This is a genomic window from Streptomyces lydicamycinicus (assembly GCF_000829715.2).
Taxonomy (GTDB): domain Bacteria; phylum Actinomycetota; class Actinomycetes; order Streptomycetales; family Streptomycetaceae; genus Streptomyces; species Streptomyces lydicamycinicus.
On the sequence record NZ_BBNO01000004.1, the window covers coordinates 853,816 to 1,029,288 of the forward strand.

At 71.3% G+C, this 175,473-nt stretch carries 145 protein-coding genes, 2 tRNA genes, 2 rRNA genes, 1 other RNA gene and 1 riboswitch (1 of these 151 only partly in view); of the genes, 49 read left to right on the forward strand and 101 right to left on the reverse strand.

Annotation, left to right across the window (positions count from 1 at the left end; translation table 11 throughout):
• Positions 1-435 carry the 3' portion of an RNA-guided endonuclease InsQ/TnpB family protein gene (locus TU31_RS38045; RefSeq protein WP_042155572.1) on the forward strand. Its footprint begins 516 nt before the window's first position, so the window shows 435 of its 951 coding nt (coding positions 517-951); its start codon lies beyond the left edge, outside the window; it ends in the stop codon at positions 433-435.
• A 69-nt stretch (positions 436-504) separates the two neighbouring features.
• Here the strand turns inward: TU31_RS38045 and TU31_RS16895 are convergent, their stop codons facing one another.
• From TU31_RS16895 to TU31_RS16905, 3 genes are all read right to left on the reverse strand, one after another.
• Positions 505-738: a DUF3311 domain-containing protein gene (locus TU31_RS16895; protein WP_042155116.1), complete on the reverse strand. Its 234-nt coding sequence runs from the start codon at positions 736-738 to the stop codon at positions 505-507.
• Between the two features lie 32 nt (positions 739-770).
• Entirely contained in the window at positions 771-1,556 is a 786-nt protein-coding gene (locus TU31_RS16900; RefSeq protein ID WP_275451830.1) for a class E sortase, read from the reverse strand.
• 68 nt (positions 1,557-1,624) lie between these two features.
• Entirely contained in the window at positions 1,625-2,968 is a 1,344-nt protein-coding gene (locus TU31_RS16905) for a DUF445 domain-containing protein (RefSeq protein WP_042155574.1), read from the reverse strand.
• A 282-nt stretch (positions 2,969-3,250) separates the two neighbouring features.
• Between TU31_RS16905 and TU31_RS16910 the strand changes: the two genes are divergently transcribed.
• Together TU31_RS16910 and TU31_RS16915 are read left to right on the forward strand one after the other, a co-directional pair.
• On the forward strand, positions 3,251-4,561 hold the full coding sequence (locus TU31_RS16910; RefSeq protein WP_042155119.1) for an SGNH/GDSL hydrolase family protein: 1,311 nt from the start codon (positions 3,251-3,253) through the stop codon (positions 4,559-4,561).
• Positions 4,562-4,693: 132 nt separating this feature from the next.
• Positions 4,694-5,677, forward strand: a complete 984-nt coding sequence (locus TU31_RS16915) for a BtrH N-terminal domain-containing protein (protein ID WP_042155121.1) — start codon at positions 4,694-4,696, stop codon at positions 5,675-5,677.
• Positions 5,678-5,727: 50 nt separating this feature from the next.
• Here the strand turns inward: TU31_RS16915 and TU31_RS16920 are convergent, their stop codons facing one another.
• The 4 genes from TU31_RS16920 to TU31_RS16935 form a co-directional block, all read right to left on the reverse strand.
• The gene (locus TU31_RS16920) at positions 5,728-6,408 is read right to left on the reverse strand and encodes a DUF1707 SHOCT-like domain-containing protein (protein WP_042155123.1); all 681 of its coding nucleotides are present in this window, start codon (positions 6,406-6,408) and stop codon (positions 5,728-5,730) included.
• Between the two features lie 9 nt (positions 6,409-6,417).
• Positions 6,418-7,443: an ABC transporter ATP-binding protein gene (locus tag TU31_RS16925; protein ID WP_042155125.1), complete on the reverse strand. Its 1,026-nt coding sequence runs from the start codon at positions 7,441-7,443 to the stop codon at positions 6,418-6,420.
• 50 nt (positions 7,444-7,493) lie between these two features.
• Entirely contained in the window at positions 7,494-8,258 is a 765-nt protein-coding gene (locus TU31_RS16930) for an ABC transporter permease (protein WP_107070709.1), read from the reverse strand.
• Between the two features lie 88 nt (positions 8,259-8,346).
• Positions 8,347-9,144: an ABC transporter permease gene (locus tag TU31_RS16935; protein WP_042155130.1), complete on the reverse strand. Its 798-nt coding sequence runs from the start codon at positions 9,142-9,144 to the stop codon at positions 8,347-8,349.
• A gap of 289 nt (positions 9,145-9,433) precedes the next feature.
• Between TU31_RS16935 and TU31_RS16940 the strand changes: the two genes are divergently transcribed.
• A complete protein-coding gene (locus tag TU31_RS16940; RefSeq protein ID WP_042155132.1) occupies positions 9,434-11,632 on the forward strand; it encodes a transglycosylase domain-containing protein in 2,199 nt (732 codons plus the stop codon).
• Between the two features lie 21 nt (positions 11,633-11,653).
• Here the strand turns inward: TU31_RS16940 and TU31_RS16945 are convergent, their stop codons facing one another.
• From TU31_RS16945 to TU31_RS16955, 3 genes are all read right to left on the reverse strand, one after another.
• Positions 11,654-11,974 (reverse strand): DMT family transporter, encoded by a 321-nt coding sequence (locus TU31_RS16945; protein WP_042155134.1) that lies wholly within the window; start codon positions 11,972-11,974, stop codon positions 11,654-11,656.
• 31 nt (positions 11,975-12,005) lie between these two features.
• Positions 12,006-12,062, reverse strand: a riboswitch (guanidine-III (ykkC-III) riboswitch).
• 73 nt (positions 12,063-12,135) lie between these two features.
• Complete coding sequence (locus tag TU31_RS16950) at positions 12,136-12,438, reverse strand: GroES family chaperonin (protein ID WP_042155576.1); 303 nt, start codon at positions 12,436-12,438, stop codon at positions 12,136-12,138.
• A gap of 131 nt (positions 12,439-12,569) precedes the next feature.
• Entirely contained in the window at positions 12,570-12,887 is a 318-nt protein-coding gene (locus TU31_RS16955) for a DUF3618 domain-containing protein (RefSeq protein WP_042155136.1), read from the reverse strand.
• 224 nt (positions 12,888-13,111) lie between these two features.
• Between TU31_RS16955 and bcp the strand changes: the two genes are divergently transcribed.
• Entirely contained in the window at positions 13,112-13,579 is a 468-nt protein-coding gene (gene bcp, locus TU31_RS16960; protein ID WP_042155138.1) for a thioredoxin-dependent thiol peroxidase, read from the forward strand.
• Positions 13,580-13,634: 55 nt separating this feature from the next.
• Here bcp and TU31_RS16965 read toward each other — a convergent pair whose 3' ends face one another.
• Together TU31_RS16965 and TU31_RS16970 are read right to left on the reverse strand one after the other, a co-directional pair.
• Complete coding sequence (locus TU31_RS16965) at positions 13,635-14,951, reverse strand: sensor histidine kinase (RefSeq protein ID WP_042155140.1); 1,317 nt, start codon at positions 14,949-14,951, stop codon at positions 13,635-13,637.
• Positions 14,951-15,457 carry a hypothetical protein gene (locus tag TU31_RS16970; protein ID WP_042155143.1) on the reverse strand — a complete coding sequence of 169 codons (507 nt, stop codon included), beginning with the start codon at positions 15,455-15,457 and terminating at the stop codon, positions 14,951-14,953. The genes TU31_RS16965 and TU31_RS16970 overlap by 1 nt, the downstream gene beginning before the upstream one ends.
• A 340-nt stretch (positions 15,458-15,797) precedes the next feature.
• On the opposite strand from TU31_RS16970, the gene TU31_RS16975 reads away from it, so the two are divergent.
• The 4 genes from TU31_RS16975 (at position 15,798) to TU31_RS16990 (ending at position 19,070) form a co-directional block, all read left to right on the forward strand.
• Positions 15,798-17,336: an MFS transporter gene (locus TU31_RS16975; RefSeq protein ID WP_042155145.1), complete on the forward strand. Its 1,539-nt coding sequence runs from the start codon at positions 15,798-15,800 to the stop codon at positions 17,334-17,336.
• A gap of 146 nt (positions 17,337-17,482) precedes the next feature.
• The gene (locus tag TU31_RS16980; protein ID WP_042155147.1) at positions 17,483-18,106 is read left to right on the forward strand and encodes an HNH endonuclease signature motif containing protein; all 624 of its coding nucleotides are present in this window, start codon (positions 17,483-17,485) and stop codon (positions 18,104-18,106) included.
• A 10-nt stretch (positions 18,107-18,116) separates the two neighbouring features.
• Positions 18,117-18,983, forward strand: a complete 867-nt coding sequence (locus TU31_RS16985) for an HNH endonuclease signature motif containing protein (protein ID WP_042155149.1) — start codon at positions 18,117-18,119, stop codon at positions 18,981-18,983.
• A gap of 11 nt (positions 18,984-18,994) precedes the next feature.
• Positions 18,995-19,070 (forward strand) — tRNA-Leu (locus TU31_RS16990).
• Positions 19,071-19,124: 54 nt separating this feature from the next.
• Here the strand turns inward: TU31_RS16990 and rdgB are convergent.
• From rdgB to TU31_RS17010, 5 genes are all read right to left on the reverse strand, one after another.
• A complete protein-coding gene (gene rdgB / locus TU31_RS16995) occupies positions 19,125-19,760 on the reverse strand; it encodes an RdgB/HAM1 family non-canonical purine NTP pyrophosphatase (protein WP_042155151.1) in 636 nt (211 codons plus the stop codon).
• An 18-nt stretch (positions 19,761-19,778) separates the two neighbouring features.
• Complete coding sequence (locus tag TU31_RS17000) at positions 19,779-20,186, reverse strand: hypothetical protein (RefSeq protein ID WP_042155153.1); 408 nt, start codon at positions 20,184-20,186, stop codon at positions 19,779-19,781.
• A gap of 212 nt (positions 20,187-20,398) precedes the next feature.
• Positions 20,399-20,542: an SCO1431 family membrane protein gene (locus TU31_RS38050; RefSeq protein WP_107070692.1), complete on the reverse strand. Its 144-nt coding sequence runs from the start codon at positions 20,540-20,542 to the stop codon at positions 20,399-20,401.
• Between the two features lie 253 nt (positions 20,543-20,795).
• Positions 20,796-21,527 (reverse strand): ribonuclease PH, encoded by a 732-nt coding sequence (gene rph, locus TU31_RS17005; protein WP_018091308.1) that lies wholly within the window; start codon positions 21,525-21,527, stop codon positions 20,796-20,798.
• Positions 21,528-21,613: 86 nt separating this feature from the next.
• Entirely contained in the window at positions 21,614-21,847 is a 234-nt protein-coding gene (locus TU31_RS17010; protein ID WP_018091307.1) for a PTS sugar transporter subunit IIB, read from the reverse strand.
• A gap of 238 nt (positions 21,848-22,085) precedes the next feature.
• On the opposite strand from TU31_RS17010, the gene TU31_RS17015 reads away from it, so the two are divergent.
• On the forward strand, positions 22,086-23,399 hold the full coding sequence (locus TU31_RS17015) for a PTS transporter subunit EIIC (protein WP_042155156.1): 1,314 nt from the start codon (positions 22,086-22,088) through the stop codon (positions 23,397-23,399).
• A 260-nt stretch (positions 23,400-23,659) separates the two neighbouring features.
• Positions 23,660-24,913 carry a PTS transporter subunit EIIC gene (locus TU31_RS17020; RefSeq protein ID WP_042155157.1) on the forward strand — a complete coding sequence of 418 codons (1,254 nt, stop codon included), beginning with the start codon at positions 23,660-23,662 and terminating at the stop codon, positions 24,911-24,913.
• A gap of 87 nt (positions 24,914-25,000) precedes the next feature.
• On the opposite strand, the gene TU31_RS17025 is transcribed toward TU31_RS17020, so the two are convergent.
• The 8 genes from TU31_RS17025 to clpS form a co-directional block, all read right to left on the reverse strand.
• The gene (locus TU31_RS17025; protein WP_042155158.1) at positions 25,001-25,753 is read right to left on the reverse strand and encodes an MBL fold metallo-hydrolase; all 753 of its coding nucleotides are present in this window, start codon (positions 25,751-25,753) and stop codon (positions 25,001-25,003) included.
• Positions 25,754-26,098: 345 nt separating this feature from the next.
• Positions 26,099-27,049 carry a PLP-dependent cysteine synthase family protein gene (locus TU31_RS17030; RefSeq protein ID WP_042155160.1) on the reverse strand — a complete coding sequence of 317 codons (951 nt, stop codon included), beginning with the start codon at positions 27,047-27,049 and terminating at the stop codon, positions 26,099-26,101.
• Complete coding sequence (locus TU31_RS17035) at positions 27,049-27,327, reverse strand: MoaD/ThiS family protein (RefSeq protein WP_042155162.1); 279 nt, start codon at positions 27,325-27,327, stop codon at positions 27,049-27,051. Before TU31_RS17035 ends, TU31_RS17030 begins: the two co-directional genes overlap by 1 nt.
• A 130-nt stretch (positions 27,328-27,457) precedes the next feature.
• Positions 27,458-27,631 carry a putative leader peptide gene (locus tag TU31_RS36935; RefSeq protein ID WP_018091301.1) on the reverse strand — a complete coding sequence of 58 codons (174 nt, stop codon included), beginning with the start codon at positions 27,629-27,631 and terminating at the stop codon, positions 27,458-27,460.
• A gap of 84 nt (positions 27,632-27,715) precedes the next feature.
• Positions 27,716-28,141, reverse strand: coding sequence for a M67 family metallopeptidase (locus tag TU31_RS17040; protein WP_042155163.1), 426 nt, complete (start codon positions 28,139-28,141; stop codon positions 27,716-27,718).
• A gap of 102 nt (positions 28,142-28,243) precedes the next feature.
• Positions 28,244-29,683, reverse strand: a complete 1,440-nt coding sequence (locus TU31_RS17045; RefSeq protein ID WP_042155165.1) for an amino acid permease — start codon at positions 29,681-29,683, stop codon at positions 28,244-28,246.
• A gap of 321 nt (positions 29,684-30,004) precedes the next feature.
• A complete protein-coding gene (locus TU31_RS17050; protein WP_042155169.1) occupies positions 30,005-30,598 on the reverse strand; it encodes a DUF2017 domain-containing protein in 594 nt (197 codons plus the stop codon).
• Positions 30,595-30,948: an ATP-dependent Clp protease adapter ClpS gene (gene clpS / locus TU31_RS17055; protein WP_018091297.1), complete on the reverse strand. Its 354-nt coding sequence runs from the start codon at positions 30,946-30,948 to the stop codon at positions 30,595-30,597. The genes TU31_RS17050 and clpS overlap by 4 nt, the downstream gene beginning before the upstream one ends.
• Positions 30,949-31,156: 208 nt before the next feature.
• Here clpS and TU31_RS17060 point away from each other — a divergent pair, with 208 nt between their 5' ends.
• A complete protein-coding gene (locus TU31_RS17060) occupies positions 31,157-32,485 on the forward strand; it encodes a nicotinate phosphoribosyltransferase (protein WP_042155174.1) in 1,329 nt (442 codons plus the stop codon).
• A 172-nt stretch (positions 32,486-32,657) separates the two neighbouring features.
• Positions 32,658-33,254 carry an isochorismatase family protein gene (locus tag TU31_RS17065; protein WP_042155176.1) on the forward strand — a complete coding sequence of 199 codons (597 nt, stop codon included), beginning with the start codon at positions 32,658-32,660 and terminating at the stop codon, positions 33,252-33,254.
• An 8-nt stretch (positions 33,255-33,262) separates the two neighbouring features.
• On the opposite strand, the gene TU31_RS17070 is transcribed toward TU31_RS17065, so the two are convergent.
• Together TU31_RS17070 and TU31_RS17075 are read right to left on the reverse strand one after the other, a co-directional pair.
• On the reverse strand, positions 33,263-33,649 hold the full coding sequence (locus TU31_RS17070; protein ID WP_370682742.1) for a hypothetical protein: 387 nt from the start codon (positions 33,647-33,649) through the stop codon (positions 33,263-33,265).
• 122 nt (positions 33,650-33,771) lie between these two features.
• Positions 33,772-36,162, reverse strand: a complete 2,391-nt coding sequence (locus TU31_RS17075) for an immune inhibitor A domain-containing protein (RefSeq protein WP_042155179.1) — start codon at positions 36,160-36,162, stop codon at positions 33,772-33,774.
• 396 nt (positions 36,163-36,558) lie between these two features.
• Here TU31_RS17075 and TU31_RS17080 point away from each other — a divergent pair, with 396 nt between their 5' ends.
• Positions 36,559-36,897: a hypothetical protein gene (locus tag TU31_RS17080; protein WP_042155181.1), complete on the forward strand. Its 339-nt coding sequence runs from the start codon at positions 36,559-36,561 to the stop codon at positions 36,895-36,897.
• Here TU31_RS17080 and TU31_RS39780 read toward each other — a convergent pair.
• Positions 36,889-37,734 (reverse strand): RDD family protein, encoded by an 846-nt coding sequence (locus TU31_RS39780; RefSeq protein WP_042155182.1) that lies wholly within the window; start codon positions 37,732-37,734, stop codon positions 36,889-36,891. The genes TU31_RS17080 and TU31_RS39780 overlap by 9 nt on opposite strands.
• Before the next feature lie 90 nt (positions 37,735-37,824).
• Positions 37,825-39,402 (reverse strand): RDD family protein, encoded by a 1,578-nt coding sequence (locus TU31_RS17090; RefSeq protein WP_042155184.1) that lies wholly within the window; start codon positions 39,400-39,402, stop codon positions 37,825-37,827.
• A 237-nt stretch (positions 39,403-39,639) separates the two neighbouring features.
• Between TU31_RS17090 and TU31_RS17095 the strand changes: the two genes are divergently transcribed.
• On the forward strand, positions 39,640-40,116 hold the full coding sequence (locus TU31_RS17095; protein ID WP_042155187.1) for an SsgA family sporulation/cell division regulator: 477 nt from the start codon (positions 39,640-39,642) through the stop codon (positions 40,114-40,116).
• Positions 40,117-40,233: 117 nt separating this feature from the next.
• Here the strand turns inward: TU31_RS17095 and TU31_RS17100 are convergent, their stop codons facing one another.
• From TU31_RS17100 to hppD, 8 genes are all read right to left on the reverse strand, one after another.
• Positions 40,234-41,679: a dihydrolipoyl dehydrogenase family protein gene (locus TU31_RS17100; RefSeq protein WP_042155188.1), complete on the reverse strand. Its 1,446-nt coding sequence runs from the start codon at positions 41,677-41,679 to the stop codon at positions 40,234-40,236.
• Positions 41,680-41,761: 82 nt separating this feature from the next.
• Positions 41,762-42,055, reverse strand: a complete 294-nt coding sequence (locus TU31_RS17105; RefSeq protein ID WP_042155190.1) for a ribosomal protein L7/L12 — start codon at positions 42,053-42,055, stop codon at positions 41,762-41,764.
• A 9-nt stretch (positions 42,056-42,064) separates the two neighbouring features.
• Positions 42,065-42,388, reverse strand: coding sequence for a hypothetical protein (locus TU31_RS17110; RefSeq protein WP_052718969.1), 324 nt, complete (start codon positions 42,386-42,388; stop codon positions 42,065-42,067).
• Between the two features lie 67 nt (positions 42,389-42,455).
• Positions 42,456-43,427 (reverse strand): antibiotic biosynthesis monooxygenase, encoded by a 972-nt coding sequence (locus TU31_RS17115; RefSeq protein ID WP_042155195.1) that lies wholly within the window; start codon positions 43,425-43,427, stop codon positions 42,456-42,458.
• The gene (locus tag TU31_RS17120) at positions 43,424-46,150 is read right to left on the reverse strand and encodes a molybdopterin-dependent oxidoreductase (RefSeq protein ID WP_042155196.1); all 2,727 of its coding nucleotides are present in this window, start codon (positions 46,148-46,150) and stop codon (positions 43,424-43,426) included. Before TU31_RS17120 ends, TU31_RS17115 begins: the two co-directional genes overlap by 4 nt.
• On the reverse strand, positions 46,147-46,974 hold the full coding sequence (locus TU31_RS17125; protein ID WP_042155198.1) for an FAD binding domain-containing protein: 828 nt from the start codon (positions 46,972-46,974) through the stop codon (positions 46,147-46,149). The genes TU31_RS17120 and TU31_RS17125 overlap by 4 nt, the downstream gene beginning before the upstream one ends.
• 294 nt (positions 46,975-47,268) lie before the next feature.
• A complete protein-coding gene (locus tag TU31_RS17130) occupies positions 47,269-48,633 on the reverse strand; it encodes an FAD-binding oxidoreductase (RefSeq protein WP_042155200.1) in 1,365 nt (454 codons plus the stop codon).
• Between the two features lie 67 nt (positions 48,634-48,700).
• The gene (gene hppD / locus TU31_RS17135; RefSeq protein WP_042155202.1) at positions 48,701-49,855 is read right to left on the reverse strand and encodes a 4-hydroxyphenylpyruvate dioxygenase; all 1,155 of its coding nucleotides are present in this window, start codon (positions 49,853-49,855) and stop codon (positions 48,701-48,703) included.
• Between the two features lie 129 nt (positions 49,856-49,984).
• On the opposite strand from hppD, the gene TU31_RS17140 reads away from it, so the two are divergent.
• The 5 genes from TU31_RS17140 to TU31_RS17160 are packed head-to-tail and all read left to right on the forward strand — an operon-like array spanning position 49,985 to position 54,275.
• On the forward strand, positions 49,985-50,452 hold the full coding sequence (locus tag TU31_RS17140) for an Lrp/AsnC family transcriptional regulator (RefSeq protein ID WP_018091280.1): 468 nt from the start codon (positions 49,985-49,987) through the stop codon (positions 50,450-50,452).
• Positions 50,453-50,466: 14 nt separating this feature from the next.
• Entirely contained in the window at positions 50,467-51,114 is a 648-nt protein-coding gene (locus TU31_RS17145; protein ID WP_042155204.1) for an ABC transporter permease, read from the forward strand.
• Positions 51,107-52,381, forward strand: coding sequence for a betaine/proline/choline family ABC transporter ATP-binding protein (locus tag TU31_RS17150; protein WP_042155206.1), 1,275 nt, complete (start codon positions 51,107-51,109; stop codon positions 52,379-52,381). The genes TU31_RS17145 and TU31_RS17150 overlap by 8 nt, the downstream gene beginning before the upstream one ends.
• Complete coding sequence (locus tag TU31_RS17155; RefSeq protein WP_042155208.1) at positions 52,378-53,268, forward strand: ABC transporter permease; 891 nt, start codon at positions 52,378-52,380, stop codon at positions 53,266-53,268. The genes TU31_RS17150 and TU31_RS17155 overlap by 4 nt, the downstream gene beginning before the upstream one ends.
• Positions 53,265-54,275 carry a glycine betaine ABC transporter substrate-binding protein gene (locus TU31_RS17160; protein ID WP_042155210.1) on the forward strand — a complete coding sequence of 337 codons (1,011 nt, stop codon included), beginning with the start codon at positions 53,265-53,267 and terminating at the stop codon, positions 54,273-54,275. Before TU31_RS17155 ends, TU31_RS17160 begins: the two co-directional genes overlap by 4 nt.
• A 67-nt stretch (positions 54,276-54,342) precedes the next feature.
• Here TU31_RS17160 and TU31_RS17165 read toward each other — a convergent pair whose 3' ends face one another.
• The 4 genes from TU31_RS17165 to TU31_RS17180 all read right to left on the reverse strand — a co-directional run bounded on the left by TU31_RS17165 (position 54,343) and on the right by TU31_RS17180 (position 60,271).
• Positions 54,343-55,122: a S16 family serine protease gene (locus tag TU31_RS17165; RefSeq protein ID WP_042155211.1), complete on the reverse strand. Its 780-nt coding sequence runs from the start codon at positions 55,120-55,122 to the stop codon at positions 54,343-54,345.
• Between the two features lie 105 nt (positions 55,123-55,227).
• Positions 55,228-55,869 carry an IclR family transcriptional regulator gene (locus tag TU31_RS17170; protein ID WP_042155213.1) on the reverse strand — a complete coding sequence of 214 codons (642 nt, stop codon included), beginning with the start codon at positions 55,867-55,869 and terminating at the stop codon, positions 55,228-55,230.
• Positions 55,870-56,258: 389 nt separating this feature from the next.
• Entirely contained in the window at positions 56,259-58,055 is a 1,797-nt protein-coding gene (locus tag TU31_RS17175; protein WP_042155215.1) for a DEAD/DEAH box helicase, read from the reverse strand.
• A 590-nt stretch (positions 58,056-58,645) separates the two neighbouring features.
• A complete protein-coding gene (locus TU31_RS17180; RefSeq protein ID WP_052718970.1) occupies positions 58,646-60,271 on the reverse strand; it encodes an MFS transporter in 1,626 nt (541 codons plus the stop codon).
• Positions 60,272-60,409: 138 nt separating this feature from the next.
• Between TU31_RS17180 and TU31_RS17185 the strand changes: the two genes are divergently transcribed.
• On the forward strand, positions 60,410-61,273 hold the full coding sequence (locus TU31_RS17185; RefSeq protein WP_042155217.1) for an alpha/beta fold hydrolase: 864 nt from the start codon (positions 60,410-60,412) through the stop codon (positions 61,271-61,273).
• Positions 61,274-61,499: 226 nt separating this feature from the next.
• A tRNA-Cys gene (locus TU31_RS17190) sits at positions 61,500-61,571 on the forward strand.
• Between the two features lie 216 nt (positions 61,572-61,787).
• Here the strand turns inward: TU31_RS17190 and TU31_RS38670 are convergent.
• From TU31_RS38670 to TU31_RS17245, 12 genes are all read right to left on the reverse strand, one after another.
• A complete protein-coding gene (locus tag TU31_RS38670; RefSeq protein WP_158894515.1) occupies positions 61,788-62,444 on the reverse strand; it encodes a hypothetical protein in 657 nt (218 codons plus the stop codon).
• A gap of 337 nt (positions 62,445-62,781) precedes the next feature.
• Positions 62,782-64,023: a tyrosine-type recombinase/integrase gene (locus tag TU31_RS17195; RefSeq protein WP_042155219.1), complete on the reverse strand. Its 1,242-nt coding sequence runs from the start codon at positions 64,021-64,023 to the stop codon at positions 62,782-62,784.
• Between the two features lie 84 nt (positions 64,024-64,107).
• Complete coding sequence (locus TU31_RS17200; protein WP_042155222.1) at positions 64,108-64,323, reverse strand: excisionase family DNA-binding protein; 216 nt, start codon at positions 64,321-64,323, stop codon at positions 64,108-64,110.
• A gap of 416 nt (positions 64,324-64,739) precedes the next feature.
• The gene (locus TU31_RS17205; protein ID WP_042155224.1) at positions 64,740-66,215 is read right to left on the reverse strand and encodes an AICE element replication initiation protein; all 1,476 of its coding nucleotides are present in this window, start codon (positions 66,213-66,215) and stop codon (positions 64,740-64,742) included.
• 2 nt (positions 66,216-66,217) lie between these two features.
• Positions 66,218-67,105 (reverse strand): bifunctional DNA primase/polymerase, encoded by an 888-nt coding sequence (locus tag TU31_RS17210; RefSeq protein ID WP_042155226.1) that lies wholly within the window; start codon positions 67,103-67,105, stop codon positions 66,218-66,220.
• Positions 67,106-67,196: 91 nt separating this feature from the next.
• Positions 67,197-67,661: a hypothetical protein gene (locus TU31_RS17215; RefSeq protein WP_042155227.1), complete on the reverse strand. Its 465-nt coding sequence runs from the start codon at positions 67,659-67,661 to the stop codon at positions 67,197-67,199.
• Positions 67,662-67,852: 191 nt separating this feature from the next.
• A complete protein-coding gene (locus TU31_RS17220; protein WP_042155230.1) occupies positions 67,853-69,970 on the reverse strand; it encodes an FtsK/SpoIIIE domain-containing protein in 2,118 nt (705 codons plus the stop codon).
• 105 nt (positions 69,971-70,075) lie between these two features.
• The gene (locus TU31_RS17225) at positions 70,076-70,393 is read right to left on the reverse strand and encodes a hypothetical protein (protein ID WP_042155231.1); all 318 of its coding nucleotides are present in this window, start codon (positions 70,391-70,393) and stop codon (positions 70,076-70,078) included.
• Between the two features lie 68 nt (positions 70,394-70,461).
• Positions 70,462-71,511: a DNA cytosine methyltransferase gene (locus tag TU31_RS17230; RefSeq protein ID WP_245698569.1), complete on the reverse strand. Its 1,050-nt coding sequence runs from the start codon at positions 71,509-71,511 to the stop codon at positions 70,462-70,464.
• Positions 71,490-72,353: a hypothetical protein gene (locus TU31_RS17235; RefSeq protein WP_042155233.1), complete on the reverse strand. Its 864-nt coding sequence runs from the start codon at positions 72,351-72,353 to the stop codon at positions 71,490-71,492. Before TU31_RS17235 ends, TU31_RS17230 begins: the two co-directional genes overlap by 22 nt.
• Positions 72,350-72,640 (reverse strand): hypothetical protein, encoded by a 291-nt coding sequence (locus TU31_RS17240; RefSeq protein ID WP_042155581.1) that lies wholly within the window; start codon positions 72,638-72,640, stop codon positions 72,350-72,352. The genes TU31_RS17235 and TU31_RS17240 overlap by 4 nt, the downstream gene beginning before the upstream one ends.
• Positions 72,641-72,738: 98 nt before the next feature.
• Positions 72,739-73,188 carry a DUF3307 domain-containing protein gene (locus TU31_RS17245; RefSeq protein ID WP_042155235.1) on the reverse strand — a complete coding sequence of 150 codons (450 nt, stop codon included), beginning with the start codon at positions 73,186-73,188 and terminating at the stop codon, positions 72,739-72,741.
• A gap of 482 nt (positions 73,189-73,670) precedes the next feature.
• Between TU31_RS17245 and TU31_RS17250 the strand changes: the two genes are divergently transcribed.
• Together TU31_RS17250 and TU31_RS17255 are read left to right on the forward strand one after the other, a co-directional pair.
• Complete coding sequence (locus tag TU31_RS17250) at positions 73,671-74,537, forward strand: winged helix-turn-helix domain-containing protein (protein ID WP_042155236.1); 867 nt, start codon at positions 73,671-73,673, stop codon at positions 74,535-74,537.
• The gene (locus TU31_RS17255; protein WP_042155238.1) at positions 74,527-75,222 is read left to right on the forward strand and encodes an HAD family hydrolase; all 696 of its coding nucleotides are present in this window, start codon (positions 74,527-74,529) and stop codon (positions 75,220-75,222) included. The genes TU31_RS17250 and TU31_RS17255 overlap by 11 nt, the downstream gene beginning before the upstream one ends.
• A 1,337-nt stretch (positions 75,223-76,559) precedes the next feature.
• Here TU31_RS17255 and TU31_RS17260 read toward each other — a convergent pair.
• The 9 genes from TU31_RS17260 to TU31_RS17300 form a co-directional block, all read right to left on the reverse strand.
• On the reverse strand, positions 76,560-78,089 hold the full coding sequence (locus TU31_RS17260; protein ID WP_052718971.1) for an ABC transporter substrate-binding protein: 1,530 nt from the start codon (positions 78,087-78,089) through the stop codon (positions 76,560-76,562).
• Positions 78,086-80,170, reverse strand: coding sequence for a P-loop NTPase family protein (locus tag TU31_RS17265; protein ID WP_042155240.1), 2,085 nt, complete (start codon positions 80,168-80,170; stop codon positions 78,086-78,088). The genes TU31_RS17260 and TU31_RS17265 overlap by 4 nt, the downstream gene beginning before the upstream one ends.
• Positions 80,171-81,060: 890 nt before the next feature.
• Positions 81,061-83,391, reverse strand: coding sequence for a xanthine dehydrogenase family protein molybdopterin-binding subunit (locus TU31_RS17270; protein ID WP_042155242.1), 2,331 nt, complete (start codon positions 83,389-83,391; stop codon positions 81,061-81,063).
• Positions 83,392-83,485: 94 nt separating this feature from the next.
• A complete protein-coding gene (locus tag TU31_RS40260; protein WP_042155244.1) occupies positions 83,486-85,693 on the reverse strand; it encodes a 2Fe-2S iron-sulfur cluster-binding protein in 2,208 nt (735 codons plus the stop codon).
• Positions 85,694-85,793: 100 nt separating this feature from the next.
• The gene (locus TU31_RS17280; protein ID WP_042155246.1) at positions 85,794-86,690 is read right to left on the reverse strand and encodes an FAD binding domain-containing protein; all 897 of its coding nucleotides are present in this window, start codon (positions 86,688-86,690) and stop codon (positions 85,794-85,796) included.
• A 325-nt stretch (positions 86,691-87,015) separates the two neighbouring features.
• Positions 87,016-88,671, reverse strand: coding sequence for a beta-N-acetylhexosaminidase (locus TU31_RS17285; protein WP_042155247.1), 1,656 nt, complete (start codon positions 88,669-88,671; stop codon positions 87,016-87,018).
• A gap of 655 nt (positions 88,672-89,326) precedes the next feature.
• The gene (locus tag TU31_RS17290; protein WP_078568732.1) at positions 89,327-89,620 is read right to left on the reverse strand and encodes a DUF3039 domain-containing protein; all 294 of its coding nucleotides are present in this window, start codon (positions 89,618-89,620) and stop codon (positions 89,327-89,329) included.
• A gap of 174 nt (positions 89,621-89,794) precedes the next feature.
• Complete coding sequence (locus TU31_RS17295; protein ID WP_042155584.1) at positions 89,795-90,475, reverse strand: hypothetical protein; 681 nt, start codon at positions 90,473-90,475, stop codon at positions 89,795-89,797.
• A 200-nt stretch (positions 90,476-90,675) separates the two neighbouring features.
• Entirely contained in the window at positions 90,676-91,347 is a 672-nt protein-coding gene (locus tag TU31_RS17300) for a YqgE/AlgH family protein (RefSeq protein ID WP_042155249.1), read from the reverse strand.
• Positions 91,348-91,642: 295 nt separating this feature from the next.
• Between TU31_RS17300 and murA the strand changes: the two genes are divergently transcribed.
• A complete protein-coding gene (gene murA, locus TU31_RS17305) occupies positions 91,643-92,989 on the forward strand; it encodes a UDP-N-acetylglucosamine 1-carboxyvinyltransferase (RefSeq protein ID WP_042155251.1) in 1,347 nt (448 codons plus the stop codon).
• A gap of 145 nt (positions 92,990-93,134) precedes the next feature.
• On the opposite strand, the gene TU31_RS17310 is transcribed toward murA, so the two are convergent.
• The 7 genes from TU31_RS17310 to TU31_RS17340 form a co-directional block, all read right to left on the reverse strand.
• Positions 93,135-93,803 (reverse strand): maleylpyruvate isomerase N-terminal domain-containing protein, encoded by a 669-nt coding sequence (locus TU31_RS17310; RefSeq protein WP_042155254.1) that lies wholly within the window; start codon positions 93,801-93,803, stop codon positions 93,135-93,137.
• Between the two features lie 335 nt (positions 93,804-94,138).
• Positions 94,139-94,420 carry an HU family DNA-binding protein gene (locus TU31_RS17315; RefSeq protein WP_006605312.1) on the reverse strand — a complete coding sequence of 94 codons (282 nt, stop codon included), beginning with the start codon at positions 94,418-94,420 and terminating at the stop codon, positions 94,139-94,141.
• A gap of 307 nt (positions 94,421-94,727) precedes the next feature.
• Complete coding sequence (locus tag TU31_RS17320; RefSeq protein ID WP_042155256.1) at positions 94,728-96,161, reverse strand: NAD-dependent malic enzyme; 1,434 nt, start codon at positions 96,159-96,161, stop codon at positions 94,728-94,730.
• Between the two features lie 440 nt (positions 96,162-96,601).
• Entirely contained in the window at positions 96,602-99,187 is a 2,586-nt protein-coding gene (locus TU31_RS17325) for a HelD family protein (RefSeq protein WP_042155258.1), read from the reverse strand.
• A gap of 249 nt (positions 99,188-99,436) precedes the next feature.
• Entirely contained in the window at positions 99,437-100,177 is a 741-nt protein-coding gene (locus tag TU31_RS17330; RefSeq protein WP_042155260.1) for an anti-sigma factor family protein, read from the reverse strand.
• Positions 100,174-100,713: a sigma-70 family RNA polymerase sigma factor gene (locus TU31_RS17335; RefSeq protein ID WP_107070693.1), complete on the reverse strand. Its 540-nt coding sequence runs from the start codon at positions 100,711-100,713 to the stop codon at positions 100,174-100,176. The genes TU31_RS17330 and TU31_RS17335 overlap by 4 nt, the downstream gene beginning before the upstream one ends.
• Before the next feature lie 100 nt (positions 100,714-100,813).
• Complete coding sequence (locus TU31_RS17340; RefSeq protein ID WP_042155264.1) at positions 100,814-101,467, reverse strand: CGNR zinc finger domain-containing protein; 654 nt, start codon at positions 101,465-101,467, stop codon at positions 100,814-100,816.
• A gap of 260 nt (positions 101,468-101,727) precedes the next feature.
• Here TU31_RS17340 and TU31_RS17345 point away from each other — a divergent pair, with 260 nt between their 5' ends.
• Positions 101,728-102,504 (forward strand): class I SAM-dependent methyltransferase, encoded by a 777-nt coding sequence (locus TU31_RS17345; protein WP_042155266.1) that lies wholly within the window; start codon positions 101,728-101,730, stop codon positions 102,502-102,504.
• A 39-nt stretch (positions 102,505-102,543) separates the two neighbouring features.
• Here TU31_RS17345 and TU31_RS17350 read toward each other — a convergent pair whose 3' ends face one another.
• Positions 102,544-103,740 (reverse strand): uroporphyrinogen-III synthase, encoded by a 1,197-nt coding sequence (locus TU31_RS17350; protein ID WP_042155268.1) that lies wholly within the window; start codon positions 103,738-103,740, stop codon positions 102,544-102,546.
• Between the two features lie 253 nt (positions 103,741-103,993).
• Positions 103,994-105,439 (reverse strand): nitrate/nitrite transporter, encoded by a 1,446-nt coding sequence (locus tag TU31_RS17355; protein ID WP_245698570.1) that lies wholly within the window; start codon positions 105,437-105,439, stop codon positions 103,994-103,996.
• A gap of 270 nt (positions 105,440-105,709) precedes the next feature.
• On the opposite strand from TU31_RS17355, the gene TU31_RS17360 reads away from it, so the two are divergent.
• The gene (locus TU31_RS17360) at positions 105,710-106,537 is read left to right on the forward strand and encodes a helix-turn-helix domain-containing protein (protein WP_245698571.1); all 828 of its coding nucleotides are present in this window, start codon (positions 105,710-105,712) and stop codon (positions 106,535-106,537) included.
• Complete coding sequence (locus TU31_RS17365) at positions 106,534-106,854, forward strand: DUF397 domain-containing protein (protein ID WP_042155269.1); 321 nt, start codon at positions 106,534-106,536, stop codon at positions 106,852-106,854. Before TU31_RS17360 ends, TU31_RS17365 begins: the two co-directional genes overlap by 4 nt.
• A 6-nt stretch (positions 106,855-106,860) precedes the next feature.
• On the opposite strand, the gene TU31_RS17370 is transcribed toward TU31_RS17365, so the two are convergent.
• Together TU31_RS17370 and TU31_RS17375 are read right to left on the reverse strand one after the other, a co-directional pair.
• The gene (locus TU31_RS17370) at positions 106,861-107,403 is read right to left on the reverse strand and encodes a DUF4232 domain-containing protein (protein WP_052718972.1); all 543 of its coding nucleotides are present in this window, start codon (positions 107,401-107,403) and stop codon (positions 106,861-106,863) included.
• A 116-nt stretch (positions 107,404-107,519) separates the two neighbouring features.
• Positions 107,520-108,494, reverse strand: coding sequence for a LysR family transcriptional regulator (locus tag TU31_RS17375; RefSeq protein WP_042155271.1), 975 nt, complete (start codon positions 108,492-108,494; stop codon positions 107,520-107,522).
• Positions 108,495-108,616: 122 nt separating this feature from the next.
• Between TU31_RS17375 and TU31_RS17380 the strand changes: the two genes are divergently transcribed.
• On the forward strand, positions 108,617-109,918 hold the full coding sequence (locus TU31_RS17380) for an MFS transporter (protein WP_042155273.1): 1,302 nt from the start codon (positions 108,617-108,619) through the stop codon (positions 109,916-109,918).
• A 93-nt stretch (positions 109,919-110,011) separates the two neighbouring features.
• On the opposite strand, the gene ssrA is transcribed toward TU31_RS17380, so the two are convergent.
• The 5 genes from ssrA to ftsE form a co-directional block, all read right to left on the reverse strand.
• Positions 110,012-110,381, reverse strand: a transfer-messenger RNA (tmRNA) gene (gene ssrA, locus TU31_RS36220).
• 124 nt (positions 110,382-110,505) lie between these two features.
• The gene (smpB, locus tag TU31_RS17385) at positions 110,506-111,003 is read right to left on the reverse strand and encodes an SsrA-binding protein SmpB (protein ID WP_042155275.1); all 498 of its coding nucleotides are present in this window, start codon (positions 111,001-111,003) and stop codon (positions 110,506-110,508) included.
• Positions 111,004-111,021: 18 nt separating this feature from the next.
• Positions 111,022-112,239, reverse strand: coding sequence for a S41 family peptidase (locus TU31_RS17390; protein WP_042155277.1), 1,218 nt, complete (start codon positions 112,237-112,239; stop codon positions 111,022-111,024).
• A gap of 67 nt (positions 112,240-112,306) precedes the next feature.
• A complete protein-coding gene (gene ftsX / locus TU31_RS17395) occupies positions 112,307-113,218 on the reverse strand; it encodes a permease-like cell division protein FtsX (protein WP_042155279.1) in 912 nt (303 codons plus the stop codon).
• Between the two features lie 32 nt (positions 113,219-113,250).
• The gene (ftsE, locus tag TU31_RS17400) at positions 113,251-113,940 is read right to left on the reverse strand and encodes a cell division ATP-binding protein FtsE (protein ID WP_018091242.1); all 690 of its coding nucleotides are present in this window, start codon (positions 113,938-113,940) and stop codon (positions 113,251-113,253) included.
• 250 nt (positions 113,941-114,190) lie between these two features.
• Between ftsE and TU31_RS17405 the strand changes: the two genes are divergently transcribed.
• The gene (locus TU31_RS17405; protein WP_042155281.1) at positions 114,191-114,385 is read left to right on the forward strand and encodes a hypothetical protein; all 195 of its coding nucleotides are present in this window, start codon (positions 114,191-114,193) and stop codon (positions 114,383-114,385) included.
• 100 nt (positions 114,386-114,485) lie between these two features.
• Here the strand turns inward: TU31_RS17405 and TU31_RS17410 are convergent, their stop codons facing one another.
• The 4 genes from TU31_RS17410 to TU31_RS17425 form a co-directional block, all read right to left on the reverse strand.
• Positions 114,486-115,289 (reverse strand): hypothetical protein, encoded by an 804-nt coding sequence (locus tag TU31_RS17410; RefSeq protein WP_042155283.1) that lies wholly within the window; start codon positions 115,287-115,289, stop codon positions 114,486-114,488.
• Positions 115,290-115,611: 322 nt separating this feature from the next.
• On the reverse strand, positions 115,612-116,718 hold the full coding sequence (gene prfB / locus TU31_RS17415; protein WP_042155285.1) for a peptide chain release factor 2: 1,107 nt from the start codon (positions 116,716-116,718) through the stop codon (positions 115,612-115,614).
• 134 nt (positions 116,719-116,852) lie between these two features.
• A complete protein-coding gene (locus TU31_RS17420) occupies positions 116,853-118,121 on the reverse strand; it encodes a serine/threonine-protein kinase (RefSeq protein ID WP_042155287.1) in 1,269 nt (422 codons plus the stop codon).
• 233 nt (positions 118,122-118,354) lie between these two features.
• Positions 118,355-120,010: a serine/threonine-protein kinase gene (locus tag TU31_RS17425; protein ID WP_042155290.1), complete on the reverse strand. Its 1,656-nt coding sequence runs from the start codon at positions 120,008-120,010 to the stop codon at positions 118,355-118,357.
• Positions 120,011-120,526: 516 nt separating this feature from the next.
• Here TU31_RS17425 and TU31_RS17430 point away from each other — a divergent pair.
• From TU31_RS17430 to TU31_RS17450, 5 genes are all read left to right on the forward strand, one after another.
• On the forward strand, positions 120,527-124,171 hold the full coding sequence (locus TU31_RS17430) for an FHA domain-containing protein (protein ID WP_042155292.1): 3,645 nt from the start codon (positions 120,527-120,529) through the stop codon (positions 124,169-124,171).
• A gap of 378 nt (positions 124,172-124,549) precedes the next feature.
• The gene (locus TU31_RS17435) at positions 124,550-125,935 is read left to right on the forward strand and encodes an ABC transporter substrate-binding protein (RefSeq protein WP_181018615.1); all 1,386 of its coding nucleotides are present in this window, start codon (positions 124,550-124,552) and stop codon (positions 125,933-125,935) included.
• Between the two features lie 112 nt (positions 125,936-126,047).
• Positions 126,048-127,403 carry a carbohydrate ABC transporter permease gene (locus tag TU31_RS17440; RefSeq protein ID WP_078885836.1) on the forward strand — a complete coding sequence of 452 codons (1,356 nt, stop codon included), beginning with the start codon at positions 126,048-126,050 and terminating at the stop codon, positions 127,401-127,403.
• Entirely contained in the window at positions 127,400-128,311 is a 912-nt protein-coding gene (locus TU31_RS17445) for a carbohydrate ABC transporter permease (protein ID WP_042155293.1), read from the forward strand. Before TU31_RS17440 ends, TU31_RS17445 begins: the two co-directional genes overlap by 4 nt.
• A gap of 383 nt (positions 128,312-128,694) precedes the next feature.
• A complete protein-coding gene (locus tag TU31_RS17450; RefSeq protein WP_042155295.1) occupies positions 128,695-129,654 on the forward strand; it encodes a class I SAM-dependent methyltransferase in 960 nt (319 codons plus the stop codon).
• Positions 129,655-129,774: 120 nt separating this feature from the next.
• Here TU31_RS17450 and TU31_RS17455 read toward each other — a convergent pair whose 3' ends face one another.
• Positions 129,775-130,461 (reverse strand): class I SAM-dependent methyltransferase, encoded by a 687-nt coding sequence (locus TU31_RS17455; RefSeq protein WP_042155296.1) that lies wholly within the window; start codon positions 130,459-130,461, stop codon positions 129,775-129,777.
• Between the two features lie 249 nt (positions 130,462-130,710).
• On the opposite strand from TU31_RS17455, the gene TU31_RS17460 reads away from it, so the two are divergent.
• The 3 genes from TU31_RS17460 (at position 130,711) to galE (ending at position 137,290) form a co-directional block, all read left to right on the forward strand.
• Positions 130,711-134,343, forward strand: coding sequence for a bifunctional glycosyltransferase/CDP-glycerol:glycerophosphate glycerophosphotransferase (locus TU31_RS17460; RefSeq protein ID WP_042155299.1), 3,633 nt, complete (start codon positions 130,711-130,713; stop codon positions 134,341-134,343).
• A gap of 264 nt (positions 134,344-134,607) precedes the next feature.
• Positions 134,608-136,260, forward strand: coding sequence for a glycosyltransferase family 2 protein (locus TU31_RS17465; protein ID WP_078885818.1), 1,653 nt, complete (start codon positions 134,608-134,610; stop codon positions 136,258-136,260).
• Positions 136,261-136,312: 52 nt separating this feature from the next.
• Positions 136,313-137,290 carry a UDP-glucose 4-epimerase GalE gene (gene galE / locus TU31_RS17470; RefSeq protein WP_042155301.1) on the forward strand — a complete coding sequence of 326 codons (978 nt, stop codon included), beginning with the start codon at positions 136,313-136,315 and terminating at the stop codon, positions 137,288-137,290.
• Between the two features lie 94 nt (positions 137,291-137,384).
• Here galE and TU31_RS17475 read toward each other — a convergent pair whose 3' ends face one another.
• The 4 genes from TU31_RS17475 to TU31_RS17490 form a co-directional block, all read right to left on the reverse strand.
• On the reverse strand, positions 137,385-138,044 hold the full coding sequence (locus TU31_RS17475) for a class I SAM-dependent DNA methyltransferase (RefSeq protein WP_042155303.1): 660 nt from the start codon (positions 138,042-138,044) through the stop codon (positions 137,385-137,387).
• A 55-nt stretch (positions 138,045-138,099) separates the two neighbouring features.
• The gene (locus TU31_RS17480) at positions 138,100-138,372 is read right to left on the reverse strand and encodes a DUF1876 domain-containing protein (protein WP_042155305.1); all 273 of its coding nucleotides are present in this window, start codon (positions 138,370-138,372) and stop codon (positions 138,100-138,102) included.
• Between the two features lie 122 nt (positions 138,373-138,494).
• Positions 138,495-138,875 (reverse strand): hypothetical protein, encoded by a 381-nt coding sequence (locus TU31_RS17485; RefSeq protein WP_042155307.1) that lies wholly within the window; start codon positions 138,873-138,875, stop codon positions 138,495-138,497.
• Positions 138,876-139,062: 187 nt separating this feature from the next.
• Positions 139,063-141,072 carry a glycosyltransferase family 2 protein gene (locus tag TU31_RS17490; protein ID WP_042155309.1) on the reverse strand — a complete coding sequence of 670 codons (2,010 nt, stop codon included), beginning with the start codon at positions 141,070-141,072 and terminating at the stop codon, positions 139,063-139,065.
• A gap of 400 nt (positions 141,073-141,472) precedes the next feature.
• Here TU31_RS17490 and TU31_RS17495 point away from each other — a divergent pair, with 400 nt between their 5' ends.
• A complete protein-coding gene (locus TU31_RS17495; protein ID WP_245698572.1) occupies positions 141,473-144,061 on the forward strand; it encodes a CDP-glycerol glycerophosphotransferase family protein in 2,589 nt (862 codons plus the stop codon).
• A 133-nt stretch (positions 144,062-144,194) separates the two neighbouring features.
• Here the strand turns inward: TU31_RS17495 and TU31_RS17500 are convergent, their stop codons facing one another.
• Positions 144,195-144,818 carry a TetR/AcrR family transcriptional regulator gene (locus TU31_RS17500; protein ID WP_042155310.1) on the reverse strand — a complete coding sequence of 208 codons (624 nt, stop codon included), beginning with the start codon at positions 144,816-144,818 and terminating at the stop codon, positions 144,195-144,197.
• A 137-nt stretch (positions 144,819-144,955) separates the two neighbouring features.
• On the opposite strand from TU31_RS17500, the gene TU31_RS17505 reads away from it, so the two are divergent.
• A complete protein-coding gene (locus tag TU31_RS17505) occupies positions 144,956-145,891 on the forward strand; it encodes an ABC transporter permease (protein ID WP_042155312.1) in 936 nt (311 codons plus the stop codon).
• A complete protein-coding gene (locus tag TU31_RS17510; protein ID WP_042155314.1) occupies positions 145,884-146,681 on the forward strand; it encodes an ABC transporter ATP-binding protein in 798 nt (265 codons plus the stop codon). Before TU31_RS17505 ends, TU31_RS17510 begins: the two co-directional genes overlap by 8 nt.
• A gap of 90 nt (positions 146,682-146,771) precedes the next feature.
• Here TU31_RS17510 and TU31_RS17515 read toward each other — a convergent pair whose 3' ends face one another.
• From TU31_RS17515 to TU31_RS17525, 3 genes are all read right to left on the reverse strand, one after another.
• On the reverse strand, positions 146,772-151,733 hold the full coding sequence (locus tag TU31_RS17515; protein ID WP_042155317.1) for an NAD-glutamate dehydrogenase: 4,962 nt from the start codon (positions 151,731-151,733) through the stop codon (positions 146,772-146,774).
• A 465-nt stretch (positions 151,734-152,198) separates the two neighbouring features.
• Complete coding sequence (locus TU31_RS17520; RefSeq protein ID WP_107070711.1) at positions 152,199-152,861, reverse strand: HAD family hydrolase; 663 nt, start codon at positions 152,859-152,861, stop codon at positions 152,199-152,201.
• A 94-nt stretch (positions 152,862-152,955) separates the two neighbouring features.
• On the reverse strand, positions 152,956-153,462 hold the full coding sequence (locus TU31_RS17525; RefSeq protein ID WP_042155321.1) for a DUF6912 family protein: 507 nt from the start codon (positions 153,460-153,462) through the stop codon (positions 152,956-152,958).
• A 297-nt stretch (positions 153,463-153,759) separates the two neighbouring features.
• On the opposite strand from TU31_RS17525, the gene TU31_RS17530 reads away from it, so the two are divergent.
• Positions 153,760-154,611, forward strand: coding sequence for an Rv3235 family protein (locus tag TU31_RS17530; protein WP_042155323.1), 852 nt, complete (start codon positions 153,760-153,762; stop codon positions 154,609-154,611).
• A gap of 95 nt (positions 154,612-154,706) precedes the next feature.
• On the opposite strand, the gene secA is transcribed toward TU31_RS17530, so the two are convergent.
• Entirely contained in the window at positions 154,707-157,538 is a 2,832-nt protein-coding gene (gene secA / locus TU31_RS17535) for a preprotein translocase subunit SecA (protein ID WP_042155325.1), read from the reverse strand.
• Positions 157,539-157,788: 250 nt separating this feature from the next.
• On the opposite strand from secA, the gene TU31_RS17540 reads away from it, so the two are divergent.
• Positions 157,789-158,412, forward strand: a complete 624-nt coding sequence (locus TU31_RS17540) for a GNAT family N-acetyltransferase (protein ID WP_042155327.1) — start codon at positions 157,789-157,791, stop codon at positions 158,410-158,412.
• Positions 158,413-158,546: 134 nt separating this feature from the next.
• On the forward strand, positions 158,547-159,773 hold the full coding sequence (locus TU31_RS17545; protein ID WP_042155328.1) for a winged helix-turn-helix domain-containing protein: 1,227 nt from the start codon (positions 158,547-158,549) through the stop codon (positions 159,771-159,773).
• 96 nt (positions 159,774-159,869) lie between these two features.
• Here the strand turns inward: TU31_RS17545 and TU31_RS17550 are convergent, their stop codons facing one another.
• The 7 genes from TU31_RS17550 to mtnA all read right to left on the reverse strand — a co-directional run bounded on the left by TU31_RS17550 (position 159,870) and on the right by mtnA (position 168,574).
• Positions 159,870-160,631 carry a response regulator gene (locus TU31_RS17550; protein WP_042155329.1) on the reverse strand — a complete coding sequence of 254 codons (762 nt, stop codon included), beginning with the start codon at positions 160,629-160,631 and terminating at the stop codon, positions 159,870-159,872.
• A 233-nt stretch (positions 160,632-160,864) separates the two neighbouring features.
• Positions 160,865-161,551 (reverse strand): ribosome hibernation-promoting factor, HPF/YfiA family, encoded by a 687-nt coding sequence (gene hpf, locus TU31_RS17555; protein WP_042155330.1) that lies wholly within the window; start codon positions 161,549-161,551, stop codon positions 160,865-160,867.
• 294 nt (positions 161,552-161,845) lie between these two features.
• Positions 161,846-162,574, reverse strand: coding sequence for a ComF family protein (locus TU31_RS17560; RefSeq protein WP_078885821.1), 729 nt, complete (start codon positions 162,572-162,574; stop codon positions 161,846-161,848).
• Between the two features lie 167 nt (positions 162,575-162,741).
• Positions 162,742-164,625 carry an LpqB family beta-propeller domain-containing protein gene (locus TU31_RS17565; RefSeq protein WP_181018616.1) on the reverse strand — a complete coding sequence of 628 codons (1,884 nt, stop codon included), beginning with the start codon at positions 164,623-164,625 and terminating at the stop codon, positions 162,742-162,744.
• Positions 164,615-166,666 carry an MtrAB system histidine kinase MtrB gene (gene mtrB, locus TU31_RS17570; RefSeq protein WP_042155602.1) on the reverse strand — a complete coding sequence of 684 codons (2,052 nt, stop codon included), beginning with the start codon at positions 166,664-166,666 and terminating at the stop codon, positions 164,615-164,617. The genes TU31_RS17565 and mtrB overlap by 11 nt, the downstream gene beginning before the upstream one ends.
• A gap of 64 nt (positions 166,667-166,730) precedes the next feature.
• Entirely contained in the window at positions 166,731-167,408 is a 678-nt protein-coding gene (gene mtrA / locus TU31_RS17575) for a two-component system response regulator MtrA (protein WP_042155333.1), read from the reverse strand.
• A complete protein-coding gene (mtnA, locus tag TU31_RS17580; RefSeq protein ID WP_042155335.1) occupies positions 167,405-168,574 on the reverse strand; it encodes an S-methyl-5-thioribose-1-phosphate isomerase in 1,170 nt (389 codons plus the stop codon). Before mtnA ends, mtrA begins: the two co-directional genes overlap by 4 nt.
• Positions 168,575-168,726: 152 nt before the next feature.
• Here mtnA and TU31_RS17585 point away from each other — a divergent pair, with 152 nt between their 5' ends.
• From TU31_RS17585 to TU31_RS17605, 5 genes are read left to right on the forward strand one after another with little or no spacing between them, the layout of a single operon-like run.
• On the forward strand, positions 168,727-170,331 hold the full coding sequence (locus tag TU31_RS17585; protein ID WP_042155337.1) for a DUF7847 domain-containing protein: 1,605 nt from the start codon (positions 168,727-168,729) through the stop codon (positions 170,329-170,331).
• Positions 170,332-170,335: 4 nt separating this feature from the next.
• The gene (locus tag TU31_RS17590) at positions 170,336-171,028 is read left to right on the forward strand and encodes a DUF4129 domain-containing protein (RefSeq protein ID WP_042155338.1); all 693 of its coding nucleotides are present in this window, start codon (positions 170,336-170,338) and stop codon (positions 171,026-171,028) included.
• Positions 171,025-172,254, forward strand: a complete 1,230-nt coding sequence (locus TU31_RS17595) for a DUF4350 domain-containing protein (protein WP_042155340.1) — start codon at positions 171,025-171,027, stop codon at positions 172,252-172,254. The genes TU31_RS17590 and TU31_RS17595 overlap by 4 nt, the downstream gene beginning before the upstream one ends.
• Positions 172,235-173,200: an AAA family ATPase gene (locus tag TU31_RS17600; RefSeq protein WP_042155342.1), complete on the forward strand. Its 966-nt coding sequence runs from the start codon at positions 172,235-172,237 to the stop codon at positions 173,198-173,200. Before TU31_RS17595 ends, TU31_RS17600 begins: the two co-directional genes overlap by 20 nt.
• 9 nt (positions 173,201-173,209) lie before the next feature.
• A complete protein-coding gene (locus tag TU31_RS17605; RefSeq protein ID WP_042155344.1) occupies positions 173,210-174,520 on the forward strand; it encodes a DUF58 domain-containing protein in 1,311 nt (436 codons plus the stop codon).
• 498 nt (positions 174,521-175,018) lie between these two features.
• On the opposite strand, the gene rrf is transcribed toward TU31_RS17605, so the two are convergent.
• Together rrf and TU31_RS17620 are read right to left on the reverse strand one after the other, a co-directional pair.
• Positions 175,019-175,135, reverse strand: a 5S ribosomal RNA gene (gene rrf, locus TU31_RS17615).
• Positions 175,136-175,208: 73 nt separating this feature from the next.
• Positions 175,209-175,473, reverse strand: a 23S ribosomal RNA gene (locus tag TU31_RS17620); the annotation flags it as partial.

Consider the following 175,473-nt stretch of genomic DNA (forward strand, 5'->3'; position numbering starts at 1 on the left):
GTGCGTGTGTACCGCGACAGTACCGGCGCCTGGTACGCCTCCTTCGTCGTCCCCACCGTGCCCGAGGATCTGCCCGCCACAGGACGTGTGATCGGGATCGACTGGGGCGTTACGGTCCTTGCCAAGTCCTCGATGGCCCGCAAGGCTGCCGACGCCGCGTTCGGCGCCACCAAGGCGGCGTTGGCCGAGATGGCCCGCAAGCACGGGCGGGCCGTGCATCTGGTGCACCCCGCGCACACCACGATGGACTGTGCGCAGTGCGGAGCGAGAACCAAGCACGCACTTCCTCTTTCCGAGAGAACCTATGCCTGCACCGCGTGCGGAGCCGTATCCCCCAGGGATAAGAACTCCGCCCGCGTGATGTCCCCCAGCTACCGCTGGGAGGTGCCCCCAGGTCCGGGCTGGTCTTCACCCCGGCTAGTGCTGATCGTGTAAGACCTGTCGGCCCGCAGGGCCGCAGGCGACGTGAGCCAGGAATCCCCCTTCGTCTACGAGCGGGAGGAGTCAAATCCGCCCCCGCGCACGGTCGCCGCGCCGGGCCAGCCACACCGCGAGCGGGGTGGCCAGCGTCGCCAGCAGCATCCAGAAGAACAGGAACGGCAGCCCGAGCACGGTCGGCGTCACCCGGTTCACCAGCGGCAGCACCACCAGGAACAGCGCATACGGCAGCAGCAGCCACCACAGCGCGGGACGCCTTCTCGAACCCGGGGGCCGGCCGCCGGAGGTCTGGTTTCGCACGACCCGAGAGCCTAGGGGACACCGGCCCGCGGTCACCTGGACTGTGTCGACCGCAACACGGCCCAGACCACCAGCCGGTAGGTGGACGTGTACTGCGGCGTACAGGTCGTCAGTGTCAGATAGGCGCCGGGCGCGGTGAAGCGGTAGGCGGGGTGCACGCTGCTGTACGGGACCGCGGCGAGGACCGTGCCGTCGCCGGGGGTGGTCCGCGGCAGGGTGCGCCGCACGGCATAGGTGTAGCGGGCCTCGGCGGTGTCGACGAGGACGGTGTCGCCCGGCCGAAGCCGGTCGAGGTGGCGGAACGGCTCGCCGTGGGTGTTGCGGTGCCCGGCCAGCGCGGCGTTGCCGGCCCGGCCGGGCTGCGCGCTGTGCGGATAGTGGCCGACATAGCCCCGGTTGAGGACCGCGGCCTTGCCGACGCCCTGGGCGATGGGGGCGGTGAGCCCGATCCGGGGAATGCGCAGCACGGCGTACGCCCGGTCCTCCGGCGGTGCCGGTGTGGGGCTCCCGGCACGGCCGGGCGGACCGGCCGGCGGGGCGCTCCGCACGGCCCGCGCGCCGCCCGTGCGGCCCTCTTCCGGGGCCGGGGCCGGGCCGGGGGCCGGCGGCCGGGCGTCCCACTGCCGCTCCAGCCGGCCCACCTGGTCCCGCGCCGCGTGCTGCGCCTGACGGTTGGTCCACCACAGCTGGTGGACGACGAGCAGCAGCAGGACCGCGCCGAGCGTCACCGCCAGCTCCGCCCCCGTCCACAGCGCCCGCGCGGCACGGGAGCGACGGGTGGGCCGCCCCTGCACGACTACCGGTATCCGCTCCCGCACGCGGGCACCGTAAGCCCTGCGGGCGCAGGTCTCCAGAGGCACGCACGGCCCGGCGGCCGGCGAGGGGGTCAGCCGCCGAAGGCGTGCGAGACGGCGTAGATGCACAGCCCGGCCAGCGCGCCGACGACGGTGCCGTTGATACGGATGAACTGGAGGTCGCGGCCGATGTGTGCCTCGATCTTCCGGGAGGTGTGCTCGGCGTCCCAGCCGGCGACGGTGTCCGTGATCAGGGAGGTGATCTCGCTCTGATAGGTCGTCACCACGTAGACGGCCGCGCCCTCCAGCCAGCCGTCCACTTTCTGCTGGAGCCGCTCCTCGTCGGCCAGCCGCCGGCCCAGGGACAGCAGCGCGGCCCGGACCCGCAGCCGGAGTTCGCTGCGCTCGTCCTCGGCGGCGGCGACGATCATCGCGCGGACCGAGCCCCAGGCCGAGGCGATCAGATCCTGCACCTCGCCGCGCCCCAGCACCTCGGACTTGAGCCGCTCGACCTTGGCCCGGGTCTGCGGGTCGGACTTCAGATCGTCCGCGAAGTCCCGCAGGAAACGGTCGATCGCACCGCGCGCCGGATGCTCGGGCATGTCCCGCATCTCGGTGACGAAGCGCAGCAGCTCCTTGTAGACCCGGTCGCCCACCTTGCGGTCGACGAACCGCGGGGTCCATCCCGGTGCGCCGCCGGAGACCGCGGTCATCACGGAGTCGGCGTGCAGGACCAGCCAGTCGTGGGCGCGGGCGACGACCAGATCCACCACCCGCCGGTGGCCGCCCTCCGCGACGACCTTGTCCAGCAAGGTGCCGACACCGGGCGCGATCTCCTGGGCGTGCGCCCGGCGGGTGATCGCCTCACCGACCACCGCCTGCACATCGGAGTCGCGCAGCACGGTCAGGGCGCCGCGCAGCGCGGTGGACAGCTCCTCGGTGACCCGGTCGGCGTTCCGGGGCTCGGCGAGCCAGCCGCCGAGCCGCCGGCCGATGCCGACGGAGCGCAGCCGGCGGCGGACGACCTCGGCGGAGAGGAAGTTCTCCCCGACGAAATCCCCCAGGCTCTGACCCAGTTGGTCCTTTTTGGTGGGAATGATCGCAGTGTGCGGAATGGGCAACCCCATCGGCCGTTTGAAGAGCGCGGTGACCGCGAACCAGTCGGCCAGCGCACCGACCATCCCGGCCTCCGCCGCTGCCGCGACAAACCCGGTCCAGCCGCCCGCCCCGGCGGATTCGGCCCATTTCGCCAGCGCGTAGACCACGGCGACGGCCAGCAGCAGGCCGGTGGCCAGCGTCTTCATCCGGCGCACCGCGCGCCGGCGCTCCTCGTCGGCGACACCGAGGACGAACCCGCCGGCCTGCCCGGGAGCCGCCGCGCCCGGCACCGGCACCCGTTCCGCCTGAGGCGCCGTGTCCGCTTCCGTCCGTTCCATCCGCTCCACCGTTCCCACCGTGCCCCGCACCGTCCCTACGGCCTATCCTGCTCCGCACGCCGGCCACCGTTCCGGTCGTAGTCCCACTGTGACCTACTCCTGGAACGAACCACGAGTTCCCCGCGTCCATGCCGTGGAGGCATCGAGCGGGGCGCCGGGCGGCGTCCCCGAGGTCCGTGGGATCATGAAGGACCGATCGGACCGCAACGGTGCCGCTGATCATCCGCTGCCCTTGCCCGCCCGGAGCGTGCTGCTCCGCTTTACCCAGGAGACCCCTCCCGCATGAAGAAAAGTGTGGGTTACTCCCTGCTCGCCGGTCTGGCAGCAGTGGTGGTACTGATCTCGACCGCGATATTCGTCGGCTTCGGCGGCGAGGACGGCGGTCCGGGCACCTCCCCGCACAAGCCACGCGACCCCGCGGCTCCCGCGGTCTCCGGACAGTGGGTCGGCACCTGGTCGGCGGCCGCCGCGGCCGCCGAGCCCGGCACCCTGAACGGCTACGCGGGCATGTCGATACGCAATGTCGTGCACACCAGCGTCGGCGGCTCCGGCGTCCGCATCCAGCTCTCCAACCTCTACGGCACCCGGCCGCTGGTGGTCAGCCACGCCTCGCTGGCGCTGGCCGCGGCCCCCAGCAACCCCACCGCCGCGAGCGGCACCATGCGGCGGCTGTCGTTCGGCGGCAAGCCCGCGGTGACCATCCCGGCGGGCGGCGCGGTCACCAGCGACCCGGCCCGGCTGAAGGTGCCCGGCGACGCGGACCTGCTGGTCACCACGTACTCGCCGTCCCCCTCGGGCCCCGCCACCTACCACCCGTACGCCCGGCAGACCTCCTACCTGGCGCGCGGCGACCGTGCCGAGGACGCCACCGGCGCCGCCTACACCGAGCAGAGCCCGTACTGGCGGTATCTGACGGGCGTGGACGTGTGGAGCACCCAGGCCCGCGGCTCGGTCGTCGCCATCGGCGACTCGATCACCGACGGCATCACCTCCACCGCCGGTGCCAACCACCGCTGGACGGACTTCCTCGCCGCCCGGCTGCGCACCGAGCCCGGCGCGCCCCGCTACGGCGTCCTCAACCAGGGCATCAGCGGCAACCGGCTGCTGGTCAACGGCAGCCGGTTCTCGCCCAACAACGGGCCCAGTGTGCTGTCCCGGCTGGAGCGCGACGCACTGTCGCGTACCGGAGTGAAGGCGGTGATCGTCGAGATCGGGCTGAACGACCTGTTCAAGACCCCGCGTCAGCTCGACCCGGAGAAGATCGTCGGCGGGATGCGGCAGATCGTCCGGGAGGCGCACGCCCGCGGTCTGCGCGTCACCGGCAGCACCCTGACGCCGTTCGGGGGACACCGCGGCTACTCCGCACAGCTGAATTCGGTCCGCGAACAGGTCAACCGCATCATCCGCTCCGGCACCGTCTACGACGAGGTCGTGGACTTCGACAAGGCGCTGCGGGACCCGGCGGCGCCGGGGCGGCTGCGCCCCGAGTACGACTCCGGTGACCACCTCCACCCGAGCGACGAGGGCTTCCGGGCGATGGCCTACGCCGTGAACCTCGCCCACCTCAAGCAGTCGGCCGCCGCCGCGCTGTAACACCAACGGAGCAGCCTGCCGCCCCGAATTCAGCCCGTGGGGCGGCGGGCCCGGGGCGAGCCGCCCGGGACGTGGTGGTCCGGCACGCCCCTCCGCGGCGGCGTCGTCCGGTGAGGGAGGAGACTGAGCGGCATGGCCATGGTGAAAGGCATCGATGTCCGCGGTATGCAGCACTGCGAGACGACGGCGCTGGGTGTGCTGCTGCGGCATGAGGGACTCGACCTGTCCGAACCCATGCTGTTCGGGCTCGGCTCCGGGCTGTCCTTCCTCTACTGGGACAGCAAGAGCATGGGCTTTCCCTTCCTGGGAGGCCGGGTCAAGCCGTTCGAGCTCACCAGGAACCTGGCCGCCGCACTCGGGCTCGATCTTCTGGTCAAGGAGACCACCTCCCCGCGCAAGGCGTGGCAGAACGTGGCGGCACCCCTCGACGCCGGTCGACCGGTCGGCCTTCAGCTCGACAGCTACCACCTGGACTACTTCAGCACCAAGGTGCACTTCGGCGGGCACGTCGTGGCCATGTACGGCTACGACGAACAGGACGCCTATCTGGTGGACACCGCCCCTCAGGGCGGAGCCGTCTCGACCGGCCTCGCCGGCCTGGCCAGGGCCAGGGCCGAGCGCGGCCCCATGACCGCCAAGCACCGTTCCTTCACCCTCACGGCGCCCGGCAGCCTGACGCCACCGCAGGACCGGATCATCCCCGCGATCAAGAGCTGCGCCGACGCCTTCCTGAACCCGCCCATCGCGAACCTGGGCCACCGGGGCATCGAGAAGACCGCCAAGCACCTGCCGAAGTGGCGGGAGCGCAGCGACAATCCGCGGGAGGACCTGGCACGGGCCGCCCTCCTCATGGAGAAGGCCGGCACCGGCGGCGCCCTGTTCCGCAATCTCTACCGGGACTTCCTCGCCGAATGCGCCCAGCTGATCGACAGCAGCCACCTGCGCACCGGCCACAGCCTGTATACCGAGGCCGCCACCCTCTGGACCCAGGTGGCCGCACTCATCGCGGCAGCAGGCGAATCCGGCGACGCGGAGAACCTCACGCGGGCCGGCTCCCTCCTCCACGAGCTCTCGCGCGTCGAACGCGAGGCGATGCAGGCACTGAGCATGCTCTAGGGGCCTGTCCGTGCCGGGCGTTGCGAGGCAGGCGAGACTTCGAGACGGACCTAGTCCAGCTCCTTGCGCCCGTCCTCCTTCAGGCGGCGCCGCTCCTCCTTCAGGCGGCGGCGCTCGGCCCTGGGCAGCTTGCGCTCGACGCTGACGCCGCCCATCAGCGCCAGGCCCTTGACGACGACCCGGGGCGCGCCGGGCTCGGCCGGTTCCCCGTCCTCCCGCGCGTCGAAGCCGCCCATGATGCCGAGCCCGCGGACGTCGACATGGACGCCCGGCGGCACCATGATCTGCACCCCGCCCATGAGCGCCCAGCAGGTGATCACGACCTCCGGGCCGGCGAAGTTCGCCTCGCGCAGGTCGATCTCCCCGCCGCCCATGACACCGACGGCCGTGAAACGCCGGCCGATCGTCCACCGGCCCTTGCGCTGGAAGCCGCCCATGATGCCGACGCCCACCGCGGAACCGTCCGTGCCGCTCACGATCCGCTCCGACCACCCCGCCGGCGCACCGCTCTCCTTGCGCAGCGACAGCGGCGCCGGGGCCGCCGCGGCCACCGGCAGATCGGCGGTGAGCGGCGCCAACTCCCCATAGGTGCGGGCCCGGTAGGCCGCGTCCAGCCGCTCGTCGAACTCCTCCATCGCCAGCCGCCCCTCCGCGAGGGCGTCCCGCAGGATCTCGGCGACCCGCTCACGGTCGGTGTCGGAAGCGCGCAATTCCGGGAGGTCTTCAGTCATACGGACACATTAGAGGGCGCCACGCGCATTGCCGCCGTCCTCCGCGCCATCCCGCCGTGTCCCACCGCCCGCGTACAGCTCGGCGATCAGGGTCTCGATGTCCGGCTCCCGCACCGAGAGATCCACCAGCGGATAGCGTGCGGCGACCGCCGCGACCAGCGGCGCCGCGCTCTGCGACGCCGGGAACGCCAGCCACTGCCGGGGCCCGTCCACCCGGACCGTACGGGCGCCCGGTACGCCCTCGATCGGCGGCAGTTCCCGCGCCAGGTCCACCACCAGCGTCCGCTCGCCGTCACCGGCCGCCCGCAGCCCGTCGAGACCGCCGTCGTACACCAGACGGCCGTGGTCGATGACCATCACCCGGCGGCACAACTGCTCGATGTCGGTGAGGTCATGGGTGGTCAGCAGGACCGTGGTGCCCCGCTCGGCGTTCACCTCGCGCAGGAACTCGCGCACCTTCGCCTTGCTGATCACATCGAGGCCGATGGTCGGCTCGTCCAGATACAGCACCTCGGGGTCGTGCAGCAGCGCCGCCGCGATATCGCCGCGCATCCGCTGCCCCAGCGACAACTGCCGTACGGGCACGGTCAGCAGCGGGCCCAGGTCCAGCAGGTCGACACAGCGCTCCAGGTTGGCGCGGTAGGTGCGGTCCGGGACCCGGTACATCCGCCGCACCAGCTCGTAGGAGTCCTTCAGCGGCAGGTCCCACCACAGCGTGGTGCGCTGCCCGAAGACCACCCCGATCCGGCGGGCGAGCCGGGTCCGCTCCCGCGCCGGGTCGATGCCGGCGATCCGCAGCCGGCCGCCGCTGGGGACGAGGATGCCCGTCAGCATCTTGATGGTGGTGGACTTCCCGGCGCCGTTCGGCCCGATGTAGCCGACCATCTCGCCGCGCGGCACCCGGAAGGAGATGCCGTCCACGGCCCGGACCTCCTGCCGCACCCGCCGCAGCCGGCCGGCCTTGCGCCGCACCGAGAAGACCTTCTCGACGCCGTCGACCTCGATCAGCTGCTCCGCAGCGGCAGCACCGCTCATCCCGCCCACTCCTTCGTCGTCCCGTTCACGCCCCGCCCCGTGAGGCGCCCTCAGCTGCCGGTGCTCCGGTACCCCCGCAGCCCCAGCCGCCACGCCAGCCCGGCCCCCGCACACATCAGCGACGCCACCACCGGCCCCAGGAAGTCCACCCAGCCCGGCAGCCCCAGCGGGTCGGGGTGGCCCAGCAGCCGCAGCGCGGGCAGCCAGTTCACAAAGGCCAGCGGGACGAGGTAGGTGACCCCGCGCACCAGTTCCTTGGCGAACACCGTCGGCGGGTACTGGAGCAGCGCGTTGCCGCCGTAGGTGAAGGAGTTCTGCACCTCGGCCGCGTCCTGCGCCCAGAACTGGAAGGCGGCCCCGGCGGTGAAGACCGCCGCGAAGATGGCCGTGCCGCACACCGCCATCATGGGCACCATCAGCACCCGCCCCACCGTCCAGTCCACCTCGATACGGGGCAGCGCCCAGCCGAGGACCAGCAGCGCCTGGGTGATCCGGCCCACCCGGCGCAGCGCGAAGCGGTCCGCCGCGATCTGCGCGAACACCGGTACGGGGCGCAGCAGCAGCGTGTCGAGGGTGCCGTCCCGGATCCGCCGGCCCAGCCCCTCGATGCTGCCCAGCAGCAGGTCCGCCAGGCCCAGCGCGATCCCGGACGTGCCGTACAGGAAGGCCACTTCGGGCAGCGTGAAGCCGCCGAGGGCCTCGATCTGCGAGAACATCAGCATGATCGCGACGAAGTCCAGCCCGTTGGCGGCGAAGCTGCCGACCGTCATCATCACGAACGAGGTCCGGTAGGCGAGGGTGGAGCGCACCCACATCCGGACGATCAGCCCGTACGCGGCCAGGCCCCGCACCGCCTCCGCCGTCCGCCCGCGCCCGTCCCGGCCCGGCACCGCCGTCCGCCCGTTAGCCACCGTGCACCACCACCTTGCGGGTCGCCGCCGACTGCACCAGCCGGCCCAGCGCCAGCAGCGCCCCCGCCCACCCGGCCTGGAACACCAGCCCCCGCACCAGCCCGTCGCCGCTGCGGACCCCCATCAGCACATCGGCCGGCACCTGAAGAATCGCCGCCCACGGCAGCAGCTGGACGACCTCCGCGGACCCGCCGGGGAAGACCCGCAGCGGCAGCACCATCCCCGTGAAGAACATGCAGGCCAGCCCACTGATCATGGCCAGCCCCGAGCCGTCGAGGAGCCAGAACGACGCCAGCGCGACGAGATACCGCAGCGCGAAACTCACCAGCACCCCGAACAGCACCGACAGCAGAAAACAGCCCCAGGTCAGCGCATCGCCGGGCAGCGCCAGCGGGAAGACCAGGGCGCCCACCGCCATCGGCGCCACCCCGCGGCCGAGCAGCTGGAGCCCGGCCCGGCCCAGATCCGCGGCCAGCCACCACAGCTGGAGATCCGCGGGCCGGTAGAGGTCCACCGCGATATCGCCGGTACGGATCCGCTCCTGGAGCTCGTCCAGCCCGCCGCCGCCCATCAGCGCCGCAGTGGCCAGCAGCGCCTGCGCGGTCCAGACGAAGGTCAGCGCCTGCGCCTGGTCGTAGCCGCCCAGATGCGGCCGTTCGTCCCACAGCGCGATGTACGTGTAGGCGACGATGAAGCCGAAGACCGTGTTGGTGAACACCCCCGCCACGGTGGCGATCCGATAGGTGGCGTACCGCCGGAAGCTGCCGGCCGCCACCGCCGCGTACACCACGCCGTGCTCCCCCCAGCCCCGTTCCCGTCGGACGCGCAAAGCACCGGAGCCTAAGTCGCGGGCACGGCGGGCACCATCGAATTATCACCGCTTCGGGTGAGCCGTGGGCGCCATTCGGCCGGTCAGGTGGCGGTCCGCGGTGCGCGCCACCTCCGTTGACCGGGACGCATGATGCGAGAGTTTCCCCGCGGGCGGCAGTTGCTCTCCCGGCGTACCGCGCGCCATCCCCCGACACGACACCGTCCGTCGCAGTACAACCTCCGGCGGCGGCCGAGGAGTCCATACCGACATGAGCGGACCACGCACGGGCTGGCGCCGTGCCATCCCCACCTGGCGCACGGTGCTGGGCACCGGGCTGCTGTTCCTGCTGCTCGTCGTCGGCGGGATGATCGCCGGCTATCTGCTCGTCGGCATCCCGCCGGCCAACAGCGCCGCCAAGGCCCAGAGCAACATCTACCTCTACTCCGACGGCTCCGAGCTGGCCCACGACGGTGAGGTCAACCGGCAGAACGTCACCCTCAGCCAGATCCCCAAGTCCGTCCAGCAGGCCGTACTCGCCGCCGAGGACCGCGACTTCTACTCCGAGTCCGCGGTCGACCCCGCCGCGATGATCCGGGCCGCCTGGAACACCCTGACCGGCAAGGGCAAACAGTCCGGCTCCACCATCACCCAGCAGTACGTGAAGAACTACTACCTCGGCCAGGAACAGACCCTCACCCGCAAGGCCAAGGAGTTCTTCATCGCCATCAAGCTGGACCGCGAGGTGAGCAAGGACAAGATCCTGGAGGGCTACCTCAACTCCAGCTACTACGGCCGCAACGCCTACGGCATCCAGGCCGCCGCCCGGTCCTACTACGGCCGCGACGCGGAGCAGCTGACCACCGCCCAGGGCGCCTATCTCGCGTCCCTCCTCAACGCCCCCAGCGCCTACGACCTCACCGCCCACCCCGAGAACCGGCCGCGGGTGCTGGCGCGTTGGCACTACGTGCTGGACGGCATGGTCAAGAAGAAGTGGCTCACCCGCACCGAGCGGGCCGCGCTGGAGTTCCCCGAGACCCGGCGCGCCAAAGCCTCCCCCGGGCTGTCCGGGCAGCGCGGCTACCTCGTCGAGGCCGTCAAGAACTACCTCTCCGACCACCACATCCTCGACGAGGACACCCTGCGCGGCGGCGGCTACCGCATCACCACGACCATCGGCAAGAAGCGCCAGAACGCCTTCGTCAAAGCGGTCAACACCCGGGTGATGGACCGGCTCGACGACTCCCGGAAGGTCGACCGCTACGTCCGGGCCGGCGGCGCCTCCATCGACCCCGCGAGCGGCCGGGTGGTGGCCCTCTACGGCGGTATCGACTACGCCAAGCAGTACGTCAACGGCGCCACCCGGCGGGACTACCAGGTCGGCTCCACCTTCAAGCCGATCGTCTTCGCCTCCGCCGTAGCGCACGGCTCCACCACCCAGGACGGCACCCGGATCACCCCGAACACCGTCTACGACGGCACCAACAAGCGGATGACGGTCAGTCACGGACGCCCCACCGGCTTCGCGCCCGCCAACGAGGACGACCGCTCCTACGGCCCGATCACCGTCACCGAGGCCACCGACAAATCCGTCAACGCCGTCTACGCCCAGATGGGTATCGACGTCGGCCCGGCCAAGGTCAAGGCCACCGCCGTCGACCTGGGCATCCCCGCCCGTACCCCCAGCCTCGCCTCCTCCCAGGGCGCCGTCTCGCTCGGCACCGCCACCCCCAGCGTCCTGGACATGGCCCAGGTCTACGCCACCTTCGCCCACCACGGCAGCCACCGGCCGTACACCCTGGTCGACAAGGTCACCAAGAGCGAGGAGGAGATCGAACTGCCCGAGCGCGAGGAGACCAGGGCCGTCCCCAGGCCGGCCGCCGACACCACCACCGCGATCCTGCGCGGCGTCGTCGACGGCGGCACCGGCACCGCCGCCCAGGGCGCCGGGCGGCCCGCGGCCGGCAAGACCGGCACCGCCGAGGAGGACAAGGCGGCCTGGTTCGCGGGCTACACCCCCGAACTCGCCACCGTCGTCGCGGTGCTGGGCCAGAACCCGGAGAGCGCCGCACAGGAGCCCCTGTACGGCGCGGGCGGCCTGTCACGGGTCAACGGCGGTGACTACCCCGCCCAGATCTGGGCCGACTACACCGCGGCCGCACTGGAAGGCCGCCCGGTCCGCGACTTCGACCTCCAGCTGGAGGCGGGCGCGGAGCCGTCCTCGCCCGAGCCCTCCAGCAGCGATTCACTGTCGCCCAGCGCCTCGGGCAGCCCGTCCACCGACCCGACGGACTCGCCCACCACCCCCGTGCCGCCCACCGTCGGCCCCACCCGGCCCACGGTCACTCCCCCCACCCCGACCGCCCCCACCGAGCCCGAGCCGACCACACCCCCGACCGATGACTTCCCCACGGTCCAGCCCCAGAGCGATGTCCTGGAGCGGCAGATGGGGTGGGGGTGGGGCGGATAGCGGCGCGGCACCGGCCGGGCGTCAGTGCCCCGACGTCGCCTTGAGCCCGACCACCGCGACCAGCAGCAGACAGATGAAGCAGATCCGGGCCGCGGTGGCCGGCTCGCCGAGCACCATCATGCCGACGACCGCCGCCCCGGCCGCCCCGATGCCGACCCACACGCCGTAGGCGGTGCCGATCGGCAGGGTCCGGGCGGCGTACGAGAGCAGCAGCATGCTGGCGACGATGCCCGCGCCGGTGAACACACTGGGCCACAGCCGGGTGAAGCCGTCGGTGAATTTCATCCCGACCGACCAGCCGACCTCCAGCAGACCGGCGACGAGCAGCAGGATCCAGGCCATGACGGCACCTCCGCGAAAGAGCTTCAACAGGGGTGCGTCGTCTTGTCCTGACCCGGTACGGCGCGTCTCGTCGGGTGGGTTCCGAGGCTAGCAAAGGGCAGCGAAACGGGCGGTGACCCCGGTCACCGCCCGCAAGAACCCCCTGGCCGGAGGCGGACCTGCTACAGATACAGCCCGGTCGAGTCCTCCGCGCCCTCCAGCCGCTCCGCGGCCACCGCATGCAGATCGCGCTCCCGCATCAGCACATACGCCACTCCGCGCACCTCGACCTCGGCCCGGTCCTCCGGGTCGTACAGCACCCGGTCCCCGACCTCCACGGTCCGCACGTTCTGCCCGACCGCGACCACCTCGGCCCAGGCCAGGCGGCGGCCGACCGCCGCGGTCGCGGGAATGACGATGCCCCCGGTCGAGCGGCGCTCGCCCTCGGGGATGTCCGTCCGGACCAGCACACGGTCGTGCAGCATCCGGATCGGCAGCTTGTCGTGGGTGTCCTTGGTGTTATTCGGGCTCACGGCACGACCGTACCTGCCCGGCGCCGCCCGGCACGCACCGCGGGCCGCCCCGGGCCCGCCCGCGGCGGCCTATCGGCCCGGCCCTAGCAACGCCGCCTGGCACGCAGCGTCAGCAGGCCCACCACGGCCACGCCGACCAACGCCACCGGAATGATCCGCTCCAGCCGCGGCGCACCGTCCTCCGACACCAGCTGCGCCCGCACATCCGTCACCGCGCGGTTGGCGGCCACATAGGCCCGCCCGGCCGTACGGTCCACGGCGGCCGCCGCCCTGGCCTTCGCATCATCCATGATCGTCTTCGGGTGCAGCCGCACACCGATCTCGTCGAGCGTGACGGCGAGCTCCTGCCGCCTGCGGACGATGTCCGCCTCGATCTGCGCCGGGGTCCTGGCTTCCGCCACCGCGCTGCCTCCGTCGTCTCGCGCCGATGCGTACGGGGCCGGACTCGTGGTCCCGTACGGAACCGGCCACACCACTGACTGCCGATTCGTCATGGACAGTCTGTCAGCTCGGCCCCCCACACGCCCCACAGCACCCCCGTTTCGCGGCGCCGGGACGCCCCCGGCACCATGCCGTGCCCCGGCTGGCTAATGTCGGGGCGTACGGACCCACGCGAAGGAGAACCATGAGCGCGCGACTTCAGCCCGGCGACACCGCACCGGCCTTCACCCTGCCCGACGCGGACGGCAAGCAGGTCTCGCTCGCCGACCACAAGGGCCGCAAGGTCATCGTCTACTTCTACCCGGCCGCCCTGACCCCCGGCTGCACCAAGCAGGCCTGCGACTTCACCGACAACCTCGACTTCCTCACCGGCCACGGCTACGACGTCATCGGCATCTCCCCCGACAAGCCGGAGAAGCTCGCCAAGTTCCGCGAGAAGGAAGAGCTCAAGGTCACCCTCCTCGGCGACCCCGACAAGACGGTCCTGGAGTCCTACGGCGCCTTCGGCGAGAAGAAGCTCTACGGCAAGACCGTCACCGGCGTCATCCGCTCCACCGTCATCCTCGACGAGGACGGCAAGGTCGAGCGCGCCCTCTACAACGTCAAGGCCACCGGCCACGTCGCGAAGATCATCAAGGACCTGGGGCTGTAACCGCGAGATCGGGCTCCGCCCGGTCCGGAAGTTCCAGCACCGCAGGCGCCCCGCGTCAGGGTGGCCCGGGGCAGAAGCCGTTGTCGGTTTCGGCGAGTGACATACCGATTCCCGGCGCTGTCGCCGTGTGATCCGGAAGTTCCAGCACTGCTTCGGCGCCGCCGTCCGCGGCGGCGCCGAAGTCCAGGCGCGCGCCCAGCACCTCCGCCTGGCCGGCCGCGATCGTCAGCCCCAGACCGTGCCCGGTGCCCCGCTCCGGCGCGGCCGTACGGAACCGCCGCGGCCCCTCGGCACACAACTCCGCCGGATACCCCGGACCGTGATCGCGCACCACGATCCGCGCACCGGCCACCACCACCTCGATCGGCGGCTTGCCGTGCTTGGCCGCGTTCGCCAGCAGATTCACCAGCACCCGCTCCACGCGGCGCCGGTCCGTCTCCACGATCCGCGGCTCCCCCTCCACGGACACCGACACCTCGTCGGCCTCGTCGACCCCTCGCTGCCGCGCCGCCCGCTGCACGATCCCGCGCACCAGCGACGGCAGCTCACAGGCGTCCAGATCGGCCCGCTCCACGCCCGCGTCCAGCCGGGACACCTCCAGCAGATCCTCCACCAGCCGCCGCATCGCCTGCGCCCGGTCCCGCACCAGCTCCACCGCCCGCGGCTGCGGCAACAACTCCGCGGCCGCCACCAGACCGGCCACCGGCGTCCGCAGCTCATGCGCCACATCCGCGGTGAACTCCCGCTCCGCCTCCACCCGCGCCGCCAGCGACGTCGCCATGTGATGCACGCTACGGCCCAACTCGGCCACCTCGTCCCGGCCGTTGCTCGCCAGCGCGTCCGCGTCCGGCGCCGCCCCCGCCGCGATCCGCCGGGCCGCCGCCGCACTCAGCCGCAGCCGCCGCGACAGCCGCTGCGCCACGAACCACGACACCCCCGCCATCAGCGTGACCGTGCCGCACCCCGCGATCAGCAGCGCCCGGTCCAGCGCCATCTGCGCCGGATCGTCATCCGGATACGCCGCCGACACCGACAGCGACCGCGCCGGCCTGCTCCCCTCGCCGCCGCCGACCCCGGTCGCCGCCCACACCCGCGGATCCCCACCGCCGCTGACATACGTCCCCGACTGGTTCCGGAACACCGCCTCCCGCAACGGCCGCGGCAGGTCCTCGTCGTTCAGCTGCGCCCCCAGCGCCAGCGTGCCGTCCCGCTCGAAGATCTGCAGCGCCGAACTCAGCCGGTCGTCCTGATACGCCCGCGCCGACCGCTCCCGCTCCGCGTCCGCTATGTGGTGCACGGCAAACCCGAGCACCACCACGGCCAGCGCGGTCATACAGGAAATGGCCAGCGCGATCCGGCCTCGAATGCCCATCACGCGAGGGTGTACATCTCCGTCGTGTCACCGAGCGGCGTGGACCCCTCGTACGTCACCTCCAGGCCGGTGAAGGCCAACTCCCCGCCGACCCGCTCCGGGTCCCGCAGACGGAAGGTGGCCGGGAACCCGGCATCCGCGCCCGCCCCGGCGTCCGACTTCTCCACCTGCACCACGCCCACCCCCAAGGCCTCCCGCGCACCGTAGTACTTCCACGTGATCGCGGTCGCCACCATCTCCGCATCCTCGCAGGTCAGCGTGATCACATGCGGTTTGGTCACCGGCCTGCCGCGCCCGCAGTCCCGGACCCCCGGCAGCCCCCCGGACGAGGTGCCGGCGTCCTTCACGTCCTGCACCGCCGACGTCTTCGGCGCGGCATCCACCGCCGACGCACGGTCCGACGCCTGCCCGAGCCACACCCCGCCGGCCGCCAGCGCGGTCACCGCGACAAAGGCCGCCAGCGCGGTACGCCCCCGACTCCAGCGGGCCCGTTCGCGGTCCGTCATCACGCTCTCCTCCCGGGGACGACACCCCGTACCCCCCACAGCAAACACGAATGCCGCGTCCTGCGCTGCCACTCTCCCGTCCCCGCCACACAGGCTGATTGCCTCAACGCTGCGGTGGGCACTCGGCTGTGTACCAGTCCTGTAACAAGCCCTGCCGCACCCCTGGCGCGCCCCCGCCGCGGCCCTGCCACAGCCCCGCTCCGGTGCTCCGGACGGCCCAGCCGCGCGTGACGTACCTCAATTCCTCCGGCCAGAGTGGTTTGATTCGCGCTCCACTGCGCAGGCGCACCTGTCGTATCCCACCGCGCACCCCGCGCTGACCGACCGAGAGGACCGCCTCGTGCCGACCGGCAGCACCGAAGCCGCCCCCGCTCCCGACCAGGACCGGGAGGCGCTCAAGCGCCACCGGGTGCTCTTCCGTGCCGTCGCCCGGCGCAAGAACCCCAGACTGCGGCGCACCGACATCACCGTCACCGACGAGCGGGTCGTCAAGCGCGCCGTGAAGGCCGCCGCGCTCGGCAACGCCATGGAGTGGTTCGACTTCGGGATCTACAGCTATCTCGCGGTCACCATCGGCCAGGTCTTCTTCCCCGGCGGCAGCGCCACCACCAGCCTGCTGTCGTCCTTCGCGACCTTCGCCGTGGCCTTCCTCGTACGCCCCCTCGGCGGCGCCTACTTCGGCCCCCTCGGCGACCGCATCGGCCGCAAGAAGGTCCTCGCCCTCACCATGATCATGATGGCGCTGGGCACCCTCTGCATCGGTCTGATTCCGTCCTACGCCACCATCGGCTTCTGGTCGCCCGTCCTGCTCATCCTCTTCCGCCTGGTGCAGGGCTTCTCCACCGGCGGTGAATACGGCGGCGCGTCCACGTTCATCGCCGAGTACGCCCCCGACAAGAAGCGCGGATTCTTCGGCAGCTTCCTGGAGATGGGCACCCTCATCGGCTACACCGGCGCCGCCGGCATCGTGCTGCTGCTCAACACCACCCTCGGCGACGAGGCCATGCTCAACTGGGGCTGGCGCCTGCCGTTCCTGATCGCCGGCCCGCTCGGCCTGGTCGGTCTCTACCTCCGGGTCAAGCTCGACGAGACCCCCGCCTTCCAGAAGTTCGAGGCCGCCCAGACCCACGGCGGCGGCAACTCCGCCGTCGAGACCGAGGCGGAGTTCTCGCACCTCTCCGAGAACGCCCCCAAGAAGAAGATCGGCGAGATCTTCACCCAGCAGTGGCCCACCCTCATCCTCTGCATCGCCCTGGTCGGCGCCTACAACATCACCGACTACATGCTGCTGTCGTACATGCCGACCTACCTGACGGACACCCTCCACTACGAGGAGTCCCACGGCCTGCTGATCCTCCTCGGCACCATGGCCGCCCTGATGTGCATCCTCAGCACCGTCGGCAAGCTCAGCGACCGCTACGGCCGCAAGCCGCTGCTGATGACCGGCATGGCCGGCTTCTTCGTCCTGGCCATCCCGTCCTTCCTCCTCGTCAAGCAGGGCAGCGTCCCCGCGGTCTGCGCCGGTATGGCCCTCCTCGGCCTCTCCCTGGTCTGCCTCCTGGGCACCATGTCCGCCGCCCTCCCCGCCCTCTTCCCCACCAACGTCCGCTACGGCTCCCTCTCCATCGGCTACAACCTGGCGGTCTCCCTCTTCGGCGGCACCACCCCCCTGGTCATCACCGCCCTCATGGACGTCTTCGACAAGAACGTGATGGTCCCCGCCTACTACACGATGGGCGCCGCCCTCGTCGGCGTCATCGCCGTCGCATGCATGAAGGAAACCGCCCAACAGCCCCTCGAAGGCTCCCCACCCTCCGTCGCCACCAAGGAGGAGGCCGTCGAACTCATCGAGGCCCAGACCACGGAACCGCGCTTCTGAGCTGCGGCACAGGACATCGAGGGGCCCGGGGACCATTCCCCGGGGCCCTTTCCGTCTCTCCGCCGCCTGCCGTAACCGGGCTTGCATTCGATCGTTGTTCTGTTCGAGGACGCATGGGGGGATCCGGTGCGCGGGACGGGGGAGTCATGCCGGTCAAGTACACGCCCGAGCGGCTTGCGAAGGCCGCACGCGCTTCTTCGTCGTTCGACGACGCCGTGCGATGGTTCGGCGGGACACCGTCGCCCGGCAGCAGACGCTACCTGCGCGCAAGAATGCGGGAAGCAGGCGTCGACACCGCGCACTTCGCTCCCCCTGGCGTACGGCACACCGAGTCCCGGCTTCGTGAGCTGGTGGCCTGCTCGCACAGCATCGCCGAGGTCGTACGCCGTCTCGGCATCAGCCCGGTCGGCGGAAATCAAGCACACATCGGCAGGCGCATCGCCGAACTGGGCATCGATATCTCGCACTTCACCGCAACGTCCCGCGCACCCGCCAGGAGCACCAAGCGCGACCCTCTGGTTCTCGGCTCGCCGGCCGACGGCCGGACCGGAGGCGAGCGCCTGCGCAAGGATCTGCTGCGCCGGGGAGCTCCGGAGCGGTGTGCGATGTGCGGCACGGGTACGGAATGGAACGGCAAGCCGCTGCGCCTGGAAGTCGACCACCTCAACGGTGACTGGTGGGACAACCGGCCGGCCAATCTGCGCTTGCTGTGCCCCAACTGCCATGCGGTAACCGACACGTACCGCGGCCGCAAGCTCCGGCGGAAGTGACGTTCCGACCATGGCCCGGCGCGCCACCTACACCCGCGATCTGCTGGCCCGTACAGCCGCAGCCTCCACCAGTCTGGTCGACATGATGCGCCGCCTCGACGCGCCGTTGGGCAGCGGTCCGCGCAGATACCTGCGCGAGCGGTTGCAGCACCACGGCATCGACACCGGGCACTTCGTCGACGAGCCGCTGCCACGCCGTCAGCACCGTTCGTACACCAAGGCGCTGCTCACCGAGGCCGCCTCGCAGTCCCACAGCATCCGGGAGATGCTGGAGTACATGGAGGTTCCGCCCTACGACAGCGCGTACACGCACCTCCGCAGGAAGCTGGACCAATTCGGCATCGACACCTCCCACTTCACCCGCCACCGGCATGGCTCTTCCCTGCCCCCACGCGGCGAACTGGAGCGGGCCGTGGCCGCCTCACAGAGCCTCGCCGGAGTCCTTGCGTGCCTCGCCCTGACCGACAACGGCACCTCACGAAGAGCGGTGAAGCGCGGTATCGAGGCATACGGCCTGTCGACCAAGCACTTCACAGGGCAGGGCCACCGGCGGGGGCTTCCTCCCCCCAACCGCAGGTCGGCCGACCACATCCTCCGGCAACGAGAACCAGGTTCCCGACGCGAGAGAACGACGCTCTTACGCCGTGCCCTCGATGAGAAGAAGGTGCCCCGGCGGTGCACGGAGTGCGGCCTCGGGGACACCTGGCAGGGCAAGCGGCTCGTCCTGGAGATCGACCACATCAACGGGGACCGGCTGGACAATCGTCTGGAGAACCTGCGCTATCTGTGCCCCTCGTGCCACAGCCAGACGAGAACTTTCTCCTGCCGGTCAGCGCACCCGGCCATCCCCGCGCAACTCCGCGCCCGGGCACAGTAAGGTAGGCGCGCGGGCCCGTACCCCAGCTGGCCAAGAGGGCGCCGGTTTAGGTCCGGTGTGTCGTGGGTTCGAGTCCCACCGGGCCCACCTGCGCGTACGGCCTCCCAGTCCTCGGACCGGGAGGCCGTTTCGCTGTCCGTCTCAGCCCAGCAACTCCCGCACCACCGGTGCCAAGGCCCGGAAGGCCTGGCCGCGGTGGCTGATGGCGTTTTTTTCGGCGGGGGTCAGTTCGGCGCAGGTACGGGTGTCGCCGAGGGGCTGGAGGATGGGGTCGTAGCCGAAGCCGCCGGTGCCGGTGGGGGCGTGGCGGAGGGTGCCTTCGAGGGTGCCCTCGACGACGCGTTCGGTGCCGTCGGGGAGGGCGAGGGCGGCGGCGCAGGCGAAGTGGGCGCCGCGGTGTTCGTCGGCGATGTCGCCGAGCTGGGCCAGGAGCAGGGCGAGGTTGGCCTGGTCGTCGCCGTGGGTCCCGGCCCAGCGGGCGGAGAAGATGCCGGGCGCGCCGCCGAGGACGTCGACGCAGAGGCCGGAGTCGTCGGCGACGGCGGGGTGGCCGGTGGCCCGGGCGAGGGCGTGGGCCTTGAGGAGGGCGTTCTCGGCGAAGGTGACGCCGGTTTCCTTGACGTCGGGGACGTCGGGGTAGGCATCGGCGCCGACGAGTTCGATGTCGAGGTCGGCCGCCTCCAGGATCGCGCGGAGCTCCCTGACCTTGCCGGCGTTACGGGTGGCGAGGATGAGGCGGCGGGGGCGTGCGGAGGGTCCGCCGGTGTGAGTCTGCATGGGACCCGATTATCCCGGCTATCCCGGAGTGCAGATCTTGGTCATCTGGCCGGTGCCGTCGACGATCGGCTGGATGTCGGGGGCCTTGTTGTTGTCGAGGTCCTTGCGGGCGGCCTTGATGCCGTCGTTCGTCTTGTCGATGGCCTTGGAGAGGTCGGGGTCGCTCGTCTCCTTGCTGAGCTTGCGCAGGTTCTTGTCGATGTCGTCGAGGGCCTGCTGGGTCTTCTGCGGGTCGCTGACGGCGGTGTCCGCGGCCTGCTGGAGCTTGTCGACGGCGTCGACGACGGAGGAGGCGGTGTTGGCGCAGTCCATGGCCTTCTGGACCGCTCCGCAGGCGGAGAGCAGCGGTATCGCGAGGGTGGCGGCCGCCAGCGCGGCGACTGCGGTGGTGGCGCGGCGGCGCTGCGGGAGCGTGCGGGGGGCCATGGCGCGGGTTTCCTTCCCTTGGCAATGTGCGGGCAAAGGAAGAAACGCGGGGCGGGGTTGTTTTGGTTGCGCGCAGGGGCGTCCTTCGTCAGCGGGGGTGCGGCGGGGCCGGCCCGTCGGCAAGCGGCCGCGCGGCCCCTCCGCCAGTGGCCGTGCGGCGCGGCCCCTCCCCCGGCGGCCGGGCGGGGCGCCCCTTCCCCGGCGGCCGTCCGTCAGAGGAGGCCGGTCTGGGTGAGCAGCATGGCGAGGGCGACGACCAGGGTCCAGCCGAGGACGTGCTCCAGGAGCCGGGAGTCGTCCTTGGGCCCGCCGGTGCGGGCGCGGGTGCGGGGCGCGGTGGCAGCGGTGGTGGACATGGCTCCACAGTGCGGGTGCCGTGGTGGCTTTTCCAGAGCGGGCGGCCCCGTGAGAAAAGGGTCACAGGGGGGCCAGGGGCCGGGAGAGGTCGGGGCCCTCCTCCGTGCGGCGTGGCCTCGCGGGGGGGGGAGAAAGCGGCCAGCCCTCGCTCCGGGCGGGGCACGCGGCGGCCCGCGCTCCGGGCGGGGCACACAGCGGCCCGCGCTCCGAGTCCCCGGAGCGCGGGCCGGTGTGCACCGCTGCGGGCGCCGCTCAGAGCGTGCGGGCCAGTGCCGCTCGCTGGGCGCCGTCGAGCTCGGCGCAGCCGGCGACGGCGAGGTCGAGGAGGGCGTTGAGTTCGTCGCGGGCGAAGGGCTCGGCCTCGGCGGTGCCCTGGACCTCGACGAAGCGGCCGTCGCCGGTGCAGACCACGTTCATGTCGGTCTCGGCGCGGACGTCCTCTTCGTAGCAGAGGTCGAGGAGGGGGGTGCCGTCGACGATGCCGACGCTGACGGCGGAGACGGTGCCGGTGAGGGGCTTGCGGCCGTGGCGGATGAGCTTCTTGCCCTGGGCCCAGGTGATGGCGTCGGCGAGGGCGACGTAGGCGCCGGTGATGGCGGCGGTGCGGGTGCCGCCGTCGGCCTGGAGGACGTCGCAGTCCAGGACGATGGTGTTCTCGCCGAGGGCCTTGTAGTCGATGACGGCGCGCAGGGAGCGGCCGATGAGGCGGCTGATCTCGTGGGTGCGGCCGCCGATCTTGCCGCGTACGGATTCCCGGTCGCCGCGGGTGTTGGTGGAGCGGGGCAGCATCGAGTATTCGGCGGTGACCCAGCCCTCGCCGGTGCCCTTGCGCCAGCGTGGGACGCCTTCGGTGACGGAGGCGGTGCAGAAGACTTTGGTGTCGCCGAAGGAGATGAGGACGGAGCCTTCGGCGTGCTTGCTCCAGCCGCGTTCGATGGTGACCGGGCGGAGCTGTTCGGGGGTGCGGCCGTCGATGCGAGACATGGCGTAGACCCTATCGGGAACGGCGAGGGCCCCACTCCGGGCGGTGGTGTCCGGGGCGGGGCCTTCGGGAGTGAGCGGGGGTCAGCTCACATCATGTCTTCGATCTCGGCGGCGATGGGGTCCGCGTCGGTGCCGATGACGACCTGGATCGCGGTGCCCATCTTGACGACGCCGTGGGCGCCGGCGGCCTTGAGGGCGGCCTCGTCGACGAGGGAGGAGTCCACGACCTCGGTGCGGAGGCGGGTGATGCAGCCCTCGACCTCTTCGATGTTGTCGAGTCCGCCGAGCCCGGCGACGATCTTCTCAGCCTTGCTGGCCATGTCCACTCCTGCTTGTCTCGGCCGCCGGCGGTGCCGCCGTGCGGTTTCACACCGTAACGCACGTTCAGCCCAACTATGTGGGCGTTTGTCCGCTGTCTGACGAAGGATGGCGATCACCGGAGTGCGCGCCGGGCAGCCGGAAGTCCGGCGGCGGCGCGCCCCCGAAAGTGGTCTACACCACCAGTATGCGGCAAGCACCGGGCCGGTTGTCGACGGGCCGGCCGCCGGGAGGACAGGGATGAGCGCGAACGCAGCGGCGGCGGCGCCGAGGAGGAACTGGGCGTCGAACTTCTTCCAGGGCCTGCAGAAGATGGGGCGCAGTCTCCAGCTGCCGATTGCCGTCCTGCCCGCCGCGGGGATTCTCAACCGTCTTGGCCAGCCTGATGTGTTCGGCGCGGACGGGCTGGGATGGGACGCGGTCGGCAAGGTCTTCGCGGCCGCCGGCGGTGCGCTGCTGGATTCGGCGCTCGGCCTGCCGCTGCTGTTCTGTATCGGTGTGGCGATCGGGATGGCCAAGAAGTCGGACGGGTCGACGGCACTGGCGGCGGTGGCCGGTTTCCTCGTCTACTTCTCGGTGCTGCACGCCTTCCCGCAGGGCTGCTCCGCGGGCCAGGTGTACACCCAGGCGGGCCTGTGGAGCGGGGTCTGCGTGGACCGGACCAACACGGTGACCCAGGCCGCCTTCCAGAACCCGGGGGTCTTCGGCGGCATCGTCATGGGCTTTCTGTCCGCCTGGCTCTGGCAGCGCTTCCACCGGGTGAAACTGGTCGACTGGCTGGGGTTCTTCAACGGCCGCCGGCTGGTCCCGATCATCATGGCCTTCGTCGGCCTGGTCTTCGCGGTGCTGTGCCTGTTCGTCTGGCAGCCGATCGGCGATGCACTGACGAGCTTCAGTGAGTGGCTGTCGGGCCTGGGGGCGTGGGGTTCCGGGATCTTCGGCGTCGCCAACCGTGCCCTGCTGGTGGTCGGGCTGCACCAGTTCCTGAACACCTTCGTCTGGTTCCAGTTCGGCAGTTTCACCAAGCCGGACGGCACGGTGGTCCACGGTGACATCAACCGGTTCCTGGCGGGCGATCCGGACGCGGGGCAGTTCACCACCGGGTTCTTCCCCATCATGATGTTCGCGCTGCCGGCGGCGGCGCTGGCGATCGCCCACTGCGCCAAGCCGCACCGCCGCAAGGAGATCGCGGGCATGATGCTGTCGGTCGGTCTCACGTCGTTCGTGACCGGCGTGACCGAGCCCATCGAGTACTCCTTCCTCTTCGTCGCGCCGCTGCTGTACGTACTGCACGCACTGCTGACGGGTGTGTCGATGGGCGTGAGCTGGGCACTGGGGGTCCACGACAGCTTCAGCTTCTCGGCGGGACTGATCGACTACGTCATCAACTGGGGCCTGGCGACCAAACCCTGGCTGATCATTCCCATCGGCCTGTGTTTCGCGGCGGTCTACTACGTCCTCTTCCGCTTCCTGATCACCGCGTTCAACCTGGCGACGCCCGGCCGCGAGCCGGATGAGGTGGGGGACGCGATGGAGCGGGAGAACGTGAAGTAGCACCGCCGGAACATCGCCGGAAGTGGCCCCACACGGTCCGCCGCCCGGCCTGGTGTGGCGTGCCGCCGGCCCCTGGGTCCTGTGACCCGGGGGCCGGTTGCCATGTGGTCCACACCACTTGGAAGAATGAATTCCTTTGGATTCCTTTATGTCGGGACTACGTGCTAAGAATGGTCTAAACCACTAGTGGTTTAGACCAAGGTGTAGACCAAGCGCGGGCCGTCCCCCCTTCGAGCGCCCGCCTCACCAGGAGGAATCCGATGAGTTCGGCCACCGCCACGAAGGCGGCCCCCGCGAAGAAGCGGGGCTCCGGCCTGTTCCAGGGCCTGCAGAAGATCGGCCGCAGCCTCCAGCTGCCGATCGCCGTCCTGCCCGCCGCGGGCATCCTCAACCGCCTCGGTCAGCCGGATGTGTTCGGCGAGAAGGGCCTGGGCTGGATCGACGTCAGCAAGGTCTTCGCTGCTGCGGGTGGCGCGGTCTTCGACAATCTGCCGATGCTGTTCTGCATAGGCGTCGCCATCGGCTTCGCGAAGAAGTCCGATGGCTCGACGGCGCTCGCCGCTCTGGTCGGCTTCCTGGTCTACGGCAATGTCCTCAAGGCGTTCCCGGTCACGGAAGGCCACATCGAGAAGGGCAAGTGGGTAGAGCCGGTCCTCAACAACCCGGGTGTCCTCGGCGGCATCATCATGGGCCTGCTCGCCGCGGTCCTGTGGCAGCGCTACCACCGCAAGAAGCTGGTGGACTGGCTGGGCTTCTTCAATGGCCGCCGACTGGTCCCGATCATCATGGCCTTCGTGGGCACCGCCGTCGGCGTGGTCTTCCTACTGGTCTGGGAGCCCATCGGCGACGCCATCTCCTCCTTCGGCGAGTGGATGACCGGCCTGGGTGCCGCCGGCGCCGGACTCTTCGGCCTGATCAACCGAGCGCTGCTGCCGATCGGCATGCACCAGTTCGTCAACACCGTCTCGTGGTTCCAGCTCGGGGACTTCACCGACGCCGCGGGCAAGGTCGCGCACGGCGACATCGGCCGCTTCTTCGCCGGTGACCCGTCCGCCGGCCAGTTCATGTCCGGCTTCTTCCCGATCATGATGTTCGGCCTGCCGGCGGCCGCCCTCGCCATCGCGCACACCGCTCGCCCCGAGCGCCGCAAGGCGGTCCTGGGCATGATGATCTCGCTCGCGCTGACCTCCTTCGTCTGCGGTATCACCGAGCCGATCGAGTTCTCGTTCATGTTCATCGCGCCGGTGCTGTACGCGATCCACGCGGTGCTGACCGCCCTGTCCATGGCCCTCACCTGGGCGCTCGGTGTGCACGACGGCTTCACCTTCTCCGCCGGCTTCATCGACTACGCGCTGAACTGGAACCTGGCCACCAAGCCCTGGATGATCATCCCGATCGGCCTGGTCTTCGCGGTGGTCTACTACGCGCTGTTCCGCTTCGCGATCACCAAGTTCAACCTCACCACCCCGGGCCGGGAGCCCGAGGAGGAGGTCGAGGACCTGACGAAGGCGTGAGCGCGCCGGTCCTGGCAGCATCAAGGCCCCCGGAATCCCTGCGATTCCGGGGGCCTTCGCCATGGCGGGACGCGCCCGCCGTGCCGCTCAGATCTCGTAGACCGCGCCCGCCTTGGCGCCCTCGACCGGGCCGTCGTAGACCTTCTGGGCGTCGCGGATGCTGATGTCCGGGTCGGTCCACGGGGGGATGTGGGTCAGCACCAGCCGGCCGACGCCGGCCCGTCGGGCGGTCTCGCCGGCCTCCCGGCCGTTGAGGTGCAGATCCGGGATGTCTTCCTTGCCGTAGGTGAAGGACGCCTCGCACAGGAAGAAGTCGGCGCCCTCGGCGAGCGACTCCAGTGCCGCGCAGGGGCCGGTGTCCCCGGAGTACGTCAGGGTGCGGCCGCCGTGCTCGATGCGGAAGCCGAAGGCCTCGACCGGGTGGCTGACGTGTTCCGTACGGATCGTGAAGGGGCCGATGGTGAGGGTGCCGGGGGTCAGGGTGCGGAAGTCGAAGACCTCGCTCATCGCGCCGTCGTGCGGCACATCGGCGTGTGCGGCGGTCAGCCGCTGCTCGGTGCCGGCCGGCCCGTAGACCGGCATCGGCGCACAACGCCCGCCGTCCGGGCGGTAGTAGCGGACGACGAAATAGCCGCACAAATCGATGCAGTGGTCTGCATGCAGATGCGACAGGAGCACGGCATCCAGGTCATAGAGGCCGGAGTGGCGCTGCAATTCGCCCAGGGCGCCGTTGCCCATGTCGAGGAGCAGCCTGAAGCCGTCGGCCTCCAGGAGGTAGCTCGAGCAGGCCGATTCCATGGAAGGGAACGAGCCCGAGCATCCGACGACAGTGAGCTTCATACGGGCGTGAACCTCCGTGGGCGGGGGCGGCGGTCAGGGGCCTCCCCCTGCTCGAACCCAGTGAGCGCTCGGGGAAGGTCCGTGCGGGTGTCCCGGCGGGTCCCTGCCGGGGTGGTGCCGGATCCTTGGCGGTCTGTGCGGTGCCCACGAGCGTAAGCCGCAAAAGGTCCTGTGGCGCCTCCAGCGGGGCGAGCTGTGGGCGGAATCACCAGTCTGGGCTGTCGCCCCGTACGCCCGTACGCCCGTACGCAGGGACCGGTGCGGCCGCGGAGGGATACCGGCCCGCCGCCGTCCGCGGAGTGCCCCCGGTCCTCACCCGGGGGCATCCCGGAATTCCGCCCCGCGCTACGCCCAGAGCTGGCCCTGGAGGGTGGCAATGGCGGCCTCGGTCGATTCGGCGGTGTAGACGCCGGTGGAGAGGTACTTCCAGCCGCCGTCGGCGACGACGAAGACGATGTCGGCGGGCTGCCCCGCCTTGACCGCCTTCTTGGCGACGCCGAGCGCGGCGTGCAGTGCCGCGCCGGTGGAGATGCCCGCGAAGATGCCTTCCTCGGCGAGGAGTTCGCGGGTGCGGCGGACCGCGTCCTCGGAGCCGACCGAGAAGCGGGTGGTGAGCACGGACTCGTCGTAGAGCTCGGGGATGAAGCCCTCGTCGAGGTTGCGCAGACCGTAGACGACATCGTCGTAGCGCGGTTCGGCGGCGACGATCTGGACGCCGGGGACCTGCTCGCGCAGATAGCGGCCGACGCCCATGAGCGTGCCGGTGGTGCCCAGACCGGCCACGAAATGGGTGACGGAGGGGAGGTCGGCGAGGATCTCCGGGCCGGTGGTGGCGTAGTGCGCACCGGCGTTGTCGGGGTTGCCGTACTGGTAGAGCATCACCCAGTCGGGGTGCTCGGCGGACAGCTCCTTGGCGACCTTGACGGCCGTGTTGGAGCCGCCGGCCGCGGGCGAGGAGATGATCTCGGCGCCCCACATGGCGAGCAGCTCGCGCCGCTCGGAGGAGGTGTTCTCCGGCATGACGCACACGATGCGGTAGCCCTTGAGCTTGGCCGCCATGGCGAGCGAGATGCCGGTGTTGCCGCTGGTCGGTTCGAGGATGGTGCAGCCGGGGGTGAGCCGGCCGTCCTTCTCGGCCTGTTCGATCATGTGCAGCGCGGGCCGGTCCTTGACCGAGCCCGTGGGGTTGCGGTCCTCCAGCTTCGCCCAGATACGGACGTCCTCGGAGGGTGAGAGGCGCGGGAGGCGGACGAGAGGGGTGTTCCCGACCGCCGCCAGCGGGGAGTCGTAACGCATCAGCGCATGCCGCCGGCCACGGCCGGGAGGATCGTCACGTTGTCGCCGTCGGCGAGCTTGGTGGAGATGCCCTCCAGGAAGCGGACGTCCTCGTCGTTGAGGTAGACGTTCACGAAGCGGCGCAGCTGCTCGCCGTCGACCAGGCGCTCGCGGATACCGGCGTGCCGGCTCTCCAGGTCGGTGAAGAGGTCGGCGAGGGTGTCTCCGCTGCCCTCGACGGCCTTCTGGCCGTCGGTGTACGTGCGCAGGATGGTCGGGATTCGGACCTCGATGGCCATGGGAGTGCTCCTGTGGGAGTGCGGTGGCGGATGCTGTGCGTCCCGGGTGCACGGCGGTCGGCAGGCCGGGAGGGCGTCGGGTGACGCGGGAAGTGCGGGTGGCGCGCAGGGCGCGCCCGTACGGGCCGGGTCAGGCGCCGGCGCAGCGCGGACAGATGGCGCTGGAAAGGCGGCACAGATCCACGTGCAGCCGTGCGGCTCCGCAGCCGAACGCGCCGAGCAGCGCGGATGCGGAGCGACGCGTGGCGAGCGGAGCGAGCAGCAGCATGCCCGGCCTCTTCTCGCTCACGTCGTGGTCAACCATGCGGTCATCGTATCGATTCCCGGTCCGGGTATTGGAACCTCGTCCCATGATGCGGACGATTGGTGTACGCCAGGTGGGACGCGCTCAGGAGTACTCCGCCACGACCTCGACCTCTTCCTCCGTGACCTCGCCGTTCACGATCCTGAAGGAGCGGAACTGGAAGGGGCCGGCGTCATCGGCGTCAGCGGTGGAAACCAGGACATAGTGGGCGCCGGGCTCGTTCGCGTACGAGATGTCGGTGCGCGAGGGGTAGGCCTCGGTGGCGGTGTGCGAGTGGTAGATGATCACCGGTTCCTCGTCCCGGTCGTCCATCTCGCGGTAGAGCTTGAGCAGGTCGGAGGAGTCGAACTCATAGAAGGTGGGCGAGCGGGCGGCGTTCAGCATCGGGATGAACCGCTCGGGCCGGCCGCTGCCCGCCGGGCCCGCGACCACGCCACAGGCCTCGTCGGGGTGGTCCTGGCGGGAGTGCTCGACGATCTGGTCGAAGAGGGCCTTGGTGAGGGTCAGCATGGCGCCAAGAATAGCCAGCGGGCCCGTACGTACCGAAGAGTGGTACATACGGGCCCGCATGCTGGACAGCCGGGCGGTTTCACCGGCGTCCGGGGTGCTGCCTCAGCTCTTGGCGTCCGCACCGGCCGCCAGGAGCGCCGCGTCCCGCCGCTTGATGCAGAGGTAGCCGACGCCCAGGATGAGCGCCCACACGGGAGCCGCATAGAGGGAGATCCGGGCGTCCTTGTCGACGCCCATCATCACGATCACCATGCCGATGAAGGCCAGCGCGAAGATCGAGGTGAAGGGGCTGCCGGGAGCCTTGAACTCGGACTGCGGCAGCTCGCCACGGTTCGCCTTGGCCCGGTAGCGCAGCTGCGAGGCCAGGATGACGATCCACGCCCACATACCGGAGATGGTGGCGAAGGAGACGACGTAGTTGAACGCCTCACCGGGCCACTGGTAGTTGATGTAGACGCCGAACAGCATCATCGCGACCGAGACGCCGGTGCCCCAGGTGGGCAGGCCGTTCTTGCTCAGCCGGGTGAAGAACTTCGGCCCCTGGCCGTTGAGCGCGAGGTCGCGCAGCATCCGGCCGGTGGAGTACATGCCCGAGTTCGCCGAGGAGAGCGCGGCGGTCAGCACGACGAAGTTGACGATGCCCGCACCGGCCGGCAGACCGATCTGCTGGAAGGCGGCGACGAACGGGCTGACGCCCGGCTTGAAGGCCGTCCAGCTGACGACGGACAGGATGATGATCAGCGCACCGATGTAGAAGAGGCCGATCCGCCACGGCACGGTGTTGATCGCCTTGGGCAGAACCTTCTTGGGATCGGTCGCCTCGCCCGCGGTGACGCCGACGAGTTCGACGGCGAGGAAGGCGAACATCACGATCTGAAGCGTCATCAGCGTGCCGCCGATGCCCTTGGGGAAGAACCCGCCGTCGGACCACAGAAGCGTGAAGGAGGCGGTGTCACCGGCGTCGGAGAAGCCGAGGGTGATCACGCCGAGGCCGATCAGGATCATGCCGATGATCGCGGTGACCTTGACCATCGAGAACCAGAATTCCAGCTCACCGAAGATCTTCACGGAGATCAGGTTGATACCGAAGAGCGCACACGTGAAGACGAGCGCCGAGGCCCATTGCGGTATGCCCTTGTTCCAGTACTGCACATACGTGGCGGCGGCGGTCACTTCGGTGATGCCGGTGACGACCCAGAAGAGCCAGTACGTCCAGCCGGTCACAAAGCCGATGAACGGGCCGAGGAATTCGCGTCCGTACTCCGAGAAGGAGCCGGAAACGGGCCGGTACATGAGCAGTTCACCCAGGGCCCGCATGATGAAGAAGATGACGAGACCGACGATGGCGTAGGCGAGGACGATGCTCGGCCCGGCCATCGAGATCGCCTTGCCGGCCCCGAGGAACAGGCCGGTACCGATGGCGCCACCAATGGCGATCATCTGGATCTGACGGTTTCCCAGCCCCCGCTGGTAGCCCTCTTCGGGCTCCTGCCCAGGTGCCTCATTACCGTCGTGCTGCTTGTCGACCTGCACAGAGGTCATGAGTGGTGCGCCTTTCTCCATTCCGACCCGGTCTGTCCGGATCGGGTCCCGATCCCCCCGGATGGAGTTCCTGCACGCCGACGGTCGGCCGGCTCAGCGCTCCCGCGGCGACAGGGGTGGCGTCGCTCACGGCAGGTCGTGAACATTTAACACGCGCCATCGAAGATCGACTACAGGTGGCGCGAACCGAACCATCAGGAAATTGGGACAAGTTGCACAAACGGCAGCAAGGCGCACTGGGCCAGTGACGCGATCGTTATCCGGATTTGAGCATCCGCTGAGCGAACACTCGGTGAATTTCCGGGGTGGTACGCCCGAATTTCAGCCCATCAGTGACTCGACGAGCGTCTCCTGAAGGCCGCCGAGCCAGAGATACGCCATCACCATCGGCTTGCGGGGGTCACTGTCCGGCAGCCGCAGCAGCTCGCCGCCGTCCTCCTCATCGGTGACTTCAAGCCGCGTCCCGATGGCCAGTCTGAGGTCATTGAGGGCCCCCAGCCACTGCCGGCACTCGGCGGGCTTCAGCCGCAGCTCCGCACTGCCGCCCTCGGGCGCGAGGGTGTCCAGCGCACGGATCAGCGCGAGGGCGTCCTCACGCTTGCGGGAGCGCAGATCGTTCTCGGTGTAGCGGCGGAATTCGGCGGCGGCGGCGCGGACGTCGTCATCAGGGACGAGGTCGGGCCCGCCGTAGGCGTCGGGGAAGAGGCGGGCCAGGACCGGGTCGGCGGGCGGCTCGCTGGGACCGTCGTTGAAGACCGACGCCAGCAGATCGTCACTCTCGCTCTCCCCGGCCTCCTCGCCCGGACCGATCAGCTCCATCAGCTGGACCGCGAGGCTGCGCAGGATGGAGATCTCGACCTCGTCGAGCGGGACGGCGGCGCCGCCGTCGGGCAGCGGCTCGAAGTGCCCGCTCATCGGCGGTCCTGCTGAAGGGTCGCCCACAGGCCGTAGCCGTGCATCGCCTGCACGTCGCGCTCCATTTCCTCGCGGCTGCCGCTGGAGACCACCGCGCGGCCCTTGTGATGGACGTCGAGCATCAACTGGTGCGCCTTGTCCTTGGAGTAGCCGAAGTACGACTGGAAGACGTACGAGACATAGCTCATGAGGTTGACGGGGTCGTTGTGGACGATCGTGACCCACGGGACGTCGGGCTCGGGGACCTCGAAGGGAGCCTCGCTCGACTCGGGACGTTCGATCTCGACCGGGACACTGAGCGTGCAGCGATGCGGCCGGAGCGTGGTCGTGGGTGACGGGTGGGCGCTCACAGGCCCCATGCTGCCACCCGGGGGCGGACGACGCACAAATGCCCCTCGCGCGGGCCGCGTCGGCCAGGGCCTGTCGTGCGGATCAGGGCGGAGCCCGCCCCGATCCGCACGACACCCCCTGAGCCGCGCGGGGCGGCCGCGGGCGGTCTTTTGTGCGTCCCGGAGCACTATCGTCAGAGTGACGAGTATCAGGGGTAGCATCGTCCTCATGAACACAGCAGACCTGGGGCTGCCGGTGGCCGTGCCGTCGACTGCGCTCTTCACCGACCAGTACGAACTCACCATGCTTCAGGCCGCGTTGCGGTCCGGCACCGCGGACCGGCGGTCGGTCTTCGAGGTCTTCACCCGCCGGCTGCCCGAGGGCCGCCGCTACGGCGTGGTGGGCGGCACCGGCCGGGTACTGGACGCGGTGGAGAACTTCCGCTTCGACGAGACCATCCTCGGCTTCCTGCGCGAGCGCGGCATCCTCGACGAGCCGACCCTGGAGTGGCTGGCCGGCTTCCGGTTCCGCGGCGACATCTGGGGCTACCCGGAGGGCGAGGTCTACTTCCCCGGCTCCCCCGTCATGCGGGTCGAGGGCACCTTCGCCGAGGCGGTCCTCCTGGAGACGGTGATCCTCTCGATCCTCAACCACGACTCGGCGGTGGCCGCGGCGGCCTCCCGGATGGCGGTGGCGGCCGGCGACCGCCCGCTGATGGAGATGGGCGCCCGCCGCACCCATGAGCTGGCGGCGGTGGCCGCGTCCCGCGCCGCCTACGTCGGCGGCTTTCACACCACCTCCGACCTGGCGGCCGGTTTCCGCTACAACATCCCCACCGTCGGCACCAGCGCACACGCCTTCACCCTGCTGCACGACACCGAGCGGGACGCCTTCACCGCGCAGGTCGACACCCTCGGCGGCGGGACGACCCTGCTCGTGGACACCTTCGACGTCACCGAGGCGGTGCGCACCGCGGTGGAGGTGGCGGGCCCGGAGCTCGGGGCCGTCCGGATCGACTCCGGCGATCTGCTGCTGATCGCCCACCGGGTGCGCCAGCAGCTGGACGAGCTGGGTGCCACCAAGACCAGGATCGTGGTCACCAGCGATCTGGACGAGTACGCCATCGCCTCGCTGGCCGCCGCCCCGGTGGACGCGTACGGCGTCGGCACCCAGCTGGTGACCGGCAGCGGGCACCCGACCTGCTCGATGGTCTACAAGCTGGTCGCCCGCGCCGACAGCGAGGAGCCCGGCGCGCCGCTGCGGCCGGTCGCGAAGAAGTCGATGGGCGCCAAGACCTCGCTCGGCGGCCGCAAGTGGGCCGCGCGCCGGCCGGACGCGGACGGCGTCGCCGAGGCCGAGGTCATCGGCACCGGGCCGGTCCCCGCCGAGCTGGCCGACCGGCAGCTGCTGGTGCCGCTGGTGAGCGCCGGCACGGTGGTGGCCCGCGAGCCGCTGGACGCCGCCCGCGACCGGCACATCGCCGCCCGGGCCGCGCTGCCGCTGTCGGCGACCCAGCTCTCCCGCGGCGAGCCGGTGCTGCCCACCGAGTACGTCTGACCGGGCGCCGCCGACGGGGGCGCGGGGTGCCGGGCGGTGGCCGCCGAGGGCCGCGCCCGGCGCCCGTCGTCCCGGCGGGCTCCGCCCCACTCCCGCAATCCCCGTCCAGTGGCTACCCTCGGTCACATCACCCTCGCGCCCCTCCTCGATTCCCAGCCGGAAGGCACGCACCATGCACCGGGCATTGATCGTCGTTGATGTACAGAACGACTTCTGCGAGGGCGGCAGCCTCGCGGTGGCGGGAGGTGCGGATGTCGCGGCGGCCATCACCGATCTGGTGGGCCAGACGGCCGGCAGCTGCTACCGCTATGTCGTGGCCACCCGGGACCACCACATCGACCCCGGTGATCATTTCTCCGACACCCCGGACTACCAGCACTCCTGGCCGGTGCACTGTGTGGCCGGCACGGAGGGCAGTGGATTCCACCCCAATTTCGCCCCGGCGCTCGCCTCCGGCGCCATCGACGCGGTCTTCGACAAGGGCGCCCACACCGCCGCGTACAGCGGTTTCGAGGGCGCGGACGAGAACGGCACCCCGCTCGCGGACTGGCTGCACGCGCACTCCGTCAGCGAGGTCGATGTGGTCGGTATCGCCACCGACCACTGTGTCCGCGCCACCGCCCTGGACGCGCTCCGCGCCGGGCTGCGCACCCATGTCCTGCTGGACCTGACCGCCGGGGTGGCCGCGCACAGCACCGAGCGGGCGCTGGCGGAGCTGCGCGCGGCGGGCGCCGAGCTGACCGGTAAACCGGTCCTCATCGGCGCCTGAGGGGCCCGTCAGGCAGCCGGACGTTCGTTCCCCTCGGCCGGCTCGGTCTCCACGGCCGGGCGGGCCGGCTGGGGCCGCAGCAGCGCCCGTATGGGATGCCAGGACTCGGTGTCGTCGTCCGGGGCCTCGCGCCAGACCAGGCCGTCGGGATGGTGCAGCACGGCCGTGATCTCGTCGGGCGTGGGCGGCTCGGTGTTGCCGCGCAGGTAGACGGACCGCAGACCGAGGTTGCGCAGCCTGGTCAGGGCGCGCTGGCGGTTCACGGCATGGACCAGGACCCGGACCCGGCAACCGCAGTCGTACAGGCCGGCCCGGGCGCCGTGCGGCGGCCTGGGCAGCGAGAGGGCGACCACCACGCTTCCGCCGGGAAGCCTGATGAAACCACCACCGGACATCTTCATATCTCCCCCGTGAGACTTCGCGTCAACAAGGAACTGTAGAACGCATCTAAACGCTAATCGGCCGCCGCCCGCTAGTGGGCGACGGCCGAACAGCATCTGACCTGCGGATTTACCTTTTACTTACCGGCAGAGCCGATCCGCAGCGTCACCGTGGAGCCGTCCCGGGCCTCCTTGGTGATCTTGATTCGGGTGTTGGTGTCAGGGACGATCACACCACCGGTCGGGTTCGCCTTGTCGTAGTAGACGCCGTGCCGGTCGTCGAAGAGCGTCACGCCCTTCTTCGAGGCGATCTTCACCTGCTTGCCGTCACGGTGCAGCGTGAGGGCGTCGGTCGGGAAGCGGGTGAAGGTCGAGTCGTAGGACTGGAAGCGGTTGCGCATCAGCTTGCCGTCCGCCCAGTGCTCGGCCTTGGGGTGCGCGTCGACCGGGAGGATCTGCCCGTGGCCCGGGTGCAGGCCGACGTTGTTGTCCGCCTGCGAGGTGTCCCACAGCCAGATCAGCACACCGTTCTGGTACGGGAAGTGCTCCACCCAGCCCGGCTTGGCGGTGGTCCAGCCGAAGTTGTACGGGCCGACCTTGAGGGTCTTGTCGTACGACACGTACTGGCGGTTCTCGGCGATGTAGTACTGCGGGTAGTCCTTGGTGAAGGACGCACCGATGCGCGAGAAGCCCTTGCTGGTCCAGCCGTTGTCGTCGCCCTCGGCGTTGTCGCTGAACAGCGGCTTGCCGTCGGCGGTCACGCTGACGGCGTCGGCCGCGAAGCCCTTGCCGTTGGTGCCGCCGTCGGTCTGGTAGCGGAAGCGCAGGTCGATCTTCTTGCCCGCGTAGGCGTCCAGCGGGTAGGCGAGGTCCTGGTAGGCGGCGACGGTGCCGGTCAGGGCCGGCTTGTCGCTGCCGTCGCGCGGGATGGCCTTGCCGTTCGCGGTGCCGTCCAGGGCCGTCCAGTCGGCGCCGCCGTCGGTGGAGACCTCGGCGTAGAGGTAGTCGTAGTCCTTCTCGATGTCCCACCAGCCCTTGAGCGCCAGCGACGCCTTGGCCTTACCGGTGAGGTCCACCGGCCGGGACAGGGTGTTCTTCAGGTCGTCGCCCCTGCCGCCCCACCACTGCTTGGAGCCTTCCGCGGGCTGGACGATGTCGGTCTTGACCGCCTTGGCCGGCAGCTCGACGACCACCGCCTGCTTGTTCTTGGTGTTGTACTCGGCGACGCCCAGCTTGTGGGTGGACTTCTTCGCGGCCTTCGCCTTGCCGTAGTTGAGCCAGCCCAGCTGGAGCTTGTCCCAGGCGCTCATGTCGCCGGGCAGGTCACCGATGGAGTCCTTGCCGGTGCCGAGCCAGGAGCCGCCCGACATCAGCGACCAGAAGTCCACCGAGGACTCACCGGTGCCGGAGGTGTCGTACTCGTCCGGCAGGCCCAGGTCGTGACCGTACTCGTGGGCGAAGACGCCGAGTCCGCCGTTCTCCGGCTGCATCGTGTAGTCGCCGACCCAGATGCCGGTGTCGCCGATCTGGGTGCCGCCCGCCTTGTTCGCGCCGGGGCCGGTCTTGCCGGCGTCGGTGCCGTACGCGTACCAGCGGTGCGCCCAGATGGCGTTGGTCTTCTGGACGCCGCCGCCCGCGGACTCGTCCTCACCGGCGTGCACGATCTGGAAGTGGTCGATGTACCCGTCGGGCTCGTTGAAGTTGCCGTCGCCGTCGTGGTCGTAGCGGTCCCACTGGTCGTACTTGGCCAGATCGGTCTTGATCTGCGCGTCGGTGCGGCCGGCCGCCTTCTGGTTCTTGGCCCACTGGTTGACGCCGTCGCGGATCAGGTCCCAGGCGCTGGAGCAGTTGGTCTGGCCGCAGTAGTTGGACCCGTAACGGGCCTCGTTCCAGTCGACCTTGACCCAGTCCGAGACCTCGCCCTGGACGGAGTAGCGGCCCGAGGACTGCTTCTCGTAGTACTTGGCCAGCGACTGCTTCTTCTTGTCGTGCGAGAAGTAGAGGTCCTGGAAGTGCTTCCGGTTGAAGTCCTTCTGCCAGGCCGTGCTGTTGTCCTTGGCACGGTCCGGCTCGGCTATCTGGTTGTGCGCCGGGCCGGGGTCGCCGCCGTACTTCTTCACCGGGGGCTTGGGGCCGTCGCCGTCCGGGTCGAACATCGTGGTGTCGTCGACCTTGTCGCCGAAGTCCACGAGGACGGTGAAGATCTTGTCGGTCTTCTGCCGGGCCAGCTCGACATACTTGCTCTTGCCGAGCTTGACGACCCGGGAGCCGTTCCGCTCGGTCGCCTTGGCGTCGCCGGCGATGACCTGCTGGAGCGCTTCCTTGCGCTGGGCCGCCTGCCGGGCGCTGAACGGGCCCTTGAGGTCGTGCTTCACGGCCCGCTCGGGAGCCGGGTCATGACGCTTGGCGACCGGCGACGGTCCCTGCGCGTCGGCCGTCGCCACCCCCGAAGAAAAAGCGGCCGCCCCGATCGCGGCGATTGCCGTGGCCAGGGCGGCCGATCTGAACACCCGTCTGCTGTCTCTCACTTGGCGCTGTCCTCCCCATCGAACCGGTCACTGTTCGAGGGCATTCGACCGGAAGTACGATGAAAAAGACAGATCTTGACTTGGGCACGTCAGCGAAGTACGTTACTCGGTCCGCGAGTTGCGGCTATCGGACGTCGTGCGGCGGCATGCCGTCGCGCGCGAAATCGCCGGGCAGGGGCCCGGTGTATATGCCCGCCGGGCATGCGCCCCCGCCCCCAGCAGCCAGGACGTCAGACCGCCCGGGAAATCACCATCGCGTTGTGCGCCCCCTGTGCCCCGAACCGTGGGTTAGGTCACGCTTACCCGGCGTTCCGCTCGGGCATTGACGACCGTAGGCTCCTTTTCCGGCGCGCCCTGACCGACACCCCCTGCCGACCCTCCGAGGACGGATCCGCCATGCCTCGTCCGACCGCCGCACAGCTCGCCTACGGTTCGGCCACCGTCTTTTTCTCCACCCTCGCGATGCTGCTGCTCTCCCAGACGGAGACCGGCATCGGGGTCGCGGTCATCGCCATCGCCGGGCTCGGGCTCGGGCTGCTGGTCGCCATGACGGTGCCGATGCCCGGGGTGTCGCGGGTGGTCCGCCGGCATGTCGTACGGAACGGGTCGCCCGCGGCGCCCGCCCCGTTGGAGGCCGTTCCCACGCCGTCCGAGCACCCCCGGTCCGCCGCCTGGAGCGGCCTCGCCCGGCCGGCCGGCGCCGGTGAGGCCCGGATCGGCGAACACTCACGCTGAGCCGGTGGGCGGCCCCGTCTCCGTGGACACCACCACGGTCTTCGCCGCCTTGTCGTGCAGACACTGCTGATACGGCTTGTCCCAGGTACACCACAGCACGTTGATCAGCCAGAAGATGAAGCCGCAGCACGGCACGATCTCCGGCAGCGAATAGACCGCGGCCCGCACCCAGCCCGGCTGGCCGTGCGGGATCGACCCGTCCGCGAGCATCGCCACCCGGATCTTCATCGCCATCTTGCCGACGGTCTGGCCGCGGCTGCTGAGCATCAGACCCTCGTAGATCAGATACACCAGCAAGGTGACGCCCGAGACCGTCGACTGCCGGCCGGCCATGTCACTGTCGGTGGTGAAGAAGTCCACCCCGCCGACGAGCAGGGTCATGATCAGCCAGACCGGCACCCCGACGATGATCGCGTCGATGATGCGCGCCACGAGCCGGCGCCCGCGGTTCGCCAGCGGCGGCATCCCGGCCAGCGGATCGGCCACTCCGTACTGCCCGCCGTAGGGATCCCCGGCATACGGGCCACCGCCGTACGGACCGCCCGCGTACGGGCCGCCGGCACCGGGCGGCGGGGTGCCACCGGGCGGCGGGGTGCCCCAGGACGGCGGGGTGCCACCGGGCGGCGGCGTGCCCTCCGGGGGTGGCTGCGCACCGCCTTCACCGCCCGTACCGCTGCCGCCCGTCTCGCCGCCGTGCGGCGCGTTGTTGCGGGGCGAGCCGTTCTCCCGGGGCGCGCTGTTGCGGGGGGCGCCGCCCGCCGGGGGCTCCTGCGGCTTCTGGAACGGATCGTTCTCCGGCGGCTCACCGGGGCCGGGCCGGGGCTGGTCGGTACTCATGGCCCGAGTCGACGCCATCTCGCGGCCCGCCGCATCCGGCGAGGTCCGTTCGGGGGAACGGCTACCGGGCGGCCCGCCCCGCGCCGGCGGTCAGCCGGAGGCGACGAAGGTCCGGGCCAGCTTGTCGTGCCAGCACTGGCGCCACGGCCGGTCGAACAGACACCAGACGACGTTCAGCACGCCGATGACGAGGACGCCGAGCACGCTGTAGAGGAACCAGCGCTTGAGCGCGGCGCCGAGGGTCGGGGTGTCGTGGCTCTCGATGTCGAGGACCCGTACGCCGCACAGCTTCTTGCCCAGGGTGCGGCCCCACTTGAGGGTCGGCAGCGCCTCGTAGAGCGCACCGCCGATCAGCAGGACGGCGAGGATCGTGGCGAAGACCGGCGTCGTGGTGCCGTCGACCAGATAGACCGTCACCTGGCGGCCGGACTGCTTGGCCGCCTCGACCTTGGCGTCGAGGTGGTCGGTGACCGTGCCCCACATCGGGACGGCGACCGCGGCGGTGAGCGCGCCCAGCACCAGCGTGTCGATCAGCCGGGCCGCGAACCTGCGGCCGAGACCGGCCGGGTGGCCCTGCGCGGCCTGCGCCATGGCCGCGAAGGGGTCGGCGGCGGTCGGCGGCTTCCAGGGGATGACCCCGTCGGCGTCGGCGCCCTGCGCGGGCACACCGGCGGCGGGTGCGGCCGCCTGCCGGCCGGGCTGCTGCTGAACCGGGGCCTGCGGGGCGGGGTTCTGCGGGGCCACGGCGTTCTGCGGGGCGGGACGCTGCGGCGCGGGGCTCGGCTGGGCCGGGGCCTGCGGCGCGGGGCTCTGCTGGGCCGGGGCCTGCGGCGCGGGGCTCTGCTGGGCCGGCATCTGCGGGGCCGGGCTCTGCGGGGCGGGGCGGTTCTGCGGCCGGTCGCCGCCGGCCGGCAGCGACTGCGGGGAGGCGTCATCGGGTGCGGCGGACGGGGCCCGGCCGCCGCCCGCGACGCGGATCGCCATCGTCTCGTTGCCCTTGGCGGGCTTGCCGCCCTCGGGCCGTACCGCGCGGATCGCGGTGGTGCCCTGGTCGCCGGAGTTGCCGCCGCGGCGGGCGGCCGGGTTCACGGCGCGGATGGCGACCGTCCCGTCGGACGGGACCCCCGGGCCCTGCGCGGCGGCGCCGGGCACCTCGCCGGCCGGGGCGTCGGCCCCCTGTCCCTCGCGCTGCGGCGGCACCGCGCCCCAGGAGGCGGCGCCCGACGGCGTACCGGCAGGGGCCTGGTCCGGCGAACCCCACGAGACCCGGCGGTCGGGCTCCCCGCCGAAGCCGGCCTGCCGGGAGGCATCGGCCTGCCAGGCGGCGGCCGGCTCGGGGCTGGTGCCGTGCAGCCGGGCCGGGTCGTCCCAGCTCGCGGCGGCGACCTCACCGCTCTGGCGTACGGCGGGCACCGCGGAGCCGCCGGCCGCCTCCTCCTCGTCGAAGAAGACCGGGCCGGTCTCCTCTACGGCGGGGGCGGGGGAGGGCGACGGGACCGCACCGGGCGGTGGGGCGGGCATCGCCTCGCCCTCGGCGGGGGCGGGCCGGCTGGTGCCCGGCACCCACGCGGCACCGTTCCAGTACCGGATGTAGCCGGGGATGGACGGGTCCGGGTAGAAGCCTGGCGTGGGGCTGCCGCCGGCGGATCCTGAGGTGGGAGCGCTCATATCCGTAGTCCCGTATCTGTACTCGGCCTGGTGGGTGTGGGGTGCAGTCTGCCGCAACGCGGCGTCCACATCTATCAGACCCCGGGTTCCCGCGGTGGCCGTGCCCGCCGACGACCACCTGGAAGAGGCGCGGGAAAAAAGTTGTACGAAGTCGTGTAAGGGTTCGGCGGTTGGCGGCTCTCTCTCCGTGCGGGCCCGGTATCGGGGGCCCGCAGGAAGCGAAGAGAGGCGGACCCCATGCACACCGTGGTGGAAAGAGAGCTGGAGCTGGGCCTGGTCCTGTCGCCGGAGCGCAGCATTCCGGTGCCGGCCCGGCTGAGGTACCGGACGGATGACCCGTACGCCGTCCATGTCACCTTTCACATCGGTTCGGACTCCCCCGTCAGCTGGACGTTCGCCCGTGAGCTCCTCGTCGAGGGCGTCTTCCGGCCGTGCGGCGACGGCGATGTGCGGGTGTGGCCGACGAAGCCGGCCGGCCGCAGCCTGGTCTGCATAGCGCTGGACTCGCCGGACGGGCAGGCCCTGCTGGAGGCGCCGGCCGCGGCGGTCTCGGCGTGGCTGGAGCGCACGCTGCGGGTGGTCCCGCCGGGGTCCGAGCAGCGGCATCTGGGCCTCGACAAAGGGCTGAGCACGCTGTTCGCGATGGCGTCCGGGGACGAGCTGCGGCCGGGCGGCCCCCGGCCCGTGGACGAGGCCCCGGAGCCGGGGGCGTAACGGGTGGCGGACGAACGGGCCGCCGGGGGACGGGGGTTGACGGGGCGGCAGCCGGGCCGGGGCGGGGTGCGGCGCCGGGCGCGGACGGCGTCCGGTGCCGTACGGTCCGGCGGTGCCTCAGCCCCGGTAGGCCTCCAGCAGCCGCAGCCACGCCTCGCTGATCGTGGGGTAGGAGGGCACCGCGTGCCACAGCCGCTCGATGGGGACCTCACCGGCCACCGCGACCGTCGCGGCGTGCAGCAGCTCTCCGACGCCGAAGCCGACGAAGGTGGCGCCGAGCAGCACCTCCCGGTCCAGGTCGACGACCATCCGGGCCCGACCGCGGTAGTTGTCCGCGTACAAGGACGCCCCGGCCACGGCCGACAGGTCCTGGTCGACCACCCGGGTGCGGTATCCGGCCTTCTCGGCCTCGGCCGCGCTCAGGCCCACCGCGGCGGCCTCCGGGTCGCTGAAGACGACCTGCGGGACGGCGCGGAGGTCCGCGGTGGCGGCGTGCGCGCCCCAGGGGTCGGACTCCAGGATCGGGACGCCCCGGGCGCGCGCGGCGATCGCGGCGCCGGCGATCCGGGCCTGGTACTTGCCCTGGTGGGTGAGGAGGGCGCGGTGGTTGACGTCGCCGACGCCGTAGAGCCAGCCGCCGGTGACCCCCTTCACCCGCAGGCTGTCGTCGACGTCCAGCCAGGAGCCGTCCGGCAGTCCGACCGTGTCCAGGCCGATGTCCTCGGTGCGCGGGGCCCGTCCGGTGGCGATCAGGAGCTCATCGGCGACGATCTCGTCCCCGGAGTCCAGGAGGACGGTGACCGGGCCGCCCGGGGCTTCCCGGCGTACCTCGCGCACCTCGACGCCGGTCCGCAGGAAGACCCCGGCCTCGGCGAGCGACTCCGCGACGAGGTGGCCGGCGAACGGCTCCATCCGGGGCAGCAGCCCGTCGCCGCGGACCAGCAGCGTCACGGAGGCGCCCAGGGCCCGCCAGGCGGTGGCCATCTCGACGCCGACGACACCGCCGCCGACCACCACCAGCCGGCCCGGCACGCTCTTGGCGCTGGTGGCGTCGCGGCTGGTCCAGGGCCTGGCCTCGGCGAGCCCGGGGATGGGGGGCAGCACCGCGCGGCTGCCGGTGCAGATCGCGACCGCGTGCCGGGCGGTGAGCACCCGGCCGCCGTTGACGACCACTCTGCGGGGCCCGGCCAGGCGCCCCTGGCCGCGCACCAGGTCGATACCGACCGAGTCCAGCCAGCGGACCTGCCCGTCGTCCTTCCAGTAGGAGGTGATGGCGTCGCGATGGGCGAGTACGGCGGGCGCGTCCAGGGGGACGTCCACGGCGTCCTTGAGGCCGGGCACCCGGCGGCCCTCGGAGCGGGCGGTGACCGGGCGCAGCAGGGCCTTGCTGGGCATACACGCCCAGTAGGAGCATTCGCCGCCGACCAGCTCGCTCTCCACGATCACCGCGCTCAGCCCGGCGGCGTGGGCCCGGTCGGCGAGGTTCTCGCCGGTCGGCCCCGCTCCCAGCACAATGACGTCATACGCCTCATCAGCGGCTTTGGTGGCTTCGGTCGCTGCCATCGGCTCTCGCTTCCTGCGTGGGCATGAGGTGGCCCGCTGGGGCCCGGCGGGTCCTTCTGGCCATCCTCAGCCCAACGGGCCGTCAGCGCATCCGGCGTTCGACCGCTTCCTTGGCCTCGGCGAGTCCGGAGCCGGTGACCTCGCGGTGCACCTTGATCGCCTGGATCTTCTTGCCCTGCGACAGCAGCTGGTCGATCTCGGCCATCCGGGCGGGCTGCGGCTCCTCGATGCCGGCGTGCGCCAGCAGCAGGTCGACCTTGTTCTCCAGCCGGTGGAGCCGGCGCTCCAGCGTCCTGGCGCGGCGGTCGGTGGCCGAGATCAACATGACGGCGGCGAGCGCCAGAAGGGCGATGACTACGGGGAGAACGGAATCCATGGCGGCACTCTATGAGGCGGCGGCACGTGCCATGAACACGGCAGTCGCGGCCGGGCCGTGCACGGTGCCGCGGACGGCCGGTGCGCCGTCCGTGAGGATCTCGCACTCGGCATAGGCGTCCGGCCCGTCGAGGGTGAGGGTGAGCATCGGCATGGCGCCCACCCCGCGCGCGTCGGTCACCACGAACCACGGCAACTCCGGCCGGGTCACCTGCTCTTCACTGCCGGAGTCCCCGGGTGCCTGGACGGCGTAGGTGATGTCGTCGACGCCCTGGCCGGTCACCCGGAAGGTGACCATTCCCTCGCCGGGTCTGTGCGGATCGTTGATCGTCATGGGGGCAGTCAACCGTCCCTGCCCCTGCCGTGTACATCCGGGTCACGGTCCGGGCGGGGGCGCTTGGTCAGGGCAGATGCCAGATCTGGGTGGTGACGAGGAAGAAGACCGCGGCCCAGAACACCATCACCGCGGCGACGAGGCCGAGTCCGACGAGGTTCGTCCGCGCCGGCGGTGCGTCCGGGCGAGGCCGCAGCCACCGCCTGAGCAGCGGGTTCACATAGAAGGGCATGGTCAGGAAGCTCATGATGAAGCTCGACAGCAGGTTGCCGATGAGCAGGTTCAGCCAGAGCGGCAGGTGCGCCGGTGACAGGGCGAGCGTCAGCAGCACCACGGTCGGGTAGAGGCCGACCCAGACCGCGACGGAGGTTTTGGTCTCCGAGGGCGGCGGCGCCTCCCTGCCGTTCTCCTCGAAGGCGAACCAGCTGCCGAAGGAGTTGTCGATGGTGCGCATGCGGAAGTCGTGGAACTTCTCGCCTTCCGCGAGGACTTCCTTCCGCTTGTCCGAGGTCAGCCAGGCGTCGAGGTGCTCGGCGCTGTCGAAGCGGTAGAGCGTGGTCCATTCGTCCTGAAGGCCCTCGATCGGACGGAACAGCTCGGTTCCGCGGAAGCCCTCGAAGGTGCTCTCCTCCTCGTCCATCCGGCGCTGCCAGGCGAGAAAGGCCTCGACATGGTCCGGGTGGACGCGGTGGGTGACGACGACGGTCACCAGCGGGTCCGGTGTCTGGGTGCCGCCGCTGACGACCTGCTGGGTCGCGGGGCCGTCGAGGTATTGCCGGCCGCGGTCGAGGAAGCGCTGCCGGGTGGCGCTGTTGATCCACGCTTGCAGATGGGCGATCGAGTCGAACCGGTAGACCACCACCCAGTCGGGTTGCAGGGAGGTCGGCCGGGAGATCTCGGCGCCGAGGAATCCCGCGTAACCGGCGGCAGCGGCGTTGACGTCCTGCTGCCACGCCTCGAATTCCCGCTCCAGTCCGGCGCGGACCTTCTGGCCGATGATGACCGTCGCCTCGGTGCCGGCCGGCTTTTCGGTGGTCATGCGCGCAATCCCGTCGTCACCGGGCGGCTTTCGCTGAGCTGCCGGTAGATCCGTTCCGGGGTCAGCGGCAGTGCGCGGCAGCGGACGCCCGTGGCGTCGTGGAGCGCGTTCGCGAGCGCGGGAGCCACCGGATTGATACAGCATTCCGCGATCCCCTTCGACCGCAGGGGTCCGACGGAATCCGACGAGTCCACCAACAGCACCTCCGTGCGGGGAATATCGGCGTAGGTGGGGATGCGGTAATTGCGGAAGTTCGGGTTGACCATGACGCCGTTCGCGTCGACATGGTGATGCTCGGTCAGGGCGAAGCCGATTCCCTGTGCGACGCCGCCTTCCACCTGTCCCCGGACCTGCGCGGGGTTGATGATGACGGCGGCATCGGTCGCCTGGACGCTGTAAAGGATGCGGATCTCGCCCGTCACCGGATGGACGGCGATACGGAATCCCTGCGCATTGGAGGTGACGCTGCGGGGTGAGCCATAGGCCTTACGGGCGGCGGAGAAGCGGATGCCGCGCGCCCGGGCCGTGGCGACGAGTTCCGCCAGCGGCACCCGCCGGTCACCGCAGACGACACTCTCGTCATCCATCGAGCACATCACGACATGGACGCCGGTGTGGGCGGCGGCGAATTCCAGGATGCGGTCCCGGACGGCATCGGCCGCGCGGAGTACCGCGTTGCCCGCCACGAAGAGGCCGGCACTCGCGAAGGCGCCGGTGTCAAATCCCGTACGGTCGGTGTCGGATTGCACCAGGCGAATCCGCGACGGTGTCGTGCCCAGCTGGTGGGCCGCGATCTGGACATGTGCGGTCGAGGTGCCCTCACCGAATTCGACGGTGCCGACGGCGAGTTCGTACACGAGATCGTCGCCGAGCGTGATCCAGGCTTCCGAAAGGTGTTCGGTCGGCGGCGCGGTCTCGTGCACGGAGCTCGCGACGCCGTTCCCGACGAGCCACCCGGGGCCGGGGGGCGGCTCCCCGGCGTTGCGGGCCATCGCCTCATCCACCAGGTCGATGCAGGTGGCGAGTCCGTCCTCGGTGAACACCACGTCGTCGGGGCCCTCGTCCATGGAAAGGAGCGGATCGCCGGGCCGCACGATATTGCGGCGGCGCAGTTCGAGCGGATCCATGTGCAGGGCCAGGGCGAGTTCATCCATCGCGGATTCCACGGCGAAGGCCGGCTGGGTCATCCCGTAACCGCGCAGGGCGCCGCTCGGCACGGTGTTGGTATAGACGGAGAACGCATCGTACTTCTTGTTGGGGCAGCGGTAGATCATGACGGCGGCGCCGCCCGCGTACAGCGTTTCGCCGGCGTGGTTGCCATAAGCGCCGGTGTTCGAGACATTGCGGACCTGGAGCGCCGTGAGCCTTCCGCTCGCCGTCGCGCCGAGCTTGACCGTCAGCGTCATCGGATGCCGTGGCGAGGCGGTGGTGAATTCCTCTTCCCGGGTGTATTCGAAGCAGACCGGCCGCCCGGTGTCGAGGGTGGCGAGCGCGGCCAGATCCTCCGAGATCACTTCCTGTTTGCCGCCGAATCCGCCGCCGACGCGTGCGCAGAACACCCGGAGCTGGTCCGGGCGCAGCGCGAACAGATGGGCCAGTTTGACCTTCGCGATCGACGGTGACTGCGAACTGGTGCGGACGTTCAGCCGGCCGTTCTCCATCCAGGCGATCGAGCCATGGGTCTCCAGATGTGCGTGCTGCACACGCGGGGAGAAGTACGTGCCCTCGTGAATCACGTCCGCCTCGGCGAATCCCGCGTCGATATCGCCGATCTGTGCATGGATCTCGACCAGGGTGTTGTGGACGGGGTCCAGGACGAACGGATCGACCGCCTCGTGCAGTTGTGGCGCCCCGTCGGCCATGGCCTCTTCGGCGTCGAACACCGCGGGCAGCACCTCGTACTCCACGGCGACCCGGCGGCAGCCCTCCTCCGCCGCCCCGACGGTGTCGGCCAGGACCGCGACCACGCGCTGGCCGACGAAGCGGACCGTGCGGTCGAGGAGGTAGGTGTCGTCCGGATCCACCAGATGGTCGGTGTGGATCGCCGTGGTGAAGCGTCTGGGCGGCACGTCTTCCCAGGTGTAGACGCGGTGCACGCCGGGCACCGCGAGTGCGGCGGTCTTGTCGATCGAGACGATGCGGGCGTGTGCGTGGGGCGAGTGCAGCACCTTGAGGTGCAGCATGCCGTCGATCTGGGTGTCCATCGTGAAGGGGGCGCGGCCGGTGACCACGTCCTCGGCCGCGGGCGCACTGACGCTCGTTCCGACGGCCTTTCCCGGTGCGGCCTTCGCCACGCCGACGACGCCCTTCACCGCGTCCTCGATCCCCCGGTAGCCGGTGCAGCGGCAGAGGTTGCCTTTCAACGCCCGCGGCAGGTCCGCTTTCTGCGCCTCGGTGAACGTGGCCGATGTCATGATCATTCCCGCGGTACAGAAACCGCACTGGAATCCCGGGGCATCGCGGAACTGCCGCTGCACCGGATGCAGATTGCCGGGTGCACCGAGCCCTTCGATCGTCGTCACCTCACGGCCGTCCGCGCGGAAGGCGGGGGTGATGCAGCTGTGTACGGGAGCCCCGTCCAGCCATACCGTGCAGGCGCCGCAATCGCCCGCGTCACACCCCTTTTTGACGCCGAAGTGGCCCAGTGCGCGGAGAAAGGTACGCAGGCACTGACCGGGATCCGGTTCCTCGTCGAAGCTCTTGCCGTTCACGCGGTAAGTCATCCCGGGCCCCCAGCCATGAGTTCGCGACGGATTTCCTCGGCGAAATGCTGTGTCAGGTGACGGCGGTGCCCGGGCGTCCCGTTGGGATCGTCGAACCAGATATCGGACGGGAGGTCATCGAGGCGCTGCCGCAGCGTCCGGTCATCGGGCAGGGTGTCGAATCCGATGCGTAGGGGCCGGGTGGTGCCGGCGGTGACGGTGAGCAGCAGATCGCGCGTGCCCGGCGTTTGCGTACCGATGAGGAAGACCGTCGAACGGCCGAGGCGGGTCAGCGAGAAGCGGCGGTGCGCGGTGCGTTTCCGCAGGGCGTGCGCGGGAATGTCGATGCGCCGCAGGATTTCCCCGGGGGCCAGAATGTTCTCGTTGTCGCCGGTCACGAAGGAGAGGGCGTCGACGGTGCGGGCGGACCCGTCGGCGGCCCAGATTTCGTACCGCGCCTCCAGTGCGACCGTCAGCGTGATCATGGGGCCGGCCGGCAAGGACATACAGATATTGCCGCCGACGGTGGCCGCGCTCCAGACCTTGAACGAGGACAGGAACGCCTCACAGCTCTTGGCGAAAAGAGGGGCCGCGATCCACTCCGCCGGCAGGGCACAGGCATACAGCTCGCTGATGGTGCAGGTCGCGCCGATGCCGAGCCCCGCCTCGCTCGGGACGAGGGGGTCCCAGGGCAGCGCCGTCAGGTCGATCAGGCGGTGCAGGTCCGGCTGCTCCACTGAGTACAGCCAGGTGCCGCCGGCGAGCCAGGCATCGCCCGGGTGCCAGTCCGCGCCCGGCCGGGCGGCCGGTCGCCGGACGACTTCGGTGATGGTGTGGAGGTCCATGGGAATTGCTCTCCCTCACGACGAAAATCGTGCGCGCGGGCACCATCGAGCGGCGGAATCCCGTACCGGCCGCTGCGGTCGGGCTTCTCACGATAAGGACCGGCGGGCGCGGCAATTCTTGTTCAGGATAGGCAGAAGGACCCGCCCCCGCCATGTCAGGACTTCGGCGTGACCGCCCCGCAACTCTTTCTGCGCGCGCTCACGACCACGGGTAAAATACGCGACCGCACGGCAAGGAATGGCGTCGGACCGGCTTCGCAAAAGCCCGAGCGCTTCCGGCAAATCCCGTGGACTTCAGAAAAGCTTGCCGGGGTTGAGAATTCCCAGCGGGTCGAAGATGTCTTTGATGCCGCGCTGCAACTCCAGCCCCACCGGCCCCAGTTCGCGCGCCAGCCACTCCTTCTTCAGCACACCGACCCCGTGCTCACCGGTGATGGTGCCGCCCAGCTGGAGGCCGAGCGCCATGATGTCGTCGAAGGAGGCGCGGGCCCGGCGGGACTCGTCCGGGTCGGCGGCGTCGAAGCAGACCGTCGGGTGGGTGTTGCCGTCCCCCGCGTGGGCGCAGACGCCGATGGTCAGGCCGTACTTCTCGGCGATGGCGGCGGTGCCGTCGAGCATCTCGGCGAGCCGGGAACGCGGCACGCACACATCGTCGATCATCGTGGCGGACTTGACCCGTTCCAGCGCGGTCAGGGTCAGCCGGCGGGCCTGGAGCAGCAGATCGGACTCGGCGGCGGTCTCGGCGGGCACGACCTCGGTGGCGCCGGCCGCGGTGCACAGCGCGCCGACGGCGGCGAGGTCGGCAGCCGGCTCGGGGGTGTCGAAGGCGGCCAGCAGCAGCGCCTCGGTGCTGTCCGGCAGGCCCATCTGCGCCATGGCGTTGACCGCGCGGATGCTCGTACGGTCCATCAGCTCCAGCAGCGCGGGGGCGTGACCGCGGGCCATGATCTCGCAGACGGCTTCGCAGGCCGCCGCGGTGGAGGGGAACTCGGCGGCCAGGGCGAGCTGTTGGGGCGGCTCCGGCTTGAGCGCGAGGACGGCGCGGACGACGATGCCCAGACTTCCCTCGGAGCCGACGAACAGCCGGGTGAGGTCGTAGCCCGCCACCCCCTTGGCGGTGCGGCGGCCGGTCGTCAGCAGCCGCCCGTCGGCGAGGACGACGTCCAGGCCGAGGACGTACTCGGCGGTGACACCGTATTTGACGCAGCACAGGCCGCCGGAGGCGGTGCCGATGTTCCCGCCGATGGAGCACTGCTCCCAACTGGAGGGATCGGGCGGGTAGTAGAGGCCGTGCTCGTTCACCGCGCGGGACAGCACGGCGTTGATGACACCGGGTTCGACCACCGCGATCCGGTCGACGGGATTGATCTCGATGATCCGGTCCATCTTGACCAGCGAGAGCACGAGGCAGCCGTCGGAGGCGTTGGCGGCGCCCGACAGCCCCGTACGCGCCCCCTGCGGGACGACCGGGACCCGCAGCTCGGTGGCCGTCCGCATGATGTGCTGGACCTGCTCGACGGTGCGCGGCAGCACGACCACGGCGGGTGTGCCGGCCTCGCAGAAGCTCGCCATGTCGTTGGCGTAGGAGCCGGTGATGTCGGGGTCGGTGAGGATCGCTTCATCCGGGAGCCCGGCGCGCAGACGTGCGATGAGGTCCATACCCTCAGCCTCGCATCCGCGGGCCGCACACGGAAGATCGTGTACGGCCCGCGGCGCCCCCTGGGGCTCAGAGGTTGCCGCGCCGCTCCTGCTCCCGCTCGATCGCCTCGAAGAGGGCCTTGAAGTTGCCCTTGCCGAAGCCCATGGAGCCGTGCCGCTCGATCATCTCGAAGAAGACGGTCGGCCGGTCCTGGACCGGCTTGGTGAAGATCTGGAGCAGATAGCCGTCCTCGTCCCGGTCGACCAGGATCTTCAGCTCGCGGAGCGTCTCCACCGGGACCCGGGTCTCGCCGGCCCACTCGCCGAGGGTGTCGTAGTAGGAGTCGGGGGTGTCCAGGAATTCCACACCGGAGGCCCGCATCGCCCGGACGCTGGCGACGATGTCGTTGGTGGCCAGCGCGATGTGCTGGACGCCGGGGCCGCCGAAGAACTCCAGGTACTCGTCGATCTGCGACTTCTTCTTCGCGATCGCGGGCTCGTTGATCGGGAACTTGACCTTGAGCGTGCCGTCGGCGACGACCTTCGACATCAGCGCGCTGTATTCGGTGGCGATGTCGTCGCCCACGAACTCCTTCATGTTGGTGAAGCCCATGACCTTGTTGTAGAAGGCCACCCACTCGTTCATCTTGCCGAGTTCGACGTTGCCGACGCAGTGGTCGATGGCCTGGAAACGCCGCGGGCCGGTCTCCACCAGCGGCTCGACGGCGGCGAAACCGGGCAGGTAGGGGCCGTCATAGCCGGTGCGCTCGACGAGGGTGTGCCGGGTCTTGCCGTAGGTGGCGATGGCCGCGAGGACGACGGTGCCGTGCTCGTCCTTGAGGTCGTGCGGCTCGACGAGGCCGGTGGCGCCCTGGGCCACGGCGTGCTCGTAGGCGGCGCGGGCGTCCGGGACCTCGATGGCGAGGTCGATGACGCCGTCACCGTGGGCCGCGACATGGTCGGCGAGGAAGTGGCCCCACTCGGTGGTGGGCTTGATGACGGAGGTGAACACGAACCGGGCGCCGCCGGATTCGAGCACATAACTCGCGGTCTCCCGGCTGCCGTTCTCCGGACCGGAGTAGGCGACGCGCTTCATGCCGAAGGCGGTCGAGTAGTAGTGCGCGGCCTGCTTGGCGTTCCCGACGGCGAAGACGACCGCGTCCATCCCCTTGACCGGGAAGGGGTCCGCCTGCCGGGTCGCGCCGGGGGTGGTGGGCTGAGGGTGCATCGTGGTGTCTGCCATGGCCGCAGAGTCTCTCCGATCCACAAGGTGCGCAATAGTTCGCGGATTGTCTGGGCATTATGCCTAGCGAAACGCCGGCATCGCCGGGCTATCTGTACATGATGACCATCAAAAGCGAAGGGACAGCCGATGGCGATCGATCATTTGGACGGGGCGCTGCTGGAGCTGCTCGCCGAGGAGCCGCGGATCGGGGTGCTGGAGGCGTCCCGGCGGCTGGGAGTGGCGCGCGGCACGGTCCAGGCCCGGCTCGACCGGCTTCAGTCGAATGGAGTGATCCGGGGCTTCGGACCGGAGGTGGACCCGGCGGCGCTCGGCTATCCCGTGACCGCTTTTGCGACGCTGGAGATCAAACAGGGTCAAGGGAATGACGTACGCGCCCACTTGACGACCGTTCCCGAGGTGTTGGAGCTGCATACAACGACGGGACATGGGGACATGCTGTGCAGGCTCGTCGCCCGTTCCAACGCCGATCTGCAGCGGGTGATCGACCGGGTTGTGGGCTTTGATGGCATCGTGCGGGCCTCGACGGCAATCGTGATGGAAAATCCGGTTCCGTTGCGGATCATCCCGCTGGTGAAACAAGCATCGGGAGACTGAACCGAGGAGACCGAGTGAGCTTCTGGGAGTACGTCGGCACCCGGCACGCCCAGCTGCTGACGGACACATATCAGCACGCCAGCGCGGTCTTCCAGTGCATGGTGCTCGCCACCTTGCTGGGGGTCTGCATCGCCGTGGCGACCTATCGCAGCGAGTGGGCGGGCAACCTCGCCACCACCTCGACCGCCACCATCCTGACCATTCCCTCCCTGGCCCTGATCGGTCTGCTGATCCCGATCGTCGGCCTCGGCGTCCCCCCGACGGTGATCGCCCTGACCCTGTACGGGCTGCTGCCGGTGGTCCGTAACGCCATCGTCGGGCTGCGCGGGGTGGACCCGGATCTGATCGACGCGGCCAGGGGCATCGGGATGTCGCGCACCACCCAGCTCTTCCGCATCGAACTGCCGCTGGCCTGGCCGCCCATCCTCACCGGCATCCGGGTCGCCACCCAGATGCTGATGGGCATCGCCGCCATCGCCGCCTTCGCATCCGGCCCCGGCCTGGGCAACGAGATCTTCCGCGGGATCGCCTCGCTGGGCAGCGCCAACTCCCTCAACCAGGTGCTCTCCGGCACCCTCGGGATCGCCATCCTCGCTCTTCTCTTCGACGCCGCGTACGTCCTGATCGGACGCCTGACCATCTCCAGGGGGATCCGTGCCTGAGACGACCGCTACCGCCCCGGCCTCCGGGGCCAGGATCCATCTGGAGGACCTGACGAAGATCTACCCGGGGAACCCCAGCCCCGCGGTGGACAACGTCAATCTGGAGGTCAAGGCCGGCGAGATCGTGATCTTCGTGGGGCCCTCGGGCTGCGGCAAGTCCACCTGTCTGAAGATGATCAACCGGCTGATCGAGCCGACCCACGGGAGGATCCGGATCGGCGACGAGGACGTCACGGACATGGACCCGGTCAAGCTGCGCCGCAAGGTGGGCTACGCCATCCAGGCGTCCGGCCTCTTCCCGCACATGACGGTCGCCCAGAACATCGGCCTGGTCCCGAAGATGATCGGCTGGTCCAAGAGCCGGGTGCGCAACCGGGTCGAGGAGATGCTCGACCTGGTCGGCCTGGACCCGCGCGAATTCCACGGCCGCTATCCGCGCCAGCTCTCCGGCGGCCAGCAGCAGCGCGTCGGCGTGGCCCGCGCGCTGGCCGCCGACCCGCCCGTCCTGCTGATGGACGAGCCGTTCGGCGCGGTCGACCCGATCACCCGCGACCACCTCCAGGACGAGCTGATCCGGCTCCAGCACGAGCTCCACAAGACCATCTGCTTCGTCACCCACGACTTCGACGAGGCCATCAAGCTCGGCGACCGCATCGCGGTGCTCCGCGAGCACTCGCACATCGCCCAGTTCGACACCCCCGAAGCCATCCTCACCAACCCCACGGACGACTTCGTCTCCGGTTTCGTGGGCGCCGGGGCGGCACTCAAGCGGCTGAACCTGACCCGCGTACGGGACGTGGGCGTGGTCGACTTCCCCACCGCCGGCCTCGACGACCGGCTGGAGACCATCTTCGACCGGCTGCGCTCCGGCTCCCACAACGAACTGCTGCTGCTGGACCGCAACCGCCGCCCGTACAAATGGCTGCGCCGCGGCGACCTGGCCCGGGCCAGGGAATCGCTGGCCCGGGCCGGGACCCTGGTCCAGCACACCGTGTCCCGGGACGCGACGCTGCGCGACGCCCTGGAGGCGGTGCTCACCGACAGCGCGGGCCGGGCCGCGGTCACCGGGCGGCGCGGCGAGTACATCGGCGTGGTCGACATGGAGACGCTGATGAACAACGTCCATGAGCTGCTGGAGGCGGACCGCCTCGAAGCGATCGAGCATCAGCACCAGCTCCAGGAGTGGCGCGCCCGCCAGACCCAGATGGAGCAGGAGGGCCTGGCCGGGGCGGGCGGCCCCGAGGGCGGCCCGGGAGGCCCCGCATGAGCCCCGGCGGCGGGAGCGGCGAGCGCCCGCGCCGGAGCGAGCGGCATCCGAGCGATCACGAGGCGCTGGCCTTCAAGGACGAAGTGGAGATGTCACAGCGGGAGTTGGCCGCCGGTGAGGCGCCCGTCCCGTCCGCACGGGCCGGTGTGCGCCGGATCAGCTGGCAGAAGTGGACCTTCATGCCGGCCTTCCTGGTGCTCGCGCTGCTCGCCACCTGGCTGTGGTTCCGTGGCGCCCGGCTGGACTCCATCGCCCATCAGGCGGTGGACAACGGCAAGGTGTGGCTGGCGCTGCGCCAGCACATCCAGCTGACCGCGATCTCCACCTTCTTCGTGCTGATCATCGCGATTCCGCTGGGCATCGCCCTGACCCGGTCCAAGCTCCGTCGGGCCACCCCGGTCGCGATGGCCTTCGCCAACCTCGGGCAGGCGGTGCCGGCCCTGGGTCTGCTGGTGCTGCTGGTGATCTGGCTGGGCATCGGCGCCCGCTCGGCGATCGTCGGCATGGTCATCTACGCCGTGCTGCCGGTGCTCGCCAACACCATCGCCGGGCTGCGCGGCATCGACCCGACGCTGACCGAGGCCGCCCGTGGCATCGGCATGTCCCCCACCGGCGTGCTGACCCAGGTCGAGCTCCCGCTGGCCGTACCGCTGATCCTGGCCGGGGTCCGTACGGCCCTGGTGCTGAACGTCGGCACCGCGACGCTGGCGACCTTCGGCGGTGGCGGCGGTCTCGGGGACCTGATCTCGGCGGGGATCGTCACCCAGCGGATGCCCGTCCTCATCCTCGGCTCGGTGCTGACCGTGGCGCTCGCCCTGCTGGTGGAATGGCTGGCCTCGCTGGCCGAACTGCTGCTCCGCCCGCGCGGTCTGGAGGCGACGGTATGAGCAGGCACCCCCGCCCGGCACGCCGCCCCCGACGCCGCCCGGCCACCCGGCTCGCCGTCGCCCTGCTCGCCGCGGTCGTGCTCGGCGGATGTGGCCTGGTCAGCGGCAGCGCGATGTCCGACAACGTGCTGCCGGGCCCCAAGGCGGGCTATCCGGACCGCCCGCTCTCCGGTGCGCATCTGACCGTGACCTCGAAGGAGTTCACCGAGCAGATCGTCCTCGGCCAGATCATGGGGCTGGTCTTCCAGGCGGCCGGCGCCCTGGTCATCGACAAGACCAGCATCCAGGGGTCGATCGGCGCCCGGGAGGCCGTCCGGTCCGGCACGGCGGACGCCGCGTATGAGTACACCGGCACCGGCTGGATCACCTACCTCGGCCACACCAAGCCGATCATCGACCCCTACGAGCAGTGGAAGGCGGTCCGCGACGAGGACGCCAGGAACGGCATCGTCTGGCTGCCGGCCTCGACGCTGAACAACACCTACGCGCTGGCGCTGAACACCGCGAACTACAAGAAGCTGGGGGTGCACAACCTCTCCGAGGTCGCGGCGCTGTCCCACAAGAAGCCCGGCGCCGTGACGATGTGCGTGGAGAACGAGTTCGCCACCCGCAACGACGGTCTGCCGGGCATGGCGCGCGCCTACGGCATGAACGTGCCGTCCGCCAACATCCGCAAGATGACCGGCGGCGTCGTCTACACCGAGACGGAGAAGGGCGCCTGCGCGTTCGGAGAGGTCTTCACCACCGACGGCCGGATCAAGGCGATGCATCTGCACGTCCTCGCCGATGACAAGCACTTCTTCCCCAACTACAACGTGGCTCCGGAGATCAACGCCAAGGCCCTGAAGAAGTACCCGTCGATCGCCGAGGTGCTGGCCCCGGTCACCAAGGCGCTCAACAACACCGTCGCCCAGGAGCTGAACCGCAAGGTCGACGTGGACGGCGAGGACCCGCACGAGGTCGCGAAGGACTGGCTGGTGCAGGAGGGGTTCATCAAGGAGGGGTGAGGGGCGTCCTGAGGGAGGCGGGGCCGCCGGGCACCGGCCCGCGTCCGCTGTTCGCCGCTCCCCCGCCTCAGCAGCTGGGGACCTTGCCCCCGGTCCGCAGCGCCTTCAGGGAGTCCACCGCGCCGTCGAGCGTGCTGACCGGGATCAGCCGCAGCCCCTTCGGCAGCTCCGCCCGCGCGTCCGTGCACTCCTTGCGCGGGACGAGGAAGACCGTGGCGCCGTCCCGCCGCGCCGCCTGCGTCTTCAGCGGGACGCCGCCCACCGCGCCGACCTTGCCGCCGGACGTGATCGTCCCGGTGCCGGCGATGGTGCGCCCGCCGGTCAGGTCATGGCCCGCGCCGTCGCCGTCCAGCTTGTCGACGATGCCCAGGGCGAACATCAGCCCGGCGCTCGGCCCGCCGACGTCCGCGAGGCTCAGCTTGACCTTGATGTCCTGGCCGGACTTGCCGAGCTGCCCGAGCGCGGCGCTGGTGGCGGTGTCCTGGGACTCCCGCATCTGCTGCGCATTGTGCTCGGCGATCTCCTCGGTGTTCTCCCCCACCGGGTAGACCGCCTCCCGCGGCATCACGGCCTCGTCCGTACGGAACCAGCCCTTGACGATGTCCGGCAGATGGACAGCGGCCTCCGGGCCGGTCGCCACGATCGAGGTCATCCGCAGCTGCCCGTCCGTCTTCCGGGTCCGCGCTCCGCTGATGGTGATCACCGGCTTGCCCTCGTCGTTACCGAGGACATTCGCCGTCATACCGGGATACGCGAGCGAATACGGCAGCGGGGCGAGGACCGCGGTGACGAGAAGGGCGAGGACGAGGGCGGTGCAGACCGCCAGGGCTCGGGTGCGTGCAGACACCCCGCCACCCTAAATGACCCCCGCCTCACCAGGGCCTTACGGCGCTGCCGCCTCACGACACGGCCACCGCCCCTTCACACCCCACGGCCCCGGCCGCACCAGGGCTCAGCGGAGCGCCTCGGACACCTCCCGGGCCGCGTCGACCACCCGCGGTCCGACCCGCTCGGAGACGGTGTCGGCGAGCATCACCACACCCACGCTCCCCTCGATGCCGCTCACCCCGAGCAGCGGGGCCGCCGCGCCGCTCGCGCCGGCCTCCAACTCCCCGTGCGTCAGGGCGAGTCCGGCGTCGTGGGTGCGGCCCTGCCGGGCCTTGAGGATCGCCCGCCCGGCGGCCCCCCGGTCCAGCGGATGACGGAAACCGGCCCGGTAGGCCACGTGGTAGTCGGTCCAGGTCGGCTCCACCACGGCCACCGCCAGCGCCTCCGTGCCGTCGACGAGGGTGAGATGCGCGGTGGCCCCCACGTCCTCGGCGAGCGACCGCAGCGCGGGCAGCGCGGCCTCCCTGACCAGCGGGTGCACCTGACGGCCCAGGCGCAGCACGCCCAGGCCCACCCGGGCCCGGCCGCCGATGTCGCGGCGCACCAGGGCGTGCTGCTCCAGCGTGGCCAGGAGGCGGTAGACCACCGTGCGGTTGACGCCGAGCTTGTTGGACAGCTCGGTGACGGTCAGCCCGTGATCGGTGTCGGCGAGGAGTTTGAGGACACGCAGCCCTCGGTCGAGTGTCTGGGAGGTCTCTGCGGTCACGACGCCCTCCTGGGTGAGTGGCGGCCCTCGGGCGCGACGCGCTGCGGTCCCGGCAGCAGCGCGCGCTAGAGGCCGCCGGCCGCGTGGCACCGGCTGCGCTCCGCGGCGGCGCTGCCACGGGGCGTGTGCGTGACCGGGACAGTAGCGAGCCGGTTCGGTGAGCGGAAGAGTCCGTCCAGAATCCGGTCGCTCACGCCCGGAATATCCCAGTACGTCCGCCCAGAGCGCCCCGTTCTGCTCCGTGTGGTGTTTCAGGGAGGACTACGGCGTTATCCGGGTGTGACGGGGCGGACATGCCCGGCACGTCACAGCGGCCCCGTCGGGGGCGGGTACGGAGGAGGGCGGCGCGCCGCACCACCGGCACACCGCCCCCACGGCCACGGGCGGACTCACTTCATCCGCGTGGCCCACTCCCGTACCTTCTTGATCCGCTCACTCAGCTGCCCCGCGGTGGCCTCCGCGCTCGGCGGCCCGCCGCACACCCGCCGCAGCTCGGTGTGGATCACCCCGTGCGGCTTCCCGCTCTGGTGCACATACGCGCCGACCAGCGTGTTCAGCTGCTTCCGGAGCTCCAGCAGCTCCTTGTGCGTGACCACAGGACGCCGCTCGGCCGGCAGCTCCAGCAGATCCGCCTCCGCATCCGGCCGCTTCTTGCTGTGCGCGATCTGCCGCGCCTGCCGCTTCTGCAACAGCATCTGCACCTGGTCGGGCTCCAGCAGCCCGGGGATGCCGAGGTAGTCCTGCTCCTCCTCGCTGCCCGCGTGCGCCTGCATACCGAACTCGGCACCGTCGTAGAGCACCCGGTCGAAGACCGCCTCCGACTCCAGCGCCTCGAACGAGAACTGCTCCTGCTCGCCGGTGTCCTCGTCCTGCTCCTTGTTCGCCTCGTCCATCTCCTTCTCGGACTCGGCGTACGGATCTTCCTCCCCGTCCTTCTTCGGCTTGTCGAGGACGTGGTCGCGCTCGACCTCCATCTCGTTGGCGAAGCCGAGCAGCATCGGGACGGTGGGCAGGAAGACCGAGGCGGTCTCACCGCGCTTACGGGACCGCACGAACCGCCCCACGGCCTGCGCGAAGAACAGCGGCGTCGAGATCGTGGTGGCGTACACCCCGACCGCCAGCCGCGGCACGTCCACCCCCTCGGACACCATCCGGACCGCGACCATCCAGCGGTCCTGGGAGTGCGAGAAGTCATCGATGCGCTGCGAGGCCCCGGAGTCGTCGGACAGGACGAGGGTGGCGCCCTCTCCCGTGATCTCCCGGATCAGCTTCGCGTACGCCCGCGCCTGCTCCTGATCGGAGGCGATCACCAGCGCCCCGGCATCCGGAATCGACTTACGGACCTCGCTCAGCCGCTGATCGGCGGCGCGCAGCACATTGGGCATCCACTCACCGCGCGGATCCAGCGCCGTACGCCACGCCTGCGAGACCGCGTCCTTGGTCATCGGCTCGCCCAGCCGGGCCGCGATCTCGTCGCCCGCCTTCGTCCGCCAGCGCATATTGCCGCTGTAGGAGAGGAAGATGACCGGCCGGACGACACCGTCGCCCAGCGCGTTGCCGTAACCGTAGGTGTAGTCGGCCGAGGAACGCCGGATGCCGTCGTTCCCCTCCTCGTACGTCACGAACGGAATCGGGTTGGTGTCGGACCGGAAGGGCGTACCGGTCAGCGCCAGCCGCCGGGTCGCCGGCTCGAACGCCTCCAGGCACGCCTCGCCCCACGACTTCGAGTCACCGGCGTGGTGGATCTCGTCGAGAATCACCAGCGTCTTGCGCTGCTCGATCCGGTTGCGGTGCAGCATCGGCCGGACACCCACACCGGCATAGGTGACCGCGACACCGTGGTACTCACGGCCCAGCGGCCCCGCGCTGTACTCCGGATCGAGCTTGATGCCCAGCCGGGCCGCCGCCTCCGCCCACTGCTTCTTCAGATGCTCGGTCGGTGCGACGACCGTCACCTGCTGCACGACGTGATGGTGCAGCAGCCACGAGGCGAGCGTGAGCGCGAAGGTCGTCTTGCCGGCGCCCGGCGTCGCGACGGCGAGAAAGTCTCTCGGCTGCGTCTGGATGTAGCGGTCCATGGCCGCCTGCTGCCAGGCACGCAGCTTGTTCGCGGTACCCCAAGGGGCCCGCCCCGGAAAGGCCGGGGACAGGTGATGGTTATTGGTGGCGCTGGTGGTGGTAGTCACGGTCTCCGTCGGCTGGACTCGGGGATCGGCAACCGCGCCACCCTATCGCTGCGTTTGGTCTTGGCTTCCCACGGTGTCGGCTTTCCCGCCGTGGGGGTTTCTCGCCGTTGCGCCTGCGGCGGGCCGGTCCGCTGCGCGGGGCGTGGGCTCGGGTGATGCTTGCGGTTTCCCGCCGGGGCGCCTGCGGCGGGCCGGGTCCGCTGCGCGGGGCTGTGGGTGCGGTGACGGACCTCCGGGGCCGGTGTGTGGGACTGCTTCGCTTTACGTCCCACACACCGGCCCCTCCGGCCCGTCCCCTCCCGTGGGAGGAGTGAATACAGGTGGGTGGGGGCGGGCCAACGTAAGCCATAACCGGGCCCTACGGCGTGCACCGGACCACTACGGATCCACCCACCAAGGTTTTCCCACCCTTCAACGGGAGGGGACGGGCCGGAGCGGGTGGGGGTGTCCGGACGTAAAGCGAAGCAGTCCGGACACCCCCACCCGCGCAGGCCCGTCACCGCACCCGACAGCCCCGCGCAGCGGCCCCGCCCGCCGCAGGCGCAACGGCGAACAACCACCACGGCGGGAAAGCCGAAAACGTGGGGCGCCTACTTAACACGGCAAGCCGTCACCGAACCGGCCAGCGCGACCGCCGCCATCATCGCGAACACGGCCACAAACGCCGCGGGGTGGCTCATGGCGGCACTGGCGCCGGAGGCGCTGGCGCCGATCTCGCCGCCGCCGAACGCGACGAACAACACACCGCCGAGGCCGACGAACGTCACATTGCCCAGCGCGTCCGACATCTGCAGGGACGCGGAGTTACTGCCGGCCTCCTCGGGGCGGGACAGTTTCAGGAGCAGGACGCCGGCGCTGGAGATGTTCAGGCCCATGCCGAATCCGCCGAGCGTCCAGGCCGCCGCGACGATCCCGGCCGGCACGCCGTCGAGCAACACCAGCGGCACCAGCGCGATGGCCAGCGCCAGGAGCACCATGCCGAGGACCATCAGCCGTTCCCGGTACGGTTCCAGGCGCGGCCGGCTCTGCACGTACGAGCCGAGGGCCCAGGTCAGCCCGCCGCCGGTGAGCGAGAGCCCGGCGACGGTGGCGGAGAGTCCGCGCTGGGTGACCAGCATCAGCGGGATGAAGCTCTCGGCGGCGACCAACGCCCCGGCGGCCAGCCCGCGCAGCAGCACCACGCTCGGCAGGCCGCGCGCCGCCCGGAACGTACCGCGGGGCAGCAGCCGTACGATGCCGGGCGCCAGCAGTGCCAGTCCGGCGGCCGCGGGCAACAGGGCGGACCAGGCCGGGTGCTGGCCCGCGTATTGCAGCAGGCAGGCGCCCACCGCGACGGCCAGCGCGAGCAGACAGCGCCGGCTGCCCAGCACCTGCCGTACGCCGCCCGCCGGGGCCGGGCGGGTCCGCGGCAGGGTGCGCAGCGCGGGCAGCATCACCACGAGCGGCAGCAGTATCAGGGCGGGGATGGCGAGGAAGACCCAGCGCCAGCCGAGGTGTTCGGTGACGGTCCCGGCGACCAGCGGGCCGACGATCACCGGCACCACCCAGGCCGCCGAGAACGACGCCATGATCGACGGCCGCAGCCGCTCGGGATAGGCGCGCCCGACGACCACGTAGAGCGAGACCACCACCAGCCCGCCGCCGATGCCCTGGACCCCGCGGCCCACGATGAACATCCCCATGCTCCGGGCGGCGCCCGCGATCAGCAGCCCCGTGCCGAACGCGGCGATCCCGCTGAACAGCGGCCCGAGCGGCCCGCGCCGGTCGCTCCACTCCCCCGCGAGCGCCATCGCGAACAGACTCGCCGTGAAGAACGCGGAGAAGCCGAAGGCGTACAGCCCGATGCCGTCCAGGGCGCGGGCGGCGACCGGCATCGCGGTGTTCACGGCGCTGGCCTCGAAGGCGACGAGCGAGACGACGGAGACGATGCCGAGGGTGAGCGCACGATGGGCCCGGCCGAGGATGCCGCCGTCCGGCCCACCGCCGCCGTCGTCGGCGGCGGCGGCCCGGGCGAGGTGGCCGGGGGTGGCGGTGATCTCCGCGCCGGGGGGAGCGATGCTCTCCGCGCCGGGTGCGGCGGGGGTCACCGCGCCGGGTGCGGCGTCGGCGCCCCCGTCGGTGCCGATGCCGGCGCCCTCGGCGCTGCCTGGGTGGGGGCCGGTGCCGGTACCCGTGCCGGCACCGGTGCCGAAGTCGTGCGGGCGGTCAGCGGTCATCGGGCCAGCGTAAGGGCCGTACTACGGTCGTGCCCCTGGCGGAGGACGGGGATCGGGTCGGTCATCGGTCCTACGCCGCCGGCCCGCCCGGAACGCCTCGCCCCGCCTGCATCGCCACATGTCGGGCAGGCTGTCCGTATGCCGCACTTCCGTACGTACGACGATGCCGAGCTCCACTACCGCGTGCTCGGCCCGGCCGACTCCCCCCTGCCGCCGCTGGTGTGCCTGGCCGGCGGACCCGGGCGGGACGCCGCGTACCTGGGCGACCTCGGCGGCCTGGCCGCACACCGGCAGCTGATCCTGCCCGACGGCCGCGGCACCGGCGCCTCCCCGGCCGCCGCCGACCCGGCCCGCTACGCCTTCCCGCAGCTCGCCGAGGACCTGGAGGCGCTCCGGGCGCATCTGGGCCTGGAGCGGTTCGCGCTGCTCGCGCACGACGCGGGGGCCGCGGTCGCGCAGGCGTACGCGGCGGGGTATCCGCAGCGGCTGACCCGGCTGGTGCTGGTCTGCCCCGGCTCCCGGTTGCAGGGCGAACTCCCCGACGACGCACGGGAGATCTTCGAGACCCGCCGTCACGAGGAGTGGTGGCCGGAGGCCTCGGCGGCGCTGGAGCAGCTGACCGAGGCGACCGATCTGAGCGAGGTACGGGAGCTGCTGTTCGCCGCGGCACCGCTCGCCTACGGCCGGTGGGACGAGCCGCAGCGGGCTCATGCCGCCACGGAGGGCGAGCAGTTGGGACCGGTACCGCGGGCCGGCTTCTGGCAGGGCGTGGACGAGCAGCTGCGCCTGACCCTGCTGGCCGGGCTGCGGGAGGTGACCTGCCCGGTGCTGGTGGTGACCGGCGACCGGGACGGCGTGACCGGCATGCAAGCGGGCGAACTGGTGGCCGCCTCGTTCCCCGACGCACAGGTACACCCCCTGCACGGCGTGGGCCACTACCCCTGGGTGGACGAACCGACCCTGTTCGCCCCACTGGTGGAGAACTTCCTCCACACGACGTAAGCCCCGCCCACCCCACCAAGCTCCAGCCTCCCAGCGGCTTTCAGAACCCCCACGCCGCCCCACGCCCGCCCCACGCTGCCCCGTGTCGGCCCGCGCTGCCGCGAGCTGCCACATGTTGCCGTGTGTTGCGCCCCGTTTCCCCACATTGCAGCCTCATGGCACCCCGCCCCACACCCTTGCCGGGCCCCCCGCCCCGCGGCCTACAGTCAGGACAGCACCGCACCCCGGCCGTGTGCCCGAGTGGTTCAGGGGCTCGCCTGCAAAGCGAGTTACGCGGGTTCGAATCCCGCCACGGCCTCTGCTGCCTTGACCAGGCAAAACAAAGGGCCAGCACCTTTAGCGGGGGCATCGCCCCTTCATTCGTTCGTCTCAGTTCCCGTCTCAGTTGCTGTACGAGCGCGTCGACTGTACGTGTTGGCGACCCCGCTTGGACGGTCGCCAACGGGGCGCAGCGGTTCCAGCGCGATGACCTGCCGCACTCGGGTCGGCGGTTCGAAGTACCGCGCGTCCGCCACTACCTAGAGAGTTTCTTGATGGTCACCCTTATGTCGCCGCTATTATCAATCAATCTCCTATCGTTAATCCTTAGATAAAGCTCCGCCTCAGCCCCATCATTACGATGAGTACGCTTTTCTCCAATCCTAAAGGGCTGTTCGTCATCAATCCTTCCAATTAGTCCCGCATGAGCCATACAGCAGACATTCTCGGGCTGATTGAACTCCTGTGCGCACACGTCTCGATTAGTACACCCTTCCGGCCCTACGCCATAGCCATTGCCAAATGGATACCACTCCCCCGTGGCGGTGATTTCAACCTCTTCGCCAGAGTCGACCCGCACTCCGGAATTCATCCAGCCCTCATCGGCCGAGACTGTCACAGTTGATGATGACCCAGTGCCAGTTGATGGCTCTTCGATGTGACTGCTCCCTACAATCTCGGTTGCGAAGAAAATCCCGACCGCAGCAACAATACCTGCAACACCGATTGCGCCAGAACACGAAAATTTCATCCGATCGAAGTGTGTCGGCACTCCCCATTTTCCGGTTACCCACCGAAAAAAGAGGAAGGCCAGCCCCCCAGCCACCGTGGTAGCCAAGAGCACGGCCAATCCCAGCCACAACCATTCCGGCCCCCACCACCCTGCAAACAACTCGACCCCTTCATTCGTCACTCAACGCATCGATTCTTTTTGCGCAAAGTAGCAGCAGGTCCCGTTTGGCGAGGCAGAAGGCGAGGGTCAAGTTTGGACCGCCCCTCGGAGAGAAGTCCCTCGGGCGCCGCAGAGCCCGAGGCTGACACAGCGACCGAGCCCTTCCAGCCTCACAGGACGATTAGTGTTCATGCGGCCCGCACTGCGGGCCGCAAGGCCCTTTCGCAGCCCCGGAGGGTTCAGGACACCAGCTGGCTACACCAAGTTCTTAGGATTCACCACCGCCCGATGTCCCACAGGTAGTTGTCCGCGGCACGGTATCCGGGGCAGCCGCAACGCCAGCTACCCCGGACCCCATTCACCTTGGCGGTCGCTTGCTGTCCGACTTCCAGATCAGACCATCAACCTGTCCGGCGATGTCTACCCGAACCGAGTCGACCATGTGCTGATAGCGGGCGGCCATAGCGGTTGTCGACCACCCCATGAGGCCCATGACGGCCCGCTCAGGTACGCCGAGGATGAGCAGCACGGTGGCTGCCGTGTGGCGCGCGTCGTGCAACCGCCCGTCACGGACGTTCGCCTCCGCCAGCATGGCCTTCCACTCGGCCCAGTCCCTCTGGTGGGAAGGGCTTCGGCCGTGTTCATCAGCAAACACCCAGCCGCTTTCCATCCAGCGCTTCCCCGCCTTCTGCCGCTCCGCGTCTTGGGCCTCGCGGTGCGCTCGCAGTAGGCCAACGAGCTGTTCCGGGAGACCGACCGCGCGGCGGCCGGCACGCGACTTGGTGGTGGACGTCTCCGGGTTGGTGCGTCGCCGCTGCGGGCAGTACCCGGCGGCCTTGCGCCCGCAGGACTCCACGCACCCGTGCGCGTACTGCGGCCGGTGACGGCTACGGCGGACCACCAGAAATCCACCGTCAAGGTCTACGTCCTCCCACTTGAGACCCAGCACTTCCCCCTGCCGCAGTCCGAGCGCAAGGGCGACGGCCCAGCGTGCGGAGTTGCGGTGCTGGTCGGCGGCCTTCAGTAGGCGCTGCACCTCTTGCACGCTGTAGGGCTCCACCTCGTACTCACCCGTCTTCGGAGCCTTGGCCAACTGGACGGGGTTCTTACCGAGGTGGCCGCGCCGAACAGCCTCATTGAGCGCAGTCCGGAACGTACGGTGCGCCTGGTGAGCGGTCGCGGGCTTGCTGCCATTGGCCTGCATCTTGGCGTAGAACGCCTCGATGTGCTCGGGCTTGAGCCTGTCGAGGCGGTGAGCCCCCAAGCCGGGGATGAGGTGCTTCCGCACCGCCACGCCGTACCCGACCATCGTGTTGTCGTTGACCGCGAGGGGCGCGACGTTCTCGATCCAGTGCGTCAGCCACGCCTTGACCGTCCACGCCTTGCCGGGCTTCTTCACCGTCTTGGCGTCGCGCTGCTTCTCCAACTCACGTACAGCGGCAGTCACCTCAGCGCGGGTCTTCCGTTCGACGTGGCGGCGATCTGGCGTTCCATCGTCCCGGATGCCGACCGTGACGCGACCGTGCCACTTGCCGTCTTTACCGAGGTAGATCGAGCTGCGGCCGTTGGGCTGTCGGGTGCGCTTCTTTTCCTCTGCCACAGGCAGGCTCCTGATTCTTGGTGTCGGGATGGAGACCGGGGCGGCGGGCTGTCCTGTCCGGGAGTGCCGCCGCCCCGGGCGTCGTCAAGCGGCGCGTTGGGCGGTACGGAGACGGGTGACGTAGGCGGCCGGGGCGTCGGCGGGGACGCGGCGCAGCCGGCCCACGGGTACGGACTCCAGCTCTCCGGAGCGGATGAGCCCGTAGCAGGTGGTCCGGCCGATGCGGAGTCGGCGGGCAGCCTCTTCGACGGTGAGTAGGACGAGGGTGGAATCAACAGCGGCGGTGTCGGCCATGTCCATGTGGAGATCCCCTTCGATCAGGGCGGGCTGTCCGAGGTGCGGATTTCTGCGTCATTGCGTCATGAGCGTCATTCAAGCTTCTGACCTGTGGTTTTCCTTGACGCAGCGATCGGGGGGTGCGTCATGGGCTGCGTCACGTCATGACGCAGATGACGCAGGATGACGCAGGGTCCGTCGTCTGCGTCATGGCTGTAGTTGCAGGTCAGGGGCCGTTTTCTCGTCTGCGTGACGCAGATGACGCAGCGTCTTCCCTCTTAGGACAAAAGAGGGGGTGTCTGTTGTAGTGCTGGGCGCCTACAGCGTGAAGAAGGAGCCGCTGCGCGGCGCGACCTTTGGGCGGCGCGTTGCGCCGAACAGCAAGAGGAGCACGCCGCGCCGCTGGTGCTCTTCTTGCTTGTCCGCGTGCGGATCGCGGGTCAGAACGCCCGCTTCTGCTCGTGTGGGGGCGGGGTGGCCAGGCGGGTCACTTCGAGGTAGCGGCCCGCGCTGGTGCGTCCCGAGTCGATGAGGACGCCACGGGCGGCCAGGGTCGGTTGGAGGCGCTTGAGGCGGTCGGAGAGGACCTTGCCCGTGGTCGGCCAGCCCTTGGGCAGGGGCCGTACCTCGTCGCTGCTGTAGAGGCCGCTCAGGAGGTGCAGCCACTCGGTGGACGTCATCCGCTGATCCGTACCCGGAGCGATGCTGTCGGCGTGCCGGAGGACGGTCTGCGCGAGGAGATCGCCCTCGATCACGTCGTCATTCAGGTCGTCCAGGCTGGCCCGGTAGGCGGTGAGCGCTCCGAGGCCGGTTGCCGCGTCGAGCTGTGCGCACAGGTGGGCGAAGTCCGCCATCCGTAGGTCGGTCGGGGTCTCCGCCTCGACCGCACGGACCTTCACCGTGAGGTCCAGGAGAGACCTGAGGACCATGGGCAGTGCCTCTGCGTACTCCGCCCACAGCTCTGCCTCGGTGCGCCGGACGCGGGGCCGCTCCAGACGCAGGGGTAGGAGCCGTTCGGCGAGGTCGGGCCGGATGACGCCCACATCGATACCGGTCAGCAGCAGGGGGCGGCGGTAGCGGGCACGGAACACGTCTCCGTCGGTGAAGAGGGCGCGTTTGACGTTCTCGGCGCCGGTGACGATGCAGCACATGGCGTCGGACAGGTCCGGGGTCATGTGGGAGAGGTTGTCCAGGGCAGTGACCCAACCGGCGGCCACGGCCGCGATTAGGTTCTCTTCGTCCTTCGGAGCGCGGCGCAGGTCGCCGCTCATGCCCTCGATGATCCGCACGAGCATGCGCCCCGCGGTGGACTTTCCGGCGCCCTGCGGGCCGGTGAGGAACGGCGCGGGGACGGGCACAGACGGCCCCAGGCAACCGATCAGCCACGCGATGGCCAGGCATTCAGTCTCCGCGTTGGCGAAGTTGCACAGCCTGAGCAGGAGGTCGATGCCCTTGTCGTCGGTGTCCTTGGCCGGCAGGGGAAGCTCCCCGGTGAGCTGGGTGCGTCGCCAGCACACCTCGCGTGGGTCAGGGACAGCGATCTCCCACCCGGTGGGGTGGATACGGACGGACTGCCCGTCGCTGCGGCCCAGGTCCAGCCACGTCGCGCCGTCGAATCCGGGGGCGACGCGGATGTGGACGGGCTGGACGTCCTCGGTCAGTGCGAGGGCTTCGATCAAGTCCAACGCCTCCTTGAGGGCGGTTCCGTTGAATACGCCGCGTCCGTCGCGGAAGAGGCCGACCATGAGTTCCTGGCGGTGGCTGCCCGTCGTGCCCTGGGAGCGGATCGGGCGAGCCACGGGGTGGCCGTTTTTCTGGGCGTACACGGTCCCGTCGGCGGTGCGGAAGTACCGGAAGTGCGCCTGTGCGTAGTCGGTGATGACCTCACGGGCGGGATTCTTCTCGTCGTCGGCCATGGTCACAGTCCCAACCTGGTACGGGCGTTGGTCCACGCGTCGGTGCAGTGCCGGGGGGATTCGCCCTTGGCCTGCGCGGCGGCGAACAGCCGCGTGACGTGGGCGTCGGTGAGGCAGCCACACCTGCCGTGGACAGACAGCACGGCGAGGAACGTCCGGTACACGGTGGTGTGCACCGCGTTGCGCGCCTCGGTGATGCGCTGCTCGGCCATGTAGATGCCACGCTCCAGGTAGGCAGGCGTGCGATGACGACACTGCCCGCCCCCGGCGAGCGTGGGCACGGTGACGACAGGCCGTGCGGGCCGGACCGTGGAGGGCTTCGTCACGGCCAGCGCGCGCACGGCGTCGGGCAGATCGGTCATGGTGCCCGTTCCTGGACCGAGCCACCGCGCGTAGGACATGAGCGACTTGATGTCGACGCCGTCCCGGACGTCGTTCACCGAGCGCATGGTGCCCTGGTAGATCCAGTGCTCACCGCGCGTCGTCGGCACGGTGCGGGTGGTGGGCAGGGCCTCACGGGCCCACATGACGGCTGCCGCGTCGTCCAGGTCGACCACCGTCAGCCCCGCCCCACCGGGGTGGTAAGCGACGGCCGCCGCCTCACGCCACGCGGACGCCCATGCCGGCGAGGTGAGGACGCGAGGATCGATGGTGGCTGCGGCCCAGGCGTGGCAGACGCTGGCGCACTCGCAGGGACCGGCGTTCTTCATGTTCGGCCGGCCGCCGCACGCGTTCCCCTTGCATGCCCGGCAGTTGCCGAACGGGAGCTTTCCCACCCGCAGGGGCAGCGGTGGCACGCCGGCCGCCGCGAGGTCCAACGCGGTCCGCAGGTGGCTCCCGTCCGGATGATTTCCAGTGGGGCGGCATCGGGCTTTGCAGTCAGGTGTCATGCTGTAGGTCTCCTGTTCTGCTACGTCGGGATACGGAGACCGAGGGCGGCGGGCTGTCCTTGTCCGGGAGTGCCGCCGCCCTCGGGCGTAGCTAGCCGTTGAAGTGGTTTCGCTTGATCACGGCCTTGCGGATGTTCACGGTGGTGCCGCCCTGGTGGCCGCTCGCGCTGAAAATCTGCACGGCGATCCATCCGCCGAAGACGACGGCGGCCAGGATGATGAGCTGAGTGATGAACGCGGTGAGCGCGGCGATGAACGAGGTGAGCAGGAGCAGCCCGCCGCACACCGCGAGGAACCCGACACCCCCGAGGGCGACGTTCACGGCCGTGCGGGACACGACCGGCTTGCCCACGACCGGCTCAGGCTGCGTCGGGTTGATGGCGTAGCCGGTGACGACACGGCCGTCGGGCAGGACGATGCTCGCCACCGCCGGAGCGCCGTTCGGCTTCATCGGCGCGACCGGTGCGGGGGCGGGGACGGCGGGCGGGTACGGGGTGGGCTGGTGGACTTCCACGGCCCGCTGTACGGGCACGTGCGGGGCGTGGTCGGGGTACATGCGGAATCCCTTCCGGCGCGTGGCCAGGGAGGCACAGACACCCCCTTGAGGGGGCGTTGTGGAGGGGTGTTCGGGGGTCTGACCTGCGTGCCTCCCTGACTCCCTGAACGATCATTTGTCGAGGTCAGAGACAGGGAGGCGGGTCAGGGAGTTCTCCCTGCCTCCCTGACCCGTCGGCGGCGCGCTCCCTGTCATCCGTCGGCGGAAGCGGAACCGTCTTCGTCGCGGTTGGCGAGGGCGCGGGTGACGCGGTCGCGGGCGACGACCATGACGCCGTCGGACTTGTAGGGCTCGGCGCCGGCGTCGTCCAGGACGCGCTTGAGGTCGATGAACGACCAACCGCCGTAAGCCTCCGCGTTCCGCGCGGCGAGCCGCGCCAACACGTCCTTCGTCCGCACGCGGGGCGCGTCGCCGACGACGGCGGCGATGTCGGCGAGCGCGTCGTGCTCTTCTTCGCGCTCGATGGCGTGCAGGGTGGTGACGCCGTCGCGCAGGGCCTTGGCCCGGTCGGTGATGGCCACGGCTGCGTCGTCGTCGATGTAGTGCGTGCGCACGGTGATGGACGACTGTCCGGCCGGGATGGCGATGCCGTCGGAGGCGACGACCAGGGTTCCCCGGTCCAGACCCGGACGCAGCAGGTTCGGCGCGGCGCCCCCGTCAACGGCCTTGTCCCCCAGGGCCATGCGGGCCTGGGATTCGGTGCCCAGGGCGAGGGAGGCGCGGGTGTGGGCGCCCTCGCGGACCAGCTTGGGAAGGTTCTCGTTGGTCGGGTCCTGGGTGCCCTGCCACATCAGCACGTTCACGGCCCGTCCCTGGTTGTTGATCTTCCGGACGGCCATGAAGTACCGGGAGTTGGCCTTCGACCCGCCGTAGGGGCGCTTCTCGGCGTCCTTGGCCGGGCACATGAACGCCACCTGCGCTTCGTCGACCAGCACGATCAGCGGCGGGAACACGGTGCCGGGCGGCGCCTGGATACGGCGGTTCATCTCGTCCACCGCGCCCTCAACCATCTCGGTCACCTGGATCACGTGCTCATCCGTCGGCCCCTGGATCAGGGTCGTGGCGAGACCGTCGAACATGGCCCAGTCGCCCACGCCCTTGAGGTCACCCATGAGGAACTGCACCGACTTGTCCAGCGCGAGCCACAGGGCCAGGGAGCGCAGGGCGACGGTCTTGCCCTGGTTGGACAGGCCCGTGATCAAGAGGTGGCGCTGGTACAGGCTCAGCGCGGCAGCGTCACCGCGCAGGTCCTGGCCCCAGGGGGCGTGGCCCTTGGCGTAGTCGGCGGTCATCGACTCGTCGGTGACCAGCGGGGACGGGCCGATCGGCTCATCCAGCGCCCCGGAGTCGGCCACCCACAGCCGGACCGTTCGGGCCGCCTGGGGGATGGTGATGAACACTTCGTGTTCGTGCCGGGTGAGGTTCTCGGCGAGCTTGCGGCGCTTGCCCTGCACCTCGTTGGTCGACACCCCGGAGGGAAGGGTCACGTCGACCTCCACACCGCATCCAGCGATCCTGATCGGGCCGAGCATGCTCGCGCCGGCGTCGCCCATCTCCTTGATGGCTCGCGCCAGGGCGGGCACTCCGAGGTCGCGCAGGGCCTTGACCACGATCGACGGGGTGATCGGCTCGCCCTCGTCAGATCGCACGTTCGCCGGGAGTGCCCAGTTCGGTGCGGCCTGCTGCTTGCGGCCGACCGACCACAGGGCCAGCAGGGCCAGGAACGGGCCGATCGCCAGCGCCGGGCCCCAGACCACCCGCACGATCCGGATCAGCAGAGCGATGAAGTCGATGGTCGCCGACAGGGGGGTGATGACGTCGCCGACGTGCCCGGTGTTCAGGGCCAGGACGACGCCGAGGGCGACCAGGAGACCGATGCTCATGCCGGCGCCGACGGCCACGCCCTTGGCGGCTTCCACGGGCGAGTGGAGGAGGTCCATGCGGCGGTGGTGGCGGGCGGCGCGGAAGCGCTGCAACCGCTCCTCCCACTCCTCGGCCGCTTCCAGGTTCCCCGCGGCTTCCGCCGCCCGGATCATCCGCTCGTACCGGGACCCGGTACGGCCGTCCCAAGCCCGACGGGCCACGATCCGGCCCCCGTTGAGGGTGTAGAGGCTGTGCCGGGCCGCAGCCCGGACCGTCGCCCGCGTTGATTCGTGCGTGGCGGCTGTCTTCACCACGCGGCTGGAGCGCACCCACAGGGGCACGGGCCGCGCCGGCGGCGCGTCGGGGACGACGGTGAGCACGGTGGGGGCGGTGTCGGGGGTCGGGGGGTCGATGGGCTTGTGGAGGTGGACGACGTTCTCAGACATGCTGGAAGTTCTCCTGACTGCCCCCTTGGGGGCGGGAGTAAGGGAGGGCCGGGGTGGCCGTGTCCGTGGAAAGAGGCGGCCCCCCCGGCGCAAGGAAGGGGCTGGTCAGAACCAGCCGGACGACTTCTTCTGGGCCTTGTCGCGGGCGGCCTCGGTGATGAGCCGCTGACGCTCGCCGTGCAGGGCGGTCAGCTCCGCGTTCAGCCGCATCTCGGCAGCGCTGCCGAGAGAGTCGAGCTGCTCCTCGGCACCGGCCGTGCTGCGCCCCCGGGCGGCGCGGTAGGAGCCGCCCGCCAGAGCGCGGGCCATCGCACGGCGCTCACGGCCGTTCAACGGCCACGACTCGCCCCGCCGGACAGCTTCCAACTTCTTCTCGGTTGCCCGGATCTCGCGATCCAGACGGCGGACGTCGGAGTTGCCCATGTCAGGTGCTCCTCGGGGGTGTGATGGGCGAAGGTGCTCATGTTGGTTTTCACGTCCGTCTCCGCAGCTCAGGCGGCAGCGCGGGCGGACAGGGTGGGCGCGAGGAAGCGGAGCGCGGCCACTGCCTGGTGGGGAACCACGCCATTGCCCAGCGCCTTGAGCTGTGCGGAGCGGGACAGGCCGGGGACGGCGGTGACGTGCCCGGCGGGCAGGCCCATGAGCCATTCGACAAAGACGGGGCTCAGCCGTCCCACAGCGTCAACTGGCCCGGGGGCAGGCCGCCCGAGGTCCGCTTCCCAGCGGGCGATCGCCGGACCGTACTCGCGCCAGTCGAGGTCGCCGAGGTCGGCAGGCTGGCCATCTCCGCCGCCAGGCACTTGCCGTGAATGCCCGCTTCCTGTGACGGTGTGCGCCGCGTCTGCCGGTTCTCGTTCTCCGACGCGCGCGGGATGGGCAGCAGGGAGACGACGTGCCGCAGGTTCATCCCGCCCTGTGCCGCGTGCCCGGGTCCGGTGTTCTCCGAGGTCGACGGGGTCGGCAGGAGCGAGCCGACGGCGGTCGGGAGCTGCCCCCGCTGCCCGCCGCCCCGCCAGTCCCTCGCCGCCGGTGTCGGCAGGCCAGGCAACGACGAACAGGCGGTTGCGCTGGTGAGCCGCGCCCACGTCAGATGCGCGAAGAGTGCACCAGCGCGCATCGAACCCGAGGGCGGCAAGGTCAGCGAGGACGGCGTCGAATCCGAGAGAAAGGTGCCCTGCGACGTTCTCAAAGACCGCGTAGCGGGGTCGTAGAACGCCAAGGGCACGGGCGATGTGGGGCCAGATGTGCCGGGCATCGGCAGTTCCCTTCCTCTTGCCGGCGGAGCTGAACGGCTGGCACGGATAGCCGCCGCAGACGACATCGACCGCCGCCACGCGCGAGAAGTCGGCGGTGGTGATGTCGCCCAGGTTCGGCACCCCGGGATGGCGGTGGGCCAGGATGCGGCTCGCGCCGGGGTCGTTGTCCGCCACCCACGCAAGCTCACCGCCGAACACTGCTTGGACGGCCATGTCCAGGCCGCCGTAGCCGGTGCACACGGAGCCGATACGCAGCGCCCCCATCACGCGGCCACGCGCTTCCACGCGGCCCGCAAGCGGACCTCAGAGGCGGAGTGGCCAGCCGTCCGGAATCGGGCGGCCATCTCCCGGTAGGACAAGGGCGGGGTCCGGCTGGTGCGGATCTCCTCCACCACCGCGTCCAGCGCGTCATCGGTGAGGGCGGGTGCCGCCTCTAGGACGGGAGCCCTGACCGGCACGCTGGGGCCCCACACGGGCAGGTCCCAGCGGGGTGTGTCGCCGGGTGTGACGGGGGCCGTCACGCTGGTCAGCGCCTTGCCGGTCTCCTCGCTCGCCCGCGTCGTCTCCAGTGTCGACCACGCCTTGGAGAGCGTCTTGGCGGTCTCGGCCTGGACGCGTGCGACGCGTGCCCCGGCCCCCGTCACGGCCGTCAGTCGAGTCTCCTCCGTGGCCGCTTCAGAACGGAGCCGGGCGCGTGCCACGGCCGCCTCGTCCCGGGCCTCCTGCTGGATACCCCGGATCGACTCCAGTGCCCTCGGGGTGAGTGCCGTGCGCTCCCACAGCCCGTGGACCAGCCACAGGGCCTTGGCCGCGATCGGCAGCCACGCCACGGCCAGCCACGCGCCGGCGGATTGGTCAGCGGCGACCGCGTGGGCCACCAGGACACCGGTCGCCAGCAGACCGAAGCACCAGCCCACGGCGGTCACCGCACGGGAGTGGTCGCCCTGCGCAGCGAGCCGCCGCTCATAAGCAAGGGTCGCCAACCAGCCCCCGTCGATACCGAGACCGACGACCAGCGCGATCAGCCACGGCACGGCCGTGCCCAGCCACATCACGACCACGGCCAGCGTGAGCACCATGGACACCGCCGTCATCGCCACGGCGGGCAGCACGGTCTTCGCCCTCATGCCGCCGCTCCCGTCCCGGCCCGCTGACCGCGAGCGGCCCGGATGAACGGCACCGTGCGGGTCAGCGCGTCGGCATACAGGGCGTCCCAACCAGCGACCTCGTCACCGGCCTCCGCCGACTCCCGCAGATCCCGCAGGACTTCGCGAGCCACGTCCCTGCGAGCGCGCCGCTCCTCGGTCGTCTCCTTCTCCAGCGGGCCGCGGAACAGATCGATGTCAATGCCGAGGGCCAGCTCTACGAACTCCGTCTCGTCAGCGGCCTCTTGACCAGCGACGAAAGTGCGCATGCGCATGGTGGATCTCTCCTTGTCAGGTACGTCGGGATGGCGCGGGGCGGTCGGCTGTCCTTGTCCGGGAGTGCGACCGCCCCGCGAAGAACCAGGGGTCAGACGGTGGCGATGACGAGCGCGGCGACCAGCAGCCACAGGTGGTGGAAGGACTGATCAAGCGCGTACGCGCCGGTGCCGATGTGCGGGTTGTCGTCGTGGCCGACGCGCGGGGCACCGAGCCGGTAGAACTCGCCCTTGCCGGTCACCCGGGCCAGCCACGCGAGCGTGCTGCGCCGGTCGGCCCACCAGTGCGTGACGGCGTCGATGCCGAGCCCGGCGACGATGCCGAGCACCGACAGGTGCAGGCCCAGCAGCACGGCGGCCGGGATGAGGACGGCGAGCTTGGTGAGCGTCAGGGTGGCGACGTGCCGGGCGTCAGCGAGGCGGCCGACCCATCCGGGGCGGCCCTTGTGAGCGGACTGGTGCGAGGTCTGCACCCAGTGGTCACCCACGCTGTGGGCGACGTACAGGGCGATGAAGACGGCGGCGAAGGTGGCAGCGTGCACGGTGGTGATCTCCTGGCTGTGTCGGGATAGGGAAACCAGGCGCGGCGGGCTGTCCTTGTCCGGGAGTGCCGCCGCGCCGGGCGTGAGAGCCGGAACCGCAAGAAGCGGTCGGCCAAGTGCCCCGGCCGGGGGTCGAACCCGGCCTACGACCATCGGGGCGGTGATGCGGTGTCTCCTTCGGGAGCGAGCTCCCGTTTCAGGCGTATGGAGAGGTGATCTTTCGGTCTAAGCCCTCCGGTTGACCAGGGATCCGGGCCCCTCGGCCCGCTCTGTCCCGGGCCCCTTGGCCCCGCCGAAGCGGAGCCCATTGCTGTGCAGGTCGCGCATTTGTGCAGGCCGAAGAAGGCCCATCCCCACGATGCAGCCTGACCAACTTGGCTAGCCCGGTGGCCACGAGAACAACGTAGCCATCCTGGCTAGTCACGTCAACACCTGACTAGCCTGGCTGTCCTGATCGCTGGGAGAGGACGTAGCATCGGGGCATGACCTTCACGCCCGAACCCCTGGATCCGGACGACGACCGGCCGCCGTATGAGCAGGTGGCGAGCAGTCTTGGCGCCGCCATTCGGACGAGGAAGCTAAGCCCCGGCGACAAGCTCCCGTCGCACAAAACCCTGACCGACCTGTACGGATTCGCCCGCGCCACGATCCAGCGGGCGCTCCGAGACCTTGAAGACGAGGGCCTGGTCGTATCTCGCAAGGGCAGCGGCGTGTACGTCCGCAACCGCACCGAACGGCCGGCCGGTCTCCGCCCGTACGTGGAGCAGGCGTTTGCCAGTACGGACGTCTCGATTGACTTCGCCGGGTTCTCCAGCGAGACCCTTCACAGCTCCCTTCAGGAGCCCATCGACAAAATCCGCGTCGGCCGGCTGACACCATCGAGCATCAGCATCCGCATCCTGGTGCCGGACATGTCGGTGCCCCACGCCGCGCCCGTGCGTCGCGAAGACGGAGCGGACGACCCGCGCCTACGCCGTCGCATGCACGACATGATGGTCGGCTTCACGCGCAGCATCACCAACTCCATCCACGAGCTGAGTGTTCTCGGGCTGGTGGCAGAGACCAACGTGAGCGTGCGGGTCCACGGCGGCACGCAGTTCTTCAAGCTGTACGTGATCAACCAGGAAGACGCATTCTTCGGGTACTACCCCATCCGGCCCAACAAGGTGGTGGCGGACGGAGAGGCAGTAGAGATCTACGACCTGGTGGGAGCCGACGCCACGCTGTTCCACTACTCCGTGAACGAGGGCGATTCATCGAGCGGAGCGCAGCAGGTCGAGCAGGCCCGCATGTGGTTCGACAGCGTTTGGAACACCATCGGAAGGGACCTTGACCCTGATGGGAAGTAGCAAGCTCTCCGAGGTCATCGGAGCCACCAAGGGAGTCCTGTTCGACTTCGACGGGCCGATCTGCGACGTGTTCGCGGGTCGGCCCGCCCCCGGTGTCGCGCGGGAACTCTCAGAGGTCGTGGCCCGGCACGATGCGACGCTGGGTGGCAAGGCGCGCGGCGTCGACGACCCGATGGAGATCCTGCGCCTTTCAACGCAGGGCGGCGAGCTGGTAATTCGAGCTGTCGAGGAATCAATGACCAAAGCCGAGGTATCGGCCGTTAAGGTTGCTGGCCCGCCTATCCCTGGCGCGGTCGCTGCCCTGGAAGCGGCGCACTCGTCGGGGCGAAGAGTCGCCGTGGTCAGCAACAATTCCACGGCCTGCGTGCGGGCATTCTTGATGCTGCACGGTCTCCGGCACCTGGTTCACGAGGTAATTGGACGTGCCGCCTATTGGCCAGACCTGATGAAGCCTGACCCCTACTCGCTGTTGCTCGCCGCCGCGCGACTTCATATCCGCCCCGATCACTGCACCCTCATCGGCGACTCGGTGACAGACGTTGAAGCCGCTCGCGCTGCTGGATCGGCGTCCATCGGCTTTGCCAACAAGCAGCACAAGGGTCTCGCTCTTGCTGAGGTAGGGGCCGATGTGGTGGTCACTGACATGACTACTGTGGCCAACGCTCTGATGCCGAACTCCAGCTAACGCTGCCACTGTTCGCTTCCCCGTGACAGCGGACACCTCGCGCTGTTCAGGACGTAGGCGACCCCGCACCACGCAATCCTCGCAAGGGCTCTGTGCGGCCTGCCCGCGCGTGACCGGGCCAAGTTCGTGCGGAGCATTGCCGCTACGTCGCCGGCACCGTCCACTCCGCGAGGCTCGCACCGTCTCCATTCGGCGCGTAGAGCACTCGCTCCGGGCGCTGCCCGCTCGGGATGGGAAATACCAGCTTGCCTCGTACACAGTCACCAGCCCGCACCTGTGTCTCCGCGGGGAACTCCGGCTTCGGGAAGTCATCCCAGGTCGATGACGAAGGTTCGATCCGTGCCCCGTCCTGGTACGCAAGCGTCCAGTCAGTCTGCGACGAGAGCACCTCACCCCGATCTGTGCACACCTTCAGGTCGAGGGCTCCCCACACATAGCCCTTCTCTCCGGTCTCCTCAGCCGCCGATCCGACGCTGTGGATGGGCTGCTTCCAGCTGACGACGGTGGTCTTCCCGATGCTGGACTCATCGCCGTTACGCCACTCCCAGGGAAAACCAATCGTGAGAGTTGTAGGGGCTTTTGACGCCGCCTCTTCGGTTGGGGACGGCGGCTCGATAGATGCGGCCTCCGTTCGCCCACCCGTCTTTGGCGAAGCCTTCTCACTCTGCTTCGAACTAGCGCAGCTAGTGACCAGCAGCAAGATCGCCGCAGTAGCAATTGCGGTGTGATGACGCATGATGCCCCCTGTCGCCTGTGATGGAGGACAGCATGTCCCTTGCGAACAACCCATGTACGCGCCGTAGCCGAATGGTTACCTGTTCAACGAGTCGGGCTCTGTGCGGCATCCGGCCGATGCAGGTTCACGACCGATGCGCGTGCACGCGCCTGCTGCGGGATGGACGACCATCCCGAAGGTGCGGCTCCGTCTCAGTTTCCGTCTCGTTCACGGTCGTACGGCGACGTTCGCGGCGGTATCCCGGCCCATGGCGGTAGGGCTTCTAGTCCCGTCATGAACGAGTACGGACGTCGATGGACAGTGCTCTGACCAGCACGAACAAACCTGCAAAGCGAGTTACGCGGGTTCGAATCCCGCCACGGCCTCCACGCACCGCAGGGTCCCGTGCCCCGCACGAGGACCCCGTGCGACGTCCGGAGGCGGCCCCAACTCCGTGGGGACCGCCTCCGGACGCGCTCGGCGCCGAGGGGCCGCGCGGCACCACCGGCCCGCTCAGCGCCAACGGCCCCGCTCGGCGCCCCTATCGCGCTCGGCCCCGCCGCCTTCCGGCACTTCACCGGCCCTGAGCCGCGGCCCCGCACCGCTCCCTGCGCCTCGCCCCCTACCGGCCGACGGACAGCGCGTCCACGAAGCGGTAGATGTCGCCGGCCTCGCCGGAGTCCGTCGGGCGGCGCAGTTCCACCAGCGCCAGTGGGCGCTCCACCGGCTCGCCGGTGTCCGGGTCGAAGGCTATGTAGCCGCTGATGCCACGGACCCGGGACCTGCCGTTGGTCTGCTCCAGCAGGGCCAGGACCATACGGGCGGTGACCTGGCGGGTGCCGTAGACGCCGACGGCGTTCCGGGCCGCCTTGCCGATGGTGTACGTGGCGTCATGGCCGAGCATCGCCTGACCGCTGGCGAGGTCGGTGGTGGGGCCGCCGACCTCTTCGCGGTAGGCCCGTTCGAAGTCGCCGAACGGGCCGTTCCCGGCGCCGCCGTAGACCTCCTTGGATATCGCGGGGTGGGTGAAGGCGGTGTAGTAGACCGTCAGTTGACTGTCCTTCCAGCGTTCGGCGAGGGTGGCGAGCTCGGCGCGGTGCCGGTCGCCTCCGGTGTCGAAGTAGACGCCCAGCGCGCTGGAGCCGGAGAGCACCGTCGTACGGCAGTGCCGGCCGCCCTCGCCGGCTGCCTCGATGAACCGGCGCAGTTCCCGCCCCCGGCCGGCGAAATACACCACGTCCGGCGGCTTCGGGTCGCCGCAGACCTTGTCGGCGACCAGGGACAGCGCATTGCCCGCCGTCGCCTCCTCGTCCTCCCCGGAGCGGAACGGGATGACCTCGTCGTCCACGTCGAGGCCCGCGCGCCGCGCCGCCGCCGAGAAGTCCTCGTAGAGCGAGGTGTTGTAGTCGTCCTTCTCGTTGCCGTCCCGGATCACCTGGACGCGGTAGCCGGGGTGCTTGCGCTGCTGCTCCTTGAGGTAGCCGGCGGCGGCCGCGGTCTGGTCGCGGTTGGGGAAGGAGACCCGGTAGAACCCGGCTGTACGGGAACTCAGCCCGTCCGCCGCCACGGTCGCCCCGACCATCGGCAGACCGGCGGCCCGCAGCCGCTTCACGGCGCTCATCGTCCGGTCGTTGCTCTGCCCGAAGCCCGCCACGGCGACCAGATGTTCCTTGTCCTTCATGGCGATGAGCTGGTCGACGACCGGGCGCCAATGGCGGTCGCCGCGGCCGGTGTTGGCGAGCAGCAGCCGTATCTTGGGGAGGGTCGCGCGCTCGGCGTTCAGTGTGCGCTGGGCGAGGTAGGCGCCGCTGACGGCCTGCCGGGTGGCCTCCGGCCCGCGGTCCGCGGAACCGCCCGCCATGGCCTCCAGATAGGCGATGGTGACCGATCGCTCCCCGGACTTGGCGACCTTGGCGTTCTCGGCACGGATCCGGTCGCTGAGCGCCTTCATGTTCCCGAAGGCGTACGCACCGTCCGTGACGCCCACGCACTCGCCGTCGGCCATCTCACGGACGCCCTCCCCGCACCGTCCGTTCGTCTCGACGATCTGCACCACGCCGGCGACCACGACCGCCGCCGCCACCAGCACCGAGATGATCCACAGCCCCCAGCGCCGCGGCGGCCGGGGCGGTTCGAAGACACGGGTGCTCACAGCCACGGCTCCTTTCCGTACTGCTTCGCCTTCCGCAGCAGTGCCGAGGTCCACGGCACGCTGTCGGCATGCACCGCGAGGGTGTGGAGGCGGGCCTGGATCTCGCCGTACAGCTCGGCCCCGGGGTCGCCGAGCGGATCGCGATACGGATCGCCGACCCGGTCCGTACGGGGATCGTCCGGCGGCTCGGGGCCGATCCAGACCGCCGCGAGCAGCCGGGTGATGGTCCGCAGTCGCTGCTCCACGGCGCCCTCACCGAGGTGCTGCACCAGCCGCTCGTAACGCTCCCACAACGGCTGGTCGAGGGCCGGGCCGGCGTCAGCGAGCGGGGCGCGCCGCAGCCGGCACAGGTCGGCGCACCACTCCTCCGGCTCGACCCGGTCGAACGAGTCGTCCAGATAGGCGGCCGCCGCGGCGAGATCGCCGCCCGCCAGCGCGTGATAGGCCGCGGTGGCCTCCTCCCCCGCGGCGGCCGCCCGGTCCCGCAGCGCGGCGTGCACCGCCCGCCGTCCCCGGGCACCGGCCGCCCCGTCACCGCCCCCGGCGATTCCACCTGCCGCGGCATCGGGCTCGGGGACCGCGGCAAGCCGTCGCAACAACAGCAGACGCAGCAGCGGGTGGGGAGTTTCCGTCCGGCCGTCGGACTCCTCGTCACCGCTGTCGAGATGCATGGTGCGCAGCACGTCCGTACAGAAGTCGTTGAACTCCTCCTGGACACGGGCGCTCGACTCGTCCCACAGCACCCGGCCCGCCCGCGCCTGGGCCAGGTCGACGGCGGCCGCGCCCCGGGTCAGCGCCTGCATCAGCTCGCCGCTGGCATCGATCGGCAACAGCCGCTCCAGCAGGGCGTCGACCAGCTCCGAGGAGGGCTGAAGGACCTGCCGCAGCCGCGCCTCCCAGCCCGCGTCCGCCGGGCACTCCAGCAGGGCCGCCAGCAGCTGTGCGGTGCCCGCCGGGTGACCACGGGTGATTTCATGCACCGCCCAGCCCAGCCACTGCACACCGTTGTCGGCGGCCGGCGCCGGCACCCGGCGGCCGGCCGACCGCAGCGCCTCCTTGGCCTGCTGTTCGACCTCGTGCCGGACCAGATCGCGCAACCGGCCCACCACCAGCCCCTTCACGACCTGCTCCGGAACGAACCTCTCCTCCTGCGCGGGCCACCGGCCGGGCAGCGCACCGGGCCGCCGCGGCCCGCCGAACGCAAAGCCCTCCAGCGCCGCCGGATAGCTCCCCGCGGTGGCGAGCACCAGCAGCGGATCAGCCGCCCCGGCCTTCCGCCGGGCGTCCAGCAGCGCCTTGAGGAAGTCGTTCCCCAGCGGACTGTCGACGTTGTCCAGCAGCACCAGACACTGCGTCGTACGCCGCTTGTCGCCGCCACGTGAGCCGTACGCCCGCCGCAGATCGTCCAGGAAGGCGTCAAAGAGCACCGCCTCGGCCCGCTGCCGCTCGGCCGCCTCGCGGTCGCCGTAGCGCTGGTTGAGGTCGACCAGGAAGCCGTCGACGGAACCGCCGCCACGGCTGCGGCGCCGGATACGCGCCAGCTGCCAGCGCACCCGCAGCCGCACCCAGTGGCGCCGCCACTCCGGCAGCAGCGGCAGCGCGGCGGTGACCGCGGTCGGGGCACCCAGGACCGTCGCGGCGTACGTGGCGAGCTGGTTGATCACCTCCGAACGGCTGCCCGGCGGTCCGACCAGCGCCTCTTCCATCTGCCGTACGGCGGCGTCCCGGTCGGCCGCGTCCATCCGCGCCGCGACCGCGATCGTCAGCAGCCCGAACGCCGGGAATCTCAGCCGGGCGAAGTCCCTCTTCTTCTCGTTGAGCTGGAAGACCAACGCGGCCAGCACATCGATCGGTTTACGGCCCTCCTGGCCCAGCGCCGCCAGATCGAGCCGGGCCACCGGTGCCCGCCGGGCCCAGTCCGCCAGGTGGCGCAGGACCGTCGTCTTACCGCTGCCACGCGGCCCCAGCAACAACGTGGCGGGCAGCTCGGGCCGACCGCCCGGCCGGCGCACCAATAACTCCTGGACGTAATGCTCCACAGCCCGGTCCCGCCCGGACTCCCCCGCCCATTCCTGCGGCATCCCGCTCCCCCTCGACCTCGCGAACCCCTGCGATCCCCGCGATCCCCACAACAGCCCGGCCCCCACTCCGGCCGCCCCAGCATCCTCCAATTCCCGCTCCCCGCAAGCACTTTGCCCCCACAAAGCCGTTTCCCTCCCCTCGCACGTCGCCGTCCCGCCCACAGGAAATCACTCTAAGTGACCCCACTGACAATCGTGGTGACGGAGCGTAAAACCCCAGGTCATCGCCCGATCGCAGAGAAAGCACGCACGAGGCACCCGCCCAGCCCCTGAACGGATACGCAGCCGCTCACTCACACCGATCCGCGCCACGGCCGCCGGCCACAGCCGCGTCGGCGCACGGACACCGCGCCCAGCCGCACCGCTACGCGGCTACCGACCCCGCTCATCGGCGCAGCGCGCAGGACGCCCCACGCCGCACCCACCGCGTATCGACTCAGTACACAGAACGCCCCACGCAGCACCCGCACTCAGGCGCCCGCCACACGCCCCAGACACCCGCACGCGCCCGCCCCACGCCGCACCCACGCACGCCCCGCCCGCGCCGCACCCTCACGCCCGCACGCACCCGCCCAGGCCCCAGCCACGCCCCCACGCCCCAGCAGCATCGGCACGCACCCCCAGGCCGCAGCCCCCACTCACGCGCGCGCCACCTGAAACCGACCCACATACACCCGCCCACCCCCCGAAGGGGGGTGGGCGGCGGGGAAAAACCAAACCAGCGGGTGGGCGGCGGGGAAAAACCCAAGGGGTCAGCAGCGAAAGCCCAAGCCACCGCACACACATGAAGCCACCCGCCCGCCAAGCGAACACGCAGCCTCACCCGCGCCCGCCCGGCAGCCGCATCCCCCGAAGGGGCGCGGCCCCAACCGCCCCGCCCCGTCGCGCTCCTACTGCTGCGCCACCTGCGCCACCGCCGCCTGTGGGCGGATCGGGAGGCGGCCGATGGGGCGGCCGGTGGCGGCGCGGACCGCGGAGGCCACGGCGGCGGGTGCGGTGACGACCGGGACCGCGCTAGCGGGCTTGGCGCCGAAGGGGGCGATCACATCGCGCTCCTCGACCAGTTTGACGATGCGGATCTCGGGGGCGTCCAGGGCGGTCGGCAGCGCGTAGCCGGTCAGGTCGGGGTGGCGGACCTGGCCGCGGGTGGTGCGCAGATTCTCCATCAGGGCGGCGCCCATGCCCTGGGTGACCCCGGCCTCGATACGGGCCCGCAGCTGGCGGGGGTTGAGCACCCGGCCCACATCCTGGGCGACGGTCATCTCCACGACCCGGATGGTGCCGAGCTCGATGTCGACATCGGCGACGCAGCGGATCGCGCAGAAGGCGAGACCGACGAACGCATCGCCCTGGCCGCTCTCGTCCAGCGGCTCGGTCGGATGCGGCCGGCACTGGGCGGTGGCCCACAGTTCCTTGCCGTCCAGGGCCTCGGCGACGGTGGTGCTGAGCACCCCGTCGTACGAGGTGATCTTGCCGTCGTTGATCTGAAGCAGCTCGGTGGACATCCCGAACTTGTGGGCCAGCGGCTGGAGCAGTTGGGTGCGGACCATCTTGGCGGCGCGCTCGACGGCGCCGCCGGAGACCCAGGTGTGCCGCCCGTGGCAGGCCGGTCCGGCCGGCGGCTGGTCGGTGTCGACGCCCGCGACCTGCACGTCCTCGATGCCGAGCGTCTCCTGCACGATCTGCCGGGCCAGCGTGGAGAATCCGGAGCCGGTCTCGACGGCGGCGCAGATGACGGTGGCGGCCGAGCCGCTGACCTTGACGGTCGCGGTGGAGACCTCGTCGGTGCCCTCCGCGCCGAGCATGTGCACCATGCCCAGCCCGTAGCCGACGCCACGGCGTACCGCGCCCGGCTCACCGGCCCCTTCGGGCCCGCCCGGCAGCAGCCATTCGGCTTCGGGCGCGTCCTTGGGCAGCTCGGGGAGCGGCGCTTCCTTGACGGCGTGCAGGAGTTCGGCGACCGGGGCGGGGCAGGTCACGGTCTGTCCCGTGGGGAGCAGATCGCCGGTGGCCATGACGTTGCGCAGCCGGATCTCGTCGGGCTCCAGGCCCAGTCGGGCGGCCAGCTTGTCCATCTGGCCCTCATAGGCGGCGCAGACCTGCATCGCGCCCTCGCCGCGCACATGGCCGGACGGCGGGTTGTTGGTGCGCACCGCCCAGCCGTCGACGACGGCGTGCGGGACGACGTACGGGCCGCAGGAGAAGGACACCGCGGCGGCGAGTGCGTCGGCGGAGGTGTCGGCGTAGGCGCCGGCGTCCATGAGGATCTGCGCCTCCACCTTGACCAGCTTGCCGTCGGCGTCCGCGTGGTGGCGGTAGCGCAGCAGCGTGGGGTGGCGGTGGGCGTGCGAGAGGAAGGACTCCTCGCGGGTCGCGGCGAGCTTGACGGGGCAGCCCGTACGCAGCGCCAGCAGGCCGAGCGAGAGCTGGATGCCGGGGTCCTCGCGGTCGGCGGTGGCGCCGGGGACGCCGGTCACCACGACCTTGACCTGCTCCGGTTCGAGGCCGAAGGAGGCGGCGGCCAGGTCGCGGTCGGTGTGCGGGTCCGTGGAGGCGGTGTAGATCTCCACGCCGCCATCGGGGCGCGGCACCGCGAGCCCGGCCTCGGCCCCGATGGGCGCCGGGTCCTGCCGGCCGATCCGGTAGAGCCCCTCGACCATCACCTCGCCGACCGCCTCGGCGTCGCCGAAGCGGAGGGGGATGTGCCGGATGAGGTTGCCGTCCGGGTGCAGCGGCTCGGCCTCGAAGGCCAGTTGGGGGTCGGTGACCGCGTCCAGGACCTCGTATTCGACGGCGATGGCGGCGGCGGCCAGCCGTGCCGTGTCGGGGTGCTCGGCGGCCACCGCGGCGATCGGCTCACCGTGGTGGCGGACCTCGTCCTTGGCGAACACCGGACGGTCGGCGGTGCCCCGCCCGTGCCCCGCGTCACCGGGGACGTCCTCGTGGGTGACGACGACGCGGACGCCCGGCATCTCCACCGCGTGCTTGGTGTCGATGGACAGGATCCGTGCGCGCGGGTGCGGCGAGCGCAGCACCGCGGCCCACAACAGCCCTTCGGCCCACAGGTCGGCGGCGTACGGGAAGGTGCCCTCCGTCTTCGCCGGCGCGTCGGCGGGCGGCAGCGAGACGCCCAGGCCGTGCGGCGGCGGCTCGACGGGGACCGGAACACCCGCCGCGGGGGTCGCGGTGACGGCGCCCGCGCCGTCGGTCGTGCCACTCATGCCGAAACCTCGCTTCGCACGGCCCCGCACGCAGCGCGCCGCTCCCCGATGCTCCCCCAGCCTCCGGCCGGGGGGACCCCCATGCTGCGCTCGCTCATGCGGAGCCTCCCGTGTGCCGATCCTGGTCGTGCGGGGCGTGGCCCGTTTCGTCGGCGGGGCCCGCCTGGTGGGGAATACGGGCGGTGTCCGCGGGCGCCGCCCCGTCCGGTTCGTCCGCGGGCGGGTAGCCGGCCTCAGCGGCCTCCGCACGGGCCTTGACCACCTCGCCGACGGCGTCCAGCACACCCCGGTAGCCGGAGCAGCGGCACAGGTTGCCGCACAGCGCCTTGCGGGTCTCCAGCTCGCTGGGGGCGTGATTGCCCTCCAGGAGGTCGTGGACGGTCATCGCCATCCCCGGTACGCAGAAGCCGCACTGCACCGCCCCGGACGCGGCGAGCGCGCGCTGCACGTCGGAGGGCACACCGTTCTCCGCGAGCCCCTCGACGGTACGGACCTCGCTGCCCGCCGTGGTGGCCGCGGGCACCAGGCAGGAGGCCACCAGGCGGCCGTCCACCTGGACGGAACAGGCCCCGCACTCGCCCTGGGAGCAGCCGTCCTTGGCGCCGGCCAGGCCGAGCCGCTCGCGCAGCACGTAGAGCAGCGACTCACCGATCCAGGCGTCCGTGACCGGCCGGTCGATGCCGTTCACGCGCAGGACGTAGGAGGCGGCGGGGTGTTCGTCGTGGTCGTCGAAGCCGGGATCGGCCGCGAGGTCGGAGGTCTGCGCGGCGGCGGCGAGCCCCTCGACGAGGCCGGCATGGTCCTCGGCGCCCGCGTCGGCGCCCACGGGTGCCCCGGTCTCTGTGGGCTCCTCGGTAGCGGAGGGGGCCGGGCCTGCATGGTGCCCGGCGGCGGCGTCGGGGGAACCGGCGGCGTCGGCGGTGCCGTGCGGCTGCGCACGTTCGCCGGTGGCGTCCACCGGGCCGGCGGTGCCGGTGCGGTCCGCGGGCTCGCCGGGCTCGGGGTGCGCAGCGGGCTCCGCGGTCTCCGTCGGAGCGTCCGCCGGACCGTCGGCCTCCTGGACGTCGGGCGAGGCGGGCCGGCCGACCGCGTCGGCGTGCGTGAACTCGCCGGAGTGCTCCCCCGGTTCACCCTCGGCCACCGGAATCGTCCAGCCGCCCCCGCCGGTCGCGTCCGCCGCCCCGTCGGGACGGTCCGCGGCCTCCTGCGGGTGCGGCGCCGTGTCGTGCGACGGCTGCGCCGTCTCCGCGGGCGGCGGCCACTGGGCGAGCGCGTCGGCGGGCAGCGACCAGTGTCCGGTCGCGTCGCCGGCCGCGGCGTTCCGGCCGCCCGCGCCCGTGGCGTACGGGTCACCGGCCGACGGGCCGCCGTCTGCGGGCAGTTCGCCGCCCGTCTCGCCGCCGTGGCCCGGGAGACCGCCCTCGTGCGCGTACGGGGCACCCGCGGGGCCGCCGAAGGGGTCGTGCGCCGCGCCGCCGTGCGCGGCGTCCTGCGCCTCCCCCGGGTGCGTCTGCGGCGCGCTCGTGGCGCTCAGTCCGGCGGTGAAGTTCCAGTGCCCGGTCGGGGCGGACTCGCCGGGGTCCGCCGCGTTTCCGGCATCGCCGTACGCACCGCCGCCCGGGTATCCGCCGCTGTGGTAGCTGTCGGCGGCACCGTGCCCCGTAACACCCGGATGCCCCGGATGGCCTGGATGCCCCGGATGGCCGGGGAGGCCCGGGTGGCCGCCGGTAAGTCCCGTATGGCCCGTCAGACCGTCCTCGCCGACCAGGTACTCGCCGGATTCCTCCAGGCCGTCGTCCGCCGCCGCGGGGACCGACCAGGAGCCGGCGGCTCCCGCCTCCGGGCTGCCCGCCACGGGCCAGTCCACGGCGTCGCCGCCCCACGGCTGGGCCGCCTCGGGCGCGCCGCCCTGGTAGCCCGCGGAGGGGTCGTGGTGGGGCGCGTGCCCCGTGTGGGCCGGGTATCCGGCGGCCGGGTCCGCGTAACCGGCCGAGGGGTCGGCGAAGGGCATCGTCCACTGGGCGGTGGACGCGGGGTCGGTGTCCGGGTCCTCGACCGGCTGGGTGGCGGGGTGCGAGCCGAAGGAGGACGGCGGGGTGTAGCCGTGGCCGGGTGCGGCCAGCGGCTCGGGGCCCGGGGAGTTGTACCGGGGCGACCCACCGCCGTAGACCCCGGTGGTGAAGCCCTCCGGGAGCTGCACGAAGGCCGTCGCCTCCGACTCGTACTCGCCGCCCTGGGGCAGCGGCTGCCAGCCCTGGTCAGGGTGCGGCTGGTACGGCTGGCGGTTGTCTGCGTCGCTCATGCCGAGCCCTCACTTCGCCCGGCCTCGCATTCGCGAGGCGCGCACCTTTCGCTGACGATCCACCGGTCTCCGACCGGGGCGACCCCCACACTGCGCTCGCTCATGAGAGCGCCCTCCCGAGTGCGCGGCGGGCCAAGGCTGCCACCGTACGGCGAAGGTGCAGGGCAGCGGGCGGCAGGGTGGCCGGTTCCGAACCGTCCTCGGGTGGTGCCGGGTCCGGGATGCAGGCGGCGGCGACATAGTCGCCGAAGGCCGTCAGCGCCTCGGGCACCAGGCCGCGTTCGCCGTCCCAGTCGATGAGCGAGGCCACCCACTGCTCGGCCTCCAGAGGCCGCAGCGGCATGGCGGCGACCGCGCCCACCGCGCAGCGCACCCCGCGCCGGGCCGGGTCCAGGACGAGCGCGACCGAGGCGGTGGCGCGGCCGGGGCCGGTACGGCCGGTCGCCTTGAGGAAGGCCTGCGGGGCGTGCAGCAGCGGCACCCGTACGAAGCCGACGAGTTCGCCGGGGCCCAGCATCTCCCGGCCGGCCAGCAGGTGGCTGACCGGGATCTCGCGGCGGCTGCCCCCGGGGCCGGCGATGATCACCGTGGCTTCCAGGGCGGCGAGCACCGGAAGGGTGTCGCCCGTGGGGGCGGAGGTCACGATGTTGCCGCCGAGGGTGCCGGCGTTGCGGACCTGCGGCGGGCCGGCCGCGCGGGCGGCGGCGGCCAGTCCGGGGATCAGGGCGGCGAAGTCGGGGCGTCCCATACGGGCGAGGGTGAGGCCGGCGCCGAGCAGCGCATGGCCGTCCAGGTACTGCCAGCCCCGGATCTCGCTGATCCGGCCGAGGCCCACCAGGGCTGCGGGTCTGAGGAGTCCGGCGTTGACCGCCGCCATGAGATCGGTGCCGCCCGCGACGGGCACGGCGGCGGGCATGGCGGTGAGCGCCGCCACCGCCTCGTCGAGCGAGTCCGGCAACGTCACCGTGTGCGACGCGTGCGGTGCGTGCGTGGTCAAGCCAGCTGCCCCTTCCCCGGTGTCCCGGCAGTTCCGCTCCGCCGTACGGTACGTGCTCACAGCCCGGACGTGGCAACTCTGGCACATCTTCCCGGGCCCCCGGCGCGAGGGTCCACGAAGGGACGATCCGTCCCCGAACAGGCTGCTGGTCCGGTTTCGTCCGCCGCCGGCGGTGCGGAACTGCGCTGCGGTGCGTCGGCGGAGGCGTCCGGCGGGGCGCACACCGTCGTTGCGGCGGTGGTGCGGTACGGCGGCGCGGGGGAACCGCCGTACCGCACCACCGTCCCAGGGTCCGGCCGCACGAGCGCCTTCCTTGCGTCCGGGCTCACACGTTTGGGGGCGCCCCGTCGATCGGGCGTCCGAGCACGCCGGGGCGTTTCTGCCATGGGAGGGGGCCGCCGGGCGGTCGGTAGCCGACGCCGAGGGCGTCGAGGCGGGTGTAGTGGGCAGCCATCCGCCGGGTGAAGTCCTGGTAGTCGCGCGCGGCCGGGGCGGGCAGCCGGGACCAGGCGACCTCGGCGAACCCGGCCAGCCGGGGAAAGACCTGGTAGTCGAGGCGCTGCTGACTGTCCATGACCTCGGTCCAGACATTGGCCTGGGTACCCAGGACGTGCGCGGCCTGCTCGGCCGTGAGCTCCGGTGGTACCGGCTCGAAGCGGTAGACGTCCTCCAGGGTCCGTACGAAACCGATCGGCACCGGCTCGTCCGGGGAGGCGTGCTGACGGTGATCCAGATACACCTGCTGCTCGGGACACATGACGACGTCATGGCCGGATTTCGCGGCTGCGATACCGCCCGCGTAGCCGCGCCAGGAGGAGACCGCGGCGCCCGGGGCCAGTCCGCCCTCCAGGATTTCGTCCCAGCCGATCAGCCGCCGGCCGCGGTCGCTGAGCCAGCGGTCGAAGTGCCGGATGAACCAGCTCTGCAGTTCGTCCTCGTCGGCCAGCGACAGTTCGGTGATTCGCGCCTGGGCGGTGGCGGACGCCCGCCACTGGTCCTTGGGGCACTCGTCGCCGCCGATGTGCACGAACGGCGAGGGGAAGAGGCCGAGGACCTCGTCCAGGACGTGCTCGTAGAACCGCAGGGTGGTGTCAGTGGGGGCCAGTACGTTGGGGTTGACGCCCCACGTGTCCCAGACCTTCAGGGAGGTGGTGTCGATGACGTCGGTGTTGCCGAGTTCGGGGTACGCGGCGATGGCGGCCTGCGAGTGTCCGGGGATGTCGATCTCGGGGACGACGGTGATATGCCGCTGGGCGGCGTAGGCGACGATCTCGCGGAGGTCGTCCTGGGTGTAGTAGCCGCCGTGCGGGCGCTCGTCCCACAACGGAGAGGCCCGGTGCCCGAGTTTGGTGCGCTCCCGCCAGGCGCCGACCTCGGTCAGCTTCGGGTAGCGCCTGATCTCGATCCGCCAGCCCTGGTCGTCGGTGAGGTGGAGGTGCAGGACATTGAGCTTGTGGGCGGCGAGCAGGTCGAGGACGCGCAGCACCCCGTCCTTGGGCAGGAAGTGCCGGGCGACGTCCAGCAGCATGCCGCGCCAGGCGAAGCGGGGGCCGTCCTCGATGGTCTGTTCCGGCAGGACGGCCGCGCACCCCGGTGCGAGCGGCGCCCGACGGAAGGCGAGCGGCCCGAGGAGCTGCCGCAGCGTCTGGGCTCCCCAGAAGACGCCGGCCGGGCCGCCGCCGGTGATCCGTACGCCCCAACGGGCGTCGGCCACCAGCCGGTAGCCCTCCGGGGGCAGGGCCGGGTCGACGGCGAGGGCGAGCGTGTCCGGCGCGTTGCCGGAGCCGGGCGGCAGCGGGAGACCGAAGGCCGCGCCGAGGGTGTCACGCAGCCAGCGCGCGGTGCCCTCGGTGCCGGGACCGGCCGCCAACGCGGTGTCCGCGCCCAGCCGGACGGTGCCGCGGCCGGGCCCGTCGATGCTCAGCGGTGCCGGGACCAGGCCGCCGCCCGGTGCCGTGGGGGTGGTGTGCGTATCCGGCATACCGTCCGTCCTTCACCGTGCCGGCCGGCCCGGGACCGTCCGGCCTGTCGGAGTACGCGGAAGAGCAGAAGACCTGTCCGCGTACGCAGAGAGCAGGGATCAGAGAGCAGGAAGCGTCAAGCGGGGAGCAGGGAGCAGAAGAGGCGACCAGCACGGGGAGGGCCGTCACGGGCGATGCTGCCATGGTCGCGCGCCGTTCGCCCCGTCCGGCGGGCGGAAGACCGGCCGCGCCGGGGCGGGGTGGTGGCGTATTCGGCGGCACCGGCCGGGGGACGTGGTGCACGGGCCGTGGTGGCGGGACGGAAGTGGCCGGCGCGGAGAGGGGGCGGGGGTGACAGGGGCCGGGCAATTGCTGGGCGCCCACGGGCGGTTGTGCGCCCGGGCGCCGGGACGTCGCCCGTTCACCCGACCCGTGAGGCGGCTGCGGACCGTGCCCCCGTTTCACTCGGAAGCGCGAGCGGGCACGCGAGCGGGCCCGGTCCGCGAGGGACCGGGCCCGTACCCGAGGCGGGGCGCCACGACCGCAGGACGAGGACCGTGTCCTGCGGCTCTGCTGTGCCCATGGCAGGGTCTGAGCGCGTGCGGCCGGGCGCGCGGCCGTGCTCATGCGCTGACGGAGGGGCAGGACCGGCCCGAGGGACACGGTCCGCCGCGGCTACTTCTTGCCGCCGTCCTTGCCGCCCTTGTCCTTGTCGCCACCGGCGCCCATGGACTCGAAGATCTCCTTGCACATGGGGCAGACCGGGTACTTCTTCGGGTCACGGCCCGGGACCCAGACCTTGCCGCACAGCGCGACGACGGGGGTCCCGTCGAGCGCGCTCGCCATGATCTTGTCTTTCTGGACGTAATGGGCGAAGCGCTCGTGGTCGCCGTCGCCGTGCGACACCTGCGGTGTCGGCTCTACGAGGGTCCCCGTACCTGCCCCGCGCTCGGGCTCAACAGTGCTCATAACAGCCAAGGGTACTCACGCGCGCGGCAACCCGGGAGCGTCGGCCCACCGCCAGGTGGAGCGCCGGACCCGCGGCCGCCACCCAGGGCAGCGGGTAGGGCGCCGGCCCCGCCCCGAGCTTCGGCCCGCCGGGCGCCGAACCGGCCGTACTGCCCAGATGGAGGGCCGGGGTGGCTAAAAGGCGACCGCCATCCCGTCCCGGTCCCCCGCCGTCAGTCCCAGCTCCGTGGCGAACGTCAGCGCGGCGTCCGGCCGGACCTCGTACCAGGTGTCCTGACCGCAGACCGTGTCGAGCAGGGTGGCGATGTCCTGGGCGCGGACCGTGCGGGCCTCGGCGGCGGCGAGGAAGGCGCGCACCGCTCCCACCGCGTCGACCTCGGTCTCCGTACGCGCCACGAGGTCCTCGGCGATCTCCCGGACCGCGTCGTCACCGGGCGCGACCCAGCTCATGGCCGTTTCCAGGCCGTCGTCCGGCATCTTCTCGGGGTACGGCGCGCGGCCCCAGGCGCCGTCCTGCCACCAGTAGACGAAGCCGAAGAGATTGCCGTCGGCGTCCTCCCGCAGCTCCTCCCAGGGCAGCCACGCGGGGCCGCCGTCCAGAAAGTCGATCTGCCGGCCTCCGCTGTGCGTGTGACTGCCGTCGGAGTCCTGGCCGCACAGCAGGGCCCGGCCGCCCTCGAACATCTTCAGCCGCCACCAGTAGCTTCCGCCGACGTTCCAGCACTGCAATCCCTGGTCGCTCCAGGAGAATTCGTCCCCGTCGTCCACGGCGGCCGCCACTACCGCCAGCGTCGCGGCACGCGCCCACAGGCGCTCCGGGTGGTCCAGATCCTCGGGCACGCTCGGCCTGTGCATGGCCTCTCCCCGCTTGTCCAGCGCGGCCCCGCCGACGCGGCCGCGCACCGTCCCCTGTCATCCCGCACCATAGCGACGGGCGCTGACAATTCCCCATGACGAAGCCGTCACAATAATCAAGTCGTCAACAAAATGGGGTTCCTGAGGCACCGGCCGCGCGGCACCCCGGACGGGCAGGTTCAGCCCCGCCCCGGCAGGGATCAGTTCAGCGACGGATCGTCCGGGTAGGTGGCCACCATGGCCAGCTCATTGCGTTGGCGCCGCAGCACCGCGCGCCACAGCTGCTCCGGGTCGGGCGAGGAGACATCACCGGGCTCGGACTCGACCACGTACCAGGCGCCCTCGACCAGTTCGTCCTCCAACTGGCCCGGCCCCCAGCCCGCGTACCCGGCGAAGATCCGCAGACTGCCGAGCACCGCCGCGAGAAGTTCCGGAGGGGCCTCCAGATCGACCAGGCCGATCGCACCGTGCACCCTGCGCCAGCCCAGCGGCTCGTCACCCGACTGGACGCCCGCCCGGTCCGCGGCCGGTACACCGGCGACCTCCACACCGTCGTCATGGGGGCGGGCGCCGCTGTCCACCGACGGGATACCGCCCTCACCGGACAGCCCGCCCGGCACCACGGCCACGCCGAGCGCCGAGTCCAGCGACACCGGTCCGCCCTGGAAGACCACTCCGGGCTCACCGGCCAGTGCGGCCCAGGGCGCGAGGATGTCCGCCACCCCGACCGGGGTGGGGCGGTTCAGGACCACGCCGAGGGAGCCCTCCTCGTCGTGGTCGAGGAGCAGCACCACCGCGCGGTCGAAGTTCGGATCGGCGAGCGCGGGCGTCGCGACGAGTAGCCGCCCTGTGAGCGAGGACACCTCGGTCATGGCCACATGATCCCGCACTTCTGCCCGGAGCGGGGAGTCAACGCCGGGACCCGCGTGAGAGCAGGGCAGGGCGTACGGCGGCAGCACCGGCGCACACCGTTCGCGCCGGACGCTCATTGGGGACATTCCCCGGCAATTCCCCCAAAGGGCGATTACGGAGCAAAGCCTGATCGTAGCGGAGCGTGTTGTGACAAAGCCATTACATGTGCAAAGCGTGCACGGGCCTACGGACTCACCCTCCGGCGCCCTTACCATTTCAGCTTGGCCCCTGCCCGTCTCCAGGAACGCGAGATCCATGACCGTCTCTACTGACGACGTACTGCTTGTCCACGGCGGCACCCCGCTCGAGGGCGAGATCCGGGTTCGCGGCGCGAAGAACCTTGTGCCCAAGGCCATGGTCGCCGCCCTCCTCGGGAGCGGCCCCAGCCGACTGCGCAACGTGCCCGACATCCGCGACGTACGCGTGGTGCGCGGGCTGCTCCAGCTGCACGGCGTCACGGTGCGCCCGGGTGACGAGCCGGGCGAGCTGATCCTCGACCCGTCGCACGTGGAGAGCGCCAACGTCGCGGACATCGATGCGCATGCGGGCTCCTCCCGGATCCCGATCCTGTTCTGCGGCCCGCTGCTGCACCGCCTCGGCCACGCCTTCATCCCCGGCCTGGGCGGCTGCGACATCGGCGGCCGACCCGTGGACTTCCACTTCGACGTGCTGCGCCAGTTCGGCGCGACGATCGAGAAGCGCGCCGACGGGCAGTACCTGGAGGCGCCGCACCGGCTGCGCGGCACCAAGATCCGGCTGCCGTACCCGTCGGTCGGCTCGACCGAACAGGTGCTGCTGACCGCCGTCCTGGCCGAGGGCGTCACCGAGCTGTCGAACGCCGCCGTGGAACCGGAGATCGAGGACCTCATCTGCGTCTTGCAGAAGATGGGCGCGATCATCTCCATGGACACCGACCGGACGATCCGGATCACCGGTGTCGACAAGCTCGACGGCTACACCCACCGCGCCCTCCCGGACCGCCTGGAGGCGGCCTCCTGGGCGTCCGCGGCGCTGGCCACCGAGGGCAACATCTATGTCCGCGGCGCACAGCAGCGGTCGATGATGACCTTCCTCAACACCTTCCGCAAGGTCGGCGGCGCCTTCGAGATCGAGGACGAGGGCATCCGCTTCTGGCACCCGGGCGGTCTGCTCAACGCCATCGCCCTGGAGACCGACGTCCACCCCGGCTTCCAGACCGACTGGCAGCAGCCGCTGGTCGTCGCGCTGACCCAGGCCTCGGGCCTGTCGATCGTGCACGAGACGGTCTACGAGTCCCGGCTCGGCTTCACCTCCGCGCTCAACCAGATGGGCGCGCACATCCAGCTCTACCGCGAGTGCCTGGGCGGTTCCGCCTGCCGCTTCGGCCAGCGCAACTTCCTGCACTCCGCGGTCGTCTCCGGGCCCACCAAGCTCCAGGGCTCCGACCTGGTCATCCCCGACCTGCGCGGCGGCTTCTCGTATCTCATCGCGGCGCTGGCGGCCCAGGGCACCTCCCGGGTGCACGGCATCGACCTGATCAACCGCGGCTACGAGAACTTCATGGAGAAGCTCGTCGAACTCGGCGCCGATGTAGAGCTGCCGAACGGCGCACTGCCCAACTGAGCCGCGCCGAGGGGGCGGTACCCGGAGGGGTGCCGCCCTCTTGCTTTGCATGGGTGCGCCCGGCGGTCCCGGCCGGGCGCCGTCCGGCAGTTGCCCTGCGCACGGTGGCCACGCGCCCGTAGGGCAGGTTCCGACACCGCCCCGTTCATTCGGGCGAGCACCCGAGATACAGCGGGAGTTTCCCGTTCAGCGCGCCCAGTTCGGCCTGCTCCGCCTCGGTCGGGGTACGCCGTCCGGTGCCCACCAGCAGCGCGTCCGTGTCGGAGAACGACGCGGGGAACGCGGCCCCGGCGATCTCCTCCAGCATCGCGCGGGACCGGGCCAGCCCCTCCGCGGGCGGTTCCGCCGCATCCGGCAGACGCGCGATCAGGTCGAGGTGGTGCAGCGTCCACTCCAGGACGTACGCGGAGAGGTAGTCGCCCGTGGTGAGGACCTCGCCACGGGTGCCGATCCGGCGGTCCGGGTCGGCGAGTTCGGCGGCACGGCCGGCCGCGGAGCCGAGGTCGTCGAGATGGAACTTGAGCAGCCACGGCTCCTGGTACGCGGCGGCCAGCCGGACGGTCAGCGCGTCGAGCGGGTCGTCACCGGTCGGCGGCGCCGCGGCGACATCCCAGTAAGACACCGCATCGCGGGTCGGTTCCGTTTCGGCCGGAGTCACCAGGGTGATCAGGACATCCTGAGCGTCGATGACCAGATGGCACACCAGGTCCCGTACGAGCCAGCCGGTACAGCCGGACGGCTGCGCGAAGTCCGCGTCCCGGAGTCCGGCGACCGCCGCCCGCAACGCCGTCCAGGAGCGTGAGAAGAGATCCACCTCGGCAAGGTAGAGCGGTACCGCGAGGGCGACAAGCGCATTTGTCCGCTACGGCCCCGGGACATCTCACTCGCCCGCCCACGCACCCGACCGTGCCGCACCGCGTATCCGCCCCCCGTACGGCCGTGGCAGCCCGCCTGACGGACGTACACCCCGGAGACTTCCCGATCACCCCGCCCAGCTCCTCCGGGGCGGGCACAGGGCGCCTCGCGGGCACCGGCTGCCCCATACGGGCCCACCGCCCGCCCCGTACGGCCCCGGAGCGCTCCCCCGGCACACGAAAAGGCGGCCACCCCCAAAAGGGATGGCCGCCCTGTCATGCCGTGCTGAGGGTCTTACTTACCCTTGGCGGCTTCCTTGAGCTTGGAGCCCGCGGAGACCTTCACGCTGTAGCCGGCCGGGATCTGGATCGGGTCGCCGGTCTGCGGGTTGCGCGCGGTGCGAGCGGCACGGTGGGTGCGCTCGAAGGTCAGGAAGCCGGGGATGGTGACCTTCTCGTCGCCCTTGGCGACGACCTCGCCGGTCACCTCGGCGAGGGCGGCCAGAACGGCGTCGGCGTCCTTGCGGGTCACCTCGGCGCGATCGGCCAGAGCGGCCACCAGCTCACTGCGGTTCATGTTTGTACTCCCGTGTTCTTCTTGCCAATGAGGCGTGAGATCGAAGCCGATGCTGCCAGGGTCCTCGGACAGTCCCCGGACCCGGGTCTGGTGCCAGACCCTCGCGCCCGATTACGCATCCTGCCCCCACCTGCGGCGGTAAAGCCAATCCGGCACCCAGGAGGGTCACACGAAAAGCGCCACTGCCTCGTTAGTGGTGACGCTCCGTATCATTCCCGCTCCGGGCCGGCCCCACAGGGCGGCGGTCGCTTGCTGCCCGCCACCCTATGGGGGCCCCAACGACGGCGTGTCCAGCGACGCGCCGTACTCAGACCGCCGTGGTGGCCGTCACAGCCGGGTCACCGCTCTTCGCGGCCTCCCGGACCGCCCCGGCCACCGCGCCCGCGACCTTCTCGTTGAAGACGCTGGGGATGATGTAGTTCGGGTTGACCTCGTCCTCCAGGACGACGTCCGCGAGGGCTCCGGCCGCGGCCAGCATCATCTCGGTGTTCACCGTACGGGAGTGGGCGTCCAGGAGGCCGCGGAAGACTCCGGGGAACACCAGGACGTTGTTGATCTGGTTGGGGAAGTCGGAGCGGCCGGTGGCCACCACGGCGGCGGTCTGCCGGGCGATGGCGGGGTCGACCTCGGGGTCCGGGTTGGCGAGTGCGAACACGATCGCGCCCTCGGCCATCCTCGCGACATCCTCGCCGCCCAGGACGTTGGGCGCGGAGACGCCGATGAAGACGTCCGCGCCGACCACGGCCTCCTTGAGGGTGCCGGTGACGCCCTCGGGGTTGGTGTTGTCGGCGATCCAGCGCAGCGGCGAGTCCGGGTCGGCGCCGACCAGGTCGGTGCGGCCGGCGTGCACCACACCGTGGATGTCGGCGACGACGGCGTGCCGGACACCGGCCGCGATCAGCAGCTTGAGGATGGCGGTACCGGCCGCGCCGGCGCCGGACATCACGACCCGGACGTCCTCGATCTTCTTGCCGACGACGCGCAGCGCGTTGGTGAGCGCGGCGAGCACCACGATGGCGGTGCCGTGCTGGTCGTCGTGGAAGACCGGGATGTCCAGGGCCTCGCGCAGCCGCGCCTCGATCTCGAAGCAGCGGGGGGCGGAGATGTCCTCCAGGTTGATGCCCGCGAAGCCGGGGGCGATGGCCTTGACGATCTCCACGATGGCGTCGGTGTCCTGGGTGTCCAGGCACAGCGGCCAGGCGTCGATGCCGGCGAAGCGCTTGAAGAGGGCCGCCTTGCCCTCCATGACGGGCAGTGCGGCCTTGGGGCCGATGTTGCCGAGGCCGAGGACGGCGGAGCCGTCGGTGACCACCGCGACGCTGTTGCGTTTGATGGTCAGGCGGCGGGCGTCCTCGGGGTTGTCGGCGATGGCCTGGCAGACGCGGGCGACACCGGGGGTGTAGATCATCGAGAGGTCGTCACGGTTACGGATGGGGTGCTTCGACGACATCTCGATCTTGCCGCCGAGGTGCATCAGGAACGTACGGTCGGAGACCTTGCCGAGCGAGACGCCCTCGATGGTGCGCAGCTGCTGGACGATCTCGTCGGCGTGGGCCGTGGAGGTCGCCGCGATGGTGACGTCGATCCGGAGCTTCTCGTGGCCGGATGCCGTGACGTCGAGGCCGGTCACCGAGCCTCCGTGGGACTCGACGGCCGTGGTGAGCTGGGAGACCGCGGTTCCGCTCGCGGGCACCTCCAGCCGGACCGTCATCGAGTAGGAGACGCTGGGCGCCGTTGCCATGGCCGACTTCCTCTGCTTTCACCGTGTGGCTGAATTTGCCGTCCGATCGTCGCACCTACCGCGGAGTACGCGGTAGCCGCCCGGCATTGAGAACGTTTTGTTCGCGGACGGCGGCTAATTCGGAAAACGACTTCCACCATACGAGAGATTGTGGCCGCAGTAAAAGACCACAGCAAAGAGGCCCACGTCACGGGGTGACGTGGGCCTCTCGTACGTTAGCGGCACCGACCCGCCATGCTCGCCTCGCGGCAAGTGGTCGCTCGTAGCGACGATGGTTGGGCCCGGGGGCTTGGATCGAGCCGGTGCCGTCACCCAGGCTAACAAACCATCCCCGGAAGCGAATCCCGTCCCGCGGGGCCGATTTCAAGACCCCTCGGACGGCGGCGCGCACGCCCGGCGCAGGCCGCCGAACGGGTGCCGGCCCGGGGCCGGCGGCCGGTTCAGTCCCGCAGCAGGTCGGGCACTCCGGCCGCGTCCGGTTCGTCCCGTTCGGCCGACAGTACGGTCAGCTGCTGGGTGGCCCGGGTCAGCGCCACATACAGGACCCGCAGTCCGGCCGGGGACTCGTCGGCGATCTCGGCCGGTGAGACCACCAGCGTCGCGTCGTACTCCAGCCCCTTGGCCTCCAGGGAGCCCAGCGCCACCACCCGGTCGCCGAGCGGGGCCAGCCAACGGCGGGCCTGCGCACGGCGGTTCATGGCCACCACGACGCCGACCGTGCCGTCCACCTCGCCCAGCAGCCGCTCGGCCTCGGCCACCGTGGCCTGCGCCAGCGCCGCGTCACCGGCGGACCGGTCCGGGCCCTCCCCGTCCGGGGTGAGCGCGAAGCGGGGCTCCAGGCCCGTGGAGCGAACCGCCTTCGGGGACGCCATACCGGGCATCGCCAGCGCCAGCACCCGGGCGGCCAGCTCGGCGATCTCCGCGGGGTTGCGGTAGTTCACGGTGAGCGTGAAGCGGCGGCGCGGGCGGGTGCCGAGCGCCTCGTCGCGGGCGACGGCGGCCTCGTCCGGGTCGGACCAGGAGGACTGCGCGGGGTCGCCGACCACCGTCCAGGTCGCGTGCCGGCCGCGGCGGCCGACCATCCGCCACTGCATCGGCGTGAGGTCCTGCGCCTCGTCGACGATGACATGGGCGTAGTCGGTGCGCTCCTCCTCCAGCCGTTCGCGCCGGCTGCGGCCGCCGCCCATGCGGTCCGCGTGGGTGGTCAGCTCCTCCAGGCCGGTCAGGTGGTCCAGCGGATCGGCCTCACGCGGGCGGGCCGGGCGCATCGGGGCGCCGAGGACCATCTGGAGCTCGTCCAGCAGGGCGACATCGTGCACCGACAGCGGGCCCTGGCCGCCGCGGTCCAACCGCTGGAGCGAACGGGCCAGTTGGCGTACCTCGCGCGAGGTGAGCAGCCGGCGCGCCCAGCGGCCGAGCAGCCGCTCGTCGGCCATGGCGGCCAGTACCCCGCGCGGGGTCAGCTCGGGCCACCAGGCGTCCAGGAACTCCTGGAAGTCGGGCTCGGTGGTGATGTCCTCGTCGAAGCCCTCACGGGCCTCGGCGGCGAGCTCGGGGTCCGTGTAGCGGCGCGCGGCACCCGACTTGGTCCACAGGGCGTCCAGGATCAGCCGGCGGGCCCGCGGGCGCAGCAGGTTGACCGGTGCGGTGCCGCCGAGCGCGGACTGCCGGATGGCGCGCAGCTCGTCGGCCTCCAGCTCGATCCGGCCGCCGAACGCGACGACGCGAAGGTGGGTGGGCGGGCCGGCGTCGGGCGTGGCCGGGCCGGGGCGCGGGCCGCGGGTGCGTCTCCTGCGGCTGCCGTTGCCGGCCGCGTCCCCGTCCGTCTCGTTCCCGGCCGTCCCGATGAGGTCGTCCAGGGACAGCTGGGCGTCCCCGGCCCCGTTCCCGTTCCCGGCCCCGTCGCCTGCCCTGGCACCGCTGCCGTGCCCGTTCGCCGCCGCCGTGGTGGCTGCCGGGCCGGTGGGCTGCGCGCCCGGCGCGGCCAGTTCCAGGGCGCCCCGGGCCGCCTTGCGCAGCAGCTTCTGCATCCGCGAGGAGCCCTTGATGCGGGCCACCGCGGGCGGGTCGTAGGCGGTGGCCTCGGCGCCATCCACCAGCGAGCCGAGTGCCCGGATGGCGACCTGGCCCTCCTCGCCCAGCGAGGGCAGTACGCCTTCGGTGTAGGCGACCAGCAGCGGCGTCGGGGAGACGATGAGGATGCCGCCCGCGTAGCGGCGGCGGTCCTGGTAGAGGAGGTAGGCGGCGCGGTGCAGGGCGACCGCGGTCTTGCCCGTGCCGGGTCCGCCCTCGACCTCGGTGACGGAGGCGGCGGGCGCCCGGATCACCTTGTCCTGCTCGGCCTGGATGGAGGCGACGATGTCCCGCATGGTGTGGCTGCGGGCCCGGCCCAGCGCGGCCATCAGCGCACCGTCACCGATCGCCGGCAGCTCCGCGCCGTCCAGCGTCGCGGTGATCTCCGGGCGCATCAGATCGTCCTCGACGCCGAGGACCTTACGGCCCTTGGAGCGGATCACCCGGCGGCGCACGACCCGGCCGGGGGCGACCGGGGTGGCCCGGTAGAAGGGGGCGGCGGCCGGCGCCCGCCAGTCGATGACCAGCGGGGAGTAGTCCGCGTCGAGGACGCCGAGCCGGCCGATGTGCAGCGTCTCGGCGATGGTGGCGCGGTTGTTCTCGATCGCGCCGTCGGCGGGTTCGACGGAGGTGAAGGCGCCGTCCGGGCCCTTCTTGCCGTCCTTGCCGAGGAGCAGGTCGATGCGGCCGAAGAGGAAGTCCTCGTACTCGGAATTCAGTCGGTGGAGATGGACGCCGGCCTGGAAGACCTGGGCGTCCCGCTCGGCGAGCGCGCCGGGCGTGCCGACCTGGCCGCGCTTGGCGGCGTCGTCCATCAGGAATTCCGCCTCGTGGATCTTCTCCTCAAGGCGCCGGTAGACACGGTCCAGATGCGTCTGTTCGGCCTCGATCTCGCGGTCGCGAACGGAATCCGGGGCGTGCTCCGGTGCGTGCGTGGCGTTGTGCGCGGCCACCCAGGCCCCCTTCTGCTGTGCGTAGGGCAGCCGTCAACCGTACGCGAAGCAGGCACGCTGCGCACCTGGTGAAAGGGACAAAAACGGGCGAGTTTGGTCGGATGTTGACTCGGGCGGCTACATCGGGTGTGCCCGGCCGGGGTTTTGCCGATCGGCGCCATGGCGGTCCTTGACCGGCGCCCCGCCCGGGGTCCGGCCGGGGCGCCGGTCCGGGCGCCCCGGATGCTCAGCCGTGATCGTGGCCGCTTCTCAGGCCTTGATCGTGGCCAGCCGCTTGCCGTCCAGCGTGTTGATCTCGAAGTGGTCGATCTCGCCGCGGTTGAGGGCCGCGCCGCCCGTCGCGTAGAGGGGCTCGCGGTTCCACTTCTCGGCGCCGCCCGGGATGCCGTAGCCGCCCTTGGGGACCGCCCAGGTGGTGATGGTCTGCCGCTTGCCGTCCTTGCCGACGGCGACCAGGTCGCAGCTCTGCGGCCCCTTGACGTTGGCGAGTTCCATGACGACCTGGGTGCCCCAGGGCCGGGCGGCCATGGAGACGCCCGCCGAGACCTTGGTCTCCGGGTCGACGGAGGTCACCTTCTCGCCCGCGGCGTACTGCGCCCGGACGGCGTTCGCCAGCGGCGGCGCCGGTTCCTTGTCGCCTCCGCCCGTGAGGGAGACGGCGGCGAGCGGCCCGCCGACGATCAGCACGACGGCCGCGGCGACCAGGAACAGCCGGCGCCGGCCACGGCTTCGGCGGGTGGCGTCGACCTCGTCGAGCAGCCCGTCCAGTACCCGGCGCCCGGGGACGGCCGTGATCGTCTCCGGGGTGGGTGCGGACTGCTTGAACTCGGCGAGCACCGGCGTCAGGGCCATCAGCTCCTCGAGTTCGGCCGCGCACCGGTCACAGCCGACGAGATGCCGCTCGAACCGGTCCGCGTCGGCGGCGTCCAGGACGCCCAGCACATAGGCGCCGACGTCGCTGTGCCGGTCCGGCTGCGTGGGCGGGATCACTCCGTCACTCCTCGTTCCTCGAGCGAGAGCTTCAGGGAGCGCAGCGCGTAGAACACCCGGGACCGCACGGTTCCGGCCGGCACGCGCAGCACCTCCGCTGCCTCATTGACCGTACGTTCCTTGAAGTACGTCTCGACGAGGGCCTCTCGGTGGGCCTGGCTCAGGTCGCTCAGCGCCTCGGAGATCGTCATCAGGCGCAGCGCCCGGTCGATCACATCGGCGGCGGGCATGGTCTCCAGCGGGGTCGCGTCGACCTCTTGGGGCCGTGCCTTACGGCTGCGGTGCCCGTCGATCACGATCCGCCGTGCGACGGTCACCAGCCAGGGGCGGATCGAGCCGGTCGCCCGCTGGAGCTGGTCGGCGTTGCGCCAGGCGCGCACCAGCGTCTCCTGCACCACGTCCTCGGCGCGATGCCGGTCGCCCGCCACCAGCCGCAGGACGAAGGCGAGAAGCGGGCCCGCGTGATCGTCATAGAGGGCTCGCATGAGCTCCTCTTCAGGTGTCGTCCTGTCTGCCACGACGGCATCCTTACGCACTCCAACTCCCGGGTCGATAGCCCAGATCGCCCAAGATCGACGGGGACCCTGCCATGAATCGGACTTGCGGTGAGGAGTACGGACGGGACGGGCGGGGTGTTCAGCGGCCGGCGGAAAATTTTTCCGCGGCGGTGACGGGGCCCGTGACGGGGCCCGTGACGGCGTCCCCGGACTGCTCCCGGCGCACCATCGTCCGCCGCCGGTGCCGCGCCACCCGCTCCCGGTTGCCGCACACTTCGCTGGAGCACCAACGACGGCGCCGACCCCGCGAGGTGTCCAGGTAGACCAGGGTGCAGCTCTCGCCCTCGCACTGCCGCAGCTGCCCGCGCGCCACCGCGTCGGTGAGCAGCCCGATCGCGTCCCGGGCCACCGCGGCCAGCAGTCCGGCGCATTCGGGCGGGCCGGTGAGGGCGCGGGTCAGGGTGCCGTCGGCGGCGCGTACCGCACTGGGGGCGGGCGGCTGACCGGCGGCGGCCGCGGAGTTGAGCAGCGCCAGATCGGCCCCGTCCGCCCCGCCCCGCAGCTCGTCGTGCACCACCCGGACCAGCAGCTCCCGCAGTGCGCGGAAGTGGCCGAGCCAGCCGCCGTCGACGCCGTCCAGCGGGGTGCCGTGCGGCACCAGGCCCGCACCGGTCAGCCAGGCCCGCAACTGGTCCGGGCCGGTGAGGCGTTCGGCGGCGGTGCCGTCGGCGGTGGCCGCCAGGTCCAGGCAGAGCCGCCCGCAGTCGAACCGCAGATCGCAAGGCACCGCCATGTTCCTGTCACTCCTTAGGACCGGACGTGTGTGCTCCCAGAGTGCCCGGCCCGCGGTCCGGCCGGAACCCTCCGGAGGCGCCCACTCCGCGCACCCGCGCCACATGGACACCGCCAGTAGACTCTGGGTGTATACACTTGATGTATAGTCCGCGGCGCGCGCTCCGCAGGCCACCGGCACCGGTCCGCCGCATGCTGGGGGCGTGTCCCGCTCCACCTGCCCGGCCCCCGTACCTCAGCCCCTCCAGGACGAAGGTCTCCATGTCGCGCAAGTCCCTGCTCACGAACCGCGCCAGCCTCACCCACAAGGTCGGCTACGCGCTCCGCCACCCGGCCCGGATCACCCCGTACGTCAAACGCACCGCCCGCGACACCTGGCTGCGCCTCAAACACCCCGGCCACGTCGCGTACTACCGGGCGGTGATGGCCTCCGACACCGGCCGCAACCCGGAGGCCGCGGTCGGCAGCCGCAGCCATGAGCGCTGGCTGGCACTGGGCGAGATGCAGTTCGACTACCTGGCCGAGCACGGTCTGAAGCCCGGCCACCGGATGCTGGACATCGGCTGCGGCAATCTGCGCGCCGGCTGGCGCTTCATCGCCTACCTGGACACCGGCAACTACTACGGCATCGACATCTCGCCGGACATCCTGATCTCCGCGAAGCGGACCCTGACCACCTACGAACTCCAGGACAAGCTGCCGCACTTGACGATCACGCAGGACCTGAAGCTGGACTTCCTGCCGTCCGCCCACTTCGACGTCGTCCACGCGCACAGCGTCTTCTCGCACTCACCGCTCGACGTCATCGACGAGTGCCTCGCCCATGTCGGCCGGATTCTGGCCCCCGGCGGCTTCTTCGACTTCACCTTCGACCGCACCGAGGGCGCCGAACACCAGGTGCTGCGCGAGGACTTCTACTACCGGACCGAGACCCTGCTGCGGCTGGCCCGCAAGCACGGCCTGGAGGCGCGCTTCATGGACGACTGGGAGAAGCGCCCGCACGGCCAGTCCAAGATCCGCGTCAGCAACCCGGCGTAGGGGGGCTTCCGGCGCACCAAGAGTGGCCCGCCCCGCCCCCTACTCCCCGCCGTACTTGTCCGTCTCCGCATGCGGGTCCAACGACAGCCGGTAGCCCCGCTTGACGACCGTCTGGATCAGCTTGGGGGCACCCAGTGCCACCCGCAGCCGGGCCATCGCGGTCTCCACCGCATGCTCGTCCCGGCCCGCGCCCGGCAGCGCCCGCAGCAGGTCGGCACGGGAGACCACCCAGCCGGGACGGCGGGCCAGCGCGCGCAGCAGCCCCATACCGGCCGGCGGCACCGGCCGCAGTACACCGTCCAGCACCACGGCGTGCCCCCGGATCTCCAGCCGCCGCCCGGCCACCGGCAACGGCCGTACCCGGCCCGGCAGTTCCCGGCACAGCAGCTGCACCAGCGGCCCCAGCCGGAAGCGCTCCGGCTGGAGGGTGGGCACGTCCTCCGCCTCCAGCGGCAGCGCGGTCACCGGCCCCACGCACACCGTCAGCACGTCGTGCCGCAGCGCCGCCAGCACCTCCTCGCGGATACCGCGCTCCCCGGCCCGGCGCAGCAGCGACGCGGCGGCCGGCGCACTGGTGAAGGTCACCGCGTCCAGCCCGCGCCCGGTCACCGCGTCCAGCAGCCGGTCGACCGGCCCGATGTCCTCCGGCGGCATCCAGCGGTACACCGGGACGCCGACGACCTCGGCGCCGTCCGCCCGCAGCGCCTCCACGAACCCCGGCAGCGGCTCCCCGTGCAGCTGGAGGGCCACCCGGCGCCCGGCGACACCCTCCGCCAGCAGCCGGTCCAGCACCTCGGCCATCGACTCGGAGGCCGGTGACCACTTCTCGGTCAGCCCGGCGGCCCGGATGGCGCCCCGCACCTTGGGCCCGCGCGCCAGCAGTTCCACCCCGGCCAGCCGGTCCAGCAGCGCCTCGCCCAGGCCCCAGCCCTCCGCGGCCTCGATCCAGCCCCGGAAACCGATCGCCGTGGTGGCCACGACGATGTCCGGTGCGTGCTCGATCAGATCCCGGGTCACCGCCAGCAGCTCGGTGTCATCGGGCAGCGGGACGATCCGCAGGGCGGGCGCGTGCAGCACCTGTGCGCCGCGGCGTTCCAGCAGCGCGCCCAGCTCCTCCGCCCGCCGGGCCGCGGTCACCCCGACGGTGAACCCCTCCAGCGGCCGGACGGCCGGTTCGGTACCCGATTCCGGCGCCGTCCGCACCGGCTCGCCGTGCTCCTGCTGCTGCTCGTACATGGTCGTCCCGCTCCGCCAGAGAGGTGTGGTGCCTCGTGCTTCCCGTCCCGCCGCGGCTCGGGCGGCACGGAGTGCCAAGACGCCAGCGTGCCAACAGCACGTGACAGTCCCGGTCCTCCCATATTTCCCCGCGGTTACGACGCTCCGCACGCCCGGCCCGTACGACCGGGCGGATACGGGGCGGGCGCGAGGGAGGGCGCGGGGCGGGCGCGACGCCCTCCGGAGACCGCCGCGCCCGCCCCTCCCCCTCCGCTCACACCTCCGCGTACACCGCGGGCCGCCCCTCGTCCGCCGGTGCCGCCTCCGCCGCGCCCGCCGTCCGCGCCATCCGCCGCGCACGGGCCGCCGGGCGCAGGTATACGGTCCAGGTCACCGCGCCGCACACCACATAGCAGCCGAGGAACGACACAAAGGCCGGGGTGCCCGACCCCGCCACCAGGAACGACTGGCGAAAGGCGAGGTTGATGGCCAGCCCGCCGAGCGCACCCACCGCCCCGATCAGCCCCATCGCCGCCCCGGACAGCCGCCGCCCGTACGCCGCGGCCTCCTCCCCCACCAGCCCGCGCCGCAGCGCCTGGGCCTGGAAGATCCCCGGGATCATCTTGTACGTGGAGCCGTTGCCGAGCCCCGTCAGCACGAACAGCGCGATGAACCCGACGAGAAACACGGCCAGCGACCGCACCGTCGACGCGTAGATCACGACCCCGGTGGCCAGGCCCATCGCCGCGAAGTTCCCCAAAGTGATCCGGGCGCCGCCGAACCGGTCCGCCAGCCGCCCGCCGACCGGCCGGATCAGCGACCCCAGCAGCGGCCCGATGAAGGTCAGCGACGCCGCCTGGAGGGGCGTACGCGCGAACTGGTTCTGGAGCACCAGGCCGAAGGCGAAGCTGTAGCCGATGAACGACCCGAAGGTGCCGAGGTACAGCAGCGACATCACCCAGGTGTGCGGCTCCCGGGCGGCGTCGAGGGCCGCCCCGGTGTCGTTCGTCACCGGCGCGAGGTTGTCCATGAACAGCGCCGCGCACACTGCCGCGATCACGATCAGCGGCACATAAACGGCCAGCACGATCCGCGGATGTGCGGCCCCCGCGGTGCCGATCACCAGCAGCCCCAGCAGCTGGATCACCGGCACCCCGATGTTCCCGCCCCCGGCGTTCATCCCCAGCGCCCACCCCTTCTTCCGCAGCGGATAAAAGGAGTTGATGTTGGTCATCGACGAGGCGAAGTTCCCGCCGCCGACCCCCGCCAGCGCCGCGACCAGCAGAAACGTCGTATACGAGGTGCCCGGCTCCAGCACCACCGCCGCCACCGAGGTCGGCACCAGCAGCAACGCGGCGCTGATCACCGTCCAGTTGCGCCCCCCGAACCGCGCCACCGCGAAGGTGTACGGCACCCGCAGCACCCCGCCCACCACCGTCGGCATCGCCACCAGGAAGAACTTCTCGGCCGGCGCGATCCCGTACTCGGGCCCCATGAACAGCACCATCACCGACCACAGGCTCCAGATCGAGAACCCGATGTGCTCGGAGAGCACCGAGAACACCAGATTCCGCCGTGCGATCCGCTCCCCCGTCTCCCGCCAGAAGCCCTCGTCCTCCGGGTCCCAGCGCTCGATCCAGCGGCCACCCCTCCTCCGCCGAACCTCGCCATGACTTCCGTCAGGGCTCTCGTTACGGGTCTCTGCTGCCGCGGCCGTCATCGCGCCTCCCAGGGGTCGGGTCCTGCACACCGACGCTAGGGAGGGCGGGTTTCCGTGCCGTGCCGCCCGGTGACACGTACGAAACCTTGCGCTCACCGGGTGTGGCGGGGGCGGGTGAGGCCGCGCGGCCGCTCATGCGGGGGCGATCCGCGCATTCCCCGGCGACGGTCGCGCTGCGTAACTATGCTGCCGCGCCATGCGGACCCGTACTCCTGGTGAGTACGGGCGCACACACGGTCACAGATGCCCGGCCAGGGGGAGTGGAAGGCCATGCAGACGCGAAAGAAGCCGAAGAACCGGCACTCCGCAGCCATGGAAGTCATCGGCGCACAACTGGCGATGTTCCGCGTCAAGGCCGGACTCACCCAGCGCGCCCTCGGGGAACGGACCTCCGTCGCCGAGGAGACCATCGCCTCCATCGAGCAGGGCAGGCGGGCCCTCATGCCGCATCTGGCGCGGGAGCTCGATCAGCTCCTGGGCACGGGCGGGGCGTTGGCAACGGGGGTGGAGAACCTGCCGCCGAAGGAGAAGTATCCGATCTGGGCGGAGGAGTTCATCGCGTATGAGAAGCAGGCCATCGCGCTCAGTGGCTACGAACACGGGGTCCTGCCCGGCCTGCTCCAGACCGAGGGCTACGCCCGTGCCACCTTCCGCAGCAACATCCCGTACCTCGATGAGGAGACGGTCGAACGGCGGGTCACAGCCCGGCTGGAACGCCACCAGATCCTGCACAAGGCCAATCCTGTCATCGCCAGCTTCGTCTTCTCCGAGGCTCTCGTGACGAGCAATCTCGGCGGGCGGGAGGTCATGCGGGCCCAGATTTCCCACCTGCGCACCTGCGCCGAACTCGACGGGGTCTCGATGCAGATCCTGCCGCTGAGCCGCGAGCATCACGCCGGTCTCGCCGGTCCATTCGTGGTGCTGGAAACCCCCGATCATCAACACCTGGCGTACACCGAGGCGCAGCGCAGCAGCGTGCTGATTTCGGACGCGGAGGAGGTCAGCATCCTCGCTCAGAAGTATGGAATGCTGCGAATGCAGGCCCTCGACGCCGAAGAGACCATGGGTCTGCTGGACCGGCTGCTAGGAGAGCGATGACCCACCTGACATGGTTCAAATCGAGCTACAGCGGCGATGAGGGCGGCAACTGCCTCGAAGTGGCCTATGAATGGCGCAAGTCCAGCTACAGCAGCGACGAGGGCGGCAACTGCCTGGAAGTCGCCTACGACTGGCACAAGTCCACCCACAGCGGCGACGAAGGCGGCGCCTGCGTAGAGGTCGCCGCCCACCCCGCCACCATCCACGTCCGCGACTCCAAGAACCCCGAGGGCCCGCACCTCGACTTCGCACCGGGCGCCTGGGCCGCGTTCACCTCGTTCGCGGCACGTACCGCCACCGCCACAACGGCCCCGTAAACAGCCCTACTCGGCCGCTTCCCGGGGCGCGCTCATCCAGATCGTGTCGGCGCAGATGTTCATCCGCAGCCGCTTGCCCTTCTCGTCGCGGGCCACGACCGCCCGGCCCCCCGCCTTGTCGGACGGCGCGGACACCACGGCGGTGTCATTGGTGACGGCCACGGGCTCGTTCAGCAGCGAGCCCTTGGGGCAGTCCCGGTAGCGCAGACCGGCCGTGACCTTGCCGCCGCGCCGCAGGTCTATCGGCAGGGCCCGGCCGTGCCCCCGGGCGTCGGACTGGGGCCCCTTGCCGAGGTGGACCGCGAAGCCCGGGAAGCCGCGGAACACACAGGGGTCGGTCCCCTTGTTGACGACGGACAGCCGGGCCTCGCGATGCCCGGCGTGCGGCCGCTTCTTGAGGACGGTGACCTTCCAGCCGAGGCCCTTCGTCGTGCAGTTGGCGTGCAGTGCCGCCATCCGCGGGGAGCCGCAGCCGGTCAGGGCCAGGCCCGCCGTGACGGTCAAGGTCAGCGCGGCCGCGGCCGCGCCGAGAAGTGAACGCCGTCGCACGGCCGCTCCTCCTGTTCGTTCCACGGACGATTCCCTGCCGTTAAGGAAAGGTTTTCCCGCCCCTGCGGTTGCCTGTGCGTGGCTATTTTCTGCCGTATGTGGCACAGCGCCGGCCGTCACCCGTCGACGCCCATCGCCCGCGCATCCGCCTCCGGGAGCCACCATGCGGCCCCGGGCGGCGCCAGCCAGGCGTGCCGTCCGCTCAGTTCCCGGGCGGCCGTCCGCAGCGCGTCCAGTCCCGGATGCCGCAGCCCGCGCCGCCACACCATCGACACCGGCGAGAGCGGTACGGGGTCGACGAGCGGCCGCAGCACCATCCCCGGCACCTCCATGAACTCCACGCTCGCCAGCACCGACCACCCCCGCTTGCGCACCACCCGGACGAACTCCTGCGAGCCCTCGATCTCCGGGAACGGCTCGGCCGTCGCGATCCCGCGCCCGGCGAAGAGCCGCTCGGCCAGATCGGTCCACTCCACGGTCCGCGGATTCCCGGCGGCCGCGTAGAGCGTCTCGCCGGCCAGCTCCGCGAGCGGGACGGCGGGGCGGGCGGCCAGCGGATGGTCGTCGCGCAGCAGGACCGCCATCGGCTCCAGCCGGACCGGCTGATGGCCGAGTCCGGCGCGTACGTCGGCGGGCAGCGCCGCGTACCGGCCGAAGGAGACATCGAGCCGCCCGGCCGCGATCTCGGCCGCCGCCCCGGTCAGCCCGCTGTGGAAGCGGGCGACCAGCTCACAGTCGTCCGGCACCCGGCCCCTGGCCGCCTCCAGCACCGCGTGGGCGGTACCGATCGGCACGCTCACATCGACCAGCAGCGGCCGCTCCGGCGCGGAACGGAACGCGGCGGCCAGCTCGTCCTGCGCGGTCAACACCCGCCGCGCGTACGGCAGCAGCCGCTCCCCGTCCGCCGTCAGCGCGACCCGGCGGGTGCTCCGTACGAACAGCGTGGCGCCCAACTCCCGCTCCAGGCGCCGGATATCGCGGCTCAGCGCCTGCTGGGCGACGTACAGCCGGGCGGCGGCCCGGGTGAAGTGCAGCTCCTCGGCGACGGCGGTGAACGCGCGCAGCAGTCGCGGATCGGTGTCGTACGGCATCGGGCCATCCTGGCAGGATCACTTCCCGGCATCCCCCCGCACCCCCTTCACAACCCAGTCGCGTAAATGGGCGCTGACCAGGTGTTGGACGGGCGAGGGCCGCGGCGGCGACCGTAGACGGCATGATCCTCTTCCTCGCCGCCCGGCCCGTGACTGCCCCTCCCGTACGCCCGGCCCCGCGCCGCCGCCGCGCACGCTTCCGTCCGCTCGCCCGCCTCCGCCCGTTCGCGCCCTACCGGCGGATCTTCGCCGTCCCCGGGACCCGCGCCTTCACGGCCGCCAACCTGCTGGCCCGGCTGCCCATGGGGATGCTCAGCATCAGCGCGGTCCTGATGATCGCCGGCTCGCGCGGCTCCTATGCGCTGGCCGGGGCGGTCACCGCGACCGGTCTGGCGGCCACGGCGCTGGCCGGCCCGTGGACCGCCCGGCTAATCGACCGCTACGGCCAGTCCCGTATCGCGGTCCCGGCCACCGCGCTCGCCACCCTCGGCTCGCTCTCCCTCCTCCTCTGCGTCCACTACGGCGCGCCCGACTGGACCCTCTTCGCCTCGTACGCCGCCACCGCGACGACCCCCAACACCGGCGGGATGTCCCGCGCCCGCTGGGCGCACCTCTTCCGCGACGACCCGGCCGCCCGGCACACCGCCAACTCCTTCGAACAGGCCGCGGACGAGCTGTGCTTCCTGCTCGGACCGGTACTCGCCACCCTGCTGTGCACCACCCTCTTCCCGGAGGCGGGCACCGCGGTAGGCGCGGCGCTGCTGCTCACCGGGGTGCTGCTCTTCGCGGCCCAGCGCCGCACCGAACCCCCGGTCGCCCCCCGCACCGCGGGCCACGCCCCCACCCGCTCCCCGCTGCGCCTGCCCGGCCTCCCGCCCCTCCTGCTCACCTTCCTCTGCACCGGCGCGATCTTCGGCTCCCTGGAGGTGGTCACCCTCGCCTACGCCGACGCCCACGGCATCCGCTCCACCGGGGGCGCCCTGCTGGCCCTCCAGGCGGCCGGCTCCGGTGCGGCCGGGCTGCTCTACGGGCTGCTGCGACCGGCAGCCCGTCCCGGCCGCCGCTTCCTGGTCTGCACCGCGGCGATGGCGGCCCTGATGCTGCTCCCGCTGCTGGCCGCGTCCACGGGGAGCCCGGCAGCACTGGCCGTCGCCCTCCTGGCCGCCGGTATGGCCACCGCGCCGACCATGGTCACCGGTATGGGCCTCGTCCAGTCGCGGACGCCGCCGGGGCAGCTGAACGAGGGCATGACCCTCGCCGTGACCGCACTGCTCGGCGGTATCGCGGCCGGCTCGGCGGGCGGCGGCTGGGCCGTCGAGCACCTGGCGGGTCCGGGCGCGGCCTACGGGGTGCCCGCGGCGGCGGCCGCCCTCGCGCTGACGGTCACCCTGCTCACGGCCCGCCGGCGCCCGGACCGCCCGTGAAACGACTCAGGCCCCGCTGTCCTCACGGACAGACGGGGCCTGGGCCTACATGGGATGACGGGGTCCGGGGGGCATACCCCCCGGCTCTCCGTGTGGTGGAGATGGCGGGAATCGAACCCGCGTCCAACGGTGCGGAATCAGGGCTTCTCCGAGTGCAGTTCGCTGCGATTTTCTCGGCCCCGGAGATCACGCGAACAAGTCTCCGACGGGCTCAGTCACTGTTTAATTTCCTTCTGCACCCCGTGACCGGGTCCAGAAGTTTAGTTCCCTAGCTGATGCCAGGATCCGGGTCGGGAACATCCCCGGGCTGACACTTCGCAAGTCGCTACTTAGGCAGCGAGGGCGAAGGAATCGCGCTTGGTGTTGGCGATTATTGGTTGCGACATATGGTTAACGAGATCATTGCCGCTTCCTCGACTCGCTTCCCCTGCTTCGACATCCGCTGTCGAAACCGATCATCCCCATGTTGATTTATCAAGGTGGTGCCTGCGCCCCTCGTGGGGTGCGCAGCCATCGTACGGGAACAACGCCCGCCGTTGCCAGCGTATTCCCGGGAGCCCGGCCGGACCGGGCCCCATCGGGGCAGATCAGGCCCGCTGCCGCCGCCGGGCCGCCGAGATCGCCCGGTCGGTCTCACGGCGGTCCTGCTGCTCGCGGAGCGTCTGCCGCTTGTCGTACTCCTTCTTGCCCTTGGCCAGCGCGATCTCGACCTTGGCCCGGCCGTCCTTGAAATAGAGGGCGAGCGGCACGATCGTGTGGCCCGACTCCTGGCTCTTGGACTCCAGCTTGTCGATCTCGGCGCGGTGCATCAGCAGCTTCCGCTTGCGCCGCGCACTGTGGTTCGTCCAGGTCCCCTGGGCGTATTCCGGAATATGTACGTTGTGCAGCCAGGCCTCGTCGTTGTCGATCTGGACGAAACCGTCCACCAGCGACGCCCGGCCCTGCCGCAGTGACTTCACCTCGGTGCCGGTCAGCACCAGACCACACTCATAGGTGTCCAGAATGTGGTAGTCGTGCCGCGCCTTCTTGTGCTGCGCCACGAGCTTGCGCCCCGGGTCTTTGCCCTTGCCCTTGTCCTTAGCCATAGTGCGGCCATTTTCGCACTAAGACCCGCCCCCGAGGCCACTCAATACCGTGCGGGCCCGTTTCTCGGCTCCACTGCCCACGACGAGGTCGGGCGTGAGGCCGGAGTCGTCGACGGTCCGGCCGGACGGGGTGCGGTAGTGGCCGACGGTGAGCTCGGCGACCGAGCCGTCCGGGAGCTCACTGGGCATCTGCACCGCGCCCTTGCCGAAGGTCGGGGAGCCGACCAGCACCGCCCGGCCGCGGTCCTGGAGGGCGCCGGCCAGCAGCTCGGCGGCGCTCATCGTGCCCCCGTCGACGAGGACGACCAGCGGAACGTGCGTGTTCCCGCCGCGCTTCGCATACAGAACACGCTGATCGCCGCGGACGTCGTAGGTCGCGACCAGGCCGCCGTCCAGGAAGGCGGAGGCGGTGGCGACGGCCTCGGTGACCAGGCCGCCGGTGTTGCCCCGCAGGTCGAGCAGCATGCCGTCGTCCGGGGACGCCCGGCGCACCGCGCGGCGGACCGCGTCGCCGGTGTCCTTGGTGAACGCGGCGATCTTGACGCGGGTCGGGCCCTGGCCACCGGCCGGCCGGTCGACGACGACATTGCGGGTTCGGAGCCGGGTGCGGTGCAGGGTCTCGGTCCAGCGGCGGTCGCCGCGCTGGAGGTCCAGCGTCACCGGGCTGCCGGCCACGGCGGGCCCCTGGGCGCCCCCGGAGGCGGCACCGCGCAGCCGGGCGACGACCTCGGTGACCGGGGCATGCCGCGTGGTGTGGCCGTCGACGGCGCGCAGCCGGTCGCCCACCGCGATACCGGCCCGTGCGGCGGGACTGCCCGGCTGGACCCGGGACACCGCGATCCGGCCGCCGTCCGCCGGCCGCACCCAGAGCCCGACGCCGACATAGCCGCCGCCCAACTGCTCCTGGAAATCCTCGTACTCGCCCGGGGTGTAGATCGTCGACCAGCGGTCGCCGCTGCGGCTGACGACCTCGGCGGCGGCCTGCGCACCGGACTTGCCGTCCTCGACGGCTTCGGAAGCGGCCCGCTCGACGGCGGCGCGGTCCGCGAGGGCGGACTTGCGGGCGTGCTCTCCTGAGGTCATCCGGTCCGGGGCGGTGCGCCCCGCGGCGCCCTCCGCCGCATCGCTCCAGGTCCCCGTCACCACACCGGTGGCGAGCACGCTCGCGAGGAACAACGTCAGGGCCGCCCCGCGGCGAATGCGGCGGGGCCGGTCGTACGAACACGGGCCCGACATGCCGGTGAGTCTAGGGGACAAAAGGGCGCCGTACGGCAAGTTGCCGTACGGCGCCCCTTGGCAAAGCTCACACCTTGAGGTACTTGCGCAACGCGAAGAACGCGGCGAGCGCAGGCATCAGCAGCCCGATCAGAAGGACCAGCGGGAGGACCGTCACCACCGAGTCCCAGCCGATGAAGTTGATCACCTGGATCTTCTTCGCCAGCCAGTTGTTGACGAGGATGTACTTGCCGCCGACGATCAGCACGCAGGCGAAGGCGGCGCCGAGCAGGCCCGCGATGGCCGCCTCCAGGATGAACGGCATCTGGATGTAGAAGCTGGACGCTCCCACCAGCCGCATGATCCCGGTCTCCCGCCGCCTGCTGAACGCCGACACCCGCACGGTGTTGACGATCAGCATCAGCGCAACGACCAGCATCAGCCCCATCACGACCAGCGCGGCGATATTCATGCCGTTGAGGAGGTTGAACAGCGGCTCAACGGTGTCCCGTTGGTCCTGCACCTCCATGACGCCGGGCCGCTCGGAGAACGCCGACTTGATGACCGTGAACTTGGTGGGGTCCTTGAGCTTGACGCGGTAGGACTCCGGAAGCTGGTCGGGCGTCACCAGACCGGCGACGGGGGTGTCCCCGAACTGCTCCTTGTAGTGCTTGTACGCCTGGTCGCTGGACTCGTACTTCACTTCCTGCACGATCGGCAACCGGTCGAGCTCGGCCTTGATGTCGTTCTTCTGCTGCTGGGTGGCCGCACCCTTGGCGCAGTTGGCACCGCTGTCGGCGTCGTTCTTGTTGCAGAAGAAGATGGAGACGTTGACCTTGTCGTACCAGTAGCCCTTCATGGTGCTGACCTGGTCGCGCATCAGCAGCGAGGCGCCGAACAGACCGAGCGAAAGGGCTACGGAGACGATGACGGCGAACGTCATCGTGAGGTTTCGGCGGAGACCGACGCCGATCTCCGACAGGACGAACTGGGCGCGCATGGCGTCCTTTCAGTGCTGGGGGCCGTACACGCTTAGTGCTGGTAGCCGTACACGCCGCGCGACTGGTCGCGTACGAGCCGGCCCTTCTCGAGTTCCATGACCCGCTTGCGCATCTGGTCGACGATCTGCTGGTCGTGGGTGGCCATGACCACCGTCGTACCGGTCCGGTTGATCCGGTCCAGCAGCTTCATGATGCCGACCGAGGTCTGCGGGTCGAGATTGCCGGTGGGCTCGTCCGCGATGAGCAGCATCGGGCGGTTGACGAACGCCCGCGCGATGGCGACGCGCTGCTGCTCACCACCGGAGAGCTCACCCGGCATACGGTCCTCTTTGCCGCCGAGGCCGACGAGTTCGAGGACCTCGGGAACCGTCTTGCGGATCTGGCCGCGCGGCTTGCCGATGACCTCCAGGGCGAAGGCGACGTTCTCCCCCACGGTCTTGTTGGGGAGCAGCCGGAAGTCCTGGAAGACCGTCCCCACCTGGCGCCGCATCTGCGGAACCTTCCAGTTGGAGAGCTTGCCGAGGTCCTTGCCCAGAACGTGCACGTGGCCATGGCTGGCCCGCTCCTCCCGCAGCAGCAGCCGCAGGAAGGTGGACTTGCCGGAGCCCGAGGAGCCCACCAGGAAGACGAACTCGCCGCGCTCGATTTCGAGCGAGACGTCCCTGAGTGCAGGGCGGTTCTGCTTCGGGTAGGTCTTGGAGACGTTGTCGAATCGGATCACTGATGCACCACGGTCGACCTGGATAGGGGCACGGGTTGCCGAGTTGCGGCTCCCGTCGGTGTGCGTGACCATACGCGAACCTCGCAGGACGGCGCAGTCGCCGTAGGCGGTTGGTGCGTTTATTCACGGCACCTACGGGACAAAAGGCGCACAATCCCGTGGGCCGCGCCGTTCCGGCGACGAGCTGGCACAGTGGAGGAGGGAACCAATGCGCCTTCCGGCGCGTTGGTGCAGTGGAGAAGGAGGTCGCATGACGTACGACCGACTGGTGTGCGCCAATTGCGCGGCCCCTGTGAGCGAGGGCCGCTGCCCCGTGTGCCGGGCCAGCAGGGAACGGCTTCAGCAGCAAGCGGGCGGTCTGTTCGCCCAGCTCAGCCCCGCGATGCTGGTGGCGCTGATGATCCTGCTGATCGCGGTGGGCCTACTGCTCCACCAGGCCGTCTGAGACCGATCACAGGCTTCCTCGGCGGACGCGGGAGCGCGGACGCCGAGGGGCCCGGGACGCGATCGCGTCCCGGGCCCCTCCAGCTGTGACGTGCGGGCGATCAGGCCGCCGCGGCGCCGCCGCCGTTCTTGTTGATCAGGCGGGGCAGCATACGGAAGCCCACACCGCCCGCGATCATCGTGGCCGCACCGATGAGCAGGACGGTGGTGCCGGAGGAACCGGTCTCCGCCAGCTCGCCGCCCTTGGCCTGCTGCTTGGCCTGGCCGGGGGTGTCAGCGATCTGCTCCTTGCCCTGGCCGGGCTGCTCGATCGGCTTGGAGCCCTCGTTGTCCGGGCCGGTGCCGTCGGTGTCACCGATGGAGGCACCACCGTCGCTGTTGCCGCCGGTGGTCCCGTTACCGCCAGTGGTCTCATTGCCGCCGGTGGTCTCGTTGCCACCCGTGGTCTCGTTACCGCCAGTGGTCTCGTTACCGCCGGTGGTCTCGTTGCCACCCGTGGTCTCGTTACCGCCAGTGGTCTCGTTGCCACCGGTGGTCTCATTGCCGCCGGTGGTCTCGTTGCCACCAGTGGTCTCGTTGCCGCCGGCGTCCTCGCCACCGATACCGCCGGTGTCCTCACCGCCGATACCGCCGGTGTCCTCACCGCCGATCTCGCCGCCGGTGCTGTCGTCGCCGCCGACCTGGCCGGCGGTCTCGCCGCCGTCGGTGCTGCCGGTGGTCTCGCCACCGCCGTCGCCGCCGCCGATGATCCCGCCGATGATGCCGCCGATGATCCCGCTGTCCTGGCCCGGGGTCTCACCCGGGCTGGCCGCGGAAGCCGCGCCGGCCGCGGTGAGCGACGCACCGGCCGCGATCACCGCACCGGCCGCAATGCGCGCTACGCGCAGCCGCGTCTTCTTCGTCATGTACTGCTACCCCCAGTAGCTGAACTCGTCATTGGAGCACCGCTGTACGGGGCGACGAGCCGATGCCGGGGTACGCGAGTTTCAGCTCCGCGCCGTGGGGCGATCCGCCCCCATCCCCGTTACTGCACGCGCCCCAGACATACGCATGCCGCGCTCAGCCTTCCCAGTTCCTTGACTATCGTCAAGGTCGATTAAAGGCCGGATGCCCGAAATACCAAGTGTTGGGCGGTACCTGGACATACGACTGTGACCAAACCCCCACAGCAAAAACAACTACCTCCCCGAGGGAGGCAGTTGTTTCACCTTCAGACGGGGTGCCCCGCTACTTCTCCTGCTGCTTGCGCCAGCGGATTCCGGCCTCCAGGAAGCCGTCGATGTCGCCGTCCAGCACACCGGTGGGGTTGCCGACCTCGAACTCGGTCCGCAGGTCCTTGACCATCTGGTACGGGTGCAGGACGTACGAACGCATCTGGTTGCCCCAGGAATTGCCGCCGTCGCCCTTGAGCGCGTCCATCTTGGCCTGCTCCTCCTGGCGGCGGCGCTCAAGGAGCTTGGCCTGGAGGACGTTCATCGCGGTCGCCTTGTTCTGGATCTGCGAGCGCTCGTTCTGACAGGAGACGACGATGCCGGTGGGGATGTGCGTCAGCCGGACCGCGGAGTCGGTGGTGTTGACGCCCTGGCCGCCGGGGCCGGACGAACGGTAGACGTCCACCCGCAGCTCGGACTCGTCGATGTCGATGTGGTCGGTCTGCTCGACCACGGGCAGCACCTCGACACCGGCGAACGACGTCTGGCGGCGGCCCTGGTTGTCGAACGGCGAGATACGCACCAGGCGGTGCGTGCCCTGCTCGACGGAGAGCGTGCCGTAGGCGTACGGCACCTGGACGGCGAAGGTGGTCGACTTGATGCCGGCCTCTTCCGCGTACGAGGTCTCGTAGAGCTCGGTCTTGTAGCCGTGCCGCTCGGCCCAGCGCAGATACATCCGCTGGAGCTTCTCGGCGAAGTCCGCGGCGTCGACACCACCGGCCTCGGCGCGGATGTTGACGACCGCCTCACGGGAGTCGTACTCGCCGGACAGGAGGGTGCGGACCTCCAGCTCGTCGACCGCCTTGCGGACGGCGGTCAGCTCGTCCTCGGCCTCGGCCCGGGCGTCCTCGTCGCCCTCGGCCTCGGCGAGCTCGAAGAGCACCTCGAGGTCGTCGACCCGGCCGCGCAGGTCCTCGGCCTTGCGCAGCTGGCCCTGGAGGTAGGACAGCCGGCTGGTGATCTTCTGTGCGTTCTCCGGGTCGTCCCACAGGGACGGCGCCGCGGCCTGCTCCTCGAGCACGGCGACATCGGCCCTCATCTTGTCGAGGTCCAGGACGGCCTCGATCGACCCCATGGTCGAGGAGAGGGACTTCAGCTCTTCGGATACATCGACGACTGCCACGCACCCAGCCTAACGGCTGCCACCGTCAGCGTGACCCGGCCCCGGCAGGCCGGTCCCGCCGACACCGGACCCGCGAGGGCCCGGACGCCGGTCACCGCCGGGCCCGGGCGCGGTCGCCGCGGGCCCGTGGGGCGTCACGGAGTGTCGGGTTCCGACTGGTGGACGCCCGGTGTGGCGTCGTCCGGCTCGTCGTCGCCCGAGGCCAGCCAGCCGCCCAGACCGGCCGCCACGAGCGCCGCGGCCGTGGCCGCGCCCAGCCTGATCCGGCGGCGGCGCACCGCCTCCGGCGCCGCACGGTGCCGGGCCGAGCCCGCCCGGCGCTCACCGGCGGCGCGCGGGGCCCGGGCGGTGCCGTGCGCGCCGCCCGCCAGCTCGTCCGGGCCGGGGACCCGCATGCTGGTGTGCGTCTCCCGGTTGGAGTCGGGGACCGCGCCCTGGACCAACGGGACCGCGCCGCGCGGCGGGGTGGCCTCGGCCGGTGCCGCCGACGGGTAGTACGCCTCCTCGCGGGCGCCGGCGCCCTCCTGCTCGCTCTCCGCCTCGTCGTCGTCCGGCTCGTCGATGTCCAGCGGCGGCAGGCCCGCCAGGCCGGGCAGCAGCTCACGCAGCCGGGCGGCGAGCTCCGGGGCGCGCAGCCGGGACGCCGGCGCCTTGGCCAGGCACTGGAGCAGCAGCTGCCACAGCTCGTCGGGGATACCGGGCAGCGGCGCCACGCTCTCGGTCACATGGCGGCGCAGCACCGCCCCGGGGTGGCCGCCCCCGAAGGGCGTGAATCCGGCGAGCAGCTCGTACAGGACGGTCGCCAGCGCGTAGACGTCCACGGAGGCGCGCGGCGGCAGGCCCTCGATGATCTCCGGGGCGAGGTAGTCGGGGGTGCCGATGACCTTGGTCGCCCTGGTCCGGCGCGGGGAGTCGACGAGCCGGGCGATACCGAAGTCGGTGAGCAGCGCGGGGTGCGCGCCACCGGGGCCCAGCGGGCCCTGCATGTTCAGCAGGACGTTCTCGGGCTTGACGTCGCGGTGCACGATCCGGGCCGCGTGCGCCGCGGCCAGCCCGTCGGCCACATCGGCGGCGATCGCGACGGCGGCCTCCGGGGCCAGCCGGCGTTCGCGCTCCAGACGGGTCCGCAGATCGGTGCCCCGTACGAGCTCCATGACCAGCGCCAGGTCATTGCCGTCGACGACGAGATCGCGGACACCGACGACATGGGGATGGTCCAGACCCAGCAGCGCCGCCCGCTCCTGTACGAAGCGGCCGACGAGCTCCTGGTCGGACGCGAGCTCCTCACGCAACAGCTTGATGGCCACGGCCCCTTCGGGACCCTCGCCCAGCCATACCGTGCCGGCACTGCCCCGCCCCAGGATCTGGTGGGCGGTGTACCGGCTGCCGATCTTCCGTGCCAAGACTGCTCCGACGTGTCGGGCCCCCGAGCGTCCTGCGGGGGCTGAGGTTGGCGTCAAAGCTACGCGGGTGCCAGGGGGTTCAATGCCCCGGACGGTGGCAACCTTCACTTCTGTGAGCGAAATTCTCCGCCGGAAGTCGACAAATCCACTGGGTGGGTCGTACGGCGCGTCCGCGGACCGCCCACGACAGCGCGCCGCCCGCGGGCTCCGGGGAGCGCGCGGGCGGCGGACGGTCAGCGGCCGATTTTCTCGACGAACCGCTGCACTTCGCTGAAGACGTGCCCGACCTGCGAGAAGAAGCCGCGGGTCGTGCCGATCCACTCCTGGAGCGGAGTCAGCTCCCAGATGAGCCAGGCCGCCACGAACAGGAGTATCAGCGTGAACAGACAGCCCTTGAGGCAGCCCAGGCCCGGGATCTTCATCGGGTTGGCGCTGCGCTGACGGGGCTCGCGCCGGGGCCTCGGCTCCGGCGCGGGCGGCCGCTGCGGCTCATAGCGCTGCGGCGGCGGCTCCCGGCGCCGCTGCGGGGCCGGCGGCTGCTGCTGCGGCGCCTGCTGGGCGTACGGCACCGGAGCGGGCTGCTGCCGGTACTGCTGCGGGCGCTGCGGCGGCTGCTGCGGGGCGGCCTGCCGCTGCGGACGGCGGCGCAGCGGGTCCTCGCTGGGGTCCAGGTACTGCACCTGGGTCTGCTCGTTGCGGTCGCGGGCGGCACGCAGCTGGGACTCCCACGGGTGGGGCCCCTCCGGCTCCTGCGGTCCGCCGGCCGGCGCGCCCATGGGCATCGGCGGCATCGCCCGCGTCGGATCGCCCTGCGCACCGGGGCCGCCCGGACCACCCGGGCCACCCGTGGACGGCAGCACGCTGGTCGCCGCGGCCGGGTCGTACGAACCGGCGCCGGACGGAAGCACCTGGGTGGGGTCGGCGTCGCCGCCGGCCTGGCCGTCGGCGCCCGTCCCGGGGACCGTGGCGGGCGCGGGATCGGGAGCGAGCAGCGCGGCCACACCGAGCGCGGCCTCGGCCTCGGCAGGCCGGGCGTGCACCCCGATGCCGGCCGCGACGGTGCGCAGCGCCCGGGCCAGGTTCTCGGCGCTGGGCCGCTCCTCGGGCCGCTTGCGCAGACAGCGCTCGATGACCGTCCACAACGGCTCGGGCAGCGTGCCGGGGCGCTGCGGCTCCTCGCTGAGGTGCCGGTGCAGCACCTCCAGGGCGGTCGACCCGGCGAACGGGGGACGGCCGGTGACCAGCTCGTACAGCAGGATGCCGGCGCCGTAGATGTCCACGGCGGAGGTCTGCGGGCGGCCCTCGGCGGACTCCGGCGCCACATAGGCGGGCGTGCCGACGAACTCGTGGGTGCGGGTCAGGCCCGGGGAGTCGGCGAGACGGGCGATGCCGAAGTCGGTCAGCATCGGGTGCATCTCGCTGCTGCCGTCCGAACCGGCCAGCAGGACGTTGGCGGGCTTGAGGTCACGGTGGACCACACCGTCGGCGTGGCTGGCCGCCAGCGCGTCGGCGATCTGGGCGGTGAGCAGCGCGGCGGCCACCGGGCTGAACGGCCCGTTGTCGCGCAGATAGCGGTGCAGGTCGGGGCCGTCGACCAGGTCCATGACCAGGGCGAGCAGATCGCCCTCGACGACCAGGTCGCGGGTACGGACGATGTTCGGGTGGGTGAGCCGCAGCAGGACGGAACGCTCCCGCAGGAAGCGCATCACCACGTCCGCGTCGTGCGCCAGCTCCTCCTTGAGGACCTTGATCGCGACCGTCTCACCGGGCTCCCCGGCCACGGCGGCCTCGGCGCCCGCCGTCTCCCGCTGGCGGGCACGCCAGACGGTGCCCGTGGCGCCGCGTCCCAGCGGCTCCTCGAGCAGATACTTGCTGCCTACCGGCCGCACGTCATGCGCTCCCTGGTCGTGGTGAATCCCTTGCCCGGCCCGCTGGGTCAGCTGATCATCTCCGCGCGGCCCGTCCGACCCACTGTAGTGCCGTCGCACAATCTTTTCGGTCCGGCGGCCCAGGGCGGGCTTGTGGGAAAGACGCGGGTTCGGGACGGATGGTTGCCTGCTGCCCCCGGGAGGGCCGTCTGCCGCCCCCGGACGGTGCGGACGGTGCCCGCGCGCGGTCCGGCCGGAGACCTTCCGAGCTGACCACGGCGGTCGAAATCCGGCCGGGCACGGCGCGCAAGCAGGCACTTTTTCGCCCTTAGAAGACCAATCAAGATCACTGAACGGCGGTCGGCGGGCGCGTTGTCAGTGGCAGGTGCGAGGATGCATCCAGCGCGATGCGGCGGGGGCGCGCGGCCCTTGTCGCGACGTGCACTTGGGACTTGTACGTGCCGACGTGCCCGGGTGCGGTGGGGGGAGCGAGCGGGCCCCCCTGCCGGACCTCGGCAGAAGGGACCGTTGACGGCGATGCAGATCCGGCTGACCGTCCTCGGGCCGCGCAGCGGCCACACCACCCGGGCATGCGATGTGCTGGTCACGGCCCCTGCCGGGACCGCGCTGGCGGCGGTGGCCGGCTCGCTCGCCGCCTCCGTGGCGGGCTCGGGTGCGGATGTCGGCGGTGCGGGCGGCGGCAGCGGCCCCGTCGTCCTGTACGCCGGGTCCGACCGGCTCGATCCGCAGCGCGCGGCCATCGGCGAGCCCCCGCTGATCGACGGCGCGGTGCTCTCCGTCCAGAGCCCGGGCCCCGCTCCCGCACACGGCCTGCCGCACGGCTCCGCGCGGCTGCGCGTCGTCTCCGGACCCGATGCCGGCGGTGTGCATCTGCTGCACGGCGGCCAGATCCGCATCGGCCGCTCCGCCGATGCCGACGTCCCCCTCGATGACCCCGATGTCTCACGGCTGCACTGCACCGTCACGGTCGAACCGGACGGCTCGGTCTCCGTCGCCGACCTGCGCTCCACCAACGGCACCGTCGTGGACGGCACCGACCTCGACGAACGCCCCGCACCCCTGCGCCCCGGCGCCCTGCTACGCCTCGGCGAGTCCGCCCTGCGCCTCCAGTCCGCCCCCGGCACACCGGACCCTGCCCTGCCGACCGCACCGGACGGGGAGGGGCATCTGCGGATCACCCCGGGGGCCGCGGGGACGGTCGCGGGGGGACGGGCGGAGGAATACGGGGCAGGTGGTCCGCACGGGGCCACTGCGGCCATGGGCGGGGCTTATACGGGGGCTGGGTCGTATGCCGGAGCCGTGGCGAATGCCGGGGGCGGGGCGTACGGGCGGGTGACGGGTGGGGCGGGTGCTTCGGTCGGGGCTTCGCCGGCCGGGGAGGCAGCGGGCGGGTCCGTGCAGGTGCCGGGCGGGTCCGGGCCGGCATCGCGCCCAGCCGGGCAGGCATCGAGCGGAGCCGCATACGCACCGGGATCCGCGCAGGCATCGGGCGGAGCCGCATACGCACCGACCGGGTCCGCACCCGCACCGGCCGGATCCCCCCACGCACCGGCAGCGGCCTCGCAGCCGCCGGCCGCGCCGGGCCGCCGGGACACGCCCCTGCGCGGCACCCCGGCCGGATACGGCAACCCGGCCGCATACGGCGCACCGGCCCCCGGCCCCGACGGCTCCCGCCCGACCGGCGCCCCCTCCCCGGATACCTCCACCGGCCACGTCTACGACCGCACCACCGACAGCGGCAGCCCGTCAGCCGGCTGGGGGCCCGGCGTCCGGGAACCGGCCGACGGTTTCCCGGCCACCGGCCAACAGCGGACGCACGGCGGGCAGCAGTCTCTGGCACCGGCCGACGAGGGTCCCCGTAAAAGCGGGCGGCGCGGCGGTATCGGGGCCTGGGCGCGACGGCTGACGGGCGGCCGGCCCACCGTGGAGCAACCGGACGAGGGCCTCCCGGCGGCGTACGAACCGGCCGGCGACCCCACGGCCGCCGGCGCGGACCCCCTGGACGCCGCCCCGAGCCCGGAGGCACTCGCCGGGCCCGCCGCCGAGGAACGCTGGCCGGACGCCGCCGCGATCCTGCTCACCGCGCTGGGCCCGGGGCCGCGGCTCTGGGAGCGCGGCCCGGACCACCCCGACGCACTGACCGTCCGGCTGGGTACGGCGGCCCGCAGCGGCGGCCGTACCGCCCTGCCGGTCACCGTCGAGCTGCGCCGGGCGGGCTCCCTCGGCCTCGCCGGGCCGCGGGCGCGGCTGACCGGACTGGCCCGCTGCGCCCTCGCCCAGCTCGCCGCGCTGCACTCCCCCGGCACCCTCGACATCGTGCTGATCAGCACGGACCGGGCGCGCCCGGCCGAGGAGCGGGTGGCGGACTGGTCCTGGCTCGGCTGGCTGCCGCAGGTCCGGCCGGAGCGTGGCCAGGACTGCCGGCTGCTGCTCGCGTACGACCCGGACCAGGCCCTGGCGCGCACGTCCGAGCTGGTGCGCCGGCTCGACGACAGCCCACTGGGCCCCGCCTGGGCCGACGCCGAGCGGGCGGAGATCGCCGCCGCCGCGGCCCGCCACCAGGGCCCGTACACCCTCGTGGTCGTGGACGGCGACCCCGGCACCTCCGCGCTGCGCGAGACCACCGCCCGGCTCGCCGCGGCCGGGGCGGCGGCCGGTATCCATCTGCTGTGCCTGGCCGAGACCCCGGCCTCCTCCCCCGCCTTCCCGCTGGCCGCGACGTACGAAGCGGCGCGGACGGCGTCGCCCGCCTTCGGGGAGTGCGGGGCGGTCGCGGTGCTCAGCGGCGATGTCGCCACGGCGCTGCGCGTCGTCCAGCCGGGCTCGGGGCCCCATGGCACCGTCGCGACGGTGGACGCGGTCTCCGGCGCCTGGGCCGAACGCTTCGCCCGGGCGCTGGCGCCGCTGCGCGAGACCGATGGGACGGCCACGGCGGCCGGGGGTGGTGCGGCGATGCGGGTGGCCGTCCCGCTGCCCGATTCGGCGCGCCTGTTGGACGAGTTGGGGCTGGCCCGCGCCACCCCGGCTTCCCTGATGGCCCGTTGGGCCGCCGCCCTGGACACCGACCGTCCCGGCGCCGCCGCGGTCCTCGGCGCCGGCCCGCACGGCCCGCTGTGCGCCGATCTCGCCGCCGACGGCTCGCACCTCCTCCTGGAGGGCGCGGCGGCCACCGGCAAGACGGAGCTGCTGCGGTCGCTGGCCGCCTCGCTGGCCGCCGCCGACCGGCCGGATCTGCTGTCGATGGTGCTGGTGGACGGCGGCGGCAGCGAACGCGGCGAGGGGCTGCGGGTGTGCACGGACCTGCCGCATGTCACGACGTATCTCGCCGCCTCGGACCCGGTCCGGATGCGGGAGTTCGCCCAGGCGCTGTCCTCGGAACTGAAGCGCCGCGCGGAGATACTCGCCGGCACCCCGTTCACCGAGTGGCGCAGCAAGCATCTGCCGGCGCCGCGCATCGTCGCCCCGCGGCGCTCCACCGAGGGCGGCCACGGTCACGGAGAGCAGGAACCAATTACTCTCCGTAATCGTTGCCGTAACAAGGAGGAAGAAGGCGGCACCCCGGCGGACCCGTCAACGACCGGCACCCTGCGACTCCGCCCCCGCAGCGGAGCCCCCGCCGAGGACCCCGCACCCGAGCCGGCGGTACCGATGCCCCGGCTCTTCGTGCTGGTCGACGACTTCGACGCCCTGGTCGCCCCGGCCCTGGGCAGCACCGGCCGCCCGGCCGCCGGGTCCGTGGTGCGCGCCCTGGAGTCGGTGGCCCGGGACGGAGCGGCGCTCGGGGTGCACCTGATAGCCGCGACCGGCCACCCGGACCGCACGGCGGAGACCGCGACCAGCGAACGGGCTGATCTGCGCGTCCAGTTGGGCGCCACCACCGATCCGTCCGAGCCGGTACCCACGGGCCGCGGGCGGCTGTACCGCGCGGCGGACGGCTCCTCGACACCGTTCCAGGCGGGCCGGGTCACGGGCCGGATACCCCGTACGTCCACCCTCCGGCCGACGGTCGTCCCGCTGGAGTGGCAGCGGATGGGCGACCCGCCGGCCCGGCGCCCACTGCGCGAGCTGGGCAACGGCCCGACGGATCTGGCCCTGCTCGCCAGCGCACTACAGCGGGCCGCACAGTCCTCGGGCGCGGCGGCCACCCCGCCCCTGCTGTGAAGCACGTGCTGTGAAGCACCGACGTGCGGTGAGAAGCGGACGTGCCGTGAAGCATGGACGCGCTGCGAGAAGCGGACGCGCGGTGAGACGCGTACGCCACCCATAACAGCCCCGTCACGAAAGGCCGGTTGACGCGGAAGGCGGTATTGCGGACCCCGTGGCCAGGGCGTAGGACTGTCGCAGACCACGCGGCCGCACCACCGCTCGGCACCACCCGCACCACCGCTCGGCACCACCCGCACCGCAACACCGCTCAGCACCACCCGCACCGCACCACCGCACAGCACCGCACCACCCGCAATGCAGAGGCGCCGTGGCGCGCTATGGCGCGGCGCTCTTCCGTTGGCACGGCAGGCGCAGGGACAGGGGGCTACGGGGATGGGCAGACGACTGGACCGTATTGACCGGGCGGCCGGCCGGGCCGCGGCCGGGGTGGCGGTGAGCGCGGCGCTCGCCTTGGCGCTGGCCGGATGCGGGAGTGGCGGCGGTGGGAAGAAGGATGAGGGGGGCGGTGGCGGGAAGGGGGGTAGTACCGCCCCGACGGTGCGACTTCCCTCGTTGAAGGGGCAGAAGCTTCAGGTCACCGCTGTGTGGACGGGGCCGGAGCGGGACAACTTCCAGAAGGTGCTGGAGGAGTTCGAGAAGCGCACCGGTGCCACGGTCGACTTCGTGCCCAGTGGTGACGACATGGCCGGTTTCATCGGGTCCAAGATCGCCGGTGGTGGGCCGCCGGATGTGGCGATGCTCCAACAGGTCGGTGTGCTCAATGAGTTCGCCGGGAAGGGGTGGCTCAAGCCGCTCGGGGCGAGTGCCAAGGCGCAGCTCGCCAAGAACTATGCGAAGGGCTGGCAGGATCTCGGCGCCCACAAGGGCACCCCGTACGGGGTCTACTTCAAGGCCAGTAACAAGTCGTTGGTCTGGTACAACGCCCGGGCGTTCGACAACGCCGGTGCCAAGGAACCGAAGACCTGGCCGGACTTCGTCAAGGCTGCGGAGATCATCGGCGAGTCGGGTGTGGAGCCGGTGTCGGTGGGCGGTGCGGACGGCTGGACGCTGACGGACTGGTTCGAGAACATTTATCTCTCGCAGGCGGGGCCCGGGAAGTACGACCAGCTGGCGCAGCACAGGATCAAGTGGACCGATCCGACGGTCAAGCAGGCGTTGACCACGCTCGGGCAGCTCTTCGGCCGGAAGGATCTGCTCGCGGGCGGCAACTCCGGTGCGTTGCAGACGGACTTCCCGACGTCGGTGACCCAGACCTTCAGCGGCGGTGACGCCCCCAAGGCCGCGATGGTCTCCTCGGCGGACTTCGCCGCCGCCAACATCACCCAGACCAAGGCCAAGGTCGGTAAGGACGCCAAGGTCTTCCCGTTCCCGGCGGTGGGTGCCAAGTCGCCGGTGGTGACCGGTGGGGATGTGGCGGTGGCGCTCAAGGACGGCAAGGCGTCGCAGGCGCTGCTGACGTTCCTGGCGTCGACGGATGCCGCGAAGATCTGGGCGCAGGCGGGCGGGTTCATCTCGCCCAACAAGGAGCTGGATCAGGCGGCGTACGCCGATGACGTGCTGCGGGAGATCGCCAAGGCGCTGGTCGCGGCGGGTGATGACTTCCGCTTCGACATGTCCGACCAGGCGCCCGCCTCGTTCGGCGGCAAGCCGGGCCAGGGCGAGTGGAAGGACCTTCAGGACTTCCTGAAGAACCCGAAGGACATCGCGGGCACGCAGGCGCGGTTGGAGAAGGACGCCGCGAAGTCGTTCGGACGCTGAGAACGCGTAGTCGTTCGGACGCGTAGTCGTTCGGGCGCTGAGTACGCGAAGTCGTCCGGGCACTGCGTATGTGCCGCTGTCCGTGTCGAGCGGGACCGGGGGGGTCGTCACGATGAGCGACGTGCAGGTCAGCGGGGCCGGTGAGCGGCGCCGGAGGAGGGCCGGTGGCGGGGGCCGCGGGCGGGTGCGGGGCGCCCGCCGATGGCTCGCCGTGGTGTTTCTGCTGCCGGCGCTGGTGCTGCTCGGTGCGCTGGTCGGCTACCCGATCGTGTTCTCCGTCGTCCGCAGCCTGTTCGACGCGTCCGGTGACGGCTTTGTGGGGCTGGACAACTACGGCGCGATGTTCTCGGACGAGGGCATCCGCACGGCGTTGCGGAACAACGTCGTCTGGGTGGTGGTGGCGCCGACGGTGTCGACCGCGCTGGGGCTGGTCTTCGCGGTGCTGACCGAGCGGATCCGCTGGGGCACCGCTTTCAAGCTGGTCGTGTTCATGCCGATGGCGATCTCGATGCTGGCGGCCGGGATCATCTTCCGGCTGGTGTACGACCAAGCGCCGGAGCGCGGGGTCGCCAACGCGGTGTGGGTCGGTGTCCATGACACCTTCGCCGATCCGGCGCCGTTCCCCGGGGCCAAGCCGCGGCCGCGCGCCGGTCTGAAGCCGTCGGGGGGCGGGGCCTTCACCACCGGGTCGGCCGTGCGGGCGGGGGCTCCGGTGCTGCTGCCGCTGGTCGCCGTCCAGCCGGACGATCTGCGCGGTGCGCGGGCGGCGGCCGTCGCCCAGCCGCAGCCGGGCAAGGTCACCGGTACCGCGTGGCTGGACTTCACCCGGGGCGGGGGCGGCCGGCCGAATGTGATCGACGGTAACGAGAAGGCGCTGGCCGGTCTGCGGGTCGAGGCGGTCCGGGGCGGCAGGGTGGTCGCCTCGGCGACGACGGCGGCCGACGGCAGTTTCGCGCTGCCCGCCGGCCAGGCGGACGGTGCCCGGCTGCGGCTGCCCGCGGCTGATTTCGCCGAGGCGTATCGCGGTGTCGACTGGCTCGGTCCGGCGCTGGTCACCCCGGCCATCATCGGCTCCTATGTATGGATGTGGGCCGGTTTCGCGATGGTGCTGATCGCGGCGGGTCTGGCGGGTGTGCCGCGGGAGCTGCTGGAGGCGGCGCGGGTGGACGGTGCGGGTGAGTGGCAGGTCTTCCGCCGGATCACGGTGCCGCTGCTGGCGCCGGTGCTGGTGGTCGTGCTGGTCACGCTGATGATCAACGTGCTGAAGATCTTCGATCTGGTCTACATCATCGCGCCGGGCTCCAGCATCCGGTCCGCGAATGTGCTGGCGCTCCAGCTCTTCCAGTCGTCGTTCGGCACGGATGTCGACGAGGGCCTGGGCAGCGCGATCGCCGTGTTCCTGCTGTTGCTGGTGCTGCCGGTGATGTACGTCAATCTCCGGCGCCTGCGGAAGGAGCGTCGCCGATGACGACCGTGGACGGTGTCGTACGGGCCGGGCACTCCGGCACCGGTGCCGTACGGGGCCGGCGGCCGCTCGCCGCGCGGCTGGTGGCGCGGGCCGGCGGCGGTGCGATGCGGGTCTTCCTGGTGCTGGTGGCGCTGTTCTGGCTGATGCCGTCGGTGGGGCTGTTGTTGTCGTCGCTGCGCAGTCCGCAGCGGATCGCCGAGTCCGGCTGGTGGCAGGTCTTCCGTGAGCCGGCCCAGATCACCTGGGACAACTACAGCCAACTGCTGTCGAACGACAAGGTGATGGGTTCGCTGCTGACCACGGCGGCGATCACGGTGCCCGCGACGGTGCTGGTCGTCGTCATCGGCTCGCTGGCCGGCTACGCGTTCGCCTGGATGGACTTCCCCGGCCGGGACGGCTGGTTCCTGGCCGTGGTGGGGCTGCTGGTGGTGCCCGTGCAGGTGGCGCTGATCCCGGTGGCGAAGCTGTTCGGTGCGGTCGGGCTCTTCGAGACGACGGCCGGGGTGATCCTTTTCCATACGGCGTTCGGGTTGCCCTTCGCGGTGTTCCTGCTGCGGAACTTCTTCGCAGAGATCCCGCGGGAGCTGCTGGAGGCGGCCCGGCTGGACGGGGCGGGCGAGCTGCGGCTGTTCACCCGGGTCGTGCTGCCGCTGGGCGGTCCGGCGATCGCGTCGCTGGCGATCTTCCAGTTCCTGTGGGTGTGGAACGACATGCTGATCGCGCTGATCTTCGCGGACAGCGGGCATCCGCCGGTCACCGTGGCCCTTCAGCAGGAGGTGCGGCAGTTCGGCAACAACATCGATGTGCTGGCGCCCGGCGCCTTTCTGTCGATGGTGGTGCCACTGATCGTCTTCTTCGCCTTCCAGCGCCAGTTCGTGTCCGGTGTGATGGCGGGTGCGGTGAAGTGATCTGCGCACGGGGGCCCGGTGCCGCCGGGCCGCACGCCATCTTCCGTTCATTTTCGTCCGCCTACGATGTCGTCGCTGCCGTGCCACGCACGGTGCGACCGGGCTCCGTCCTGGCGACTGCCTGAGCCGCGCCCGCACGTCCCGTGCTCCGGGGCGTGGTGCCCCGGCCCCTGCCGGGCCGCTCCTGCGCAGCGGCTCCGGCGCCGGGCGCGCCCACAACTACAGAGACGCACCACCGCGGAGACGCACCACCGCAGGCCGCAGATCTCTCCCCGCGTTTCCCCGGTACATCCACGGCAGACAGCGCCGGCACATATCGCACCTCCCCCACGCACGTGTCGTCTTACGCCCTACGTTCCCGACCGTCTGGAGACGGACCGCACATGACTGCCCCCATCGCAGACCAGAGTGCCGCACAACTCCCGCGCCCCACCCGGCTGTCCGAGGTCAAGGGCTGGTTCTTCACCGCGGACCAGCTGCTTTTTGACTGGTTCCTGACCCGCCAGAAGGAGCGTGCGGAACCGGGGGATCTGCTGGAACTGGGGGCGTACATGGGCAAGAGCGCCATCTTCCTCGGTGCGCGGCGGCGGGCCGGCGAGCGCTTCACGGTCTGCGACCTCTTCGACTCCCCCGCCGAGGACGCCTCCAACTCGCAGGAGATGAAGAAGTCCTATGCGACCTTGACGCGGCGCGCCTTCGAGGCGAACTACCTTGCATTCCATGACGAGTTGCCCACCATCGTCCAGGGCCTCAGCTCGCTCGTCAGTGAGCATGTCGACGAGGGCTCGGTGCGCTTCGCCCATATCGACGCCTCGCATCTGTACGAGCATGTGCACGGCGACATCCTCGCGGTGCGCGAGCTGCTCACCGGTCAGGGCGTCGTGGTGATGGACGACTACCGTGCCGAGCACTGTCCGGGGGTGGCCGCCGCCACCTGGCAGGCCGTGGCGAACGAGGGGCTGCGCCCGATCTGCATCACCGGCACCAAGTTCTACGGGACCTGGGGCGATCCCGAGCCGCTCCAGCAGGCGCTGGTGGAGTGGATCAAGGCGCGCGGCGACATCTGGCACGAGGTGCAGTACGTCAACGGCGCCCCGCTGGTCCGGCTGAGCGCCAAGGGCGCCAAGGAGCCCGCCCACCCGGTGTCCCGGCACCGGTCCTCGGGTGGCCGCGCCCCGCAGCGGCCGGCCGCGGCCCGGGCGCCGGAGGCCTCCGCGGCCCGTCCGGGCCCGCGCCCGCCGTTCCCGGCCCGCGGCACGCTGCGCCGGGTCGCCCTGGACGTGCTGCCGCCGGTCCTCACCCGGGCGCTGGTGAACGCCCGCAAGCGGGCCCGTACGCGCTGACCGCGCCGCGCGGGGCCGGGGCGGCACGCGCCCGCCCCGGCCCCGCGCACCGGCCGCCCGAGGGCTGTCCCGTCCTCCCGCCCGCCAGGGATGACGGGGCAGCCCTCGGGCGGTATCTCCCTAGCGCGGCACCTGCCCCAGCAGGACGAACACATTGGCGCGCAGCAGCATCCCGGCCGGGCGGGGCAGCGGATGGGAGTACGTGCGCCGCACCGTGAGTCCCGCGGACTCGGCGAAGGCGCGCAGCAGCGGGAAGTCGGTGAAGCGCACCGGGGCGGGGCCGGCCCGGTGTCCGGCCTCCTGCGCGGTGATCAGCAGCACCCCGCCGCCGGGCCGTACGTACGGCACATAGGCCCGCAGCAGGCCCTCGACCTGTTCGTCGTCCAGGTGCTCCAGGACGTGGGCGGTCAGCAGCGCGTCGAAGGCACCGGGGCGGGCGTGCGGGCTCGCGAGGAAGGTGTCGGCCGTGTAGGCGGTCAGTCCGCGCTCCCGGCAGCGCGCCACGGACCGCGGGTCGTGGTCCACGCCGACGCTGCCGGGCGCGCAGTCGGCGAGGGTGTCGCCGGTGCCGCAGCCGATCTCCAGGACCCGTCCGCTGCCGATCCGTCGCAGCTGGCTGCGGAACGGGGAGCGGGCGGGCAGCAGCCGGGCCGGTCCGCGGCGTCCGCGTTCGGCCGGCAGCCGCGCGGTGGAGGCGGACGGGGCGGTGCCCGCGGGGGGCGCGGGCCGAGCGGTCCGGATGTCGCTGCCGGGCGGCCCGGCGTCGGGGCTGTCGGTGGCGGCGGAGCTGTCGGTTCGGCCGGGCATCGGGACGCGGTCACCTTCCCTGGGGAACAGGGCGCACGGGGCGCCGTAAAGCTGTGCAACGGGTCTACGGCATCGGACGCGGCCCGGCGCTACGGCGCGCCGACTTCGCGCACTGAGCGTAATCATGTGAACACGCAGTGTCGATGATGTGTCTCACCCTTTCAGCGCAGATCCGGTGACCGTGCCGCCGTGGGCGAGTTGAACGGACCGGTCTTGTGCATCGCCGGTCCGGAAAGGCTTGGTTCGCGTATGAAGCCACGGCTCACCGTCGTCGTCCCGGTCCCTCGCGCCGAGGGGTCCGAGCGGAATGTGGAGGAGTGCCTGGAGTCGGTCGCGGCCCAGACGCTGACCGAGCTGGATGTGGTGCTGGTGGACGGCCCACCGGGGGCGGGGCCCGGGGGCGCCGCCGCGGAGGCCGGTCCCGCCGCTCTCGCCCGGCGGTTCGCCGCCCGCGATCCGCGGTTCCGGATCGTCCACCACCAGGAGGGCGGCCCGGCTGCCGGCTGTGGCGCGGCCCGCAACACCGGTGCCCGGCACGCCTATCCGCACACCGATTACCTCGCCTTCCTCGACGCCGAGGAGGATGTGCTGCTGCCGCGCGCGTACGAGGATCTCGTCGGCGTGCTGGACCGGTCCGGGTCGGATCTCGCGACCGGCAACGTCTACCGGCTCGGTGCGGCCGGCCGCAGCCAGTCCGCCCACCATCCGGCGGGCCGGGAGACGGCGCTGCGTACCCGGATCGGCGACGATCTGACCCTGCTGTCGGACCATGTCGCCCGCAACAAGGTCTTCCGCCGCACCTTCTGGGACCGGCACGCCCTCGCCTTCCCCGAGGGCGAGTGGTGCCATGACGCGGCGGTGACGCTGCCCGCGTTCTTTCTCGCCGGCGCGGTCGATGTGCTGCACGAGCACGTCTGTTACCGGCGGCTGCCGGAGGGGCCGGGCCGGCAGCGGCAGCTCGATGCCCGGGGCGTACGGGACCGGTTCGCGGCGGTGGCCGGTATCCGGCGGTTCCTCGCCGACCCGGCCCGCGGGGCGCTGGGCGGCCACCGGCGCGACTACGACCGGGCGCAGCTCACCGAGGGGCTGCTCGACCTGGTGGAGGCGCTGCCGGGGGCCGCCCCGGAGTGCCGGACCGCGTTCCTGGACTGCGCCCGCGACTTCCTGTCCGGTGTGGATCCGCGGCTGTTCCCCACGCTGCCCGTGGAGCTGCGGATGCGCTGGTATCTGATCCGCGCCGGGCGGCTGGCCGATCTGCTGGCGCTGCTCACCCATGAGGCCCGTAATCCGGCCGGGTTCACGGTCGCCGGGCCGCCGCTGCGCAAGCGTGCGGTGCTGCCGCTGGCCCCGCCGCTGGAGCTGCCGCCGGGGGTGACCCGGCTGGACCGGGCCGATTTCCCCGTCGTGGCGCGGGTGCGGGAGGCGGTGTGGCGGGACGGTGTGCTGGTGCTGCGCGGCTACGCCTATCTCCGCAATCTGGACGCCGCGGCCCGGCACCGCTATCTGCGGACGGCCGTGCTGTCGTGCGGGCGGCGCCGGGTCCTGCTGCCGCTGCGCCCGGTCCCGATGCCGGAGGCGACCGCCGAGTCCGGTCAGGAGCTGCACTGTTACGACTGGTCGGGCTTCGAGATGCGGCTCGATCCGGCCCGGCTGCGCAAGGGGGGCCGCTGGGAGGAGGGCGACTGGACGGTCGGGGTGCTGCTGGCGTCGGCGGGGGTGGTGCGGGCCGGGGCGCTGTCCGCGCCGGACACCGGTTCGGGGGCCGCGCCGCGCGCCCACGACGTGGCCGGGGACGGCGCGGACGACGGGCTGCGGATCACGCCCTGGTACGCGGGCGGGCGGCTGCGGCTGTCGGTGCACCGGCGCACCCGGCGGCTGGCCGGGCATCGTGCCGCGGCGGCCGGTGCTCTGGACCTGACCGTCGGCGCGCCCGGCCCGCCGCCCGCCGCGCTGCGGCTGACCCACCAGGGGACCGGCACGGTGGTGTCGTTTCCGGTGGAGCCGGCGTCGCCCGGGGAGGCGGGGGCCCCGCAGACGGGTCCGGGGGTGGCGGGCGAGGTGTCCGGCGGTGCGCCGTCGTCGCACACCTTCCGGATCCGGCTCGACGCCCTCGCCGCCGCCCGCCCCACCCGGGACGGCGCGCCCCGGGCCGTGCCGCCCGCGCACACCGAGAGCTGGGCGCCGGAGTTGGTGCTGCCCGGCGGCGGCACCGACCCGATCGCCTGCGCGCCGGGGCTGACGCCGGTGCCGTATCCGCTGCCGCACGGCCGTGAGCTGGTGGTGGCCGCCACCCCGGCCGGGCAGCTCGTGCTGCACGACCGTGTCCCGCAGCCGTACCTGGACCGGCTGCTGTGGCGCGCGGACGGCACCCTGCTCCTGTCGGGCGGGCTGCCGGCCGCCGCGCCGCACGCCACCGAACTGGTCCTCAAGCACGGGGCGCACGCCACCGAGCTGGCCTTCCCCACCACCCATGACGAGGGCCGGTTCCACGGCACGCTGCCGCTGGGCGCACTGCCCTCGCTGGCCGGGGCGGTGCCGCTGCGTGAGGGCCGCTGGACGCTGCATCTGCGCGAACGGGGCGCGCCCGGCTCCCCGTTGGACGCCCCGGTGCGCTGTGCGCCGTCGGTCCTCGACGGGCTGCCGGCGACCCGTACGGTCCGCGGCAAGCCGTTCAGCCTCGACCGGCACCGGCACGACGAGGCGCTCGTAGTGGCGGGGCCCGCGCTGCCGGCCACCGACCGCGGCCCCTACCGGCGCCGGATGCTGCGCGAGCAGCACTACTCGCTGCACCGCTCCCGGCCGCTGCGCGACACCGTCCTCTACAGCAGCTTCGGCGGCCGCGCGTACGGGGATTCGCCGCGGGCGGTGCATGAGGAGCTGGTGCGCCGGGGCATGGAGGTGGAGCATCTGTGGGCGGTGCGCGACGCGCAGAGCGCGGTGCCGGCGACGGCCCGTGCGGTGCTGGTGGGCAGCGCCGAGTGGCACGGGGCGCTGGCGCACAGCCGCTGGGTGGTCACCAACACGCATCTGCCGCGGTGGTTCACCCGCCGGGGCGGCCAGCGGATCATCCAGACCTGGCACGGCACTCCGCTCAAGCGGATCGGCGCCGATCTGGCGGGCACGCTGTGCGCGGGCCTGGCGCATCTGGCGCCGCGGCCGCGGGTGAGCCGGCAGTGGAGTGTGCTGCTGTCGCCCAACGCGCACAGCACTCCGGTGCTGCGGTCCGCGCTGGGCTACTCGGGCCGGCTGGTGGAGACCGGACTGCCGCGTACCGACGCCCTGTTCGCGCCGGACCGCGAGCTGACGGCGGCCGCGGTGCGTGAGCGGCTGGGCATCGAGCCGGGCAGGAGGGTCGTGCTGTACGCGCCGACGCCGCGGGACGATCTGGCCTACGACGCGGGCCATCACCGGCTGCATCTGCCGCTCGATCTGGACCTGGCGCGGCGGGAGCTGGCCGACGACCATGTGCTGCTGGTCCGCGGGCATCCGCTGGTGGCCGACCGGCTGCCGGCGCACCATGCGCCGTTCGCGCGCGATGTGTCCGCGCACCCGGACGCCACCGAGCTGCTGCTGGCGGCGGATGTGCTGGTCACCGACTATTCGTCGCTGGCCGTGGACTTCGCCAACACCGGCCGTCCGATGCTGTTCCTGACCCCCGATCTGCCGCACTACCGGGACACCCTGCGGGGCTTCACCCTGGACTTCGAGGCCCGGGTGCCGGGGCCGCTGCTCGGCTCGACCGGTGAACTGATCGACGCGCTGGGCGACTTGACGGCGATCGCGGCGGCGGGCGCGGACGCGTACGCGGATTTCCGGGAGTCCTTCTGCCACCGGGACGACGGCGGTGCGGCGGGCCGGGTCGCGGACCTGATGGAGCGGTGACCGGGGCCGGTCCGCCGCAAGATGAGGGTGGCTGGATCGGCATCCTGCGGCACTCGCGTCGTTACAGCATGTGCAGGTGCCCTCACGGGCCCGGCACACCCCGAGCCCGGCTCCCGCCCGGCAGAAGACGGCAAGTGGGCGGAAAAGCGGAGCGACGGGTGCAACCGTGCGACGGATTTCGCCCTCTGAATCATCGGAAATGGGTTCGGAATTCCCGCTCGCGCCAAGAGATGCTGTCGACACGAAATGTAGATTTCAGTGACTGTGAAAGAAGCCCTTGAGCCACTGCCGGGGCCCACCATCACGCCATCCGCGCAGGTCAGCATCGTCGTCATCGCCTTCAACGATGTCGGCCATGTCGGCGAGGCGGTGCGCTCCGCCCTCGCGCAGGGGAAGCCCGGCGAAACGGTCACCGAAGTGATCGCGGTGAACGACGCGTCCACCGACGGCACCGGCGCCGCCCTGGATGCCCTCGCCCGTACCGAGCCGCGACTGCGGGTCATCCACCGCGACGAGAACAGCGGTGGCTGCGGCACCCCCCGCAACGACGGGCTGCGCGCCGCCACCGGGCGGTTCGTGATGTTCCTCGACAGCGACGATGTGCTGCCGCCGGGCGCGGCCCGCGCGCTGCTGGCCGCGGCGCTGGAGCATGACGCCCCGGTCGTGGCCGGTGCCTGTGTCCGCCGTGAGCTGCCCGCGCACCGCGATGTCCCCTGGCAGCCCGGCCTCTACCGCGAGCCGGCCGTCCACGACTCGCCCGACGCGAACCCGCAGCTGGTCCGGGACACGTTGTGCGTCAACAAGCTCTACGAGCGGGCGTTTCTCGACAAGCACGCGATCACCTTCCCCGAAGGCCGTTTCACCTACGAGGACTTCGTGTTCACCGCGCGGGTGCTGGCCGCCTCCCCGCGGATCGCCACCCTCCCCGACCCGGTCTACATCTGGCATGTGCGCCGCTCGGCCGCCCGGCAGTCGATCTCGCTGGACCGCGCGGACGTCGCCAACTGGCAGGCGCGGATCGCGGCGCACCGGGCCAGTGTGCAGATCTTCCAGGAGGCCGGGCACAAGGCGCTGGCGCATGCCGCGCGCACCAAGTTCCTCGATCACGATCTGCGGATGTACGTCCGGGAGCTGCACACCCGCGGCGCCGACTACCGCGCCGAGTGGTGGCGGCTGACCCGGGAGTATCTGGCCGGTTTCGACGAGCCCGATCTGCGTGCGGCGCGTGCCCCGGCGCGCTGGCTGGCCCGGGTGGTGCTGGCCTCTCCGGCCCCGCGGGACCTGGGGCGGCTGACGCAGCTGGCGGCCCGGCCCGGCCGGCTGCTGCCGCCGTACGCGGAGGCCGGCGGCCGCGCGGTGTGGTCCGGGGACCTGCCCGAGGTGGAGCTGGACGCGATCGGTACCAAGCCGATGCACCGGCTGCCGGTGACCATAGACGCGGAGCCGGCCGTCAGCAGCCCCGGTGTGCTGCGGCTGCGGGTGCACGATCTGTACGGGCGGCTGGCCGCGGCCGGGCCGGAGAGCATCGACATCGAGCTGCGGCGCCGCCGGGACGACCGGCGCGGCCCGGTGCACACCGCCGCGCTCACCCCGGCCCCGGCTTCCGGCGGCTCGGAGGCCTGCTGGACCGCCGAGATCGTGCTGGATCTCGGTGCGCTGGTCGAACGGGACGGTGCGCACCGTGCCGACCCCGAGCCGTGGGATCTGATGGCGCGGGTCAGCTGCGCGGACGGGGCCGGGTTCCGGGCCGCGCTGCGGGCCATCGGGCCGGGGCTGCGCCGCCGGGTGCTGCCCAGCCGCCGCCATGTCCTGCTGCTGGTGCAGCCGTATGCGACGACCGGCGGCGCGCTGTCACTGCGGGTCGCGTCGGGTCTGCGCAGCGTCTGGCGGATCGCCGCCCGACGGCTGCGGAGCTGACCGCCCCGGACCACTGACCATCCGCTTCGTCCCCGAGCCTAGGATTGATGCCATGTCTTACTTGATCACGGGTGGTGCCGGCTACATCGGCTCCCATGTCGTACGGGCCCTGCGCCAGGCCGGCGAGACGGTCGTCGTGCTCGACGAGCTGACGACGGGCGTGTCCGCCCGGGTCCCGGAGGACGTCCCGCTGGTCGTCGGCTCCACGCTCAACCGTGAGCTGCTCGACACCACCTTCGCCGAGCACGGCATCACCGATGTCATCCACCTGGCGGCCAAGAAGCAGGTCGGCGAGTCCGTCGAGATGCCGCTGCTCTACTACCGCGAGAATGTGCACGGTCTCCAGACGCTGCTGGAGGCGATGGCCGCGGGCGGCGTCGGCCGGCTGGTGTTCTCCTCCTCGGCCGCCGTCTACGGCATGCCGGATGTCGAGCTGGTCACCGAGGACACGCCGTGCACGCCGATCAATCCGTACGGCGAGACCAAGCTGGTCGGCGAGTGGATGGCCCGTGCGGCGGGGCGGGCGCACGGCATCAGCACCGCCTGCCTGCGCTACTTCAACGTTGCCGGGGCGGCCACGCCGGAGCTGGCCGACACCGGGGTCTTCAACATCGTCCCGATGGTCTTCGAGCGGCTCACCACGGGCGCCGCGCCGCGCATCTTCGGCGATGACTACGACACCCCGGACGGCACCTGCATCCGCGACTACATCCATGTCGCCGATCTCGCGGAGGCCCATGTGGCGGCCGCCCGCAAGCTCGCCGAGCCGGGTCCGGTGCGCGATCTGACGCTGAACATCGGGCGGGGCGAGGGGGTGTCGGTGCGCGAGATGGTCGATCTGATCGCCGAGATCACCGGGCACCGGGACGTCACCGCCGAGGTCACCCCGCGCCGGGCGGGCGACCCGGCCCGGGTGGTGGCGGCCGCCGACCGGATCGCCGACGAGCTGGGCTGGAAGGCCCGGCACGACGTCCGCGACATGATCACCTCGGCCTGGGAGGGCTGGCGGTACCACCACCCGCAGGCCTGAGCGGGCCGCGTACCCCGCGTACGGCCGCCGGCACCGTGCTCAGCGGTACCGGCGGCCGCGTCGTGCGGGGGGGCGTCCGGTGGGGCGGCCGGTCTCAGGCCCCGGCCGGTTTGCGGGCCATGAGGCAGGCCTGCCGGGTGGACTCCCCCAGCTCCTCGTCCGGCTCCCGCAGCATCTGGGCCCGTACCTCCAGGCCGGCGGCGGCCAGCAGGCCGGCGATCCGGTCCGGCCGGCGCCGCCGGAAGTCGAGCGCCACGGGGTGGCCGAACGGCTGCGCCACGTGCAGCGGCTCGTCCCCGACCTGGAAGGCGAGCAGCAGCATGCCTCCCGGGGCCAGCAGCCGGTGGAACGCGGCGAACAGCTCCGGCAGCCGCTCCTGCGGGGTGTGGATGATCGAGTACCAGGCCACGATGCCGCCGAGGGCACCGTCCGGCAGCTCCAGGCCGGTCATCGCGCCCACCTCGAACCGGAGCCGGGGATGTATCCGCCGGGCCAGCGCCACCATCTGCGGCGACAGATCGACGCCGAAGACGGGCAGGCCCAGGCCGGCGAGGTGTGCCGTCACCCGGCCGGGTCCGCAGCCGAGGTCGGCGACCGGGCCGGCGTCCGCGGCCCGCACGTGTTCGGCGAACCCGGCGAGTACCGCCCGGTCCATCGGTCTGGCCGCGAGGTGGTCGCGGAAGTGCGCGTCGTAGTCGGTGGCGACAGCGTCGTAGAACGCCCGGGTGGTGTACAGGAAGTCCGGTTCGGTCACGGACCGGCACCCTACTCCGCGCGCCGGGCCGGTGGCGGGGTGCGGCGGGTGCCGCTCAGGTCAGCGGGTGGGACGTCCGGCCGGACGCCTCGTCGATCTCGTCGTGTGCCTTGGTCAGCAGTTTCATCGCCAGTTCGTTGAGCGCTCTGGCTCCCGCGACCTCTTCGCCGACCCTCGGCTGGTTGGAGTCGACGGGGTGGCGGCTGGCGTATCCGTGGCCCCGCACCTCGGTCCCGTCGGGGAGCCGTACCAGGGCGGCGGCGCGAGTGCGGTGGTTGTCCTCCTCGAATTCCAGCTCGACATGCCATCCGACAGCGGTCTGCAACATGACGATCACCTCCGGAACCGCTGTTACCAGGGTGCGCCCGCTTGCCGTCCGCCGCACGGTGTGCGGGGCCGGGCCTCCCGGTGGGAGACCCGGCCCCGGTGCCTCTCAGGGGTGCCGCACGGCTACGGCTGGAGGGTGATCGAGTTGATCGGCGTCATGTCCTTGTCGATGTAGTTGTTGGCCGGCAGGTAGCCCTGGCAGCCGGTGCCGTTGTAGCCGGTGCAGGTCCGCATGGTCGCGCCCCCGGACTGGTTGTTGTAGATGCGGTGCACCCCGACCATGTTGCTGAGGTTGTGGGCCCCGTAGCTGTAGTAGAAGTGCGACGGGTGGCCGCCGTTCCAGCCGGCGTTCTGCGGGTAGATGCAGACCGCGCCGTAGGGGCATCCCTGGGTGGTGGCGGCCTTGGCGGCGGCGGGTCCGGCGGTGGCGACGACCGTGCCGGCCGGGACGACCAGCGCCGCGACGGCCGCGGCCGCTATGCCTGCTCGCTTGATGACGGACATGTGTGTTCCCCCTGTCATACGGTCCCGCGAGGCCCTCGCTCGCGGGTGCACCGTGGCCGGTGCCTGATAGTCGGTCAGCCTGGGGCAGCGGGGGCGGGCCGGGCAACGGCATTCGGCTATTGCCGAAAGGGGCTCGCGGGGCCGGGTGTTGACGGCCGCGGGGCGGAAGCGGGGGCGTACGGCGGTGTCAGCGGCGCGCCCGGCGCAGGAGCCGCGCCCGACGCTGGAGGCCCGCCCGGCGCAGGAGGCCCGCCCGGCGCAGGAGAGCCCGGAAGCCGCCGCCGGGCACGGTGAGGGCCAGCGGCGCGGGCCCGTCGTCCCCGCGGGCGGCCGTACGGACCGGCAGCTCGCGGTGGAACGGGCCCGCGGTCACCCGCAGCGCCACCCGCCAGGTGCCCGGCGGGCCGCCGCGCAGCCGGGCGCGCACGGTGTAGCGGTCGCCGGCGGCCCGCTCGACCGTGGTGCGCAGCGCCACCGTGCGGGTCGCGTCGTGGAGGACCAGCCGCAGTGCGGCGTCCACAGGGCAGCCGGGGAGGGTGAGCCGGGCGGTGACGGTGGTGCGGCCGGAGCGGGTGCGGTCCACCGTGCCGCGCAGATCGTCGCCGAGGGGCCGGCGCGCCCCGTCGCGGTCCAGGTCGAGGTTCAGATGGCCGTGCGGCCGGGAGCGGAAGAGCGCGGCGACGGCCGGGCCGGCCGGGCCCCGGCCGACGATCCGCGGCACGAAGCCGGGGTCGCTCTCCTCCTCGCCGTCGTCCTCCGGGACCAGCCAGGCCTCGCGGCGGAGGGCGGGCCCCGCGGCGCCGCCCGGGCCGTACGCGGCGACCGCGATCTTGAGGCCCCAGACGCCGTCGGCCAGCGGCCCGCCGTCCGCCGCGGTCGCCGGGTCGACGGCGGCCCGCCAGGCCCCGTCCTCATACCGGGCGGGGAGGCGGTGGGTGGTGCCGTCGCGGCGCAGCAGGATCTCGACGGTGTCGCCGCCGAGACCGGGGAGGGTGGCGGTGCCCCGCAGATGCAGCACGCCGCCCACCCAGTGCTGCCGGAGCAGCCGCTGGCGCAGCACCACGCGGTCGGTGAGGTCGTAGCAGGCGTCGGGGAGGGCGCGCTGCGGGTCGCGGAAGTACGGGTAGCCGGCGTAGACGCGGCCGTCGTCGTCGAGCCGCGGCGGGTCCGGGCGGGTCCCGGTGTCGGCGCGGACGACGGCGGTCAGCTCGTCGTCGAGTCCGGCGCGCAGGCAGTGGGCGCGCAGCCGGAGCCCGGGCGGCAGGGCGGTCAGTACCCGGTCGGTGAGGTGGCGCTCCACGAGTGGGCGGGCGGCGGCCGCCATCGCGGTGCGGCCCGCCGGGTCGCGGGCGAGGTAGGGGGCCCCGAAGGGCATGAGTATCTCGCCGTGGAAGTGCCGGACCATCAGCTTGTCGCGGTCGGCGCCGGGCGGGACCTCGGCGGCGACCCGGTCGAGGACGGTGCCGATGTAGCCGAGGTATTCGCACCAGTCGGTGTCCTGGCGGCTGGCGTTGCTGTTGTCCTCGCGTCCGTGCAGGTAGTAGCAGGTGCGGTCGGCGAAGACGGAGACGACGTCGGCGCGCAGCAGGGCGGTGATGCCGAACGGCAGGTCCTCGGCGAGCAGCCGGCCCTCGACGAAGCGCAGCCGGTGGCGTTCGACGAAGGACCGGCGGAAGAGTTTGTAGGCCGCTAATGACCAGTAGACGGGGGAGTCGAAGACGGAGACCCGTTCGCTGGTGGTGCGCAGGTCGACGGGGGCGGCGCGGCCGTCGGCGCCGGCGATCCGGCCGTAGACGATGTCCGAGCGGCACTTCTGGGCCGTCCGGGTGAGCCAGAACAGCGCCTCGGGGTCGAGGCGGTCGTCGGAGTCGAGGAAGAAGACGTAGTCGCCGGTCGCGCGGGCCAGCCCGGCGTTGCGCGGCTTGCCGGCGCCGCCGGAGGCCTCCTGGCTCAGCACCGTCAGATGGGGGTGGCGGCGGGCCTGTTCGGCCAGCCACTCGGCGCTGCCGTCGGTCGAGCCGTCGTCGACCGCGATCACCTCGATGTGGCGCCGGTCCAGCGTCTGGGCGAAGACGGAGCCGAGGCTGCGGTCGAGGTAGCGCCGGGTGTTGTGCACCGGCACGATCACGGAGACGGTCGGCGCCGGGGCGCGGGATCCGGTGGGGACCTCGGCCGCGGGGTCTTCAGGGACGGGCACCGTGCCTCCGTTCTTTCGGCAGTTCCCCGGACCGCCCGGCGCCCCGGCGGGGCAGAGGGGACTCCTCAGACATATAACGCGGGGTGAACGTTCGCCGATCGTGGCGGCGGACCGCCGGTGTCTCCGGGCCCGCCACTCCCCTAGAGGCGGTCCGGCTCCCGGAGGTTGCGCGTCCCGCGCCCCTTTCCGCGCCCACACCACCCGGGCGGCATCGGCGCCCCTGCGGTGACACCGCCTGAAAATTCACCACTTGACAAGATCTGTGATGAGCAGCACAGAAATTTTCAATGAACGGACAACAACCTTTTCGGGTGAACAGTGGTCAGAAAGCTGACGCCGCACAAGGCCCCTTTGCGCCTTTTTTGTGTTCTGCACAGCTCGCCACGAGGAGTAGCCCCGCATGTCCGAGACAGGCCCCGACGCCGGACCCCGCTTCAGCATCATCGTGCCCGTGTTCCGGGTGCAGGGCTTTCTGCGCGCGTGCATGGACTCGGTGCTGGGGCAGGATTTCCCGGACTTCGAGCTGCTCGCCGTCGACGACTGCTCGCCCGACGGCAGCGGCGCCATCCTGGACGAGTACGCCGCGCGCGACGACCGGGTCCGGGTCCTGCACCTCCCGGAGAACGCCGGCCTGGGCCCCGCCCGCAACGCCGGTCTGCAGCGGGCCCGCGGCGACTACCTCCTCTTCCTCGACAGCGATGACACCCTCGTGCCCGGCGCGCTCGGCGCCCTCGCCGAACGGCTGGCCGCCACCGCGCACCCCGAGATCCTGGTCTTCGACTACGCCCGGACGTACTGGGACGGCGCCACTCGCCGCAACACCCTGTCCGCACTGCTCGACGAGTCCGGCGCACCGTCCTTCCCGCTCGCCGAACGGCCCCAGCTCCTCGATCTGCTCCAGATCGTGTGGAACAAGGCCTACCGCCGCGACTTCATCGAGGAGCACGGCTTCACCTTCCCGCAGGGCTACTACGAGGACGCCCCCTGGACGTTCTGCACGCTGATCACCGCACCGCGGATCGCGGTCCTCGACCGGGTCTGTCTGCACTACCGCCAGCGCCGGCAGGGCGGCAACATCCTGCGCACCACCAGCCGCAAGCACTTCGACGTCTTCGACCAGTACGCCCGGGTCTTCGCCTACCTGGACGCGCACCCCGAACTGGCGCACTGGCGCCCGCACATGTTCCGCAAGATGACCGACCACTATCTGACCGTCCTGGACAAGCCGGGCCGGCTGCCGCGCTCCGCCCGGGCCGAGTTCTTCCACCGCGCCGCCCGCGACTACCGCCTGCGGCTGCCGGCCGGCTTCGTCCGCCCCGGCGGTGTGACCGGCGGCAAGTACGCGCTGCTCGCCAAGGACGCCTACCCGGCGCTGGCCGGTCTGAAGGTCGCCGGCAAGGTGCAGCGCGCGGTGCGCAAGCACGCCGGCAAGCGGGTCAGGCAGGCCAAGCGCAAGGCCATGGACCTGCGTTACCAGGCGCTGCTGCGGCAGCCGCTGGACGAGAACCTCGCGGTCTACTCCGCGTACTGGAACCGGCTGCCGTCCTGCAACCCGCTGGCGGTCTACGAGAAGGCCAAGGAGCTGGCCCCGGACGTGCACGGCGTCTGGGTCGTCAAGAAGCAGCTCGCCGGCGCGGTCCCGGCCGGCATCGACCATGTCGTGCTCAACTCCCCGCGCTACTGGGAGGTGGTGGCCCGCGCCAAGTACCTCGTCAACAACGTCAACTTCGCCGACAACGTGGTCAAGCGCGAGGGCCAGATCCACCTCCAGACCCACCACGGCACCCCGCTGAAGTCGATGGGCACCGACCAGAAGCGCTACCCGGCCGCCGCCAAGGGCATGAGCTTCCGCAAGCTGCTGGCCCGCGCCGACCGCTGGGACTTCTCGCTCTCCGCCAACCGGCACACCACCGAGCAGTGGGAACGCGTCTACCCCTGCGACTTCACGTCGGTGGACGCCGGTTACCCCCGTAACGACGTCTACTACCGGGCCACCGCCCAGGACGTCCTGGACATCCGCGAACGCCTCGGCATCGCCCCCGGCAGGACGGCCGTCCTGTACGCGCCGACGATGCGCGACTACCAGGTCGGCTATGTCCCGCGGCTGGACCTGGAGCGGATCTCCCGCGCCCTGGGCGAGAACTTCGTCCTGCTGGTGCGCACCCACTACTTCTACGACCGCGATCCCGGCCTCCAGAAGCTCCAGGAGCGCGGTGCGCTGATCGACGTGTCCGGCCACCCGGTCGTCGAGGAGCTGTGCCTGGCCGCCGACGCCCTGGTCACCGACTATTCGTCGATCATGTTCGACTACGCCAACCTCGACCGGCCGATCATCAACTACGCCGACGACTGGGACACTTACGTCCGCTCCCGCGGCGTCACCTTCGACCTGCTCTCGGGCCTGCCCGGCGACACCCCCGGCGTGCTCGCCACCACGGAGGACGAGCTGATCGAGGCGTTCCGCAGCGGCCGCTGGGACGACGAGCGGGCCGCCGCACTGCGCGCCGCGTTCCGCGCCCGGTTCTGCCCGTGGGACGACGGGCACGCCGCCGAACGCGTGGTGCGCCGGGTCTTCCTCGGCCAGGAGGCGACCCCCGAGCCGCTGCCCCAGGAGCAACGCACCGTCGCCCCGACCCCGCGCACCGCGGCCGCGGCAGCCGGCCTGCTCACGCCGCCGGCACCCCGGAGGGGCGCGCACGAGGACGTGCGGAGGCGGGAGGCGTCGGGGACGGCGGAGGGGTCGGGGGCGGCGGAGGCGTCGGGGGCGGCGGAGGCGTCGGGGACTTCGGGGACGTTGGACGCGTCGAATGCCTCGGGCGTCTCGGGGACGTCGGGCACTTCGGGGACGTTGGACGCCTCGGGGGCGTCGGACGCGTCGAATGCCTCGGACGTCTCGGGGACGTCGGACGCGTCGAACGCCTCGGGCGCCTCGGGGACGTCGGACGCGTCGAACGCCTCGGGCGCCTCGGACGTGGAGATGGCGGGCTGATCGGTCGATCGGTGCGCACACTGCCGCCCGCCCCACGGGAATACCCGCCCCCACCCCACCCGTTGTGGCCTCGCAGGGGGCCCGCGCACCCCCTACGGGATCCGTTCGCCCCCGCCCTAGGTGCCCTCCCGCCTCACTCCGCCCGGAGCGCCGCCACCACCGAGCACGACAGTGCGTCGAGGTACCCCTTGGGGAGCTCGTCGCGGGCGACCAGGAGCCGCCAGTACAGCGGCCCGGTCAGCAGGTCCAGCGCGAGGCGGGCATCCACGTCCGGCGGCAGTTCGCCGCGCTCCACGGCCCGGGCCACGACCGCGGCCGCGACGCCCTCCTGGCTGTCGTGCAGCGCGGCCTTCAGCGCCTGCGCGAGTTCGGGGCTGCGGGCCGCCTCCGCCAGCAGGTCCGGGATGATCTGCGAGGCCATCGGGTGCCGCAGCGCCCGCGCCGCGACCTCCAGCAGCATCCGTACGTCACCGGCCAGCGACCCGGTGTCCGGCGTCGGCATACCCGCCGCGGCCACCGCGGAGACCACGTCCAGGACGAGGTGCAGCTTGGAGCGCCACCGCCGGTAGACGGCGGTCTTGCCGACGCCCGCCCGCCGCGCGATGCCCTCGATCGACATCCGGGCGAAGCCCGCCGCGGCCAGCTCCTCGAAGACCGCGGCACGGATCGCCTCGGTCTTGTCCTCGCGCAATACGGCGGCGCCCGCCGGGGCCCGGCGCGCCGCCGCGGGTTCGCTCCCGCTGCCGTCTTGTGCCATGGCTGGAGCCTACCGTTACGACGCTACGGTTGCGTTTCGACGCGAGCTCCCTTTAGTGTCGGCGTCGCGACGATACGGACCCGTCCCGTCGTCGCGCTCCGTTCCGCTTCCCCCGTCACGCAAGCGAAAGCGGCCCCATGCCCCAGACCCTCGCTCCCCCGGCCCCGGCGCCCACCTGGGCATCCACCCCCGGCGCGGCCCCCGACCCGGAGCTGCGCGCCCTGGCCGAGCGCCATGGACTCACGGTGAGCGGCGCCCGACCCTCGCTCCCCCAGTACGTCCGCCGGCTGTGGCAGCGGCGGCACTTCATCAGGTCGTTCGCCGGCGCCAAGCTCACCGCGCAATACAGCCAGGCGAAGCTGGGCCAGCTGTGGCAGGTGGTGACCCCGCTGCTCAATGCGCTGGTCTACTACTTGATCTTCGGCCTGCTGATCGGCACCAACCGCCACGTGGACGACTACATCCCGTTCCTGGTGACCGGTGTCTTCATCTTCACCTTCACGCAGAGCTCGGTGATGGCCGGTACCCGGTCGATCTCCGGCAACCTCGGCCTGGTGCGGGCGCTGCACTTCCCGCGGGCCTGTCTGCCGATCTCGTTCTGCCTGATGCAGCTCCAGCAGCTGCTGATGTCGATGGGCGTCCTCATCGTCATCCTGCTGGCGTCCGGACAGCTGCCGGGCTGGTCGTGGCTGCTGGTCGTGCCGGCGCTGGTGCTCCAGTTCGTGTTCAACACGGGGCTGGCGTTGGTGATGGCGCGGCTGGGTTCGAAGACCCCGGACCTGGCGCAGCTGATGCCGTTCATCATGCGGACGTGGATGTATGCCTCCGGTGTCATGTACAGCATGAGCGCGGTCACCGCGGGCAAGCATGTGCCCGCCGTCGTCCAGCTCCTCCTGGACATCAATCCGGCGGCCGTCTACATCGACCTGATGCGGTTCGCGCTGATCGACAGCTTCGTCGGGAAGCAGCTGCCGCCGCATGTGTGGGCGCTCGCCGGGGGCTGGGCGCTGGTGATGGGCGTCGTGGGCTTTGTGTACTTCTGGAAGGCTGAGGAGCGGTACGGACGTGGCTGAGCAGAAGAACGGCGGCCGGCCGGCCGAGGCGGCCGCGGAGCGGATCCCGACGGTGATCGCGGACGATCTGCACATCGTCTACCGCGTCTACGGCACGGGTGCGGGCAAGGGCAGCGCCACCGCGGCCCTCAACCGCATCGTGCGCCGCAAGCCCTCCTCGGGCGTGCGCGAGGTGCACGCGGTCAAGGGTGTCTCCTTCACCGCCTACCGGGGTGAGTCGATCGGGCTGATCGGCTCCAACGGCTCGGGCAAGTCGACGCTGCTCAAGGCGGTGGCCGGTCTGCTGCCGGCGGAGCGCGGCAAGGTCTACACGCACGGCCAGCCCTCGCTGCTGGGCGTCAACGCGGCCCTGATGAACGATCTGACCGGCGAGAAGAACGTCCTTCTCGGCGGGCTGGCGATGGGCATGTCCCGCGAACAGGTCCGTGACCGCTACGACGGCATCGTCGACTTCTCCGGGATCAACGAGAAGGGCGACTTCATCTCGCTGCCGATGCGCACCTACTCCTCCGGCATGTCGGCCCGGCTGAAGTTCTCCATCGCCGCGGCCAAGGACCACGATGTGCTGATGATCGACGAGGCGCTGGCCACCGGTGACCGCAGCTTCCAGAAGCGCTCCGAGGCCCGCATCCGCGAGCTGCGCAAGGAAGCCGGCACGGTCTTCCTCGTCAGCCACAACAACAAGTCCATCCGCAACACCTGCGAACGCGTCCTGTGGCTGGAGCGCGGCGAACTGATCATGGACGGCCCGACGGACGAGGTCGTCAAGGCGTACGAGGCGCACCGCTGACGCCGCGCCGGACATGACGGAAGGGCGCACCCGCGACGGGTGCGCCCCTCTGCCGTACCGGAACCCGGGCCACGCGGCGGCCCGGCTCCGTCAGTTGTGCGTGCGCAGCAGCGTACGCATCGTCCGCATGGCCACGGACAGGTTCGCCAGATCGAAGCCCTCCGACCCGTGGATCTCCTCCAGCGTCGCGCGGGCGCGGCTGAGGATCGCCGCGTTGGCCTGCTCCCAGGCCTTGAACCGCTGCTCCGGCGTCGAGGAGCCGTTGCCCACCGACAGCACGTCCGAGGTCAGCGCCGCATGGGCGGCGAAGAGGTCCTCGCGGATCGAGGCGCGGGCCATCGACTGCCAGCGGTCGTTGCGCGGCAGCTCCAGGATGCGGTCGAGGAGCTGGTTGATCCGCAGCCGGTCACCCAGGTCGTAGTAGACCTCGGCGACATCCAGCGGTTCCTTGTCCAGCCGGTCGGCGACGGCGACGATGTCCAGCGCCGGGAAGACCGAGGAGAAGCCGGACACCTGGACGGCCAGCTGCTCGGGCACGCCCGCGTCGGTCAGCTCCTCCAGGATCGCCTGGAACCATTCCAGGTCGCCGCCCTGGAGCAGCTTCGGCAGCTCCGACCACACCTGGGCGACCCGGTCCGCGAAGAAGTCGATGGTCTCCGAAAGCTCCAGCGGCTGCGGGCGGTTGTTGAGCAGCCAGCGGGTGCCGCGCTCGACCAGCCGGCGCGAGTGCAGCCGGATCCGGGTCTGGACATCGGCCGCGACGACATTGTCGAGCGCCTCGACGTCGTCCCAGACCTGGCCCAGCCGGAAGATGGCGCGGGCCGCGGTGTGTGCCCGGACGACCTCTTCGAGGGAGGCGCCGGTCTCCTCCCGCATGCGGTGCAGGAAGCTCGTACCGCCGGTGTTGACGGTGTCGTTGACCAGCACCGTGGTGACGATCTCGCGGCGCAGCGCATGCCCGTCGACCTGCTCGGGGAACCGGTCGTGCAGCGCCGAGGGGAAGTAGGCGTGCAGCAGCCGCTGGAGGTAGGCGTCGTCCGGCAGCCCGGTCTGGATCAGCGCCTCGGAGACCGTGATCTTGGTGTACGCGAGGAGCACCGCGGTCTCGGGCTGGGTCAGCCCGCGGCCGGTGTTCAGCCGCTCGCGGATCTGCCGGTCGGTGGGCAGGAACTCCAGCGCCCGGTCGAGATCACCGTCGCGCACCAGCCGGCGCATGAAGCGCTGCTGGGCGTTGAGCATGCTGGAGGACTGGGCGAGGGCCAGCGCCAGCGCGGTGTTCTGCGCGTAGTTGTTGCGCAGCACCAGTGCGCCGACCTCGTCGGTCATCTCGGCCAGCAGCTTGTTGCGCTGCTTGACCGTCATGTCGCCGTCCGCGACCACGGAGTTGAGCAGGATCTTGATGTTCACCTCGTGGTCGGAGGTGTCCACACCGGCGCTGTTGTCGATCGCATCGGTGTTGATCTTCCCGCCGGCGGTGGCGAACTCGATCCGGCCCAGCTGGGTCAGGCCCAGGTTGCCGCCCTCGCCGACGACCTTGACCCGCAGGTCCTCGCCGTTGACCCGGATGGCGTCGTTGGACTTGTCGCCCACATCGGCGTTGGACTCCGCCGAGGACTTCACATATGTGCCGATGCCGCCGTTCCACAGCAGGTCGACCGGCGCCTTGAGGATGGCCTGCATCAGATCGGCGGGCGTCATCTTCTTCACCCCGGCCTCGATGCCGAGGGCGGCCCGGATCTGCGCGTTGATCTGGATGGACTTGGCCGAGCGCGGGTGGATGCCGCCGCCCTGCGAGAGCAGCTCGGTGTTGTAGTCAGCCCAGGACGAGCGGGGCAGCTCGAAGAGCCGGCGGCGCTCGGCGTACGAGGTCGCCGCGTCCGGATTCGGGTCGAGGAAGATGTGCCGGTGGTCGAAGGCGGCGACCAGCCGGATGTGCTCGCTGAGCAGCATGCCGTTGCCGAAGACGTCACCGGACATGTCGCCGACGCCGACGACGGTGAAGTCCTCGGACTGGGTGTCCACGCCCAGCTCGCGGAAGTGCCGCTTGACCGACTCCCAGGCGCCGCGGGCGGTGATGCCCATGCCCTTGTGGTCGTAGCCGGCGCTGCCGCCGGAGGCGAAGGCGTCGCCCAGCCAGAAGCCGTACGACTCGGCGACCTCGTTGGCGATGTCGGAGAAGGTGGCGGTGCCCTTGTCGGCCGCGACGACGAGGTAGGTGTCGTCCTCGTCGTGCCGGACGACGTCCTTGGGGTGCTCGACCTCGCCGCCGACCAGGTTGTCGGTGATGTCCAGCAGACCGGAGATGAAGGTCTTGTAGCAGGCGATGCCCTCGGCCAGCCAGGCGTCGCGGTCCTGCGACGGGTCCGGCAGCTGCTTGCCGACGAAGCCGCCCTTCGCGCCGACCGGCACGATGACGGTGTTCTTGACCATCTGCGCCTTGACCAGGCCGAGGATCTCCGTACGGAAGTCCTCCCGGCGGTCCGACCAGCGCAGACCACCGCGCGCGACCTTGCCGAACCGCAGGTGGACGCCCTCGACCTGCGGGGAGTACACCCAGATCTCGTACGCCGGGCGGGGCGCGGGCAGGTCGGGGATGGCCTGCGGGTCCAGCTTCATGGACAGGTAGGCGTGCGGCCGGCCCTGGCTGTTCTTCTGGTAGTGGTTGGTGCGCAGCGTCGCCTTGATGACCGTGAGGAAGGACCGCAGGATCCGGTCCTCGTCCAGGGAGGCGACCTGGTCGAGCGCGCCGTCCAGTTCCTCCAGCAGCCCGTCGGTCAGCTCCGTGCCGGCCCGCTGCCGGTCGGGGGACATCCGTGCCTCGAAGAGGGAGACCAGCAGCCGGGTGGTGTGGACGTTGTTGGAGAGGGTGTCCTCCATGTACGTCTGGCTGAAGGTCGATCCGGCCTGCCGCAGGTACTTGGCGTAGGCCCGCAGCACCATCGCCTGGCGCCAGTTGAGGCCGGCCCGCAGCACCAGGGTGTTGAAGCCGTCGCTCTCGGCGGCGCCGGTCCACACCGCGGTGAACGCGTCCTGGAAGCGCTCGCGGGCGTCGTCGCCCTTGATGTGCTCGGGCATCCGCAGCCCGAAGTCATAGACCCAGGCGATGGTGGCGTCGGCGCAGCGCAGCTCGTGCGGGCGCTCGTCGACGACCTCGACGCCCAGGCGGTTCAGGCCGGGCAGCACCCGGGACAGCGAGACCGGCTCGCCCCTGCGGTAGATCTTGAAGCGGCGCTCGCCGGGGCCCGCGTCGACCGGCTCGTAGAGGCTGACGGAGAAGTCGTGGCCGGGCTCTCCGGTGAGCTTCTCCAGGTGCTGGACGTCGGCGACGGCGCTGCGCGGGCTGTTGTCGGCCTTGTACCCCTCGGGGAAGGCATGGCCGTAACGGCGCAGCAGCTCGGCGGCGCGCTCCTCGCCGACCTCGGCGTTCAGTGCCTCGGAGAAGCCGTCGGCCCAGGAGCGGGCGGCCTCCACCAGCCGGCTCTCCAGGCGGTCCGCATCGGCGTCGGTGAGCTCCGGCAGGCTGGCGCCGGGCTCGACGCGGATGACGAAGTGCAGTCGGGAGAGGATCGACTCGGTGTTCCAGGCGGTGAAGTCGACGCTGGTGCCGCCCAGTTCCTCCTTGAGGATGTCGATCAGGCGCAGCCGCACCCCGGTGGTGTAGCGGTCGCGCGGGAGGTAGACCAGCGCGCTGTAGTAGCGGCCGTACTCGTCCTGCCGGAGGTAGAGCCGCAGCCGGCGGCGCTCTTGCAGGTAGAGGACGCTGGTGGCGATGGACCGCAGTTCGTCGACCGGCGTCTGGAACAGCTCGTCGCGCGGGTACGTCTCCAGGATCTGGAGCAGGTCGCGGCCGTCATGGCTGTCGGGGCTGAAGCCCGCGCCTTCCAGGACCTCGGCGACCTTGCGGCGGATGACCGGCACCCGGCGCACGGACTCGGTGTACGCGGCCGAGGAGAACAGGCCCAGGAAGCGCCGCTCACCGACGACATTGCCCTTGGCGTCGAACTTCTTGACGCCGACGTAGTCGAGGTAGGAGGGGCGGTGGACGGTGGCGCGGCTGTTGGCCTTGGTCAGGATGAGCAGCTTGTGCTCACGGGCCTTGGCGCGGGCGTCGGCGGGCAGCCGGTTGAAGGACGGCGAGACGGGGTGGCCGTCGGCGGTCTCGCGGTGCGTCGGGTCGGCGCGCAGTATGCCCAGACCGGTGCCGGGCACGGCGGTCAGCACATCCTCGTCGACGCCGCCCTCACCGGGCGCGGTGGTCAGCTCGTACTCGCGGTAGCCGAGGAAGGTGAAGTGGTCCGCGGACAGCCACCGCAGCAGCTCCTGGGCCTCCCCGATCTCCTGGGCACCCAGATCGTCGGCGACCGGCTCGGAGGGCAGTTCGTCGGCGATGCGGCCGGCGGCGGCCCGCATCTTCTCCCAGTCCTCGACGGCCTCACGGACGTCGGACAGCACCCGCAGCAGATCGGCGGTGATCTGCTGGAGGTCCTCGCGGTCGGTCTCGCGGTCCATCTCGACATGGATCCAGGACTCGGTCACCGCGTCGTGCGGCAGCTTCGTGCCCTTGCCCTTGCCGGTCTTGCCGTGCGCGTCGCAGTTGGAGTCGAAGACCTCGATGAGCTTGCCGGTCACATCACGGCGGACGATCACCTGCGGGTGGATCACGACATGGATGCCACGGCCCTGCCGGGAGAGCTCATTGGTGACCGAGTCGACCAGGAACGGCATGTCGTCGGTGACGACCTCGACGACGGAGTGGCTGCACGTCCAGCCGTTCTCCTCGACGGTCGGGGTGTGCACCCGGACGTTCGCGGTGCCCTGGGGGCGCATTTCCGCGAGGCGGTAGTGCGAGAGCGCGGCGCCGACGACATCGACCGGGTCACGGTCGGTGAGGTCCTCGGGGGCGGTGTGCAGGTAGTAGCGCTGGAGGTATCCCGAAAGGGTGTCCGGGTCGAGGCCGCGTCCGGGGTGCTTGCCCCCGGCCTGGCTGCTTTCAACGACCCGGGCGGCCCTGGCGAGCAGCTCGGTTTTGGCTTCGTCCAGCTTGGTCTGCATGTCCTCTGGCTCCTGTCGCGCGCCGTTGCGTGACGTTGTGGAAGAACGTGGTGGAAGCCGCACAACGCCGCGACGTGGGGTGTCCTGTCGCTGTCGACGCTATGCCGCGTGGAGAGAAGGCCGTGCCGATATCGGCAATCTTTGACAATGCCGACATGGGTGGGTGGCCGCAAAGACCAGCGACCGCCCGGTCACGGTGGTGCCCCGGGCGCACGGCAGGGGCCTCGACGCCCCCGCGGGTTATCGCGCTGATCACGGTGCAAGGCTATCGCTCCCCACGTGGGTGCCGTCATGGGCCGTGGGGGAACAAATCCTCGGCCCGAACTTAGACCTTCTGGACAACGAAACGCCAAGGTGCGGTGTGCGTGCCGCCACAGCGCCCGGATGCCCGGCGGACCGCCGGACGACCGGTGTGTGGGAAAGCAGTGCCCAGGAGACACGCAACGGTCCGGGGTGCCTTTCGCCCTAGAGGACGATCTCTCCCGCCAGCCCGACCGCCTCGGCGAGCGTGTCCACCACCGGCACCCCGGCGGCCTCCAGGCTCCCGCGGCTGTGCGAGCCGCCCGTGTAGAGCACCGCGTACGCACCCGCGTCCTGCGCCGCCACCGCATCGTCCACGGCGTCACCGATCACGACCGTACGGCCCGGATCGACGCTCTCCATCGCCGCCAGATGCCGCACCATGTGCGCGCTCTTGGAGCCCCCGGACGGCCCGGTCCGGCCGTCCACCCGCACGAACCGCGACTCGATCCCGAAGTCGCGGACGATCGGTATCAGCTCGTCGTGCCCGTACATGCTGAGGATCGACTGGCTGCGCCCGGCCGACTGCCACCCCTCCAGCAGCGCATGCACCCCCTCGGCCAGCTCACAGCCCAGCCGGTGCGTGCTGTAGTGGCGGTGGAACGCCTCGTCCATCACCATCCACTCCGCGTCCGTCGGCAGCCGCCCCATCAGCCGCTCGTAAAACCGCGGCACGGGCACGCAGTACAGCTCCCGGTACGTCTCCAGCGTGATCGGCTCCAGCCCGATCTCGGCGAAGGCGGAGTTCGTCGCGCCGATGACGGCGTCGATGTCATGGAACAGCGTGCCGTTCCAGTCCCAGACGATGTGCGTGGCGTGTTTCCCCATGCGATCCCCCAGATCGGTGCCGGTGCGCTTCCCCATGAAGAAAAAGTACCCGCACCCACCGACAACGCGTCCGGACCGGCCCGCGTCCCGCCGTTCAGCCGAGCAGCTGCGGGATCTCCTGCACCCCGAACCACATCAGGTCGTGGTCCTCGGCACCGTCCACCGTGAACCGGGCGTCGTCATCGCCCTGGTCCGCCGCGCCGAGCGCCGCCGCGGCCGCCGTGATGTCCGCCTCCGCGTCGTCGGCGTCCACATGCACCGCCGCGGCCTTCGACAGCGGCACCGGCCCGGCGACCCGCACCTCGCCCAGCGCCGACTGGTCGAGCCCGCGGTCCGGGTCGGCCACCGCGGCGCCGTCGGGCACGTCCACCGCCACCACGACCCGCCGCCGCGCGGCCTCGGGGTGCCCGGCGAGCAGGCGGAGCGACGCCTGGGCTGCGCGGCCGAGCGCCGCGTACTCCAGCTCCTCGATGTCGTCCGAGACGTACCACTCGCGCAGCGCCGGGGTGACGGCGTACGCGTCGAGGGGGCCGGGGCCCAGCTCACCGTTCTTGTGCGCCTCTGCGAGACCGGAAAGGGTCAGGGGGACATAGACGCGCATGGCAGCCGCTTCCGCTCGATTCACTCGACTCCGAAGATTGTCCCGCCAGCATACGGGCGTGCGTCCCCGATCGTGCCGCCCCCGCGGCCCCCGCGCCGCCCGCCCGGGGCCCCTGCACCGCCCCGCTCCCACGGCTTGATTGCGGGCCCGCGCCACGGACGGGTGAACTCTGCGCACCCCTGGTTCCGGCCCGTCCGCGCCTTGCTGCCGTCCCGGCCCCGCCGATAGAAGATCCCCACCACAAAAAGCTACCGCCCAGTAATTCACGGGCCCGGCACCACGGGGGCGATCACGAGCATGACCGGCACCGACCACACCACGGCACCCACCACATCCACCGCCGGAACCGCCGGAACCGCCGGCACCGCCGCGGGGCGCGTCACCCGTCCCGCCACCACGGGGCGCCCCGCGCCGCCGGCACCCCTGACACCCGACGGCACGACGGCCGACCGCCGCCCGCGCCCCCGTTCCGCCGTCGCCCCGGGCACGCTCCCGGCCGTGCCCCGGCCGCGACGGTCCCCCGCCGACCGCCGCCCCCTCGGCCCGGCCGGCAGCGGGCCGGGGTCGTCCGGGCGCGGCCCCGGCTCGTCCGGCCGGAGCGGCACCGCCGGCCGAGGGGGCCCGGGCAGCCGCGGTCCCGGCGCCGCCGGCCGTGGCCCCGCCCGGCCCACGCCACGGCTCGCCCACCCCACCGCGGCCGCCGCCGAGAGCCGCCGTCTCCGCACCGGCACCCCCGTCAACGCGGCCGGTGCCCCCCTGCCGACCGCCGGCGCCCGGCAACGGGCCCACGAGAGCCGGCCGCACCACTGGTTCGCCCAGCAGCTGGTGCTCGCGCTCAGCGGGCAGCGCCCCGTACACGCGCTGCTGGGGCATGCGCTGCCCGCCGCCTACGACCGGCTGGCGGAGCTCGCCCCGCAGGCACCGCTGCGGCCCGCCATCGGGCCCGGCCGGCGCGGTCCGGCCCCCACGGTGCGCGACTGCGGGCTGTGCCGGCCGCGCCGCGGTGTCATCGAGGCCTTCGCCAGGGTCGCGGCGGGCGAACGGCTGCGGGCGCTGGCCTTCCGGCTGGAGCTGGGCGCCGACTCCCGCTGGCGCTGCGCCGCCCTCGACATCGGCCCGACCCCGGCCCTTGGGTGCGCGGTCTCATGACCGGTACGCAGAAGGACGCCCCGGCCGTCCTCCGGCCGGGGCACCCTCCGCGCCGCGACCCGGGCACCCCGTGCCCGAGCCGCGTCAGCGCTCCGTTACTTCTTGCGGCGTCGCCCGGCGCTCTTCTGGGCCTTGCGCCGCTCGGCGCGGGTCAGCCCGTCCGCCTCGGAACGGGCCGGGCCCGCCTCCTCGTCGCTGATGAAGTCGCCCTCGATGACACTGCCGTCGCCGTCCACCTTGGGCGCGGTGAAGTGCAGCCGGTCCGGACGCTGCGGCGCCTCCAGGCCCTTGGCGTGGATCTCCGGGCGCACCGCGGCGGCGGGCACGCCCTCGGCAACGCCCTTGTCCAGCGAGGTCGGCTCCACCGCTTCCTGCACCGGGACCTCCTCGACCTGCTGCTCGACCTGGACCTCCAGGTTGAACAGGTAGCCGACGGACTCCTCCTTGATGCCCTCCATCATCGCGGTGAACATGTCGAAGCCCTCGCGCTGGTACTCCACCAGCGGGTCCTTCTGGGCCATCGCCCGCAGGCCGATGCCCTCCTGGAGGTAGTCCATCTCGTAGAGGTGCTCACGCCACTTGCGGTCCAGGACGGACAGCACGACCCGGCGCTCCAGCTCCCGCATCACATCCGAGCTGAGCTGCTCCTCGCGGGCGGCGTACTGCTTGTGGATGTCGTCCTTGATGGCCTCGGCGATGAACTCGGCGGTGATACCGGCACGGTCGCCGGCCTCCTCCTCCAGCTCCTCGATGGTCACCTTGACCGGGTAGAGCTGCTTGAACGCGCCCCACAGGCGGTCCAGGTCCCACTCCTCGGCGAAGCCCTCGACGGTCTCCGCGTGGATGTAGGCGTCGATCGTGTCCTCCATGAAGTGCATGACCTGCTCCTGCAAGTCCTCGCCCTCCAGGACACGGCGGCGCTCGCCGTAGATGACCTCACGCTGGCGGTTGAGCACCTCGTCGTACTTCAGGACGTTCTTCCGCGTCTCGAAGTTCTGCTGCTCGACCTGCGACTGGGCGGAGGCGATCGCCCGGGTCACCATCTTGTTCTCGATCGGCACGTCGTCGGGGACGTTGGCCATCGCCATGACCCGCTCGACCATCTGCGCCTTGAACAGCCGCATCAGGTCGTCGCCCAGGGACAGGTAGAACCGCGACTCGCCCGGGTCACCCTGACGGCCGGAACGACCGCGCAGCTGGTTGTCGATCCGCCGCGACTCATGCCGCTCGGTGCCCAGGACGTAGAGCCCGCCGAGCTCCTTGACCTCCTCGAACTCCGCCTTGACCGCGGCCTCGGCGCGCTCCAGGGCGGCGGGCAGTGCGGCCGCCCACTCCTCGACGTGCTCGACCGGGTCCAGACCGCGCTGGCGCAGCTCCGCCTCGGCCAGGTCGTCGGGGTTGCCGCCGAGCTTGATGTCCGTACCACGGCCGGCCATGTTCGTGGCGACCGTCACCGCGCCCTTGCGGCCGGCCTGCGCGATGATCGGTGCCTCACGGTCGTGCTGCTTGGCGTTGAGCACCTCATGGGCGACACCGCGCTTGTTGAGCTGCTGGGAGAGGTACTCGGACTTCTCGACCGAGGTGGTGCCGACCAGGATCGGCTGGCCCTTCCCGTGCTTCTCGACGATGTCCTCGACGACCGCGTCGAACTTCGCGGTCTCGGTGCGGTAGATCAGGTCCGCCTGGTCCATCCGGACCATCGGGCGGTTCGTCGGGATCGGGACGACACCGAGCTTGTAGATCTGGTGGAACTCGGCGGCCTCGGTCATGGCCGTACCGGTCATGCCGGAGAGCTTGTCGTAGAGACGGAAGAAGTTCTGGAGGGTGATCGTGGCGAGCGTCTGGTTCTCGTCCTTGATCTCCACCCCTTCCTTCGCCTCGATGGCCTGGTGCATGCCCTCGTTGTAGCGGCGGCCGGCGAGGATACGGCCGGTGTGCTCATCGACGATCATGACTTCGCCGTCGATGACGACATAGTCCTTGTCGTTCTTGAAGAGTTCCTTGGCCTTGATCGCGTTGTTGAGGTAACCGACGAGCGGGGTGTTCACCGACTCGTACAGGTTGTCGATACCGAGCCAGTCCTCGACCTTGCTGACACCGGACTCATGGATGCCGACGGTGCGCTTCTTCTCGTCGACGTCGTAGTCGCCGGTCTCCTCGATGCCGCGCTGCGGGTTGGCGGCCTCGCCCCGCTTCAGGCGGCGCACCAACTTGGCGAAGTCGCCGTACCACTTGGTGGCCGAGTCCGCCGGGCCGGAGATGATCAGCGGCGTACGGGCCTCGTCGACGAGGATCGAGTCGACCTCGTCGACGACCGCGAAGTTGTGGCCCCGCTGGACGAGTTCGTCCTGCGACCAGGCCATGTTGTCACGCAGGTAGTCGAAGCCGAACTCGTTGTTCGTGCCGTAGGTGATGTCGCAGTTGTACTGCTCGCGGCGCTGGGCCGGCGTCATGTCGGCGAGGATGCAACCGACGGTCAGGCCCAGGAACTTGTGGACCCGGCCCATCATCTCGGAGTCGCGCTCGGCCAGGTAGTCGTTGACCGTGATCAGGTGGACGCCCTTGCCGGACAGCGCGTTCAGATACGTCGGGAGGGTACCGACCAGGGTCTTGCCCTCACCGGTCTTCATCTCGGCGACGTACCCGAGGTGAAGGGCCGCGCCGCCCATCAGCTGGACGTCGTAGTGCCGCTGGCCGAGCACGCGCTTGGCGGCCTCACGGACCGTGGCGAACGCCTCGGGCAGCAGGTCGTCGAGGCTCTCGCCGTCCGCGTAGCGCTCCTTGTACTCATCCGTAAGGGCGCGCAGCTCCGCGTCGGAGAGCGCCGCGAAGTCCTCCTCGATGGAGTTGACCTGGCCCGCGATGCGGTGCAGTTTGCGCAGGATCTTTCCTTCGCCTGCACGCATGATCTTCGTCAAGACGGACACTTGGGCTGGTCTCCTTGCCGGTCGGGCCTGCACGGTCGAGTGCGCGGGCGCGGCATTTTTCCAAGGGGGCAGGCCCCGCCGCAACGGCCATCGTAAAGGAGGACGCTGCCGGGCCGGGAGGTACGCCGCAGCGAACCCCGCTGTCCCTTCCTCACGTGAACGCACGACGCCGCGAGAAGGTGCCGGGCGGGTGCCGGAATCACGCCGAAAACCCTTAGCCATGGATTCGGCGAGCTTGCAGACTCGCGACATGGAGCCCGTCACCCTCACCACCGAGCGCCTCGTGCTGCGCCCGTTCGAGCCCTCCGACGCGCCCGCGGTGCACGCCGCGTGCCAGGAGCCCGGTATCCAGCGCTGGACGGCCGTCCCCTCACCCTATGGGTTGGCGGACGCCGAGCAGTTCACCGGCACGTCCGTCCCCGAGGGCTGGCGCGACGACACCGCCTACGACTTCGCCGTCCTCACCCGGGCGGACGGCGCCCTGGCCGGCGCGATGGGGCTGGTACGCCTGGACCGGCTGCGCACCCCCGAGCGGCAGGCCGAGCTGGGCTTCTGGACCGCGAAGGAGCGGCGCGGCCGGGGGTACACCGTCGAGGCGGCTCGCGCGGTGCTGCGGTGGGCCTTCGATGACCTGGGCGTGGAGCGCATGGAGTGGCACGCGGAAGCCGGCAACGAAGGCTCCCGGGCCGTGGCCCGCAAGCTCGGCTTCCGGATGGAGGGCACCCTGCGCGCCAAGCTGGTGCGCGAGGGCACCCGCCGGGACGTCTGGATCGGCTCACTGCTCCCGTCCGACCTGGCCGGGCAGCCCGGCCCGTCCGGCTCCCGCGGTCCGGCCGCCCTCGACGCGACGCCGTATCTGCCCTACCCCGGCTGAGCGCACGTCCGCACGGGCCGCACCGCGCCCTCCGTACCCCGCCGCGCCCCTCCAGCCGCGCCCGGCCACCGCCGCCACCAGCAGTTCTCGCAGGTCCGGGGCCGTTGTCAGTGCCCGCCCCTACGCTTTCCCGCATGACCGCCGTGACGCAGCGAGCACCCCAGCCCCCGCCCGTGACCACCCTGTCCCGCGACGACGCCCGGCGTATGGCGCTGCGGGCCCAGGGCCTGCTCGGTGCCCCGGACCGCCGGGCGGGGGTGCGCGGGGTGCTGCGGCATCTGGGTGCGGTGCAGCTCGACACGATCTCGGTGCTGGCCCGCTCCCATGAGCTGGTGCCGTACGCCCGGCTCGGCGCCGTCGGCCGCCCCGCCGTCGAGGCCGCCTACTGGACCACCGCTCCTTCTGACGCTCCTGCGGCACGACCCCACAGCTTCGAGTACTGGTCGCACGCCGCCTGCATCCTGCCCATCGAGGAGTGGCCGCACTTCGCCTTCCGCCGCCGCGCCCTGCGGGCCAAGGGCCACCGCTGGCACATCATGGAGGACTCCGACCGCTCCTGCGCCGCGGTCCTGGACCGCCTGACGGCCGACGGCCCGCTGACCACCTCGGAGCTGGGCGGCGGGCGGAACGGCGGGGAGTGGTGGGACTGGTCCGAGACCAAGATCGCGGTGGAGTGGCTGCTCGACACCGGCCAGGTGGTCTGTACGGAACGCCGCGCCTGGAAGCGGGTCTACGACCTCGCCGAGCGCGCCGTCCCGGAGGCGCTGCTCCACGACGATCTGGACGACACCGAGTGCCTGCGCCGCCTGGTCGCCCAGGCCGGAGCCGCCATGGGCGTCGCCACCCGCGCCGACCTGGCGGACTACCACCGCCTCAAGGCCGAGCAGGTCGATGCCGTCGTCGCGGACTCCGGACTGGTCCCGGTGGAGGTCGAGGGCTGGGGAAAGCCCGCCTGGGCCGATCCCGCCGCACTGGCCGCCCCGCCCCGCGGCCGGCACCGCACGACCCTGCTCTCGCCCTTCGACTCCCTGATCTGGGACCGGCCGCGCACGGAACGGATCTTCGGATTCACCCACCGCCTGGAGGCCTACGTCCCACGCCCCCGGCGGGTACACGGCTATTTCGCGATGCCCCTGCTGGCAGGCGGCCGGCTGATGGGCCGGGTGGACCCGGCCCGCGAGGGCACCACCCTCGTGGCCCGCCAGGTCTCGCTGCAGGGCCCCAAGGCGGTCGCCCCGATGGCCCGGGCCCTCCGGGAGGCCGCGGACTGGGTCGGCTGCGACGCCGTACGCGTCGACCGCTGCGACGACGGGAAACTGGCCGCCGCCCTGCGCTCAGAACTCACCCACATGAGTGACTAGATACCGCCGGCCGACGGCTCCGGGGGCGCACACCGCCCCCGGCCACCCGGCACACCGCAAGGCCCGGCGCCGGATCACTCTCCCCGGCCGCCCCGCTCACCGGATCTCGAGGATCTTCTCCCGCATCGCGTAGACCACGGCCTCCATCCGGGAGTGCAGCTGAAGCTTCTCCAGGATGTTGCGGACGTGGTTCTTCACCGTGTTCTCGGAGATGAAGAGTTCCTTGGCGATATCGCGGTTGTTCATGCCCGTGGCAACCAGCTTGAGGACCTCCAGCTCACGGTCGGTGAGCCGGGGCGCGGGCACCAGCCTGCGCTCGTCCGTACGCTGGATCATCGACTTGAACTCCGTCAGGAGCTTGGACGCCATCGAGGGGCTGATCTGCGACTGGCCGTCCGCCACGGCGCGGATCGCGGTCGCCACCTCGTCGGTGGAGATCTCCTTGAGGAGGTATCCGGTGGCGCCGGCCTTGATCGCGTCGTAGAGATCGGCCTCTTCGTCGCTGATCGTGAGCATGATGATCTTGGCGCTGGGGGCCACTTCCTTGATGGAGGTGCAGGCCTCGATGCCGCCGCGCTTGGGCATCCGGACGTCCATCAGCACGATGTCGGGCAGCAGATCCGCGGCCTTGTCGACCGCCTCCGCACCGTCCCCCGCCTCGCCGACGACCTGGATGTCCTCCTCCTGGGCCAGAACGATCTCCAGGCCCCGCCGGAAGAGTGCGTGATCATCCACGACCAGGACCCGGATCGGCTCCTTGCGCGGCACGCTCACGGCCCGGCCGGCCCCGTCATCGCCTCCGGCACCGCTGTGGTCATCATCCGCGTCGTCGCGCACGGGCCCGAAACTGTCCCCCATTGATCCTCCCCGTCAACTACTCGGCCGAGAGGCCGGAGCTTGGAAATAAGGCTGGTTGACAACAGCCCCCTGCGGCCGGCCCGATCAATGCCATACGACTGTCTCCCCGGCTCGTCGCCGTTTCGCGTCCCCGTACTCCCTGGCCGGCACAAACACTATACGGTTTCAACTCCTGCTCTCTCCGGGCACGATGGTGCCCCCGGCGTACGCCGGGGGCACCGAGCGGGTGGGGTTCAGCCGCCCAGCGCGCCGCCTGCGCCGCCGGGCTCCTCCTCCCCGAACAAGTCGGGGTTCAAGTGGATGACTCCGTAGTCGTATGCGTGCCGCCGGTAGACGACGCTCGGCAGCTTGGTGTCGGCGTCGACGAAGAGGTAGAAGTCGTGTCCGACCAACTCCATCTCGTTGAGCGCCTGGTCGAGATGCATCGGGGCGGCCGAGTGGGTCTTCTCGCGGACGATCAGGGGCCCTTCACCCTGGACGTCGATCGACCCCATCCTGGTGGTCGGCACCTTCTGCTCGGCCTCGGCGGCGAGTTCGCCGTTGGTGTTCAGACTTGCCGCGTCGGGCACGGTGACCGCGACCTCACTCGCCGGAATGCGGCCGTTGCCGCGACGCGAGTAGCGCTTGTCGTGCTGCTTCCGCAGACGCGCCTCGAGCTTGGCGGTTGCCAGATCCAGCGCGGCGTACGGATCGGCTGCGGCCGCCTCGGCCCGGACCACCGGGCCACGGGAGCGGAGGGTGATCTCCACTCGGTCGGAACGGTCGGCCTGCCGCGGGTTGGGCTCCTTGGACACCTCGACGTCCAGGCTGATCACCTTGGCGTCGAGCTTCTGGACTTTGTCCAGCTTCAGCTTCTCGGCCACGTGCTTGCGGAACCGCTCGGGCACCTCTGTCTTGCGGCCCTTGACGACGATGTCCACGCAGAACTCCGTTCCCGGATCGCTCCGCTCTTCAAGCGGAGCAATTCCTTCTTGCACCAGGCTCCGGTGGTTGCCGAAGCCTCGGACTTGGCGACTTTCACCTCCTCCTCCCCCGACGACAAGCTCTCCACTCCCCCCGTTTTCAGGGTCGCCGAAAACGCCCCTGAACGCATTGATCGCGACATTCGAGGCAAAACACTCGCCAAGTCCTCACAACCGAACATAGCTCTCCCGGACGGATGTCGGCACCCCCTCGGAGCCGTCGGCTCCATTTGGGTGACTTTTCCTCCCCGGCTACATGCGATGTGGTAATGCCTCGCTTCGCGCGCCGTTGAACTCGAAAGCACTGCTCGGCGCCGCCACCACCGCGGCTCCGGCCACCCGTCCGCCGGCCGCCGTGACCGCCCGCGCCGCCTCGGCGAGGGTGGCCCCCGTCGTCACCAGGTCGTCCACCAGCACCGCTGGCTGGGCCGTCAGCAGCCTCGCCGCCCCGGCCCGCACCTCCAGTGCACCGGCGACATTCGCCAGCCGCTGCCGGGCGCTCAGCCCCGCCTGGTCGGCCACCACGCGACGCTGCCGCAGCACCGCCAGCACCCGGGCGCCCCGTCCCGCCCGCCGCAGCTCCCCGGCCGCCGCCAGCGCGATCCTGCGCACCGGATCGTGCCCACGCCCCGCCACCGATCTTCGTGCCGACGGCACGGGCACCAGCAGCAGCGGCCCGCCGCCGGCCCGCAGCCCCCGCACGGCCCCGGCCAGCACCGCCCCCAGCGGCCCGGCCAGCCGCAGGGCACCCCGCTCCTTGTGGGCCAGCAGCACCGCCCGCGCCTCGTCGGCGTACGGCGTCCCCGCCCACACCCGGGGCAGTCCCACGGGTTCCGGCCAGGGTCGCACCCGCCGCGCCCCGCGCCCGTCCCGCGCCAGCACCCGACGGCATTCGGCACACAGTTCCGTACGCGGCCGACCACACCCCGCACAGTCGACCGGCAGCACGAGACCGGCCAGTTCGCGCCACACCCCCTGCATGACTCCACTGTCCCGCCGTTCCCGCCCGGCCACCACCCCTGTGGATAACCGCGGGCGCGGACACGCGGATCGGCCGCACGCGGGGCCTCACAGCAGGCCGGGCCCGCCGTGCTCCCCGGCCCCGGACTCACCTCGCAGGCGCCGTACCGAGGCCCGCGCCCTCCGCGTCACCCGGGATAGACCGGCGCCGTCCCGTCCTTCGCCACGGTCTTCCAGTTCGCGTCCGGCGGCAGCCGCACGATGCCCTCCGTGGCGTCGGCGATCAGTGGCCTGGTCTTGTCCTCCGAGGCGGCCACCGACTTGACACCGTTGACGCCGGGCAGCGTCTGCGCGTCGGACGCCGAACCGTCGGTCTCCATGAACTGCATCTGCTGCACCCCGCCGGACTCCCGTCCGACCACCACCAGCCGGCTGCCGCCCGCCCAGGACGTGGCCACCACGTCCTCCAACTGGGGTGCGATCGGCCGCAGTTCCTGCACCGAAAGCTCTGGATGCGCCGAACTTCCGCCCCGCTCCACCCGGCCGAGCTGGAGCGTCGTACGCCCCTTGTCCTCCACCAGGAGCGCGATCCGGATCCCGTCCGCGGCCACCTTGATCGCCTTGATCCGCCGCCCGTCGAGGCCGGGCACCGCCACCTCTTCGGGGTCGCCCTTGCCCTCGCGCATCCGCAGCAGCCGCGAACCGTGCGCGGCGCCGTCCGCGATCCAGAGATCGCCCAGCCCGTCCCAGCTCGGCGCGGTCAGCCCGCCGTCGGCGCCCTTGGCCGGGCCGGAGCTGGTCAGCAGTGGCTCACCGCGTTTGACCTCGTCCTCCATAGCGGCCACATACAGCGACCGGCCGTCGCTCGACACCCCGGCCGCGGTGTCCTCACCGCGCGAGATGGCGATCGAACGCAGCGGGGTGTGGCCCGTTCCGAACGGTCCGCGCACCGGCGTCGGTTCGGTCGCGGAGTCCGACATGGCGACGACCTTGTGGTCGGCGTCGATGAAGTACTCCTTGGCGGCGCCCCCGGCGCCCGGGGACGGGGCGAAGTCGCGCTCGGCCTGCTCCTGGGACAGCTCACACAGCGAGTTGCCGCTGTTGTCCTGGAGCTCCACCTCGCTGACCTTCGAAGCCCGCGTCATGTCCTGGACGGTGAAGAAGAGCTGAGCTGCCATCCGCTTGCACTGGGCGGTGTCCGTGCTCACCGCCTGTTTGCTGAGCTTGACCCGCAGCGCGTTGGCGTCGTCCAGCGCCAGATCACTTGCCGCGAGCCGGGTGCCGGACGGGAACGCCGAAGTCGTCACCTGATTCAGCCAGTTGGTGGGCCCGGACAGCAGCGCCTCCACACTGGCCGTGATCGGCTTTATCCGCTGCCGCAGATAGACCGGGTCCGCGACGAGCGCGTTCCGGTTCGCCTTCGGCTCCTGCGACTCCGAGTGGTAGGACGCGAAGTAGTACTTGTTGACCGAGCGGTAGATGCGCTGGAAGTCGGACAGCCCGAGCACCAGCCCGTTGGGCAGCCGGTCGATACGCCACTGTCCGCCCTCCTTGATGAGGTGGATCGTCCGGCGGTACGGCTTCTCCTCCGGGGTGTAGGCGTGACTGTCGTCCACCGTCGCCACCTGGCTGCCGGAGAGTGTGACCGTGTAGCCGTTGGCGTCCTCGCGGTTGGGCTGCGTCTTCGGCTCGGCCTTCGGACGCTCCTGGAGCACATTGGTGGCCTGGAACGGCCGCCAGGTCCGCTTCGCCGACTTGGCCAGATACTGGGTTGCCGTACGGAAATCGGCCTCGTCGCTGGTGGTCGCGTCGAGGAAACTGCGCACGATGTTGGTGGGCTGGGCACCGTCCTGCGGGGGCACGCCGTAGACCCGTACCTGCGACTCCCCTTCGGAGCGCGGCGACTGGTCGACGGAGGTCACCTCCCCGCCGTCCGGCATCGACGCGCAGCCGGCCAGCAGCACCGCCGCACATCCGAGCAGCAGAAACTTCCGCGCCGGTCCGGCTCCCCTGCGCGCACGGCGGCGGGACCCGGTCCCCTCCCCGTGCTCGCCTCCGAGCTCAGTGTCCACGCAGCCCGCCTTCCCGCTCCACGCCCTGTCCGGCTTCCTGCTCGGCCCCGCTCCCGCGGCCCGGCTCGTCGGTGCGCGCGCTGTCGCCACGCGCCGCCGCTTCGCTCCGTACGCCCCCGGTCTGCGGCACCACACGGGCACCACTGCCGGGCAGCGCCGTCGGATCGGCCTCCGGGCGGGCCACCTTCGGCTCCGGTACGGGGGAGGCCGCGTCACCCGTCTGCGCGGCACGTGTCTGCACCGGGATCGTGGACGCCTTGCGGTCCGCACCGGAACGCGGCTGACCGGCCTCGTCCAGTCCGCGGTGGCGTCGCGAGTCCTCCGGCTCCAGGGGGATCGGGGAGCCGCGCAGCGTCTCGCCGGCCGTACGCGGCAGCGTCAGCCGGAACTGCGAGCCCCCGCCCGGCTCGCCCCATGCCTGAAGCCAGCCGCCGTGCAGCCGGGCGTCCTCGACGGCGATGGACAGGCCGAGTCCGGTACCGCCGGTCGTACGGGCCCGGGCCGGGTCCGCGCGCCAGAAACGGTTGAAGACCCGGGTGGCCTCGCCGGGCTTGAGGCCGACTCCGTAGTCACGCACCGCGACGGCCACCGCGCCGCCGCTCTTGCCGCCCGCGGAGGCCAGCCGCACGATCACATCGCGGCCCTCGCCGTGCTCGACGGCGTTGACGACGAGATTGCGCAGCACCCGCTCCACCCGGCGGGGGTCGGCCTCGGCGATGACGGGCTGCTCGGCGCCGCGCACCAGGATGCGGGTGCCCTTGCGCTCGGCGAGCGGCTCGGCGCCCTCGATGACGCGGTGCACCACATCGCGCAGATCGACCGGCTCGGCCTCCAGCGCGGCCGCGCCGGCGTCGAACCGGCTGATCTCCAGCAGCTCCGCCAGCAGCGATTCGAAGCGGTCGAGCTGGCCCCACAGCAGCTCGGCGGAGCGCGCGGTGGCCGGATCGAACTCGTCCCGCGCGTCATGGATGACATCGGCCGCCATCCGTACGGTCGTCAGCGGCGTCCGCAGCTCGTGCGAGACGTCGGAGACGAAGCGGCGCTGCATCCGGGACAGCTCCTCCAGCTGCTGGATCTTGACCTGGAGGTTCTGCGCCATCTTGTTGAAGGACTCACCGAGCCGGGCGATGTCGTCCTCGCCGGTGACCTTCATCCGTTCCTGGAGCAGGCCGGCGGCCAGTCGCTCGGAGATCCCCGCGGCCATCCGTACGGGTGTGACGACCTGCCGCACCACCAGCCAGGCGATCGCGCCGAGCAGGATCACGACGAACACCCCGGCGGTCGCGAGCGTCCCCGTCACGAGCTTGAGCGACTCCTCTTCCTGGGTGAACGGGAAGAGGTAGTAGAGCTGGTACTGATTGCTGTTCGCGTCGTTGAGCCGCTTGCCGATGATGAGCGCCGACACACCGTCGTCCGACCCGATGCGCTTGATCTGGGTGTACTGACGGAACGTCCCGGCCTTGGTGTCCAGCTTCCGCCGCAGGTCGGCGGGCACGCTCCGCTCGGGATCGACATCACCGGAGGCGCGCGGCCCGCGGGTGCCGGGACTGGAGTCGCCGAACGGTTCGTCGGAGTCGGAGCTGAGCGCCACGACGGAGAAGACGCCCTGGCCACCACTGGCGAGCTGTTCGACCAGGCCGGTCAGCCAGGTCGCGGAGTCCTGGGTGCCGCGGTTCCCCGTACGGGCGCCCTCATCGGGCCGGGTGTCGTCGGCGCCGTCCGCCATCTTCTGGGCGACGCTGAAGCCGCCCGCGGCCTGACTCTGCGCGGCCTGGGCCTTGGCCGTGAGCAGGCCGTTACGGACCTGCCCGACGACCACGACACCGAGCAGCAGCACCACGGCGAGCGACATCAGCAGGGTGGTGGCCACCACGCGCAGCTGGATATTGCGCCGCCACAGCCGCAGGGCGGGCAGCAGCGGCCGCCGCACCCAGCGGCTGAAGAGCCGCAGCAGGGGGTGGACCGGCCCGCTCACCGCGCCGTCGGGCAGCAACTGCCCACCGCGCAGCAACCAGGCCGACAACCTGCCCGAAAAGGACATATCACCCGCCGGGCCGACGGTGCGCCCCCGCTTTCCCTCCGGGGCCGAACCGTCCCGGGTCATCTCAGCTGGGCCCGGCCTTGTAGCCGACCCCGCGCACGGTCACCACGATCTCCGGCCGCTCCGGGTCCTTCTCGACCTTGGAGCGCAGCCGCTGCACATGGACATTGACCAGCCGGGTGTCGGCGGCGTGCCGATAGCCCCAGACCTGCTCGAGCAGCACCTCACGCGTGAACACCTGCCACGGCTTACGTGCCAGCGCCACCAGCAGATCGAACTCCAGCGGGGTCAGTGCGATCGACTGCCCGTCCCGCTTCACCGAGTGGCCGGCCACGTCGATGACCAGGTCACCGATCGCCAGCTGCTCGGGCGTGGGCTCCTCCGAACGCCGCAGCCTGGCCCGGATCCGGGCCACCAGTTCCTTGGGCTTGAACGGCTTGACGATGTAGTCGTCCGCGCCCGATTCGAGCCCGACCACCACATCCACCGTGTCGCTCTTGGCGGTCAGCATGACGATCGGCACCCCGGACTCGGCCCGGATCAGCCGGCAGACCTCGATACCGTCCCGTCCGGGCAGCATCAGGTCCAGCAGCACAAGATCGGGCTTGGTCTCACGGAAGGCCGCAAGGGCCTTGTCACCGTCCGACACGAACGACGGCTCAAAACCTTCGCCGCGCAGCACGATGCCGAGCATCTCTGCCAGTGCGGTGTCGTCGTCGACGACCAGGACGCGTCCCTTCATTCGGCCATCATCCCATTACCTGATCGTGACTTACTCCATCGTGACGTGGAACACACCTCTGCCAGCCCGTCCCGGGACACCGGAGACACCACTCCCGCCTCCGTGACGATCGCCGTCACCAGCTCCGGCGGAGTGACGTCGAAGGCCGGGTTGTAGGCCTGTGCGCCCAGCGGCGCCACCGGTATGCCGGTGCCTGCCTCCGCCCCGGGCCCCTGAACAAACGGCAACGAGAACTCCGTCACTTCCTGACCCGGACGCTGCTCCACCTCGATATCCGCCCCCTCCTCGGTCTCCAGATCCACCGTGCTGATCGGCGCCACCACCACGAACGGAACGTGGTGGTACCGCGCCAGCACCGCCAGCGGATAGCTGCCGACCTTGTTGGCCACCGACCCGTCCGCCGCGATCCGGTCCGCGCCGATCAGCACGGCGTCCACCTCACCCCCGGCGAACAGCGAACCTGCCGCACCGTCCGAGAGCACCGTGTACGCCATACCCGCTCGCGCCGCCTCGTAGGCGGTCAGTCGCGCGCCCTGCAACAGCGGCCGCGTCTCGTCCACCCACAGCCGGCGCAGCTCACCGGACCGGTGTGCCGCCAGCGCCACCGCCAGGGCGGTGCCCTCTCCGCCGGACACCAGGGCGCCCGTATTGCAGTGCGTGAGGATGCGGTGACCACCGCCCGGCAGCAGCTCGCCCAGCAGCGCCAGCCCGTGCTCCGCCATCCGGGTGCTGGCCTCGATGTCCTCGGCATGCACGGCCCGCGCCTCGGCCAGCGCCGCGGCCGCGCCGGCCCGAGCACCGCCCCCGGCGAACGCCGCGCGGTACGCGGCAGCCGCCCGCCGCACGCCGTACCCCAGATTGACCGCGGTCGGCCGGGCCTGCGCCAGCGCCTCCACCGCCTCCTCCACATCGAAGCCGCGTGCCGCGGCCAGCGCGACGCCATACGCACCCGCGATACCCAGCAACGGCGCCCCGCGCACGGCCAGCGTCCGGATCGCCTGCACCAGCGCCGGAACGTCCGTGCAGACCAGCTCGACCTCCTCCGCCGGCAGCCGCGTCTGATCAAGCAGGACCAATACGGGCCCCTCGGGCGGCTCCTCCCAACGCAACGACGGAATCGTGAGCGCCCCGGCGCCCCTCTCGGATACCTCGTCCTGATCGCCCATTCACTCAGTCTGCCGCCGATCGCCCCTCGAACAGAAGGTCCCCTCGTACTCCGGGCACCGGTACACAACGCCGGTGGCCATGACACGATGACTGCCACCGCGGACCCCGGACCCCCGCCGCCCCGGCGGACGGGCAGCAAGAAGGAGCGACGATGAACAACTCTCCGGGCTGGGCCTCGCCCGGATCCACTCCCTCCGACGAGCCGGCCCGCGGCACCCAGGAGCAGCCCGCCCAGGCAGACCCGACCGGCCCGGCCGGGCAGTCCTCCCCGCCGAACTGGTCCAAGGAACAGCCGCCCGCCGGTCAGTGGTCGGCCCCCGCCGGCATCCCCGCTCAGAGCGGCCCGCACGGACGGCCTGACCAGGGCACGCCCGGCGACCGCACCCGAGCCACGGCGCCGGGCTACGGCGGGCCCGGCGGCTGGGGCGGCGCTCCGGGCCCCGGCACGCAGCCTCCCTGGGGCGGCGCCTGGGCCCCGACGCCTCAGGCCGCCAAGCCCGGCGTCATCCCGCTGCGCCCGCTCGCCGTCGGCGAGATACTCGACGGCGCGGTCGCCACCATGCGCGCCCACTGGCGCACCGTTCTCGGCATCTCGCTGATCGTCGCGGTGGTCGCGCAGACCGCCGTCACCGTGGTCACCGGCCTGTGGTTCCAGGACGCCGGCCGCGAGCCCGCCCTGTCGCGCGAAAACCTGCCGCCGCTCCGCGAATCCATGGAACAGCTGGGCAATTCGCTCGCCACCACCGGTATCACCTCGGTGATCGGTCTGCTCGCCACCCTCATCGCCACGGGGCTGCTCACCATGGTCGTGAGCCGGGCCGTCCTGGGCCGCTCGGTGACCGCCGGGGAGGCCTGGCGCGACGCGCGTCCCCAGCTCCCGCGCCTGCTCGGCCTGCTCGTTCTGCTCCCTCTCCTCCTCACAGCCATCCTCGCGATCGGTGTGGCACCCGGCGTCCTCCTCATCGCCTCCGGCTCCGCGAAGGCAGGCCTGCTTCTCACCCTGTTCGGCGGGCTGGCCGCCGCCGTGGTGACACTCTGGCTGTGGGTCCGCTACAGCCTCGCCTCGCCCGCGCTGATGCTGGAGAAGCAGGGCGTCATCACCGCGCTGCGCCGGTCGGCGAAGCTCGTACGGGGCGCCTGGTGGCGAGTGCTGGGCACCCAGCTCCTCACCTACCTCCTGATCGGGATCGTCGAGTTCATCATCCAGATCCCGGCCACCCTCGTCGCCTTCCTGGTCGGTGGCGAGAGCCTCATGGACTGGGCGAACGGCACCAGCAGCACCACCGGCTGGTCGTTCCTGATCGCGCTGGGCGTCGGAGCCGTCATCAGCTCCACCATCACCTTCCCGATCAGCGCCGGCATCACCGCGCTCCTGTACATGGACCAGCGCATCCGCCGCGAGGCACTCGACCTCGAACTCGCCCGCGCCGCAGGGCTCCCCGGCTACGGCGCCGACGTCCCCACCGCCCACCCGGCGGCTCCCGCTCCCGCAGCCTCGACCCCGGCCACGGGCCCGGCCGAGGGTTACGCACCCGCGGCGGCCGCCCCGACCGCCACTGACACACCGGCAGACAGCGCGTCGGCCGGCAGCCCCGCCACGAACAACGCCGCGACAGACGGCTCCGAGACGAGTGGCGCCGGCACGGAGACCACCGAGCCGGGTACCACTCCCCCGGCCACCAAGGACGCCCCGGCCAAGACCACCCCGGCCGAAGGCCCCGGGCAAGACCCTGACAACGCCACTCCGGGAAGCTGATGCGGTGACCACAGGGGGGAACGGGGCCGCGCTCGGACGACTCTTGGCGCGGCCCGACGACGACATACCGGTGCGGACTCCGCGCCTGCCCGCCCGGGAGGCGGCCGAGCGCGAGCTGTCCGATCCGCGGTACCACCAGCACGACCCCAACCCGATCCAGCGTGCCCTCGACTGGCTCTGGCAACGCGTCAACGAACTCTTCAACGCGGCCGCCGACGCCACACCGGGTGGCTGGACCGGGATTCTCGTCATCGCGGCATTCGTCCTGCTGCTCCTGGTCGCCCTCCGGCTTCGGCTCGGGGCGGTGCGCCGCACTCCCACCACCAGCGGCGCGCTGTTCTCCGATGCCCCCCGCACCGCCGCCGCACACCGAGCGGCCGCCGACCGGCACGCCGCCGAAGGCCTCTGGAACCAGGCAATCCAGGACCGCATGCGCGCCCTCGTCCTCGCCCTCGAAGAACGGACCCTGCTCACCCCCGGGCCGGGCCGCACCGCCGACGAGGCGGCCACCGAGGCGGGTTGGGCACTCCCCGCATACGCCGACCGGCTGCATACCGCGGCACGCACTTTTGACGACGTCACATACGGCGGCCGCCCCGGCACGGAACCGGCGTACGCCCTCCTGACCAGCCTCGACACCGACCTGCAACACGCCAAGCCCGACCTGGCCACTACCCCGACCAGGAGCCGCGGATGACCACGGCAGCCCCGGACACCGCCGCGCTCCCGCCCACCGTTCGCAGCCTGTGGACCCGGTCCCGCGGACCGCTGCTCGCCCTCCTGCTGCTCGTCATCAGCGGCATGGTGATCGCGGCTCTTCAGTCCGGCGAACAACACGGGCGGCTCGACCCCCGATCCGCCGACCGGACCGGAAGCCGGGCCCTCGCCCAACTCCAGGCCTCTCACGGGGTTTCCACCCAGGTCGTGACCACCTCCGAGGAAGCCGCCGCGGCGGCCGGCCCCGGCACCACACTCCTCGTCACCCGTCCCGACATGCTGACGCAAGATCAGCTGACGGGGCTGCACACCGCGACCGCCCACACCCCCGGCCGCACCGTTCTCCTCAGCCCCGACTCCTCGTCCCTCGAAACCTTCGCCCCCGGCGTCCGGACGGATTCGCCGGCCGGCCTCTCGGCCCGCCGGCCAGCCTGTTCCCTGCCGGAGGCCCGACGCGCGGGCAACGCCTTCCTGGGCGGCCGCAGTTACACCACGTCCGTCCAAGGCGCCGATCGCTGCTACCTCAGCGGCGACCAGCCCACCCTGCTGCGTCTGCCGGCCTCCCGCACCGGCCGCGACACCGTGCTCCTCGGCTCCCCCGACTTCCTCTACAACCACCGTCTCGCCGAGCACGGCAACGCCTCGCTGGCCCTTCAACTCCTCGGCACGCACAAGCATCTGGTCTGGTACCTCCCCTCCATGAGCGACCCGTCCGCCGCTCAGGAAAACGAGCGCGGCTTCCTCGACCTCATCCCATCCGGCTGGTACTGGGCCCTGCTCCAACTCACCTTTGCCGCCGTCCTCGCGGCCCTGTGGCGCGCCCGTCGCCTAGGCCCGCTGGTATCGGAAAGACTCCCGGTCACCGTCCCTGCGGCCGAGACCACCGAGGGCCACGCCCGCCTCTACGAGCAGGCCAACGCGCGTGACCGGGCCTCGGCCGTGCTGCGCTCCGCGGCCCGCACACGACTCGCCCCCCTCATCGGTGTGGCCCCGACACACGCCCACACCCCCGACATCCTTCTTCCGGCCATTCAGGCCCACTTGGCCTCCGCCCCCGGCGTCGACGCAGACCTTCACCACCTGCTCTTCGGCGCGGCCCCCGCGGACGACAAGGCGCTGGTCCACCTGGCCGACCAACTCGACACACTCGAATCCTCGATCGTTCCCCAAGAGAGGCACGCCCCCCGTGAGCACCCCGACCGCTGACAGCGCCCGAGCCTCCCTGGAGGACCTGCGCACCGAGATAGCCAAGGCCGTTGTAGGCCAGGACCCCGCCGTCACCGGCTTGGTCGTCGCCCTCCTCTGCCGCGGTCACGTGCTCCTCGAAGGTGCTCCCGGAGTCGCCAAAACCCTGCTCGTTCGCGCCCTGTCGGCCGCTCTCGAACTCGACACCAAGCGCGTCCAGTTCACTCCCGACCTGATGCCGAGCGATGTCACCGGCTCGCTGGTCTACGACGCCCGCAGCGCCGAGTTCTCCTTCCAGCCGGGCCCCGTCTTCACCAACCTGCTGCTCGCCGACGAGATCAACCGCACGCCTCCCAAAACCCAGGCGTCCCTGCTCGAAGCGATGGAAGAGCGCCAGGTGACCGTCGACGGCACGGCTCGCCCCCTCCCCGAGCCGTTCCTGGTGGCCGCCACCCAGAACCCCGTGGAGTACGAGGGCACTTACCCGCTCCCCGAGGCCCAGCTCGACCGCTTCCTGCTGAAGCTGACCGTGCCGCTCCCCGCCCGCCATGACGAGATCGACATCCTCACCCGGCACGCGGCCGGCTTCAGCCCCCGCGACCTCGGTGCCGCAGGACTGCGCCCTGTCGCCTCCACCGCCGACCTCGACGCGGCGCGAGACGCGGTCGCCAAGACCGCCGTCTCCCCCGAAGTCACCGGCTATATCGTCGATATCTGCCGTGCCACCCGCGAATCCCCCTCGCTCTCTCTCGGCGTCTCCCCACGAGGCGCCACCGCCCTGCTCTCCACGTCACGAGCCTGGGCCTGGCTTACCGGCCGGGACTATGTCACCCCCGACGACGTCAAGGCGCTCGCTCTTCCCACACTCCGACATCGCGTCCAGCTCCGCCCCGAAGCGGAGATGGAGGGAGTCACCGCAGACTCCGTGATCAACGCCGTACTCGCTCATCTCCCCGTCCCCCGCTGAGACGACACCGTGGCCCTCACCGGACGCACCGCCCTCATCTCCGCATGCGGAGCCCTCTTCGTCGGCTTCGTGCTGCCCAGCTGGCTCGGCATCCTCACCGTCCAACTCGCCCTGCTGATAGCAATTTTGTGCGATCTCGCGCTCGCCGCGCCAGTGCGAAAGCTCCATTTCACCCGAACCGGTGACACAACTGTTCGACTAACAGGCGAAGCCCACACACACCTCACGCTCACCAATCCGAGCCGCCGCACCCTGCGCGCCCAGCTCCGTGACGCCTGGCCCCCGACCTCCTTCCACCCCGGTTCGGACATCCCCGCGTCCCGCCACTCCGTGCGCATCCCCGCCGCCGAACGCCGCCGCCTCACCACCACGCTCCACCCCACCCGGCGCGGTGACCACCACGCGGTCCGCGTCACCGTCCGCTCCTACGGCCCGCTCGGCCTGGCAGCCCGGCAAGGAAGCCACCACGTCCCCTGGACGCTGCGTGTCCTTCCGCCCTTCACCAGCCGCAAACACCTACCCGCCAAGCTCGCCCGGCTCCGCGAACTCGACGGCCGCACCAGCATTCTGACCCGCGGCGAGGGCACCGAGTTCGACAGCCTCCGCGACTACACCCCCGGCGACGACACCCGCTCCATCGACTGGCGCGCCACCGCCCGCCGGCAGAACCTCGCCGTCCGCACCTGGCGCCCTGAGCGCGACCGCCGCATCCTGCTCGTCCTGGAGACCGGCCGTACCTCGGCGGGCCGCGTCGGCGACATCCCCCGCCTCGACGTCTCCATGGACGCAGCCCTGCTGCTCGGCGCCCTGGCCGCCCGCGCCGGTGACCGCGTGGATCTACTCGCCTACGACCGCCGCGTGCGCGCTTCGGTCCAGGGCCGCACGGCCCGTGACCTCCTCCCGGCCTTGACCGACGCCCTGGCTTCCCTCGAATCCGAACTGATCGAGGCGGACGCCCGTGGGCTGGCCGCCACCATCCACCGCCGCACCCCACGCCGGTCCCTGATCGTGCTCTTCACCGGCCTGGACGCGGCCCCCGTGGAGGAAGCCCTCCTGCCCGTCCTTCCCAGCCTCACCCAACGCAACGAACTCATCGTCGCGGCCGTGGCCGACCCCCGCATCGAGGAAATGGCCGCCGGCCGCCACACCCCCCAGGCCGTCTACGCAGCAGCCGCCGCGGAACAAACCCGCGCCGCCCGCCGCCGCACCGCAGACCGCCTACGCCACCACGGCATCACGGTCATCGACTCCACCCCGGCCCATCTGGCCCCCGACCTGGCCGACGCCTACCTCACCCTGAAGTCCTCCGGCCGTCTGTAGGACCGGCGCCGCGTTGTCGCAACCTCCGGATACACCCCGTATCTGGACGTCCCTCGGCCATGCGTTGCAGCTCAGCCTCCGTACGGCAACTGAAGAGCCGAGGCAGTGAGCGCAGCAAACACAGCGCATCCGACGCCGTGCGCTGATCCACCAGGGATTACGGGACGGTGCTTAGGCGGGGACGGCCCCCGCAGACACCTCCGCCGGACAAGTGGCAGGGCAAGGGCACGCCGCACACGGTCGGCGACGACACGCTACTGGGCGCGAGCAACAGCTCAAGGCCGTACGAGGAGCCCGGGGAGAACACTCCTAAGGAATGCCAAGGAAGATCTGCCACCGGGAGAGGCCGTCAGCAACGCCTCTCTGCCGGTACCCGACCAAGCTGACCAAGCCGGGCCCACAAACAACCCCACCCAGCAATCAGTCGATTTCGGTTCCGCCGGAAACGCGAAAAAGCCCCCCGGGAACTTTCGTTCCCGAGGGGCTCTCTCAAAAATTGTTCGGCGGCGTCCTACTCTCCCACAGGGTCCCCCCTGCAGTACCATCGGCGCTGAAAGGCTTAGCTTCCGGGTTCGGAATGTAACCGGGCGTTTCCCTAACGCAATGACCACCGAAACACTATGAAGATGACAACCCGGCATAATCACAGGTCGTTACTTCAGAACCTACACAGTGGACGCGAGCAACTGAGGACAAGCCCTCGGCCTATTAGTACCAGTCAACTCCACCCGTTACCGGGCTTCCATATCTGGCCTATCAACCCAGTCGTCTACTGGGAGCCTTAACCAATCAAGTTGGTGGGAGCCCTCATCTCGAAGCAGGCTTCCCGCTTAGATGCTTTCAGCGGTTATCCTTTCCGAACGTAGCCAACCAGCCATGCCCTTGGCAGGACAACTGGCACACCAGAGGTTCGTCCGTCCCGGTCCTCTCGTACTAGGGACAGCCCTTCTCAA

Coding starts and splice junctions, on each gene's coding strand:
- TU31_RS16905 (WP_042155574.1), bottom strand. CDS start 2,968: ATGGAACGGACGGAAGCGGACACGGCGCCTCAGGCGGAACGGGTGCCG.
- TU31_RS16910 (WP_042155119.1), top strand. CDS start 3,251: ATGAAGAAAAGTGTGGGTTACTCCCTGCTCGCCGGTCTGGCAGCAGTG.
- TU31_RS16915 (WP_042155121.1), top strand. CDS start 4,694: ATGGCCATGGTGAAAGGCATCGATGTCCGCGGTATGCAGCACTGCGAG.
- TU31_RS16920 (WP_042155123.1), bottom strand. CDS start 6,408: ATGACTGAAGACCTCCCGGAATTGCGCGCTTCCGACACCGACCGTGAG.
- TU31_RS16925 (WP_042155125.1), bottom strand. CDS start 7,443: ATGAGCGGTGCTGCCGCTGCGGAGCAGCTGATCGAGGTCGACGGCGTC.
- TU31_RS16930 (WP_107070709.1), bottom strand. CDS start 8,258: ATGTGGGTGCGCTCCACCCTCGCCTACCGGACCTCGTTCGTGATGATG.
- TU31_RS16940 (WP_042155132.1), top strand. CDS start 9,434: ATGAGCGGACCACGCACGGGCTGGCGCCGTGCCATCCCCACCTGGCGC.
- TU31_RS16945 (WP_042155134.1), bottom strand. CDS start 11,974: ATGGCCTGGATCCTGCTGCTCGTCGCCGGTCTGCTGGAGGTCGGCTGG.
- TU31_RS16950 (WP_042155576.1), bottom strand. CDS start 12,438: ATGCTGCACGACCGTGTGCTGGTCCGGACGGACATCCCCGAGGGCGAG.
- bcp (WP_042155138.1), top strand. CDS start 13,112: ATGAGCGCGCGACTTCAGCCCGGCGACACCGCACCGGCCTTCACCCTG.
- TU31_RS16965 (WP_042155140.1), bottom strand. CDS start 14,951: ATGGGCATTCGAGGCCGGATCGCGCTGGCCATTTCCTGTATGACCGCG.
- TU31_RS16970 (WP_042155143.1), bottom strand. CDS start 15,457: ATGACGGACCGCGAACGGGCCCGCTGGAGTCGGGGGCGTACCGCGCTG.
- TU31_RS16980 (WP_042155147.1), top strand. CDS start 17,483: ATGCCGGTCAAGTACACGCCCGAGCGGCTTGCGAAGGCCGCACGCGCT.
- TU31_RS16985 (WP_042155149.1), top strand. CDS start 18,117: ATGGCCCGGCGCGCCACCTACACCCGCGATCTGCTGGCCCGTACAGCC.
- rdgB (WP_042155151.1), bottom strand. CDS start 19,760: ATGCAGACTCACACCGGCGGACCCTCCGCACGCCCCCGCCGCCTCATC.
- TU31_RS17000 (WP_042155153.1), bottom strand. CDS start 20,186: ATGGCCCCCCGCACGCTCCCGCAGCGCCGCCGCGCCACCACCGCAGTC.
- TU31_RS38050 (WP_107070692.1), bottom strand. CDS start 20,542: ATGTCCACCACCGCTGCCACCGCGCCCCGCACCCGCGCCCGCACCGGC.
- rph (WP_018091308.1), bottom strand. CDS start 21,527: ATGTCTCGCATCGACGGCCGCACCCCCGAACAGCTCCGCCCGGTCACC.
- TU31_RS17010 (WP_018091307.1), bottom strand. CDS start 21,847: ATGGCCAGCAAGGCTGAGAAGATCGTCGCCGGGCTCGGCGGACTCGAC.
- TU31_RS17015 (WP_042155156.1), top strand. CDS start 22,086: ATGAGCGCGAACGCAGCGGCGGCGGCGCCGAGGAGGAACTGGGCGTCG.
- TU31_RS17020 (WP_042155157.1), top strand. CDS start 23,660: ATGAGTTCGGCCACCGCCACGAAGGCGGCCCCCGCGAAGAAGCGGGGC.
- TU31_RS17025 (WP_042155158.1), bottom strand. CDS start 25,753: ATGAAGCTCACTGTCGTCGGATGCTCGGGCTCGTTCCCTTCCATGGAA.
- TU31_RS17030 (WP_042155160.1), bottom strand. CDS start 27,049: ATGCGTTACGACTCCCCGCTGGCGGCGGTCGGGAACACCCCTCTCGTC.
- TU31_RS17035 (WP_042155162.1), bottom strand. CDS start 27,327: ATGGCCATCGAGGTCCGAATCCCGACCATCCTGCGCACGTACACCGAC.
- TU31_RS36935 (WP_018091301.1), bottom strand. CDS start 27,631: ATGGTTGACCACGACGTGAGCGAGAAGAGGCCGGGCATGCTGCTGCTC.
- TU31_RS17040 (WP_042155163.1), bottom strand. CDS start 28,141: ATGCTGACCCTCACCAAGGCCCTCTTCGACCAGATCGTCGAGCACTCC.
- TU31_RS17045 (WP_042155165.1), bottom strand. CDS start 29,683: ATGACCTCTGTGCAGGTCGACAAGCAGCACGACGGTAATGAGGCACCT.
- TU31_RS17050 (WP_042155169.1), bottom strand. CDS start 30,598: ATGAGCGGGCACTTCGAGCCGCTGCCCGACGGCGGCGCCGCCGTCCCG.
- TU31_RS17060 (WP_042155174.1), top strand. CDS start 31,157: ATGAACACAGCAGACCTGGGGCTGCCGGTGGCCGTGCCGTCGACTGCG.
- TU31_RS17065 (WP_042155176.1), top strand. CDS start 32,658: ATGCACCGGGCATTGATCGTCGTTGATGTACAGAACGACTTCTGCGAG.
- TU31_RS17070 (WP_370682742.1), bottom strand. CDS start 33,649: ATGTCCGGTGGTGGTTTCATCAGGCTTCCCGGCGGAAGCGTGGTGGTC.
- TU31_RS17080 (WP_042155181.1), top strand. CDS start 36,559: ATGCCTCGTCCGACCGCCGCACAGCTCGCCTACGGTTCGGCCACCGTC.
- TU31_RS39780 (WP_042155182.1), bottom strand. CDS start 37,734: ATGAGTACCGACCAGCCCCGGCCCGGCCCCGGTGAGCCGCCGGAGAAC.
- TU31_RS17090 (WP_042155184.1), bottom strand. CDS start 39,402: ATGAGCGCTCCCACCTCAGGATCCGCCGGCGGCAGCCCCACGCCAGGC.
- TU31_RS17095 (WP_042155187.1), top strand. CDS start 39,640: ATGCACACCGTGGTGGAAAGAGAGCTGGAGCTGGGCCTGGTCCTGTCG.
- TU31_RS17100 (WP_042155188.1), bottom strand. CDS start 41,679: ATGGCAGCGACCGAAGCCACCAAAGCCGCTGATGAGGCGTATGACGTC.
- TU31_RS17105 (WP_042155190.1), bottom strand. CDS start 42,055: ATGGATTCCGTTCTCCCCGTAGTCATCGCCCTTCTGGCGCTCGCCGCC.
- TU31_RS17110 (WP_052718969.1), bottom strand. CDS start 42,388: ATGACGATCAACGATCCGCACAGACCCGGCGAGGGAATGGTCACCTTC.
- TU31_RS17115 (WP_042155195.1), bottom strand. CDS start 43,427: ATGACCACCGAAAAGCCGGCCGGCACCGAGGCGACGGTCATCATCGGC.
- TU31_RS17120 (WP_042155196.1), bottom strand. CDS start 46,150: ATGACTTACCGCGTGAACGGCAAGAGCTTCGACGAGGAACCGGATCCC.
- TU31_RS17125 (WP_042155198.1), bottom strand. CDS start 46,974: ATGGACCTCCACACCATCACCGAAGTCGTCCGGCGACCGGCCGCCCGG.
- TU31_RS17130 (WP_042155200.1), bottom strand. CDS start 48,633: ATGGACCTCATCGCACGTCTGCGCGCCGGGCTCCCGGATGAAGCGATC.
- hppD (WP_042155202.1), bottom strand. CDS start 49,855: ATGGCAGACACCACGATGCACCCTCAGCCCACCACCCCCGGCGCGACC.
- TU31_RS17140 (WP_018091280.1), top strand. CDS start 49,985: ATGGCGATCGATCATTTGGACGGGGCGCTGCTGGAGCTGCTCGCCGAG.
- TU31_RS17155 (WP_042155208.1), top strand. CDS start 52,378: ATGAGCCCCGGCGGCGGGAGCGGCGAGCGCCCGCGCCGGAGCGAGCGG.
- TU31_RS17160 (WP_042155210.1), top strand. CDS start 53,265: ATGAGCAGGCACCCCCGCCCGGCACGCCGCCCCCGACGCCGCCCGGCC.
- TU31_RS17180 (WP_052718970.1), bottom strand. CDS start 60,271: ATGACCGCTGACCGCCCGCACGACTTCGGCACCGGTGCCGGCACGGGT.
- TU31_RS17185 (WP_042155217.1), top strand. CDS start 60,410: ATGCCGCACTTCCGTACGTACGACGATGCCGAGCTCCACTACCGCGTG.
- TU31_RS17200 (WP_042155222.1), bottom strand. CDS start 64,323: ATGGACATGGCCGACACCGCCGCTGTTGATTCCACCCTCGTCCTACTC.
- TU31_RS17205 (WP_042155224.1), bottom strand. CDS start 66,215: ATGGCCGACGACGAGAAGAATCCCGCCCGTGAGGTCATCACCGACTAC.
- TU31_RS17210 (WP_042155226.1), bottom strand. CDS start 67,105: ATGACACCTGACTGCAAAGCCCGATGCCGCCCCACTGGAAATCATCCG.
- TU31_RS17215 (WP_042155227.1), bottom strand. CDS start 67,661: ATGTACCCCGACCACGCCCCGCACGTGCCCGTACAGCGGGCCGTGGAA.
- TU31_RS17220 (WP_042155230.1), bottom strand. CDS start 69,970: ATGTCTGAGAACGTCGTCCACCTCCACAAGCCCATCGACCCCCCGACC.
- TU31_RS17225 (WP_042155231.1), bottom strand. CDS start 70,393: ATGGGCAACTCCGACGTCCGCCGTCTGGATCGCGAGATCCGGGCAACC.
- TU31_RS17235 (WP_042155233.1), bottom strand. CDS start 72,353: ATGAGGGCGAAGACCGTGCTGCCCGCCGTGGCGATGACGGCGGTGTCC.
- TU31_RS17240 (WP_042155581.1), bottom strand. CDS start 72,640: ATGCGCACTTTCGTCGCTGGTCAAGAGGCCGCTGACGAGACGGAGTTC.
- TU31_RS17250 (WP_042155236.1), top strand. CDS start 73,671: ATGACCTTCACGCCCGAACCCCTGGATCCGGACGACGACCGGCCGCCG.
- TU31_RS17255 (WP_042155238.1), top strand. CDS start 74,527: ATGGGAAGTAGCAAGCTCTCCGAGGTCATCGGAGCCACCAAGGGAGTC.
- TU31_RS17265 (WP_042155240.1), bottom strand. CDS start 80,170: ATGCCGCAGGAATGGGCGGGGGAGTCCGGGCGGGACCGGGCTGTGGAG.
- TU31_RS17270 (WP_042155242.1), bottom strand. CDS start 83,391: ATGAGTGGCACGACCGACGGCGCGGGCGCCGTCACCGCGACCCCCGCG.
- TU31_RS40260 (WP_042155244.1), bottom strand. CDS start 85,693: ATGAGCGACGCAGACAACCGCCAGCCGTACCAGCCGCACCCTGACCAG.
- TU31_RS17285 (WP_042155247.1), bottom strand. CDS start 88,671: ATGCCGGATACGCACACCACCCCCACGGCACCGGGCGGCGGCCTGGTC.
- TU31_RS17290 (WP_078568732.1), bottom strand. CDS start 89,620: ATGAGCACTGTTGAGCCCGAGCGCGGGGCAGGTACGGGGACCCTCGTA.
- TU31_RS17295 (WP_042155584.1), bottom strand. CDS start 90,475: ATGCACAGGCCGAGCGTGCCCGAGGATCTGGACCACCCGGAGCGCCTG.
- TU31_RS17300 (WP_042155249.1), bottom strand. CDS start 91,347: ATGACCGAGGTGTCCTCGCTCACAGGGCGGCTACTCGTCGCGACGCCC.
- murA (WP_042155251.1), top strand. CDS start 91,643: ATGACCGTCTCTACTGACGACGTACTGCTTGTCCACGGCGGCACCCCG.
- TU31_RS17315 (WP_006605312.1), bottom strand. CDS start 94,420: ATGAACCGCAGTGAGCTGGTGGCCGCTCTGGCCGATCGCGCCGAGGTG.
- TU31_RS17320 (WP_042155256.1), bottom strand. CDS start 96,161: ATGGCAACGGCGCCCAGCGTCTCCTACTCGATGACGGTCCGGCTGGAG.
- TU31_RS17340 (WP_042155264.1), bottom strand. CDS start 101,467: ATGGCGGTGCCTTGCGATCTGCGGTTCGACTGCGGGCGGCTCTGCCTG.
- TU31_RS17345 (WP_042155266.1), top strand. CDS start 101,728: ATGTCGCGCAAGTCCCTGCTCACGAACCGCGCCAGCCTCACCCACAAG.
- TU31_RS17350 (WP_042155268.1), bottom strand. CDS start 103,740: ATGTACGAGCAGCAGCAGGAGCACGGCGAGCCGGTGCGGACGGCGCCG.
- TU31_RS17355 (WP_245698570.1), bottom strand. CDS start 105,439: ATGACGGCCGCGGCAGCAGAGACCCGTAACGAGAGCCCTGACGGAAGT.
- TU31_RS17360 (WP_245698571.1), top strand. CDS start 105,710: ATGCAGACGCGAAAGAAGCCGAAGAACCGGCACTCCGCAGCCATGGAA.
- TU31_RS17365 (WP_042155269.1), top strand. CDS start 106,534: ATGACCCACCTGACATGGTTCAAATCGAGCTACAGCGGCGATGAGGGC.
- TU31_RS17375 (WP_042155271.1), bottom strand. CDS start 108,494: ATGCCGTACGACACCGATCCGCGACTGCTGCGCGCGTTCACCGCCGTC.
- TU31_RS17380 (WP_042155273.1), top strand. CDS start 108,617: ATGATCCTCTTCCTCGCCGCCCGGCCCGTGACTGCCCCTCCCGTACGC.
- smpB (WP_042155275.1), bottom strand. CDS start 111,003: ATGGCTAAGGACAAGGGCAAGGGCAAAGACCCGGGGCGCAAGCTCGTG.
- TU31_RS17390 (WP_042155277.1), bottom strand. CDS start 112,239: ATGTCGGGCCCGTGTTCGTACGACCGGCCCCGCCGCATTCGCCGCGGG.
- ftsX (WP_042155279.1), bottom strand. CDS start 113,218: ATGCGCGCCCAGTTCGTCCTGTCGGAGATCGGCGTCGGTCTCCGCCGA.
- TU31_RS17405 (WP_042155281.1), top strand. CDS start 114,191: ATGACGTACGACCGACTGGTGTGCGCCAATTGCGCGGCCCCTGTGAGC.
- TU31_RS17410 (WP_042155283.1), bottom strand. CDS start 115,289: ATGACGAAGAAGACGCGGCTGCGCGTAGCGCGCATTGCGGCCGGTGCG.
- TU31_RS17430 (WP_042155292.1), top strand. CDS start 120,527: ATGCAGATCCGGCTGACCGTCCTCGGGCCGCGCAGCGGCCACACCACC.
- TU31_RS17435 (WP_181018615.1), top strand. CDS start 124,550: ATGGGCAGACGACTGGACCGTATTGACCGGGCGGCCGGCCGGGCCGCG.
- TU31_RS17440 (WP_078885836.1), top strand. CDS start 126,048: ATGAGCGACGTGCAGGTCAGCGGGGCCGGTGAGCGGCGCCGGAGGAGG.
- TU31_RS17445 (WP_042155293.1), top strand. CDS start 127,400: ATGACGACCGTGGACGGTGTCGTACGGGCCGGGCACTCCGGCACCGGT.
- TU31_RS17450 (WP_042155295.1), top strand. CDS start 128,695: ATGACTGCCCCCATCGCAGACCAGAGTGCCGCACAACTCCCGCGCCCC.
- TU31_RS17455 (WP_042155296.1), bottom strand. CDS start 130,461: ATGCCCGGCCGAACCGACAGCTCCGCCGCCACCGACAGCCCCGACGCC.
- TU31_RS17460 (WP_042155299.1), top strand. CDS start 130,711: ATGAAGCCACGGCTCACCGTCGTCGTCCCGGTCCCTCGCGCCGAGGGG.
- galE (WP_042155301.1), top strand. CDS start 136,313: ATGTCTTACTTGATCACGGGTGGTGCCGGCTACATCGGCTCCCATGTC.
- TU31_RS17480 (WP_042155305.1), bottom strand. CDS start 138,372: ATGTTGCAGACCGCTGTCGGATGGCATGTCGAGCTGGAATTCGAGGAG.
- TU31_RS17485 (WP_042155307.1), bottom strand. CDS start 138,875: ATGTCCGTCATCAAGCGAGCAGGCATAGCGGCCGCGGCCGTCGCGGCG.
- TU31_RS17495 (WP_245698572.1), top strand. CDS start 141,473: ATGTCCGAGACAGGCCCCGACGCCGGACCCCGCTTCAGCATCATCGTG.
- TU31_RS17500 (WP_042155310.1), bottom strand. CDS start 144,818: ATGGCACAAGACGGCAGCGGGAGCGAACCCGCGGCGGCGCGCCGGGCC.
- TU31_RS17505 (WP_042155312.1), top strand. CDS start 144,956: ATGCCCCAGACCCTCGCTCCCCCGGCCCCGGCGCCCACCTGGGCATCC.
- TU31_RS17515 (WP_042155317.1), bottom strand. CDS start 151,733: ATGCAGACCAAGCTGGACGAAGCCAAAACCGAGCTGCTCGCCAGGGCC.
- TU31_RS17520 (WP_107070711.1), bottom strand. CDS start 152,861: ATGGGGAAACACGCCACGCACATCGTCTGGGACTGGAACGGCACGCTG.
- TU31_RS17525 (WP_042155321.1), bottom strand. CDS start 153,462: ATGCGCGTCTATGTCCCCCTGACCCTTTCCGGTCTCGCAGAGGCGCAC.
- TU31_RS17530 (WP_042155323.1), top strand. CDS start 153,760: ATGACCGGCACCGACCACACCACGGCACCCACCACATCCACCGCCGGA.
- TU31_RS17540 (WP_042155327.1), top strand. CDS start 157,789: ATGGAGCCCGTCACCCTCACCACCGAGCGCCTCGTGCTGCGCCCGTTC.
- TU31_RS17545 (WP_042155328.1), top strand. CDS start 158,547: ATGACCGCCGTGACGCAGCGAGCACCCCAGCCCCCGCCCGTGACCACC.
- TU31_RS17550 (WP_042155329.1), bottom strand. CDS start 160,631: ATGGGGGACAGTTTCGGGCCCGTGCGCGACGACGCGGATGATGACCAC.
- TU31_RS17560 (WP_078885821.1), bottom strand. CDS start 162,574: ATGCAGGGGGTGTGGCGCGAACTGGCCGGTCTCGTGCTGCCGGTCGAC.
- mtrB (WP_042155602.1), bottom strand. CDS start 166,666: ATGTCCTTTTCGGGCAGGTTGTCGGCCTGGTTGCTGCGCGGTGGGCAG.
- mtrA (WP_042155333.1), bottom strand. CDS start 167,408: ATGAAGGGACGCGTCCTGGTCGTCGACGACGACACCGCACTGGCAGAG.
- mtnA (WP_042155335.1), bottom strand. CDS start 168,574: ATGGGCGATCAGGACGAGGTATCCGAGAGGGGCGCCGGGGCGCTCACG.
- TU31_RS17585 (WP_042155337.1), top strand. CDS start 168,727: ATGAACAACTCTCCGGGCTGGGCCTCGCCCGGATCCACTCCCTCCGAC.
- TU31_RS17595 (WP_042155340.1), top strand. CDS start 171,025: ATGACCACGGCAGCCCCGGACACCGCCGCGCTCCCGCCCACCGTTCGC.